We start from the raw sequence: 227,109 nt of genomic DNA, 5'->3' as shown, positions 1-227,109 counted from the left end.
GGCGCAGGTGACGGTCAGGGTGTCGGCCGGGGTGGCGGTGACCTCGTCGTGGAGGGAGACGGCGAGGAAGACATTGGCCAGGTCGTGGAAGCCGTCGGGGCGGGCCGCGCCCACCGCCAGCTGCACGTTGACCTTCGCGGGGACCCGTACGGTCACGGCCGCCTGGCGCGCGCTCACAGTGCGGGCCTCTCCGCCGCGGGCTTGTGCTCGGCGATCGCCGCGAACTCCTCGACCGTCAGGGATTCCCCGCGGGCCTGCGGGGAGACACCGGCGGCGACCAGCGCGGCCTCCGCGCCCGCCGCCGACCCGGCCCAGCCGGCCAGCGCGGCACGCAGCGTCTTGCGGCGCTGGGCGAAGGCGGCGTCCACGACCGCGAAGACCTCCGCCTTGGTGGCGCTGGTCCTGATCGGCTCGGTGCGGCGCACCAGCGAGACGAGACCGGAGTCGACGTTCGGGGCGGGCCAGAAGACCTTGCGGCCGATGGCGCCGGCGCGCTTGACGTGCGCGTACCAGTTGGCCTTGACCGAGGGCACCCCGTAGACCTTGTTGCCCGGCTCGGCGGCCAGCCGGTCGGCCACCTCGGCCTGCACCATCACCAGGGTCCGCTCGATGGTCGGGAAGCGGTCGAGCATCGTCAGCAGGACGGGCACGGCCACGTTGTAGGGCAGGTTCGCGACGAGCGCGGTCGGCGGCGGGCCGGGCAGTTCGGTCACGAGCATCGCGTCGGAGTGGACCAGCGCGAAGCGGTCCTTCTTCGCGGGCATCCGGGCCTCGATGGTGGCGGGCAGCGCCGCGGCCAGGATGTCGTCGATCTCGACGGCGACGACCCGGTCCGCGGCCTCCAGCAGCGCGAGCGTCAGCGAGCCCAGCCCCGGGCCGACCTCGACGACGACGTCGTCCGGGCGGACCTCGGCGGTGCGCACGATCCGGCGCACCGTGTTGGCGTCGATGACGAAGTTCTGCCCCTTCTGCTTCGTCGGGCGTACGCCGAGGGCGGCGGCCAGCTCCCTGATGTCGGCCGGCCCGAGGAGGGCGTCGGGTGTGCCGGGGGAGGTGTTCTCGGGGTTCTCGGGCTGCTGCTCTGCGGTGCTCACCGGTAAAGCGTCTCAGATCGGCCGAGTGATCCGGAGCCGGACCGGCGCTCCGGTTCCCGGATCTACGACGTGAGCCTGCGGCCGCAGTGCGGCCACGGGCTCGCCCCCCGCTGCACGTAGAGCTTCTTCGCCCGGTACGTCTGTTCCGTGCCCGAGGCGTCCTGGGGGCGGCCGCTGCCGCCGAGGCCCTGCCAGGTGCGTACGTCGAACTGGTAAAGGCCGCCGTAGGTGCCCGAGGCGTCGGTGGCGGAGGGGCGCCCGCCGGACTCGCACTGGGCGAGGGCCGCCCAGTTGAGGCCGTCGGCGCCGGCGACCGAGCTCGGCAGGGCTCTGGTGCCGACCCGCACGAGCTGGGCGACGGGTTCGCGCACGACCTCGTCGGCGATGGGCCGCGGCGTCTGCCGGACCCCGTTGACGGTGCGCAGGCTGTACGTGACCCTGCGCGCCCCGGGGCGGCCGACGCGCTCGACGACCTCGGTACCGGCGAACAGCTCGGGGTCCTTGACCATCTCGGTCTCGAACGGGACGCGCTCCTCGCGGACCTCGCGGGTGCCGGTGATGCGCAGCACGGTGACGGTCTGGCCGTCGCGCGGGAAGTCGGTGGGGGGTACGGAGGTGGTGTCCTGGCCCTGAAGGGTGATGCCGGCCTGGTCGAGGGCCTCCTGGACGGTGGCGGCGTTGGTGCGGATGGTGCGTTCGCGGCCGTCGGCCATGAAGGTGACGCTGCGTTCGGTGCGGACGCTGAGGGCCAGCCCGGAGCGCGGGACGGGGGCGGTGCGGGGGGCTGAGAGGTAGGCGCCCTCGGCGCGGATGCCGAACTGGCGCAGCGCGCCCTCGACGGTGCGGGCGGTGGTCCACACCTGGCGCTGCTGCCCGTCGAGGGTCAGACGCAGCGGGCGGCCGTAGCGGACGACGATCTCCTCGCCGTCTTCGAGGGGTTCGCCGGCGGCGGGGGCGACGAGGTCGTGGGGGCCGATGCCGAGGCCTTCGGCGGCGAGCAGTTCGCCGATGTCGTCGGCGAAGGTGTGCAGGTTGCGCGGGACTCCGTCCACGGTGAGCCGTACCGCCTTGTCGGCGGCCACGAAGGCCGTGGTGCCGCCCGCGAGGAAGGCGACGACGAGCGCCTGCGGCACGATCCGCCGCCAGTTCGTGCCGGGGGGCCGGTCGGGGACCCCGCGGCCCCGGGCGCGGCGGCGGCCGGGGCCGGCGCCCTGGCCCGGTACTGCGGGGGCGAGGGGCAGGCCGGGTGCGGTGGCGGGGCCCGTCACGGCCCCCGCCGGGGTCTCGGCCCGGCGGCGGCCCGACCCGGGTGCCACCGGTCCCCCGGCCAGGGTGTCGGCCCCGGCGAGCTCGGCCGGCGACATGGCGGCCCGGCGGCGGCGCCCGCCGCGCGGGGCGGGGACCGCGGGCTCGGGGTCCCGGGCGGCGGGGCCGAGGTCCCGCACGGCGGGGCCGGGATCGCCCGTACCGGCCGGCCGGGCCAAGGGCTGGGCCTCGTACGCCTCGGGGACGGGACCGCCGCGGCGGTGACTGCCCTGCGTATCGCTCACGACGCTCGCTCCACTGGTGATCCGGCACCCTCTGAGTGCGGGCACGGCACCCTAGCGGAGGAGTCGTCACGCTCCAAAGCGGGACGGCTACTCAGCGTGTCGGAGCGGGCGGGGTGTCAGTGGCCGTCAGTAGCCGAAGGCGCGGGCCGTGTTGGCCGCCAGCGCGGTGGCCATCGCGTCCTCGTCGATGCCGCGGACCGCGGCCATCGCCCGGACCGTCAGCGGAATGAGGTACGGCGCGTTGGGCCGTCCGCGGTAAGGCGCGGGGGTCAGGTACGGCGCGTCCGTCTCGACGAGCACAAGTTCCAGCGGGGCCACGGCCAGCGCCTCGCGCAGCGGGGCCGCGTTCTTGAAGGTGACGGTCCCGGCGAAGGACAGGTAGTACCCGGCGGCGGCGCACTCGCGGGCCATGTCGGCGTCCCCGGAGTAGCAGTGGAAGACGGTCCGTTCGGGGGCGCCCTCCTCGCGCAGGACGCGCAGCACGTCCGCGTGGGCCTCCCGGTCGTGGATGACCAGCGCCTTGTTCTGCCGCTTGGCGATCTCGATGTGCGCGCGGAAGGAGCGCTCCTGCGCGGCCATGCCCTCCGGCCCGGTGCGGAAGTAGTCCAGACCGGTCTCGCCGACCGCCTTGACGTGGTCGAGCGCGGCCAGTGCCTCGATCTCGGCCAGCGCCTCGTCGAGGGCGGCCTCGCCGCCACCGGCCCGGGCGCCCTGCCGCGACCAGCCTCCCCCAGCCCCAGGGGGCTGGGAGGTGCCCCCTGGATCGCCGTGGACGATGCGCGGGGCTTCGTTCGGGTGGAGGGCCACGGCCGCGTGGACGTTCTCGTACGCGGCCGCGGTCTCGGCGGCCCACCGGGAGCCCTTCACGTCGCAGCCCACCTGGACGACGGTGGTCACGCCCACCGAGGCGGCCTTCGCGAGGCCCTCCTCGACGGTGCCCGACTGCATGTCCAGGTGGGTGTGCGAGTCGGCGACCGCCACCCGGAGGGGTTCGGGCAGCGGCGGCGGTGCGTCCTTGGGCTGCGTCTTCTCCACGCGTGTGCTCATACGGCCGATCTTATGACCGGCGCAAGAGCCCCTTCAGACGGGAGAGCAGGCCCCGGCGTTCCCCGGCCGGGTCGATGGCCACGGGCCCCGGGGCGTCGTGCGAGCGGGGCGCACCGTGCTGCTTCGGCGGCCGGGGTACGTTCACGCCGGCCGGCACCGGTCCGGCGATCCCGGGGGCTATCTGGTGGTGGTAGAGGTGGTCGATCATGCCCATCACCGAGGAGACCTGCCCGGCCCGCATGATCCGTACGACGTGTCCGCCGCAGTTGAGGCAGGTCGGGTTGGACAGGGGCGAGGGCACCCGCTCGCCGTCGACCTTGTACATGATGAACGGCTCGCCCTTGCCGTCGACGTGGTGCTCGATCGCGTACGCCTGCTCCCAGCCGTACCCGCATTTCATGCACGCGAAGGAGTAGGCCTCGTGCACGGTGTGCACGTCGGAGGCGGTCACAGCGACAGGGACTGCGACGGGGGCGGAGACGGGTACCGGGGTGTCTGCGATCTCACTCATGCCAGCTCCTCTTGTTCCACTGGTGCCATTGCCAGTGGACGCCTCAACGGGCGGGAGCGCATCAGGCCCTGTCTACTGTTGGGCGGTCCTTGGGCGACTCATTCCGAAAGTGCCCGGTGCGCGGTCTGAGCTTTGCCTTTCAGGTTAGCTCTTTACCTGCTCACGGCATCTTTTGTGCCGCGTTCTTTGCCGCGACCACTGCGTCGAACACCCCGCGCTTGGGTACGCCGGCCTCGGCCGCGACCGCCGCGATGGCCTCCTTGCGCCGCTCACCGGCCTCCTCGCGCACCCGCACCCGGCGCACCAGCTCCTCGTCGTCCACGTCGCCGGGCGCGGCCGCCGGAGCGCCCTCGACCACGACCGTGATCTCCCCGCGCACGCCCTCGGCGGCCCAGGCCGCGAGCTCGCCGAGCCCGCCGCGCTTGACCTCCTCGTACGTCTTGGTCAGTTCACGGCACACCGCGGCCCGCCGGTCGGCCCCGAAGACCTCGGCCATCGCGGCCAGGGTGTCGTCGAGCCGGTGCGGGGCCTCGAAGTAGACGAGCGTGCGCCGCTCGCCCTCGACCTCGCGCAGCCGGCCCAGGCGCTCCCCCGCCTTGCGGGGCAGGAACCCCTCGAAGCAGAACCGGTCCACCGGCAGCCCGGACATGGCGAGCGCGGTGAGCACCGCGGACGGCCCGGGAACGGCCGTGACCTTGATGTCCTTCTCCACGGCGGCGGCGACCAGCCGGTAGCCGGGGTCGGACACCGAGGGCATGCCCGCGTCCGTCACCAGCAGGACGCGCGCGCCGCCGGCCAGGGCTTCGACCAGCTCCGGGGTGCGCGCCGACTCGTTGCCCTCGAAGTACGACAGGACGCGCCCGGTGGTGTGGACGCCCAGCCCCTGGGTCAGCCGGCGCAACCGCCGGGTGTCCTCGGCGGCAATCACATCGGCCCGCTCCAGCTCGGCCGCCAGACGCGGCGGGGCGTCCGCGAGATCGCCGATGGGGGTGCCGGCGAGCACGAGCGTGCCCATCAGGCCTTCGGCCGCGGCGGCAGTGGAGGTGGGCCGGATACTGCGGGGCTGGTCAGTTGTCACCCGCCCATCCTCTCAGCCCCGTGCCCCGCCGCCCCCCGCCACTGGTGGCGCACACAGATCTCTTCCCTACGATGTGCCGGTGACCAGTACCGCGACGCCGCCGCCCAGCCCCGCGGGGGCCCCGCCCGCCTCACCGGTGGGACGCGAAGACGATCCGAGCACCTGGCTGCGCCGGCTGCGCGGCTTCGGCTACGTGCCGCCCGCCGGGCCGTCCGCGCGCGCGGACGTCCGTACCCGGCTGGTGCCCCCGTACGCCAGGCCGTCCAAGCAGCTGTGGATGACCTTCGGGCTGCCGCCCGAGGTGTGGGGGACCTGGCAGCGGATCGTCTCGTGGGCGGGGCCGGTGCTGGTGGCGCTGGTCGCCGGGGTGCTGCGGTTCGTGCACCTGGGCAGCCCGAAGGCGGTGATATTCGACGAGACGTACTACGCGAAGGACGCCTGGGCCACGATCAAGCAGGGCTACGAGGCGAGCTGGCCCAAGGACATCGACAAGTCGATCCTCGCCAACCCGTCCGGGGTCGCCCTCCCGACGGATCCGGGGTACGTCGTGCACCCGCCCGTCGGCAAATGGGTGATCGGGCTCGGCGAGTGGATGTTCGGCTTCACGCCCTTCGGCTGGCGGTTCATGACCGCCGTGCTCGGCACGCTGTCGGTGCTGATGCTGTGCCGGATCGGGCGGCGCCTGTTCCGCTCGACCTTCCTCGGCTGCCTGGCGGGCGCGCTGCTGGCGGTGGACGGCCTGCACCTGGTGATGAGCCGCACGGCGCTGCTGGACCTGGTGCTGATGTTCTTCGTGCTCGCCGCCTTCGGGGCGCTGCTCATCGACCGGGACCGGGCCAGAGCCCGGCTCGCGGACGCGCTGCCGGTGGACGAGGAGGGCCGGACCCGGCCCGACGCGAAGATCGCCGAGACGCTGCGGCTGGGCTGGCGGCCGTACCGGATCCTGGCCGGCGTCTGCCTGGGCCTGGCCGCGGGCACCAAGTGGAACGGCTTCGTCATCCTGGCCTTCTTCGGCATCCTGACCGTCCTGTGGGACGCCGCCGCGCGCCGCACCGCGGGCGCGGGTGCCCCGTACGCCGCGATGCTGCGGCGCGACGCGCTGCCCGCCTTCGTCTCCACGGTCCCGGTCGCGATCGTGACGTACCTGGCCTCGTGGTCGGGCTGGATCCTCAGCCCGGACAACGGCAAGGGCGGCTATCTGCGCGACTGGGCGGCCAAGTACGACCGGGGCAGCTCGCTGGGGTTCCTGCCGGAGTGGCTGCGCAGCCTGTGGCACTACGAGACCGAGGTGTACAAGTTCCACGTCGGCCTGACCTCGGGGCACACCTACGAGTCCAACCCGTGGAGCTGGCTGGTCCTGGGCCGGCCCGTCTCCTACTTCTACGAGTCCCCCGAACCGGGCACCGACGGCTGCCCGGCGACGGCGGCGGGCAAGTGCGCCCGGGAGGTGCTGGCCCTCGGCACCCCGCTGCTGTGGTGGGCGGGCTGCTTCGCGCTGCTGTACGTGCTGTGGCGGTGGTTCTTCCGCCGCGACTGGCGGGCGGGCGCGATCGCGTGCGCGCTGGCGGCGGGCCTGCTGCCCTGGTTCAACTACCAGGAGCGGACGATCTTCTACTTCTACGCGGTGGTCTTCGTCCCGTACCTGTGCCTGGCGGTGGCGATGATGATCGGCGCCCTGCTGGGCCCGGCCGGCTCCAGCGAACGCAGACGGGCGCTGGGCGCGATCGGCGCGGGGGTGCTGGTCCTGCTGATCGCCTGGAACTTCATCTACTTCTGGCCCATCTACACGGGCCAGACCCTCCCGATGGACTCCTGGCGCGGCCGCATGTGGCTGGACACCTGGGTCTAGCAGGCAGAACGACGGGCCCGGCACCTTTTGGTGCCGGGCCCGCCCGGTACGGCGGCAGGGCCCGGACCGCGCGTCGCGGTCCGGGCCCTGCTGCGTGCGGCGCCGCCCTGCGGCGGCGGTGCGTCAGCTCTGTGCGGTGTCGTCGCCCTCGGGCCCGGCGCCCTCGGCCACGCCTGCCTTCTCGCGCATCTTGCGCACCAGCTCCGCCTTCTGGTCGGCTGCACCCCGGCGGTCGAGGTTGCGGTGCGGGCCGTTGTTCTGCCGTTCGGCGCGGGACTGCCTCTTGCGCTGGCCGCCACCCTGGCCCACGGGGTTGTTGATGTTCTTGCTCACGGTCACGGGTTCTCCCGGTAATGATGTGAAGTGATCTACGGATGCATCGGTGGGGGACGGACAGCGACGTCGCAGGACGTCAGCACGGGCCCATCACGCCCTCACTCGTAAATCGGCGCCCGGAAGAACATGACAAAGACGGTACCCGGTCCCGTCGGCCCCGCACACCAACCTTTCACCGCGGGGCAGGTCCGGACGGGCACCTGGGTGCGGCAGTACGTGTGGCCGTACGAACGTGGGCTAGCGGGACGCCTCGCAGGCCGAGGCCGCGACGTCCTTGCTGGCGCCGGCCGCGACGAGGCTGGCGTCGCAGCTGGTCTGGTTACCGATCTGCCCCTGGTAACACGCCTCCGAGACGCCGTCGGTCACCTTCGCGGCGTGCTTGGCGACGTACTGCTCGCAGGCCTTCACGTCCGCCTGCGCGGAGGGGGCGGCGATGACGGCGCCGCCCAGGGCGAGGGCCAGTCCTGCGAGGATGCTGGGGATACGAGCCGACGGACGCATACGGATGCACCTGCTCTCTCGGTCGGTCACGCGATCCGCGGATGCGCCGGACCGCGGGCGGGGGCGGGGGCGGCGGCGCGGAGCAGGCACTCCGGGGGGCGACCGGCTCGGCGCATCGGTCACCCTCGCCCTTCCGACGCTAGAACACGGCGCCGGTGCACGCACTTTCGAACCTGCGTCAGCGGGTCGACGGGTGCTCGTCGTCCCAGGCGGGGGGCGTCGTCGTGCCGGTGGTCCAGTCCCGGCGCAGGATCGCGTACCCGACGGCGTCGTGGACCGTGCCGTCGTCCGAGGGCCACGCCTCCCGGTAGTGCGCCTCCTTGACGTACCCGCACCGCAGGAAGGTGCGGCGCATCGCCCCGTTGTCCTGGCGCGTGGTGCCCTCGATCCGCCGGATCAGCGGGAGCTCGGTGAACAGGTACCCGGTCAGCCAGGTCAGCGCCCGGGGGCCGATCCCCCGCCCGCGGTACCGGGACCGGATCCGCAGGTCGAAGACGGGTGTGCCGTCGCCCAGGTCCATCAGCCGGATCAGGCCGAGGGTCTCGCCCGCGCCGGCGATCCAGAACGACCGGGTCTCCGCGTTGTCGTACCGGCCGTCCGCGGCCCACTGCCGGGCCCGGTCCGGGTCGACCACGGCCGAGCCGTGGAACGGCCAGGTGTCCCCGGTGAGGAAGGCGACCAGGTCATCGGCCTCCGAGGGGACGTAGCGGTGGTAGGCGAGTTCCACGGCGGCACTCCAGGGACGGGGCGACCGGCCCCGAACGCTTTTCGTTCGGAGGTTCCGGTCCGGTAACAACGGCATACGAGAGCTCGACACAGCGTAATGTCCGCACCAAGGGTTCTTTGAACATGTTCAGGGAACCGTCGGTTCATGGGGGAGGGTACGCAGGTGAACGGGGCGACGAAGGGTGCCATCGTCGGCGGGGTGTTCCTCGCAATGCTCGGCGGCGCGGGGTACGGGGTGTACACGCTCGTCGGGGACGACGGCGGGGACGGCCGGGGCGGCGAGACCACCACCCAGGCCGGCAAGGGCAGCGGACCGGTCGGCGAGAAGGACGCGGCGAAGACCGCGAAGGCCTTCCTGGCCGCGTGGGCGGCCGGGGACGAGCGGGTGGCGGCCGACCTGACGAACAACGCCGCGGCCGCGCAGGCCGCGGTCGGGGGCTTCAGGACGAAGGCGTACGTGTCCAAGGCGGTGATCACCCCCGGCACGCCGAACGGCGCCACCGTGCCCTTCAAGGTCGAGGCGGAGATCACCTACGAGGGCACCACCAAGCCGATGGCCTACGACTCCCGGCTGACCGTGGTCCGCGGGGTCACCAGCGGGAAGCCGCTGGTCGACTGGCAGCCCTCGGTGATCCACCCGCAGCTCCAGAAGGACGAGGCGCTGCGCGCCGGCGCCCCCGCGAGCCCGCCGGTCAAGGCCGTGGACCGCAATGGCGAGGAGCTGACCGCGGAGAAGTACCCCTCGCTGCGCCAGGTCCTCGACGAGCTGCGCCAGACCTACGGCGGCAAGTCGGGCGGCAGGGCGGGGGCCGAGGTGTGGATCGAGCCGGCCGCCAAGGAGGCTCCCAAGAGGACCCTGCTGACCCTCGTCGAGGGCGAGCCGAGCACCCTCAAGACGTACCTGGACGCGAAGGTGCAGGCCGCGGCCGAGCAGGCGGTGACCAAGTTCCCCGAGGCCTCGGTGGTCGCCGTCCAGCCCAGCAACGGACACATCCTGGCCGTCGCGAACAACCGCAAGGACGGCTTCAACGCGGCGATGCGGGGCACCCGGGCACCCGGATCCACGATGAAGATCGTGACGGCCGCGATGCTGCTGGACCGCGGCCTGGTCGCAGCGGACAAGCCGGCGGAGTGCCCGAAGACGGTGACCTGGGGCCGTGAGTTCCACAACCTGAAGAACTTCGATCTGCCGCCCGGCACCAACTTCGCGACCTCGTTCGCCCGCTCCTGCAACACCGCCTTCATCAAGCAGATCAAGCCGGTCAACGACGACTCCGCGCTGCCGAAGGAGGCGACGGAGGTCTTCGGCATCGACCTGGACTGGAAGACCGGCATCAAGTCCACCGACGGCAAGGTCCCGCCGGCCACGGGCGCGGCGGCGGCCGCCGAGTACATCGGGCAGGGCCAGATCACCATGAACCCGCTGAACGTCGCGTCCATCACCGCGACGGCCCGCACCGGCGTGTTCCGTCAGCCGCTGCTGGTCTCGCCGGAGCTCGACGGCCGGACGATCGCGAAGGCCGAGCGCCGGATGAAGTCCTCGGTGCAGCAGCAGCTGGTCGGCATGATGAAGCTGACGGCCTCCAGCGGCACCGCGCGGGAGGCGATGGCTCCGGTCCGCGGCTCGGACAAGGGCGCGAAGACCGGCTCGGCGGAGGTCGGCGGCGCCGGGGACAGCCCCGACAGCTGGTTCACCGGCTACAGCGGCGACGTGGCCGCGGCGGCCATGGTCGAGGGCGGCGGCCACGGCGGCGAGGCGGCGGGCCCGATCGTCGCCCAGGTCCTGAACGCGGGCTGACGCCGCCCGGACAGGCCGGACAGGCCGGACACGGGCGGGCGGGGCCGGGCAGAAAAGGCCCGGCCCGCTCGGCAGGGCACCCCCTAGGCTCCCGGCATGACGACCACAGCGCACCCCCGTTTCGCCGAGGCACTGGCCGCCCTGGGCATCGACACCGAGGTACGGGCCTTCCCGGAGGCCACCCGGACCGCGGCGGAGGCCGCGGCCGCGATCGGCTGCGAGCTCGGCCAGATCGTCAAGTCGCTGGTCTTCGCGGCGGACGGGGTCCCCGTCCTGGTCCTGATGGACGGGTCCTCCCGCGTCGACGTCGCAGCGGTCGGCCGCGAGCTGGGAGCGGACCGGGTGACCCGGGCGGACGCGGCCGTCGTCCGGGAGACCACGGGCTACGCCATCGGCGGGGTGCCGCCCTTCGGGCACCGTACGCGCACCCGGGTGCTGGCCGACCGGTCGCTGCTCGCCCACGACACGGTATGGGCGGCGGCCGGGACCCCGCACACGGTGTTCCCGATGGCTCCCGCCGAGCTCGTCACGTACGCCGGGGCCACCCTGGCCGACGTGCGCGAACAGCCGCCGGAGCCGTCACAGGGCTGAGCGCAGTGCCCGCACCAGGGCCTGGGCCCGCGGGTCCGCGGTGACCGACTTGGCCAGGGCGTTGGTGACGTAGCCGAAGCCGATGCCCGCCTCCGGGTCCGCGAAGCCCAGGGATCCGCCGCGGCCCGGGTGGCCGAAGGAGGCCGGAGAGAGCAGCGGTGAGGCCGGTCCGTGCAGCATGTAGCCGGCGCCGAAGCGGGTGTTCACGACCAGCACCCGGTCCGGCCCGGCGGAGTGCTCCCGGGCGGCCAGCGCGGTGGTGGCCGGGGTGAAGATCCGCGCGCCGTCCTCGACCACGCCGATCGTGGCCCCGTAGAAACGGGCCAGTGCGCGGGCCGTCCCGATGCCGTTCGAGGCGGGGAGCTCCGCGGCCCGGTAGGCGGGGTCGTTCTCGTCGGGCAGCGGTTCGATGGCGGCGAAGGCCCGGCGGGTGAGGGAGTCCGGGTCGGCGTAGGCCTCGGAGACGTTGCGGCGCGGCCGGGTCCGCAGCATGCCCGCGCTCTCGGGCGGCTCCACCGGGGCCACCCGGCCCACCCGGTGGGCCTCGGCCTCCGGCAGGCCGATCCAGAACTCCAGCCCCAGCGGCTCGGCGATCTCCTCCGCCAGGACGCAGCCCAACGTGCGGCCGGTCGCCCGCAGCACCAGCTCGGACAGCAGCCAGCTGTAGGTCTGCGCGTGGTAGCCGTGCCCGGTGCCCGGCTCCCAGAAGGGCTGCTGTGCGGCGACCGCGCGCGCCCCGGACACCCCGTCGGCGGCCTCGGCGGCGGTCAGCCCGCGGTCCAGCGCCGGTATGCCCGCGCGGTGCGCGAGCACGTCCCGGACCAGGATCCGCTCCTTGCCGCCCGACTTGAACTCCGGCCAGTACGAGCCCACGGGTGCGTCCAGGTCCAGCAGTCCGCGCTGGTGCAGCAGCAGCGGCACGGCGGCCGCCACGCCCTTGGTCGCGGACCGGACGATCTGCGCGGTGTCCTCGGTCCACGGCTCGGTGCCCTCGGCGTCCCGGGTACCGGCCCACAGGTCGACGACCTTGCGGCCGTCCCGGTGGACGGCGACGGCCGCACCCCGGTCCCCGAGCACCTCGAAGTTGCGTACGAACGCGTCTCTGACGGGCTCGAAGCCCTCCGCCACCGTCCCGTGGACATCCACGTCTACTCCCAGCACCTGCCGCGACGCCCCGACGGCGCCTGCGCCTACCTCACCGTGCAACGCCCGCCGGGCGGTCCTGCTTCCCGGCGGCTCGAAGCCGGGGAGGCGCCCCGGCGCCGATCAGTGCGAGGGGCGCGTCAGAAGGGGCGTGCGCGGGTCGAAGCCGAACGGGAGCTCCAGCCGGTGGGCCCGCATCAGCTCGTCGTCGCACAGCAGCTCCTGTGTGCGGCCGTCCGCCGCGATGGCCCCCTCGCTGAGGACCACCGCGCGCGGGCACAGTTCCAGCGCGTACGGCAGGTCGTGCGTCACCATCAGCACGGTCACGTCCAGCGAGCGCAGGATGTCCGCGAGCTCGCGGCGCGAGGCCGGGTCCAGATTGGACGAGGGCTCGTCCAGGACCAGGATCTCGGGCCGCATGGCCAGGACGGTCGCCACCGCGACGCGGCGGCGCTGCCCGAAGGACAGGTGGTGCGGCGGCCGGTCGGCGAAGTCCGCCATGCCGACCTGGTCCAGGGCGGCGCGGACCCGCTCCTCCAGTTCCGCGCCCCGCATTCCGGCCGCGGCCGGGCCGAAGGCGACGTCCTCCCGCACGGTCGGCATGAACAGCTGGTCGTCGGGGTCCTGGAAGACGATCCCGACGCGGCGGCGGATCTCGGCTAGGTTCCGCTTCTCCACCGGCAGGCCGGCCACGGACACCGAGCCGACCCCGCCGGTGAGGATCCCGTTGAGGTGCAGCACCAGGGTGGTCTTGCCGGCGCCGTTGGGTCCGAGCAGGGCGACCCGCTCACCCTGCCCGACGGTCAGGTCCACCCCGAAGAGGGCCTGGTGGCCGTCCGGGTAGGCGTAGGCGAGGCCGCTGACTTCGAGGGAGGGGGTCGTGGTCACAGGGTCCATCCCATCAGACAGACGGCGAGGGCCGTCACCGGGAGCACGGCCGCGTACGCCCACTGGGCGCGGGTGGCCGCGACCTCGTCGATCACCGGCATGGAGCCGGCGTAGCCGCGGCTGACCATCGCGAGGTAGACCCGCTCGCCGCGTTCGTAGGAGCGGATGAACAGCGCGCCGGCGGTCTTGGCCAGCACCCCCCAGTGCCGGATCCCGCTCGCCTCGAATCCGCGCGAGCGGCGGGCGATGGACATCCGGCGCAGCTCGTCGCTGATCACATCGCCGTAGCGGATCATGAAGGAGGCGATCTGGACGAGCAGCGGCGGCAGCTTCAGCCGCTGCAGGCCCAGCAGCAGGGCCCGCAGCTCGGTGGTCGAGGCGAGCAGGACGGAGGCGGCCACGCCGAGGGTGCCCTTGGCGAGGACGTTCCAGGCGCCCCAGAGGCCCGAGACGCTGAGCGACATGCCGAGCACCTGTACGCGCTCGCCCTCGGCCACGAAGGGCATGAGCACGGCGAAGGCGACGAAGGGGACCTCGATCAGCAGCCGCCGCAGCAGGAAGCCGGCCGGGATCCGGGCCACGGCCGCCACTCCCGCGAGGAGGGCGGCGTACAGGCCGAAGGCCCACACCGCCTCGCGCGGTGTGGACACGACGACCACGACGAAGCCCAGGGTCGCGGCGAGCTTGCAGTGCGGGGGCAGGCCGTGGACCGGCGAGTGGCCGTGACGGTAGAGCTTGTGGGCGTGGCCGGCCCCCATGTCAGCCCGCCGAGACGGAGGTGGCGGTGGCGCCGGCGGTGAGGTCTTCCGTCCGGCGGCGGCGCACGGTCCAGAAGATCCCGGTGCCGGCGACGACGGTCACTCCGACGCCGATGACCCCGGCGAGGCCGCCGGACAGGCGGGCGTCGTCGACCTCCTTGACGCTGTAGTCGGCGAGCGGGGAGTCCGCGGCGGCGTGCTCCTCGACCTTCTCGTCGATGCCCTTGTCCGCGGCGACCTTCTCCAGGCCGTCGGGGTCGGCGGAGGCGTAGAAGGAGACGAAACCGGCGAGCACGAGGGCGGTGACCAGGCCGGTCACCCACACCTTCTTCGTCGATCCGGCGCCGGCACCGGCCGTCGCGGGCACGGCGGCCGCGGCCGGTGCGTCGACGAGCTCGCCGTCGACGCGCAGCTTCAGCGGAGCGGTCAGCCCGCGGGCCCCGTGCACCAGATCGGGACGGACGGCGATCACGGCGCCGACGGTCGCCGCGGTGATGGCGGCCTCGCCGATACCGATGAGCACGTGCACGCCGACCATGGCGGTGATCACCTTGCCGATGGGCACGTCGGTGGTGCCGCCGACCGCGTAGACGGCGGTGAAGGCCGCGGCCGCGGCGGGCACCGAGAGCAGCGCGCCGGTGAAGGCGGCCACGGTCACGGAGCGGCGGGTGGGCGGCAGGATCCCGAGCAGCCCGCGGAAGATCGCGTAGGCGACGACGACGGTGACGACACCCATGACGGTGACGTTCACGCCGAGGGCGGTCAGCCCGCCGTCGGCGAAGAGGATGCCCTGCATGAGCAGGACGACGGACACGCACAGCACGCCGGTGTACGGGCCGACGAGTATCGCGGCGAGCGCCCCGCCCAGGAGGTGGCCGCTGGTGCCCGCGGCGACGGGGAAGTTCAGCATCTGCACGGCGAAGATGAAGGCGGCGACGAGACCGGCGAGCGGGGCGGTCCGTTCGTCGAGTTCGCGGCGGGCGCCGCGGAGGCTGACGGCCACCGCGGCGGCGGCCACCACTCCGGCGGCCACCGAGACGGGTGCGTTGATGAATCCGTCGGGCACATGCATGGAAATGGCTCCGCTTCTTACGCAGTCTTTAGCTGTTCAACCATAGTGCCCAGTTGCAAACCGTTGGCAAGAGCGGGCGCACCACAAAGAGACCCGTGCGCTTTCGTGGGAATGTGCGAGGCTGGACAGGACAAACGGACGCAAATGTTCCGATATCGAGGAGTCTTGTCGATGTCAGCCACCGCCGAGAATCCACCAGCGACCGCCACCGCAACCGCCGTCGAGGAGCGGGTCCGTGCCCGCGTCATCACGGACGACCCCCTCTACCGGACCATCCCGGTCGCCCTGCGCTTCGCGGTCGCCGAGCCGCTGGCCGTACGGATCGTCTTCCCGGCGGGCCTGTCCCCCGAGGGCACCGACAACGAGTGGGTCTTCCCCCGCGCACTCCTGGAGGCGGGCCTCCAGGCCCCGACCGGGACCGGGGACGTACGGGTCTGGCCCTGCGGCCGCGTCCAGGCGGTCGTCGAGTTCCACTCCCCCGAGGGTGTCGCCGTGGTGCAGTTCGACATCGCCGCCCTGCGCCGGTTCCTGCGGCGTACGTACGCCCCCGTGGCGGCCGCCGCCACCCGTTAGGCGCAACCGGGCCCGGCCCCGTACCACCCGGTGATCGGGCGGTACGGGGCCGGGCCGTCCTGTCGGCAGGTGCGGGGCCGACGGGGTTTCGCGGGGTCAGGCGTTGACCAGCTCGCGGTCCTTGTCCGGGCCCTCCGGGGACTGCGCGGACTCCAGGTGCTTGCGCAGGCTCTCGCCCTCCACGTCCACGTTCGGCAGCAGCCGGTCCAGCCACTTCGGCAGCCACCAGGCCTTGTGCCCGAGCAGTGCGAGCACCGCCGGGACGATGGCCATGCGGACCACGAAGGCGTCGAAGAAGACGGCGACGGCCAGACCGAAGCCGATCATCTTGACCATCTGCTCGCTGGCCCCGATGAAGCCCGCGAACACCGCGATCATGATGACGGCGGCGGCCACGACGACCCGCGCGCTGTACTGGAAGCCGGTGACCACGGCCTGGCCCGGGCGCTCGCCGTGGACGTACGCCTCACGCATCCGGGTGACGAGGAAGACCTCGTAGTCCATGGCCAGACCGAAGACGACACCCACCATGAAGATCGGCATCATCGACATGATCGGACCGGTCTGCTCCACTCCGAAGACCGAGCCGAGCCAGCCCCACTGGAAGACCGCGACGACGGCGCCGAGGGCGGCGACGACCGAGAGCAGGAACCCGAGGGCCGCCTTGAGCGGGACCAGGATCGAGCGGAAGACGAGCATCAGCAGCAGGAAGGCGAGGCCGACGACGAGCGCCAGGTAGGGCAGCAGCGCGTCGTTCATCTTCTGCGAGAAGTCGATGTTCATCGCGGTGGCACCGGTGACGAGGACGTCGTCCCCGCTGCCGTCGCGGATCTCGTGGACCAGTTCCTCGGTGTGCGTGGAGGACGGGCGGTCCTTCGGGATGACGGTGATCACCGCGGCGTCGCCGGCCTCGTTGAGGGTCGGCGGGGTGACCGCGACGACCCCGTCCAGGCCCTTGATCCGGTCGGCCGTCTTGTCGGCCAGCGCCTTGTCGCCGTCCACGACCACCATCAGCGGGCCGTTGAAGCCCGGGCCGAAGCCGTCGGACAGCAGGTCGTACGCCTGGCGCTGGGTGGTGGAGACCGGCTGGGCGCCGTCGTCCGGCAGGCCCATCTCCAGCTTGCTCGCCGGGATGGCGATGATGCCGAGACCGATCACACCGGCCAGCAGCACCATGACCGGACGGCGCAGGACGAAGCGGGCCCAGCGGGTGCCGCCGTTGGCCTTCTTCTCGGCGCCGGCCGGCTTGCCCTTGCCGAACAGGCGGCTCTTCTCGCCCGCGGGCAGCACCTTCTTGCCCGCGAAGGCGAGGATGGCCGGGACCAGGGTGAGCGCGACGAGCACGGCGATGACCACAGTGCCCGCGGCGGCGAAGCCCATCTTGGTCAGCATCGGGATGTTGACGACGGCCAGGCCCACCAGGGCGATGACCACGGTCAGGCCGGCGAAGACGACGGCGGAGCCGGCGGTACCGACGGCGCGGCCCGCGGCCTCGTCGCGCTCGCGGCCCTCGGCGAGCTCCGCGCGGTAGCGGGAGACGATGAAGAGGGCGTAGTCGATGCCGACCGCGAGGCCGATCATCGTCGCGAGGGTGGCGGTGGTGTTGCCGAGGTCCAGCACGTTGGCGAGCGCGGTGATGGAGGAGACGCCGATGCCCACGCCGATCAGCGCGGTCAGCAGCGGCAGACCGGCCGCGATCAGCGAGCCGAAGGTGATGACGAGGACGATCGCGGCGACCGCGATGCCGATGATCTCGCCGGATCCGGTCTCGGGGGCGGCCATCAGCGCGTCACCGCCGATCTGGACGTTCAGCCCGGCGGCCTCGGCGCCCTCGCCCGAGTCCTTGAGCGCGTCGCGGGTGGCGTCCTTCAGCTCCATGCCGCTGACGTTGTACTTGGCACTGATGTAGGCGGTGGAGCCGTCCTGGCTCACGGCCCGGGCCTCGTACGGGTCGGCGACGGAGGAGATCTCGGCCGCGCCCGGTCCGGCCTTCAGACCCGAGACGATCTTCTGGACCTCGGCCTTGGGGCCGGGGTCGGTGACCTTGGCGCCCTCGGGGGCCTTGATGACGATGCGGGCGGTGGCGCCGTCGGCGGCCATGCCCGGGAAGCGCTTGTCCAGCAGGTCGAAGGCCTTCTGGGCCTCCGTGCCGGGTATCGAGAACGAGCCGGAGGTGGGCGCTGCCGCCGAGGCGGCGCCGAAGCCGGCGGCGAACAGCAGCGCCACCCAGAGGAGGGCGACGAGGCCGCGGCGCCGGAAGGCGCCCCTGCCGAGTCGGTAGAGGAAGGTAGCCACGTCGGTGGTTCTCCCGTTCAGGTCGTGGGATGGATCCGGATCGGATCAGGGCGTCGAAAGCCGGCCCGACGACGAGAGCGGCGTGTCAGGAGCAGCGGGGAGGCGGTGCCGGGGACGGGGTGGAGCGAGGATCAGACGCCGAGGGCGGGGAAGACCACGGCGTCGATGAAGTCACCGAGGAAGGCCCGGTCCACCGGGCGGTCCTCGATCAGCGGGAGCGCGATGAACGCCCCGATGAGCATGTGCGGTACGAAGTCGAGCGCGGGACAGTCCGGGCGGATCTCGCCCCGGTCCACCGCACGCCGCAGCATCGCCTGGAGACCGTTGATCTCCGGGTCGACCAGCAGGTCGCGCAGGGCCTTGTGCAGCTCCGGGCTCTCGTGGACGGCATGGGCCAGACCCCGCATCAGCGCGGTGTCCTTGGCCATCTGCGCGTCGTCGGAGTGCTCGACCATGCGCGCGAAGTCCCCGCGCAGGCTGCCCGTGTCGATCTCGCGCAGCGAGACCGGCTGGGTGCACCGCAGGGCCTTGGCGACCAGTTCCGGCTTGCTCCCCCACTGGCGGTAGAGGGTGGCCTTGCTGGACTTCGTACGGGCGGCGACCGCGTCCATGGTCAGCGCCTCGTAGCCGACGTCACGCAGGAGGTCGAGGACCGCCTCGTGCAGTTCGGCCTGTCGTTCGGGGGTGATCCGGCTGCGCCGAGCCGCCATCGCCTCGGTCATCTCCGTCTCCCGTCCGATCGAAACTGTTCCGTACGCTTAAGACCATACCCCCACTCCAAGCGAAACGAAACCGTTCCGTTTCGCTTGTGGGGGTGGCATGGATCACCTGTACGAGTTGCCATGGCCCCCCTGCGCGGAAAGCATTGGGGGGTGAGTCACGACGTCGCGTACCTCCGGTTCCCGCACCTGCACGACGACCTTCTCTGCTTCGCCGCCGAGGACGACCTCTGGGTCGCCCCGCTGGTCCCCGACGGACGGACCCCCGGGCGGGCCTGGCGCATCACCGTCGACCGGACCCGGGTCGGCCACCCGCGCTTCTCCCCCGACGGCAAGCACATCGCCTTCACCAGCTGGCGCAGCCTCGACCCCGAGATCCACCTCGCCCCGGTCGACGGCGGGCCCGCCCGCAGGCTCAGCTACTGGGGCGCCCTCGACACCCGCGTCTGCGGCTGGACCCCGCCCGACGAGGACGGCCGCAGCGACATCCTGGCCGTGTCCTCGCACAGCCAGCCCTTCTCCTACTTCGCCTGGGCCTACACCCTCCCGACCGACGGCAGCCCCGGCGGCCGCCTGCCCTGGGGGCCCGTCTCCGACATCCAGGTGCAGGCCACCGAGGAGGGCGAGCGGCACTCCCTCCTCCTCACCGGCAAACCCCCGCACGAGCCCGCCGCCTGGAAGCGCTACCGCGGCGGCGCCACGGGCCGGCTGTGGCTGCACGGGCAGCGGCTGCTGGAGGACGTCGAGGGACACCTCGACTCCCCGATGTTCGTGGGCGGCAGGATCGCCTTCCTCTCCGACCACGAGGGCATCGGCAACCTGTACTCCTGCCTGCCCGACGGCAGCGATCTGCGCCGCCACACCGATCACGAGGAGTTCTACGCCCGGCACGCCTCCAGCGACGGCTCCCGCGTCGTCTACCAGTGCGCCGGCGACCTCTGGCTCGTCGAGTCCCTGGACCGGGACGCCGTCCCGCGCAGGCTCGACGTCCGCCTCGGCGGCCCGCGCGCGGGCCGGCGTACGTACCAGGTGCCCGCCGCCAGCCATGTCGACTCGCTCTCCGTGGACACCACCGGGCGCGCCAGCGCGGTCGTGGTGCGCGGCAGCCTCTACTGGCTGACCCACCGCGACGGCCCGGCCCGGACCATCGCCGACACCCCGGGCGTACGGGTGCGGCTGCCGGAGATGCTCGGCAGCGGCGGACAGGTCGCCTACATCACCGACGCCGAGGGCGAGGACGCGATCGAGATCGCCTACCTGCCGCGGGCCTCCGGCGAACGGGAGCCGCGCCGACTGGCCTCGGGCCAGTTGGGGCGGGTCACCGAACTGCTCTCCGACCCGGACGGCGAGCGGCTCGCCATCGCCTCCAACGACGGCCGGCTGCTGCTCATCGACGCCACCGAGGAGTCCAACGGCGAGGTCACCGAGCTGATCGCATCCATCAACGGCCCCGTCACCGACCTGGCGTTCTCCCCCGACGGGGCCTGGCTGACCTGGTCGCACCCGGGCATCGGGCGGTCGCTGCGGCAGATCAAGATGGCCCGGATCTCCGGCCCCGGCGCCCGGGTCATCGTGGACGTCACCAACGGCCGCTTCGAGGACGAGAACCCGGTCTTCACCCGGGACGGGCGCTACCTCGCCTTCCTGTCGTGGCGCGGCTTCGACCCGGTCTACGACGTGCACACCGGCGACCTCTCCTTCCCGCTGGGCTGTCGCCCGTACCTGGTGCCGCTGTCCTCCGCGACCCCCTCCCCCTTCGCGCTCTCCGCCGAGGGGCGGCCCGCGGCCGGCGGGCTCGAACTGGCGGAGGGCGACTCGGGCGAGGCCGACGGAGCCGTCACCGTGGAGGTGGAGGGGCTGGAGAGCCGGGTCACGCCGTTCCCGGTGACCGCGTCCAAGTACTCGGCCCTGTACCCGGTGCACGGCGGCGGGCTGGTGTGGCTGCGCTGGCCGATTTCGGGCGCGCTCGGCGAGACCTTCGCCAACCCGGCCGACATCAGCGGCAAGCCGACGCTGGAGCACTTCGACCTCACCAAGGCCCGCAAGACCGAACTGGCCTCGGGGCTCGACTGGTTCGCGGTCAGCGGCGACGGCACCCGGCTCGTGATCAACGACGACGGCGACCTGCGCGCGGTCCCGGCGACCGAGTCGGGCGACAGCGACTCGACCGTCTACCTGGACCTGCGGCGCATCCTGCACGAGGTGGACCCGGCGGCCGAGTGGCGCCAGGCCTACGAGGAGGCCGGGCGGATCATCCGCGCGTACTTCTGGGAGCCGAAGATGTGCGGCATCGACTGGGACGGGGTGCTGAGCCAGTACCGCTCCCTGGTCGAACGGGTCGCCTCGCCCGACGAGTTCGCCGACCTGCTGCGCGAGGTCCTCGGCGAACTCGGCACCTCGCACGCCTACGTCTCCCCCGCGCGCCGCAATGAAGGCCCCCCGCACTACCAGCGGGCGATCGGCCTGCTCGGCGCCAACCTCTTCCCCCGGGACGGGGAATGGGTGGTCAGCCGGATCCTGCCCGGCGAGTCCTCGGACTCCAAGGCCCGCTCCCCGCTGGCCGGCACCGGCATCCGGGAGGGCGCGGTGCTCACCCATGTCGACGGGCGGCCGGTGGACCCGGTCGCCGGGCCCTACCCGCTGCTCGCGGCGGCGGGCGGGACCACCGTGGAGCTGACCTTCCAGCCCGCGGCGGGCGAGGGCCGGGCCCGCCGGGTCGCCATCGTGCCGCTGATCGACGAGCGGCCGCTGCGCTACCAGGACTGGGTGTCCAAGCGGCGCGAGGCGGTCCGGGAGATCAGCGGCGGCCGCTGCGGCTACCTCCACATCCCCGACATGGGCGGCTCGGGCTGGGCGCAGTTCAACCGCGACCTGCGGATGGAGATGTCCCGGCCCGCGCTGATCGTGGACGTGCGCGGCAACGCGGGCGGGCACATCAGCGAGTTGGTGGTGGAGAAGCTGACCCGCTCCATCCTCGGCTGGGACCTGACGCGCAATGCCCAGCCGGTCAGTTACGCCTCCAACGCGCCCCGCGGTCCGATCGTGGCGCTGGCCGACGAGGCGACCTCCTCGGACGGGGACATGATCACCGCGGCCTTCAAACTGCTGGGCCTGGGACCGGTGGTGGGCCTGCGCACCTGGGGCGGGGTGGTCGGCATGACCGGCCGCCACACCCTCGGGGACGGCACGGTGATCACGGTGCCGATGAATGCCGCCTGGTTCCCGGAGTACGGCTGGTCGGTGGAGAACCACGGCGTGGAGCCGGACCTGGAGATCCAGCGCACCCCGCTCGACTGGGCGGAGGGGCGGCACGCCCAGCTCGACGACGCCGTGCACCTGGCACTGGAACTGCTGGAGCAGGACCCGGCCGCCGTGCCGCCCGGCTACACGGACGTACCGGACCGGCGCCGTCCGAAGCTGCCGCCGAGGAAGTGAGCGCTCCCGCCAGGGGGCGAGCGCTCCCCCGCACGAGGCGAGCGGGGTGCGCATGCGCAAGGGGCGCGATCCCCGGGACATCGGGGATCGCGCCCCTCGGCGCTCGGTATCCGGTTCCGGCCGTCAGGTCCGGTCGTCGAGCTCGTCGCGGATGTCGTCGAACGACCGCTGCGGCGAGTCCTGCGGCTGCGGTGCGCGCGCGGACCTCTCGTCCCGCGCGCCCTTGCCGGGCTTCTGCGCGTGCCGCGCCTTCTCCTCGATCTGCTGCGCCTTGTCCTGGAACTGGTCCTTGATACCCATGCTGTTCACTCCATGAGGGGTGTCGTCGGTGGGGCCCGGTGGTGAGGCCTCGACCAGACTTGCACGGGCGGACAAAGCACGCATTTCGATCAGTGACTCTGCGTGCGCTCCTTCTCGTCGGCGGCCCCGCCGGCCCCGACGAGCCCCTTGGACACCTGACCCAGACGCGGCTCGAAGTGCCGCATCTCGCGCTGCCCGACCGTGGCGATCATGCCGGGCAGGTAGCCGCGGATCCCCTGCATGCCGCGCAGCCACCACTGCGCGTACACGTGCGCCGAGCGCCGCTCGATGCCCGCGACGATCCGGTCGACGGCCGGCCCCAGCGGGTACGTACGGTTCGACGGCCACGGCAGCCGCTGCCGCAACTCCCGCATGACCTCGTCCTGATCGGCCCCGCGCACCATGTCCGTGTCGGTCCAGGAGAGGTAACCGACCCCGACCTTCACCCCCTTGTGGCCGACCTCCGCGCGCAGGCAGTGCGCGAAGGCCTCGACCCCGGACTTGGAGGCGCAGTAGGCGGTCATCATCGGCGCCGGGGTGATCGCGGCGAGCGAGGCGATCTGGAGGAAGTAGCCCCGGCTCTCCATCAGTACGGGCAGGAAGGCGCGGGCGGTGACGGCCCCGCCGATCAGGTTGACCTCGATCACCCGGCGCCAGGCGTCCGGGTCCGAGTCGGCGAACGGCCCGCCCGCGGCCACGCCCGCGTTGGCGACGACGAGGTCCACCTTGCCGAAGCGCTGCTTGACCTCCTCGGCGACCCGGGCCATGGCCTCGTGGTCGGTGACGTCGGCGTACCAGTGGTCGCTGTCGGTGTGCAGCCGCTCGGAGACCTCCTTGAGGGCCTCCGGCTCCAGGCCGACGAGGGCGACCTTCGCGCCGCGGGCCGACAGCTTGCGCGCGAGCAGCTCGCCGACCCCCCGGGCGGCACCGGTGACGACGGCGACCTGGCCTTCCAGACTCCTGCGAGCGCTCACGGCGTCTTCTCCTTCTCGGTGGTGTCGAGGTACAGCTCGGTCAGCTCGCGCAGGGCTCCGGTGACGGCCTCGGGGGCCTCGACCGGGGTCATGTGCCCCATGCCGGTGAGCTCGGTCAGGCCCACGCAGTTCGGCAGTGCGGCGGCCAGCCCGCGGGCGTGCACGATCGGGGTGAGCCGGTCGGCGGTGCCGCCGATGACGGCGGTGGGCACGACGAGGCGGGCCACGTCCGCGTCGAGGTCCAGCCCGGCCAGCACCCGGGACCAGGCGTGACGCACTCCGGTGGGGCAGGCGTGGACGATACGGGCGCACGCCTCGACCTTGTCCGGCGCGGAACCGGGTCCCATGGTGGCGTACTTCAGGATCTTCCGTGCGACGGGCGTGACCGGCCCGAGGGGGGCGCGGGAGCCGAGGACCGCGCCGGTGACACGGGTCCGGGCGCGCCCGGCGCGCACCGGCAGCACCTGCGCCTCGGCGACCAGCCGGGAGCTGCCGGTGCTGCACAGCAGCGCGGCCGCGGCGTGCTCGGCGAACTCCGGCCGGGCCGCCGCCGCCATGATCGTCATGCCGCCCATGGAGTGCCCGGCGACGACCGCGCGCTCCCCGGGGACGAGAGCGGCCTCCAGGACCGCGACCAGGTCGTCGGCGAGGACGGTGGTGCTGTGCGTCCGGGCGGCGGGGCTGCGCCCGTGCCCGCGCTGGTCGTAGGCGACGACCCGGTGGGTGGCCGCCAGGGCCCGGATCTGCGCGGCCCAGAAGGCGGTGGAACAGGTCCAGCCGTGGGCCAGCACCACGGCCGGCGCCCCCTCCTCCCCGTGGACCTCGACGTGCAGCCGGGCCCCGTCGGCGGAGACGGCGACGAGCTCGCGCCGCGCGGCGGGTGGTGCGTAGGGACCGGAGAGGACGTGCCGCGGGCGGCTCACGCGACGCCCTCCGCCGCCCGGGCCCCGTCCTCACCGGCAGTGGGCTCGCCCACACCAGCCCCGCCGGCGATTGAGGCGCGGGGGTCCGGGGGCAGCGCCCCCGGCAACGGCGCCGCAGCAGAGGCAGCCGCGACGACCACCGGCACCCGCTCCCTCACCCGCACGACCTCGTACTCGGCCAGATCGACGCTGCGCGTCTCGCGGCGGAACTCGCCCGTCGTACCGGGCCAGACGGTGGTGTTGCGGCCGTTCGCGTCCAGGTACCAGCTGGTGCAGCCACCGGTGTTCCACACCGTCCGCTCCATCCGGGTCTGGACCTGACGATTCCACTTGTTCACGGCGGAGGGGCGCGCGGCGAGCGCGACCTTCCCGCCCAGCATGCCCAGCTGCCGCAGGTAGTCGGCCATGTAGTTCAGCTGCGACTCGATCATGAGGATCATCGAGCTGTTCCCCAGGCCGGTGTTGGGGCCGATGATCGTCATCCAGTTGGGGAAGCCGGCCGCGGTCGCCCCGCGCAGCGACTGCATCCCGTCCTTCCACTCGTCCGCGAGGGTCCTGCCCTCCGCGCCCACCACCCGGTCGGCGATCGGCATGTCCGTGACGTGGAAGCCCGTACCGAAGACGATCGCGTCGACCTCGGTCTCGGTCCCGTCGGCCGCGACCAGGACCGAGCCCCGGATCTCCTTCAGCCCGGAGGCGACCAGGTCCACATTGGGCCGCGCCAGCGCCGGGTAGTACTCGCTGGAGAGCAGGATCCGCTTGCAGCCGATCCGGTAGGTGGGCGTCAGACTGGCGCGCAGCTCCGGGTCCTTGATCGACCGGGCCATGTTCGCCTTCGCGAGCGCTTCGACGAGTCCGAGCTGGTTCGGCCGCTTGGTGAAGGCGCTGACCTGGAGCTCCCGGATGCCCCACAGCAGTCCCCGGCGCGCGGCGCGGGTGAAGGGCAGCTGCCGGTGCAGCCAGCGTTCCACCGCGGAGATCGCCCGGTCGGTGCGCGGCATCACCCACGGCGGTGTCCGCTGGAAGAGCGTCAGGCGCTCCACGTCGGGGGCGATGGCCGGCACGATCTGGATCGCGGAGGCCCCCGTACCGATCATGGCGACGCGCTTGCCGGCGAGGTCGTAGTCGTGGTCCCAGCGCGCGGAGTGGAAGACCTTGCCGGGGAACCCGGCGAGTCCCGGCACCTCCGGCAGCTTCGGCTCCGACAGCGGCCCGGTCGCCGAGACCACCACGTCGGCGGTCAGCTCGCCCTGCGCGGTCTCGATCTCCCAGCGCAGCTCGTCCGCGTCCCAGCGCATCATCAGGACCTCGGAATCGAGCCGGATGTGCCGGCGCAGCCCGAAGGTGTCCGCGACGTGCTCCAGGTACTCCCGGATGGCGGGCTGCCCGGAGAAGGTCCGCGGCCAGTCCGGATTCGGCGCGAAGGAGAAGGAGTACAGGTGCGACGGGACGTCGCAGGCGCATCCCGGATAGCTGTTGTCCCGCCAGGTTCCCCCGACCGAGTCGGCGCGCTCCAGGACGACGAAGTCCGTGATCCCCTCGCGCCGCAGCCGCACGGCCGCCCCGAGTCCGCCGAATCCTGACCCGATCACCGCCACTCGTACGTGCTCGCGCCCCTCGCGCCCGCCCATGCCGCCCATGCCCGCCGCCTTCCGCTCATCCGCAGTTCCAGCCACGCAACGCCGCAACGCACCACACCATCGAAACACTGCCAGCAATCACTGGCACAATCGGGAGGGTAGAGCAGCCCTGTACTCATGGGTAGGGGTCGGACCCGGAAAGTTACTGCCGGTACGCCATAGGGTGCGTCTGTGGCGAAGGAAGAGACGCAAGCGAAGACGGTGCGCGAGTACCGCACGGAGGAACTGGCCGAGGCGGCCGGCATCCCGGTCCGCACCCTGCGCTTCTACCGCGAGCGCAAACTGCTCCCACCGCCCCGCCGCGAGGGGCGCATCGCCTGGTACGACGATCACCACCTGGCCCGGCTGCGCACCATCGCCGCCCTGCTGGAGCGCGGCCACACCCTCGGCGGCATCGCCGAACTCACCGCCGCCTTCGAGAGCGGCCGCGACGTGAGCCAGCTCGGCGAGCTGCTCGGCATCGGCTGGTCCGAGGAGACCCCGGTCCGGCTCACCCCGGAGGCCCTGGCCGACTACTTCGAGGGCGAGGTCACCCCGGAGAACCTGGCGGCCTCCCTGGACCTCGGCTACCTCGCCGTCGACGGCGACGCGATCGTGCACGTCAGCCGCCGCCTGCTGGACGTCTCCTCGGCCCTGGTCCGCGAGGGCGTCCCGCTGGCGGCGGTCCTGGAGACCGGCCGGCGCGTCCGCGAGCACGCGGACGCGATGGCCCTGCTGTTCACCGAGCTCATATCGACCCACATCTCACCGGACTCGCTCACCCGGCTGCGCCCACTGGCGAAGAGCGTGGTCGAGGCCGAGCTGACGATGGCGATGGACCGCCTGCTGGCCTCCGGCACGGATTCCGGTCAGACACCCAGCTCGTAGACGACGGTCACGGGCGCGTGGTCGGACCAGCGCTCGGGGTGCGTCTCGGCCCGCTCCACGAAGGCCTTCACGGCCTTCGCCGCCAGCCCCGGGGTCGCCACCTGGAGGTCGATCCGCCAGCCGGCGTCGTTGTCGAAGGCCCGCCCGCGGTAGGACCACCACGAGTACGGCCCCTCGGTGTCCGGGTGCAGCTCCCGCACCACGTCGACGTAGCCCGCCTCCGAATACACCTTGCCGAGCCACTCCCGCTCCTCGGGGAGGAATCCCGCGTTCTTGCGGTTCGTCTTCCAGTTCTTGAGGTCGGCCTCCTGGTGGCAGATGTTCCAGTCACCGCACACCACGACCTCGCGGCCGTCGGCGGCGGCCCGCTCCTTCAGCGCCGCCAGGTACGTCAGGAACTCCCCCATGAACCGGTACTTCTCGTCCTGCTTCTCCGTCCCCGCCTCGCCCGAGGGCAGGTAGAGGCTGGCCACGGTCACACCGGGAAGATCGATCTCCAGGTACCGCCCGCTGCCGTCGAACTCCGCGCTGCCGAATCCGACCTGCACCCGCTCGGGCGCCCGCCGCGTGTAGAGCGCGACACCGGCCCGCCCCTTGACGGCGGCCGGCGCGAAGACGGTGTGCCAGCCCGCGGGGGTCCGGACCTCCTCCGGAATCTGCCCCTCCTCGGCCCGCACCTCCTGGAGGCAGACCACATCGGCGTCGGATCCGTCGAGCCACGCCCCGAAGCCCTTCTTGGCGGCGGCGCGGATCCCATTCACATTCACGGAGGTCACAGTGAGCATCCCAGCACCATAGCGGGATGGTTCCGTACGATATTCGAATGTCTCACCGGATAGACCTTCGCACCGTGCCGTACGACCACCCGGACGCGGTCAAACTCAACGACCAGGTCCAGCTGGAGTACCAGGAGCGGTACGCCGGTGAGGGCGACGCCACCTTCCTGGACCCGGCGATGTTCGCCCCGCCGCAGGGCCGCTACCTGCTGGCCTACGACGCCACGGGCACCCCGGTCGCCAGCGGCGGGTGGCGCAGCCAGGACGAGAACGACGAGGGCTACGCGGACGGCGACGCCGAGCTCAAGCGCATGTACGTCGTCCCCGAGGCCCGCGGCCTGGGCCTGGCCCGCCGCATCCTGGCCACCCTGGAGGACGACGCCCGCGCGGCGGGGCGCGACCGCATGGTCCTCGAAACGGGCGACCAGCAGCCGGAGGCGATAGCCCTCTACCTCTCCTCGGGCTACACCCTGTCGGCGAAGTTCGGCCACTACCGCCACTACGACTCCAGCCGCTGCATGGCCAAGCCGCTCTGACCCTGCCACCAGCCCATCCAGCCCCGCCGGCGCCCACTGCAGCCCCGCCGGCGTTGAGGCGCATCTCTCAGCCCCGCCGGCACCACATCCAGCCTCGCCGGCGTTCGAGGCGCGGGGGTCCGGGGGCAGCGCCCCCGGCAACCGGCCCGCACCCGCCGCCCTACCGCGGGAGCCAGACGGCCCGGTCAGTCCCCCACCGGGACGGCCCCACCCCCCACTCCCCGAAGGGACTGGCGGCGTGCCGCAACACCCCGTACCCCGACGGAGTCACCCGCAGCCACGGCTCCGCCGAATACCCCGCGGCGCGGGCGGCCGCGCCCCCCGCGCCGCGGGCAGGGGCACCCGCCCCCAGCCCCCGCACGAGCCACGACCCCGTCCCCGCCAAAGAGAACCGCAGCCCCCGCCCGCCCCCCTCCGCCAGCGCCCGCAGCACACCGGCCGCCACCAGATACCCCGTCCCGTGATCCAGCGCCTGCGCCGGCAACACCCCCGGCGCGCCGTCGGACCCCCCGCACCGCGAAGCGATCCCGTACCCCGCCTGCACCAGCGAGTCGAACCCCCGCCGCCCGGCCCACGGCCCCCACTCCCGCCACCCCCACGCGCACAGCTCGGCCACCACCAGCCCGGGCCACCGCTCCAGCAGCTGCCGCGCCCCGAGCCCGTACCGCTCCAGCGCCCCCGGCCGGTACCCCGTCACCACCACGTCGGCCCCGGCGAGCAGCCCTTCCAGAACCGCCCGGTCCTTCGCCCCCGCCAGGTCCAGCAGCGCCGACCGCTTCCCGAAGCCCGTGTCCGCGTACGCGTCGTCCGCCTCCGGCAGCCGCGGCGAGTCGATCCGCAGCACGTCCGCCCCCAGCACCCCCAGCGTCCGCGTGGCGACGGGCCCGGCGATGACCCGGGTCAGATCCAGTACCCGCACCCCCATGGCGGGCCGGCCGACCGGGGCATCGCCGAGGGTCCGTCCCCGCGCCCCTGATACCCGTACGGGCTCCATCAGCGGCTGCGGCTCCCCGTACTCCCGCGCCACGGCGACGGCGAGTCCGCCCTCCCCGTAGACGAGCTCCTGCACCTCGACGGCCGTGCGCCCCGCGACCGCGGCGCGTACCGCCTCCGGCGTCGCCGACGACAACCGCAACGCCCGTACCAACGCGGCTTCGTGGTGCGGATAGTTGGCGTGCGTGCGCACCCATCCGTCGCGGGTCCGCCAGAAGCCGGACAGCGGCGCGAAAGTCACCGGAGCGCGCCCCTCGACCCGCAGGTGCCGTTCGCTGACGAACGCCGTCGCCACCGCGCCCTCGTCCACCACCGGCGGGGCCACGTCCGCCGCCCCGCCACCGGCCCGTACCGCGGCCAGCTCCGCCGCGGCGAGTCCGCACACCCCGACGGTGGCGCGGGCCAGTTCACGTACGGGCAGCGGGCCGTCATCCGGGTCACCGACTCCGCGGTAGCGCACCCGCCCGGCCAGATCGGGTGCCCCGCCGAGGGCCTTCCAGGCCTGGGCCGTCCCGTGGTCGCGTTCCTCACCGGTCGTCATGAAGCCATCGTTCCAACCCCCTGCCGCCGCCCGGCCGGAGGGCGCCCGCCCGCGTCGGCATGAGCACTTACAGCGTCTCCCACCGCATGCGCCGGACCGCCGACCACTTCGGCAGCCGCAGCCGCGCACAGCTCGCCCACCTCATCGCCCGGAGCGGCTTGCTCGACGACGATCCCCCAACCGGCGCCTGACAAAGCCTTCTTCGGCTCCCCAGGGCCTCATGTACGTTCTCGGGAAACACCCCCTCGCGCCGAAAGGCTCCACCGTGAAGTACCGCGTGATAGGCACCGCCGCCGAGACCCGCCGCGAGGTGAGCGTGCTGAGCCTGGGCACGATGACCTTCGGAACCACCGTCGACGAGGCCACCTCGTACGCGATCCTCGACCGTTTCGCGGAGGCGGGCGGCACCTTCATCGACACCTCCAACAACTACGCCTTCTGGGTCAACGGCACCCAGGGCGGCGAGAGCGAGGAGCTGGTCGGCCGCTGGCTGCGCAGCCGTGGCGTCGGCGACGGGATCACCGTCGCCACCAAGCTCGGCGCCCGCCCGCTCCGGCCCACCAGCGGCTTCAGCCTCGACGTGGAGGGCCTGTCCGCGAAGGTCATCCGGGAGTCCGCGGAGCGCAGCCGGGAGCGGCTCGGCATCGAGCGCATCCACCTGCTGTACGCGCACATCATGGACGAGAACACCCCGCTGGAGGAGACCGTCCGGGGCTTCGCCGAGGTCGTCGCGGACGGCACGGCCGGCCTGCTCGGCGCCAGCAACCACTGGGCGTGGCGCGTGGAGCGCGCCCGTGCGCTGGCCGCGGCGGCCGGCGTACCCGGGTACGAGGTGCTCCAGCATCACCACAGCTACCTGCGCCAGCGCACCGACCTCCCGAGCCTGCGCTCGCCGGACGGCAACCAGGGCCTGGTCAGCGGGGACCTGCTCAGCTACCTGCGGGACAACCCGTCGCTGACGCAGGTCTCGTACTCCCCGCTGATCGCCGGCGCGTACGTCCGCGAGGACAAGCCGCTGGGCCCGGGCTTCGACCACGCGGGCACCGAGCCGCGGCTGCGCGCGGTCCGCGAGGTGGCGGCCGAGACCGGCGCCACCGTCAACCAGGTGGTGCTGTCCTGGCTGATGGGCGGGGACATCCCGGTCCTCCCCCTGGTCGGCGCCTCGTCGGTGGCCCAGCTGGAGGAGAGCCTGGCGGCGGTGGACATCGACCTCACCCCGGACCAGCGCGCGCGACTCGACGCCGCCAACTGAACGCGGTGCGGCGAGGGCCGATCGAGTTCTGTCGGCCCCGACCGCGCAGCGTGCGCCCGCGACCGTCGCCGCCACGGGGATGACCCTGTGAACGCCGAAATCCCGCCCGGTCTTTCGACCGGACGGGATCTCGTGACGTTCCGAGAGCTACTCGCGAACTGTCGTTTGTGGACCTGTGGGGATTTGAACCCCAGACCCCCTCGATGCGAACGAGGTGCGCTACCAGACTGCGCCACAGGCCCTTGCGACGTGTGAAACATTAGCATCCCCGCGCGGGTGCTCCAAAACCGATATCCCGGAGCGTCCGCGCAGGTCACCGATCACTCGTTCGCGGCGCGCGGGCGGTCCTCGCCCTCGTACTGGTCGAACAGCGGGGTGCGCCCCTTGCCCTGGCCGCGGGGGCGCGGGGTGGTGGTCTGCGGCTTCGGGTCCGGCTTCGCAGGGCCGGGCTGGGCGCGCAGGCGGGGTTCCGTCGGCTCGGCCGTGCTGGAGCGGGTCGCGCTCCAGGCGTCCGGGGCCGTGGGGCCGGTCGCCCGGGGTGCCACCGGGGCCGTCACGTATGTCGGCAGCGGGACCGGGACCGGCTCCCAGCTGTCACCGCGGGCGGGGCCGCGTTCGCGCTCGCGCTGCTGGTCCACCCACTCGGCGTGGTCGGTCTGCTCGACCAGGGCGCGCCGTCCGGCCTCCTGCGGGGAAACCGGTGGCGCAGGGTCCGGTTCGCCGCCGGGCGCCGCCTCGGGCTCACGGCGGCTCGGGCGGTTCTCCCGCAGCTGCCGCGCGGCCGCCTCGGCGCGCCGCCGGTCCATCGTGAACTCGTAGCGCCGCCGCTCCTGGACCCGCAGATGCACGATGTACGTGCTCAGCAGGAGGGCGGGCACGGCGGGCGCCCACAGGAAGCGCAGGCCCCCGACCGCGGCGACGACGGCGCCGAGGGTGAAGACCAGGAACAGGAGCGCGGTCGTGCGCCGGCGCCGTGCGAGGACCTGGAGGCGCTGTTCGCGCCGGGCCCGCTCCGCGCGCTGCTCCCGTTCGGCGGCGGCCGGTCTCGACTCCGCCCTGGTCGGGGGCACGACAAAGGCCCGGGCGTCGGCGTCGACGGAATCAACCTTTTCCGTCGCGGCGTCCGGGTCCGCGTGGGGCTGGGGCTCCGCCTGCTCGTCACCGCGCTCACGCAGCCCCTTGGCGTAACGGCGCTCCATTCCCGCTCGGCCGGAAAGCAGCCGAATGGCAGTGGAGAAGCGTTCCGTCGGACGGGCTTCGTTCAGCTCGTCCTGCCTCCGGAGCCACATGGGCACCAAGTAGGCGGCCCAGGCCCCGACAATGACTGCGTAGATGAGGCCGCTGCTGCTCACACCTCACACCGTAGAGGGGCGCGGCCGAGGGGATCGGCCAATTGGGCCGGTGTGTCGCGCGATCTCGCTGATATCACGGACTTTTTTTGTGATTCTTCGGATCAGGTTATGGGCGAATCGGTTACCCGAGGGCATTAATTCGAACAGATATTCGCTTATCGCCGCTCGGTGCTGCCCCGCTATTTCGGCGGGGACTTCGGCGGGGACTGCGCGTGCCGGGCCCGGTGCCAGCGGCGCAGCAGCCCTTCCGGGACCTCCTCCACCGTGACCGCGTAGACGAGGTGGTCGCGCCAGGCGCCGTCGATGTGGAGGTACCGCGGACGCAGTCCCTCCTCGCGCAGGCCCAGCTTCTCCACGACCCGCCGGCTCGGCGTGTTCTCGGGGCGGATGCACACCTCGATCCGGTGCAGGCCGACCTTCCCGAAGCAGTGGTCCACCGCCAGCGCGACCGCCGTCGGCATCACTCCGCGGCCCGCCACCTCACGGTCCACCCAGTAGCCGATGTGGCCCGCGCACATCGAGCCCCAAGTGATCCCGGCGACCGTCAACTGGCCCACCAGGCGGCCCTGGTACTCGATGACGAAGGGCAGCATCCGGCCGGCGTTCGCCTCCGCCCGCAGATGGCGGACCATCTGGCGGTACGTGGGCCGCTGGATCACCGGCCCCCACGGCGCGGGCGGCGGAATCGTGGCCTCCCACGGCCGGAGCCAGTCGCGGTTGCGCCGGTTGACCTCGCGCCAGGCCTTCTGGTCCCGCAGCTTTATCGGCCGGAGCGTGACATCGCCGTCCGCCAGGACCACCGGCCAGGTCGGGCCGTTCAGCTCGTGCTCCCGGAGGGCGCCGCCGGTCTGGGGTGGTCCCCGCCCCGCATCTGGTCGACCGCGTGCGGCAGGACGCGGGACAGGACGGCGAGGCCGTCGCGCACCCCGCCCGTCGAGCCGGGGAGGTTGACGACGATGGTGTGCCCGGCCACGCCCGCGAGGCCCCGGGACAGGGCCGCGGTCGGCACCTTCGCCAGCCCCTCGGCGCGGATGGCCTGCGGGATGCCCGGGATCTCGTAGTCCAGCACGCGCGCGGTGGCGTCCGGAGTGCGGTCGGTCGGCGAGATTCCGGTCCCGCCGGTGGTCAGGATGACGTCGTACCCGGCGGCCACGCCCTCGCGCAGCGCCTGCTCCACGGGATCGCCGTCCGGGACGACCCGCGGGCCGTCCACCGTGAATCCGAGCTGCTCCAGCGCCTCCGCGAGCAGGGGGCCGCCCTTGTCCGCGTACACGCCCTGCGAGGCCCGGTTCGAGGCCGTCACGACCAGGGCCCGGCCGAGCGGCTGTACGGGCGCCGCCGCAGCCTCGCCAGGAGCGGCATGGCTGTGGCTGTGCACCTCGCCGCCGCGCGGGGCGTTCACGAGCGCGCCCAGTCGCCGGACTTGCCGCCGGTCTTCTCCTCCACCCGGACGTCCGTGATGACGGCGCCCTTGTCGACCGCCTTCACCATGTCGATCACGGTGAGGCCGGCGACCGCGACGGCGGTCAGCGCCTCCATCTCGACGCCGGTGCGGTCGGTGGTCTTCACGGTGGCGAGGATCTCGACCGCGTCGTCGGCGACCCGCAGGTCGACCTTGACGCCCGAGACCGCCAGCGGGTGGCACAGCGGGATCAGGTCGGGCGTCTTCTTCGCGCCCATGATCCCGGCGATCCGCGCGGTGGCGAGGGCGTCGCCCTTGGGCACACCCTCGCCGCGCAGCAGCTCGATCACCCGCGGGGCGACGAGTACGCGTCCGCTGGCCCGTGCCGTCCGGGTGGTGACGTCCTTCCCGGACACGTCGACCATCCGGGCCGCGCCGGCCTCGTCGATGTGGGTGAGCCTGCTCTCGGTACTCATTGCTGCGCCGCTCCGCTCTGGGCCCCCGAGGAGCCTGTGTGGTGCGACACACGCTACCCGCACCGGCACCGCTTCAGCCGAGCAGGATCACTTCCAGCTCGCTCCCGGGCTCCACCGAGGTGACGTCCTCCGGTACGACCATCAGGGAGTCGGCGTGCGCCAGCGCGGCGATCAGGTGGGAGCCCGATCCGCCGACCGGGCTGACCGTCCCGCTCTGCGCGTCGTACTTGCCGCGCAGGAACTGGCGGCGGCCGGCCGGGGAGCCGAGCGCCTTGTCGGCCGACAGCACCGCCCGCACGCTCGGCCGCCGCACCTCGGACTCCGGCAGCCCCATGAGGACGCGGATCGCGGGGCGCACGAACAGCTCGAAGGAGACGTACGAGGACACCGGGTTGCCGGGCAGCGCCAGCAGCGGGGTGTGGTCCGGGCCGATCGAGCCGAAGCCCTGCGGCTTGCCGGGCTGCATGGCGAGCTTGCGGAAGTCGATCCCGCCGCCGTCGACGTCCTCGCCCTCGTCGGACTGCCCGACGGAGGACAGCGCCTCCTTGACCACGTCGTACGCGCCGACGCTGACCCCGCCCGTGGTGACCAGCAGGTCGGCCCGGATCAGCTGGTCCTCGATGGTGGCGCGCAGGGTGTCGGCGTCGTCCGCGACGGCGCCGACCCGGTAGGCGATGGCTCCGGCGTCCCGCGCGGCCGCGGCCAGCGCGAAGCTGTTCGAGTCGTAGATGGTGCCCGCGGTGAGCGCCTCGCCGGGCTGGACCAGCTCGCTGCCGGTGGACAGGACCACCACGCGGGGGCGCGGCCGTACCCGTACGGTGCCGCGCCCGATGGCGGCCAGCAGGGCGATCTGCGGCGGCCCGAGGACCGTGCCGGCCGCGAGCGCCAGGTCGCCGGCCTGTACGTCGCTGCCGCGCGCACGGACGTGCGCGCGCGCCTCGGCGGCGCGGTGCACCCGTACCTCTCCGCCCGCGTGCTCGGGGGCGGCGCTGGCCGGGATCATCCCGGCGGCCGCGCCGCCGCCCGTACCGCCGTCGGTCCACTCGACCGGTACGACGGCTTCCGCGCCGGGCGGCAGCGGGGCGCCGGTCATGATCCGGGCAGCCTCGCCGGGGCCCACGGTGGGCAGCTCACCGCTGCCCGCCGCGACGTCCCCGACGACCGTCAGCACCGCGGGAAACTCCTCGCTCGCACCCTGGACATCGGCCGTGCGGACGGCGTAGCCGTCCATGGAGCTGTTGTCGAAGGGCGGGAGGGCGACGGGCACGGTCACGTCCTCGACCAGGACACAGCCCTGGGCGTCCAGCAGTTGGAGCTCGATGGGCTCCAACGGCCGGACGGCCGAGAGGACGTCCGCGAGGTGCTCGTCCACGGACCACAGACGGTGGCCGGTGTCCTGCGGTGCGGAACTGCTCAAGGTGCTACATCTCCTCCGTGACGTAACGGTGAAGCCAGGTGCGGAACTCGGGGCCCAGGTCCTCGCGCTCGCACGCGAGGCGGACGATGGCCCGCAGGTAGTCGCCGCGGTCCCCGGTGTCGTAGCGACGGCCCCGGAAGACCACGCCGTGCACCGGACCACCGACGGTCTCGTCGGCGGCCAGCTTCTGCAGGGCGTCGGTGAGCTGGATCTCCCCACCGCGGCCCGGCTCGGTCTCCCGCAGTATGTCGAAGATCGCGGGGTTGAGGACGTAGCGTCCAATAACCGCGTAATTGCTGGGGGCGTCCTGGGGGTCCGGCTTCTCGACGAGGCCGGTGATGCGGACCACGTCGTCCTCGTCCGTGGCCTCGACGGCGGCACAGCCGTAGAGGTGGACGTTGGCCGGGTCGACCTCCATGAGCGCGATGACGGTGCCGCCGGTGCGGGCGTAGATGTCGGCCATCTGACGCAGCAGCGGGTCACGCGGGTCGATGAGGTCGTCGCCGAGCAGGACGGCGAAGGGCTCGCGGCCGACGTGCGGCTCGGCGCACAGCACCGCGTGGCCCAGGCCCCGCGGGTCGCCCTGGCGGACGTAGTGCATGGTGGCCAGGTCGCTGGATTCCTGGACCTTCTTCAGGCGGTCGTCGTCGCCCTTGGCGATGAGGGCCGACTCCAACTCGTAGTTCCGGTCGAAGTGGTCTTCCAGGGCACGCTTGTTACGCCCAGTGATCATGAGTACATCGTCGAGTCCGGCCCCCACAGCCTCCTCCACCACGTACTGGATGGCCGGCTTGTCCACAACCGGGAGCATTTCCTTCGGGGTCGCCTTGGTCGCGGGGAGGAAGCGAGTACCGAGGCCGGCGGCCGGAATCACGGCCTTCTTGATCACGGGGTGCAACATAGTCATGCCCCGAACGATAGTGGCTTCTGTCGAACGCCAGACGAGATGGCAGCACGTAGATACCGGTATTTACCGATTGGGAAGGATATTTGATTTCCTCGTGGCCGAGAACCCGCACACCGTCTCCATCAAGGCCGGGCTGCGCCGAGAACTGCTCGCCGCGCGCCGCGCCCTGTCGCCCGAGAACTGCCGTACGGCGGCCACCGCACTCGCCGTCAGGGCTTTCGAACTGCCCGAACTGGCCGATGCCCGCACGGTGGCGGCGTACGTCTCGATCGGCACCGAGCCCGGCACCCGCGAGCTCCTCGACGCCCTGCGCGCGGCCGGCAAGCGGGTGCTGCTCCCCCTGCTGCTGCCCGACAACGACCTCGACTGGGCGGCGTACGAAGGCCCGGACGGCCTCGCCGAGGCCGCCCACCCGGGGAAGATGCGGCTGCTGGAGCCGACCGGCCCCGCGCTCGGACCGGATGCCGTGACCGGGGCCGACGCCGTGCTGCTGCCCGGGCTCGCGGTGGACGGCCGCGGCATGCGGCTGGGCCGCGGCGGGGGCAGCTACGACCGGGTGCTGGAGCGGCTGGAGCGCGCCGGGGCGCATCCCGCGCTCGTCGTGCTCCTCTACGACGACGAGGTGGTCGCGCGGGTCCCGGAGGAACCGCACGACCACCCCGTGCAGGCGGTGGCGACCCCGTCAGGGGTGCGCCGCTTCAGCCGGCCCTAGGAACCCCCGGGCGTGAGGGTCAGGGTGTCGACCGTGGCCTTCTCGACGGCGTCCTTGCCGAAGGGCCACTCCAGCAGCTCGCCCTTGGCCCACATCGTCGTCTGGTCCGTGTAGTGCGCGTTGTACGCGTGCCCCGAGGCACCCGTCAGGTTGATCCAGCGCGACTTGTCGAGCTCGTTGAGGTTCACGACCATCCGCATCGAGGGCACCCAGGTGACCCCGTACCCGCTGGAGGCGTTCCAGCCGGTCGCGTTGACCGTGGCCTCGCCGCCGCCCAGGTTCCACGGGCCGCGGTTGAGGAGCCACTGCATGAAGCCGGGGCCCTCGGTGCCGATGGTCTGGTTCTTCAGCGTCAGCTGGTGCAGGCGGCCCCAGCTCCAGGTGGACTGGTCCTTGCCGAGCTTGGCGGTCAGCTCCCAGCGGGCGTCCGCCATGGCCCGCGCGAACAGCTCGTCGCGGGTGGTGGTGGCCGGCTTGTTCAGGCCCTTGGCGGGTGCGCTCCACCACGGCGACTTCTCGTCCTTGACCAGGCGGCGGACCACCTCGAACCAGCGGTCGCCGCCGTCGGGCTGCGCCGAGTCCGCGTCGCGGGTACCGCACTCGCGGACCGTCTTGGCGAGGTCGTCGGCCGGGCCGGTGCCGTTGCCGAGGACGTTCATGCAGCTGCCCTCGAGCCGCAGCTCCTTGGGCATCTTGTCGCCGAAGGACAGCTTCAGGATGTTGCGCCAGACCGCGTTGAAGTAGGCCGCGGCGGCCGAGTCGGACTCCTGGGTGTAGTTCCAGCCGTCCAGCAGCTTCTGCGCGGCGCGCACGCCCGGGTCCGAGATCTCGATCTTCGAGAGCATCGGGGTCAGCAGCGCGGCGATCTCGCTGCTGTTGTCCATCTGCATGGTGCGCATGTCGTCGGTCGAGATCCGGCCGCCGTCCTTGATCTTCGCCTCGATGAGGTCGTTGATCCGCTGGCTGCGGGCGCCGTAGCCCCAGTCGGTGGTCAGCAGGTACGGGTACTTGCCCGCGCCGGTCCCGGTCTCCACGACCGCCTGGTTGGCGGTGACGATGTAGCCGCGGGACGGGTTGTAGTCCCAGGGCATCTCGTTCTGCGGGATGTAGCCGGCGTTGCCGTCCTTGCCGCCCTTCCAGGCGTACTTGGAGTCCCAGCCCGGGGTGGGCATCCGGCCGTCGCCCTGGCCGCGCACCGGGATCCGGCCCGGAGCCTGGTAGCCGATGTTGCCCGCGGTGCCCTTGTTGTCGGCGTAGATCAGGTTCTGGGACGGCACCTCGAACTCGGCGGCGGCCGCCCGGAAGGCCGCGAAGTCCTTGGCCCGGTTGAGCTTGAAGACCGCGTCCATCGTCCTGCCCGGGTCCAGCGCCGTCCAGCGCAGGGCGACGGCGTACCCGTCACCGCGGTCGGGGGCGGCACTGGCGACGGGGGCTCGGGTGCCGACCGTGGCGAGCTCCTCGCTGCGGTCGGAGACGAGCGGGCCGTTGTTGGTGGTGCGGACGGTGATCTTCTTGCTGGCGCCGCCCGCGACCTTGATGACCTCTTCACGGGTGGTGAAGGGCAGCACCTTGTTGTCGTAGACGTAGCCCTCGGGCTTGACCTGCTCCAGGTAGAGGTCGGTGACGTCGGCGCCGAGGTTGGTCATGCCCCAGGCGATGTCGGTGTTGTGGCCGATGACCACGCCGGGCATGCCGGAGAAGGTGTAGCCGGCCACGTCGTACTGGCACTGGGCCGAGACCGTGCGGCAGTGCAGGCCCATCTGGTACCAGACCGAGGGCAGCTGCGGGGACAGGTGCGGGTCGTTCGCGAGCAGCGGCTTGCCGGTGGTCGTGTACTTGCCGGAGACGACCCAGGAGTTCGAGCCGATGCCGCTGCCGTTGGGGCCGAGGATCGCCGGGACCTTGTCCAGGGTGTCGGCGAGTGCCGTCAGCTGGGTGCGCAGGCCCACGGTCGCGCCCTGGGCGGTGGCGTTGTCGGCGAGGCCGGTGCCGTTGCCGGTGGGGGTCACGGTCTGGGTCCCGACGGCGTTGCCGCTGCCGGATCCGGTCCCGGTGCCCGAGCCGCCGCCCGCGGCGCCGCCCTGCGGGGTGTACTTCCCGCCGTCGACCTTGCCGCCCTCGACGATCGGCTTGTTCCGGTCGAAGGGGTACGGCGGGTAGAGCTCGTCGATCTGCGCCTGCGAGAGCTTGGTGGCCATCAGGGCGCGGTCGATCTCGTCCTGCATGTTGCCGCGCAGGTCCCATGCCATCGCCTTGAGCCAGGCCACCGAGTCCACCGGCGACCACTGCTCGGGCCGGTAGTCGTCGCTGAGCTTCAGGGCGGCGTGCTCGACGGAGAGGTCCTTGCCGGACTTCCCCTTCAGGTACGCGTTGACCCCGTCGGCGTAGGCCTGCAGATACTTCTTGGTCTCCTCCGAGAGCTTCTTGTCGTACTCGGCCTGGGCGACCTGGCGCCAGCCCAGCGTGCGCAGGAAGGCGTCCGTCTCGACCTGGCCGGAGCCGAACATCTCGGAGAGCCGTCCGGACGTCATGTGACGTCGTACGTCCATCTCCCAGAAGCGGTCCTGCGCGTGCACGAAGCCCTGCGCGCGGAAGAGGTCGTCGTCACTGTCCGCGTAGAGCTGGGGAATGCCTCGGGCGTCGCGCTTGACCTCGACGGTCCCGGTCAGGCCCGGCACCTTCAGGGAGCCGGTCGTCTGGGGGAAGGAGGCGCGCACGCCGTCCACGCTCCAGTACGCCCCGTAGCCGAGGCCCGCGACGAGAGCCAGGACCAGGACGAGCACGATCAGACGGGCGCGTCGTCCCTTCTTCTTGACGGGAGGAGCGGTTTCGTTGGCGGGCATCGCTGTCCTTAGAGGGGCAGGGTGGTCCTGGGAGTGCTGGGAGCAACCATAGGCGCAGGACCGACTTCGTTGATCCGCCAGGGGTGGAGCTGACGAGGACAGGGGCGAACAGGCGTTTCACAATGTGGTTATCGCGTAAAGGGCGCGTCAAAGATTAGGTAAGGTAACGAACTACTTGCCGAACTTGTCGCCCGGGAGGATCGGTCCACCGGGCGCATTGAGGAGGGCCGCCCGCTGACTGTCCACACGCTCAATGAGCTGCTGCTGGTCTGCTCGCTCGTGCTGCTCGTCGCGGTCGCGGCGGTGCGCATCTCTTCGCGCAGCGGCCTCCCCAGCCTGCTCATCTACCTCGGCATAGGCGTCGCGATAGGACAGGACGGCATCGGCAACGTCGTATTCGACAATGCCGAGCTGACCCAGGTCATCGGCTATGCCGCGCTGGTCGTGATCCTTGCCGAGGGCGGTCTGGGCACGAAGTGGAAAGAGATCAAGCCGGCCCTGCCGGCCGCGGTCGTGCTTTCCCTGGTGGGCGTTGCGATCAGCGTGGGCGTGACGGCGGCAGGGGCGCACTATCTCGTCGGACTGGAATGGCGGCAGGCCCTGCTGATCGGTGCGGTCGTCTCCTCGACCGACGCCGCGGCCGTCTTCTCGGTGCTCCGGAAGGTCCCGCTCCCCACCCGGATCACGGGCGTCCTGGAGGCCGAGTCCGGCTTCAACGACGCACCCGTCGTCATCCTGGTCGTGGCCTTCTCGACCGTCGGCCCGGTGGACGAGTGGTACGTCCTGATCGGCAAGATCGCCCTCGAACTGGCGATCGGCATCGCGATCGGCCTGACCGTGGGCTTCCTGGGCGCCTACGGCCTGCGGCACGTGGCGCTGCCCGCCTCCGGCCTCTACCCGATCGCCGTGATGGCCATCGCCATCGTGGCGTACGCGGCCGGCGCGATCGCGCACGGCTCCGGCTTCCTCGCGGTGTACCTGGCGGCGATGGTGCTCGGGAACGCGAAGCTCCCGCACTGGCCGGCCACCCGGGGGTTCGCCGACGGGCTCGGCTGGATCGCCCAGATCGGCATGTTCGTACTGCTGGGCCTGCTGGTCACCCCGCACGAGCTGGTCCGCGACTTCTGGCCCGCGGTGGTCATCGGGCTGGTGCTCACGATGGTGGCGCGGCCCCTGGAGGTCTTCATCAGCCTGCTGCCCTTCCGGATCTCCTGGCAGGAACAGGTGCTGATGTCGTGGGCGGGCCTGCGCGGCGCCGTACCCATCATCCTGGCGACGATCCCGATGGTCTCCGGGATCCAGGGCAGCGACCGCGTCTTCAACATCGTCTTCGTACTGGTCGTCGTCTACACCCTGGTGCAGGGCCCGACCCTGCCCTGGCTCGCGCGCAAACTGAACCTCGGCAACGGCGACGAGGGCGCGTCCGACCTCGGGATCGAGTCGGCGCCGCTGGAGAAGCTGCGCGGCCACCTGCTCTCCTTCTCCATCCCGCCGGCCTCGCGGATGCACGGCGTGGAGGTGAGCGAGCTGCGGCTGCCGCCGGGGGCCTCGGTCACGCTGGTGGTCCGGGACGCGAAGAGCTTCGTACCGGCGCCGTCGACCGTGCTGCGGCGCGGGGACGAGCTGCTGGTGGTGGCCACGGATCCGGTCCGGGACGCGGCGGAGACGCGGCTGCGGGCGGTGGCCCGGGGCGGCAAGCTCGCGGGGTGGCTGGGCACGGGCGGGCCCGTTTCGCATTAGAGCGTCGTTCTAATTCGGCCGAATTCGCCGAGATATGCCCGCTTTTGCCCGCTTTTCCGGGCTCTTTACATGCGAAGCTGCCGTTAATCCCAGGTGAAGACACCCCCTGTCACCGAATTCACAGGGCGTGGTAGTGGGTTTCCCTGTACGATGAAGGCACACCAGATCGAACCAACTCTGCCTGACGCAGAGCTGGCGCGACCGCAAAGCGGCCGTGGCACCACCCACAGTGGGGCGCCCAGGTATCACTCGGTTCTGCGCAAGAGGACAGCTCTCGGGGCTCCCACATGTACGGGTGCGGCCGCTCACAAGGCGAAGCACCGTCCGCAGACGGGGAAGCTCTACCAGGCAGCGGAAAGGCAAGGCCGTGACATCCGCGGTCACGACCGACACGTCCGCCCGCCCCGGCTACGGGCAGCTCCTGCGCACTCCCGGCGCCCTCGGCTTCGTACTCCCCGGCTTCGCAGCGCGACTCCCCTTCGGAATGCTGACCATCAGCATCCTGCTGCTGGTCCAGCACACCACCGGTTCCTACGGCATCGCCGGCATCGTCGCCGCCGTCACCGGTATCTCCATGGCCCTGTCCGCCCCGCTGATGGGCATCTTCACCGACCGCTTCGGCCAGACCGCCGTCCTGCTGCCCGTGGTCCTCGCGCACTCCGCCGCCGTCACCGGCCTGGCCGCGCTCGCGCTGCTGGACGCACCGGTCTGGGCCCTGGCGCTGGCCGCCGTACCCACCGGTGCCTCGGTGCCGCAGGTCGGACCGATGGTCCGGGCGCGCTGGGCCGCCAAGCTGGAGGGCTCGCCCCTGCTGCCGACGGCCGCCGCCTTCGAGTCCGTCACCGACGAGTTCACCTTCGTCGTCGGCCCGGTCCTCGCGACCGCGCTGTGCACCGGCGTCCACCCGGCGGCCGGCCTGGTCACCGAGGCCACGCTGACCCTGCTCGGCGGCCTGCTCTTCGCGGCCCAGCGGGCCACCCAGCCCAAGACGCACGCCCCGCCCGTCACCGGTGAGAAGCGCGCCTTCGCGCTGTCCTTCCCCGGCCTGCGCGTCCTGATCTTCGCCTTCCTCGGGATCGGCGCCGTCTTCGGCGGCATGCAGGTCTCGCTCGCCGCCTTCTCCAACGAGATCGGCAACCCCGGCGCCAACGGCCTGCTCTACGGAGTCTTCGCCGCGGGCAACATGATCGCCGGCATCGCGATGGGCGCCATCGCCTGGAAGATCGGCCCGCGCCGCCGGCTGATCCTGGGCTACATCGGCCTCACCGCCGCCGCGTCCGTCCTGTGGGCGGCGAACTCGATGATCCTGCTGGGCGCGCTCGGCCTGGTCGTCGGCCTGTTCATCGCCCCGGCGCTGATCACCGGCTACACGATGGTCGAGCAGCTGGTCCCCGCGGGCGCCCGGACCGAGGCCTTCACCTGGCTGACCGGCTCGATCGCCTTCGGTCAGGCCGTCGCCGTCATCCTGGCCGGCCGCCTGACGGACGCGCACGGATCCTCGTACGGCTTCCTGGTGCCCATGGGTGCCACCGCGCTCGCGCTGGCCGCCCTGCTGGCGCTGCGGGCGAAGCTGGCCCCGACGGCCCCGAGCCGGATCGTGAACGCGTCCGCGCAGGAGGCCGCGCCCGCGGCCCGTACGGAGGCCCCGGCGAAGGGCCGGGCACATGCCCCGGCCACCGCCCCCGCCACCGGCCCGTCGGGCTCCCGTAACCGGGTGAACGAGCGTGGGATGGGTCACCGCGTGCCGGTGACGGTGGACTGATCCGCCGGAATACGTCACCATGGAGCGTCGTTAGCACTCATTGAGTCAGAGTGCCAGGAGGAAATTCGTGCCGACCTACCAGTACCAGTGCACCGAGTGCGGTGAGGGCCTTGAGGCCGTGCAGAAGTTCACCGATGACGCACTGACCGTGTGCCCGAGCTGCGACGGACGCCTGAAGAAGGTGTTCTCCGCGGTCGGCATCGTCTTCAAGGGCTCCGGTTTCTACCGGAACGACAGCCGTGGCGCGTCGTCGAGCAGCACCCCTGCCTCGAAGCCGTCGTCCGGCTCCTCGTCGTCCTCGACGTCGACCGCTGCCGCCGCTCCGGCCGCCTCGTCCGCCTCGACTTCGTCGAGCTCGTCGAGCAGCAGCTCCACGTCGGCCGCCTGATCGCTTCTCCCCGAGGCCCCGCCCGCCGTAGCGGCAGCGGGGCCTTCGGCATGCCCACGGCAGGGCCTTAGGGTGGACCGCATGGTGAACGCAGAGATCGGTGTCATCGGCGGTTCGGGCTTCTACTCCTTCCTGGAGGACGTCTCCGAAATCCAGGTGGAGACCCCGTACGGACCCCCGAGCGACTCCCTGTACATGGGTGAGCTGGGCGGGCGCCGGGTGGCCTTCCTCCCCCGGCACGGGCGCAGTCACACCGTCCCGCCGCACAAGATCAACTACCGGGCCAACCTGTGGGCCCTGCGCTCCGTCGGGGTGCGACAGGTGCTGGGCCCGTGCGCGGTCGGCGGCCTGCGAGCGGAGTACGGGCCGGGCACGCTGCTCGTTCCCGACCAGCTGGTCGACCGCACGAAGGCCCGCGCCCAGACCTTCTTCGACGGCGAGCCGCTGCCGGACGGCTCCGTTCCGAACGTCGTGCACACCACCTTCGCCGACCCTTACTGCCCGGTGGGCCGGTCCGTGGCACTGGCCGCGGCCCGGGGGCGCGGCTGGGAGCCGGTGGACGGCGGCACCATGGTCGTCATCGAGGGACCCCGGTTCTCGACGCGCGCCGAATCGCGCTGGCACGCGGCGGCGGGCTGGTCGGTGGTCGGCATGACCGGTCACCCGGAGGCGGTCCTCGCCCGTGAGCTGGGGCTCTGCTACACCTCGATGTCCCTGGTCACGGACCTGGACGCGGGCGCCGAAACCGGCGAGGGGGTGTCCCACACGGAGGTCCTGAAGGTGTTCGGCGAGAACGTCGGGCGGCTGCGCGAGGTCCTCTTCGACGCGGTGGCGGCCCTGCCGGCCACGGAGACCCGGGACTGCCTGTGCACGCACGCCCACGACGGCTGGGACCTGGGCATCGAGCTCCCGTAGGGACCGCTGTCAGTGGCGGCTTCTGCGGCGGTCTACTGCGCCGACCAGTTGGGCGGCCTCGCCCCGGCACCGGCGCGGCGCACCGGCGCACCGGTGTTCACGGTGGACCACCTCGACAGTGACGTCGGCTTCGTCGACGCCGCCACCTTCTCCGGGGGCCGCTGGAAGGCGCTGCTGAACCGGGACACCACGGAGGACTACGAGATATCCGTCGACCGGTTCCCGGTCGAGCCGGCCCTGGCGGGCGCGCTCGCCTGGGCGGCCGACGCCGGGCTGACCGCCGACCGCGAGGGGATCCGGGCTGCTCTCACCGGTTCCGAGGCTTTCGCGGAAGACCTCGCGGACCGGCTGCTCGGCGCGCTCGGGCTGGCGCCCGCCGCGGAGAGCGCGTAGCGGAGAGCGCGTAGCGGCCGGCTGTCACATCCGGACCGGCTGTCCGGTCCTCCCTGGTGAAGGCGGAAAAAGGCCGCCCCTGCCCGGGAGATGACTGTCATGCCGCGTATCTCGCTCACCCCGCCCCGCACCCTCCTCCTGCGCATCGGCTCCTGGTACTCGCGCCGTTCCTACGGCAAGGTGCTCGACCCGGGCCAGGCGTACGGGCACCACTCGCAGGTACTGCTGTCCTACGTCCGCCTGGAGCGGAGCGCGGCGAAGTGGAAGGCGCTCGACGCCGGGCTCAAGCACCTCGCGGTGATGGCGTCGGCGGCCCGCATCAACTGCTCGTGGTGCATGGACTTCGGCTACTGGGAGGGCCACGAGCTGGGCGTGCCGGTGGAGAAGATCGAACGGGTGCCGAGGTGGCGGGAGGCCCCGGAGGTGTTCACCGAGCTGGAACTGCTGGTCATGGAGTACGCCGAGGCCATGACGGAGACCGAGCCGACGGTCACGGACGAGCTCGCACGGGAGCTGATCGCGCGGCTCGGCGAGGAGGCGTTCGTCGAGCTGACCGCGACGGTCGCCCTGGAGAACTGGCGCTCGCGCGTCAACAGCGCCTTCGGCCTGACCAGTCAGGGCTTCTCGGAGGCCTGCCGGGTCCCGACCGGGCGATGACCTCGACAATGACGGCGTGAACACGGACCCCGCCCCGGCCATCGCCGTCACCCCCGCCGCCGCCCCCGCCGATCGCAGGGTCATCGTCGCCCTCGACTTCGCCGACCGCCGGGCCGCCGAGGCACTCGTCGATCGCCTCGGCGACGCCTGCGGCTCCTACAAGATCGGCCTGGAGCTGCTGACCTCCGCCGGTCCCGGACTCGCACGGGACCTCGTCGGGCGGGGGCACGAGGTCTTCCTCGACCTGAAGCTCTTCGAGATCCCGAACTCCGTGGCCGGCGCCGTCCGGGCCGCCGGCGCGCTGGGCGCGTCCATGGTGACCGTGCACGCCATGGGCGGTACGGGGATCATGTCCGCGGCGGTGGAGGCGGCACGGGAGTTCCCGCGGCTCCGGGTGCTCGCGCTGACGGTGGTCACGAGCATGACCGGGAGCGACCTGGCGGACATCGGCGTCGACGCGGGTACGGAGGAGCAGGTGCTGCGGCTGGCACGGCTGGCGGTGGGCGCCGGATGCGACGGGGTCATCGCATCACCCCGAGAGGCCGGAGTGCTGCGCGAGCTGCTGGGGCCCGACCGGCTGATCGTCACACCGGGGGTGACCCTGGAGCCGGAGGGCGCCGAGAGCACCGAGGGCGTCGAGGGCGGCCGGGGCGGCCGGGGCGCGGGAGGCTCCGGAGGGACGGCCGGCGGGCACGCCCGGCCGGGGACGCCTCGGGCGGCCTTCGCGGCCGGGGCCTCGCACGTGGTGGTGGGCCGGTCCGTCAGCCGGGCGGCGGATCCGGTGGCGGCGCTGCGACGGGTGGTACGGGCCGCTGGGTGACCCTTGCGGGTGACGGGGTTGTCCACAGGCCGGGGATCGTCCACAGGCTCCGGCGGGATTCCCCGGGAGGCCGGATCGTGGGACGTGTCCGGGCACCGGGTCCGGGCCCGGCTCCTCACTCCGTCTGGTGGTGTTCGTCATGTCTCTTTGTTCCACGGCCTCTTCGACTTCCTCCGTGTGTCCCCCCGCGCGCCCGGTCCCGCCGTTCCCGCCGCTTCGGGTGGGGCGGGGCGGGGACCGGTTGCGCCGTGCCGTGCGGCGCCGGCGGCGGGTCGTCTCGGCCGCGCTGGCCGTCGTGGCGGCGGCGCTGGCGGTGGGCGGGACGGAGGCGCAGGCCTCGCGGGGCGCCGCGCCGCCCGGGGCGCGGGTCGCCCGGGGCGCTCCACCCGCCGCGGTGCGGATGGTGTCGGCGCCGGTGCGCATCGCGGACGCCGCGACCGTGCGACTGCTGCGGCCCGGGGACCGGGTGGACGTGGTCGCGGCGGAGCGGACCGGGCCGCCCAGGGTGGTGGCCGCCGGGGCGCGGGTTGCCGAAGTTCCCGATCCCGACAAAGGTGTTGCGGACGGTGGGGCGCTGGTGGTGCTGTCCGTGCCGCGGGACACCGCGCGGGTTCTCGTGGGTGCGGGTGCCACGACGCGACTGGCGGTGACGCTGTGCTGATTCGTACACAGGGCCAGTCAAGTCACCTCGGGGCGGGGCCCGATTGGACACGACACACCCGGCCTGCCGTAGCTTTCGGAACCGTTGGCTCCGTGTTCGGCACATGTGAAGAAAGGCTCAGTGGTGAGCGAGAAGAAGAAGGAGAGCGTGCTGGCAGGCTTCAAGGCCTTCCTGATGCGCGGCAACGTGGTCGACCTGGCGGTGGCCGTGGTCATCGGCGCCGCGTTCACGAACATCGTGAACTCGGTGGTCAAGGGGATCATCAGCCCGGTGGTGGGCGCGGTCGGCACGCAGAGCCTGGACGGCTACAAGTCCTGCCTCAAGGCGCCCTGCGGTATCGGCGCGAACGGCCAGCCGACGGGTGTCGAGATCCTCTGGGGCTCGGTGCTGAACGCGACGCTGACCTTCGTGATCACCGCCGCGGTCGTGTACTTCCTGATGGTGCTGCCGATGGCGAAGTACCTCGCCAAGCAGGAGGCCCGTCGCAAGGCGCGCCAGGGTGTGCAGGAGACGATGGAGATCACCGAGCTGGAGGTCCTCAAGGAGATCCGCGACGCGCTGGTCACACAGCGAGTCAATGGCGCGGCCCCGACCGGTGCGCGCGACAGGTTCTGACCGCCCCGGCCGCCTCGGCCGGTCAGATGTGGTGCGGGGGCTTCTCGTCGAGGAAGCGGGCCAGGTCGGCCGCGCTTCCTCCGGCGGGCGGCCGCTCGCCCCAGCCCCGGTCGGTGTCGTCCGAGGACTGCTGGTCCAGCGGGTCGTCGAAGACCAGCCTCGGCTTCGGGCGGGGCCGGTCCGCCTCGGGGGCGGGGCGCGGGGACTGCGGCTCGGGGGCGGGGGTGCTGCTCATGCCTCCAGGGTACGGCCGGCCCGGCCCCCGGCCCGGCCCGGTCGGGCGCCTCGGCCCCGTGCGGGCGTGGAACCGGCGGCGCACGGCCGGGCCGGCGGCGTGGAAGCCGCAGGCGGCGACGGCCGCCGTCGTGCCGCACGGGGGTCCGGTTTCCGCACCGCGAAGCCCAGCCACGGCAGCGGCACGATCAGGCATCCGCCCGGGGCACACGGGGCATACGGGCCGCGCGTCCGCCCCGCCGGAGGTACCTCCCTCTGGTCTCCTGGCCGGTATGGCCTACACCCCCATGACCGCTCGCAGCCCCTACGAGCCGCACCGCGCCGCCACCCCGCTGGAGCTGTTCTTCGACCTCTGCTTCGTCGTCGCGATCGCGCAGGCCGGAGCCCGGCTGGTGCACTCGCTCGCGGAGGGCCATCCCGGCACCGGGGTCATCGGCTACTTCTTCGTCTTCTTCGGCGTGTGGTGGGCCTGGATGAACTTCACCTGGTTCGCCTCGGCCTACGACGTGGACGACGTCCCGTACCGGATCGCGACGCTCGTGCAGATCGCCGGGGTGCTCGTGTACGCGGCCGGGGTGAGCCGGGCCTTCGACGACAACGACTGGGCGGTCGCCGTCACCGGCTACATCATCATGCGCGTCGCCCTGACGTCGCAGTGGCTGCGGGCCGCCTCCTGCGAGCAGGGCCAGGCCCGGACGGCGGCGCTGAAGTACGCGGCCGGGCTGGTGGTCTGTCAGCTGGGCTGGATCGGCCTGCTGTTCGTCCCGGACGACATGAAGCGCTGGCTGTTCGTCGTCCTGCTCCTCGCCGAGCTGGCGGTTCCGGTGATCGCCGAGCGGGGGCACCGGACGCCCTGGCACGCGCACCACATCGTGGAGCGGTACGGCCTGTTCACCATCATCGTGCTCGGCGAGACGATCGCCGCGGCGACGGTGGCCGTCAAGTCCGCGATCGACGAGCACGAGGCGCTGGACCAGCTGCTGCCCATCGCGGCGGGCGGGCTGCTGATCGTCTTCGCCGCGTGGTGGATCTACTTCGCCGTGCCGATGCACGAGCACCTGACGTCCAACCGCGAGGCCATCCCGTGGGGGTACGGGCACCTGCTGATCTTCGCCTCGGGCGCGGCGATCGGCGCCGGCATCGAGGTCGCCGTCGAGCACGCGGTCGGCAAGGCGCACATCTCCCAGGTCGCCGCGAACGCCGCCGTCATGGTCCCGACCGCACTGTTCCTGCTGATGGTGTGGCTGCTGCACTCGCGCCACTTCAAGCGCGGCCTCGCCCAGCAGCTGGTCCTGCCGGTGTCCGCCCTGGTGACGCTCGCCTGCACCTGGACGGGGGTCTACGCCGTCCTGTGGGCGGGCCTCGTCGGGGTGCTGACGGTGGCGGTCGGCCTGACCCTGTCCACGCGTGCCGACGCCGGCGCCACCGCCGTCGTCTGACTCGCCCGCAGGCTCCCCGAGCCGTCACTCCCGCGCCCCCGACACCGTTCTCCAGCGCAGAACGACGCGCACCGACTGGAGGCCCTGCCTTGACACTCCCGGCACAACGCCACGGCACCGACCCCGGCAGGGAGCTGGCCGAGCCAGGCTTCTGGCAGCAGCCCCCCGCCCACCGCCTCGCCGCCTTCGCCCGGCTGCGCGCGGCCGAGGGCCCGGTCCACGTCCCGGAGGGGTCCGGCCCCGGCCACTGGGCCCTCGTACGCCACGCCCAGGTGCAGGAGGCGAGTCGGCTGCCGAAGGTCTTCGCCAGCGCCCCCGGCGTGACCACTCCCGAGCCGGCCCGCTGGGTGCGGGCCCTCTTCGGGGACTCGATGGTCAATCTGGACGGCCCCGACCACGCCCAGCTGCGCAAGATCGTGCAGCGCGCCTTCACACCCCGCCTGCTGGCCGCCGCCGAGGCCGACATCCACGCCGTGGCCGCCCGCATCGTGGACGACGTACTGGCCGGGCAGCCCGACGAGTTCGTCTCCGCCGTGGCCTCCCGCCTGCCCCTGGAGGTCATCTGCAACATGATGGGCATCCCGGAGCGCTACCGCGCCGAGATCGCCGACCGCGTCAACCACGCCTCCGAGAACATCGGGGTGGAGCGGGGCCTGGCCTCCCGGCTGCGGATGCCGGGGCGCGGTCTGCGCGCGCTCGCCCGGATGCAGCGGGTGGTGGCGGGGATCGGGCGGGAGCGCCGGAAGAACCCCACCGACGATCTGATCTCGGCGCTGGTGTGCGCGAACGTCGACGGCCAGGCCCTCGGGGCCCGCCAGCTCGGCGCCTTCTTCTCCCTGTTGATGGTCGCCGGGGTGGAGACCACCCGGAACGCGATCACTCACGGGCTGACCCTGCTGACCGATCACCCGGACCAGCGGGACCTGCTGCTCTCGGACTTCGAGGCGTACGCGGACGGCGCGGTGGACGAGATGATCCGTCACTCGACGCCGATCATCCAGTTCCGCCGGACCGTGGCCGCCGAGCACACCATGGACGGGCACCTGTTCCGGCCGGGCGACAAGGTGGTCCTCTACTACGCCTCCGCCAACCGCGACGAGGCGGTCTTCCCCGACCCCGACGCCTTCGTCATCACCCGCTCGCCCAATCCGCACCTGGGGTTCGGCGGCGGCGGCCCGCACTTCTGCCTGGGCGCGCACCTGGCCCGGGTGGAGATGAAGGCGCTGTTCCGCGAGCTGCTGACCCGGCCGGTCGGGCTGCGCGCGGTGGGGCTGCCGGACCTGGCGGGGTCGAACTTCGACAACCGGGTCCGCTCGCTGAGGTTCGCCTTCGAACGCCCCTGACCGCGGCCCGCGGCCCCCGTCCCTCCCACGGAAGGGCGGAACCGGCCACCGGGCAGGCTGGGAGCCCGGCGGCCGGAGCGGGTGGGGCCGGCGCCCGGATGATGGGGCCTGGGCCGTCTCTTTCGGATCTTGTCGGCCGAGCCCGCGGCGTCCGGTGCCATGGGGTCTCCCCAGGCCCGCAGGGGCCGAGGGGAAGCATCGCAAGGCGGAGGGTCGTCCTTGTACCGGACGTACCGGGGCGGGCCCGACAACGCAGCGAGGTGCGGTGCCGGACGTCGCGGGCCCGGCAAGATCCGAAAGAGACGGCCTAGCGCTGGACGCGCCGCACGGCGAGGACGCAGTGGGCGCTGCTGGTGAGCACCGACTCGTCGCCCGCGAACGCCTGCAGGGTCTCCGGCGCGACCGGCCGGCCCGGGACCGCCTCCGGCCAGGCACGGGTGGCGAAGAGGAAGTACGCCTGCCCGCTCTCGTCGGCCGCGGCGACCCACTCGTCGGGGGCGGTGCAGCGCGCGTTCATCCCGGGCAGGGTGAGCGCGATCTGGTTGCCCTCCAGCAGGATCTGCACGGGGAAGGTGGCCGCCTTGAGGGTGCCGTCCATGACCACGTCGCCGATCGGCAGGCCGATCTCCTCCAGCAGCCCGCGGGCGGCCGCTTCGCCCGCCTCCCGGCCCTGCGGGCCGTCACCGAGGGTGTAGGCGAGGAGGTACGGGATGTCGTGCGCCTCTTCGGGATCACCGATCCAGGCGAGCACCGAAAGGGTGCCGAGCTGGGACCGGTCGATTTCGGCTTGAGTAGAAGTCATGCGCGCACCCTAGTGGTCTATCCGCCGGGCCTTTCACGGCCCTTCACCCGGCCGGGCTAGACGGCCCAGAATCCCTCTCCGGAATTCGTCTGCATGTTCGCGTCCTGGTACTGGAGGCGCACAATGCGCGCGCTTTCCGGGATTTCGAACACGACCCACCCCTCGGCCCGCTCACCGACTTCCAGGGAATCGAAGACGATCGGTTTGCCGGTCGTCAGCTCGCCGGTCTTCACCACCGGGTGACGCTGCCCCGCGCTGTCGTGCGCCCACATGCGCCCGAGAGCCCCGTACGAGGCCCCGCCCACGTTGACGAAGGACATCGAGGCGGCCACCCAGCGCTTCCCGGCGGGCGGGACGAAGTTCTTCTCGACACTGATCGCCGGGTCCACGAACGCCCCGAGCTCGACCTGGAGGTGCCGGCCGACCTGCCGGGCGTGCACCCGAACGGGGTCACCCACATGGGCATCCTTCGCTCCGGGCCGTACAGGCTCCTCCGCCGCGCCCGGCACCCCGTCGTCCACCGGGACCGCGGGCGCGGCAGCAGGGGCGAGCGCCGCACCCTCGGGTGCGCTCCGGCAGCCCGTGGAGCCGAACAGGAGGAGCGGGAGGAGGGCGGTGGCGGCGAGGGCGGGGCGAAGAGCGAAGGCGGGGCCGGGGGAGGCGGGCTGGCGCATGCGGGATCCCTTCTGGGACGTATTTCGGTCAGTCTCACGCCCCCGACCTGCAAATCGCACTCAACGACACGAGCGCGCGGAGCAAGTGCGTACGCCCGGCTGCCAGCACAATGCGTTCCGGCGGAATCCCGCCGTCCGACACACCTGGAGGAATGAATGCGCAGCTCCGCCCGCAGAATGTCCCTCGCGGCCTTCTCCGCACTGGCCGCCACCACGCTTTTCACCGCTCCGGCCGGTGCCACCGTTTTCGAACAGGGGATTTCCGTACAGGACGCCTACGTCGCCCACGACGGCGCCGTCACCCTTTCCGGGAAGTACCACTGCGAGCAGGCGTCACCCATGGGGGCGATGCAGATCAAGGCGACCCTCGCCCAGGAGGGCAGTGGCCGGCTGAGCATCGGCGCGGAGCAGCTCGTCTGCGACGGCCAGGAGCGCCGCTGGGTGGCCAACGCCCCGGGCGCCTTCGTGAACGTGCACCGGGGGCACGCGGTGGTCACCGCGGAGCTCCAGGAGGTGCGGCTCTCGGGCCTGATGCCGCGGTCGGTGACCACCGTCGCGCAGGACACCAAGGACGTCGAGGTCCGCGAGCGCTGAGCGGTGCGGCGGGCCCGGGGCACGTGCCCGGGGCCGGTAGCCGCCGCTACCGGCAGTCGGGGGCGACGTCCGTCATCGACATGAAGGCCACCGACTGGCATTCGGGGTCCGCATGGGGTCGCCCCGTCGCCCGGTCCACGACGGCCGGCACCCCGGCCACGAGCAGCAGCGCGGCCAGGACGCCCGTCACGGCCGCCTTGGTCAGCCCGCGCACAACACGATCCGTTCCATGGCTCGCATCATCGCCCCGCCCCCGGCACCCCACAACCCGGGGTGATCGTCCGGTCACCCCGCGCTCCGGGGGGCGTCCCCGGCGTCGAACTCGCACCACACCGCCTTGCCGTCGCCCCGGGACTCCACGCCCCAGTGCGTGGCCAGCGCGTCCACCAGCAGAAGCCCGCGCCCGGTGGTGGCCGCCTCGCCCGGGCTGCGCCGGCGCGGCCACACGCTGGAGCGGTCCTTGACCCACAACCGGATCCTGCGGACCGGCTCCGGCAGCACCTCCATGGTCAGCACCGCCCCGCCGTCGGTGTGCAGCAGGGCGTTGACCAGCAGCTCCCCGGCCGCCAGCTCCACGTCGTCGGCGAGATCCGGCATGCCCCAGTCGCGCAGGGCCTGGCGCAGCGCGTAGCGCGCCTCCGAGAGGCCTTCCGGGTCGGCCTGGTGGACGTACTGGTGGATGCGCGGCGCGCGGTGGGTGCCCGGGTCGGGGGCCCGGCGCAGCACCAGCAGGGCCACGTCGTCCCCCGAGCCCCAGCGCTCCCAGAGCCGGTCCGAGAGGTGGTCGGCGAGCGGCCCGGCGCCCTGGGGGCCGCTGCGCACCGCCTGGGCGAGGGCGTCCATCCCGGCGGTGATGGTGGTGCCCGGCTCCTCCACGAGGCCGTCCGTGCACAGCACCAGCGTCTCCCCGGGAACCAGGTCGAGCCGGGTCTCGGGGAACTCCTCGTGCTCGAAGAACGTGGCCAGCCCGAGCGGCAGGCCACCGCGCACCTTGGGCCAGCCCGTACGCCCGTCCGTGTGACGGATCAGCGGGCCGAGGTGGCCCGCGCGGACCGCCCGGATGCCGCCCGTCTCCAGGTCCACCTGCGCGTACATGCAGGTGGCGAAGCGTTCGGTGTCGAGCTCGGCAAGGAAGCGCGAGGCCCGCGCCAGCACGGTGGAGGGGGGATGGCCCTCCCCCGCGTACGCCCGCAGCGCGATCCGCAGCTGGCCCATGATGGCTGCCGCATGCGTGTCGTGGCCCTGGACGTCGCCCACGACGACGCCGACGCGGTCGCGGGGCAGTGCGATCACGTCGTACCAGTCCCCGCCGACCTCCCGCCCGCTCCAGGCGGCGTGGTAGCGGACCGCGATCTCGCCGCCGGTGATCTCCGGGATCCGGCGCGGCAGCATGGCGGCCTGCAGGCCGGTCGCGAACTCCCGCTCCTGGTCGAAGAGGAGCGCCCGCTGGAGGGACTGGGCCACAATGCCCGCCAGGCCCAGGCAGAGATTGCGCTCCTCCGGGCTGAACTCACTGCGGCGCCGGTAGAACAGGACCAGCCCGCCGATGGCCTTGGCCTGCGCGATCAGCGGCAGGTAGGCGGCCGCGTCGTACTGGATCCGGTCCAGGTACTCCGACAGCAGCGGGAACTCGCCGTCGAGCTCGCTGAGCGAGGTGACGAAACGTGCCTGCCGGGTGACCACCGCCTGCGACAGCGGCAGGGACCCGTCCAGCCGGGTGAACCGGCGCTCGCTGAGGATGTCCAGCGACTCCCCGCTCAGCGCGATGATCTTGATGGTGCCGCCCTCGACCAGTCCCAGGGCCAGCCCGTCCGCACCGAGCCGCTCCAGCGCGCCCGCCCCGGTCAGCGCGGCCGTGACGTCGTCCACCGTCACCGCCCGCGACAGGGCCTCCGTGGTCCGCTGCACGATCGTGGTCTGCTGGGCGCGGGCCGCCTCCAGCTTGCGCAGCAGCGTCGCCTGGGCCAGCTCCGCCGTGGCGTCCCGGACGATCCCCACGATCCGCTCCGGCTGCCCCGCGGCGTCCCGGAGCAGCCGGCCCGCGGTGTGCGTCCACTGGTCGCGGCCGTCGCGCCGCTGCACCATGAAGTACGCGCCGTACGTGTCCCCGCCGCCGGCCAGGACCCCTTCGATGATCTCGGTCAGCCGGACCCCGTCCGCGGGCGGGACGCGCAGTCCGACCCCGGGCACGGTGCCGTCGAACTCCTCCGGGCCGAGGTCGAAGACCTCCAGCGCGGCCTCGTCCAGCACCACCGTCCCGGCACCCAGGTCCCATTCGAGACTGCCCATCCCGTTGAGCGCGAACCGCTCCCCGGGGAGGGTCGCGCGGGACCGCCGGACGGGCTCGGGTCCGTCGCGTTCCGCCGCTGCCACGTCCACACCCCCTAACGGCCGGGCCAGCACGGCTGGGAGATCAGCCTCTCCCATTCCTCGTCAGGATGCCCCGGAAGGGTGCGCCCGGCCTCCCGCCAGCGCTTGACCATGGAGAGGTAGATCGTGGGCTGGTCGGCGTGCGAGGCCGTCGCGTACGGACCCGCGTACGGGGCCCGGTCGTACCCGCCGGCCCTGGCCCTGGCGGGCTGTTCCCCACGGCTGGCTGGAATGCGTACCCAGCCGCGGCCCTGCCCTCGCTCCGAGCTCATCACGGACCCCTCTCTCCGCGGATCTCACCGCAGATACGTCTTCGGATGCCCTGGGGGTACCCCCGGAAGGTGCCCGGGGGACGCAGCCCGGTCCGGCCGGGCGACGCCGGGGGAACCCGGCCGCGGACCCCGGGCGCCGAGGCGCTTGCGGACTCCTCTCACCAGTCTCCCCGCCGTGAAGCCCGCGCCGTGCACGAATCGCATGGAAGGGCCGAATGAGGGAGCCGACAGCAGCCCCGCGAAGAACAGCCCGGGCCACGAGGACTCGAACCCGGGGCTCAGCTCCGGCGCCCCGCTCCGCCCCACCGTCTCCAGGGCGGCCCGCAGCCCCGCGTCGAGGAGCTCCAGCCGGGCCAGTTCCGGGACGAACCCGGTGGCCGCGATGACGTGCGCGGTGTCCAGCACCACGGACTCCCCCGCCCGCGTGGTCAGGCCGAGCCGGGTCCGCCCGTCCGCCGCCACCGCCCGGTGCAGCCGGTGCCCGAGCAGGACGGGGACGCGCCGCTCGAACCGGTCCCGCAGCCACCAGGCGCCGGCCGGCCCCAGCGCGGTCGCCGCGATCCGCTCCCGGGTGGGCGCGGGCAGCCGGCGCACCGCCCAGGGCAGCTCCGACCAGACCCAGCTGCGCCAGCCGGTGCCGAGCCCGCTGTGGGGATCGCGCAGGGCCCGCAGCGGGGGCCGGTCCAGGGGCTGCGGGACGGTGTTCCAGTTCAGCCGGGTGCGCCGGGCGACCAGGCAGGGCCGGGCGCCCTGCTCGGCCAGCAGGGCGGCGGTCTCCAGGGCCGCCTGCCCGGCTCCGAGCACGGCCACCTCGCTGCCCTCGAACCGGCTCAGGTCCCGGTGGCCGCTGCTGTGCGAGTAGTGGCCGGGCGGGAGGTCCCGCAGCACCTCGGGGTGGTTGACGAAGGGCATCACCCCGACCGCGAGGGCCACCGTACGGGCGAGCAGGGGCGGGCCCTCGGCGGTGCGGACGCGGAAGCCGTCACCCTGCGGGGTCACCTCCAGCACGGTCACCTCCTCCACCTCGGGCGCGGCCTGCCGGGCGAACCACATCCCGTAAGCGCTGAACGTCCCGATCGGCAGCGGAGTGCCGTGTTCCGAGGCCGTTCCGCGGGTGGCGCAGTAATCGGCCAGCGTGTGCCGCCCGTCGGGCGCGGACAGATTGGACGACCAGGGCTCCGACTTCAGGAACATGCCGTCGGGCATGTGGTCGCGCCAGGACGCCATCGGCCGCCCCAGCACCCGTACGCCGAGCCCCGCGGCAGCCGCGTGGGCGGCGATCGACAGCCCGTACGGGCCCGCGCCGATCACCACGAGATCGTCGATCCGCGTCACGGCCGTTCCTCCCACTCGATGGTCAGGGGCCCGGCCCGGTCCGCGGCGACAGGCACGTTCAACGGGTCACCAGCTCGTCCGGCTCGGCCGGGGCCTCCGGCGGAACGGGCCGGGAGGCCGGTCCGGCGGAGCCCGGGGAGCCCTTGGAGCCGGTGGAGCCTGTGGAGCCCGAGGAGGGCTGGCTCCGACCGCGCTGACGGGGCGTGCGGACGACCGCGAGCGCCGTACGGCGGCCCTGCTCCGGAACCCCGCGCAGCGCCCGTACGCCCTTCCCCGCGCCGCGCCCCAGCAGGGCCCCGAGCATCGCCAGGAAGGGCATCGGGTCGTCGCCCGCGAACCAGGCCGTCTCGACCCGCCCGCGCTCGGCGGCCCGCTTCGGGGCAGCCTGCCGGTCCGCGCCCGGCAGCACGGACGCCGAAGCCCCCGACTTCCCCGCCGACCCGGCCGACCCGGCCGACCCCGCCGGTTCCGCGGGGCCCGCCGCGCGGCGGCGCGGCAGCGACCCGCCCCGGACCGCCGCCAGCAGCGCGTAGTTCTCGGCGACGAACACCCGGCCCGGGCCGCCCGAGGGCGTCGGGACCTGCTGGCCCGTCAGGTCCAGGTACATCGCCTGGACGACGTCGAGCCCGGCCGCGTCCGCGAACAGCCGGAACTGCGCGCCCGGCCGCGGGTTGAAGTCCACCAGCCGGAAGCAGCCCCGCTCGTCGCGGCGGAAGTCCAGGTCCAGGATCCCCTGGTAGCCGAGCCGTTCGGCGAGCCGCAGCCCGGCCTCCTCCACCGCCGGATCCGGCAGCCAGCGCCCCACGGCCGTCAGCCCCGTCCGTACCGGCCAGGACATCTCCTTGCGGCCCGAGCCCGCGAGCAGCGGCCGCCCGCCCCGCGCGAAGGCGCCGTGGAAGAACCAGTCGGTGTCCGGCCCGGCCGGCAGGAACCGCTGGAGCAGCAGCCTGCTCCCGGCCTCGGTGGAACGCTCGTAGAGTCGGCGCGCCTCGGCGGTGGTGTGCAGGAGCATGGTGCTGCGCAGCCCGTCCGCCCCGGCGGGCAGCAGCCAGGGCCGGCTCCACTTGGCGACCACCGGCAGGCCGAGCCGCCAGGCCGCCTCGGCCGCCTCGGCCCCGCTCGCCGGGATCACGGTCTCCGGGTGCGGGACGTCCCACCGCGCGCAGAGCCGCGAGAGCTCGGCCTTGTCGGCCACCCGGGCGGGCAGGTTGTCGGGCTGATGGGGAATCCGGAAACGCTCGCGGAGCATCGGCGCGACCCGGGACACGGCGATCGCACTCAGGTCGTCCATGGCGATGAGCACGGCCGGGCGGCCGATCCGCTCCGACACCCCGGTCAGGCACTCCAGCAGCGTCCCCGGCGCCTCGGGGTCGAGCCCGCCCGCCGGCCCGGAATGCACGGCACGCAGATACCGCGAACGCCCCACGGGACCTCCCCCGGCCTCGACGACGGCATGGACCTCCACGCCCTTGCGGCCAAGGGATCTGACGGCGCCGAGGGTTCCGTGGTGGAACGGATTGCGATCGAGTCTGAGCACAACGGCGGGCACATGGTTGAGATACGCGTGCATGGCAACGGCGTCTTTCACCTAGTCGGACCAAGCGGGGGTGGTGCGCACCTGCGAATGGCCTACGCGGCAGTCACCGGACAGGCCATTCGTCAGATCTGATGCCTAACGTCTTTGGTAAGCACACCGATTCAGGAAAGCTCGGGAGACGCCATGCCCAGACCACGCCGCCGACTGGCGAGCACCTGCATCGGTACGGTCACGGCCGGACTGCTGGCCACCGGCGCCGCGCTCGCGGCTCCGGAGGAGGACCGGCCGGAGGGCTCCGACATCGCCATGGGTGCCTATCTCGACTACGGGCCGACCGGGGTGGCCCGGATCCCGCACCTGTCGAGCTGGCTGGGCGGCAAGGAGATCCGGGTCGGCCACACCTATCTGCCCGGCGACTCGTGGGCGGGCATCGAGGGCCGGGTGTCGTTCCTGGACGACTGGGCCGAGTGGCGCCAGGAGGAGGACGACCGGCTGTTCGTCCTCAACGTGCCCATGCAGGAGCGCAACGAGGGCCGGGTGCCCGACTACCGGGTGGCCCAGCTGATCAGGGCGGGCGCGCAGGGACAGTACGACCGGCACTTCCGGGAGCTCGCCGAGCGACTGGTCGAGCTGGGCGTCCCGGACACGGTGATCGTGCTCGGCTGGGAGATGAACGGCATCACCTACACCCACCGCTGCGCACCGGACCCGGAGAACTGGAAGGCGTACTGGAGGCGCATCGTCAGCACGATGCGCGCCGTCCCCGGGCAGGAGTTCAAGTTCGACTTCGCGCCGAACAGGGGTACGGACGCGATCGGCTGGACGAAGTGCTACCCCGGCGACGACGTGGTCGACGTCATCGGAATGGATTCGTACGACCAGGCTCCCGGCCAGACCTTCGACGACCAGATCACCCAGCCGTACGGACTGCGGCATCACGTGGACTTCGCGAAGGCACACGGCAAGCCGGTCTCCTACCCGGAGTGGGGGCTGTTCCGGCGCGGGGACAATCCGGAGTACGTACGGCGCATGCTGAAGTGGATCCAGCAGCACAAGCCGCTCTACCACACCATCACCGACTACTGCCCGCACGGCGTGTGGCAGTGCAAGGACAACCCGCAGTCCGCGAAGGTCTTCCGCGACGCGCTGACGCCCGAGCGGCCCGGCCCGGTGGTCCCGACCCCGGTGGTGCCCACGCCGGTGGTCCCGACCCCGGTGGTCCCGACCCCCGTGGTGCCCACGCCGGTCGTGCCGACCCCGCAGGTGCCGACGCCCCAGGTCCCGACCCCGCAGGTCCCGACGCCGGAAGTCCCCGAGCCCACGCCCACACCGTCGCCCGTGGCTCCGAGCCCGCTCGTCCCGACGCCGGTCACCCCGACGCCGGTCCCGAGCCCGGTCGCCCCCAGCCCGGAAGTCCCGCTTCCGGTCACGCCCAGCCCGCTCGTCCCGACACCCGAGGTCCCCGAGCCCGAGCCCGCCCCCGAGCCCACGCCGGCGGTCCCCACGCCCCAGGTACCGGCGCCCTCGCCGGTCACCCCGAGCCCGGTCCGGCCGAGCCCGGCCCGGCCGAGCCCCGTCACCCCGAGCCCCGTCACCCCGAGCACGGTCCGGCCGAGCCCGGCCGTGCCGAAGCCCGAGTCCACCCCGCCGAAGCCCCTGCCGGAGCCGACCCCTCCGGCGCCGGTCAACAGCAAGCAGTGGTGCGTGCCGCTCAACTTCGGCGAGTGGCTCTCCCAGCTGGTCGGCAAGCAGGCGGTCTGCATCAAGCTGGACTTCGGTAAGGACTCCGGCCTCTGGCCCTTCTAGACGGGTCATCGCACCCGCAGTTCGTTGAGCCGCGCCCGCCAGTCCCTGGCGGCCGGCAGCGCCTCCCGCAGCACGTCCACCGCCCGCTCGCGCCCCGTCACCTGCGACTCGTGCACACGCAGCAGGGGCGCGAGCGCCGCCGTGGCCAGCAGGAAGCGCTGGTTGACGACCGTCGCGGGCCGCCAGTGGTTCTTGTACGGCTCGTTGCCGCGCAGGAAGCTCACCACCGGCCGGCCCTCGGCGAGCGCCCGCCCGGCCTCGTAGCGCAGCAGCAGCGTCGCCACGTCCACCTTCCGGGAGCGCAGGTCCGGGTCGGCCCCGTACAGGTATCCGCCGCTGAGCCCGGACGACAGCAGCGTGACGTTGGCCGCCACCACCTTCCCGTCCAGCCGGAACTCCGTCAGCCGGCTCTCTCCCGCGCGGACCATCCGCCGGGTGGCCCGGGTGAGGTGCTCGGCGAAGCGGGGCCGCAGGTGCTCGGGGGTCACCCCGCGGCCGCGCCACTGCTTCTCGTGCAGCCGCAGCAGGTTCCGTACGGCGCGCGGCACCTCCTGCTCGGTGACCTCGTGCTCCTTGATGCCGGCCGCGTCCGTCTTGCGCAGTTTGGCCCGCACCCGCTGGGCGCCGGAGGCCGGCATCCGCTTGACCAGCTCGTCGAACGGCAGCGTGGGCAGTTCCATGCAGGTGGAGTCGGCGAGCCGGCGGGAGACCCCGGGCCACTGCCGGTACAGCTCCTCCACCGCGGCCCCGGGCCGTACCTCCCGCAGGTCCACCACGGCGCCGCGGGCGGCCCGGTGCAGCCCGCGGGCCAGCGCCGGGACGACCTGACCGGCGTGCTCCGCGGCCACGAGCACGTCGAAGTAGTCGGTGATGGGGCCGCCGAGCGGCACCAGCAGCGGCATCGGCCGGTGCACGAGCATCAGCGGGGCCGCGCCGACCAGCTCCTCGCCGCGCCGGACGAGGACGATCCGGAGCCGGCCCTCCTTGCCGTACGACAGCCACCAGGAATGCAGCCAGGCGTGGCTCTGAAAGGGGGTGGCGGTGGGGCAGCCGCGGAAGAGCCTGTTCCACGACTCCTCCAGCGCGGCGAACTGCCGGGGGTCGCGGCACAGCGTCACCGACAGGGCCCCGGCGGAGCCCGAGGTCATCGAACGGACTCCTTCTCCTTGGCCGAGGCCGGCTCACCCTGGGCGGGCAGCGAGGCGTACTCCTCGACCGGGGAGTCGACGGCGGGCCGCACCGAGGATTCGACCGGGGAGGCGGCGGCAGCACGGGCCGCGCTCTCCTCGCCGCGCCGGGCACGGCCCGGCCGGGCGAGCAGCCACAGTCCGCCGAGCAGTCCACCGGCGCACAGGCCGACCGCGCCGCTGATGGCCGCGGACGGGGAGGCGGGCTCGGAGGGGGCGACGGCCTGGTTGAAGAGGAGCAGCTGGACGCCGGTGTTCTTGGCGGCCTGATTGCTGCTCAGGGACAGTGCGTCGGCGACCGCGTTCGCGATGTCGGCGGCCTCGGCAGGGCTCTTCGAGGTGCCCGTGATGGCGATCATCGGGGACTCGGGGGAGGTCTCCGCGCGTACCTGGGTACGCAGCTTCACGGCGCTGATGCCCGCGCGCGGCTGGGCGTAGGCGAGGGTGGAGCTACTGGTCGCGATGCGGGCGTAGGCCTGCGCGAAGCCGAGGGCGGTGGCCGGCTCGGTGGTGTCGTCGGGGACGGCGACGACATAGCTGGTGGCGGCGTACTCGGGGGCCTTGAGCACCCCGTACGCCCCGCCCGCGGCCAGCCCCAGCAGGGCGCAGGCGGGCAGCGGCCACCGCAGGGGCGCCGAGAGCCTGCGGCGGTGCGGCCTCCGCTCGGAGCGGTGGTCCGCCTTCCGCTCCGACCTGCTCTCGGACCGGCTCTCGGCCCTCTTCTCGGACTGCTTCTGGTCGGCGGTATCGGCCATGAACGTGCTCGCTTCCTGGGTGGAGGGGAGTTCCTTCGGGTCCGTGGGGACCCCGTCGGGGAGGGGACGGATCAGCCGGTGCCGGTCGGCTCCGCCGGTCCGGGGCCGACCGGCTCGCGCCGGCCGCCGACGGCGGCTCTGCCGCCGGGCACGGGGGCGGCGGCGCCGCGGCCCCGGGCCGCACCGGTGGCACCCGGCGCGGCCGAGAGGGCGAGGTCGTACACGTCCAGCAGCTGCCGCGCGCTGCGGGCGATGTCGTAGCGGCGGACCACCGGCGGCGGGGGCAGCCGGCGCGCGCCCGCCTCCATGTGGCCGCGCAGGGCGGCCACGAGTTCCTCGGTGCCGGTGCCGATGCGACGGGCTCCGGGGGCCTGCGCCGCCGGGAGGTCGTCGATGGCCGGGCAGGTCACGTGCAGCACGGGAAGCCCGGCGGCCAGGGCCTCCACGACGGCGAGCCCGAAGGCCTCCTCCCGCGACGGGGAGACGAAAACGTCCATGGCGGCCAGCAGCGCCGGAATGCCCGGGGTGCGGCCGTCCGCGCTGTCGCCCAGCGGGTCCCGCTCCCCCAGCAGGTGGATCCGGCTCTGCGCACCGAGCTCGGCGGCCAGCCGGCGCAGCCCCGCCCGCTCCGGCCCGTCCCCGGCCAGCAGCAGGTGCGCCCCCGGCAGCGCGGCCACGGCCCGCACCAGGACGTCGAACCGCTTGCCCGGGACCAGCCGGCCGACCCCGCCGACCACGAAGGCCCGCTCGGGCAGCCCGGTCCGGGCCCGGGTGGCCCGCCGGACGCCCTCGTCGAAGCGGAAGCGGACGGCCTCGATCCCGTTCGGTACGACGTGGACCCGGGCGGCCGGCACCCCCCATCCCTCCAGCCGGGCGGCCACGGTGTCCGACACGGCCACCGTCGCCGCGCCCAGGCGTTCACTGGCCAGGTAGAGCGTGCGCACGCCGCCGGACAGCGGCCTGCCCTCGATCTCGCCCTCGCCGAGGGAGTGTTCGGTGGCCACGGTCGCGCCGGTGCCCGCCAGCCGGGCCGCGAGGCGCCCGTACACGCAGGCCCGGTACAGGTGCGTGTGGACGAGGTCGTACTGGCCGCGCCGGATGAACTTCACCAGCCGGGGCAGCGCCCCCAGGTCCCGGTTGCCCCTCATGCCGAGGTGGACGACCCGGACCCCGTCGGCGCGCAGCCCCTCGGCCACGGGCCCGGGGTTGGTCAGCGTGAGTACGTCGCAGTGCATGGGCATGTGGCGCAGCAGCAGGCGCAGTTGCTGCTCGGCGCCGCCGACGCCGAGCCCGGTGATGATGTGCAGTGCCTTGACCGACTGGAGCGTCTTCACCGCTGCACCCCGCGCCGCAGCTCGCGCACCTGGTGGCGGAGCTGCTTGATCCGCAGCCGGGCGCCGCCGTCGGCCTGGCTGATGTGCGTACGCGGCAGCGCGTGCGGGCCCGCGAGGCGTCCGGGGTCGATGGCGCAGGCGTAGCCGTATCCGGCGGCCCGCGTGGCGTCGACGATCCGGGCGTCCAGGTGCCCGTACGGGTAGCAGAACCCCTCGGGCAGGGTGCCGGTCAGCTCGCGCAGCAGGTCGCGGCTGCCCCGCAGCTCCTGCTGGAGCAGGTCGTCGGGGGTCGCGGTGAGGTCCTGGTGGAGCAGCCCGTGCGAGCCGATCTCCTGTCCGGCGTCGGCGACTTCGCGGATGCCCTCGGCGGTGAGCAGGGACTTGCGCGGGCCCAGCGGGTCCCACACGTTGTCCACGCCGAGCCGCCCGGGCAGCACGAAGAGGGTGGAGGTGAAGCCGTGGCGGCTCAGCAGCGGCAGCGCGTGGGTGAGGAAGTCGGTGTAGCCGTCGTCGAAGGTCAGCCCGACCAGTCCGGCCCCGAGCCCGGCCGCGCGGGCCCGCAGCAGTTCGCCGACGGACACTCCGCGCAGGCCGCGGGAGCGCAGCCACAGCAGCTGGGCCTCCAGGGCGAGGGGGGTGACGGTGATCCCGTACGGGTCCTCCGCGGGGTCGGTGAACTCGGCGACCGAGTGGTACATCAGGACCCACGGCGAAGCGGCCCGGCGGGCGGGGACCACCACGGCGGCGGGAGCCGTGTCGGTGTCAGCGGACATTGCGGAACCTCTGCGTGAGCTGGGAGATCTGACCGGGCAGGGCGGTGACTTCGAGGGCGCGTATGGCCATGCCGGTGGCTCCGAACATGGCCGGGACCAGCAGGCAGCCGAGGGCGGCGCTGAGCATGGGGTCGGGGATCATCGGGCCGGCGATCCAGCCGGTGGCGGCCGCGGCGACGGCGGCGACGCCGAGCCGGCCGATGCTGACGGCGACCCGGCGGACCTGGATGGTGATGATTCGGGAGCCGAGGCCCGTGAGCAGCAGGACGGCGGTGGTGGAGATGCCGGCGGCGTTGGCGGCGGCGATGCCGTAGGTGCCCCACCAGCCGACGGCGAAGGCTCCGGCCACGATGTTGACGAGCAGGCCGGCGCCCATCGCGAACGCCGGGAACCAGGTGGGCCGGGCGGTCGAGAAGAAGGGCCGGGACAGTGCTCCGACGAGGCAGTGGCCGAGGAGTCCGAGTCCGTAGACCCGCATGACGGAGGCGGTGGCGAGGGTGTCCCGGTGGGTGAAGGCGCCGCGTTCGAAGAGGACCTGGATGATCTGGGGCGCGTAGCCGATGACGAGTGCGGTGCCCATGAGAACGGCGAGCGAGGCCAGCGCGAGGTCCCGCTCCACCCGCCGCCGGGCCTTCTCCCGCTCTCCCCCGGCCATGGCCTGCGCGACGACGGGGAAGGTGACGGTGCAGATCATCAGGGAGAGCACCATCGGCATCTGCGCGACCTTCTGCGCGTAGTTGAGATGGGAGATCGCCCCGGACGGGAGGGAGGCGGCGAGGAACCTCTCGACGAGCACCTGCGACTGCCGGAAGACGGCGAAGAAGATCACTGGGGCGATGACCCCGAAGGCGATGAGGGTGGGACGGTCGCGGTCGCGCTGGTTGCGCGGGGCGGACCTCTTGGCGCGCGGCGGGCCGAAGCCCACGTTCCGCACGAAGGCGGGCAGCTGGACGAGGGCCATCAGCAGCCCGCCGACGGCGACGCCCGCGGCGGCGGCCCGTACGCCCCACAGGGCGTGCAGGGCCAGCATCGTGCCGATGATGCCGACGTTGTACGACACGTAGATCGCGGCGGGCGGTACGAAGGACCTGTGCGCCCGCAGCGCGGCGCTGAAGTACCCGGCGATACCGAAGGAGAGCACGGTCAGCGCCGTGAGCCGGGTGCACTCGATGGCCAGCCGGGGGTCGGGCAGGCCGGGGGCGAGTACGGCGACGACGGCCGGCGCGGCCATGACCAGGACGGTGGCGACAGCGGCCAGCAGCACGACGAGGCGCGGCAGGGTCGCCCCCACCAGGAGCCGTACGGGGTCCTGGACGCGGGCCTCCCGGCGGGTGAGCCCGGCCCTGGCGGCGGCCCGCCGGGCCAGGGCGTGGCTGAAGGCGGGCACCATCAGCAGCGCCATGGCGTCCTCGATCAGCAGCGTCGAGGCCATCTCGGGCACGGTCCAGGCGATGAGGAAGGCGTCGCTGTCGTGCCCGGCGCCGAAGAGGTGCGCGATGGTCTGGTCGCGCACCAGCCCGAACACCGCCCCGGCGGCGGTCAATCCGGCGGTGACGGCGGCAGCCTTGGCCAGGAACCTGCCGAGCGGCGGGCTCCCGCCGGACGCGGCGGACTCGCCGGCCGCCCGGTCCCCGCCGGGGGTGACGGAGAGCCCGACCGCCGCTCGGCTCCCGCCGGGGGTGACGGAGGTCCGGCCCCCACGGTGGGAACGGCCCGCCCGGGCCTCGGGCCCGACGGCCGGGTTCCCGGCCCGCCCGGCCACCCGCACGCTGTGCCGGCCCGAAGCGCCGCCCGGATACCCGGCGGCGCCGAACACGGGCCGGAGCGTGCCCGGTTCACCACCGGGGAGCCCCCCGGCCACGAACCCCGGGTCCGCCGGGGCGGGCCCCTCGGCGACTCCGGTGCTGCCGGGGTCCGGGGTGCCCGGGACACGGGCGTGGCCCGCCCCGGCCGGGGGGCCGGAGGCGGGCCGCCAAGGCGTGGTGTCCGTCACGGGCGAGCCGCAACCCCGGGGGACCTGCCCCGTGAACCCGCACCGCCGAGAGCTCCGGGATCCGCGGCAGCTCGGCCCGGTGGCTCCGCAGCCCCCCGGGAGGGCAGCGCCCACCAGGCCGCCAAGCCGATGATCACTCCGGTGAGCACCGTGGACGGCCCGCCGATGTCCGCGTAGAGGAAGTCGGTCAGCTGCCACACGAACAGCCCGATCGCGATCAGCCCGCAGTCCCTGGCTCCCCCGCCGGAGGCGAGCCGCCGCAGCCCCGCCACCAGCAGCGCCGCCCAGCCGCCCACGAGCGCGACCAGCCCGATCAGGCCCTGCTCGCTCAGGATCAGCAGGTACATGTTGTGCGGGGAGAGCAGCGGCTGGCGCAGGTACGCCTGACCCGCGCCGGCGGTGTCGCTGCCGGAGGAGAGGCCCAGCGAGGCGTGCCCGTCACGGTTGGCCGGGAAGCCCTTGAGCCCCACCCCGACCGCCGGCCGCTCGCGCCACATCGACCCGGCCGCGGCCCACATCGTGTAGCGGTCGGTCACCGACTGGTCGGGGGCGCTGGAGACCTGGGTGATGGAGGTCAGCCGCTCGGCGACCATCTCCGAGCCGACCCCGAACCCGCCGACCAGGACCACCCCGGCCGCGGCGAGCGCGGCGACCACCTTCAGGGCCCGCCTGATCCCGGCCAGCGCCATCACCAGCACCGCCGCGCCGAAGGTGGCGATCCACGCGCCCCGGCTGAAGGACAGCACCAGCGGCAGCACCAGCGCGAGCGCGCAGCCCCCGGCGATCCGCCGGAGGCGCCGCGGCATCCCCGGGGCGAGCCCGGCTGCGGTCGCCACGATCAGCCCGTACGCCACGACGGTGGCCATGCCCATGACGTCGCCGGGGCCGAAGGTGCCGACGGCCCTGACGTCCTCGCCCTGGTAGGAGGCCCCGGTGTGGGTGGCGTACTGGACGACGCCCACCGCGCCCTGCACGAGCGCCAGGACCACGAAGCACCCGGCGGCCAGCCGGAACTCCGCGGCGCCCTGCACCAGCAGCACCACGGCGGCCGGGACCAGGACGAAGACCTGGAGGTAGCGCACGAAGCCGGGCAGGGCGGCGTACGGATCCCCCGCGGTCATCGTGGCGACCGCGAGGCCCACGGCCGGCAGCCCGAGGACGAGCACGCCCAGCGGGTTCAGCGCCCGCACCCGGCCGCGCAGCGCCTGGACCGCGCAGGCGAGGACCAGCAGCAGCGAGGCGGCGTCGGCCGGGCCGACCTTCCCGGAGGCGGTCGCGTCGCCCGCCGGGAGCGGGGCGAGGAGGAAGAGCACGGTCGCGGCGAGCGGCAGCAGCGGCCAGTGCCGGCGCAGCAGACCCGGCATGTCCGGCCGGTTCCACCGGGCGGGAAGGGCGAGGCTCATCAGCTGCCCCCCAGCCGGAAGCGGAAGAAGGAGGCCGCGGTGCGGGCGAGGATCCACAGGTCCTGCCAGAGCGACCAGGTGTCGATGTAGTGGTTGTCGAAGCGGGCCCGGTCCTCGATGGAGGTGTCCCCGCGCAGGCCGTTGATCTGGGCGAGGCCCGTGATGCCGACGGGCATCCGGTGCCGGGCCTCGTAGCCGGGGTGGACGGTGGAGAACTTGGCGACGAAGAACGGCCGTTCGGGGCGCGGGCCGACCAGGGCCATGTCGCCGCGTACGACGTTCCACAGCTGCGGCAGCTCGTCCAGCGAGGACTTGCGCAGGAAGGAGCCGACCGGGCTCATCCCGCGGTCGCCCGCCACCGTCCAGCGGGTGGCGGCCTCGTGCGCGTCGGCGCGCAGGGTACGGAACTTCAGCAGGGTGAAGGGGCGTCCGTACAGGCCGACCCGCTCCTGCCGGAAGATCACTCCCGGTCCGTCCCAGATCCGTACGGCCAGCGCGCACGCCGCCATCACGGGTGCGGCGGTGAGCAGCGCGACCAGGGCGAGCACGGTGTCGATGCCCCGCTTGACCCAGCGCTCCAGCGGCCGGGCCAGGCGCGGCAGCAGCGGCTGCACGGCGTACCCCCACAGCTGGTCGGTGGGGTGCGCCACCCGCATGCCGGTGATCCTGGCGGTGCCGGCCGGGTCGGCGAGCCACAGCCGGCAGCCGTGGTCGTGGAAGAGCCGGACCAGGGAGGCGGTGCGCTCGTCGGCCTCCGGGGGGCGGGTGAACACCGCGTGCCCGACGGAGTTCTGGATGACCGCGCGCCGGATGTCCTCGTGGGTGGCGAGCAGCGGCAGGGCGCCGCCCACGCCCTCGCCGGCCGGTGCGGTGTCGGCGAGCCCCACCGGGCGCAGGCCGAACTCGGGGCGGCCGTGCAGGGCCGCGGCCACCGCGCTCGCCCCGGCGCCGGGTCCGACGACGAGGGCGGAGGCGGGCCGGCGTACGGCGGCGCGGCGCCGGAGCTGGTTGACGAGGCCGCGGCCGGCGCACGCCAGTACGGCCTGCAGGCAGACGGCGGTGAGCAGAGCGCTCCAGCCGATGGCCCGGGCCGGGTCGACGGCGGCCGCGACGGCGGCGAGCGAGCACCACAGGACGGCGGACCGGCCTGCCAGTACGGGGAGTTCGAGGAGCGCGGAGGGGGCGAGCCGCGGCCGGTAGAGCCCGGCCTGGGCGTGCAGCGCGGCGAGCAGCAGCGGGGCCGCGGACAGGACGGGCAGGTCCGCCGCGGGCAGGGTCGTCGCGGTGAGTACGACGGCCAGCGCGTCGGTGGTGAGCAGCGGGAGCGCGCGGCCGCGACGGCGGACCCGCTGCGGGCGCAGGGCGGAGCGGGCCTGGTCGGTCCTGGGCCCGCGCGGGGGGTGGATGGCGGTCGCCGAACGGCGGGCCGCCACGTGGGGCGCGGGCGCGAAGGCGCTGCCGCCGGCGGGCCCCGTGCCACCCTGCCCGGTGTGCCGGGCGGGTGCGCTGTCCATCGTCATCGGCTGATGCGCTCCTGGTTCAAGGGCCGGGGCCTGCCCAGCAGTTCGTGGTACAGGCCGGTGACCGCGTCCGTGGTCCGCCGCACGTCGAAGTCGGTCCGGGCGTGCTGCCGGGCCTGCTCACCGAGTTCGGCGAGGAGCCGCGGCTCGGCGAGCAGCCGTCCCAGGGCCCCGGCCAGGGCCGTCGGGTCCTCCGGCGGCACCAGGCACAGGCGTCCCTGGCCCGGTGGCAGGCTCTCCCCGGCACCGCTGACGTCGGAGACCAGGACCGGGCGGCCACAGGCCATGGCTTCGAGCGGGGCGAGCGCCATGCCTTCCCACCGCGACGGCAGTACAACGAGATCGGCGGCCCGAAGCCACGGTCGGATGTCGGCGGCGGCGCCCGCGAAGAGCACGCGGGGCGGGGCGGTGCGGCGCAGCCGTTCGGTGTCGGGGCCGTCTCCGACGAGGGCGAGGCGGGCTCCGGGGACGGTGGCGAGCAGCTCCGGCCAGGCCCGGAGCAGGATGTCCTGGCCCTTCTGGAAGCAGATCCGGCCGACGCAGACGACGAGCGGTCCGTCGGCCGGGAAGTCCGCGGGCAGCGGCAGTTCGGCGCGGGCCCGGGCCCTGTCGCGCTCGGGGTCCGGGCCGCCGGGGCGGAAGTGGTCCAGGTCCACACCGTTGCGGATCACCGACCAGCGGGCGGTGATCCCTTCGGTCTCGCCCGCGTCGCGTTCGGCCTCGCTGACGCAGAGCACCCGGTCGGCCCAACGGGCCCCGTACCGCTCCCAGCGCAGCGCGAGTGCGGCGGTGACCCCGCCGACGGCGTCGAAGGACCAGGCGTGGGGCTGGAAGACGGTGGGTACGGTGCCGCGCGCGGCGAGCCGGCCGGCCAGGCCGGCCTTGGCGCTGTGGGCGTGCAGGACGTCGGGCCGCACCCGGCGGAGCACCTGCCGGGCGCCGGCGATCTCGGCGGGCAGCCCGGGCCCGGGGGCCCGGCCGGCCCGCCAGGTGAGGACCTCGGCCCCGGCCGCCCGCGCGGAGTCGCCGAGCGTGCCGCCGGGCGGACAGCCGACGACGGTGCGCAGCCCTTCGGCGGTCTGCGCGCGGACGAGGTCGGTGACGACCCTGGCCACGCCTCCGTCGACGGGTTGTACGAGGTGGAGGACGGTCGTGGGCTGTGCCGCCCGAGGTTGACTGGGCACGTGGCGTGGTCTCCTGCGTTCAGCGGCGCGCGTCTGTCTGAACGAAGAGCACACCGAGGAAATGACCCTGACTTTCACCCGTGAACCTGAAGTCCAGGCTGCGGGCACCACCGGACAGGGCGGGACTCAGGTCGAACACGTCCGCGTCATATCCGAGATTATTCATATGTTCGGGCTGTCGCACGAACGACTGATCGCCGAATTCCGTGATCGTGGAATTCATAACATCATTAAAAGGATTTTCTCCATCACTGAGGCTCACCCGACGCCCGCTGTCAGCGGTCACGGTGAGTGAGTCCCCGAGGGCGCCCCGGTCCCCGTCGTACGCGACCACCCCGACCCGGCCGGCGGAGCCGGGGGGCACGTCCAGGCCCTCGATCACGACCGCCCCGTCACCGGCCCGGGCGGCCAGCGACTCGAAGCCGTCCCACAGCGAGATCCGGCGCATCGGCTCCTGCGGGTGCTCGTAGGCGACGACCAGCGTCCAGCCGCCCCAGGCACCCACTTCGGAGTGGCCCATCGCGATGTTGAGCTGGGCCACCGTCCACAGGCCGGCACCGCCCTTGCGGACCAGCGGGGTCACATCGGCGGAGGCCTGGTAGGCGTCGCTGCCCGCGTCCGTGCGGTGACCCATGACCGTGTCGGCCAGGACCTCCTTGTACGCGCCGCCGGGCTCGGCGACCAGCACCCGGCCGTTGTCCTCCGGCGGCTTCTGCTCGCCCACCCGCAGGTTGCCGCCCCAGTAGAGACGGGCATACGAGACCTTCGCGCCCTGCGGGACCTTGAGCTCGGCCCGGGTGGAGTTGTAGGTGTCCGGGTCCTTGTCCACCTCGCTGTAGAACATCTCGAAGTCGCTGTTGACCCCCGCCGCGCCCTTCTTTACCTCGGCGCACGGCTCGGCCTGCGGGGACTGCTCCTTGCGGCAGCTGATGCCGGAGTTGGAGGCGCGCACCAGCCCGCCGTGCTGCACGGCCTGGTAACGCTGGGTGAACGGGATCCGGGGCAGCTCCTTGGGGGCGGGAGCCGCCGCGTGGGCCAGCGGGGCGTTCACGGAAAGAGTGAGGCAGGACAGCAGACCGAGCGCGCCGAGGATTCTGCGGGAGGAACCCATGACCCCGTCTCCATTTTCGATCAAGGGGACAAAACAGGAGTGAACTTTGTCAGAAATCAGGCTGGAAATCACGTCGGACTCGCTCGTACGGCCTTTTGGGCGATAGCACGCACCCTCGCAACGGGCGGGTCGTTATGGCTTGCACCATTGTTCGAACCGAAAGGAAATGCGGAGATGAAGAAGAGGCCGGCGCGCGGCACCGCCATCGCCGTCGCGGGCGCCTCCGCGCTGATGGGCTGCGCGGGCCTCGCCTCCGCGCACGGCGGGGACGGTGCGACGGCCCACGGCTTCGCCGGCGGGTCCCCCGGCGTCCTGAGCGGCAACCTGCTCCAGGTGCCCGTCGACGTCCCGGTGAGCGCCTGCGGCCTCACCGTGAACGTGATCGCCCTGCTGAACCCCTCTTTCGCCAACACCTGCATCAACGCCTGACCGTCAACCGTGTTGCCCGAAACGCCTGCATCCGAGTGAAGCCACGCAACCCGAACCGGGTCCGCGCCGTTGATCCGGGTGCTCCACTACCGGGCAATCCTGCAAAAAAGGGACGACAATGATCAAGAAGATGATGGCCTCGGCCGCGGTTGCCGCCTCGGTCGTGGGCATCGGTGCCGCCATGGCGCCGCAGGCGATGGCGATCGGGAACGACAACGGCGTCAACACCGTCCAGGGCAACGGCGCCGCGCAGATCTACGGCAACCAGGCCACCTACGGCAACATGAGCCCGCAGATGGCGCTGATCCAGGGCTCGTTCAACAAGCCCTGCATCGCCCTGCCCGCGAAGGCAAACGTGCAGTCCGTGCTGGCCCTGGTCAACGTCGGCGTCCAGGACATCCCGGTCCTGTCCAGCCCGCAGAACCAGCAGTGCACCGAGAACTCCACCCAGGCCAAGGGCGACGAGGCCCTCTCGCACATCCTGGACAACATCCCGATCCTCTCGGGCAACGTCTCCAACGGCAGCTGACCGAGGCCCGCGCCAGCGAGGCCGTCGCACCCACGGGGTCGCGGCGGCCTCGCCGCATATGGGCCGGGACCGGAACCTCCCCGGCCCCTGAATTTTCGATACGAATCCGCCGGCACCTCGAATTCGACCCGAACATTGAACCGGGGCATCGGGGTGAATTACCGGAAGACCGCCGAAAATGTGCGGTTTCTTTTTCCCGGACCGCTCGTTGTTAATTCTGCAGTGGACACGCCTCTGCGGGAAGGAAAGAAATCAAAATGACGTACAAGAAGGCAGTGGTGCTGGCCGCCGGCGCTCTCATGCTCGCCGGTGCCGCCTCCCCCGCCATGGCCGACTCGTCGGCCGAGGGCGCGGCCGTGGGCTCCCCCGGCGTCCTGTCCGGGAACCTGGTCCAGGTCCCGGTCCACGTTCCGGTCAACGTCTGCGGCAACACCGTGAACGTCATCGCGCTGCTGAACCCGGCGTTCGGCAACACCTGCGTCAACGCCTGACGAAGCGCTTGAGCCCGTGAGGGCAAGCCTCCTCGGGGTGGCCTCGGAGTGCACGGCGGTGCACTCCGAGGCCACCTTCGATTCCACACCGGCCGTGGCGCCGGTAGACAGGGAAGGACCCATGCGACAGGTACTGAGCCGACAGGTACTGGGCAAGGGGATGCTCACGGCGGCAGCCGCTTCGAGTCTGCTGTCGATCGCGACCGGCGCGGCCTACGCGCACCCCGGAGCGAGCGCCGAGGCCTCGCACTCGCCGGGTGTGCTGGCCGGCAACAGCGTCTCGGTACCGATCACCTTCGCACCCAACGTGTGCGGCAACAGCGTGGACGGCGGTGCGGCGCTCAACCCTTCGATGGGGAACACGTGCGTGACCAGCACCGGCTCCCACGGGGACGGCGGCCACGACTACGGGCGCTACCTCAGCCCCGAGCACGCCGAGGCGTTCGAACGCTACCTCGACGAGCGCGGGGGCGGCCGGCACGCGGTCCCGGAGCAGCGCCATGAGAACGGGTACGAGCAGCCCCGTCACGAGCGGCCCCGGCAGGAGGGACCGCGGCACGCGAAGCCCCGCCACGAGGAGCCGCGCCACGAGGGCGGCTACGGCGGCCGGGGCGGGGAGCGGGACAAGGAGGAGTGCGACGACCACCCCGGGTCGGCGCCGCCCCCGCCGGCCCACCACGCTCCCCCCGCGCCCGAGCAGCCGCACCCCATGCCGGAACCGGTCCAGGAGCACCCGGCCCCGCTGCCCATGCCGGAACCGGTCCAGGAGGCGCCCGCGCCACTTCCCGAGACCCCGCCCGCGCCCCCCGCTCCGCAGCCCCCGGCGGCGGAGGCCCCGGCCCCGCTGCCCGCCCCGGAGCCCCTCCCGGCACCGGAGGCGCCGCACACGCTGCCCGCCCCGGCCCCCGGCCCGCCGCCCGTGGTCGAGGACGGCCCCCCGTCCGGGCCGCCGCACGGCAGCCTTCCCGTGGAGCACCCCGCGCCGGCTCCGGCGCCCGCGCCCGAGGTCGTACCGCCGGCGGACCAGCCGCCGGCCGCCCCCGGTGGTGACACCCCGGCCGACCTCCCCCCGGCACCGGTCCCCGCCCCGGCCCCGGGGCCCGCTCCCGCGCCGCCGGCGGCCCCCGCTCCGGCGCACGTGAGCGGTCCGATGCTGGCCGAGACCGGCGCGGGTCAGCCGGCTGCCGCGGCCGCCCTCGCCAGCGCCCTGATCCTGGGCGGCGCCATTCTGTACCGGCGGTCCCGCGTCTCCTGACCGGCAATACGGGTAATACCGGTAATCAGAAAAAATATCGGCCGGAGAATCCCTCGTCGGATTCTCCGGCCGCTGTCATGTCCCCACCCCTTAACCGCGTGCGCGTTCGCGTTTCCGCAGCGGCGGGGAATCGTTACCCAGGGCGAAAGTGGCGCGACGGTCGCCACTGATACCTCTGTCCACTAAAAGAAGAGGATTTCGATAATGAAGCTCACGAAGGTCGCCGCTGTCGTCGTCGGCTCCGTCGCCGCGCTCGGCGCCTCCACCACCGCCTTCGCCGCCGACACCACGGCCGCGATGCCTCCCATGAGCCTGACCGGCGGGGTGACCGAGACGCTGAACTCCGTCGGGCCCGTCTCCGAGTCGCTTCCGCAGACCGTGGGCAACGGGCTGGCCGAACAGGGCGACACCGTCAACAAGGTCGTGGGTACCGCCCAGAAGGTGAACAAGGTCCGCAACGACGTACCCGGCACCGTGCTCGGCCTCGCGAACGGCGCCACCCAGGCGAACCCGATGCTCGGCGGCGTGAAGCTCAACGGCGGCCAGGGCTGAACCGTCCCGGCCGCATACCCGCCGACACGACTGTGGGCGCCACCGGCAAGGCCGGGGCGCCCACAGTCGGTTGTTCTGCCGACGTCAGCTGTTGACGCAGACGTTGCCGAACGCCGGGTTCAGCAGGCCGATGACGTTCACGGTGTTGCCGCAGACGTTGACCGGAACGTGGACCGGGACCTGAGCCAGGTTGCCGGAGAGGACGCCGGGGGAACCCACGGCCGCGCCCTCGGCCGACGAGTCGGCGACGGCGGAGCCGGCGGCACCGGCCGCGGCGAGACCGGCGGTGGCCAGAACCAGGGCGGCCTTCTTGGCAGAGTTCATGGGAAGTGCACCTTCTGTTCGATGTTCTGCCCCGATCCGGGGCTCACACCGAGCGAAACGGTCCATCATCCCGGACGACACGGCCACACACACAATGAGACCTGTTCGGCTCAATTGTCGTAACCATCGGGCGGGTTCGGTCCGCGACCGCTCCTACGGGACGGCAGGAAGGGCCGGGACCTCGGGGATCGCCGGGGTGGCGGGAAGCTCCGGGGTGGCGGGAAGCTGCGGGGTGGCGGGAAGCTGCGGGAGCGCCGGAACCTCGGGGACCGCGGGCAGTTCCGGTACCAGCCCGTCGACCGGCGGAACCTCGACCGGCAGCTTGGGGATGAGGCCGGACAGGTCGGGGAGGGTCAGCTCCGGGAGCTTCGGCAGCTCGATCGGCGGCAGCTTCACCCCGTCGGGCAACAGGCCCCCGACGGAGGCGAGAAGGTCCTGCAGCGTCTTGGTGAGCCCCGCCAGGAGATCGTCGATCGGACCGGCCTTGGCGCGCTGCTCGATCTTCTCGACCTGGCGCTGGACGGAGGCGACCCGGCCGTTGAGGGCCGCGGAGCCCTCGCCGTCCGCGGCGACCGCGGGAGCAGCCGCGCCGGACAGTATGACGACGGCGAGGGCCGCCGGGACGAGGAGGCGGGCGCGGGACGGCTTCGTGTGGTGCATGAAGGTTCCTTCTCGATGGGGAGACACAAACGGACCTGAACGATCCGCTTCCTCACCCACCGTGCGAACACCTCGCACGGAGCGCAACCGGAACCTGAACGGATGCGGGCTGCGTACGGGCTTCGCGCACGCGTCCGCAGGCTCTTCACCCGGGCCGGGGAAAACCTCGACACGCGCAGGCCGTTTGAGTGAAGCAGCGGAACCAACCCCCCGGTCGGGCAGTTGACCAGGGCGCTCCATCAGCGGGCACTCGTGCGACAGAAGGAACAAGATGTTCAAGAAGTTCATGACCGCCGCCGCGGTCTCCGCCGTTGCGATCGGCGCGGGCGCTGCCGCCGCGGCCCCGGCCATGGCCATCGGCAACGACAACGGGGTCAACACCGTCAACGGCAACGGTGCCGTGCAGGCCTACGGCAACCAGAAGACCGCCGGCGACATGAGCCCGCAGCTCAGCCTGGTCCAGGGCACCCTCAACAAGCCCTGCATCGGCCTGCCCGCCAAGGTCAACGCCCAGTCGCTGGTCGCCGCGCTCAACATCGGGGTCCAGGACATCAACGTCCTGTCCAACCCGCAGAACCAGCAGTGCACCGAGAACTCCACCCAGGCCAAGGGCGACGAGCCGCTCTCGCACATCCTCTCCAACATCCCGGTCCTGTCGGGCAACCTCTCCAGCGGCAGCTGACCTGCTCCCCCGCCCTTCGGGCGAGCGCGGGCCGCTGAGCCTGTGGAGTGAATGACGAGGGCCCCGGCGACGTCCAGCCGCCGGGGCCCTCTTCGTACGCCGCCCGGGCGGTCAGCCGGTCCAGAAGTCCCACCAGCGGGTGAGGACCAGCATGCCGATCACTCCGATGTGCAGGGCCGGCGGCGCCCAGCCGAACTCGGTGAAGAAGCCCCGCACCGGACCGGGCGCGGGCAGGACGCGCGTGCGGACGTTGTGTGCGGTGACCGCCCAGAACATCAGCAGGGTCGCGACCCAGGCCAGGCAGCACCAGAGGCAGAGCGCGTTGATCTCGTAGAGCGACTGGACCATCAGCCAGGTGCAGAATCCGACACCGAAGAGCGTGCCGGCGTTCAGTCCGAGCCAGAACCAGCCGCGGTAGCGGGCGCCGGCGAGCAGACCCGCGCCGACGCTGACGACGACCCCGTACGCGACGAGCCCGAGCATCGGGTTGGGGAAGCCGAAGGCCGCCGCCTGCTCGCTCTGCATCACGCTGCCGCAGGAGACGACCGGGTTGAGACTGCACGCGGGTTTGAAGTCCGGGTCCTCCAGCAGGAGGAACTTGTCGAGGGTGATCACCCAGGAGGCCAGCAGCCCGGCCGCCCCGGTGACGGCCAGCAGCCAGGCCAACCCTCTCGGGGCGGTGTTCCGCTCGCCCTCGTGTCCACTGCGGGGCCGTACCTGCTGGCGCGGGAGGCCCACTGTATTCGTTGCCATGTGTCCCATAGTCCCGCGCTTCCTACCAGATCGGGCCCAACCATGCTCAGTGGTATGCAAGTTGACCTGAAGGTGTGGCGGGAACCTCCGATGCTTCCCGGACGTTTTACCGAACCCCGGACGTGATGTCAGAACCAGGGGTTACGTTGAGCTTCCGCGAAGTAACAAGCTGCGACGGCCTGGAGACCCACCTTGAGCGATCCGTACGAGACAACCGAGGCGCACCTCGAACGACTCCTCGGCCGCGCCCTCAACTCCTTCGACCTGCCCGACAGGTTGGTCGAGCGCCTCGGCACGGCGCTCGCCCACAGCTCTTCGCTCTACACCACCCACCACAGTCCGGAGGCGGGAATCTGGCGGGAGACCCACCGGCACACCTACCTGCTGAGCGACGGCGGATCCGTCTCGCTGTGGGAGCTGACGTACCGGCTGGTGGGCGACCGGGCCGTCCGGCACGAGGTCTTCGCGAGCAAGGCGGAGACCTGCCTGGCCGTGACCCGGCTGTTCGGCGAGGCGTCCGCCGGGGCGTCGCCCGATCCGGTGCTGGTGCCGGGCGAGGAGGAGCCGGTGAACGACGTGTCGGTGCTGAGCGCGCTGTATGCGGCCTCCGCTCCGGTGCAGCGGCACCGGGAGTACGTGGTGGAGCAGTCCGCCGACCATGCCCGCCGGGTGCTGCGCCGCGCGGAGAACGCCGACCGGCCGGGTGAGCCGGTGGCGACGCTGCTGCGGTCGGCGTACGCGCACCAGATCACCCAGGCCTTCGGCGCGCGGCAGTGCCCGGCGGACGGGCGCAGCTCGGGCGCCGGTTTCAGCCTGTACGAGCACGCCTTCGTCCTGCTGGACGGAACCGAGCTCAGCCTGTGGGAGGTGGAGCACACGGCGACGCCGGACGGGCGGCACATGTGCGAGGTGTACGAGAGCGAGGCGGCCGCGCGCGAAGCGATGGAACTCCGCGCGCGTCCGGTGAACCGGGACCAGGCCGTCTCTTTCGGATCTTGGCAAGATCCGAAAGAGACGGCCTAGAAGCCGTCGAGCGGCAGGTCCAGGGGCGGGTTCCGGGTGATGTGGACCCGGTCCGGGCGCAGGTCCGCCGGGGTGGGCATGGCGCTGCCCGGCAGCCGGGCGGCGGCCGCGCCGTGGGCCAGGGCCGAGGCGAGGGCCTCCCATCCGGTGCCTCCCGCGATCAGGAAGCCGGCGAGCGATGCGTCGTCGGCCCCTGCGTTGCTGCGCACCGCCTGGGTCGGGGCGGTGCCGTAGAAGGTGCCCTCCGCCGAGACCAGGAGCCGGCCGTCCCGGCCGAGGGAGGTCAGTACGGCTCCGGCGCCGAGGGTGCGGAGCTCCTCCGCGGCCTTGACCACGTCGCCCACGGTGGGCAGCGGGCGGCCGACGGCCGCCGCGAGCTCGGCCGCGTCGGGCTTGATCACGTCCGGGCGGGCCGCGAGCGCCGCACGCAGCGCCGGGCCCGAGGTGTCCAGGGCGATGCGGGCGCCGGCCGCGTGGGCCCGGTGGACCAGTTCGGCGTACCACTCGGGCCCGGGGCCGCGCGGGAGGCTGCCGCAGCAGGCGATCCAGGCGACGTCGGCGGCGCAGGAGCGGACGGTGTCCAGGAGGAGGGCGGACTCCTCCCGGGAGAGCTCCGGACCGGGCGAGTCGATCCTGGTGAGGGTGCCGTCCGGCTCGGCGAGCGCGATGTTCGAGCGGGTCTGCCCGGCGATCGAGACGGCCGTGACGTCCACGCCCTGCGCGCCGAGGAGTTCGGCGAGCAGCACGCCCGGGGCGCCGCCGAGCGGGAGGACCGCCGTCGTGCGGACGCCCGCGGCGGCCACCGCGCGGGAGACGTTGACGCCCTCGCCCCCGGGGTCGACCCGCTCTCCGTCGGCGCGCAGCACCCGGCCCCGGGCCTGCGCGGGAACCCCGTAGGTGCGGTCGAGGGAGGGGTTGGGGGTGACGGTGAGGATCATACGAGCACAACTTCCGTACCGGCGGCCCCGATGGAGGCCTGGTGGGCGGGGTCGAGCCCCGTGTCCGTGATGAGCAGGTCGATGTCGGCGAAGGACCCGAAGCGCGCGAAGTGTTCCTGGCCCGCCTTCGCGGAGTCGGCGAGGAGGACGACACGGCGGGCGGCGGCCATCGCTGCGCGCTTGACGGCCGCCTCGGCCTGGTCGGGGGTGGTCAGGCCGCCCTGGGCCGTGAAGCCGTTGGTCGCGAGGAAGAGCACGTCCGCGCGGATCTCGGCGTACGCGCGCAGCGCCCACGCGTCCACGGCGGCGCGGGTGCGGTGGCGGACGCGGCCCCCGACGAGGTGGAGGTCGATGCCGGTGCGGCCGGCGAGGCGGGCCGCGACGGGCAGGGCGTGGGTGACCACGGTGAGCACCGCGTCGGCGGGGATCGCGGCGGCCAGCCGGGCGACGGTGCTGCCGGCGTCCAGGACCACGCTGCCGCCGTCGGGGATTTCGGCCAGTGCGGCGGCTGCGATGCGGTGCTTCTCGTCGGCGGCGGTGGCCTCGCGCTCGGTGAGGTCCGGCTCGAAGTCGAGGCGGCCGGCCGGGATGGCCCCGCCGTGCACCCGGCGGAGGAGGCCGGACCGGTCGAGGGCTGTGAGGTCCCGGCGAACGGTCTCGGCGGTGACCTGGAACCGGTCGGCGAGGGAGAGCACGTCGACGCTGCCGGCCTCGTGGGCGAGGCGGAGGATCTCCTGGCGGCGCTCCGGTGCGTACATGTGGATTTACGTCCGTTTCATGCCTGAATAGGTGGATTCGACCCACCGTACGCACCTTTGCGGCGAGAAACAAAAAAGAACGGACATGCCCGCCCCTCGGGGCGGACATGTCCGTGCGGTCGTGCCGGAGGACCGGATCAGCCGGCCGGCACCTTCTCGGGGGTCCGGCCCGCGTGCTCGGAGCCTCCCTCGCGCTGCTCCATCGGGAGCGCCCGGCGCGGCAGGACGAACATCACCGCGAAGATCACGACGAGTACGGCCACGACCCACCACAGCGCGCCGCGGAAGGCCTCCACGTAGGGCGGACCGAAGACCATGTCGTCGTCGATCAGGCCGAAGAAGACGACGGAGGTCAGGGCCAGACCCAGGGCGTTGCCCATCTGACCGGTGGTGTTGATCAGACCCGAGGCGGATCCGGCGTGCTGACGCGGCACCTCGGAGAGCACGGTGTCGTTCAGCGGGGCCACGATCAGGCCCATGCCGACGCCCATGACGACCAGCGGGGCGGCCATCTGCCAGGAGGCGATCTCCATGCCGTAGTGCTGCGACTCCCAGATGTAGAGGAGCAGCCCTGCGGCCATGATCAGCGCGCCGGCCTGGAGCACCTTGCGGCCGAAGCGGGGCACGAGCTTCTCGACCGAGAGACCCGCGGCGACCGAGACGGCGATGGAGAAGGGGATGCCGGTGAGACCGGCGCGCAGCACGCTCCAGCCGAGCCCCATCTGCATGTACATCGTCCAGACCAGGAAGAAGATGCCGGTGGCGATGCCGAAGGTCAGCTGGACGGCGATACCGCCGGCGAAGCTCTTGACCTTGAAGAGGGAGAGCTCGACGAGCGGGGAGCCGTCCTTCTTGATCTTGTACTTCTCGTACGCGATGAAGGCGGCGAAGACGAACGGCGCGGCGATCATGCAGCCGAAGCCCCACAGCGGCCAGTCGTTCTCGTGGCCGTGGGTCAGCGGGAAGATCAGCAGGACCAGGGCGAGGGTGGCGAGGACGACGCCGACCAGGTCCAGGCGCAGCGCCTGCGGGGCCTTGGACTCGGCGATGAACTTGCGGCCCAGGATCACGCCCATGATGCCGACGGGCAGGTTGATCAGGAAGATCGGGCGCCAGCCGAGACCGAAGAGGTCCCACTCGATGAGCAGCGCGCCGAGCAGCGGGCCCGAGACGGCCGCGAGGCCCACGATCGCGCCGAACATGCCGAAGACCTTGCCGCGCTCCTGCGGCGGGAAGGTGACGTGGATGATCGCCAGGACCTGCGGAACCATCAGGGCGGCCATACCGCCCTGGAGGAGGCGGGCGACGACGAGCACGTCCGGGGTCGACGCGATGCCGCAGAGCAGCGAGGCCGCGGTGAACCCGGCGATGCCGATGAGGAAGACGCGCTTGCGGCCGTAGATGTCACCGAGACGACCGCCGGTGATCAGGCCGGCGGCGAAGGCGAGCGCATAGCCCGCGGTGATCCACTGGATCGCGCTGGTGGAGGCGCCGAAGTCCTCGCGCATGGTGCGGATGGCTATGTTGACGATCGTGACGTCGACCAGGTCCATGAAGGCCGCGGTCATCACGATGGCGAGCGCCAGCCAGCGGCGGCGGTCGGCGGTCGAGCTGGTTGCGTCGTGGGCTGCGTCGTTCCGCTCTTCTTGTACGGGCCCGTTCTCTCTTTCGGGCGATGTCTTGGGCGTCTCGGTGCTCATGAGGAGAAACCTAGACGGCGTCTAGGTCAGTCCGTGTCCTATTTCGCTGGCAGCCTTGATTCATGACCGACACCCCCGCACGGCTGCTGTCCCTGCTGTCCCTCCTCCAGACCCCGCGCGAATGGCCCGGGAGCGAGCTGGCGCTGCGGCTGCGGGTGAGCGCCCGCACGATCCGGCGCGACATCGAGCGACTGCGGGAGCTCGGCTACCCGGTGGAGGCCACGCTGGGCGCCGAGGGCGGATACCGGCTGGTCGCGGGCGCGGCGATGCCCCCGCTGCTCCTCGACGACGAGGAGGCCGTGGCGATCGCGGTGGGGCTGCGGGCGGGGGCCGGGCATGCGATCGAGGGGGTCGAGGAGGCCTCCGTACGGGCCCTGGCAAAGCTGGAGCAGGTCCTGCCCTCGCGGCTGCGGCACCGGGTGAGCGCGCTCCAGTCGGCCACGATCGCCCTGAGCCGGGGCGACGGCGCGAGCGTGGACCCGCGGACGCTGACGACGATGGCGGCAGCGGTGGCGGGTCCGGAGCGGCTGCGGTTCGCGTACCGGGCGGGGAACGGCGCCGAGTCGCGCCGGCTGGTGGAGCCGTACCGGCTGGTGAGCACCGGGAGCCGGTGGTACCTGGTCGCCTACGACCTGGAGCGGGAGGACTGGCGGACCTTCCGGGTGGACCGGGTCGACGAGGCGCTCGCGACGGGCGCCCGGTTCGTACGGCGGGACCTGCCGATGGAGGCGGAGGAGTTCGTACGGCGGGGGCTGCGGGGCGGCGAGAAGCAGCCGTACCGGGTGGAGGTCAGCTTCGCGGCGGCCCCGGAGGAGCTGCCGGCCTGGCTGCGGGCGGTGGCCCTGCCGGGGGCGGACGGCGAGACCCCGGTGCGCTTCGAGAGCGCGGACGCGCCGGAGTGGACGGTGGCGCGCCTCGCCCTGACGGGCCTGCCCTTCACCGTGCGGGAGCCGGCTGCGCTGCGGGCGGCGGCGGAGGCGCTGGCCGCGCGGCTGACAGTCGCCGCGGCGCCGTAGCCGGGGTTCCGTCCCGGATCCCCGCTCCTGGCACGCCGGAGGGGCTGAATGGTGCCGGGCAGGAGGGAGCCCCGGCGCTTGGGGGGGGATAGGCACCGGGGCTCGTTCAGGGGGCTTGGCCGCGGGCCGCTCTAGGCCACCGCGTCGAAGCCGGTGTCGCGCGCCATCCGCTTCAGCTCCAGCAGCGCGTGCTTCTCGATCTGGCGGATCCGCTCGCGGGTCAGGCCGTGCTGCTTGCCGACCTCCGTGAGGGTCCGCTCGCGGCCGTCCTCGATGCCGTACCGCATCTTGATGATCGACGCCGTGCGCCGGTCGAGCTTGCCCAGCAGGTCCTCCAGCTCCTCGCTGCGCAGCAGGGAGAGCACGGACTGCTCGGGCGAGATCGCCGACGTGTCCTCCAGGAGGTCACCGAACTGGGTGTCTCCGTCGTCGTCGACCCCCATGTTCAGGCTGACCGGGTCGCGCGCCCAGTCCAGTACGTCGCCCACGCGCTTCTCCGTCGAGTCCAGCTCGGCGGCGATCTCGGCGTGCTCCGGGTCGCGGCCGTTCTCGCGGTTGAATTCGCGCTGGATGCGGCGGATCCGGCCGAGCTCCTCGACCAGGTGGACGGGGAGGCGGATGGTGCGGGACTGGTCCGCGATGGACCGGGTGATCGCCTGCCGGATCCACCACGTGGCGTACGTGGAGAACTTGAAGCCCTTGGCGTAGTCGAACTTCTCGACGGCGCGGACCAGGCCGGCGTTGCCCTCCTGGATCAGGTCGAGCAGGGGCAGACCGCTGCGCGGGTAGCGCCGGGCGACGGCCACGACGAGGCGGAGGTTGGAGCGGATGAAGACTTCCTTGGCGTGCTCGCCCTCGGCGGCCAGCACTTCCAGCTCCTCGCGGGCCGGGGTCTCCCCGTCCCGTTCTATCGCCCCGTCGAGGATCTGCCGGGCGTAGACGCCCGCCTCGATGATCTGGGACAGCTCCACTTCCTTGGCCGCGTCGAGCAGCGGGGTGCGCGCGATCTCGTCCAGGTACATGCCGACCAGGTCGCGGTCTGCTATCTCCCCGCCCACAGCGCGTGCGCTGCTCGTGGACTGACGACGGGCGACGGCGCGGGTTGCCATGCGTGCTCCCTTGCGAAGTGTTCGGTCGCGGTGCGGCTGGTGGACGTCACCGGGACGACTGCCAACCGGTCCGGAACGTCACGGACACTCTCCCGAGTGCCCGCTTCCGAAGGAAACAACGACTGGAATCGGGACAGAATTCCCACGCTGCTCCCTCTTTTTCGAGATCTTGCAGTATCCTGCCCCGCCCGCGCCGCGTCCCCGGCGAAGCCGGAATGCCCTGAGAGCTTGAAGGAGCGCAGGTCAGGACCGATACGGAGGCGGATCCGGAGGCACGTGCGGGCCTTTACCTCCACCAGACCTCTGAGACCGCCGTCACCATTGACACAGCCCCGTACATCCCGGAAGAGCAGCGATCCCGGCTGCCCCTCGCCCCTGAAGACGGCCTTTGCCGGCTTCCGGTTGCCTGGACCGACGATCGAATGCCCGAATAGGCCGCAAGGGGTGAATTACGGATGAAAAAGGAAGTCACCGGGATCGAACGACAGGGCTAGCCGAACTGGAGGGAGCGCTTCGAGAGGCCCATCCAGAAGCCGTCCACCGGGGTGCGGGCGGCGGCCAGGTCGGATGCGGCCGCACCGAGGGTGACGAAGAGCGGGGCGAAGTGCTCCGTGCGCGGGTGGGCCAGGCGGCCCGCCGGGGACTTGTTCTCGAAGTCCAGCAGGGCGTCCAGGTCGGACGCGGCCAGGGCCTCGCGCCCCCACGCGTCGAACTCCGCCGACCAGGCGGGGACGCCCGGGCCCGTGTGGCGCAGGGCGGCCAGGTTGTGCGTGAAGAAGCCGCTGCCGACGATCAGTACGCCCTCGTCGCGCAGCGGGGCCAGCTTGCGGCCGAGGTCCATCAGCCGGGCCGGGTCCAGGGTGGGCAGGGAGATCTGGAGGACCGGGATGTCGGCCTCCGGGTACATCTCCACCAGGGGGACGTACGCCCCGTGGTCCAGGCCGCGATCGGGGATGTCCTGGACGGGCGTACCGGGGGCCCGCAGCAGTTTGCGGACCGAGGCGGCCAGCTCCGGGGCGCCGGGGGCGTCGTAGCGGACCCGGTAGTAGTGCTCGGGGAAGCCCCAGAAGTCGTACACGAGCGGGACGCGCTCCGTGGCGCCGAGGGCGAGCGGGGCCTCCTCCCAGTGGGCGGAGACCATCAGGATCGCCCGGGGGCGGGGCAGACCGGCGGCCCACTCGGCGAGCTCGCCGGGCCAGATCGGATCGTCGGCCAGCGGGGGTGCGCCGTGGCTCAGGTACAGGGCCGGTATGCGGGTCACCGGGGCACTCCTCCACTTGGTTGAAATGCGTAGTGAAAACAGACTAACCCCATCTCGTTCAAATTTGAACGAGATGGGGTCGTCAGTCATTCCGCAGGGCCCTCGGCCCCGATCAGTGGGCGATCACCGGGACCTTGAGCTCGGCGTCCTCCGCGGAACCGGAGGCCACCGGGCCGCCGGCGCCCGGACGGCCGGTGTTGATCAGCGCCAGGGCGATGGCCGCGCTGGCGACGAGGATGCCGACCGCCCACCAGATCGCGGAGGCGTAGCCCTCGACCATGGCCTGCGCCTGGATCAGCTGCCCGGCCGGGCCGCCCGCCGCGGCCTCGGCCGCGTGGTCGGTCAGGTAGGCGGTGGTCGCCGAGGCGGCGATGGTATTGAGCAGCGCGGTGCCGATGGCGCCGCCGACCTGCTGCGAGGTGTTGACCATGGCGGAGGCGACACCGGCGTCGGCCGGGTTCACCCCGTGCGTGGCCAGGGACATCGCCGGCATGAACGCCGTGCCCATGCCGAGGCCGAGCAGCAGCTGCGCCGGCAGGATCAGTGCCGGGTAGGAGGACCCGACCTCGAGCTGGGTCAGCAGCAGCATGCCGAGGGCGGCGACCAGGAAGCCGGGGCCCATCAGCAGGCGCGGCGGGACCCGGGTCATCAGGCGGGCGCCGATCTGGGTGGAGCCCGCGATCATGCCCACGATCATCGGCATGAAGGCGAAGCCGGTCTTGACGGGCGAGAAGCCCTTCACGACCTGGAGGTAGTAGGTGAGGAAGAGGAACAGGCCGAACATCGAGATGACAGCGAGGCCCAGCGAGAGGTAGACACCGCCGCGGTTGCGCTCCAGCAGGACGCGCAGCGGCAGCAGCGGGGACTTGACCTTGGACTCGACGAGGACGAAGGCGGCCAGCAGCAGCACCGAGGCGACGAACATGGCGACCGTCAGGGCGTCCGACCAGCCGGCGGACTCGGCGCGGGTGAAGCCGTACACGAGGGCGACGAGACCGGTGGTGGACAGGACCACGCCCGGGATGTCGAGCGGCGCGCGGTTGCGGGAACCGGCGGGCTCACGGATGACCATCCAGGCACCCACGGCCGCGACGATCGCGAAGGGGATGTTGACGAAGAAGGTCCAGCGCCAGTTGAGGTACTCGGTCAGGAAGCCGCCGAGGATCAGGCCGACGGCGCCGCCGCCGCCCGCGATGGCTCCGTAGATGCCGAAGGCCTTGGCGCGCTCCTTGGCGTCGGTGAACATGACCGCGAGCAGCGACAGGGCCGCCGGTGCGAGCAGTGCGCCGAAGGCACCCTGGAGGGCGCGGGCGCCGAGCATCATGGCCTCGCCGTTCGCGGCGCCGCCGAGCGCGGAGGCCAGGGCGAAGCCGATGAGGCCGACGACGAAGGCGTTCTTACGGCCCCACTTGTCGGCGATGCGGCCGCCGAAGAGGAGCAGTCCGCCGAAGGCCAGCGCGTACGCGGTGATGACCCACTGGCGGTTGCCGTCCGAGATGCCGAGGTCGGTCTGGGCGGAGGGGAGCGCGATGTTCACGATGGTCGCGTCGAGGACGACCATCAGCTGGGCCAGGGCTATGAAGACGAGTGCCTTCCAGCGGCTGGGATCGGCAGCCGGCGCGAGGCTCGCGGCTGTTTTTGACATGGAGGTACCCACTTCACTGTGCGGAATGACTGAAAAAGACTAGTTCTTGAGCTTTGTGCGAGTCACATGGTTTTCTGCCGCAGGTCGTCCAGCGTGGCCGCCGAGCCCGGGAGCTCGGAGCGCGCCGGGGCCCGCAAGCCGTCGAGGAAGAGCTGGAGATGGCGGTGGGCGAAGCGGTCGGTGTCCAGGCATCCGACGCCCGGGAGGGGGCGGCTGAGCTGGGACAGGGCGACCATCAGGTCACCCGCGCCGATGTCCGTACGGACCAGTCCGGCGGCCTGGCCGGCGGTCAGCAGGGTCACGACGGCCTCCTCCAACACGGTGCGCGCCTCGAGGAGTTCGGGGTGTTCGCCGTCGAAACCGTCGGCGAGCATCGGGCACAGGGCGCCGATCCGCTCGTCCGCGGCGGCGTGCGTGAACCGGCAGAGCGCGGCGAAGGCGTCGGACTCCTCGGCGAGGGAGGCCTCGGCCGAGGCCGTCACCCGGCCCATCGTGAAGAGCACGACATGGTGGACGAGGGAGGCCCGGTCGGGGAAGTGCCGGTAGAGCGTGGCGTTGCCGATGCCGGCCCGGCGGGCCACCTCGTCGAAGGGGGTCGCCGAGCCGGACTCGACGAAGGCCTCGCGGGCCGCCGTCAGGATGCGCTCGCGGTTGCGGACGGCGTCGGCGCGCGGCCGCGGGACAGCCGTCGGTGCCGGTGCCGGCGCCGGGTCCACGGTCGCCGCGGGGGCGGGCCGGGCCGCCGTGGCGGTGCTGGTGGAGCGCTTCATTCCGGGGCCTCCCTGGTGCGGACTCGTGGACTCGTGGTGCGGACGGTGCGGACGGTGCGTGCGGTGCCTGCAGTCCCTGTGGCGCGACCACCCCGCCCAAACGGGGAGTCGCTCCCCACTTGGCGGGACTCACGTACAAACGGGGATCGGGTCCCCGGTTATTTCACCCCCTGGTGTGACCTGGGTCACCACCCCGTCCACGTTCGGCCTCTCCCGACGCGCGGGCGCGGCGCGCCCGGCGGAGGGTGATCGAACAGAGCGCAGACCGGGCAGGGCCGGCTGCCGCGGACCCGAAGGCGATCTCCATGCCGCAGACCCGCCGCCGGATACGCAGACCACGCCGCACCAGCGCGTACATCGGCCTGACCGCGCTGGCCCTCGGCGTCACGACGACCGCGAGCACCGGCATATCCAGCCGCGGGCACTCGGCGGCCGGAGCGGTGGCGACGACCGTGGAATCGGCTCTCGCGCCCTGCCGGATCGCGGGCACCATGGGGGTGCAGATGTCCGAGGGCATGCCGACCCCTCCCGGGTACGCGCGCTCGACCGGCGAGATCCGGGCCCTGAACCTGATGGTCGACTTCCCCGACGCCAAGGGCGAGGGCACGGCGGCGGACCGGATGGCCGAGTTCTTCCCGCAGACGGCCGAGTGGTTCCGCACCAGCTCCTACGGCCGGCTGGCCTACCGGGCCGAGGCGCCGATAAGGGACTGGCTGCGGATGCCGATGCCCTTCGCGGCGTACGGGATCGAGCGCGGGTCCGCGTACGAGCCCGGGTACCGGCAGCTCGTCGAGCACATCGCGAAGGCCGCCGACCCCGAGGTGGACTTCAGCCGGTACGACCTGATCAACATCCTGGTCACGCCGAACGCCGGGCCGTCCGCCCTGGACACCGTCCTGTCGGTGACCTTCTCGGGCAACGGCGAGGCACCGGTCGCCGACGGGGTGCCGCTGGCCAACACGTCCTTCGTCTACAGCCGGCAGGACGACGGGTCCGGCACCTACCGGGAGACCGGCTACCGGGTGCTCCCGCACGAGAACGGACACGTCTTCGGGCTGCCCGACCTCTACACCTCCGACGGCGGGAGCACGGTCGGGCACTGGGACATCATGAGCGAGGACTGGGGTGCCAACAACGACCTGATGGGCTGGCACAAGTGGAAGCTGGGCTGGCTGGACAGCACCCAGATCAGCTGCGCGTCCAAGTCGGGCACCAGCGACCACACCCTCTCCCCGCTGGGGGTGCGGGGCGGCACCAAGCTGGCCTTCGTACCGCTGTCGGAGAGCGCCGGGTACGCGGTGGAGGTGCGGACCCGGGCCGGGAACGACGAAGCCGTCTGCAAGCCCGGCGTCCTCGTCTACAAGGTGGACTCCGACGTGGACACCGGGCGCGGACCGATCACCGTGTCGGACAGCGCGAACGGGAGCGGCGGCTGCACCCGGCGGCCCAACGTCCACGCGGAACTCTCGGACGCGCCGTTCCGGCCGGGCGAGACGTTCACCGACGAGAAGGCGGGCATCAGCGTCTCCGTGGTCGGCGAACTGCGCAACGGCAGCTACCAGGTCCGCATCATCCGGCCGTGACCCCGGCGGCGGGGGCGGGACCCGCGCTCCGGGCCGGCGGACATGCCGATGGGCCCCGCGTCGCGCGGGCCCATCGGCGTTCCGCAGGCCGCCGGGGAGGGGTCAGCGGCCCGTGGCCCTGGGCCAGAAGCGGTCCAGCCACACGAGGGTGTCCCGCATGACGTAGTGGTCGGCGTTCGGGCGCAGCGCGGAGAGCAGGAAGGACCGGGCGCCCTCGGAGGGCACGCCCAGGACGGTGAACCGGGGGTCCGGCGTGCCCTGGGAGCCGACCGGGTGGAACTCCGGCGTCAGGTCGAGCCCGCCCGGCAGGAAGTCCTCGCCGTCCGCCGACGGGTTGCGCCACAGCCGCACCAGACCCCGGTCGAGCAGGTTGCGGTAGAGCGGCAGGGCGTCGAGCCGCGGGTCGAAGCCGTGCATCCGGGCCTCGACCAGGACGTCGACGGGTCGGGACAGGCCGGTGTGCGGGCCCTCGACCACGGCCTTGCCGGTGGCCTCGTCGAGCCGGACCCGGGCCTCGGGTCCCGCGCCGATGTCCAGCAGCCCGCAGTCGATCAGGGCGGCCATCTTCTCCATGATCTCGGGGGCCGCGCCGTTGGCCAGCCGGTTGTGGTGGCGTACGTAGTGCCGCAGGAAGTGGCGCTGGGAGGCGGCGGTCAGTCCCGCGTGGTCCACCGCGTACGAGATGACCCCGCGCAGGTCGCGCCAGACGCCGTCCGAGGCCGCCTTGTGGGGGTTCCTGAGGTTGCCCTGCCGGGCCCACAGCCGGTCGCGGGCCATGAACGACCGGACCGCCGCGCGGAATTCACCGGGGGTGCCGGCCGGCGGGACCGGGGCGACGGCGCGGTGCCAGTCGAAGCGGTTGCCGTGCAGGTACGTCTCCAGGCCCCAGGCCGAGTCGAGGGCGTCGGTGACCGTGCCGGGCGGCAGCGACCGGTCGACGCAGCGGCGGACCTCCGCCTCGGCCGAGGGGCCGTACACGGTCCGGGTCCAGTGCAGCAGGACCTCGCGGACCGGCCAGGTGACCGCTCCCTGGGCGGTGAACAGCGCGGACTTGCCGCGCAGTACGCCCTCCAGCACGTCGGCGATCTCGTCCACCGCGCGCTCCAGCGGGGCGAGGAGGTGGCCGGGCCCGTCGGCGGGCGTGCCCGTCACGAAGGCCAGGTAGCCCGGGAGCGCGCGCTGGGTCAGCAGCAGGGCCGCGGCCGGGCCGAAGAGGGTGACGTAGTGCAGGTGGGCCATCTCCAGGACGATCAGCGGCAGCAGGTCGCGCTCGAAGTCGAGCTGGGGCTGCCCCGACCCGTCCGCGGCCGGGGCCCGGCCGGCGTGGGCCCGCAGCTGGTCGACCGCCGCGGTCGTCAGGAAGGTGCCGGGGTGGTCGCCGGACCCGTCGCTGGGCTTGTGGTTGTCGGGGCGGGCGAAGGTGAACAGCCCGGAGCCGCTGAAGGCCACGACGGCCGCCGGTTCCCGGCCGGAGGGCCGGTAGACCAGGGCGGGCCCGTCCTCGTGGAAGGAGCCGCCGCGCCCTTCGGTGAGATGGAGGATCGTGTCGATGGCGGTGAGCCCCATGCCGGCGCAGCCGACGACCGTGCCGGGTCCGCAGCTGCCGGCGTCGAGCCGGTCCTCAAGCGGGTACGGGTGCGGCACGTGGCGGGTCCCGACGGCGGCGGGGCCGGCTGTGCTGCGGCCCGCGGCCGAGCGCCGCGGATCGTGGTACGAGTGCCCCGTGAGCAGCAGCACCTCGTCCGCGGTGCGGCGTTCGCCGTCGGCGGTGACGACATCCAGCCGGTGGTCCGCTGCGGGGGCGATGTCCACGACCTCCGCGTGGTGCAGGTGCAGTGCGGCGCCCGGGTGGCGGCGCAGGTCCGCGGCGAATGCCTCGAACATGTCGCGCAGGGCCAGTCCGTGGACGTAGCGCTTGGGCCAGTCCTCCGGGCCCAGGTCCAGGTCCGGGTCGCCGGTCTCCTCGAAGCGGCGCCGGCACCACTCGTGCAGGGTGGGCCGCTCGGCCGGCGGGCGCAGCGGGCCGGCACCGGTCACCGTCTCGTCGGCGGCGAAACCGACCTGGGCGCCTATGCGGTTGAGGTAGCTCGTCCGCGCCTGGTCCGGGCTGTGCGCCCGGCCCGCGCCGAACGCGCCGGTGCGCTCGAAGAGGTCGACCTCCAGCCGGCGCCCCTCCCCGAGCCGGTCGATCGTCGCCGAGAGCCTCTCCAGGGCGTACGTGGCCCTGGGCCCGCCGCCCACCACGGCGAGCCGGTAGGGCTCGGACGTGGCCGCGGGTCGGCCGGATGCGTCAGCTCGGGGGGTGGTCACGGGCACCTCATTCAGTGGTCGGAGCGGCTGGGCCGTCTCCGGGCCCGGCAGGATCCGGAAGGGACGGCCTGGGCCGGGGCGGGTCAGGCCCGGGCCGGCAGGGTGCGGGCGAGGGCGGCGAGGAAGCGGTCGATGTCGCCCTCCGTCATCCGGCCCATGGTCGAGAGCCGGAAGAAGTCGGCCGCCAGCTGTTCCTGGGCGCTGTAGATGACGAACCCCTCGGCGCGCAGGCCGCGGTGCAGTTCGCGGTAGCCGGTGCCGGCCGGGATGCGGACGGCGGTGAGCGAGGCGGCCCGCTGTCCGGGCGGCAGGAGGATCTCCAGGCCGAGTGCCGCCAGGCCCTCGCGCAGCCGCCCGGCCAGGGCCGAGTAGCGGGCGTGGCGGGCCTCGCGGCCCTCGGCCAGGGCCAGGTCGAGGGCCTCGTCGAAGGCGTAGAACGCGGGGATGCCGGGGGTGAACGCCGGTGCCTGTGCCTTCTCCTGGGCCGTGTAGTGGCGGTGCAGGTCGAGGTAGTAGCTGCGGCGCGGGGCGCCGGCCAGTCCTTCGAAGGCGGCCCTGGCCGCGCTGACGAATCCGAGGCCGGGGGCGCCCTCCAGGCACTTGTTGGCGGAGCCCGCCAGCCAGTCGATGCCGTCCTCGGCGAGCCCGATGCATTCCGCGCCGATGCTGCTGACGGCGTCCACGACGACCTCGCGGCCGTGTGCGTGCGCGATCCGGGTCACTGCGGCCACGTCGTTGAGCATGCCGCTGCTGGTCTCGTGGTGGACCACGCCGACATGGGTCAGGCCCGGGTCGGCGGCCAGGGCCCGGTCGACGGCCGCCACGTCCACGGGGGTGGCCCAGCCCAGTTCGAGCCGGTGGGCACGGATGCCGTGGGCGTCCGCGATGTGCTGGAAGCGTTCGCCGTAGTGGCCGTTGTCGATGACGAGGAGGGCGCCGTCGCGGGGCACGGCCGAGCTGACGGCGGCCTCGACGGCGGCGGTGCCCGAGCCGGTGAGGACGACCGAGGTGTGCCGCTCGTCGCCGCCCGCGGCGAGGGTGGTCTTGTGCCGGACGCGGGTGAGCAGGTCGGAGAACTCCGGCTCGCGGTGGCACATGTCGGGCCCGGCGAGCGCCGCCCGCACCCGGTCGTCGGTGATGACGGGGCCGGGGTTCATGAGGACGAGGCGCTCCGGGCGCGGTGGCGTGCTGTCGTTCATCGGGCGATCGCTTCCTTGAATCGGGCCGCCGAGGCGGGCGGGGCCAGGGCCGGGCGGCCGAGGTTCGGGTCGGATCCCGGGGCGATCCGTACGCGGATCAGCTGGGCTCCCCCGTCCCGCTGGGCGCGCAGCACGGCGGCGCGCAGGGCGTCCGCGTCCGTGACGTCGTGGGTGGCGCGGTATCCGCAGGCCGCGGCGATGGCTGCGAAGTCCACCCCGGCGGAGGCAGTGGGCTGGCCGCCGGTGGATTCGTAGGACTCGTTGTCCAGCAGGATGTGGCACAGGTCGGTGTCCCGCCGGCGGCCGATGGTCGCCATCGCCTCCAGCCGCATGAGGGCGGCGCCGTCGCCGTCGAGGACGGCGACCCGGCGGCCCCGGGCGTGCATCGCGACGCCGAGGGCCACGCTGGAGGCGCAGCCCATGGAGCCGACGACGTAGAGGTTCTCGGGGCGGTCGCGGTCCCGCTCCAGTTCCCGCGCGGTCTTGCCGGTGGTGGCGACGAGCAGGGTGTGCGGGTCCATGGCGGAGACGATGTGGCCGATCGCCTCGGCGCGCTTCATGAGCTGCGGGCCGGGCGCGGCGGCGCTGCCGCCGACGGGTGCCTCGTAGGGGGCGATGACGCCCTTGGGCACGATGAACGCGAACGGCAGTCCCGTGGCGGCCATGTGCTCGGCGGCCGCTTCGAGGCGCTGCGCGAGCAGGGCGGGGTCGTCCGGGAGCACCTCGTTGCGCACACCCATGGCGGTCAGCATGTCCGGGGTGATCCGGCCCATCAGCTCGTGCTGCGGCTCGTCGGGGTGGCCGGGGCGGCCGCGCCAGGTGACGAGGAGCAGGACCGGCAGGCGCAGGGTGTGGCAGAGGGAGGTCAGCGGGTTGACGGTGTTGCCCAGTCCCGAGTTCTGCAGGATGACCACCGGGCGGCGGCCGGCGAGGTGGGCCCCGGCGGCGAGCGCGACGGCCTCGCCCTCGTTGGCGGCGATGACGTACTCCTGCGGGTGCTCGGCCTCCAGGCAGGAGATGACCGGGCCGAGGAAGGAGCAGGGCACGCCGGTGAACGGCCCGTGCCCTTGGGCCTGGAGCAGTTCGACCACAGTGCGGGCCCGGAGCACCCGCGGGGGTCCCGCCGTGGGCGTCGTGGGCGTCGTCGTCACCGCGCTCACTGGCCGCTCTCCCGGGTGGCGAACAGCTCGGCGGCGCGGGCGAGGTCCTGCGGCGTCCGCAGTTCCAGCCAGCCGGAGCCGATCTCGACGGCCCGTACCCGGTGTCCGGCGGCGAGCAGGTCGACGAGCAGGTCGGCCAGGGTCGCCTCGCGGCCGTTGGCGCGGCGCTTCTCGGCGACCTGGCGCAGCGCGCCGAAGCCCTCGGCGGAGAAGACGGCGGCGCCGGCGAACTCGCCGTCCGCCTCGGCCCCGACGGCGGCGAGGACCCCGCTGCCCGAGGCGGCGCCGATCCGGCGGCCGCCTCGGGCGACGGAGTCCAGGGCCAGCGGCAGGGCGTCGGCGCGGCGCTCCGCGCCGGGGCCGTCGGACACGTCGACGAGGACGGCGATGTCGCCGCCCGCGGCGACCAGCCGGCGCAGCGGCTCGCCCTCGACGAAGACGTCGCCGGAGACGATGACCGTGCCGCTCAGGTAGCCGTCGTCCAGCGCCAGTACGGCGCCTGCGGCGTCCGGCTGGGCGGGCAGCAGCGTCACGTCCTGCGGGACGGGCCCGGGGTCGTCGCCCGCGGTGGCCCCGGCCGACACCGCCGCCATCGCCGCCACCGCCGACACCGACTCGATGTCCGCCCGGCGCAGCGCGGTGGTCTGCTCCGCCAGCAGGCCGGCGGCGGGCGCGGTGGGCGGGCCCGGGACGATGAGGGAGCGGGCCCGGCTCGCGTACGGGGTGATGTACTCGGCCTCGTGCCGCTTCTGGAGGGACATCCCCTGGAGGTCGAACACGGTGGCCAGGGGGGCGATCCGGTCCTCGATGCCGGTGGTGCGGTCGTCGCGCAGGATCGTCTCGAAGGCGTCGGTGACGGCGGCGATGCCCGCGCGCAGGCCGTGGTTGGCGTAGATGACCATCTTGGCGCCGGCCTCGGACAGTTCGGTGGCCGTGATGGTGTGGTAGGTCGTGGGGACCACGACGACCGGGGTCGGCAGGGTCCAGCGCTCCAGGAAGCGCAGCACCGGTTCCGGGGAGCTGCCCTTGGCGTGGATCAGCACCGCGTCGGCGCCGGCCGCCGCGTACGCCTCGCCGCGGCGCAGGGCCTCGTCCATGCCCCAGCCCGCGATGAGGGCCTCGATGCGGGCGATGACCATCAGGTCGGGCGTGGTCCGGGCGGCCTTGGCGGCGCGCAGCTTCCCGCAGAACTCGGCGATCGGAGCCAGTTCCTGACGGCCCGGGATGAAGCTGTTGACCTTCGGGAAGCGCTTGTCCTCGATGGATACGCCGGCGATGCCGGCCGCCTCGTACCGCCGGATCATGTTCATGACGTTGTGGGCGTTGCCGTAGCCGGCGTCGCAGTCGGCCACCACGGGCACCTCGACCGCCGCCGCCAACGAGCCTGCGGTGGCGAGCAGTTCGCTCATGGTCAGGATGTCGGTGTCGGGCACGCCCTGGGAGGCCGAGACCTCCAGACCGCTCGACCAGACGCCGTCGAAGCCGGCGCGTTCGGCGAGGCGCGCACCGAGCGGGTTGTGCGCGCCGATGATGCGTACCGTGCCGGGGCGGTCGAACAGTTCGCGGAGCCGGCGGGCTCCGGACGTCCTGTGGTCCCCGCGTGCCTCTGTCGTCCCAGTAGTCATGCCGATTCTCCTGTTGTCCGCATTCGTGCGTGAGGGGCGCAGCATCATCGGGGCGGCCCACATAATGCAATTGCCGGAAATTCAATGGGTAGGGGTGAAAAAACGGTCCCTGGATTCGGTCCGGATATTCGGTCCGACGGGCCGCGCATTCACGCCCCGGGTCATACGGTGACCGCCGTGATCACCAGGCCGTCGGCCACCAGCCAGCGGCCGTCGAAATGCCGTACGGTACGGCCGCCCGCCACCGGGCCCGGAACGAGCAGGCGGGCGTGGAACTCGCCCTCGCCGGTGGCCGGACCCGGTTCCGGACGGAACCGGAGCTCGGCCTGGGTGAAGTCGAGCCAGCGCCCGGTGAGCGGGAACCACGCCTTGTAGACCGACTCCTTGGCGCTGAACAGGACCGTGTCCCAGTGCAGCCCGGGCCGGGACCCGCCCAGCGCCCGCAGCTGCCGGCGCTCGTGCGGGAGCGCCACCGCCTCCAGGACTCCCGGAGGCAGCGGAACGTGCGGTTCGGCGTCGATGCCGAGTCCGGCCAGCTCCGCGGACCGGGCGGCGGCCGCCGCCCGGTAGCCCTCGCAGTGGGTGATGGCGCCGGCCACCCCCGCGGGCCACAGGGGTTCCCCCGAGCCGCCCACGGGCACCGGCCCGGCGGGCACGCCGAGGCGGTCCAGCGCCCGGCGGGCGCAGTGCCGCCCGGTGCCGAAAGCGCGGCGGCGCCGCTCGGAGGCCCCGGCCACGGCGGCCAGTTCCTCCGGGTAGAGCCGGGGTGCGGGTACGTCCGCGTACTCCGCCGCACTGGCCACGCCGGCGGGCAGGATCCGCTCGATCACCGGTCGTGCCCTTCGCCGGATCCCGGGGGCGCGGCCTTGCCGCGCCCCGCGAAGAGGCCGGCGACGGCGCCCAGGGCCGCCACCGCCGCGGTCGCCAGGAGAGCCTGCTGCATGCCCTCCAGGAACACCGTCTGCCCGATCCGGGTCAGCGTGGCCTGCGCCGCGTCGACCGCACCGGCCTCCGGTGCGAGACCCACGGCCACCTTGCGGACCGCCTCGTCGAGGGCGCCGGGCTCCAGCACGACGCCCTCCGCGGCGAGGCGGCCGGGCAGGGCGGACGCGGTGTGGGCCGCGACCAGGGCGCCCGCGACGGCGGTGCCCAGGCTGCCGCCCACCTGCATGGACGTCTGCTGCATCCCGCCGGCCACACCGGACAGTTCCACCGGCGCGCTGCTGATGACGAGCTTGGTGGCGCCGACCATCACCGGGCTGAAGCCGAGCCCGAGGAGGAAGAAGCACAGGGTCGTCTCCAGCGTCCCGGACCGGGCGTCGAGCCCGGAGAGGGCGCACATGGCGGTGGCCGTGACGAGCAGTCCGGCGACCACCGGGGCCCGGGGGCCGGACCTGCTGATCCACATGGCCGCGGGCGGCGCGCCCACGATCATCAGCAGGGTCAGGCCGAGAACCCGGATCCCCGAGTCCGCGGGCGACAGCCCGAGCACGTTCTGCAGGTAGAAGATCAGGACGAACGGGGCTCCGAACATCACGAACGACATGGCGAGCATGGTCAGGACGCCCACCGTGAACCGCACCGACCGGAAGATCCGCGGCGGCACCAGCGGATCGTCGGCCCGCCGCTCCCACCAGGCGAAGAAGGCGCCGAGCAGCAGCGCGGCGGCCAGCAGCACCGTGGTCCGGGCATCGGGCCGGCCCCGGTCCGCGACCGTGGCCAGGCCGCCGACGAACAGGCAGAGCGCGCCGCCGAGGACGGCCATGCCCAGCAGGTCCAGCCGCCCGGACCGCCCGCGCTCGGCCCGCGCGTCGCGCAGGACGACGACGCCCAGCACCAGGGCGAGGGCGCCCAGCGGCACGTTGAGGAAGAACACCCAGCTCCATGCCGCGTGTTCGACGAGCAGTCCGCCGACGACGGGGCCGGCCGCGGTCGACGCCGCGATGACGGCGCTGCGCACGGCGATCGGCATGTTGAGCTTCTCGGCCGGGAAGGCCGTGCGCAGCAGGCCGAGGGTGGCCGGCTGCATCAGCGCGCCGAACACGCCCTGCAGGACGCGCAGGCCGATCACCCAGCCCAGGCTGCCGGAGGCGCCGATGGCCACCGAGGTGGCCGTGAAGCCGGCGGCGCCGATGAGGAAGACGGTGCGGTGGCCGTACCGGTCCCCGAGCCGGCCGGCGGCGATCAGCAGGGCGGCGACCGCGAGCAGGTAGCCGTTCGTCACCCACTGGATGCCGGTCAGGCTCGCCCCCAGGTCGGCCTGCATGGCCGGCTGGGCGACGGTGACGATGGTCCCGTCGAGCGAGACCATCATGGCCCCCACCGACAGGGTCAGCAGGGTCAGCCAGGGGTGGCCCCGCACCCCGCGGCGCGTCGCGGCGGGCGGGCCGCCCTGCCCCTCGGCGGCCGCGGCGTGTCCGGTCGCCCCGCTCATGTAAGGAGCTCACCCGGCTGCCTCGCGGCCGCCAGGCCGGACGTCTCGCCGGAGCCGTCGCGTTCGCCGCCGCGCCGGCCGTCCCGGGTGCCGTCGCCGTCCTCCGCGGGCTTCCAGCCGGGCGGGCCGAAGACGTAGCCGAGCTTGTGGCGCAGGGTGCGGGCCCCGCGTACGTCGCGGAACATGTTGCCGAACTCGTGGACCTGGATCTTCCAGATGGAGAAGGTCTCGATCTGCTTGGTCAGGCCGTACGTGGGGCGCTGCACCTCGGGCTGGAAGGTGCCGAAGATGCGGTCCCAGAAGATCAGGATGCTGCCGAAGTTCTTGTCCAGGTACTCCGGGTCGTTGCCGTGGTGCACCCGGTGGTGCGAGGGCGTCACGAAGATGTACTCGATGGGGCGCGGCAGCTTGCCGATCTTCTCGGTGTGCGCGAAGAGCCCGTACACGAGGTGGGCCGAGTGCATCGTGAACACCAGCGCGGGGTGCACGCCCAGCAGGGGCAGCGGCAGCCAGATCATCTTCTCGAACCACTGGGCCCACTTGCGGCGCAGGGCGGTCGAGAGGTTGAAGTACTGGCTGGAGTGGTGCACCTGGTGGCCGGCCCAGATGAGCCGGATGCCGTGCGCGGCGCGGTGGTACCAGTAGAGGAGGAACTCCACGCCGAAGAAGAGGATCACCCACGTGGTCCACGACGTGGACGACAGGTGCCAGGGCGCCACGTACTCGTAGACCAGCAGGTACAGCGCGAGCGCCACGGTCCGCAGCAGGGTGGACGAGAGCAGCGCGCCGAAGCCCGTGAGGATGCTCGCCCGGTGGTCCCGGAGGTCGTACCCGGGCCGCTCGTCATGGTCGTCTCCGAACTTGATCGCCAGCATCTCGATCACGATCAGCAGGGCCATGGCGGGCAGGGCGTAGACCGCTGGATCGTGCAGCCGGTCCAGGACCTTATCGAGCATCGGTCTGTCTCCTTGGTTTCGACTTCCGCAATAGCGTAAAGACGCTCCCTAAAAGGCCCCCTAAAGCCGTCCTTAACTCCCGCCTGCACCGCCGATAACGGGCAGTCGAGCAGGACTGTTTAAGTCTCGTTTTAGCCGCCACCCGGTACGCTCGCCGTCGGCTCGGCAGAATCCCGGAGAGCACACGGGTAGAGAACACCGGCCGCGCGTCGATCGAAATCACCATTTCCGGGTCGTCGCCCTTTCGAACGATTCCAGGAACGGGGTGCGGATGAGCGGGAGTCACGTGGAGGTCCGCCTGGAGCGGCCCGCCCGGGGCACGGGCCCCGTACGCGTACTCGCCCTGCACGGGCTGGCCGCGAGCGGGACCAGCTGGCGCGCCTACGCCGAACACGCTGCCCCGGCCGTCGAGTTGTGGACGGCGGAGCTCCCCTGGGGAACGGCCGGCCCGACCGACTGGAGCCGGGGCGGTGACCCCGCCGAGTGGATCGGCTCCGCACTGGCCGCGGTACCGGGCGGGGCCGACGTCGTCGTCGCGCACTCCTTCTCCGCCGTCCTCGCCGTCCAGTACCTGGCCGGCGTCCCGCGGGGCGAGCGGCCCCGCGCGCTGGTCGTCGTATCGCCCTTCCACCGCGCGGACCCGGCCGACTTCCACTGGGACGACGCCGCCCACTACCTCGGCATCTTCCAGGAGGTCTTCGAGGAGGCGCTGCGGCTCCATGCGGTCCGTGAGCTCGCCCCGCAGATGCGCCGGGACATGGCCGTCCTCGTGCGCGACCGCGTCGGTCCGTACGGCTGGCTGCGGTTCTGGGAGAGCTACCTGCGCACCCCCTCCGTCGACACCCGGGGCCTCGGCCTGCCGGTGCTCGTCGTCGCCGGGGAGGACGACCGCTTCGCCCCGCCGCGCGACGCCGCCGCACTGGCGGCCGCCCTGCCCCAGGGACGGCTGGAACTGCTGCGGGGCTGCGGGCACTTCCCGATGAGCGAGCGGCCCCGGCTGTTCGCGGACACGGTCCACCGGCTGATCGCCGAACACATCGCGGCGCCGTCCGCGGCCGCCACGAGAGCGAGTTGACCCCTTGGACCCCTCCACCCCCGACGTCTTCGTGACCGGAATCGGCGCGGTCAGCTGTCTCGGCGGCAGCGCGAGCGAGTTCTGGACCGGGCTGAAGGCCGCCGCGGCCACCGCGCGGCCCACCCCCGTGCCGGGCCTCACCGAACGGGTACCGGACGTCCTCGCCTACCAGGTCGCCGACGGGGCGGCCGGAGCGGCCGGCCCGGCCGCCGTCGGCGCGCGGGGCGACCTGGGCCGTGCCGCGGGCTTCGCGCTCGCCGCCGCCCGCGAGGCGGTGGCGGACGCCGGCCTCGGGCCGCGCGAGCTCGCGGAGGCGGCCGTGGTGATCGGCACCGCGGTCGGCGAGAGCGGCGGCCGCGAGGGCGCCGACGGGAGCACCGTTGACGGCGACGGCGGCTGGGAGCCGATGTTCTCCGTCGCCGCCTCGGTCGGCGGCGAACTCGGCACGTTCGGCACGAACATCAGCGTCAGCAACGCCTGCGCCGCCAGCGGGTACGCGCTGTCCGTCGCCGTGGACCTGATCCGCCGCGGCGAGGCGGACACCGTCCTGCTGGGCGGCGCCGAGGGAATCGCCTGGGTACCGCTCGCGAGCTTCAGCCGGCTCGGCGCCGCCGATCCCGAGACCTGCCGCCCCTTCGACGCCGAACGCCGGGGAACCGTCTTCGGCGAGGGAGCCGCCGTGCTGGTCCTGCAGTCGGCGCGGGCCGCGGCCGGGCGCCGTACATACGGCCGGGTGCTGGGCACCGCCTGGAGCTGCGACGCCCACCACCCCACCGCACCCGATCCGGGCGGCGAACAGCTGGTACGGGTCGCCCGCGCGGCCCTGGACGAGGCGGCGCTCGGGCCCGGCGACATCGGCTGCGTCGTCCCGCACGGCACCGGCACCCGGCAGAACGACGTGATCGAGCACCAGGTGCTGCGGGAGGTCCTCGGCGAACACGCCGCGCGGACGCCGCTGTTCAGTCTGAAGGCCTTCATCGGGCACACCGCCGGGGCCGCCGCGGCCTTCGCCGCCGTGTCCGCCGCGCTGATGGCCCGGCACGGGGAGATCCCGGCGAACGTACCGCTGGCGCACCCGGACCCCGAGTGCCCGGTCCTGCTGCCGCAGGACGGACCGACCGTGCTGGAGCGGCCGAACGTCCTGGTCAACGCGTACGCGTTCGGCGGGAGCAACTTCACGATGGTGTTCGGGGGCGAGGCGCGGTGACGGCAACGGCGGCGATGACGGTGCCGGTGCCGGTCTCGGTGGCCGAGTCCGTCGTGCACGGCGCGGCCCTGGTGCTGCCGCCGGACGGGACCGACCCCCGGGCGCCCTGGTTCGACCACCGCGCACGGCTGGGCCGGGGGTACAAGTACCTCCCGCCCGCCTGCCAGTACCTGCTCGCGGCCGCCCGCACCGCCCTGGCCGCCTCCGGCGAGGAGGAGCAGCGGCACGCCCCGGAGCTCCGCGGCGCCGTCGTCGGTACGAACAGCGCCGTGGCGGCCCTGCACGCCGACATCGAGGGGACGGTCCGCCGGGAGGGGGCCGGCGCGCTGAGTCCCATGGGCGTGCCGTACTTCTCGGTGAACCTCGTCGCCGCCCGTCTGTCGACCGAACACCGGCTCAAGGGCTTCAACCTGACGGTGACCTCGCCCCGGGTGGCCGGGATCGAAGCCCTGCACCTGGCCGCCCTCGAACTGGCCGCGGGCCGCACCGCCGTGGCGCTGGCCGGTGCCACCGAGGCCCCCGACCCGCGGGCCGGTGACGCCGTGCCGGAGGCGGGTGCCGCGCTGCTCGTGCTGCGCCCGGGCGGCGGTCCCGTACCGGCCGACGGGGCGGTGCTGCGGACCGTACTGCGGTTCCTGCCGCCGCCCGCGCTGGCCGCTCCGCAGGGCCGCGCGCTCGCGGAGGACTCCGTACGACAGGCGCTGGACGCCCTCTGCGCGGCCGGTCCCGGCCCCTACGAGGTCGAGCTGCTGGCCGACCCCTCCCCGGTCGGCGACGCCGTCGCCCGCGCCCTGCGCGCCTGGTGCGCCGGGCGTGCGCCGGTCTCGACCGAGCACTCCGGGGCGCGTGCCGGGGCGCTCGCCCCGGTGGCCCGGCTGGCGGCGCGCCCCCTCCCCGCGGCCGGCGGCACCCGGGTGGCCGTCGTCGCCTCCCGCGCGGGCACCGTGGCGCTGGCCTCGATCCACTCCCACCGACACACCAACTGAGAGGTACACATGCTGACTTCCGTCAAGGGCTCCTGGTGCCTGATCCTGGGCGCCTCCAGCGGCATGGGCCGGGCCACCGCCCTGGCCATGGCCAAGGAGGGCGCGAACATCTTCGGCGTCCACTTCGGCACGGCGGCCCAGCAGGAGGAGGCCGACCAGCTGGTGGAGGAGCTGCGCGCCACGGGGGTGCAGGTGTCCTTCCACAACGCCAACGCCGCCGGCAAGCAGACCCGCGCCGAGCTGGTGCCCCTGCTGAAGGAGCTGGCCGGGCCCGACGGCGTACGGGTGCTGCTGCACTCCCTCGCCTTCGGCAGCCTGCTGCCCTTCCTCCCGCAGGAGGGTCAGGACGATGTCATCACCCCGCGCCAGATGGACATGACCGTCGACGTCATGGGCCACAGCCTCGTGTACTGGGTGCGGGACCTGTGGGTGGCCGGACTGCTGCCGCGCGGCGCCAAGGTGTTCGCGCTCACCAGCCGCGGCGACGGCCGGGTGATGCCGAGCTACGGCGCGGTCTCCGCCGCCAAGTCCGCCCTGGCCTCGCACGTGCGCCAGCTGGCCGTCGAACTGGCCCCCTCCGGTGTCTCGGTGAACGCCCTGCGTGCCGGACTGACCCTCACCCCGGCGCTGCTGCGCATCCCGGGCAGCGACGGCCTGGCCCGGCACGCCTCGGAGTCGAACCCGCACGGCCGCCTCACCGTCCCCGAGGACGTCGCCGAGGCCGTCGTCATGCTCTCGGCCACCGACTCGTCGTGGATGACCGGCAACGTCATCGACGTCGACGGCGGCGAAGGCCTCGTCTGATCCCCGCACCGCCCATCCGACAGCAGGAGAGAACGATCATGCCCGAGCAGACCACCAGCGCCGCCGTCCTGGACATCGAGGACCTCCGCGGCACCATCGCGGAGATCCTGGACGTCGACGCCTCCGAGGTGACCGACACCGCCGACTTCAAGGAGGACCTCGACGTCGACTCCCTGCTGGCGCTGGAGATCCTCGTCACCCTGGAGCGCAAGTACCACGTGAAGATGGAGGAGTCGAACCTCCAGCTGATGCGTTCCCTCAAGGTCGTGCACGACCTGCTGGCAGAGAAGCTCGAGACCGCGTGATGCCGCAGGACAGCCGCCGGGTCGCGGTGGTCAGCGGCGGATCGCGCGGCATCGGCCGGGCCGTCGTGGAGCGGTTCCTGACCGACGGCTACGACGTCGGCTACTGCTACCGCTCCCGCCCCGCCGACGCCGATGCCATCGAGCGCCTCGCCGCCGAGCACGGCGGCCGGGTCCTCGCCGCGTCCGTGGACGTGACGGACCCGGACGCCGTACGCGGTTTCCTCGACGGCACGCAGGAGCGGCTCGGGGCGATCGACGCGATCGTCACCAGCGCGGGCATCGTCCAGGACGGCCCGCTGGTGACGATGGGCCAGGAGGCCTGGACCAGCGTCATCGACACCAACCTGACCGGCACCTACAACGTGTGCCGGGCCGCGGTCTTCGCCCTCATGAAGCAGGGCCGGGGCAGCATCGTCACCCTGTCGTCCGTGGCGGGGGTGTGCGGCAGCGCCACGCAGGCCAACTACGCGGCCTCCAAGGCCGGGATCATCGGCTTCACCAAGTCGCTGGCCAAGGAAGTGGCCCGGTTCGGCATCCGCGCCAACGTCGTGGCCCCCGGTCTGATCGCGACGGACATGACCGACGGGATGAAGGCCAAGGCCCGCGAGGCCGTCCTCGCCCAGATCCCGCTCGGCCGGATCGGCACCGCGGCGGAGGTGGCCGACACCGTCGCGTTCCTGGCGTCGGAACGCGCCGCCTACATCACGGGACAAGTGATCCGGATCGATGGCGGCATCGGCAACTGAGGGAGCGCGTTGATGGCAGCAACAGCAGCGGCGACGGCGCACCGGAGGTCCACGGCGGTCGTCGTGACCGGCCTCGGTGTGCTCACCCCGATCGGTACGACCGTGGAGGGCTTCTGGGACGCGGCGGTGCGCGGGGTCGTCGGCACGGCGCCGCTGAACCGCCCCGACGCGGCCGACTTCCCGGCCCGGCTGGCCGGCGAGGTCAGCGGCTTCGACGCGCCGCGCGCCCGCGGTGACCGCAGCCTGCGGCTCGCCTCGGCCGCGGTGGCGGCCGCCGCGGCCGACGCCGGGATCTCCCGGTGGACCGGGGACCCGTACCGGGCCGGGATCTGCCTCGGCACCCTGCTGGGCAGCCGCGCCGGACTGGAACCGGCCGTCACCGGCTTCCACCGCGGTACGGACGCCCCCGCCGCGCGGCGATCGGCGGCGGACCTCATGGACGCGGTGGCCCGTGAACGGGGCTTCCTCGGCCCGGGCCCGGCGGTCGCCACGGCCTGCGCCTCGGGCAACAGCGCGCTGGCGCACGCCGCGGACACCATCCGGGCGGGCCGCGCCGACGTGATGATCGCCGGCGGGGTGGACGAGCTGTCCAGCGGCATCATGATGATGTTCGCCAGCCTGCGCTCGCTGGCCCCCGACTGCCTGCGGCCGTTCGACCGGGGCCGCGCCGGGCTGGTGGTCTCCGAGGGCGCCGCGGCACTGGTCCTGGAGTCGTACGAGCACGCCCGCCGCCGCGGCGCGCATGTGTACGCCGAACTCGCGGGCTGGGCCTCGGCGTCCGACGCCCACCACATGACGGCCCCGCACCCGCAGGGCAGCGGCGCCCGCCGCTCGATGCTGCGGGCCCTGGGGATGGCCGGGATCTCGCCCGACCGGGTCGACCACGTCAGCGCGCACGGCACCGGCACCCCGTCCAACGACCGGGTCGAGGCCCAGGCCCTGCGGGAGGTCTTCGGCCCGCTGACCCCCGCCGTGACCTCGCTGAAGGGGGCCCTGGGCCACACCCAGGGCGCGGCGAGCGCGATCGAGGCCGTGGCATGCGTCCTGGCGCTGCGCGACGGGGTGATCCCGCCGACGGCCAACCTGGTCGACCTCGACCCGGAGTGCGACGTGGACGTCGTACGGGGTCGGGCGCGCGAGACCCCGGTGCGGGTGGCGGTCAACAACGCCTTCGGTTTCGGGGGCAACACCGCCTGCACCGTCTTCACCCGACCGGGCACCGTCACTGGCACCCGCACAGGCGCCCGCCCGGGCACCGTCACGAGCACAGCAGGGAGCCCCCGATGAGCCCGACCGCCGGCCCGACCGCCGCCGTCACCGGCATGGCCCTGGCCACCGCGCTCGGCCCCGGCCTCGACGCGACCCTGGAGGCGCTCGCGGCCGGCCGGACCGGCTTCACGCCGACGGCCGCCACCGACGGCCTGTACCCGGGCGAGGTCAAGGCCCCGGCGGGCGCGCTGGCCGACGACCTGCCCGACGTACCGGCCTTCGGCCGCCGCCGGCTGCGGGCGCTGAGCCGCGAGTCCCTGCTCGTCTCCCGGCTCGGGACGCTCGCCTGGCAGGACGCCGGGTTCGGGGCGGACGCGGCGCCGGACCCGCAGGAGACGGCCGTGGTCCTGGGCACCGCCGCCGCCGGTCTGTCCGGGTACCTCCAGGTGCTGCGGGACGGCCTGACCCTCGGGCCCGAACTCGTCAGCCCGTACGCCGGCCCGCAGGGCAGCCTGAACGCCGCGGCCTCGGACCTGTCCATCGCCGCGGGCGCGCAGGGCAGCATCGTCACGGTCACCGCCGGACGCTGCTCGGGCGCCCACGCGCTGACCGTCGCGGCCGACTACGTGGCCACCGGGCAGGCGGAGGCCGTGCTCGTGGCGGCCGTGGACATCCTGGATCCGCTCCGGCTCGCCGCGGACGGCGGCGGTGCGCCGCCCGGTGAGGCCGCGGTGGTGTTCGTCGTCGAGGACGCCGGACGGGCCCGCGCCCGCGGCGCCCGGGTGCACGCGGAGATCGCGGCACCGAGCACCCTGCGCGGCGCGGTCGACGGAGGGAGCGCCGCCGGCCCGGCGATCGGCGCGGCGCTGGCCGCGGCCGGTGTGGCGGCCGGGGAGCTGTCCCTCGTCTGCTCCTCCGCCACCGGCGGGCAGCCGGCGGACACCGCGGACACCGCGGACGGCCCGCAGGCCGCGGAAACCGCCGCCGTGCGGGAGGCCGTCGGCCCGGACGTGCCCGTCCTCAGCCCCTTCGGCGCCCTCGGTGACTGCGCGGGCGCCACCACCCTGCTCCAGGTCGCGCTGACCGCGCGGGCCCTGGCCGATCGGGGGCCCGGCGGCGGACCCGCGCTGGTCCTGACGACCGACGGGAACGGGCAGGCCGCGGCCGTCGTCGTCCGCGTCCCGTAGCGACGCGGTTCCCGAAGTCGGACCCCGGAACGCAGAACCAAGAACCCAGAACCCAGAACTCATGAACGCACCAGGGAGAACCGGACCTCCGGCCCCTGCCGTACGGAGGTAGGAAGTGAATCACGACCCGGCTGAGCTGATCGCCATCGTGGGGATGGCAGGGCGATTCCCCGACGCTCCCGACACGGACCGGTTCTGGGACCTGCTCATGGACCGCGGTGACGCGATCCGCCCCGTCCCCAAGGCCCGTTGGAACACCGATCAGCCCCTGGACCCGGAGAAGGAGATCCAGGCCCACGGCGGATTCCTGGAAGGCATCGACGAGTTCGACGCCGCGTTCTTCGGGGTCTCCCCGCGCGAGGCGGAGGTCCTCGACCCGCAGCAGCGGCTGATGCTGGAGACCAGCTGGCTGGCCCTGGAGGACGCGGGCATACCCACCGCGAGCCTGGGCGGCACCCGCACCGGCGTCTACTTCGGCGGACTGTGGCAGGACTACGAGCGGCTGCGCGAGGACCGCGGCGCCCGCCCGACCCAGCACTCCATCTCCGGCAACGCGCTCGACATGCTCTCCGCGCGGATCTCCTACTTCCTCGGCCTCACGGGTCCCAGCCTGACGCTGGAGACCGGCTGCTCCTCCTCCCTGGTCGCCCTCCACCTGGCCTGCCAGGCGATCCGCTCCGGCGATGTGGACGGCGCCCTGGTCGGCGCGGCCAACCTGATGCTGACCCCGGACGTGACCATCGGACTCACCCACTTCGGCGGTCTCTCGCCGAAGGGCCGGTGCAGTGCCTTCGGCGCCGGGGCCGACGGGTTCGTCCGCGGCGAGGGCGTCGCCGCCGTCTACCTCAAGTCCCTGGCGCAGGCCCGCCGGGACGGCGACCGGGTGCACGCGGTGATCGTGCGGACCGCATCGAACAACGACGGCGGCGGCACCAGCCTGGTGACGCCCAGTGCGGCCGGCCAGGAGGACCTGCTGCGCCACGTCTACGCGGACTCCGGCATCCCGCTCGACCGGGTCGCGTACGTGGAGGCGCACGGCACCGGCACCCGGGCCGGCGACCCCGTCGAGGCGACGGCCCTCGGCAGGGTGCTGGGTCAGGCCCCCGAGCGGGCGGGCCGGCCGCTCGGCATCGGTTCGGTGAAGACGAACATCGGGCACCTGGAGCCGGTGGCCGCCCTCGCCGGGCTCTTCAAGGCGGTGCTCTCGCTGAAGAACGGCGTCGTACCGCCCAGCCTGCACTCCGCCGAGCTGAACCCCGACATCCCCTTCGGCGAACTGGGCCTCCAGGTCGTCCGGGAGCCGCTCCCGCTGCCCACGGACGGCCCGGTCTACCTCGGCGTCAGCTCCTTCGGCTGGGGCGGCACCAACGCCCACGCCGTGATCACCGCCGCCCCGCCGGTCGCCGGAGCAGAAGCCGAAACCGAAGCCGGAACGGACGCCGGAACGGACGCCGACGCGGGCGCCACCGGCCGTGACGCGCCCTTCGTCCTGCCGCTCAGCGCCCACAGCCGGCCGGCGCTCGTGCAGCGCGCCCGCGACGTGCGCGCTGCCCTGGACCGGCCCGGCGCCGACCCGCGGGAGATCGCCGCGGCCCTGGGCTGGCAGCGCGACCGGTTCCCCTTCCGGGCCGGCCTCGTCGCCACCGACGGCGACGGGCTGCGCGCCGCGCTCGACGCGTACGCGGCCGATCCGGAGGCCACCTCGTCGAGCACCGTCACCGGCCGGGCCCGCGAACGCGGCCGCACTGCCTTCGTCTTCCCCGGCCAGGGCTCGCAGTGGGCCGCGATGGGCACCCGGCTGTACGCCGAGGACCCCGCCTTCGCCGCCGTGATCGACCGCTGCGCCGAGGCGCTCGCCCCGCACACCGGCTGGTCCCTGACCGAGGTGCTCACCGGCCGCGCCGGTGACGCCTGGATGGGGCGCGTCGACATCGTCCAGCCGGTGCTGTGGGCGGTCTCGGTGGCCTTGGCCGCCGCCTGGCGCGCCGCCGGTGTCGAGCCGGACGTGGTCGTCGGCCACAGCCAGGGCGAGATCTCCGCCGCCACCGTGGCGGGCATCCTCTCGCTGGAGGACGCCGCCCTGGTCGTGGCCCGGCGCAGCGCCGTCCTGCTGCGCACCGCCGCGGGCACGGGCCGAATGCTCGCCGTGGACCTCGACGTGCACGCGGCCACCGCCGCCCTGGAGGGCTTCGAGGACTGTGTGGCGCTCGCCGTGCACAACGGCCCCAGCTCCTGTGTGCTGTCCGGCGACGCCGACTCGGTGCTGCTGCTGAAGGAGCTCCTGGAGGCGGACGGCACGTACTGCCGGCTGATCAACGTGGACTACGCCTCCCACAGCCCGCTCATGCGCGAACTGACCGGCGAGCTGCACGAGGTGCTGGCTCCGGTGCGGCCCGGCAAGGCGGAGATCCCGCTCATGTCCACGGTGCGCACCGCGGCCCTGGACGGTCCGGAGATGGACGGCGCGTACTGGGTGGAGAACCTGTGCCGCCCGGTGATGTTCGCCGAGGCGGTGGACGCGCTCCTCGACGAGGGCGTCACCCATGTCGTGGAGGTCAGCGCCCATCCGGTCCTGGTGCCGGCGCTGGAGCAGATCGGCGCGCTGCGCAAGGAGCCGCCGGCCGTCCTGGGCACCCTGCACCGGGACCGGGGCGCCCCCGAGGACCTCGCGGAGAGCTTCGCGGAGGGCCACGTGGCGGGTCTGACCCCGTACGGCCCGCGTCCGGCCTCGCGCGACGCGGGCGTGCCCGCGTACCCGTGGCAGCGCGAGAGCTACTGGGTCGGTGCGGCGCAGCGCGGTGCGGGCCGTTCGGCGGCGTTCGCCTTCCCGCTGGTTCCGCTGCCGACCGAGGCCGGTACCTGGCACGGCACCGCCGAGATCGGCACCGGCTCCCACCCCTGGCTCGCCGACCACCGGGTGCACGACGCCGTCGTCGTACCCGCGGCGGCCTCCGTCGAGCTGTGCCTGGGCACCGCGGCCGCCCGTACCGGTGGGGTCCCGCAGTCGCTGCGCGGGCTGTCCTTCCTGAGCGACATGACCCTCACCGACTCCGGACTGCACCTGGGCGGCGTCTGGCGGGAGGACGCCGGCGAGGGCGCTGGCCTGGAGGTGCTGTCGCTGGCCGACGGAGCCGACGGCTGGACGCGGCACATGACCGCGCAGGCCTCGTACCGCGCCGAGCAGGTGGCCGTACCGGACTTCCCGGCCGCCCTGCTGCTGGAACAGGCCGTCGACGGAGCCGCGTTCTACCGGTCCTGCACCGCGCGCGGACTCCAGTACGGGCCCGCCTTCCAGGGCGTACGCGAACTGCGCGTGCGCGGCGAGGAGGCCCTCGGCCGGGTGGTCCTCGCCGAGCAGTGCCGGCCCGGCGCCCGCCGGTTCGTGCTGCACCCCGCCCTGTGGGACGGGGCGTTCCAGCTCTCCCTCGCGCTCGTCGGGGACGAGGGCACCGTGGTGCCGGTGGCGATCGACCGGCTCTCGCTCCTGCCGGGACGGCCCTCGGACCTGACCGAGCTGTGGGTGCACGCGCTGCGCCGGCCCGACGGCCTCTTCGACCTGGCCCTGTACGGGTCCGACCGCCAGCCGGTCGCCCGGGTGGCCGGGCTGGAACTGCGCCGCCTGCTGACGGGCGAGCGGTCCGGGCCGGCCCCCGAACGCGTGCACCGCTTCGGCTTCCACGAACGGGAGTACGCCGGGCCGGACGGGGCGCGGCAGCAGGGCCCCTGGCTGGTGTGCGGCCCGGAGTCGGCCGCGGCGGCCGCCGGGGAACTGGCCGCCGCGCTCGGTGGTACCGCGGTGACGCTGCCGCCGGCCGGCCCGGTGCCGGCCGAGGCGCTGCGCGCCGCCGACGGCGGCGAGGTCGTGTTCGTGGCCCCGGACCGCGCGGCGGGTGCGGCGGAGCAGCGGGCGGGCCTGCTGGCCCTGGCCGCGCTGGCCGGTGCCTGCGCCGACCGGCCGGTCGCGCCGCGCCTGACCGTGCTGACCACCCGGGCGCAGGCCGCCTCGGCCACCGAGGCGCCCGACCCCGGGTCGGCCCTGTACTGGGGGTTCGTACGGGTGCTGCAGGGCGAGCACCCGGGCCTCGCGGCCCGGCTGGTGGACACCGCGCGCGAGGCGGACTGGGCGGCTGATGTCGTACGCGAACTGCTGGACGCCGAGCGCGAGGACCAGGTCCTGCAGCGCGCGGGCCGGCGGCTCGCCGGCCGCCTGGAGCGCGGCGGGCGCCGGCCGGACGACACCGGTGAGGTGCTGCCGTACACGGTCCGCCAGCCCTTCCGGCTGCACCCCGGCCCGCGGCCGGGCCTGTGGGAGTCGCTGCGCTACCTGCCGCTGGCACGGCGCGCGCCCGGACCGGGCGAGATCGAGATCGAGGTGGACGCGGCCTCCCTCAACTTCATCGACGTGATGAAGGCCGTGGGCACCTACCCCGACGAGGCGGGCGGCAAGGAGCTGCTCGGCGGCGACTGCTCGGGCCGCGTCGTCTCGGTGGGCCCCGGCACGACCGGGTTCCGTATCGGCGACCGGGTGGTGGCGTGCATCTTCGGCGCGATCGTCTCGCACGTGACCGTCCGCGCCGGCCACGCGCGGCCGGTGCCCGCGCAGATGACGCAGGAGGACGCCGCCGCGCTGCCGCTGGTCCTGGCCACCGCCTGGTACGCGCTGCACGACCTGGCCCGGATCGAGCCCGGCGAGACCGTACTGGTCCACTCCGCGGCCGGCGGTCTGGGCCTGGCCGCGGTGCAGGTGGCCCGGATACTGGGCGCCGAGGTCATCGCGACGGCGGGCAGCGCGGCCAAGCGCGCCTACCTGCGGGAGCTGGGCATCGAGCACGTCTTCGACTCGCGCGAGCCGTCCTGGGCGGACGCGGTACGCACCCGCACCGGCGGCCGCGGGGTGGACGTGGTCCTCAACTCGCTGACCGGCGCCGCCCTCACCCGCGGGCTGGAGGTGCTCGCGGAGGACGGCCGGTTCATCGAGGTCGGCAAGAAGGACATCCACGGCGAGCGCACGCTGGGGCTCGCGCCGTTCCGCAAGGGCGTCAGCTTCGCGGCCGTGGACCTGGAGGGGCTCGTCATGCGGCGCCCCGACCGGTTCGCCCGGCTCTTCCGCGCCGTCTGGGACGAGGTGGAGGCGGGCCGGCTCAGCGCGCTGCCCGTCACCCAGTACACCTTCGACGACGCGGCCGAGGCGCTGCGCGCCATGTCGCACGGCGACCACATCGGCAAGTTCGTGCTGCACGCTCCGCAGTCCGTGGAGCGGGTGGTGGCGGATCCGCTGCCGCACGGGCGGTTCCGCGCCGACGGGAGCTACCTGATCACCGGCGGCCTGGGCGACCTCGGGCTCTCGCTCGCCGAGCACCTGGTGGCCCGCGGGGCCACGGCCCTTGCCCTGCTGGGGCGTTCGGAGCCGAGCGGGCGGGCGGCGGAGCGCATCGCGGCGCTCCGGGAGGCCGGCGCGCGGGTGTCGGTGGTGCACGCGGACGTCGCCGACGCCACCTCCCTGGACCTGGCCCTCGCCCGGATCCGGGCCGAACTTCCGGCGCTGCGCGGGGTGTTCCACGCGGCGGGCGTCCTCTCCGACGCGGTGGTGCGCAACCTCGACGAGGCGGGCGTGGCCCGGGTGCTGGCGCCCAAGCTGGACGGCGCGGCCGAGCTGGACCGGCTGACGGCGAACGACCCGCTGGACCTGTTCGTGCTGTTCTCCTCGGCGGCCGGGCTCGTCGGCAACGTCGGGCAGTCCGCCTACGCGGCGGCGAACACGTCCATGGACGCGCTGGCCACGGCCCGGCGCGCCGCCGGGCGGCCCGCGCTCAGCGTCCAGTGGGGCACCTTCGACGGCATCGGCCTCGCGGCCCGGTCCGCGGAGCGCGGCGACCGGCTCGCCGACCGCGGCATGGACGGGTTCGAGGCCGCCGAGGCCTGGCGGGCGCTGGAGTTCTTCCTCACGGACGGCGAGAGCGTCGTGGGCTACGTCGCGCTGGATCCGCGCCGCTGGTTCGAGACGTACCCGGCCGCGGCGGGCCTGCCCAGCTGGAGCCTGCTGCGCGCCACGAAGGAACCGGGGGCCGCCTCCGGCGGGGACTTCCGCCAACTGCTGGACGGCTGCGCCGCCGGGGAACGGCCCGCGGTGGTCGAGGAACGCGTACGGCAGCTCGCCGGCCGGGTGCTGCGGATCCCCGCGGAATCCATCGACCGGGAGACCCCGCTCAAGTCGCTGGGACTGGACTCGTTGATGAGTCTGGAGCTGCGCAACCGGCTGGAGGCCGATCTCGGGCTTCGGCTGTCACCCACCCTGCTGTGGACGTACGGCGCCCTGCGGCCGCTGGCCGGCGCCCTCGTCGAGCGGCTCGCGGAACAGGAGGCCTGACAGTGGAAGCGCACGACACGAAGGCGGTGGGAGCCGCCCGCGTCACCCCGGTCAGCCGGGCCATGGAGACGATCCGGGCCCTGCGCGAGGAACTGGCGGCCCTCAAGGGCGCGCAGCCGATCGCCGTGGTCGGCGTCGGTCTGCGGGCGCCCGGCGGCATCGACGACCTCGACGGCTACTGGTCGGCGCTGGCTTCGGGGACGGACGCGGTGCGCCCGATCCCCGAGTCCCGGCGCCATCCTTTCGGCGCTGCCTGGGACGAGGTGCCGCACCGGGGCGGGTTCCTGGACGAGGTGCTGGAGTTCGACGCCCCTTTCTTCGGCGTCGCGCCCCGTGAGGGGCGCGCCCTCGACCCGCAGCACCGGATGCTGCTCGAAGTGGTCCAGGAGGCCCTGGACGACGCCGGGATCCCCGCCGCCCGGGCGGCGGCCGACGGCGCCACCGGCCTGTACGTGGGCATCACGGGCCAGGACTACCGGGAGTGGATGCGCGAGGGCCCCGACTCGTACTGGGCCACCGGCAACGGGCACTGCTTCTCGGCGGGCCGGCTCGCCCACACGCTGGGCCTGACCGGCCCGGCCATGGCCGTGGACACGGCCTGCTCCTCCTCGCTGGTGACGGTCCATCTGGCCCGGCAGGCGCTGCGCGGCGGCGAGTGCGACATCGCCGTGGCCGGCGGGGTGAACCTGGTGCTGTCACCGCACGGCACCGCCCTGGCGGCGCGTACGGGCGCCCTCTCCCCCGACGGGGTGTGCCGGCCCTTCGACGCACGGGCCAACGGGTTCACGCGGTCGGAGGGCTGCGGGATCGTGGTCCTCAAGCGGCTGTCGGACGCCGTGCGCGACGGCGACCGGGTGCACGCGGTGATCCACGGTTCGGCCGTCAACCACGACGGCCGCGCCTCGGGGTTCACCGCGCCCAACGTGCTGGCCCAGACCCGGCTCGTCGAGCGGGCGCTGGCGGAGGCCGGCCTCGGCCCGGCCGACATCGGCCATGTGGAGGCCCACGGCACCGGTACCGCGCTGGGCGATCCGATCGAGGTGGAGGCCCTGGCGGCGGCCCTGGGCGGGCGGACGGGCACGGCAACCCCGGTGCTGCTCGGCTCCGCGAAGGCGAACCTGGGCCACACCGAGTCGGCGGCGGGCGTACTCGGCCTGATCAAGGCGATGCTGAGCCTGCGGCACCGGGCGGTCCCGCCACTGCCGCACTTCACCACGCTCAACCCGCGCATCGACCTCGCGGGCACGGGCATGCGTATCCCCACCGAACTGGAGCCCTGGCCGGCCGGCGCCGGTGCCTACGCGGGAGTCAGCTCCTTCGGCATGAGCGGCACCAACGCGCACGTCGTGCTCGGCGCGCCCGAGGAGCGGCCGCCGGACGCCCCGGCCGCTGCGGCGGCCCCGGTACCGGTCACCGGCTTCGAGGTGTCGGCCCGTACCCCGGCCGCGCTACGGGCCTACGCGACCCTGCTGGCGGGCCGGCTGGCCGGGATCAAGGACGAGGAGTACGCCGCCTTCGCGTACACCGTCACGCACGGCCGCTCGGCGCTGGCCACCCGGATCCGGGTGGCGGCGACCGACCGCCACCGCGCGGCGGCCGTGCTGACCGCGGTCGCCGAGGGCCTCCTGCCGCCGGAGGCGGAGGAGGTCACGGCGGGCGCGGAGCCCGGTTTCGGCGAGCTGCCGCGCCGGGTGCTGGACCTGCCCGCCTATCCGTGGGAGCGGCGGCGCTACGCCCCGCGGGACGCGGAGCCCGCACCCGCGGGGTGATCCGGCCCGGAGCATGCGGAAGGGCCGGTCCCGGGCGAACCCGGGACCGGCCCGCTGCCTGCTCGTGGCGGCAGGTCGCTCGGGCAGCGGCGCCCGGTCAGGCTGCTGCCGCCCCCTGGATCAGGGCGATCACCCCGGCGACGGTGACGTCCTTGGTCAGCGCCTCCAGGGGGACGTCGACGCCGAACTCGCGCTTGATGGACGCGGTGAGTTCGACGACGCCGAGCGAGTCGATCTCCAGCTCCTCCAGCCTGGCCCCGTCCGAGACCATGTCGGGCTCCGCCCCGAAGTCGACGAGTTCGCGCACGACGAAGGAACGGACGGAAGCAAGATCGGCGCTCTGGAGCACAACATCCTCGTCTCTGAAAACCAGGCAGGGAAACGCGCAGCAGCCTAACAACAGGTGGGCAATGCCCCGCTAAAGCGATCCTTTCATCCGGCTGACGGCACAACTAAACCAGCCTTGCCCGCTCTTCGAGGCACTTCTATATTCCCCTTGAACGCTCGGCCGAGACGTTCAGATATGGAGACCTGCACATGCTCCGGATGCTGCTGAGGCGACTTCTCCTCATTCCGCTGAGGCTCGTCCTGCGACCCCGCGTCACCGGCGTCGAGAACCTGCCGGCATCGGGCCCGTTCATCATCGCGGCCAACCACCTGTCCTTCTTCGACTCCATCTTCATCGCCCTGCTCACCCCCCGGCACCTGTACTTCATCGGGAAGCAGGGATGGCTGACGATGCCCGGCCTCAAGGGGCGGCTGCAGGGCGTGTTCTTCCGCGCCGTCGGGATGATCTCCGTGGACAGCACCAGCGGTTCCGCGACCGTGGCGGGCCTGGAGACCTCCCTGCGCATCCTGCGGGAGGGACATGGGGTCGGCGTGCACATCGAGGGCACGCGCTCGCCCGACGGGCGCCTCTACAAGGGGAACACCGGCACGGCGTGGATCGCGCTGCGGAGCGGGGCACCGGTGGTGCCCTGCGGGCTCGTCGGCACGGAGCGGGTGCACCCGGCCGGTGCGAAACGGCTCCACGTCGCACGCTTCGAGGTCCATTTCGGCGCGCCCATGGCATTCCCCGAGCACACCGGACGCGAATCCGACCGGCGGGCGCGCCGCACGGTGACGGACATGATCACCCAGGAAATATCCGCGCTGTCCGGTCAGGAATACGTGCACACCTATGCCGCGACGGTGAAGAGCCGGACGGAATCGGCGGCGCACGGACAGGCGGCGGAATCCGGGGCGTGAATTCCACGACCCGCACGCACGACGCGAAAACGGCCGCGGCGCCCCGTCAGTTCTCCGCGAGCGCCCGGCGCAGGACCTCCGCGACCGTGGGGCGGTGCTCCGCGGCCAGCAGGAAGAAGTGGTCGCCGTCGAACCGCAGCACCCGGCAGGATCCGGTCGTGTGAGCGGCCCAGCCGTCCAGCGGCTCGTGCGGGACCAGCGGGTCCGCCGTGCCGCCGAGCACGTGCAGGGGCACGTCGAGCCGTACGTCCTCGAACCCGGCCGCGGCCTCCCGGCCGAGGTCGAGGTCGGCCCGCAGGACGCGCGTCACGTGGGCCAGCATCTCCGGATCGTGCAGCACCCACTCCGGGGTGCCGCCGCCGTCCCGCAGCAGCCGGACGGCGTCCTCCTCGGTGGTGGTCGCGTGCGCCCGGCGCGGGGTCCGGCCGGGCACCTGCCCGCTGACGACGGCCGCCCGGCAGTGCGCGCCGAGCAGGCGCGCGGCGCGGGTGGCCAGGAGCGCGCCGAGGCTGTGCCCGAAGACCACCGTGGGCAGCGGGTCCCGGCCGAGCACCTCGTCGGAGACGGAGTCCAGGACCTGGTCGAGCCGGCAGCCGGGTGGCTCGCCGAACCGGCGCTCGCGCCCGGGCAGCGAGAGCCCGAGCACCTCCACGTGGTCGGGCAGCGACTCGACCACGGGGAAGAGGGTGTTGGGGCCGGCCCCGGAGTGCGGGAACACCAGCAGCCGCACCCGGGGTGCGGTCACCGGCTCCCGCAGCCGCAGCAGCGGCCACCACGGCACGGCGGGGGAACGCGTCGTCGTCACGCCGAAGGCCCCCGTCACGGGCAGTTGATGATCTGGCCGGCGTAGGACAGGCCCCCGCCGAACGCGAAGAGCAGCACGGGCGATCCCTTCTCGATCTCACCCCGTTCGACGATCTTGGAGAGCGCCAGCGGGATGCTCGCGGCCGAGGTGTTGCCCGAGTCGACGACGTCCCTGGCTATGACGGCGTTGACCGCCCCGATCTTGCGGGCGAGGGGCTCGATGATCCGCAGGTTGGCCTGGTGCAGCACGACGCCGCCCAGCTCCTCCGGCTTCACACCGGCCCGCTCGCAGACCTCCAGCGCGACCTTCGGCAGCGCCGTGGTGGCCCAGCGGTACACCGACTGCCCTTCCTGGGCGAAGGTGTTGGACGGCGCCTCGATGCGCACGGCCCGCCCCATCTCGGGTACGGACCCCCACACGACGGGGCTGATCCCCGGCTCCTCGGAGGCGACCACGACGGCCGCGCCCGCACCGTCACCGACCAGCACGCAGGTGGTGCGGTCGGTCCAGTCGGCGAAGTCGGTGAGCTTCTCCACCCCGATGACCAGGGCCTTCGTCGCGGAACCCGTCCGTATGCTCTGGTCGGCCAGGGCCATGGCGTGCGGGAACCCGGAGCAGGCCGTGTTCACGTCGATGGCCGCGGGCGCCTCGGCCCCCACCGCGGCGGCCACCCGGGCCGCCATGTTGGGCGAGCGGTCGAGCGCCGTGCAGGTGGCCACGATGACGAAGTCGATGTCCGCCCCGGTGAGTCCGGCATTGGCCAGAGCGTGCTCGGCGGCCTTCGTGGCCATGTCCGACACCGACTCGTCCTCGGCCGCCACCCGGCGCGTTTTGATCCCGACCCGGCTCTGGATCCACTCGTCGCTGGTCTCGACCATCTGTTCAAGATCCGCGTTGGTCAGGACCCTTGACGGCTGATAGTGCCCGAAGGCAAGGACACGCGACCCGACCATCAGTGTTTCTCCTCGCTCCGTGGACCCGCTGCGGGTCCGGATTGACCAATGGTCAGCCTATGCAGCGGGACCACCGTCCCTCATGCGGCCAGCACGCCGACCAACTGATCTGCGCCACAGTCGTCCAGGGCCGGCGCGTGGGTGAGGATCGCGTGCTGGAGCCGCTGGAGACGTGGTGCGGGCTCGATCCCGTGGTCCTCGACGAGGTTCCGCCGGACCCTGCTGTACGTCGCGAGGGCCTCGGCCGTCCGTCCGCTCCGGTACAGCGCCACCATCAGGTAGGCGTACAGGTTCTCCCAGGTGGAGCGGTCGTCGAGCAGGGAGTAGATCTCTCCGACGAGGGCCTTGTGGTTGCCGAGTTCGAGCTCCAGCTCGAACCGCTGCTCGTGCGCGAAGGAGCGGCGCTCGTCCAGGCGGCGGCCGAGGGACTCGAAGGCGGGTATGCCGCGCAGGTCCTCCAGCGCCTGTCCGCGCCACAGCGAGATGGCCCGATCCAGAGTTTTGGAAGCTTTTTCCCTGTCGCCCGCCCGACGGCACTCCCGGGCGACTCCCAGCAGGCGGTCGAACTCGTAGACGTCGAGGTCGCAGCCGACGAGCCGCAGCCGGTATCCGGGCGGCTGCGTCGTGATGAGCGCGGCGGCGTCGAGGTCGAGGGCGTGGAGGTGCTTGCGCAGCTTGGAGACGTAGACGTGGAGGGCGGTGGAGGCGGTCTGGGGAGGAGTGCCCGACCAGAGGGCCTCGATGAGCCGGCCGGAGGACACGGCCTCACCGTGGTGCGTACAGAGGTAGGCCAGCAGGGAGCGGAGCTTGAGCGCCCTGGGCGATACCTGGGTCCCGTCCTCTGTCTCTATCTCAACTGGTCCGAGCACTTGAAACTTCACGGTATTTCCCCCTGGTAGATCTTTCGCCACGAAGGGGACGCAAACGATCGGCCTGCACCATGCAGCCCCCCTCCGCACCCATAGATCTTCATTGGGGGACCTAGATCGAGTCAAGCCGGTCAACTCTCATCTGAGGAACACTTGAGGTGCGGAGAACGATTCGCCGGATTATGCGCGGCTCTCACGAATCAACCACATCTCCCCCCTCTCGGATGACTCGCTTCCACTTTTCGAGCCCTTCCGGCCGACTGTTTTGCGCCAACACAAACAGCCATTCAGGCCAACTTCGAACGGCCTGGAACACGGGGTGGCGCCGCGGGTCCGTAGGGGGTGGAGGCGGTGCGGCAACAGCTCGGCGACCTGGAGGGGACCGTCCCGGGCGCCGCGAGACCCGGGACGGACACGGACCGCGGCGAGCCGGCGGGACAACGGACGCAAGCGCATATCATCATTCGCTTCCGGCGGGCAGTCGATTTCCCGACACCATCCGACCCGACGCCATTACTGCCGCTCGCACCGCATTCGCCGGGGCCCCGGCGGCGGCCACGGGCGCGCGAAATGAAGGATTTCCCAGCACCGCGGATCATATGAAATGAATGGACTTCGTGACGGGCCCGACGGAAGCGAATTCCGACACCTCCCGCACATCGGCTTTCCCGGCGCAGAACAGGTAATCAGGGACCGTCCGGGGCGCGCCCCCGGCAGGAATCCACCCACCCCGGCCGACCACCCGCCCGCAGGTCCGGCGAGGCCGGCAGGCCCCGCGAAGCCGCCTCCGCCGAGGACGTGGGGTCGCACGTCCGCGGCGGTCAGGCGCTGCCCCGCCCCGGCGGGATCTCACACCGGCCGTTGCAGTGGAAGCATAAGCAAATCATTTGCCCCTCGCTGCGCCCCCGCTCGTCGCGATAAAGAATCCGGTGGCCGGCCTCACAACACCGCCGCACGGGCAGGATTCTCCACCGCCGGGAGCCGCCGCCGACCGAACCATCGAGATACGTCCGAGTCGACCTCCTTTGCTCTCCATCACATGAGTAACTACCCGTACCCGGAAACGGCCGGGCGGCGGGCCTTTGTATCCGGGGTGTATCACCCGGCGCTCGGCTGCCGCTCGGACCGCGCACCCGCCGTCGACGGCACTCGCCGTGCCCGGTGCCTCCCGTATCGTTCCTTTCGGGTCGCCGGCCGCGTGTCGGGTTCACGCCCGGAGCGGCATGTCGCCCGGCCCGTACGAACAGGAGTCCCGCCCGTGTCCTCGCCCGCCCCGGCCCCGGAATCTCAGCCTCCGGTCCGTGTGCTGCTGGTCGAGGACGACGACCTGATGCGCCGGTCCTTCGCCGTCGCCCTGGAGCGCTACGGCTACCGGGTCACGGTCGCGGCCGACGGCCTGACCGGGCTGGAGCACTTCCGCGACCACGAGGACTTCGACCTGCTGATCCTGGACGTGATGCTGCCCGGCCTCGACGGGATCGGCCTGTGCCGCAGGGTCCGGGAGACCAGCCTGGTGCCGGTCCTGATGATGTCCGCCCGCGGCGACGGCCTCGATGTCGTCGCCGGTCTGGAGGCCGGGGCCGACGACTACGTGGTCAAGCCCGTGGAGACGAACGTCCTCGTGGCACGCATCCGCTCGCTGCTGCGGCGGGCGTCCTACGCACCCGCCCCGGGCGGCGAGCCCACCACCGGCCAGGAGGACGGCGTACTGGTCTTCGGGGACCTGACCGTCGACACCGGCGGGATGGAGGTCTCCGTCTCCGGCAGCCCGGTGGCGCTCACCCCCACCGAGCTGAAGCTGCTGCTGGAGTTCGCGGCCCACCCGGGCATCGTGCTGGAGCGGCACACCCTGCTGCGCAACGTCTGGGAGTACGGCTGGGACGGCGACAGCCGGGTCGTGGACCTGGCCGTGCAGCGGCTGCGCAGGAAACTGGGCCGGGAACGGATCGAGACGGTCCGCGGCTTCGGCTACAAGCTCAGGCGCTGAGACCCGTGCGCCTTCTGCCCCGGCCGTGGTGGCCGGCCCGTGTGCCCCTGCGCTGGAAGATCGCCGCGCTGGCGGCGACCACGGCGTGCCTGGTCGCCCTGGTGGTGGGCGTACTCGTCCACCTCTGGACCGCACGGGACATCCGCGACCGGGCCGGGATGGAGGCCACCAACTCGGTGTACTCCGCCATGGACGTCTACCGGCGCACGGGAACGCTGGCGGGCGGCGCCGAGCTCGATCCGGCCGAGCTGCCCGCCGCCCTGCGCCATCCGTCCGACGGTGACCGGCGGGTGGCCTACGACGGGCACATCGACGGGAACCTGGGGCCGAGCGTCTGGGGCGCCCAGCGGGTCGCCGGCCCGCGCAGCCCGGTGCTGGCCGTCCGCATCAACATGAGCCCGCAACTGCACGACCTGGGCCGGCTCGACGCGAGCATGGCGGTGGCCTCCCTCGTCTCGCTCGCGGCGGCCCTGCCCCTGGCGGTCTACGGGGCCGGGCTGGTCGCCCGCCGGCTGCGCCGGGTCGCCGAGACCGCGGCCCGGATCTCCGCCGGGGACCTCGACGCCCGCACCGGCGCCCGCACGACCGGAGGCGGGGAGCGCGCCGGCGGCCGCGACGAGGTGACCGACATCGCCGCCACCGTCGACCTCATGGCCGACAGTCTCGGCCGACGGCTGCGCATCGAGCGGCAGTTCACGGCGGACGTGGCCCACGAACTGCGCACCCCGGTCGGCGGCCTGCTGGCCGCGGCCGACCTGCTGCCGCCCGGCGAGACGGAGGACCTGCTGCGGGCCCGCGTACGCGACCTGCGCGGCCTGGTCGAGGACCTGCTGGAGATCTCCCGGCTGGACGCGGGCGCCGAGGCGCCGGTGCACGCGCGGGTCCCGCTCGCGGCGGTGGTCCGCGAGGCGGTGGCCCGTACCGGCCTCGACACGGAGGTGGAGACCGGGGAACCCGGTGAACCCGCGGAATCCGGTGGTGGATCCGCCGGATCCGGGGTGTCCGTGGAAGCCGGGGACCCCGTGGAGACCGACCCGCGCCGCCTGGAGCGGATCGTCGGCAACCTCGTCGTCAACGCGCACCGGCACGGACGGACCCCGGTGCGGGTCACCGTGGCGGGCCGGACCGTCGTCGTCCGCGACCACGGCCCCGGCTTCCCCGCCGACCTGCTGCTCGACGGCCCGCGCCGCTTCCGTACGGGCGCCGCCGAGCGCGGCACCGGGCACGGCCTCGGCCTGACCATCGCCCTGGGACAGGCCCGGGTGCTCGGCGCCGAGCTGCTCCTGGACAACGCCCCGGACGGCGGCGCCGTCGCCACCCTGCGTCTCCCCCTCTGACCGGCCGGCCGCGACCGCCCCCGTACACAACTGCTGCGCAACGGCGCGGAGTCCGATACACGGCGGCCCGGGCCCGGATACGTCCGCCCGACAGCCTTCGGCGTGCACCCTCATTCGCCCCGCACCCGAAGTGGAGTCCCCGTGACCGTGACCGTGACCCCCGACCCGTTCCCCGCGCACCCGACGCCCGGCGTCGCGGCCTCCACCACCGACCTGTCGAAGGTCTACGGCAGCGGCGACACCCGGGTGGTGGCCCTGGACCGTGTCAGCGTCTCCTTCCGGGAGGCCGAGTTCACCGCGATCATGGGCCCCTCCGGCTGCGGCAAATCCACCCTCATGCACTGCGCCGCGGGCCTCGACTCCGTCAGCTCCGGCTCCGTCCGCATCGGCACCACCGAGCTGGGCAGCCTGGGCGACCGGCAGCTCACCGAGCTGCGCCGGGACCGGGTCGGCTTCATCTTCCAGGCCTTCAACCTGCTGCCCACGCTGACCGCTCGAGAGAACATCACGCTGCCGCTGTCCATCGCCGGACGGCGTCCCGACCGGCAGTGGCTGGAGCGCGTGGTGTCCATGGTCGGCCTCTCCGATCGCCTGGACCACCGGCCCGGACAGCTCTCCGGCGGGCAGCAGCAGCGCGTGGCGGTGGCCCGGGCCCTGGTCACCCGGCCCGCGATCGTCTTCGGTGACGAGCCCACCGGGAACCTCGACTCCCGGGCCGGGGCGCAGGTCCTCGGCTTCCTCCGCGACTCCGTGCGCGAGCTGGGCCGGACGGTGGTCATGGTGACGCACGATCCGGTCGCCGCAGGCTTCGCCGACCGCGTCGTGTTCCTCTCCGACGGCCGCCTGGTCGACGAGATGGTGCGCCCCACCCCGGACCGGGTCCTGGACCGGATGAAGCGGTTCGACACCCGCGCCCGCACGAACTGACGCACGGCGCCCCGCACCACCCCGCACCCCCGCATCGCCCCCGTCTTCGTAGGCCTTACCGACCCTCCCGAAAGCCGCCCACCCATGCTGAAAACAGCCCTGCGCAACGTCCTGGCGCACAAGGCCCGGCTGCTGATGACGGTGCTCGCCGTCACCCTCGGCGTCGCCTTCGTCTCCGGCACCCTCGTCTTCGCGGACTCCTCCACCGCGGCCCACCGGGCCGCCGTGTCGAAGAACTACGCCGACATCGCCGTCTCCGTGACCCCGAAGGACCCCCCGCCCGCCGCTGCCGGGTCCTCCGGACCCGACCCCGGCGAGCACGCCACCGTGCTCGACGACGCACTCGCCCGCACGCTGGCCGCGCTGCCCGGCGTCGCCGCCGTACGGCCCTGCGCCGACGGCCCGGCCACCCTGAACGCCTCGGACGGCTCCCCGCTTCGTACCGGCCGGATCCAGGCGCACCGGGCGGCCGCGTACGTCCCCGGCCCCGACGGCAAGGACGGCCGCCACCCGCTGACCGAGGGCCGCGCACCCCGCACCGGCGACGAGATCGCCGTGGACAGCGGCACCGCCGCCGACGGCGGATTCCGCATCGGCGACCGGATCACCCTGGCCATCGACGGCCCGACGATGACCAAGCGGCTCGTCGGCATCGTGACCACCGCGGACACCCGGGTCACCGCCGGCGGCACGCTCACCCTGTTCGACCGGGCCACCGCACAGGAGTTGTTCGCCTCCCCGGGCCGCTACACCTCGATCGATCTGTCCGCCGTACCCGGCACCGACGAGGCCGAACTCTCCCGACGGGTCTCCGCCGTGCTCCCCGCCGACCGGGCCGAGGCCACCACAGGCACCGCCCTGGCCAACCAGCAGAGCGTCCTGGTCGACACGATCACCCGCGGCAACGAGAAGCTGTCGCTGGTCTTCGCCGGAGTGGCCCTGTTCATCGGGTCGTTCCTCATCGTCAACACCTTCACCATGCTCGTCGCCCGGCGCACCCGTGAGATCGCCCTGCTGCGCGCGATCGGTGCCACGCGCCGTCAGGTGGTCCGTTCCCTCCTCCAGGAGGCCGTCCTGGTCGGCCTCGCCGCATCGGCCCTCGGCTTCCCGCTCGGTCTCGGGATCGCCTCCGTACTGCCGGAGCTCCTCGGCACCACCCAGCAGGAACTGCCCCGCGGCCCCGTGGTGGTCGGCCCGCTCCCCGTGGTGGCCGCGCTCGCCGTCGGGGTGGGCGTCACCGTGCTCGCCGCGTGGCTGCCGTCCCGCAAGGCGGCGCGGATCGCCCCGGTCGAGGCCATGCGCACGGCCGACCGGCCGCCCACCGCCACCGCGTCCCGGGTCCGCGGCGCGGCCGGAGCGCTCCTGCTCGTGCTCGGCGCCGGGCTGCTGCTGTCGCTCGCGGGGGCGAAGGACGCCTCCGAGGAGAACCTGCGGAGCGCGATGTTCGGCTGCGCCCTGATCGTCGTCGCCGTGATCGTGCTGGCGCCGCTCCTCGCCGTCCCCGTGATCGGGCTGAGCGGGCGGCTGACCGGCCGCCTCGGCATCGCCGGCCGCCTGGCCCACCGCAACGCGCTGCGCGACCCGCGGCGCACCGCCGCCACCGCCTCCGCCCTGTTGGTCAGCACGGCCCTGGTCGCCGGACTCGCCGTCATCGGCCACTCCACCGGCCGGGCCCTCGACCGGCAGGCCGCGGCGGGCCTCGGCGCCGACTACGTGATCGGCACCCACACCTCGACCACCGGCATCGACCCGGAGGCCGTCCGGCGGGTGGCCGATACTCCCGGGGTGCGGACGGCCACCGCCGTCAGCGACTCCACCCTCTTCATCGGCGGGGGCGTCCGCCGGATCTCCGGCGTCGACCCCGCCGCCGTCCCGTCCGTCATGAGGCTCGACTTCGTCAGCGGATCCCTGAAGGACCTCGGACCCGGCCGCATCGCCGTCTCCCGCACCCTCGCCCGCGAGAACGGCGTGAGCACCGGCGGGCGCGTGGCCGCCCGTATCGGCGGCCCCGGCCAGGACCTCACCCCGTACACGGTCGTCGGCGTCTACGAGGACAACCCCACCGCCCAGGACGCGCTGGGCCTGCGCACCGAGGTGCAGCGGAGCGGCTTCGACCCCGGTTCCGTCCAGCGCGTCCTCGTCCGCGCCGACAGCGGCGCCACCAAGGACCGGCTGCGCACCGCGACGGGCAACAACCCGCTGCTCAAGGTCCAGGACCGGGACGAACTGGTCCAGGAGGCCGCCGGCTCCCTGAGCACCCTGCTGACCCTGACGTACGGCCTGCTCGCCCTCGGCGGTGTGATCGCCGTCCTCGGCATCATGAACACCCTGGCCATGTCCGTCTCGGACCGCACCCGCGAGATCGGCGTGCTGCGCGCCATCGGCATGGACCGCGCCGGCATCCGCCGGATGATCCGCCTCGAATCCCTGACCGTGGCGGCCTTCGGCACCCTACTGGGCCTGGCGGCGGGCCTGTTCGGGGCCTGGACGGTCGGCGCCCTGACCAACGGCGCACTGAAGGACTATTCCCTGGCCCTCCCCTGGGGCACCCTGCTCCTGCTCTGCCTGGTCTCCCTCACCACGGGCACGGTGGCAGCCGCCCTCCCGGCCCGCCGTGCGGCAGCCCTGAGCCCCCTGGAGGCGGTGGCCGAGCTGTGACCCCGTCTCAGGACGGGTCCGCGTAGCGGCCGGCCATCGCGGCGGCGCGGTCGCGCAGGGCGGTGCGCAGGGACTGCGGGGCGAGGGCCTCCGCGTCGGTGCCGAGCTGCCACAGGGCCCATTCGGCGTGGCGTGCGTCCTGGAACGTCACCTCCAGCCGCAGCCGGCCGTCCGCGTCGGGTTCCTCGGCGCGGACGGCCACCGCCATGTCCAGCAGGTCCTCCCGCCGCGCCGGGTCCACCCGTACCAGCACCGTGAGGTGGCCGTCGCCGAGGAACCGCGTGGAGCGTTCCCGCCAGATCCGGTCCAGGTCGACCCGGCCGGGCCGCTGTGCCGGTTCGGGGAGTTCCTCGGCGGCCAGCACCCGCGACAGCCGGTAGGTGCGGTCGGCGCCGGATCTCGTGGCCAGCAGATACCCCCGGTCGCGTACGGTGACCAGCCCGATCGGGTCAACCGTGCGCCACTGCGGTGCCCGGCCCGTGGCCGCGTAGTGGATGCGCAGTTTGTGTCCGGCGAGCACCGCCCGCCGGATCTCGATCATCGCCGCGCCGGGCACCTCGTCCGTGACCGGTCGGCGCGAGAGCAGGTCGGTCTCGGGGTCCACGAGGAACCGCCCGGCCGCGTCGCTCGCGGTGGCCCGATGGCTTTCGGGAAGCGCGTCGACCACTTTGCGCAGGGCCGAGGCGAGCGCGGGGCCGAGGCCGAACACCTGCTCGCCGCGCCCCGGTCCGGCGGCCAGCAGGGCGAGGGCCTCGTCGTGGTTCAGTCCGGTGAGCTCGGTCCGGAAGCCGGGCAGCAGCGCGAACCCGCCGTGCCGACCGCGTTCTGCGTAGACGGGGACGCCGGCCGCGGACAGCGCGTCGATGTCCCGCAGCACGGTGCGGGTGGACACCCCCAGCTCCCGCGCCAGCGTGTCCGCGGTCAGCCGACCGTGCCGGCGCAGCAGGAGCACCAGCGAGACCAGCCGGTCGGCGCGCATGCGCGAACTTTATCGAAATACACGACAGAGGGTGTCGTGATTTGTTGGGAGGCTCTCCACCACGACGTCCGACGAATCGAACGGAGCTGATGGGGCAATGGAGCGAACGGCGATCAACCCGGTGACGTGGTCGGTGGAGATGGGGTTCAACCAGGGCGAGCTGGTCTCCGGGCACACCCGGACCCTGTACCTCTCGGGCCAGACCGCGATGAGCGCCGACGGCAGGCCGCAGCACGAGGGGGACATGGCGGCCCAGTTGGCGCTGAGCATCGACAACCTGGAGGCCGTGCTCGGCGAGGCCGGCATGTCTCTGGCGAACCTGGTGCGGCTGGGCGTCTACACGACCGACGTCGATCTCCTCTTCCAGCACTACGGCGGCCTCGCGGCCCGCCTGGGCGCCGCCCGGGTGGCACCGACCACCACGATGCTCGGCGTGACCCGCCTGGCCGTCCCCGGCCAGCTGGTCGAACTGGAGGGCACCGCCGTCGCGTGAGGCGACCCTCGCATCAATCGGGGCGACCCCGACCAGCTGATCCGCTAGGCTGTCAGCGGTCAGTCGGCTACCGCGGTGTTTCCGGAACGGTGTCCGACAAGCCCCCGCCTTCGTAGCTCAGGGGATAGAGCACGGCTCTCCTAAAGCCGGTGTCGCAGGTTCGAATCCTGCCGAGGGCACGGACGAGGCCCCCCGGTCGACAGCGACCGGGGGGCCTCTTCGCGTTGTGGTTTGATGTCAGGTGTGTCGCGTGACGCCGCCTACTGAGATGTGGGCCGGGCGGTGGTCGGGCAGGCACCTGTTGTTGAAGGACCGAGCCCATGGGCATGTACGCCACCGGCTACGGGTGATCTCCCCCGGTTGTTTCGCTGCCGTCGCACGCACACACACCGTGAGGAAATCCACACTCCGTGTCATCGTTCAATCACACCGTCATCGAAGAGTTCAGGGCGAACGCCGGCCACGTCGGCGGGCCCTTCGAAGGTTCCGAGCTGATCCTGCTCACCACCACCGGAGCCAGGTCCGGGAAGCCGCACACCGTCCCGCTCGGGTTCGTCCGCGAGGGCGGGCAGCTGCTCGTCGTCGCGTCCGCCGCCGGGGCCGATCGGCATCCCGCCTGGTACCACAACCTGCTCGCGCGGCCCCTCGTACAGGTCGAGACCGGCGCCGAGGAGTACGAGGCCGTCGCCGTCCCCGCCGAAGGGGCGCGGCGTGACGAGCTGTTCGCGCGGGTCGTCCGCGCGGAGCCCGGGTACGGGGAGTACCAGGAGCGCACCCGCCGGGTGATTCCCGTCGTCGCGCTCCAGCGCACGCACGAGGTTCCCGCCGGGGAGGGCGGGATCGCCGGGAAGCTGCTCGACGTGCACGGCTGGCTGCGGGCGCAGCTGGCCCTCGTACGGGAGCTCGCGCGCGCGGAGCCGCAGGGCGGCGGGGCGGCTTCGCTCGGGCTGCAACTGCGGCAGCACTGCCTGGCGTTCTGTCATTCGCTGGAGTTCCATCACCGCAGCGAGGACGCCGGGCTCTTCCCGTACCTGGAGCAACAGCATCCGCACATGCGGGAGTTCTTCCGCCGGATCGGCGCCGAGCACGCCACGATCGCCCGGCTGCAGGAGGAGCTGGTACGTGCCCTGGACGCACCCGGCGCCGGTTTCAGCGAGCGGGTGGAGCGGATGAGCCGGGAGCTGGAGGCCCATCTCGACGGGGAGGAGGCACAGTTGCTCCCGGTGCTGCGGGCCCTGGGAGCGTGACGCGGGCCTCGGCGCCGCCCGCCTCCCGGTTGCGGAAGGTGAGGGTGGCGCCGAGGGTCCGCGCCTGGCCGGTGGCAATGGTCAGGCCCAGCCCGTGGCCCTTGCCGGTGCCTTCCGTACGGAACCGCTGCGGGCCGGTGGTCAGCAAGTACTCCGGATAGCCGGGGCCCGAGTCGGTCACCGTCAGGGTCCGGCCGTCGACCGTGAGCGCGACCGGGGGCGCGCCGTGCCGGTGCGCGTTGGTCACGAGGTTGCCCAGGATCCGCTCCAGGCGGCGGCGGTCGGTGTCGACCCGCAGGGAGCCGCGCGAGCCGCGCACCTCCAGGGCCGTGTCGGTGCCGGAGGCGCGGATCGCGCGCGCCGCCAGGTCGGCCAGGTCGTGCGAGTCCAGTTCGACGCGTTCGCTGCGGGTCTCCAGCCGGGAGATCTCCAGCAGGTCCTCGGTGAGCGAGCGCATCGCCCGCACCCGGTCCCGTACGAGCTCGGCCGGGCGGCCCGGCGGCAGCAACTCGGCGGCCGCGTTCAGGCCGGTCAGCGGGGTGCGGAGCTCATGGGCCACGTCCGCCGTGAACCGCTGCTCGGCTTCGAGCTTGCCCTGCAACGACGCGGCCATGGTGTCCAGGGCGCGGGATACGGCCGCCACCTCGTCCTTGCTGCGCCTGCTGTCGTCGACCCGCGCGTCCAGGTCGCCGGCGCTGATCCGGCGGGCCACCTGCGCGGTCAGGTGCAGCCGCCGGGTGATCCGGGTGACGACGAACGCGCCGATGAGGAGGGTGCCGCCGATGGCGAGCCCGGAGGAGCCGAGGATGGCCCGGTCCAGTTCGGCGATGGTCCGCTCGCTGGCACGGAAGTCCACGGAGACGGCTATCGCCGTGCCCTGGGCGGCAGGCCCGGCCGCCCACATCACGGGGCGGCCGCGCTGCCGGCCGACGGCGGTGCCGCGCTTGCCGCCGACGGCCAGGGCGCGCAGCTCCGGGGGCAGGCCCACCGGATCGATGCCCTCGCCGCGCGGCATGCGCGCGCCGGCCTCGTACGCCTCGACGGTCCGTTCCAGCCGGGTCAGTGCCTTCTCGCGGGCCGTGCCCACGGTCTGGCGGGTCATGGCGCCGTGCACGAGGCAGCCCAGCAGCGCCGCGAGGCCGCAGCACATGAGGGTGATGAAGACCGTGGCCTTCCAGGTCAGGGTCGAGGTCCAGGCGGGCAGCAGCCGCCGGCGCGGCCGCAGCCGCTCGCCGCGCTGCATGTTCTTCATGGTCAGCTCACGGTAATGCGCCAGCCCCGCCGGGTGAGCGGCGGGATCCGGCCGGATCGCACGGGATCAGGCCAGATTGCGCCCGCGACGGCGACACGGCGCACGAAGCCCTTCCGGCTGCGGCCGGAAGGGCTGCGCCGTCACGGTCAGCTCAGGCCACTGGTGCGTTCGCCGATACGGTCGCCCTGCGGAGTGCCGGCCCGCTTGAGCGCGGCCTTCGTGTGCATTCCGCCCTTGACCTTGCTCCGTACCGGACCGTCGAAGCCGTGACCGGCAGAGCGTGGCGGTTGCGCCTGCTCCTGCGCCTTCGCGAGGGTGGCCCGGACATCCCGCTTCTGCTCTTTGTTCATCCCGTCGTCAACTCCTTCGGGAAGCACCCAATCGGACTACTGGGATCGTATGCACATATGCGGACCAACGCACCCGGACCGACGTGCAAAGAATTCCGATCAAGGGACTCGATCAAGGGCGCGGCGGAGCCGGACGGTTCGGCTGGCCCAGCGTCTGGTGGACCAGGTCCTCCGGGCAGGGCGTCCCCCGCGGCAGCTGGTACTTCGCCGCCACCCGGTACTCCCCCGGGGCGGGCGCCAGCAGCTCCGTCCACACGTCCCCGGTCTCGTCCGGAGCGGCCTTGAACAGGCATCCCGCCGTGTTCGCGTACTGCTTCCGCAGCGCGCCGCCCTCCCCACCGGCGCCCCGCGCCTTCGAGGCGAAGGTCTCCTGCGGCGGCGGCACCGGCTTGCCCGCCGCGTCCACCAGCCCCAGCCACGGCGAGTGCGGGATCCGTACCAGCACCCGTCCGGGCTGCTTCACGTCGACGATCAGCCGGTCGGCACTCGCCCGCACCACGGTCGCCGGCCCGGACACCAGGTCGGTGGGATCGAGGACCTTGAAGAGCTGCCAGTTCGCGTCGCCCCACACCTGCTGGAGGTACGGGACCCCCGCGCGCACCAGCTTCGCCTCGTCCTCCCCGCCCGAGTCGGGTTTGTCGGCGGGCAGCACCACGTAGTGCACGGCCCAGCGCTCCAGCCAGGCCCGGTAGCTGTCGGCGGTGAGGGTGTCGTCGTAGAAGAGCGGGTTGCGCTCCAGGTCGGCCTGCCGGTTCCAGCCGCGCGCGAGGTTCACGTACGAGGGGAAGGCGGAGGACTCGCGGTGGCTGCTGGCCGGGACCACCTCGACCCGGCCGCGGTCGGCGCCCGCCTTCTGCAGCTGGTCGACGAGGGGCGCCAGCTCGCGGCTCCAGGCCGCCAGCGGCGTGGTGCGGACGATGTCGGTGATGCTGTTCGCGGTGATCCAGGCGTTCAGGCCGATGCACGCGAGCAGCACGCCGTACCAGCGCCGCGTGCGCGGGACCTCGTACGCGAGGGCCGCGAGCAGCACGGCGCCGCCGAACAGCATCACCATCCGCGTGACGTTCGAGCCGACCTGGGAGTCGATCGCCCAGGTCAGGAAGACGCCGAGGGCGTAGACGGCCGAGGCGATGCGTACGGTCCTCCAGCGCCGCGGTACGAGGAAAAGGATCAGCAGCGCGAACACGAACGGCAGCCCGGCCGAGCCGATCTTCATCGGCTGCGTCCCGGAGAACGGGAACAGCCAGGACGACAGCCCGACCACGGCCACCGGGGCCAGCCCGAGCGCGTACGCACCCGGCCGCCGCCCGCTCAGGAACAGCGCGGCCGCGATCACCCCGAGGAAGAGCCCCGCGACGGGGCTGGCGGCGGTCGCGAGCCCGGCCAGCGGGGCCGCCACCGCGGCCTTGGCCCAGCGCCGCTCCGCCCACTTGCGGGGCCAGCAGAAGACGGCGGCGACGGCGCCGAGCGCGAACATCACGCCGAGGCCGAAGGTGACGCGGCCCGACAGGGCGTTGCAGAGCAGACCGTAGACCCCGGCCAGGGCGGGCCACAGGGGCTCGCGCACAGCCCTGCGGCAACGGGTCAGGATCAGCGCGAACAGCCCGGCCGAGACGGTGCCGGCGATCATCATCGTGGTCCGGACGCCGAGCATGTGCATGAGGTACGGCGAGACCACGCTGTACGAGACCGGGTGCATGCCGCCGTACCAGGCGAGGTTGTACGCCGAGTCGGGATGGCGGCCCACGAACTCGGCCCAGGCGTCCTGCGCGGCCAGGTCGCCGCCACTGTTGGCGAAGCTGAAGAACCAGGCGACGTGCAGCAGCCCGGCCAGAACGGTGGCGACGGCCACCGGGTGGCGCCGGGCCCGGTCCAGGACGGCCCCGACGGGGCCGCGGGACGGCCGTGTGCCGCCGGGCGCAACGGCCCCGGAGGACACGGTCGCCACGGGAGCGGCTGGATCCGCGGGAGCCGCGGGAGCCGCGGGCCGGGCTGGATCGGTGGACACGCCGGGAGCACCGTCGGCGGCCGACGGGATGGCCTCCTCGCGCCGGCCCTGCTGCTCAGCGGTGGTCACTGCCGCACTCCCCAACACACACGAGTCCACACTTCGACTTCCCGGCAGCCAAGACGCGGCCCGGCGCCCCGGGGTTGCCCGGGGCGCCGGATCCACGCTCTCACCGGATGTCAGCCGACGCGCGTCAGCTTGCTGCCGATGCCCGGCGCGGCGAGGTCGTCCTTGAGGGCGACCGGCACCTTGACCTGGCTGGCGCCCTCGCCGACGGTCAGCAGACCGACCTCGGTACCGGCCGTCGCGGTCTGCGGCAGCTTGCCTCCGCCGTCCGCGAGTTTGACGTCGACGGTCAGCGAGGCCCAGCCGACCGCCTGCACGTCGGCGGTGGCGACGACCGGCGTCCGGCCGCCGAGCCCGTCGTCGACGTAGCCCACGACAGCGCCCTTCTTCACGACGGGCGCACCCTCGAGGGCCTTCTGGGTGGCGATCATGAGCTGCTTGCTCGCGGCGATGACGGTGTCGATGATCGGCGACTTGTGCTGGCCGAGGACGGCCCCGACGATCAGCTGGTTGGTGTTGCCGACCTTCTTCTGCGCGGCGAAGAGGAGGTTTCCACCGGCCTTCGTCGTCGTACCGGTCTTGATGCCGAGCGAGTCGTTGTACGGAACCAGGCGGTTCCAGTTGTCCCACTTCTTGCCCGACGGGTCGATCCAGCTGGGCTTCTTCGTGATGTCGAGCAGCGTCTCGATCTCGACGAGCTTCAGGCCCAGCTTCACCTGGTCCTCGGCGGTGCTGACCGTGGTCGCGTCCAGACCCGAGGGGTCCGTGTACGTCGTCTTGGTCATGCCGAGTTCCTTCGCGGTCTCGTTCATCTTCTTGACGAACGCCTCCTGCGAACCGGAATCCCAGCGCGCGAGCAGCCGCGCGATGTTGTTGGCCGACGGGATCATGAGGGCGGCGATCGCGTCGTACTCCGAGATCTTGTCGCCCTCCTTGACCGTGTCGAGCGTGGACTCGTTGTCGGTCGAGTTGTTCTTCTTGCCCTCGGTCTCGGCCGTCTTGTCGACGTCGATCATCGCGCCCTGCTCACCCTTCTTGATGGGGTGGTCGCGCAGGATGATGTACGCCGTCATCGACTTGGTGACGCTCGCGATCGGCACCGGCTTCTGCTCGCCGGACTGACCGAGCGTGCCGAGGCCGGCGGCCGCCATGTAGGCCTGCCCCTCGGCGGGCCACGGCAGCTGGGGCGCGGCGCCGTCGAAGGTGTACGCGGACTTCTCGGTCATCACGAGCTTCGGCTCGGGCAGCGGGCGCACCAGCTGCACGACGGCCAGGATGAGCGCCAGGAGCGCGACGAGCGGCGCGTAGATCTTGAACCGCCGGATGGCGGTGCGCATCGGGCTCGGCGGCGGGGGCGGGTTGTTCGTGAGGTCCGCCAGCATGTCCAGCGGCGGCTTGGGCGGCAGCGGCTGCTGGGTGGTCCGCTCGGCGCTGTCGATCCGGTCGAACCGCGAGGCGGGCGTGACCGGAGGCTTGGGCTGCTGCCCGGCGGCCGGGGTGGCCGGGGTGGCCGGCGCGACGCCCTCCGGGCGCAGCGGCACGAAGGTGCTGCCCTTGGGCGCCTCGGCGGCGGGCCCGGACTCGGCGGGCTTGGCCGGGGTGAACCTGGCTTCGGCCGGCTTGGCCAGACTCGGCTTCGGGGCGGCGGGCTTGGCGGCGGCGGGCTTCGGGGTCTCCGCCTTGACCGCATCCACCTTCGGGACCCGGAAGACGGCGGTGCGCTCACTGTCCGCAGGCTTCTCGGCTGCGGGCTTCTCGGCTGCGGGCTTGTCCGCGGAGGAGGGCTTGTCCGCGGAGGGCTTCGCCTCATCGGCGGGAGCCGAAGCGGAAGGCGGCTTCACCGCACGGAACACGGCCGTACGCTCGCTGTCCGCGGACTCATCGGCCGCGGGCTCGGGCTTCGCCCGCTCCGGGACGGAGGTCGAAGCGGAATCCGGCTTCACGGCCCGGAACACGGCGGTGCGCTCGCTGTCGGCGGGCTTCGCCTCGGCAGCGGGAGCAGGCGTGGACGGCGGCTTCACCGCACGGAACACGGCCGTACGTTCGTTGTCCACCGGCTCATCGACCGGGTCGGAAGCAGAAGCGGAATCGGAGTCGGGCTCGCCGGAACGGGCCTCGGAAGCGTCGGACCCGACGGCCTCGGGCTCACCCGCGGACGTCTTCGCATCCACCGAAGCGGAATCCACAGCTTCACCCGGCGCGGGGTCCTCGTCCGCATCGTCGGAGGCATCCGCGTCGTCGGGATCGGCATCGACATCGGCCTCGTCGGCCGAGGCGACCCATGCCGCCACGGCGTCCCGCAGGGCATCCCGCCCGCCGGCTTCACCCTCGGAATCCGTCTCGGCCTCGGCGTCGGCCCGGACTTCGGCGCCGGCGGCGCCATCGGTCTCGACATCCGAATCCGAATCCGAATCGGAATCGACCTGAGCATCGACGTCGGCATCGGCGTCCGCGTCGGCACGGGCCTCGGTCCCGGTCTCGACGTCGACGCCCACACCGGAACGGGCGACCCCGCCGCCCTCGGGATCGCGCGGCCGGAACACCGACAGCCTCGGATCGCGCCCCGCGGACGACTCCGCCGCCCCCGGCACTCCTTCATCTACCGACTTGTCGGGGGACTCGCCCGCCACCGTTCCTCCTCCATCGCCGCCACGTCCGGCTGTCCGAATGTCTAACAGTGTCCCGTCTCGGGAGCATCGCCCCCGTGCCAGACGAGAACGACATAACTGCGGGTTACCCCACAAAGCGGCCACGCGCTCTCGACAGATGAATGTGAGAGGCGTCACCCTGTCACTCATCCACGCGGGGAGGCATGGATGGGCAGGAGCCGCAGAACAATTCCGGAGGAGCTTCTGCTGCTCGCCTTGGACCCGGCCACGGGTACCACGGCGCAGCCGCAGTCGCTCGACCTCGGCCTGGCCGGGGCACAGCTAGTGGAGCTGGCTCTGGCAGGACGGATAGCCCCTGATGGGGATCGTATCGCCGTGGTGATGCCACGGCCGACAGGAGATCCGACTCTGGACTCCGCACTGGAACTGCTGCGCAGGCGCGGCAGCCCGGTACGGGCCGTCCACTGGATCGGCGGACCCCGACTGGGGCTCCGTCAGATTTACCTCGCTCATCTGGAGCGCTGCGGCATGGTGCATGCCGTCGCAGGACAGATGTGCGGAGTGTTGCCGACGACTCGCTACCAGGCGACGGACACGGAGATCAGCCGGGAGATCCGAGCCCGGCTCGACAGTGCGATCCGCACCGGCGTACCGCCGGACCCGCGGACCGCGGCGCTCGCCGCACTGGCCCACGCGGTCGGACTCGGCAAGCACCTGTACCCCGGCAACGAGGGGCGGTCGTCCAGGTCCCGGCTGCGGGACCTGATCCGACACGACCCGATGGGCGGACTCGTGGCGCACGCCGTGATGGACGTCCAGAACGGTGTGGCCGCACAGCCACGCCGTGACCGCGCACCGGCACCGCCGGCCCGGGCTACGGCGAGCAGTGTTCCGCTGCAGCCGCGCCGGACGGGCGCCATGGCCCGCGCGGCCGCGCACTGATCCACCCCCGCTTCATCGCAGCACCGCACAGCACCACCGCACCACCATCGCAACGCCACCGCCCCGACCGGCGTCCGTGAGGACCCGGTCGGTTCGGGAGCCCCCGGCGCGCGGGGTGGCGGGGCCGGTTCGCCGACCCCGCCACCCCGCGCGTCTGTGTTTCCGGGCCGTTCCCCAGCGGCGCCGCCCGCTTCGGTGGCAGTCTGCTCAACACCAGATACGCAGAGAGACAGCTGCAACGACAGAAGAAGGCGGAGGTGCCGTTCACGTGGCGTCCAATGTCAATCCCACCGTCCGACGCCGCCGACTGGGCATGGAGTTGCGCAAGCTCCGTGAGGACAAGGGCATGACGGCCGAACAGGTCGCCGAGCGCCTGCTCGTCTCCCAGTCGAAGATCAGCCGCCTGGAGAACGGCCGCCGCTCCATCAGCCAGCGCGATGTCCGCGACCTGTGCGACGTCTACGAGGTGGAGGACCGCCGCCTCATCGACTCGCTCATGCAGATGGCGAAGGATTCCCGCCAGCAGGGCTGGTGGCACGCCTTCGGCGACATCCCGTACAGCGTCTACATCGGCCTGGAGACGGACGCCGCCAGCCTGCGCACCTACGAGCCCCTGGTGATCCCGGGGCTGCTCCAGACCACCGAGTACGCCCAGTCCCTCGTACGCGGCGCGTGGCCGGAGACCGCCCCCGCCGACGTGGACAAGCGCGTCCAGGTCCGCATGCACCGCCAGAAGCGGCTCTCCGAGACGGAGAACAACAACCCGGAGCTCGGGCCGCTGCGCCTGTGGGCCGTGATCGACGAGGCCGCGCTGCGCCGACGGGTGGGCGACGCCCAGCTGATGATCCGGCAGCTGGAGTACTTGATAGAGCAGTCGGAGCAGCCGCACGTCACGGTGCAGGTGATGCCCTTCGAGCTGGGCGCGCATCCGGGCGTCAACGGTCAGTACGCGATCCTGGAGTTCCCGGACGCGTCCGACTCGACCGTCGTCTACATCGAGGGCGTGACGAGCGACCTGTACCTGGAGAAGGCCAACGACGTCCAGAAGTACAGCGTGATGTACGAACACCTGCGCGCGCAGGCCCTCAACGTCGACCAGACCCGTGACTTCATCTCGGGGATCATCAACGAATACGCCGACAAGGGCGCATAGGGGCGGGATTCGGGCGATATCCATCGGGCGGGCGGGCGGCGGGCCGGTACGGTACACCGTCACTCCCCAGCCACAGAAGGCCTGAATGGAATATGCCACCCGGTCGGGTGAATGGTCGCTTCACCCGTCAGGAGCTGCCGGTAGCGTCGATCAGGTCGGCCGGAAATATGGCCGACAGGACACCGGATCTACCGGCACTACTCGCTCACCGGAGAGAAACATGGCTATTCGCCAGGGCGCCACGACCAACTGGATCAAGTCCTCCTACTCCGCCAACGGCGCATGCGTCGAGGTCAAGTCCCCTGTCATGGAGGCCATCGCCGTCCGCGACTCGAAGGTTCAGGACGGACCGTCCCTCACCTTCGCGCCCGACTCCTGGACCTCGTTCGTCGCCGACGTCACCGAAGGTCGGCCGGGACGCCTGGCCTGAACATCACGGCGCTCGTCCCGACCGTCCTCGCTGTCCATGCCGTTCGGTCCCCGCGTCCAGCACAAGCGGGACCGGCTGCTGCACCCCGAGCACGACCTGATTCAGATGCGCCATCTGAATCACCTGCACCACCTGCACCACTGACTGGGGCCCTCTCGACCGACCCGCCGTCTTGGCCGAGGGGGCTCGGCCATGCCCGCGGTGGCTGCCGCCGGCCCCTCAGCGCAACTGATCGACGTAACGGTCGGTCCCCGGCACCGTCGGGATGAAGGGCGCCACCAACTCCACCCGCCCCAGACCCACCTCCGCGACCTCCGCGTCCAGTCCCCGGAAGTTGTCCCAGCAGGTCCGGGGGTCCTCCTGGAGGAACCACAGCAGCGTGAGGCGGGTGTCGACCCCCTCCACCTGCTTGACGTACGTCATCCGGTCGCCGGGCAGCGGGGTGGGGCGGAAGACCGTCACCATCGCGGCCGGACCGCCGTGCAGCCGCTTCGGCAGGGCGCGCGAGCGCAGCCACTCCAGCAACTCGGCCCGCTGCTCGGGCCCGTCGGCGTCGACGACCTGGACGACGAGGCCCGCGTACGGGTGGTCCAGGGCGTGGTGGTCCCGCGGGCCGGCGGCGCCGTCGCGGTAGACGGTGGCCACGTGGTCCTGGAAGGACGTGAAGACGTGGGTGCGGTCCTGGTAGACCCTCCCGTCGCGGTTCAGGCGCTTGTTGATGCCGACGGTCCACTTCATGTGCTCGTCGTAGCGGCCCTCGGTGACCCAGTACGTCGACATGTAGCAACCCGCGGTGACGGGCTGGGCCACGGCCGACTTCTCGGGGTAGCGCAGTTCCTGCAGCTCGCGGGTGGCCACCCAGCGGCGGCCCGCGTACATCCAGGGCATGGCCATGGCGCCGGCGTAGTAGTGGTCGTCCTCGTACCAGCGGTTGTACGCGTACTCGTGGCCCGGGTGCGGTTCCACCATCGTGATCAGCGCGTGGCCCGGGCGGACGCCGTAGGGGCCGACGGCCGCGAGCTCGGCGTAGTCCTCGACGCGGGTGTCCTGCTGCGGGTCCTGCTCTCCTGTCGTCATGGGAACGGTCTATCTGATGCGGCATCAGATGGGGAGGGGTCGGGACGGGTCCACCCCCTGATACATACATGCCGTCTACAACTTTCCCTGGCTACGATGCGCGCACCCGCCTCCCGAAGGAGCTGCCCGTGCCCGCTGCCGTGTCCGCAGAGGTGGCCGCGAGGTCCCGTGGCTCGCCGCGCACCCGGGCGCGCAGGACCGTACGGCCCTGCTCGGCAGCTTCTCGAAGGTCATGGCGCCGGGGCTGCGGCTGGGCTGGCTCCGGGCGCCGGCGGCGCTGCGGCGGGCCGCGGTGGTCGCGAAGCAGTCGGCGGACCTGCACACCTCCACGGTGGACCAGCTGGCCGCGGCGCACTACCTCCGGACGGTGGACCTCGACGCCCACACAGCCACGGTCCGCACGGCGTACCGCGAGCGCCGCGACGCACTGCAGGACGCCCTGAGCCGTGGCCTCCCGGCCGACTGCGAGTGGAACCTGCCCGCGGGCGGGATGTTCTTCTGGGCCCGGCTGCCGGAGGGTCACGATGCGACGGCCCTTCTCGGGACGGCCGTCGCGCACGGCGTCGCCTTCGTCCCGGGCGCCCCCTTCTTCGCCGCCGACCCGGACCCCCGCACCCTGCGCCTGAACTTCACGACGCACACCCCCGACGAGATCACCGAGGGCGTCGGCCGGCTGGCCGCGGCGCTGGCGGAGTACGGCGTGAAGCGGCTTCAGGGCTTCAGTGCTGGAGGGCGACCTTGAGCAGCACGATGAGGAGCCCCAGGAAGAGGTTGATCGCGCCGGCCAGCAGCATCAGCCGGCGTGAGGCGCCGGCGCGGCTGGCGGCCAGGGTGGCCCAGCCGACCTGCCCGATCAGGGCGACCACAAGCGCCAGCCACACCACCCCTTGGGGTCCCAGGCCGAACCACGGGCTGATGGCCGCCGCGACGGCGGGTGGGACGGCCGCCTCGATGATCGGGCGCTCCTGCCTGGCCTCACTGCGGATCACGGGCCAGGTCAGGCGGTTCACGATGCGGGCCCCGAAGAGGCGGGAGAAGACGTGCGCGGCCCAGAACACCAGACCGGTGGACAGGAGCAGCACGACGAGTTGCACCCGCGGGTAGGGGCCGAGCGTTCCGGCGCCGACCACCACGGAGGCGGCGAGCAGTGAGCCGTAGACGGCGCCGGTGTAGTCCCCGCGCTGCTCACGTTCTGCCGGAGCCCCTTGCGGCGGGGCCTCCTGCGGCCGGGCCTCCGCGGGGACGCCGCCTTCCGGGAGGCCACCGTGCGGGCTGCCACCGTGCGGGCCGCCGCCTTGCGGGCCGCCGCCTTGCGGGCCGCCCACTGCGCCGCCTTCCGCGCCGCCCTCCGAGGAGGCTGTCACGCGGCCTTGGCCTGCGCGGTCGGCCACTTGAGTTCGATCTCCATCTCGATCTCCCCGTCGCCGACCTCGACCTCGATCTCGGTGCGGAGCTCGTCGGGGACCCGCAGGCTCATCTTCCCCGGGCCGAGTTCCAGTTCGGCGTTGCCGCCGTGCCGCAGGGCCTCCGCGAGCGCCGATAGCTGGTCGGCGGCCTCCAGACGGGAAAGGGAACGCTTCTGCTCGAACTTGAGGTCCTTCACGGAAGTCTCCAATCCGCTGCGCACACCGGGTCGGGCTCATTGGCCGGCTCATTGGCCATTGTCACGCCGTACGGGAGGTCGGGCATCCCGGGCCGGCCGGTTGAAGGCGAGCCCGAGCACCTCGCTCCACTGCATGGGCGGCGCGGCCGGCGGGGCCCCCGGGCGGAGCCTGGGAACCCGTACGCGCAGTGCGCCCGGCCGCACGGAGCAGGTCACGGGCGTGGGCATGGTCAGGGCCTCGCCGTCCACGGCGACCGCGATCCGCTCCGCGGACGAGCCGACGACGACCTGGCGGGAGGTCAGGACCTGGAGGCCGGCCGCCCGCGCACCGCGGAGCGCGACATCGGCCGCCTGGGCGGCGTTGTTCACCCGGATCCCGACGACACCGAGCACGCCCAGGTCGAGCCGGGCCCTGCGGGCCCCCATCGGTTCGGGGGACGAGTACGGATTGTTGCTGACCAGCAGCGCCTGCTGGGCCTCCAGCCGCGTCTCGTCGGTCGCTGCGTCGAGGGTGGTGCCGGCGTAGCCGAGCAGCAGGTCGGGCAGAGCGGCGAGGGCCGAGTCGGCCTTGGCATCCCGGTACTCCGGCCGCTGCACGATCTCCGCGTAGACGCCGAAGGAGGCCGTGTTGACGAAGGCCTGGTCGCCCACGAAACCCAGGTCGACCCTGAGCTCCTCCCCGTCGGACAGCGCGTCCAGGCACCGGGACGGGTCCTCGCGGTCCAGGCCGAGGTCCATGGCGAAGTGGTTCCTGGTGCCTGCGGAGATCACGAGGAACGGCAGGTCGTGCTCGGCCGCCACTTCGGCCACCCGGGCCTGGGTCCCGTCGCCGCCGGCCACCCCGAGCAGGTCCGCGCCCTCGGCCACCGCCCGGCGGGCGAGGGCGGCGACGTCCGTCACGACCTCCGGGTCGAGCAGCACCACCCGGGCGCCGAGCGCCTCGGCCTTCTCGACCAGGCCGAACCGGCCGACCTTCCCGCCCCCGGACTTCGGGTTCATGATCAGCACCGGGTTCCGGGGGCCGGCCCGTATGACCGCCCGCATGCCGTGGCTCCGGCGTGCCGAACGCAGCGCGGTCCGCGCGCACGCCACGGCGGCGGCCCAGAGCGCGATGGCGACCAGCGCCGTGGGCCACAGGTCCGCCCGGGCGTAGATGAGCAGGATGGCCACGGGCGCAGCCACCACCAGCAGTAGGCCGACCATCCGTACCGCTCCGTGATGGGACACGACCCACCAGGTCCCCATGGCGGTGAGCGCCGCCCCGGCCAGCCCGACGACGAGGACGAGCAGCCCACCGACGATGCCCTCGGCCACCAGGGTCAGCGCCGCGAGCACCGCACAGACAACGGCCAGCAGGGCCCACCACCGAACATGCCGGGGCGGGCCGGAAGGATCCGCAAGCGACATGTTCCTCACGTCCTCGCCTCGTGCCGCAGGGTCATCTCCGATCATCTCCCGAACCCGATCAACCGTCGACGCGGACGCGAACCCGCACAGGACCCGGCCGGTGGTCCGGCTCGGCCTCGCCCCACCACGGTGGCCACCGTGGTACTGACGGCCACCGTCGGCTGCACGGCGGAGGCCGCCCGAATCCGGCTGCTGTCGGAGTGGGCGCCGGTCGGGGCAGGCTCGAGGCCCGCCCGCCGCCGCGTCATCGAAGTCGACCCCCCGGTCGGCGCCGGACGGGCGCCGGGGAGCGCGCCGCCGCCTCCCACTCCACTTCGCCCCGCCCCTTCACACGGGCGCGGGGCTCACCTAGCCTGACGGGTCGTCAGATACATCTGTCGGCTGGAGGTCCGTCGTGCTGCTGCAAGGGAAGACCGTCATCGTCTCCGGCGTCGGGGCCGGGCTCGGGCATCAGGTGGCCGCCACCGTCGTGCGGGACGGCGGGAACGCCGTGCTCGGGGCGCGGACCGAGGCGAATCTCGCCAAATCCGCCGCCGAGATCGACCCCGACGGCGCGCACACCGCCCACCGCGCCACCGACATCGGGGACGAGCGGCAGTGCGAGGCCCTCGCCGAGCTCGCGCTCACGCGCTTCGGCCGGATCGACGCCGTCGTGCACGTGGCCGCCTGGGACTCGTACTTCGGGGGGCTGGAGGACGCCGACTTCGGGACCTGGCAGCAGATCATCGACGTCAACCTGCTCGGGACGCTGAGGATGACCCGTGCCTGTCTGCCCGGCCTCAAGGAGCGCGGGGGTTCCGTGGTGATCATCGGGACGCAGTCCGCGGTCGCCGCCCCCAACGAGGTGCAGCAGGCCGCCTACGCCGCCTCCAAGGGGGCCCTGACCTCCGCCATGTACTCCATGGCCCGCGAGCTCGGCCCGCACCGGATCCGCGTCAACACCGTGCTGCCCGGCTGGATGTGGGGGCCGCCCGTGCAGGCCTTCGTCACCTTCACCGCCCACACCGAGGGCATCCCCGAGGCCGAGGTGCACTCCCGGCTGACCCGACGGATGGCCCTGCCCGATCTGGCCACCGACGGGGACGTGGCCGACTCCGCCGCGTTCCTCGCCTCCGACCGGGCCCGGGCCATAACCGGCCAGTCGCTGCTGGTCAACGCGGGTGAGCTGATGAGATGAGCCACACCACCGCCGGAACATCGGATCGTATGCTCGGCCCATGACCACTCCGAGTGACGCTCCGACCGAAAACGCGATGCGCCGCGCGCTCCGGCGGGCCCGCGACGGCGTCGCGCTCGACGCGACCGAGGCGACCGTACTCCTCCAGGCGCGCGGCGAGGACCTCAAGGACCTCGCCGCCTCCGCCGCACGGGTGAGGGACGCCGGGCTCGCCGCCGCCGGGCGGCCCGGTGTCATCACGTACTCACGCAAGGTCTTCATCCCCCTCACCCGCCTGTGCCGCGACCGGTGTCACTACTGCACCTTCGTCACCGTCCCCGGGAAGCTGCGGGCGAGCGGCCACGGGATGTACCTCTCCCCCGACGAGGTACTCGACATCGCCCGCCAGGGCGCCGCGATGGGCTGCAAGGAAGCCCTCTTCACCCTCGGCGACCGCCCCGAGGACCGCTGGCCCGAGGCCCGCGAGTGGCTCGACGCGCACGGCTACGACGACACCCTCGCCTACGTACGCGCCATGGCGATCCGGGTCCTGGAGGAGACCGGCCTGCTGCCGCACCTCAACCCCGGGGTCATGACGTGGTCCGACCTCCAGCGGCTGAAGCCGGTCGCGCCGAGCATGGGCATGATGCTGGAGACCACCGCGACCCGCCTGTGGTCCGAGCCGGGCGGCCCCCACCACGGCTCCCCCGACAAGGACCCGGCCGTGCGGCTGCGCGTCCTGGAGGACGCGGGGCGCTCCAACGTCCCCTTCACCACCGGTGTCCTCATCGGCATCGGCGAGTCCTACGGGGAGCGGGCCGAGGCCTTCTTCGAGCTGCGCCGCATCCAGCGCAGCTACCACGGCATCCAGGAGGTCATCGTCCAGAACTTCCGCGCCAAGCCGGACACCGCCATGCGCGGCATGCCGGACGCGGAGCTGGAGGAGCTGGCCGCCGCCATCGCCGTCGCCCGCCACATCCTGGGCCCGAGCGCCCGGATCCAGGCCCCGCCGAACCTGGTGGACGCCGAGTACGCGCTGCTCATCGGCGCGGGCATCGACGACTGGGGCGGGGTCTCGCCGCTGACCCCCGACCACGTCAACCCCGAGCGTCCCTGGCCGCACATCGAGGAGCTGGCCGAGCGGACCGCCGCCGCCGGCTTCGAGCTGCGCGAACGCCTGACCATCTACCCGGAGTTCCTGCAGCGCGGCGAGCCCTGGCTCGACCCCCGCCTGCTGCCGCACGTACGGGCGCTGGCCGATCCGCAGACCGGGCTGGCCGACGAGGGCGCGCCCGTCGAGGGCAGGCCGTGGCAGGAGCCGGACGAGGGTTTCACCGCGTACGGGCGCACGGACCTGCACGCCACCATCGACACCGAGGGACGCACCGGCGACCGCCGCGACGACTTCGACGACGTGTACGGCGACTGGGAGGCCCTGCGGGAGGCGGCGGCGCCGGGGATGGTCGCCGAGCGCATCGACACCGACGTACGCGGCGCCCTCGCCCAGGCCGCCGACGATCCGACGAAGCTGACGGACGCCCAGGCGCTGGCGCTGCTGCACGCGGACGGGCCGGCCCTGGACGCGCTGTGCCGGATCGCCGACGACCTGCGCAGGTCGGTCGTGGGCGACGAGGTCACCTACATCGTCACGCGGAACATCAACTTCACCAACGTCTGTTACACCGGCTGCCGGTTCTGCGCCTTCGCGCAGCGCCGCACGGACGCGGACGCCTACACCCTCTCCCTCGACCAGGTCGCCGACCGGGCCGCCCAGGCCTGGGACGTGGGCGCGGTCGAGGTGTGCATGCAGGGCGGCATCCACCCGGACCTCCCCGGGACGGCGTACTTCGACATCGCGCGCGCCGTGAAGCAGCGGGTCCCCGGCATGCACGTGCACGCCTTCTCGCCGATGGAGGTGGTCAACGGGGCGACGCGGACCGGGATGTCCGTACGGGACTGGCTGACGGCGGCCAAGGAGGCGGGGCTGGACTCGATCCCGGGTACGGCGGCGGAGATCCTGGACGACGAGGTCCGCTGGGTCCTGACGAAGGGCAAGCTGCCGACGGCGGACTGGATCGACGTCATCACCACCGCGCACGAGCTCGGGATCCGCTCCTCGTCCACGATGATGTACGGGCACGTGGACCAGCCGCGGCACTGGCTCGGCCACTTCCGCACACTGGCCCGCATCCAGCAGCAGACCGGTGGTTTCACGGAGTTCGTCACGCTCCCCTTCATCCACACCAACGCGCCCGTGTACCTGGCGGGCATCGCGCGGCCGGGCCCGACGGTCCGCGACAACCGGGCGGTGACGGCGATGGCCCGGATCCTGCTGCACCCGCACATTCCCAACATCCAGACGAGTTGGGTGAAGCTGGGCGCGGAGGGCGCGGCCGAAATGCTCCGGTCCGGTGCGAACGACCTGGGCGGGACCCTGATGGAGGAGACCATCTCGCGCATGGCCGGGTCGAGTTACGGCTCGTACAAGTCGGTCCAGGACCTGATCGCGGTCGCCGAGGCGGCCGGGCGGCCCGCGAAGGCCCGTACGACGCTGTACGGGGAGGTGCCGCAGGAGCGGCAGGAGGCGGCCCGCGCCTCGGACGGGCACCTGCCGGAGCTGCTTCCCGTAATGGACTGAACGCGAGCGGAGGGGGACCGGTGGCCCGGCTCCCCTCCGTGGCGGCGTGCGCCCGGGTCAGCCGACGAGCAGGTCCTTCCTGAGCTGCTTCAGCTCGTGGGAGTCGATGCCGAGCCCGTCCTTGAGGTATCGGTCGAAGGAGCCGTAGGTGACCTTGACCTCGTCGTAGCCCGCGTTGAGGTACTCGGGGCGCACGTCGAGCATCGGCTTGTAGACGGCGGCCTGCTGGGCGGGCAGGTGGGAGAGGATCGCGTCGTTGGCGGCCCTGCGGTAGTCGTTGCTGGCCAGGTAGTCGGCCTCGACGGTCTCGCGCGGCACGCCGAGGGCGGTCAGCAGGGCGGCATTGGCCCAGCCGGTGCGGTCCTTGCCGGCGGTGCAGTGGAAGAGGACGGAGCGGCTGCGGTCGCGCTCGATCCCTTCAAAGACCTGCGTGTACGCCTTCTTGCCGCCGGCGCCGGAGACCATCGCCCGCTCGGCGTCGACCATGGCCCTGACGGCCTCGTCGGGGGTACGGGGCAGGGTCTGGAAGGAGCCGGAGCCGGCGAAGACGTCGGCCACGACGTAGGCGGCGCCCGCGGGGACCTTGTCGGCGGCCTTGGTGCGCTCGTCCTCCATGCGGAGGTCGAAGATCGTCTTGATGCGCAGGCGCTGGAGCTTGGCCAGGTCGTTCCCGGTCAGCTTGTCGAGGGCGTCGGAACGGTAGACCTCGCCCATCCTGACCCACTGGCCGGTGCCGGTGCGGTAGCCGCCGGCGTCGCGGAAGTTGGCGGTGCCGTCCAGCTTGATCAGCCGGTCGGCGAGGCGCAGGCCCTGGCCGCGCTGCGGCGTGAAGTCGAACCACTGACGGTCGGCGGCGGGCAGACCCCTGACCACGGCGCGGCCCTGGGACCCGCCCTGGGCGACGACCTTGCCGTTCGCCCTGATCTCGACCCGGTCGGTGCCGCGGGCCTTCCACCGGAGGGTGAAGGAGCCGTCGGCTCCGGCGGTGACGGTGGCTTCGGTGAACGGGACGGCCGAGCGGTCGTGCCGGTCCCGGCCGGAGGCCGAGGCGAGCGGGGCAGCGACCAGGGAAGCGGTGAGCGCGGAGGCGACGACGGTCGCGGCGAGGAGTGCCTTCTTCATGGCTCCGAGGCTGGGCGGCCGGGGAGAACGTCGGATGAACGAGGCGTGACCGGAAACGACCGGCTCGAAGGCGCCTGACAAAACGTGCCACTTCCCAGGTGGCGGCCGGAAGTGTTCGGATTCTGGCCGATCTCCGCTCACTCACCGGCCGCTTGGCCGACCTCTTCCGGATTCGACCGATCGTGTCCACTACAGTGCGGGTTCGCGTGCGCGGCGGGTACGGGTAGGGACGCCGGGCATCGAGTGGACTGGTCAGCGGGGGGCGCGGTGCCGGGGATGGACGCAGTGAACGGTACGAACGACATGAACAGCGGCCCGAGCGCCACCCCGACCGACCCCGCCCCGGCGGCCGGCCCCGGCCCCGCAGCCACCGCCGCCGGTACGGGCCCGGCGCACACCCTCGGCCCGACGGGCGGCCCCGCCCCGGCAGGCCCCGGCCCCGGCCCGGTCGACGGCCGCCGCCCGGCCGGCGCCCCGGTCCCGGGCGAGAACCCGGCGGGCCACGCCCCCACCGCACCCCTGCACGGCCCCGCCCCCGCCTCCGCGGGCGGAGCTCGGACGCCTGCCCCCGCCGGGGCGAACCGCACGCTCGGCCGGGGCATCGCCACCGGCCTCTGGGGCCGCGTCGAGCAGCAGGACTTCCGCAGCCGTGTCCGCGGCACCCTGCTCGGCTCCGCCCTCGGCGACGCCCTCGGCGCACCCGCCGCCGGCCTCACCCTGGCCGCCCTCCGCGAGGCGCACGGCCCGGACGGCCTGACCGAACCGGCCCCCGCCCTGGGACGCCGCGGCCGGGTCACCGCCGCCACCCAGCTCACCCTCTTCACCGTGGACGGCCTGATACGGGCCCACGTACGCCGTGACACCGGCGCCTGGCACCCGCCCACCGACCTCCACCGCGCGTACCTGCGCTGGGCCGCCACCCAGCACGACTGGGGCCCCGACGAGCGCCGCAAGGACAACGGCTGGCTCGCGCAGGAGGAATGGCTCTACGCCCGCCGCGCCCCGCACCGCGCCTGCCTGACCGGCTTCGCCGACGACGTCCTCGGCACCCTCGACCGGCCGAAGAACCCCGGTGCCCGCGACGCGGCCGCCGCCACCCGCTCGGCCCCCTTCGGGCTGCTGGTCGGCTGGGAGCCCTCCCTCGTCCTCCAGCTGTCCGTCGAATGCGCCGCGCAGAGCCACGGCCACCCCACCGCGGGCCTCTCCGCCGGAGCCGTCGCCGTCATCGTCCACGGCCTGATCCGCGGCGACTCCCTCGACTCCGCCGTCCAGCGCGCGCTCGGCCTGCTCGGCGCCCGTCCCGGGCACCAGCCCGTCACGGACGCCCTGCAGCGCGCCCTGGCCGCAGTCACCCAGGGCTCCCCCGGGCCCGAGGCCGTCGAAGCCCTCTCGCCGGGCGGCGACGGCCCCGACGGGCCCGAGGAGGCCGCGGACGCCCTCGCCGTCGCCGTTTACTGCGCACTGGTCGCCGCGGACGTCCCGCAGGGCCTGCGCCTCGCCGTCAACCACGGCGGCGACTCCATCGCCGCCGGCGCCCTGTGCGGGGCCCTGCTCGGCGCCCTGCACGGCGAGACGGCCCTCCCGGCCGCCTGGCTCGCCGAGCTCGAAGGCCGGGCCGCGTTGCTGGAGATCTCCGACGACTTCGCCCTGGAGCTGACCCAGGGCCCGACCCTGCACAACCCGACGGCCTCCTCACCGGGCTGGCTGGCCCGCTACCCGCGCGGCTGAACCGCGCCCCCGGCACCTGACGCCCCCTCAACATTCGCGGGCCCAGCCCGTACCGTGGCGGGTCCCACGTCTCGGAGGTGCCAGAGCCCATGCGGATCGCCACGACCATCTTCCTCACCGACCGCACCGTCTCCCCCGTCCGGCTGGCCCACAGCCTGGAGGAGCGCGGCTTCTCCGGCCTCTACCTCCCCGAACACACCCACATCCCGGTCACCCGCGACACCGCCGCCCCCATGGGCGGCGAACTCCCCGAGATGTACGGGCGCACCCTCGACCCCTTCGTCGCCCTCGGCCAGGCCGCCGCCGTCACCGAGCGGCTGCACCTCGGCACCGGCATCACCCTGGTCGCCCAGCACGACCCGATCGACCTCGCCAAGCAGGTCGCCACCCTGGACCACCTCTCCCACGGCCGTTTCACCCTCGGCATCGGCTACGGCTGGAACGTCGAGGAGGCCGCCGACCACGGCGTCGAGTGGCGCACCCGGCGCGACCTGGTCCGCGACCGGATGGCACTGATGCGCGCCCTGTGGTCCCCCGAACCCACGGCGTACGTGGGCCAGTACTGCTCCGTCCAGGCCAGCACCGCCCACCCCAAGCCGGTCCAGGCCCCGCGCGAACTCGGCCCCGGCGCCCCGCTCCACGGCCCGCGCACCCTGATCGGAGGCGCGGCCGGCCCCAAGCTCTTCGCCGCCATCGCCGACCACGCCGACGGCTGGCTCCCCATCGGCGGCGGCGGCCTCACCGAATCCCTCCCGGTGCTGCGCCAGGTCTGGGAGACGGCCGGGCGCGACCCGAAGACCCTCCAGGTGGTTCCGTACGCCGTCCAGCCCTCCCCCGGCAAGATGAGCCACTACGCCGACCTCGGCATCGAGGAGGTCGTCCTCCAGCTCCCCTCCGCGGCGAAGCCGGAAGTCCTGCGCACCCTGGACCAGTTCGCCCAGTACCTCTGACCGGCGGTCGGCCGACGGCGGAGGGCCCGTCCGATCGATGGATCGGACGGGCCCCTCCGCCGCTTCGGCCGGTCGGTCAGCCGGTGAACCAGCCGTTCAGATCCGCGATCACGTCGACGGGTCCGTACGGGCTGTAGAAACTCACCTGCCCGTCGATGACGGGGACGATGACGAGGTTCGAAACAGTCTGCCCGCCGCGGTAGTTGAGGTTCGACACGTTCGGCCGCGCCACTCCGTGCGGGTAGACGATCAGGAAACTGTCCGAGGCGGGTGCGGTGACGGTGACGTTGAGGACGACGGCCGTCACGCCGGTCGCCGGTACTCCCTCGACGCCGGCCACCTTGAGGTTGACCGTTTCTCCGCCGCCCGCCGGCGCGGGGTGCCCGCCGATGGGGGTGCGGGTGTCGAGGAGCCGTACCGGGGAGGCCGCGGAGAAGGTGGATCCGGTGGCCGAGTAGTAGCCGGTGACATCGGCGACGAGGTCGACGGAACCGGCGTGGTTGCGCAGGTCGACCTTCCCGTTGACCACCGGGACGGTGACCAGGTTCGGAACGATCTGCCCAGCGGTGAAATTGAGGTTCGAGACCCCGGGGACCGCCTGCCCGTTGGGGTAGACGGTGACGAAACCGGCCTCGGTCGGGCTGACGGCGGTGACGTTCATGACCACCGCCGTCACACCGGTGGCCGGTACGCCCTTCACGCCCGCGACCTGGAGCGTGACGACCCCACCCGCCCCGACCCGGGCCTTGGGCGCCCCGAGACCCTCGCGGGTGTCCAGGAACCGGGACGGCGTCAGGGGTGTCAGCGCGGAGCCGGGGCCCTTGTCCGTGTAGTAGCCGGTGACGTCGGCGATCAGGTCGACGGATCCCGCGTGGTTGCGCAGGTCGACCTTGCCGTTGACGACGGCGACGGTCACCAGGTTGGGCACGATCTGCCCGGCACTGAAGTTGATGTTCGACACGGAGGGCTGGGGCCGGCCGTTCGGATACACCATGACGTGCCCGGCCGCGGTCGGGCTGACGGCGGTGACGTTCATGACCACCGCGGTCACACCGGTGGCCGGTACGCCCTTCACGCCCGCGACCTGGAGCGTGACCACTCCACCCGCCCCGACCCGGGCCTTGGGCGCCCCGAGACCCTCACGGGTGTCCAGGAACCGGGAGGGGCCGATCGGCACGAACCTTCCCTTGCCCGTGGTGTCCTCGGGAGTGACGGTGTACGCCTTCGGGAGATAGCCCTGGGAGGGCACTCCCGCGGTGTACCCGACGCCGTCGAGCACCACGTCGTACTGGCCCGGCTCCAGGCCCCCGGTGTCCACCTGGACGGTCAGCGCGGTGCGGTCGTCGGTGACGGAGACCGGGGTCAGCACCGGCTGCTTGTCGCTCCCGTCACGGACCAGCTTCAGCCGGGTCTTCAGGGTGAGCGAGGTACCTCGGACGACGGCCTGGGTCTGCGTGTTCACCGCGCTGGTGTCGGGGCCGATCGAGGCCGGCGCCTCGATGTCCGGGGCGTAGCACTGGCCGCAGACCGCCCGCACGCTGTAGACGGTCGGTGTCGGGGTCCGGTCGGCGCTCAGCATCAGGAGCGCCCGGGAGGGCTCGGCCTCGGGGGCCGCCTCGCACTCGGCGCTGAACAAGTCCCATCGCTGACTGCAGGAGTACCGGGGGCTGTCGCTGCCCCACTCGCTGCCGCTGTGCAGACTCAGCGCGGGAGGGGGCGTGTTCTTGACGGAAGGGTTCCTGATGCCGGTGACGTAGAAGGACTCGCCGGGCTTCATGTCGACCACGGCGCAATGGGCGGTCGAGGTCTCGGAGAGCACACCGCCCCGCAGCGGGAAGCCGTCGACCGAGATCGGATTGGCCGTGCACTCGGGCGCCCAGCCGCCGGCCGTGCCCACCTTCCAGATGTCCATGGTGCTGTGGATGGGCTGGTCCCACGGGCCGTGGGGGGACAGGACCGCCTTGTACGAGGTCGAGCCGGTCACCTTGCACGGAAGACTGCTCGCCTGCCGGCAGAGCAGCTTGCCGTCCGCATCGACGACCGTCAGCCACATGGAGGTGCCGTCCTTCGTGTATCGGCCGGGCATGCGGTCGCCCAGCCAGTACTTGTCGGTCGCGGCGCCGCTGATCTGCAGGCAGCGTGCGTCCAGGAGCGAACCGAGCACGACGGGAGTGGACGGGCCGCCGACCTTGGTGGACGCCGTGGCCGTGCAGGCAGCTGCCGATGAGACGTCCCGCCGGGCCAGCTTGACGGAGTACCGCCCGCTGCTTGCCAGCAGCGCGGTGTAGGCCACCCCGGGAGTGAGCCGGCAGACGAGGGGGGCGCCACCCCTGCACGCCACGGTGCCCGAGGGGTCGACCAGTTGGATCCCGCTCGACCGCAGGTTGTCGGAATCGACGAAGTCCATCATCTCGGCGGTGGAGTGCTGGTCGGCCGGAACGCTCAGGCAGGTCACCTGGTTCGCGGGAACCTGGACACCGGCGGAACCGTCGAAACCGGTCCGCGGCCATGCGGTACAGCCGGCGTGCTCGCCGGTTCGGTGGACGGCCAGTCCGTAGGAAGTGGCCGGAGTGCCGCTGAGCACCGCGCGGAACGGGGCCGTGCCTGTCAGCCTGCAGGGCACGGCCGTGTCGCCATTGGGGCCGTCCAGTTCACACTGCCGTTGGCCCACGGCGTCGTGGACCACGACGCGCAGCCCGTTGGGGGCGAGCCGGTTGAGCAGGTACACGCCCTGGCCCGTGGCCGTCGGCAGGGCGAGGCAGAGCTTCTGCCCGGGCCCGCCGAAGACGACGTTGACAGGACCGGCCACCATTGCGTTGTCATGGGTCGCGGTGCAGCCGCGCACCTCCTTGGCCGAGTGGAAGGCCATGCCGAACGGGGAGCTGTCCAGCACCTGGGTGTAGTTCACCCAGGTGTAGTCACCGGCTGCCAGGTCGCAGGCCCCGTACGCGCAGTCGTTGCCGACGAGCGTTCCGCCCGAGGAGAGCAAGTGCCCCAGGGGCGCGTAGTAGTCCTTGGTGACGACGGGACCGAAGGTGTACCGGGCGGACTCCGTGGCCCGCAGGACACGGCAGGGCACCTTGGAGCTCAGGTCCGGCGACGTGCCGAACACCTGGGGCTCCACCACCGGGCACCCTTCCGGCTCGGAGAGCCGGGCGAAGGTGAGCTTGTGGGGAAGGTCCACGCCGTTGGTCGCCGTGGTCACGACCCGGAAGGGCGCCACGCCCGTGAGCTTGCAGTCGAGGTTCTCGCCGCCCTGCCGGTAGCAGAGCTTGTTCCCGGCGCCGTCGTAGACTCCCATGACCACGTGGGGCGTGTGGGCGATGGCGCGCAGCATGTCGTTCGCGGCCAGGGCCAAGGTGTAGCAGTCGCCCGCCGAGGCGAGCGGCACCTGTCCCTGGAAGACCGTCGGGGCGCCGAGCCTGCTGTCGGCGGCGCCCACGGTCTTGCAGGTGGTGGCGGAGAGCAGCGCGAGGTACGAGACCGATAGGTCACTGGGCAGGTCACCGAGGTTCGTGAACTGCAGCTTGTACGTCCCCGCCCGGCTCGTGGGGCAGTGGGCGAGGCCGTCGATGGCCTGACAGCCGACCTCGGTGCCGTCCGGCGCGAGCAGCTGGATGTTCACGCGCGATTGAGTCGTGACGGCCTGGTAGCGGACCAGGTCCTTCGGCTGCGGCAGGGTGAGCGGGAAGGAGACGTTCCTGCCCGCCTCGACCCTGCACGTGACGACCGCCTGCGGCGCCAGGTCGGCGGGGCAGACCGCCGCCACCGCGCTCTGCTCCAGCGCACGCACCTGGGCCTCGTGTTGCGCCTCGGGACCCGTCTTCGGGTCCGCCTCGGGCGGCGCCTGCGGGCCCGCCTTCGCGGCCGGCGGTGCGCTCGTCGCGGCCCCCTGCCGGGGTGTGGCCGCGGCGGACGGCTCGGACGGCGCGGCGAGCGCGGTACCGGCCGCCTGGCCGGTGAGCGAGGCCAGCAGGGCCAGCAGCAGGGCCCCCGAGCCGAGGGCGATTCCTCTGCCACGTCTGATCTGCGCTCTTCTGCCCAACGGCAGCAGTCTCATGAACCCCCCAGTCCACATTCACCCGAGCCCTGTGATCGTCACAGCCATACGGGCAGGCGGAGCTTATCCGCCGGTTACACGCGCCACCCCGGGGGGCCCGGCGTAGCGCCCGGGCTCGGCCCGGACCGTCTTGCCGATCAGCCGGTCCATGACGCCCCGGTCGGGGGCGACGGCATCGGCGATGCGGAGCCCGTAGCCGGATTCCGCCCGGCGGGCGGGCGTCCGCACCGCGGGGCGTCGGTCCCGGCGGGCGTCGGACACCTCCACGCGCCGGCCTGCCCCAGGAGCAACTGGCCCCCATGGTCGGGTACTCGGTCCAGTACGTCGGCTCGGTGGAACAGGGCCGGCAGCCGGCCGTCGCGGCCTCGAGCCGGGGGCTTTCCGGCCGGGGTCACGGCCCGCCCCTGACGCGCCACGCCCGGGTTACAGAGGGTGACCGCCATTGGGGTGAAGCACCGTTTCCCGTGAACTCTCCGTGATGTTGAGCCGGTCGCGTGCCGTCTGTCCGGCGCGTTGATCGAGATCTTAGGAGAGTGTCATGCGTATTCGCTCTGCCCTGACGGCGTCTGTCCTGGCTGCCGGCATCCTGCTGGGCGGCGCCGGCGCGGCCCTGGCCAACGACGGTGTCGACATCGATTACTTCTCCGGCGGCCACAAGGCCTTCGCGTCCACCTGCTCGTCCTTCGCCGGCGTTCCGGCCAAGATCGGCCCCCTGTACGCCGACAACTGCGCGGCCGAGGGCGAGAAGGAGTGGGCGAAGTACCACCACCTGGGCGCCTGACAACCGGCGCTCGCCGGCCGGGGCCCGTCATACGGGCCCCGGCCGGCGGCTCGGACGTCCACCGGTCGTGGACGACCGCCGCGTCGCCGGACCGCTGCCCGCTCGGGTCAAAGGACGGCCGCAGGGGTCAGGCAGGTGGGACTGCCCTCGGCGTTCGCGCCGGTACAAGGGCTGAACGGCCCGCGGGAACCCTCGTAGCCCTGCCGCTCCCCCCGAGCAAGCGACTGGGCCGACGGTCCGGAGCCGTTCAGCAGGGTCGATCCTAGGCAAGGATCCCGCGCCCCGCGAAACGCATTTCCCCAGGTCAACCCCTATTTGGCCAATACTCGTCCAGGGCCCGAATGCGGGGGAACCGTGGACGCCGCCCGTACCGCCCGGCCGGGACGCGGACCTCGGGCGAAGCGGAATCCGGACACCGGATCCGCGCGGCCAATACCGGCCAAGTCCTGCTCGCGCGTGTTCCGTACGCTGCCGAGCATGATCGATTCACGTACACATGTCCGCGTCGCCCGGCCTTCCCTCGACCTCGCGGCCGCCGAGCGGTTCTACGTCGACGGGCTCGGGCTGGAAGTGCAGTGGCGCAGCGCCGGGGGCGGGCCCGGGGAGCACGAGCTGCTGATGGTCGGACCGGCCGGTGGCGGCTGGCACTTCGAGCTCACCCGTGATGCCTCGAACCCGGTCGTGCCCGCGCCCACGGTCGACGACCTGTTCGTCGTGTACCTCGGCGAGACCCCCGACGAGGCCCTGGTGCAGCGGCTCGTCGAGCACGGCGGGACGCGCGTCGCCGCGCACAACCCGTACTGGGACGAGTGGGGGGTCACCGTCGCCGACCCCGACGGCTACCGGCTGGTGCTCTGCTCCCGCACCTGGGGGACGGCCTAGGTGATCGTCGTCCACAGGTGCTTGAACGCCGCCAGGAGGCGGTCACCGGAGCCAACGTCGTCTCCGTGCACCGCCGCCGTGGAGGCGTGGGTGGTGTGCGGCGTCGCGGGGGCCGTGCGGGCGCCGTGGGTCAGGGTGGCGACGGCTCCCACGAACAGCGCGGTCGAGGCGACGATCAGGACGAGACGCCAGGTGCGGGTACGGGTGCCGGAGGCGCCGGTGGCGGTGCGGTCCATGGGATTGCTCCTCGGGGGAGGGCGGAGGCGGGGAGTCCGTACTTCCAGTCAGCCGTAGGGAGCGGGTGGCGTCACGTCGCTGAAGTTCGGGGCTTGACAGTCCGGGCCTGGTCGGCGGGCCGTCAGCCGGCGGCCCAGAACTGCGCCAGGGCCGCTTCCCGGTACGGCGCCGGGGTCACACTCAGGTCCCCCGCGAAGGGCCGGTCCAGTGCGACCACCAGGAGCAGGCTGAAGCCGATCAGCCCGGCCACCGCCGATACGAAGAGCAGCTGCATCTTCAGGCTGCGCAGCCCGAACAGGAAGGTGAGCGGGACGATCACGAACGCGCCCCCGTACACCAGCACCTGGAGCAGGATCGGCAGTGAGCTCTCGGCCATGGTGATGCGGGCCCGGCGCTGGGCGGCGACGTCGTTGAGGCGGGTGACCGCCTCGGCGTAGAAGGTCTCGGCGCGGGCGCCCTGCGGCTCGTACGCCTGGAGGGCCTGGTACAGGGCCTGCGTCTGCGGGCCGGTCGCTTCGTAGCTCGGCCGTCCCTCGCGCATCAGCGGCCACTGCACCTCGACGACCGCGTGCGTGTACGCGCCGACGGCCCGGTGCACCCGGTCGCGGTCGGCCGGCGGGAAGGCGTCGGCGCTGCGGACGACGAGGGCCAGGTCGGTGGCCTCGCTGGCGACGATGTTCTGGGTGTTCTCCAGCTGCGTCCACAGGGTGACGACGACGAAGGCGAGGATGATGCCGTAGATCGCGCCGAACATGCCGAGCGCGACCCCGACCATCTCGTTGTGGTCGCCGTCGGCCAGGTGCGGGAAGCGGCGGCGGGCGGCCACGCTCCCGGCCACGGCGAGGCCGGTGAGGCCGCCGACCAGCAGGACGGCGATGACGAGGGTGCTGAGGTGGTTGAGCAGCCAGAGGATCATGCCCTGCTCAACGAGCGCCGCCGCTCGACAGACCGGCCTCGGCGGGTGCCGGTCCGCCCGTCACCCGTACCGGCGGCCGGGTCAGCCGACCTTCGGGGTCTGGGGGAGACCGGCGGTCAGGGCCGTGCCGGTGCCCTTGAGGGAGGAGTCGGTGGCCCGGGTGGCCGACCCGGCCGCCGAGGCGGTCACGCCGACGGCGGTCTTGGTGTCCTGCACGGCCTGGCCGGGGTGGTCGACGATGCCGCCGACGCGCTCGACGATCGGGGGCCCCTGGACGGCGGGCTCGTCGGCGTGCGCGGCGACGGGGGTGAGTGCGAGGGCTCCACCGGAGACGACCAGGGCGGCGAGGGTGCGCTTCAAGGCGTTCATGCACCGTCCAACGACCCCGCCGCACCCCGGGTCACCGCCCGCACCCGACTTGGGGGCGCGAAAGGGCCCTGAACGCCCGCGGCCCCGGATCGGGGGAATCGATCCGGGGCCGTGGGCATGACTCAGCGGGTGGTGCGCAGGGGGCGGGTCAGTCCTCGACCACCAGGGCCGGGGTGGACTTCGTCAGCACCTGGCCGCGGAAGAAGGCGGGGCTGCGGCGCTCGGTGACGAACATGATCACCAGTCCGAGGGCCAGCAGGCCGACGCCGATGATGAAGACGCTGCCGACGCCGAGGACGGTGGAGCCGGAGCCGTAGGCCGGGTCAACCATGTCGTAGAGGGTCTTGCAGAAGACCGCGGCCAGCAGCAGTCCGCCCAGGACCGGGAAGACACCCTTGAAGAACAGGTCGCGGGAGGAGCGGCGCAGTTCGCCGCGGAAGTACCAGGCGCAGGCGAAGGCGGTCAGCGAGTAGTAGAAGCAGATCATCAGGCCGAGCGCGAAGATCGTGTCGGTCAGGACGTTCTCGCTGACCAGGGTCATCACCGTGTAGAAGACTCCGGTCGCGACGCCCGCCATGACGGTGGCGCGGCCCGGGGTCTTGAAGCGCGGGTGGACCTTGGCGTAGGAGGGCGGCAGGGCCTCGTACGTGGACATGGCGAGGACCGTGCGGGCCACCGGGATGAAGGTGGTCTGCAGGGAGGCCGCGGCGGAGGCCAGGACGGCCACGAAGAGCAGGATGCCGAGGACCGGGCCCATGACGGGGCCGGCGAGGGCCGCGAAGACGTTGTCGGAGGTCTCCTCGTTGGCGAGGCCCAGGCCCGCGCCGCCGGATCCGACGGCCATCTGGGCGGCGACGCCGGTGGCCAGGTAGGAGCCGACCAGGACCATCATCGCGATGAGCGAGGCGCGGCCCGGGGTCTTCGTGGAGCCGGTGGTCTCCTCGTTGGTGGCCAGGCACGCGTCCCAGCCCCAGTACATGAAGATCGAGAGCGAGAGTCCGGCGGTGAAGGCCGCCATGGACTCGACCGCGAAGGGGTTCATCCAGGACCAGGAGAAGTCCAGGCCGGTGTCGAAGGTGCCGGCGGAGGCCTTCTGGAAGGCCATGGCGACGAAGATCGCGAGCACGGCGAGCTGGAGGCCGACCAGGGCGTACTGGACGCCCTTGGTGGCGGTCATGCCGCGGTAGCTGATGGCGGTCGCCACGGCGATCAGGGTGAGGCAGGTGGCGATGTGGACGAGCTTGTTGTCGTCCAGGGCGGCGATCGACGGATTGTTCGTGATCTCGCCGGCCAGCAGCCAGAAGTACGAGGTGGCGACGCCCGCGAGGTTGGAGAGCACGATGATCGTGGCGATCACCAGGCCCCAGCCGCACATCCAGCCGATCCGCGGGCCGAAGGCCTTGACGGTCCAGGTGAAGGAGGTTCCGCAGTCCGGCATGGCCTTGTTGAGCTCGCGGTAGGCGAAGGCGACCAGGAGCATCGGGAGGAAGCCGGCGAGGAAGATCGCGGGCATCTGCATGCCGACCTCACCGGCGGTGGAGCCGAGGGTCGAGGTCAGGCAGTAGACGGGGGCGACGGTGGAGATGCCGATGACGGCGCTTCCGACCAGTCCGACGGACCCCTTGCCGAGGCCCTTGCCGCGAACGTCGCCCTCGGCGACGCCGCTTACCGTGTCTCCGGCCCGAGGCCGAACGTCCAGCTGAGTCATGGGTCAGGACGTTAGATGGTGCGTTTTCCACATCTGGACGATCGAAGTCCGGAAGCGTAGGCCTGCGAACGCCTTGGAATCCTGAGACCGAGGCAGTTCATGAGCACTTAATGCAAGGTTCACATTGGAGCGCGCCCACATTTCGGCAGGATCGGCCGAGAGTCTTTCGGCATGCGGAAACCGCAGCCATGTCCGTTATGGGTATTTTCAAAGTTTCCCTCGTGACTTTGCGGTGACCAGCGGTAACAGCGGCGCGGCCGCGGTACCGCCCCTCGTCCGGGCCCCGGACCCGGAAGAACCGCGGCCCGGAACCGGGGATTCATCCGTGAGACTGGGCCCATGCCCACGGCCGATGAGCTCCTCAGCGCGGAAACCGTCACCACCCTCGCCCGACTGCTCGCCCGCGCGGGCGGCCGCCGGTCCTCGCCCGCCCTGCGGGCCCGCGCCGATTCCCTCGACGGGCTGAGCTACAGCGAGCGCGTCGCCGCCGTCCGCGACGCCGTGCTCGAGGACCTCCCCGCCGAATGGCCCGCCTTCGAGGCCGTCGTGCGGACCGCCCTCGCCGGGCGCGGCTTCGAGGGGTGGATGACCTTCCCCGTCAACGAGGCCGTCGCCGTCCGCGGGCTGGAGGTGTTCGAGCCCGGGCTGGAGCTGCTGCACGACCTCACCTCCCGGCTGACCGCCGAGTCCGCCGTACGGCCCTTCCTGCGCGCCGACCCGGCCCGCGCCCTGGCCGTCGTACAGAAGTGGACCACCGACCCGGACCCGCACGTACGCCGCCTCGCCAGCGAGGGCACCCGGCCCCGGCTGCCGTGGGCCGCGCAGTTGCCCGCCTTCGTCGCCGACCCGCGGCCTGCCCTGCCCGTGCTGGACGCGCTCTACCGGGACGGGTCCGAGTACGTCCGCCGGTCCGTCTCCAACCACCTCAACGACATCAGCCGCGACCACCCCGACCTCGCCGTCGAGACCGCGGCCCGCTGGCTGGCCGTGCCCGGGGCCACGACGGACCGCGTCGTACGGCACGGCCTGCGCACCCTGGTCAAGGCCGGCCGGCCCGGGGCGCTGACCCTGCTCGGGCACTCCCCCGACGTGCCGGTCGGTGTGAGCGGGCCGGTCGTCGCCACCCCGGAGGTCGCCGTCGGCGAGTACCTCGTCTTCGACTGGGCGGTCACCAACACCGGCCCGCTGCCGGCGGAGCTGGTCGTCGACTACGTCGTGCACCACGTGAAGGCGGGCGGCACCCGCACCCCGAAGGTGTTCAAGCTCGTCACCCGCGCGCTGGCCCCCGGCGAAACCCTGCGCGGCACCAAGCGCCACTCCTTCAAACCGATCACCACCCGCCGCTACCACTCCGGCGAACACCTGGTGCAGCTCCAGATCAACGGGCGGGTCCGCGGCGAGGCCGCTTTTTCGCTGGACGCGCCCTGACCCCGCCTGGCCGCGACGAGCGCGAGCCGCTCGACCCACGGACGACCCCCCTGTACGACTACGCCCTCTTCCGGCACGGCATCGAGCCGGACGGCCACGTGCCGAGCGAGGGCTACCCCTTGCCCGACGGATCCCCTCCGGAGCCTTCCGGCAAGGGCCTGACCTGGAAAAAGACCCACCCCGTGGTGACGGCTGCACTGCTGCCGCTGCTGGCCGACCCCGACCCCGTACGGGCCGCCGAAGCCGTCCACCGCCGGGTCGCCGGGCTGCTGATGCCCCACCACATCCTGCACGGACACGTCGCACGGCTCTTCCCGGCGGACGAGGACGCGGCCCGGCGAACCGCCCGGCAACTGATCCGCACCGGCACCCGTGCCGCTGCCGTCGGCGTCGGCATGGCCCTGCTGAACCGTCTCGGCGAACCCGAGGACGTGCCCCTCCACGAGGGCAGCCGCGCCCTCGCCGAGTCCCTCGGCTACAACCGGGCGCAGAAATAAGGAGTGTCCGGCCGGGGTCCGCCCCCGGCCGGACCCGGCTACCGGCTCAGCCCGTCCAGACGATCGACTGGATCTCGCTGTAGGCGTGCAGTGCGTACGAGCCCACGTCGCGGCCCACCCCGCTGCGCTTGAAGCCGCCGAACGGCGCCTCCATGTTGCGGCCGATGGTGTTCACGCCGACCCCGCCCGCCCGCAGCCGCCGCGCCACGCGGAACGCGCGCGCCGAGTCCCCGGACCACACGTAGCTCAGCAGCCCGAAGTCGCTGTCGTCGGCCAGCCGGATCGCCTCTTCCTCGTCGCCGTCGAAGGGCACGACCACCACCACCGGGCCGAAGATCTCCTCGCGCACCACCCGCATGTCGTTCGTGCAGTCGACGAGCAGGGTCGGCGCCACGTAGAAGCCGCGGCCGTCCCCGACCACCGGACGCTCGCCGCCGTAGGCGATCCGCGCGCCTTCCTTCTTCCCGAGTTCGACGTACGACTCCACGCGGTCGCGGTGGGCCGCCGAGATCACCGGCCCGACGACCGTCCCGGCCGCCGCCGGGTCGCCGACCTTCATGAAGGCCAGGTAGCCGGTCAGTTTCTCGATCAGCCGGTCGTAGACCGACCGGTGGGCTATCACCCGGGTCGGGGCCGTGCAGATCTGGCCGGAGTAGAAGGAGAAGGTCGTCCCGATCCCCATCACCGCCGCGTCCAGGTCGGCGTCCTCGAAGACGATCGCCGCGCCCTTGCCGCCCAGCTCCATCAACTGCCGCTTCATGGACCGGCCGCAGACCTCGGCGATGCGCTGCCCGACGGCCGTGGAACCGGTGAAGGACACCATGTCCACGTGCGGGGAGTCCACCGCGGCCTCGCCGACCCCCACCGAACGGCCGCTCACGACGTTCACCACACCCGCCGGCACGCCGGCCTCGTGCAGGGCGTCCGCCATCCTGAACACCGACAGCGGGTCCTGCGGCGCCGGCTTCACCACCACCGTGTTGCCCATGGCCAGGGCCGGGGCCACCTTGCCCGCCGGGTTCGCCCACGGGTTGTTGTAGGAGGTGATGCAGGTGACCACGCCGACCGGCTGGCGCACCTCCAGCGCGCCCAGGATGCTCGCCCGCCCCATCGGGCCGGCTTCCGTGACCTGCGGGGGCAGGCCCCGCTCGACCGGTTCGAGGGCCCCCTCGGCGTACCGCCGGAAGCGGGCGACGCCCACCCCGACCTGCATGCCGCGCGCGATCGCGGTCGGCGCGCCCGTCTCGGCGCGGGCCAGCGCCGTCCACGGCTCGAACTCCCGCTGCATGATGTCCGCGGCCCGGTCCAGGATCGCCGCGCGCTCCTCCGGCTTCGTACGGGACCAGCTCACGAAGGCCTCGGCGGCGGCGCGCGCCGCGTCCTCGACCTGGGCGCGCGAGGCCTCGGGCGCGAGCCCGACCACCGACTCGTCCGCCGGGTCGATCACCTCGTAGTGGCCACCGGCGGGCTCCACCCGCTCCCCGCCGATGTAGAGCGGCTGCGGCGCCTCGGTCATCGGGTGCTCACCGTCCTCGTGTCCCGGCCGGACCGGAGCACGATGCCCGGAACGGCCCCCGTCACCTCGTCGTCGCGGATGGTCTCCACGCCGTTGACCCGTACCGAGACGATGCCGATGGCCCGCGCGTCCAGCCGCGGGCTGTCCCCGGGCAGGTCGTGGACCAGGGTCGCCGGGCCCGCCTCGATCCGGTCCGGGTCGAAGAGGACCAGGTCGGCGTGGAAGCCCTCGGCGAGGCGGCCGCGTTCGCGCAGCCCGAACAGCCGGGCCGGGTCGTCGGTGAGCATCCGTACCGCCTGTTCCAGCGGGACGAGCCTGCGGCCGCGCAGGCAGTCGCCGAGGAAGCGGGTCGTGTACGGGGCCCCGCACATCCGGTCCAGGTGCGCGCCGGCGTCGGAGCCGCCGAGCATGACGTCCTCGTGCTGCCAGGTCTCCTGGCGCAGGGCCCAGCTCGCCGGATCGTTGTCGGTGGGCATCGGCCAGAGCACCGTGCGCAGGTCGTCGTTGGCGCAGATCTCCACCAGGCAGTGGAAGGGGTCCAGACCGCGCTCGGCGGCGATGTCGTTCACGACCCGGCCGGAGAGGCCCTCGTTCTCCTTGCTGTACGTGTCCCCTATGACGTAGCGCCCGAAGTTGGCGAGGCGCCGGAAGACGCCGGCCTCCTTGCTGTCGGCGCGGCGCAGCATCTCGGCCCGTACGTCGGCGTCGCGGAGCTTCGCGATCCGCTCGGGGACGGGCAGGGCGAGGATCTCGCCCCAGCCGGGGATGAGGTTGAGCGCGCAGAAGGTGCCCAGCGACATGTTCATGGGGGTGAGGATCGGCATCGTCAGCGCGACGATCCGGCCGCCGGCCTTGCGGGCGCGCTCACTGGGGATCAGCTGGCGCGGGACCCGCTCGGGGACGGACGCGTCGATGGTGAGGACGTTCCAGTTGAGCGGCCTTCCGGCGGCGGCGCTCATCTCCACGAACAGGTCGATCTCGTCGTCCGAGAACTGGTCGAGGCAGCCGGCGACGATCGCCTCCAGCTGGGTGCCCTCGTGTTCGGCGACCGCCTCGGACAGCGCCAGCAGCTCGGCGGGCCGGGCGTGGCGGGAGGCCACGGGGGCGCCGGAGCCGTCGGAGTGGGTGGAGGACTGGGTGGTGGACAGGCCCCAGGCGCCGGCGTTCATGGCGTCGTGGAAGAGGTCGAGCATCTGCTGCATCTGCTCGGGGGTGGGCTGGCCGCCTACGGCGTCCTCACCCATCACGTGCCGGCGCAGGGCACAGTGGCCGACCATGAAGCCGGCGTTGACGGCGATCCGGCCCTCCAGGGCGTCGAGGTACTCGCCGAAGGTGGACCAGGTCCAGTCGACGCCCTCCTCCAGGGCCTTGAGGGCCATGCCCTCGACCTTGCTCATCATGCGGCGGGTGTAGTCGGCGTCCTCGGGGCGGGCCGGGTTGAGCGGGGCCAGGGTGAAGCCGCAGTTCCCGCCGGCGACGGTGGTCACGCCGTGGTTCATGGAGGGCGTGGCGTACGGGTCCCAGAAGAGCTGGGCGTCGTAGTGCGTGTGGGGATCGATGAAGCCGGGGGTCAGGACGAGGCCGGTGGCGTCCTCGGTGGTCCGGGCCTCTTCGGTGACGGTGCCGGGCTCGGCGATGACGGCGATGCGGCCGTCCCGGATTCCGAGGTCTGCGACGCGGGCGGGGGCGCCGGTGCCGTCCACGACGGTCGCGCCCTTGATCAGGTGGTCGAGCATGACGTCCCTTCACGCTTTGAGCCTCGCCGGCGTTTGAGGCGCGGGGTCCGGGCGGCGCCCCGGGAAACCCGGCTCCGCCGGGCCCACGCAGGCTCCGCCCGGACCCGCGCCTCAAACGCCGGCGAGGCTGGAGATGGCCGGCGAGGCCGGATGTGGCCCCGGCCGGTGGCCGCCCGGCCGGGGCCGGTGCGGGACGGCGGTCCGGGAAGACGCCGTCCCCGTTCGCGCGCCGGCCTGCCGGGGCAGGTGGGGCTCCGCCCCACACCCCGCGCCTCAAACGCCGGCGGGGCTGAAAGTCAGACGGCCTGGCGGAAGCGGGTCGTGCGGTGGACCGGGTCCGTGTCGATGTGGGGGATCACGTGCTCGCCGATCAGCTTGATCGTCGTCATCGTGTCCTCGGGCGAGACACCGGTCGGCAGACCGAAGGACAGCTGGTCCGCCCCCGCCTGCTCCCAGCGCTTGCACTGGGCGCGGACCTCCGACGGGTCGCCGCAGATCAGCAGCTCCTCCGCGATCAGCAGCTCGATGATCTCCGCGTTGTACTCCGGCAGGGTCTCGGGCCACTGCGGGATCGCCTCGGGCCGCGGGAAGGTGTCGTGGTAGCGGAAGACCAGCGACTGGAAGCGGTTCATGTTGGCGTTGACGGCGATCTCGACGGCCTTGTCGTGGGTCTCGGCACAGATCGCGGTCGAGGTGACCATGACGTTGTCGTTGACGAAGGCGCCGATGGCCTTCGCCTCCCGGATGGCCGTCTTGTACTGGTCGAGGACCCACTCCATGTCGGAGACCTTCTGCACGCTGAAGCCCAGCACGCCGAGGCCCTTCTTCGCCGCCATGGCGTAGGAGGACGGGGAGCCGGCCGCGTACCACATGGCCGGGTGGGCCTTGCTGTACGGCTTGGGGAAGATCTTCCGCGGCGGCAGGGACCAGTGCTTGCCCTGGAACCCCTCGTATTCCTCCTGGAGGAACATCTTGGGGAACTCCGCGATGGTCTCCTCCCAGATCTCCTTGGTGCCGTTCATGTCCTCGATGCCCGGCAGGAAGCCGAGGATCTCGTGGCTGCCCGCGCCGCGGCCGGTACCGAACTCGAAGCGGCCCTTGGAGAGGTGGTCGAGCATGGCGACCTTCTCGGCCACCTTGACCGGGTGGTTCACCGGCGCCAGCGGGTTGAAGATGCCGGAGCCGAGGTGGATGCGCTCGGTGGCGTGGGCGAGGTACCCGAGGAACACCTCGTTCGCCGACAGGTGCGAGTACTCCTCCAGGAAGTGGTGCTCGGAGGCCCAGGCGTACTTGAAGCCGGACTTGTCCGCCTGTATGACGTACTCGGTCTCCTCGATCAGCGCCTTGTGCTCTGCCTCGGGGTCGACCTTGGACCGCGCCTCAGGCACGTATCCCTGCACAAAGAGCCCGAATTCCAAGGGGGTTCACCGTCCTTTGGTTTCTGACGTTGCGTCAGATTTGATGTCTCGACTGTTCCATCGCCGGGGTGCGAGCGTCAATACCTGACGCTCCATCAGAGAATGCTGACCCCCGCCATCCAGCCGCCGTCGATCACGAACGGCTGGCCGGTGATGTACGAGGAGTCCTCGCCCGTCAGGAAGAGCGCCAGCTTCGCGATCTCCTCCGGCTGCCCCACGCGCCCCATCGGGACCACCCGCCTGTAGAGCTCCGCCATCGCGTCCTTGGCCTCGTCGGTCAGGTTCGCCGGGTCCAGCAGGCCAGGGTTGGCCATCGGGGTGTCCACGGCGCCCGGGCACATCGCGTTGACCCGGATGCCCTTGCCGGCCAGCTCCAGCGCGGCCACCCGGGTCAGGCCGAGGATCGCCGCCTTGGTGGCGGCGTAGGTGCCGACGTACGCCATGCCCGTCAGGCCCGTGTACGAGGAGGTGTTGACGATGGTGCCGCCGCCGGCCGCCTCGATCTCGGGGGCCACCGTCTTGATGCCGAGGAAGGCGCCCACCTGGTTGACCTGGACCACCTGCTGGAACTCCTCCAGCGGGGTCGCGGTCAGCTCGTTGAAGCGCAGGATGCCCGCATTGTTGACCAGGCCGTCGATCGGGCCGAAGGTCTCCTTCGCGACGGCGATCGCGGCCGCCCAGTCCTCCTCGCGGCTCACGTCCATCCGTACGTACCGCGCCCGGTCCTCGCCGATGTCCTTGGCCACCGCCGCGCCCTGCTCGTCCAGCACGTCGCCGAGGAGCACCGAAGCACCCTCGGCGGCGAAGAGCCGGGCCTCCTGCTCGCCCTGGCCGCGTGCCGCGCCCGTGATGATGACGACGCGCCCGTCCAGCTTGCCCATGGTCCGTCAGCCCCTAGTCATTGAGGAGGGGGGCCACCTCGGCCCCGAAAGCGGTGATCTGGTCGACGAGTTCGGCGCGGTCGCGGCTGCGGAAGCGGACCTGGATCTGGTCCACGCCGAGCGCCCGGTACTCCCGCAGGGACTCCGCGAGCGCCTCCGCCTTGCCGGTGAGGGTGCGGCGGCCGGTGTCCCAGCCGGGCTCGCCGACGTACAGCGCCTCGGTGATCGCGCCGAACTCGATGGGGTCGCTCACCCCCGCCGCCTCGCGGAGCTCCCTGATCCGGGCGATCTGCTCCGGGAGCCGCTCGCGCGGGTCGCCCTGCGGGAGCCAGCCGTCCCCGCGGACGGCGGCGCGGCGCACGGCGGCGGGCGAGGAGCCGCCGACCCAGACGGGGATCCGCTCCTGTGCGGGCCGGGGCAGCTGGCCGAGGTCCTTGAAGGAGAACAGCTCGCCCTCGAACTCGGGGTACTCCTCGGGGCCCAGCGCCCGGCGCAGCGCGTCCAGGGTCTCGTCGAGAACGGCCCCGCGGCGCGCGAAGTCCACGCCGAGGATCTCGAACTCCTCCTGCACGTGCCCGGCGCCCACCCCGAGGATCAGCCGGCCGCCGGAGAGGTGGTCGAGGGTGGCGTACTGCTTGGCGCTGATCAGCGGGTGGCGCAGGCCCAGGATCGCGACGTGGCTCAGCAGGCGCACGTGCTCGGTGATGCCGGCCAGGAAGGACAGGGTCGCCACCGGGTCGTACCAGACGGTGCTCATGGGTCCGGCGAGCCGCCGCGGGATGGCCACGTGGTCGCAGGTGGCCAGGTACCCGAAGCCGGCCCGGTCGGCGGCCCGCGCGATCTCGGCGAGATCGACGGCGGTGGCCGAGGCCTCCCAGGGTTCGGCGTAGATGGTGCTCTGCGACTGGACCGGGAGCTGCATCCCGTGGACCAGCCGACCTTCCGGAAATACGCGCGCCATGGCGGGCCCGCCTCGCCTTCGTCTGCCGATTCGTCATATCGGTGCCGGGCCATCGTCGTAGCTGACGGATCGTCAGACAAGGGGTGCGACACAGCTCGCGCGGAACGGGCCGATCGGCAGGACGGGGCGCCGGGGCCGGTTCCGCCCGTTCCCCTCACGCGCCGCGCTCGCTAGGGTGCGCGCGTGGATCTGATGCTCACGCTGGTCAGCGGGATCGCCTGGACGGTCGTGTACGTGGAGGCGATCCGCGTCGGGCTGCGGGACCGGACGTACGCGATGCCCGTCGCCGCCCTCGCGCTCAACTTCGCCTGGGAGAGCACCTACGCGGTCCGCGAGTTCTCGGTCGGCGTCTCCGCGCAGGGCGTGGTCAACGTGGTGTGGGCGGTGGCCGACCTCGTGATCGTCTACACCTACCTGCGCTTCGGGCGGGCCGAGCTGCCGGAGTTCGTCACCCGGCCGCTCTTCGCCACCTGGTCGGTCCTGATCTTCGGTACGGGCTTCGCCGTGCAGTGGCTGTTCCTGGCGCACTTCGGGATGCACGACGCGACCCGGTACTCGGCCTTCCTGCAGAACCTCCTGATGTCCATGCTGTTCATCGGCCTGTACACCGCCCGGCATGGCCCGCACGGACAGTCCCTGACGATCGCCGTCGCCAAGTGGCTCGGGACGCTCGCCCCCACCCTGCTGTTCGGGGTGGTCGAGGACGCGCCGTTCGTCCTCGGGCTCGGGATCCTGTGCAGCGTCTTCGACCTCGCCTACATCGGACTGCTGCTCCGGCCCCGGTTCGCCCGCGTCAGAAGCCTGCCGGCCCCATCACGATGACCGGCTTCGCCGCCGGGTCGAGGGTCTCCAGGACCTTCTTCATGGCCTCCTTCGGGATGCCGACACAGCCCTGCGAGGGGCCGTCGTGGTCCACGTGGAGCCAGATGTTGCCGCCCCTGTCCTCACCGTCCGGCATGACCGGGTCCAGCGGGGACCTGCCGGGCCTGCGATTGAAGTCGATGGCGACGACGTAGTCGAAGGAGCCCGCCAGGGACTCCCCGTTCACGCCGAGACCGGTGGCGACGAAGCCGTTGTCCCGGTCGTACGGGAACCGGGTGCCCGGCGGCTTCGGCAGCAGGCCTCCCGCGTCGGTGAGCGCGAACACGCCCTGCGGCGAGGTCAGGTCACCGTACTCGCGTTCGACGGACCAGCCGTTGGCCCCGTTGCGGGCGGGCCAGCTCTCGGTCCGGACCCAGTCGGCGCCGGCCGCGGGTCGCGTGTAGAAGGCGGCGGTGGACTCCGAGGAGTCGACCGCCCTGCCGGTGACCAGGATGAGCTGGCGGGACTCGGCCGGGATCCGGGCCCGGGTCTGCTCGCTGACGCCGGTCAGGCCCTGCTCGGCGGCGGCCCGCCGGGCGGCCTCCCGCCCGGCGTCGCGCGCGGCACGGCCCTCGGCCTGCGGGCGGGCGTCCGCGCGGGCCTGCGGCCGCGCGGCGGCGGCCTTGTCCTGGTCCTGGGCCACGTACGCCCAGCCGGCCGTGAAGGTCGCCAGGCCCAGGGCGGCGGCGAGGGCCACCCGGCGGGTCCTGCGGATCGGACGGGGCTTGCCGGACGGACGGGAGCGGGCTCGGGCGTGCTTGCTCATTCCTCCGACCGTACATCAGCAGGCCCGCCCAGCCCGGGTGGCTACGACGTGCGCGCCTCGCCGGAACTCGGGAAGCGCACACGGACGGTGAGGCCGCCCCCAGGGGCCGGATTGGCCTCGGCGCTCAGCTCCGCCCCGTGCGCACGTGCGATCGAGGCCACGATCGACAGCCCGAGTCCGGCGCCCTCACCTGCGGTGTGCTGCCGTTCGGCGCGCCTGCGGAAGGGCTCCAGGAGCCCCGGCACGTCCGCCGGGTCGATCACCGGACCGGTGTTCGACACCGTCAGTTCCCCTTCCGGGGACGTGGACACGGCGATCCGGCCTTCGGCGCGGTTGTGGCGGACCGCATTGATCAGCAGGTTCCGCAGCAGATGCCCGAGCAGGGTGCGGTCGCCCGGCACGGTCAGCGGCGCGAGGGTCCGTACGACGGTCAGCCCCTGCTGCGGGCAGGCCGCCAGCTCGGCCGCCGCGAGCGCCGCCAGGTCCACCGGACCGGTGGACTCCAGCCCCTGCTCCGAGACCGCGAGCAGCAGCAGGGACTCGATGAGGTGCTCGCTGGAGTCCGCGACCCCGATCAGCCTGTCCCGGATCCGCGCGACCTTCTCCGGCGACGGGTCCCCCGCCAGGCCGATCTCGGCGGCCGCCCGCTGCACGGCCAGCGGGGTGCGCAGCTCGTGCGCCGCGTTCGCCGCGAACCGCCGCTGCGCCGAGACGAGCTGCTCCATCCGGCCCAGCATCGCGTCGAAGGTGTCGGCCAGCTGCTTGAGCTCGCCGGGCGGGGCGTCGAGGGAGATCCGCTCGTCCAGGTTCTCCCCGGACAGGCGGCGCGCGGTCTCGGTGATCACGCCGACCGGGCGCAGCACCCGGCCGGCCATCCACCAGGCGAGCCAGATCGACAGCACGGCGAACACGGCCAGCGCGAGGAGGGAGTACATCAGCAGCCGGTGCCGGGTGGCATCGGTGACGGCGTCCGAGAGGTTCTGGGTGTAGGCGTAGCTCTTGAGCTGCTCGGGGGTGGGCGTCCGGCCCGGGGGCAGCTTCCGCGCCGGTTCGCAGGGACAGTCCGGGGCGAAGGTCCGGCCGGGGACCGGCCCGGGCGACTGGAGGACGTAGCCCGGACTGACGGTGCGGACGGCCCCGTTGACGCTCGCGTAGAGGCCCTGGCCGACCAGGAGGTAGACCAGCGCGACCAGGCCGCCGCCCGCGAGGAGCAGCAGCGAGCCGTACAGGGCGGTGAGGCGGCCGCGCTCGGTCCGCAACAGGCCGGTCGGCGGGCGCAGCCACGTCGGACGCAGGCGCGCCACCCGGCGCAGCCGCATCGGACGGAGCCGCACCCGGCGCGGACGCATCCGGCGCCCGCTCACCGGGCCGCGATCCGGTAGCCGGCGCCCGGCACGGTCTCGATCAGCGGTGGCTCGCCCAGCTTGGCGCGGAGCTTGCTGAGGGTGACGCGGACGGCGTTGGTGGAGTAGCTGGTGTCCTGCTCCCACACCTGCTCGATCAGGTCGTCGTTGCTGATGACGGCGCCCTCGGCGCGCAGCAGCGCCTCCAGCACCGCGAACTCCTTGCGGGACAGCGCGAGCCGGTGCCCGTCGCGGGTGGCGCTGCGCCGGGCGGTGTCGACGGCGACCCCGGAGCGCTCCAGTACGGGAGGCAGGGCGGGGCGGGCCCGCCGGCCGAGAGCCAGGACGCGGGCGAGCAGCTCGTCGTAGGCGAAGGGCTTGGTGAGGTAGTCGTCGGCGCCGAGACCGAGGCCCTCGACGCGGTCCCGTACGGTCCCGGACGCGGTCAGCATCAGGACGCGGGTCAGCAGCCGCTCGCGCACCACCTGCCGGCAGACCTCGTCACCGTGCAGGCCGGGCAGGTCGCGGTCCAGGACGAGGACGTCGTACTCGCCCAGGCGCAGCAGCCGCAGGGCCTCCGGGCCGTCGCTCGCCTCGTCGACGGCGAGCGCGTCGCGGCGCAGCCCCTCGGCGATCATCTCCCGGAGGAATTCCTCGTCCTCCACCACCAGTACGCGCATGGCGTCCTCTTTACCCGAGATCGGTATTTCGCCGTTGTAAGCAGGGTGCGAGAGGGAAGCGAAAGGCCCTTTCACCGCAGGCTCGACGCCATGAAGCGATCCCTGATCATGACCACGGCCGCGGTCGTCACCGGGCTGACCCTGTTCGCCACCGCCTGCGCGAACGACACGTCGGCGGGGAAGAAGGACTCCTCCGGCGGTTCGAGCGGCGGCAGCAGCAGCGGCAACGGCTCGGTGGCCGACAACGCCGTGAAGATGCGCCAGTGCCTGCGCGAGCACGGCATAGACGTACCCGACCCCGAGCCCGGCCAGGACCCGCGCGGGATGACGCTGGGCGGGGACGCCGACCCGCAGAAGATGCAGGAGGCCATGAAGGCGTGCGGGATGAGCACCGGCGCCGGCAAGGAGCCCACGCAGGAGGAGAAGGACAAGGAACTGGAGTGGATCCGGTGCATGCGCGAGAACGGGGTCGCCCTCAAGGACCCTGAGTACAACGGCGGCATGAAGAGCGCCACCGAGATCCCCAAGGGGCAGGAGAAGGCCTTCGAGGAGGCCCAGAAGAAGTGCGAAACCGCCCGATGAGGAAGCGGTCCAAGTGGCTGCTGGGCTCGCTGGCCGCCGTACTGGCCGTCTCGGGCGGCGGCTGGGCCGTCATGGATCGGCAGCAGGGCGACACGCACGGGCAGGAGCGGCGCGCGGCCGGCGGGCTGCCGCCGGCCACGGCACCGGTCAAGCGCGGCGACCTCGGCTCCGGCCTCCAGGTGGAGGGCACCCTCGGCTACGCGCAGGAGCGCAAGCTGAACGCGGGCGGGCCCGGGGTGCTGACGTGGATCGCGGGCGAGGGCTCGGCGGTGGAGCGGGACGGAAGGCTCTACGAGGTCAACGGCAGGACGGTACGGCTCATGTACGGGTCCACGCCGATGTACCGGCCGCTGAAGACCGGTGACAAGGGCGAGGACGTCAAGCAGCTCAAGCGGAACCTGCAGGCCCTCGGCCACGGCACCGGGCTCGACCCGGAGGACGGGGTGTTCACCGCGGGCACGGCCACGGCGGTCAAGCGCTGGCAGAAGGCGCACAGGGCGGCGGAGACGGGCGAGGTCGGCAAGGAGGACATCGCCTTCGCCTCGGGACCGCAGCGGGTGCGCGGGAACGACGCGGCGGTCGGTGACGAGGCGGGACCGGGCAAGCCGGTGCTGACGGTGACGGGCACCGAGCGGATCGTCCGCTTCCAGCTGGAGGCGGCCAAGGCGGGCGCGGTGAAGTCCGGCGACCCGGTGACCGTACGGCTGCCGGGAGGCGGCAGCGCCACCGGAAAGATCGACTCGGTGGGCGGCTCCGCGCAGCCCGACGACAAGAACGGCGGCGCGGGCGGCCCCGGTGGCGGTGGCGGCCCCGGTGGCGGCGACAAGAAGGCCAAGGTCGAGGTGGCCGTGAGCTTCGACAGGCCCGCCGAGGTGAACGCCCCGGACCAGTCCCCGGTGACCGTCGGCCTGACCGGCGAGACCCGCAAGGACGTGCTCTCCGTACCGGTCAACGCGCTGCTCGCGCTCGCGGGCGGCGGCTTCGGCGTCCAGGTCGTGGAGGACGGCCGGGCCCGCGAGGTCCCGGTCGGGCTGGGCATGTTCGGCAACGGCCGGGTCGAGGTGACCGGCGACGCCCTCAAGGAGGGCATGCAGGTGGGGATCCCCAAGCTGTGACGGACATGAGGACGACGCATCCGACGACGCACCCGACAGCTGACCCGACGACCGATCCGACGGCTGATCCGACGACGCGTGCGGAGGCGGTCGTGGAGCTGACCGGGGTCACCAAGGAGTACCCGGGCGGGGTCGCGGCCCTGCGCGGGGTCGACCTGACCGTCACGGCCGGGGAACTCCTCGCCATCGTCGGCCCGTCGGGATCCGGCAAGTCCACCCTGCTGCACATCGTCGGCACCCTGGACCGCCCGACGGCGGGCGGCGTACGGATCGCCGGGTACGACATCGCGGCCCTCTCGGACCGTTCGCTGTCGGCCCTGCGCTCCCGGCACGTCGGCTTCGTCTTCCAGTCCTTCCACCTGGTGCCCGGCATCAGTGCCAGGGCGAACGTCGCCGAGGGGCTGCTGTACAGCGGCCTCTCGCGGGCCGAGCGGCTGCGCCGGGCGGCGCAGGCGCTGGAACGGGTGGGCCTCGGGGACCGGATGGACCACCGGCCGCACGAGCTGTCCGGCGGGCAGAAGCAGCGCGTGGCGATCGCCCGGGCCGTCGCGGGCGCGCCGGACCTGCTGCTGGCCGACGAGCCGACGGGAGCGCTGGACACCGCGTCCGGGGAATCGGTGATGGAGCTGCTGCGCGAGCTGAACCGGGACGGGGCCACCATCGCGGTGATCACCCACGACCAGGAGATCGCGGCGAGCCTGCCGCGGCAGGTCCGGATCCGCGACGGGGAGATCGTCGCGGACCTGCGGAGCGCGGCGGGGGTGGCGTCATGAGCCGCGCCGAAGCCCGGGGGCGGGCGCGCGCCCGGCGGTTGACGCCGCCGAGGCTGTCCCCGCGGGACGTCCTGCACGTCGGATCGGCGGGCCTGCGCGCCCGCCCGATGCGGGTGTTCCTGTCCGCGCTCGGCATCGCCATCGGCATCGCGACGATGATCGCGGTGGTCGGGATCTCCTCCTCCAGCCAGGCGAAGCTGCTGCGGGAACTCGACAGACTCGGCACCGACATGCTGGTCGCGAAGCCGGGCGAGGGCATGTTCACCGGGCAGGACACCAAGCTGCCCAAGGACGCGCCCGGCATGATCTCCCGGATCGCGGGGGTCGAGTCGGTCGGCACCACGGGGGACGTGGCCGAGTCCGTACGCCGGTCGGAGAACATCCCGAAGGGCGAGACGGGCGGCATCGTGCTCAAGGCGGCCAAGGACGACCTGCTGGGCACCCTGCGCGCCCGGACGGCGAGCGGCACCTGGCTCAACGCCGCCACCGGCCGCTACCCCTCGGTGGTGCTGGGGGACGTCTCCGCGCGCCGGCTCGGCATCACCGAACCGGGCCAGCAGGTCTTCATCGGCGGCCGGTACTTCACCGTGATCGGCATCCTGGAGCCCGTCCCGCTGGCGCCCGAGATCGAACGCTCCGCACTGATCGGGTGGGACGCGGCCGAGCAGCTGCTGGGCTTCAACGGTCACCCGACGGCGGTGTACGAGCGGTCGGCGGACGACCGGGTGGCGGCGGTCCGCGCGCTGATCCCCCGGACGGCCAACCCGCAGACCCCGAGCGCGGTGCAGGTCAGCGACCCCTCGGCGGCGCTCCAGGCGAAGGCGGCCACGGAGGGTGCGTTCAGCACGCTGCTGCTGGGGCTCGGCGGGATCGCGCTGCTGGTGGGCGGGGTCGGCGTCGCCAACACCATGATCATCTCGGTGCTGGAGCGGCGCCACGAGATCGGCCTGCGGCGGTCCCTGGGCGGCACGAAGGGCCAGATCCGGATCCAGTTCGTGACGGAGTCCCTGCTGCTGTCCGGCCTCGGCGGCCTGGCGGGCATCGCCCTGGGCGGCGCGGCCACGGCCGTCTACGCCCGCGCCGGCGACCTGCCCTGGGTGGTCCCGCTCTGGGCGGTGACCGGCGGCTTCGCCTCGACGCTGGTGATCGGCACCCTGGCCGGGCTCTACCCGGCGGTGCGCGCGGCCCGGCTGTCCCCGACGCTGGCACTGGCGGCGGGGTAGCGGAGGGGGTCGCGGGACCGGGTCCGGGGGCCGGGCCCCGGGGCCGGGCGGGCACAGGGCGGCAAAAGGCCAGGTGCAAGCCCGTCCCCCGGACCCGATCACCGGCGTACATTGAATCGATGAGGCGAACTCCACGTCACGCGGCCCGCGTTGTCATCCTGTCCCCCACCGGATCCGTGTTCCTCTTCCGCGAGGACAACGTGGAGGTGGGCATCCACTGGCTGCCGCCCGGCGGCGGCATCGATCCCGGCGAGAGCCCCGAGGACTGCGTGCGGCGCGAGCTGCGCGAGGAGACCGGCTGGACCGACCTGGAGCCCGAACGACTGCTCTGCACCTGGGAGCACGACTTCACGTACCAGGGCGTCCCGGTCCGCCAGCACGAGCACATCTACGTCACCAGGGGCCCGCGCCGCGAGCCCGTCCTGGAGGCCCCGGACATCCACTGGCGGTGGCTCTCCCCGCGGCGCCTGGCCGCCCTGGGCGAACCGGTGTGGCCACCGCGCCTGCCGGACCTGCTGGCCGACCTCCCGGCGGAACCGGTCCACCTGGGCCTGCTGACCTAGGCCGTCTCTTTCGGATCTTGTCGGCCGAGTCCGCGGCGTCCGGTGCCGTGCCCGGCAAGGCGGAGGAGCGCCCGTGTACTGGACGTACTCGGGCGCACCGACAACGCGGCCGGGTGCGGTGCCGGGCGTCGCGGGCCCGGCAAGATCCGAAAGAGACGGCCTAGGGCTTCTTCGCGGTGGCCTTGGCGTAGAGCGAGGCCGCGTACTCCCCGAGGACCGTGCTGGTCGACACGTCGTCCGTGTCCCCGCCCGTGAGGATGCCGATGATCTTCCCGTCGCGGGCGATCCACGCGCTGCCGCTGGTGCCGCCCGGGAAGTCGGCGCAGTCGAAGCGCTGCTGGGTCGCGCTCTCGCGGACGGCGACCGAGGTGCACGTACGGGGAACCCCGCGGTCGGCGGGGTAGCCGGTCACGGTGACCTCCTCGCCCGCACGGCCGCTGGTGTCGAGCACGGCCGCACCCGTCACGTCCTCGACGGTGCGGCCCTTGTCGTCCGGAGCCAGGCGGGCGAAGGCGAGGTCGTAGTCGTCGTCCGTCCCCTCGGCCCAGCGGTCGTCCTCGAAGACCTGCTCGATCTTCCATGTGCCGTACGGGGCGACCCCGTTGGCGTAGGCGGGCGCGAAGACGGCGCTGCCGCCGCTCTGGTCCCCTTCGAGCAGACAGTGGCCGGCGGTAATGATCATGTTCCGGCCGGGGCTGCTCACCACGGTGGCCGTGCAGAAGTGGTCACTGTTCAGGCCGTCGGTGAACAGGGCCCCGGTGAAGGCCGCGGGCCCACCGGGCGGTGGTGTGACGGCCGGCGGCAGGGTGCCACCGGGCGGGGCGGAGAGCTGGGGCTTCGCCGCTTGCGAACGCGATGACGGCCCCGTCGGCGACGCGGTCGGCGCGGCCTTCGCCCGTGCGGACGGCACCGCTTCGGGCGGCGGCGCCAGCTTCGCCACGGCGGCGGACGCCCCCAGAGCCGCTACCGCACACAGCACCGCCGTCACGACGGTCCGCTTGTCCACCGGCATGATCATCCTTCCGCTTCACCCTGGCGAAGCATGCCTCGGCGGCGGGGGTGGGTGCAAGAACGCGGACGGCTCCCGGCCCCCTCGTCACACCGTTTCGACCAGCAGGTTGCACACGAATCGCAGGCCCGGGCGGCCGTCCAGGTCGACATCCCCGACGGGCACGAACCCCGTGCGGGCCAGCACCGTGCGCGAGCCCGCGTTGTCGAGCGTCGTGACCGCCCTCAGCGCGGTCAGCCCGTACCGCGCGACCGCCAGCCCGCGGGCCTCCCGGACCGCGGCCGTGGCCAGGCCCCGGCCCGTGGCGCGCTCGGCGATCCGGTATCCGAGCTCGGCCGAACCGTCGGCCACGTCCACGAGGTTGACCCGGCCCACCACTTCCCCGCCGCCGTCCACCAGCACGTGGAAGAAGCACGCCCCGGCGGCCTGCTCGGCCATCAGCGCGGCGTGCCGCTCGTCGAAGTCGGCGAAATAGCGGTCGCCGCGGTCGGGCACCGACGCGGCGAAGTAGGCCCGGTTCTCCCGCTCGAACGCGAGCAGGGCCGGGGCGTGGTCGAAGCTCAGTGGCTGGAGTTCAGGCATGGCTCGATGCTAGGCCGTCTCTTTCGGATGCTGCCGGTCCTGTCGGCCCACGACGCCCGGCGACGCACCGCCACAACTTGTGCGCTCCGAAGCCCATTTGGCGAATTGATCTATCATCGCTTCGATTTTCGCCGCCCGTGCCACGCCGGGGCGGGCGCGAAGCGGTTTCGACGAGAGGCAACAAGTACGTGCGACTGACAGGCAAGCACCGGATATCCCTGGTCGCCGTGGCGGCGGCGGCCGCGATCGTGGGAAGTCTGCAGCTCCCCTCCAGCGCGTTCGGCACCGAGGACACCGGGATCACCGTGCCGCCGGCCGCGGAGGCGCCCGATTCCCACGGGGCGGACTCCGCCGTCCACGGGAGCGACGGCACGGCCTTCGAGGACGGCGTCATGTCGCTCGGTGCGGAGCCTTCCCGGACCGCCGCGAGGGCAGCCGCGGCGGCCGCGGCGCCCGCGCCCGCACCGCCCCAGGGCGAGGGGTGGAAGCTGAGCGGTGCGACCAAGTGGCTGCAGGCCGGCTACACGATCAAGTTCTACGACCAGAAGTCCGCGGACTGGCTTGCCCCGTACGTGCAGGCCTCCGCCGCCGACCTGCGGCGCATCACGAACCTGCCGGTCACCGTCGACACGAAGCCGGTCGGCTGGGACTACGTACGGCCCAGGGGCGAAGTGATCGTCGGCGTCCTGCACCGCCCCTGCCTGCCGCCCGCCGGGGAGGGCAGCATGGGCAGCACCGGCTGGAAGGTGGTCCGCGACGGGTCCGGCAGCGCCAACCTCAGCTGCGGGTTCACCAGCTCTTCGGTGGCCGAGACCGTGACCAGCGGCCACGCCTACATCGACAGCGAGTTCTTCACCTCGGCCGGCAAGCCGACCGCCGCCATGGGCGAGACGTACATGCGCAACCACATCAGCCACGAGCTCGGCCACACGCTGGGCCTGACGCACGCCAACCGCAGTCCGGAGAAGAGCGACTGCGTCAAGGGGACCGACTCCGGGCAGTTCCCGGTCATGTGCTCGCCCGCGTACGCCTACCAGGACAAGCGCGCCGGCACCTACGTCCAGCAGTTCGACGTCCAGGGCCTGCGCCGCCTCGCGGCCGGCGCCGGAGCCGCGCTCTCCCCGCAGGGCCGCGTGACCGGAATCGGCGCCAAGTGCCTGGACGTCAAGGGCGGCAAGGCGGCCAACGGCACACAGATCCAGCTCTACACGTGCAACGGGTCCGCGGCCCAGTCGTGGATCCTGGGCAAGGACGGCACGTTCCGCGCGTTCGGGAAGTGCCTGGACAACGCGCGCAACGCGAGCACCAACGGCAACAGGATCAGCCTCCACGACTGCAACGGATCCGCCGCACAGCGCTGGTCCGTCAACGCCAAGGGCCAGATCGTCCACGTGGCGTCGAGCAAGGTCCTCGACGTGACCGGCGGCGCGACCGCCAACGGCACCGTGGTCCAGCTCTACACGGCGAACACGAACAAGCGCCAGGTCTGGGTCACCCCGAAGTAACCCCGCCCCGCGCTCCGGTCACAGCACTAGGCCGTCTCTTCCGGATCCTGCCGGGCCCGCGACGCCCGGCACCGCACCTCGCCGCACTGCCGGGGCAACCGAGTACGTCCAGTACACGGCAGCCCCGGCAGCACGCCGAGGCACGGCACCGGGACGACGCGGACCTGACCGACAAGATCCGAAAGAGACGACCTAGCGCGCGTATCGAGTCGTGATCATCGGGTGACCCTGGTGAGGTCTTTGATCCAGATCATCGAGGCGTGCAGGTGGAGACTGGCGAGGTAGCTGTCGGGAGTCTTCTCGTATCGGGTGTCTCACCGTCCCGGTTCCGGCCTCCTGGTACGTCACGCTATGGGGCGGGTGAGGCACGTGGAGCCGCCGTGAGCCGACCGGTGCACTGATGTCCGGGCGGGGACTCACGGGACATGGCCCGGCACCCGGCTCAGGTTCCGGGGAGGATACGGCGCGTTTCGTAGGCCCACATCGCGATCTCGACCCGGTTGCGGGCGCCGAGTTTGGCCATCAGGCTGGCCAGATGCGTCTTCACCGTGCTGAGGCTGATGTGCAGTGCATCGGCGATCTCGGTGTTGGTCAGCCCGCGAGCGACGGCGAGGAGCACCTGCTCCTCGCGGGCGGTGACGGGGGAGACCGGCTGGGCCACGGGCCGGCCGGCGGGCAGGTCCGCGAATGCCTGGAGCAGACGGACGGTGACGCTGGGCGCGATGAGCGCCTCACCGTCGGACGCCGACCGTACGGCCTGCGCCAGAAGGTCCGGTCCCGTGTCCTTGAGGAGGAATCCGCGGGCGCCGGCACGCAGTGAGCCGTAGACGTACTCGTCGAGGTCGAACGTGGTGATGACGACCACGGCCATCGGGTCGGCGACGCCCGGGCCGGCGACCAGCCGGGTGGCCTCGAGCCCGTCGAGTACGGGCATGCGGATGTCGAACAGGCAGACGTCGGGGCGTAGTTCGCGGGCCAGACGTACCGCTTCCCGCCCGTCGGCGGCCTCGCCGACCACCTCGATGCCGGGCTGGGCGTTCAGCATGATCCGCAACCCGGTGCGGATGATCGTCTGGTCGTCAGCGACGAGGACGCGAATGGACACCGCTCTCGCTCCTCGCTCTCGGCAGTTCGGCTTCGACATGCCAGCCCCGGTCGGTACCCGGGCCGGCTCGTAGTGTGCCGCCGAGCAGGGTCGCGCGCTCGCGCAGTCCGGTAAGTCCGTATCCGTCGCGACCCCGGCCGGTGCGCCGGCCGTTGTCGCGCACGCTCACCCGTACCGTGTGCCGTTCCGCGGCGACCCGAACGACGAGCTCGGTCGCGTCGACCGCATGGCGCAGCGCGTTGGTCACCGACTCCTGCACGATCCGGTAGACGGCCGCGTCCACGGCCGGGGGCAGCGCGTCCAGTTCGCCGTCGAGTCCCAGGTCGACCCTGAGGCGACCACTCGGGGTGCGCACCAGGCGGTCCAGATCCGCGACTCCGGCAGGGGGCGCCAGCTCGGCGCCGACCCCGCGGTCGCGCAGCGTGGCGACCATGGCACGCATTTCCTCCAGCGTGCGCGCCCCTTCCTCCTCGACCCCCTCCAGCGCCTCGACGGCGGCGGACGGGTCGGTGCCCGCGAGCACCCGGCCCGCCTGGGCGATGATCACCATGGCCGACACGTGGTGGGCCACCGTGTCGTGCAGTTCCCGGGCGAGCTGCTCGCGCTCGCGGGAGCGCACCTGCTCCAACTGCCGCTCGCGAGCGGTCACCCGGAACCGCACGGCAGCCCCGACCACGCCGGGCAGCAGCAGGAAGACGAGGCCCACGACCTTTTCGACGACCGGGGTCTCCTCCGTGACGACGCACAGCACGCCGACCGCGAGGATCACCGCGCCGCCCAGCACGATCTCGCGTCCCGATCCCCACCGGGACAGCGCGTACACCAGCACGAGCACGACCGCGCCGGTGTACAGGCCGACGGGCTCGCGCGGTGCGGCGACGAGCGAGGCCACCGGAAGCAGCATCACCGAGCCGAACGCCAGCGTCACCATCGCCAGCGGGCGGGTCCGGCGCCACAGGGGCAGCAGGCACAGCCATGCGGCGACCACCACCGCCACCGGCCGCCACACGACGTTCTCGCGCAGGGTGGCCTCCAGCGCCACACCGGCAAGGCCCGCGGCGAGCAGCGCCCAGTCCCGCCGCACCCGGGCGGGTGCGTCGGGCGGCCGGGGTTCGGTCCACAGGGTTCGCAGGTCGTCTCGGAGCACGGTTCTCAGCCTAGGGACCGCGGCGTGCCGCGCATCGGCCGAAAGGACGGGTCGTCACTCCGCCCCGGGGCCGACGGATCCGCGGCCCGCGGGCCGATGCCGCGGAGCGCCGTGGCGAGGAGCCTCGACACCGGCGGCCGTACAAGGACGGCCGACGAGGTGGTTGGAGGACCCGATGCTCTCGAAAGCCCTGTTGCGCCTGGGCGCAAGCGCCGCCCGCCATCCCTGGCGGGTGATCGCGGCATGGCTGATCGCCGCCACGCTCGCCGTCCTCGCCGCCGTCGCCTTCGGCGGGCGGACCGCGGACTCGATGACCGCTCCGGGACTGGACTCCCGACGGGCTGCGGAACTGATCGAGCGGGCCGGCACCGGCCAGGAGGGGATGACCGCCCAAGTGGTCGTCACCCCCCTCGACGGCGCTGTGACGTTCTTCGAACACGACAGCGCGCGCACCGCTCTCACGCGGCTGCAGGCCGAGGTGAAGCGGCTGCCGCACGTGCTCGGCACGAGCGACCCGGCGGGGGCGCTCGCCGCAGGCGGGGACACCGCCGTGCGCGGCGGCCTCGTTTCGGCCGACGGGCGGATCGCAGTCGTCCGGGTGCAGTACCCCGACCAGAGCCGGCTGTCGGCCGAAGACCTCGACGCCCTCGTCGATCTCGGCGACCGGCTGCGCGCCGAGCTGCCGCTGCGCATCGAGATGGGCGGGAACCTCTTCTACGCCTTCTCCGACCCCGACGGCGGCGCAAGCGAGCTGATCGGCCTCCTCGCCGCAGCCGCGATCCTTTTCCTGGCGTTCGGTTCGCTCGTCGCCGCCGCGCTGCCGATCGGCATGGCGGTCTTCGGGCTGACCGTCGGGGTCGCCACGATGACGGTACTGGCGGGGTTCACGGACGTCCCCACCTTCGCACCGGTCCTGGGCAGCATGGTCGGGCTCGGAGTGGGCATCGACTACGCGCTGTTCGTGCTCGCCAGGCACCGGGAGTACCTCGCGCGCGGGCTCGATCCCCACGAGGCGGCCGGACGAGCGGTGGCCACGGCGGGGCGGCCGGTGGTCTTCGCCGGCGGAACCGTCGTCGTGTCGATCCTCGGCCTGGCGGTCGCGAACGTGCCGTTCATGACGGTGGGCGGGCTCGCCGTATCGATCGTCGTCCTGACCATGGTGCTCGCGTCGGTGACGCTGCTGCCGGCCTTCCTCGGCGCCGCCGGCCCGCGCCTGGCCCGGGCCGGCCGGATCGGCCGGGCTCTGCAGACCGGGAAGCCGGGCCGACTCGCACGGCAGCGGGACACGGTGGCGGGCGCCGCTCCCGCCGCCGGGTGGCGTCGCTGGATCGGGCACGTCAGCCGGCACCCGGTGCTGTACGCGATCGGCGCGGCGGGGCTGCTGCTGACCGCGACGCTGCCCGTGCTCGGCCTGCGCGTCGGCCTGCCCGACGACGGCTCACTGCCCCACAGCCGTACCGAGCGCCGGGCCTACGACCTCGTCGCCGAGGGGTTCGGCCCGGGCACCAACGGTCCCCTCGTCATCGCCGCGGACCCCGCCGGTGATCCGGGAGTGCTGGACCGACTCGTCGCAACGGTCGCGGCGGATCCGGGCATCGCATCCGTCGCGCCGACGCACATCGATCGGGCCACAGGCATCGCGACCCTCGTGGTGTTCCCGACCACCAGCCCTCAGGACAAGGCCACGGCCGACACCATCGCCCGGCTGCGCACCGGCGTGCTGCCCACGGCGATCGGGCACGGCCCGGCCAGGGCCCACGTCGGCGGCGCCGCCGCAAGCCTGTCCGATGTGGGCCAACGCACCAGCCAACGCCTGCCGGTGATCGTCGCCGCCGTGCTGGCGATGTCGTTCCTGCTGCTGATGCTGGTCTTCCGCTCGATACTCGTACCGCTGAAGGCGGTACTGCTGAATCTGCTGAGCATCGGCGCGGCCTACGGCATCATGGTCGCGGTCTTCCAGTGGGGCTGGGGAGGCGCACTCATCGGGCTGGAAGCGACGGTTCCGATCGTGTCGTTCATCCCGACGTTCCTCTTCGCCATCCTGTTCGGCCTGTCGATGGACTACGAGGTGTTCCTCCTCTCCCGCGTACGCGAGGAGTACCTGCGCACCGGCGACAACGGCACGGCGATCGTTGAGGGCATCTCGGGCACCGCCCGGATCATCACCTCGGCCGCCCTCATCATGGTGGCGGTCTTCCTGTCCTTCGCCGTCGCCGAGGACCCCTCCACCAAAATGTTCGGGCTCGGCCTGGCCACCGCGATCTTCATCGACGCCACGGTCGTACGCATGGTGCTGGTACCGGCGACCATGACACTCCTCGGCCGGACCAACTGGTGGCTGCCGAAGTGGCTGGACCGGATGCTTCCCCGCGGCCCGGTCGGCACCGACGACACCGACGCGGAATCCACGGGTGAGGCCCCGCGTCCACGGCTGGTTGACCGTTGACTCAACTGCTGCCCGCCCTTGGCGTCCGCACCTCAGCGCGTCACCCAGGGGCATATCGAGTCGTGCTCATCGGGTGGTCCTGGTGAGGTCCTTGATCCAGATCACTGCGGGCTGTCCAAAATTGATCACGACTCGATACGCACCCTAGGTCGATTGCCCGATCCCCCCGCCCCTCCTTAGAACGCACGCTGGCCCGATGAGCGGTGGGGGAACGGTACGGGTCCTGCGGGACCGCAATGCGGGGCTCTATCTGTCCGGGGTGGTGGTCTCGGGCTTCGGGACGACCGCGATGTGGCTGGTCGCCGGGGTCTGGGTGAAATCGCTGACCGGCTCGGACACCCTCGCGGCGCTGACCGTGTTCGCCCTGTGGGCGCCGGTGCTCGCCGGGCCCGCGCTGGGGGCGCTCGCCGACCGGCTGCCCCGCCGGCCGCTGCTGGTCGGCGTCGGCCTGCTGATGGCCGCGCTGCTGCCCGTCCTGCTCCTGCTCGACTCCGCGGACCGGGTGTGGCTGCTGTTCGCCGTCCTCCTCGTGTACGGGGTCTGCGGCGCCCTCCACGACGCGGCGGAGGCGGCCCTGGTGCCGCAGGCCGTCGACGTCCGGCTCCTCGGGGACTTCAACGGGCTGCGGCTGACGGCCAACGAGGGCATGAAGCTCCTCGCGCCGCCGGTGGGCGCGGCCCTGTTCGCCCGGTTCGGCGGGGCGTCGGTGGCTCTGCTCGACGCGGTGACGTTCGCCCTGGCCGCGGGAATCTTCGCGCTCCTGCGGGTCCGCGGGGAGCCGCGGGGGCGGACCGCGGACACGGGCACGCGCGGCTGCACGGTCACGCGCGGCTTCCCCCGGGTGCGGGAGGGGGCGCGGCAGCTGTGGGGATCACCCGTGCTGCGGCCGCTGGTGGCGGGCGGCGCCGCCGTGATGCTCCTGGCCGGTCTGAACGGCGCGGTGATCTACGCCGTCGCCGACGACGTGCTGGGGCACGCTCCCACCTACGTGGGGGTGTTGTACGCGGTGCAGGGCGCGGGCTCGGTCCTCACCGGGCTCGCGGCGGGCCCGCTGCTGCGGCGGATGCCCGAGCGGCTGTTCGCGGCCGCGGGCACGGCCCTGTTCGCGCTGGGAGTCGCGGGCCGGGCGCTGCCCTACGACGCGGTGGCGCTGGTGTGCAGTGCGGTGATCGGGGCGGGGCTGCCGTGCGTGCTGATCGCCGCGCTGACGGCGGTGCAGCGCGAGGTCCCGAACGCGGCGCTGGGCCGCGCGGCGGCCACGGCCAACACCCTGATCTTCGTACCGAACGCGCTGGCCCTGGCGCTGGGGGCCGCCCTGGTGGCCTTCGTGGACGTACGGGTGCTGCTGCCGGTGCTGACGGTCGCTGGACTGACGGTGGCGCTGCTCCTCGCGGCCCGGGCCGGGGCCGGCGCCGCGGCCGTGACCGGGGCGCGGGCCGGGCGGGGGTGACGGTACGGGCCGCCGTGGGGGTGGCCGTAGGGCGTGGCCGTTCGGGGGATGGGCCACGCCCTACGGCGGCGGGCTCAGGCTCCCGGCCCGGCCCACAGGCCGTCCGCCGTGAGCCCGAGCAGGTCGATCGCGTTGCCGCGCACGATGCGGTCCACCACGTCCGGCGACAGGTGGCCCATCTGCGCCTCGCCGACCTCGCGGGACTTGGGCCAGGTCGAGTCGGAGTGCGGGTAGTCCGTCTCGTAGAGGACGTTGGCGACGCCGATCGAGTCGAGGTTCTTCAGACCGAAGGCGTCGTCGAAGAAGCAGCCGAAGACGTGCTCGGCGAAGAGCTCCGACGGCGGGCGCAGCACCTTGTCCGCGACCCCGCCCCAGCCGCGGTTCTCCTCCCAGACCACGTTCGCGCGCTCGAGGATGTACGGGATCCAGCCGATCTGACCCTCCGCGTACATGATCTTCAGGTTGGGGAAGCGCTCGAACTTGCCGCTCATCAGCCAGTCGACCATCGAGAAGCAGCAGTTGGCGAAGGTGATGGTGGAGCCCACCGCCGGCGGTGCGTCCGCCGAGGTGGACGGCATGCGGGAGGAGGAGCCGATGTGCATGGCGATGACCGTGCCGGTCTCGTTGCACGCCTCCAGGAAGGGGTCCCACTCGTCCGTGTGAATGGAGGGCAGGCCCAGGTGCGGGGGTATCTCGGAGAAGGCGACCGCGCGCACACCGCGCGCGGCGTTGCGGCGGACCTCGGCGGCGGCCAGGCGGGCGTCCCAGAGCGGGATCAGGGTGAGGGGGATCAGCCGGCCGCGGGCGTCCGGGCCGCACCACTCCTCCACCATCCAGTCGTTGTAGGCCCGAACGCCGAGGAGCCCCAGCTCGCGGTCCTTGGCCTCGGTGAAGGTCTGGCCGCAGAAGCGGGGAAAGGTCGGGAAGCAGAGGGCCGACTGGACGTGGTTGACGTCCATGTCCGCGAGGCGGTCGGGAACCGAGAAGGACCCCGGGCGCATCTGCTCGTAGGTGATGACTTCCAGTTTGATCTCGTCGCGGTCGTACCCGACAGCCGTGTCGAGCCGGGTGAGCGGCCGGTGCAGATCCTCGTACACCCACCAGTCGCCGATCGGGCCGTCGTCGCCCTTCGCCCCCATGACGGGGGCGAACTTGCCGCCGAGGAAGGTCATTTCCTTCAACGGGGCGCGGACGACGCGGGGGCCGATGTCGTGGTACTTGGACGGGAGCCGGTCCCGCCAGACGTGGGGGGGCTCAACCGTGTGGTCGTCCACCGAGATGATCTTCGGGAAGGTCTCCATGGCTCATACGGTAGCGCTGATCTGACGAACCGTCAGCTAGTTGGCCGGTGATCGGTCAAGGACGGGCTGACGTCCACGCGCGAGACAGGGCAGACTGACCACTACACCGAACGGAAGGCAGGGGGACGACAGATGGACGGCGTACCGGCCATCCCGAGCCCGCGGAAACACCCCGGGGCCCCTACGGCTGCCCCCGCGCCCCGCTCCGGGACAGGTACGGCCGGAACCGGTGCAGACACGGCGGCGGCGGGCAAGGCAGGGCCGACCGGGAGCGCCACGGGCACGACCGGCGCGGGCAGGTCCGGCACGGGCACAGCCGGCACGGGCAGGTCCGGCGCGGACACGACCCGCACGGACACGACCCGCACAGCCACGGCCACGACCCGCACGGGCACGACCGGCACGGGCACAGCCGCCACGGGCATGCCCCGCACGGGCTCGGCCGGCCCCGGCAGAGCCGGCACGGGCGACGCCCTCGCCGAGTCCGGGCCGCGGGCGGCGGGCTCCGCCGCGGCCACCGCCGCGGCTCCCGCAGGCGCCCGCGCCGGAGCGACCGCCACCACCGCAGACGCCGTGGGCACCGGCGCGGGCAGCGGCCCCGGCGAGTCGCGTTTCGCCGTCCTCGGCCCCGTCCGCGCCTGGCGCGGCGCCGAGGTCCTGCCCTCCGGCACCCCCCAGCAGCGCGCCCTGCTCGCCGTACTCCTGCTGCGCGACGGCCGCACCGCCACCGCGCCCGAGCTCATCGACGCCATCTGGGGCGAGGACCCGCCGCAGCAGGCCCTCGCCACGATCCGTACGTACGCCTCCCGCCTGCGCAAGGTCGTCGCCCCCGGGCTGCTCGTCACCGAGTCCGGCGGCTACGCCATCCGGCTGCGCTCCGCCGCCACCCTCGACCTCGGCGTAGCCCGCAGCCTCGCCGCCGACGCCGAGACGGCCCGCGCCGCCGGTGACCGCGCCCTCGCCCGTACGCTCCTCGCCCGCGCCCTCGACCTCTGGGAGGGCGAACCCCTCGCCGGGGTCCCCGGCCCGCATGCCGAGACCGAGCGCATCCGGCTCGCCGAATGGCGCCTCCAGCTGCTGGAGACCCGCCTCGACCTCGACCTGGAGGTCGGCCAGCACGCCGAGGCCGTCTCCGAGCTCACCGCCCTCACCGCCGCCCACCCGCTGCGCGAACGCCTGCGCGAGCTGCTGATGCTCGCCCTCTACCGCAGCGGCCGGCAGGCCGAGGCCCTCGCCGTCTACGCCGACACCCGCCGCCTCCTCGCCGACGAGCTCGGCGTGGACCCGCGCCCCGAACTGGCCGCGCTCCAGCAGCGCATCCTGAACGCCGACGCCGATCTCGCCCGCGCGGAGGACCCGGCCCCGGCCGCCGCGACCGTTCACGTGAGGCCCGCCCAATTGCCTGCGACCGTCCCCGACTTCACCGGCCGCTCCAGCTTCGTCGCCGAGCTCGGCGCCATCCTCGGCGGCGGCGCCCAGGACCAGGTCATGGCCGTCTCCGCGCTCGCCGGCATCGGCGGCGTCGGCAAGACCACCCTCGCCGTCCACGTGGCCCACGCCGCCCGCCCGCTCTTCCCCGACGGCCAGCTCTACGTCGACCTCCAGGGCACCGAGGCCCGCCCCGCCGAACCGGAGGCCGTCCTCGGCTCCTTCCTGCGCGCCCTCGGGACCCCCGACACGGCCATCCCCGACTCCTCCGCCGAGCGGGCCGCGCTCTACCGCTCCACCCTCGACGGCCGCCGCGTCCTGGTCCTCCTCGACAACGCCCGCGACGCCGCCCAGGTCCGCCCGCTGCTGCCGGGCACCGCCGGCTGCGCCGCCCTCGTCACGAGCCGGGTCCGCATGGCGGGCCTCGCCGGGGCCCATCTCGTCGACCTCGACGTGATGAGCCCCGAGGAGGCCCTCCAGCTGTTCACCCGCATCGTCGGCGACGAGCGGGTGCGCGCCGAACGCCAGGCCGCCCTCGACGTCGTCGGCGCCTGCGGCTTCCTGCCGCTCGCCATCCGCATCGCCGCCTCCCGGCTCGCCGCGCGCCGCACCTGGACCGTCTCCGTCCTGGCCGCCAAGCTCGCAGACGAACGCCGCCGCCTCGACGAGCTCCAGGCCGGCGACCTCGCCGTCAAGGCCACCTTCGAGCTGGGCTACGGCCAGCTGGAGCCCGCCCAGCAGCGCGCGTTCCGCCTCCTCGGCCTCGCCGACGGCCCCGACATCTCGCTGTCCGCGGCAGCCGCCGTACTGGACCTGCCCGAGTACGACACCGAGGACCTCCTCGAAGCCTTGGTCGACTGCTCCCTGCTCGAATCCGCCGCCCCCGGCCGCTACCGCTTCCACGACCTCGTACGGCTCTACGCGCGTGCCTGCGCCGAGCGCGACGAGCAGCCGCCGAGCGGGCGCGAGGCGGTCCTGGACCGGCTGCTGGACTTCTACCTGGCCACCGCCTCCGGGGTCTACGCCCTGGAACGCCCCGGCGACCGGCTGCCCGCGCATCTGTCCGACACCCACTACCCCGGGCTGGTCTTCGCCGAACCGCGGGCCGCCCTGGACTGGCTGTACGCCGAGGCCGACCCGCTGCTGGCGTGCGTACGGCAGGCCGCCGCGCGGGGCGGCGAGACGCTGGTCCTGCGCCGGGCCGTGGACCTGCTGTGGGCGGCGAAGGACCTGGCGGAGTCGGGGGCCAACTCCCGGCAGTACGAGTCGGCCGCAGTCGCCCTGCGCGATGCGGGCCAGGCCGCCAAGGACCCGTACGCCGAGGGCCGCGCCCGCACCACCCTCACCAACGTCCACCTGGTCGCGGGCCGCTTCGCCGAGGCCGACGACGAGGCCGCCCGGGCCACCGTGCTCGCCCGCGAGGCCGGCGACCCGCTGCCCATGTGCTGGGCGCCCAACGACCGCGGGATCATCGCGCTCTACGAGGGCCGGCACGCGGACGGCGAGCGCTACCTGCTGGAGGCCATCGAGTGCTTCCGCGCCGACGGCAACAACGTCGGCGAGGCCAGCGCCCTGTGCAACCTCTCCCGCATCCACGTGGAACTGGGCCGCCTGCCCAGCGCCATAGACCTCGCCCAGCAGGGCATCGCCATCTACGACCGGATGGGGCTCAGCCTGCGGCTGGCCAACGGCCGTTACGCGCTGGGCATCGCCCTCACCCAGGCCGGACGGCTCGGCGAGGCCCTCGCGCAGCTCGCCGAGGCGCTGTCGCTGTTCCACGAGAACCGCCAGCCGCTGTGGGAGGGCGTGACCCACTTCCGCCTCGCCGAGGCTCATCTGGCGGCGCGCCGGCCCACGCTGGCCGCCTCGCACGCCGAGCAGGCCATCGCGCTGCGCGGCATCGGCGGCGAGTGGCGGCGGGCGACGGTGCTGACGGTGCTCGGCAAGGCGCTGCGGCGGCTGGGGCAGACGGACCGGGCACGGGCCTGCTGGCGGGACGCGGAGACCGTGTTCAAGCAGCTGAGGTCGACCGAACTGGGCGAGGTACAGGCCCTGCTGGCGGCGGAGATCGCGGCCTGAGCTGCGGGGACGCCGGTTGAACGCGGCGTTCATCGTTCGTTTATCGCCGTCCGACACGATAAGTGCATCGACCCGGCGCGTCGGGGGGCGCTCGGGCCGGTTGGTGGACTACCCGTTCGGCGGTCATCGGGGGAATCGCCGAACGGGCCCAGCCCTACCCACCCATCAGGAGAACCGATGACGACGAACGAGAACCTCAAGCCGCTCGACAACCACGCCTCGGGCGTCGAGATCGAGACTCTGGACAACCACGCCTCGGGCATCGAGATCAAGCCGCTCGAGAAGGAGCCGGCTCCGGCCGGCGGCACCACCACCACGGACGAAGAGATCCAGACGCTGGACAACCACGCGTCCGGCCCGCGTCCGTAGCACGCGCACGACGTACGGGGGGGCTCCACGGGGGACCACGGGGGGGGGATCCACGGGGGGACAACGGGGGGCAACGGGGGAACGGCGGTCGCGGTGGCCCGGAGGGGGAGCCACCGCGACCGCCGCACGCGTGCGCCCGGTCCCCGGAGTCCGGCGGCGGCATAGTCTGGGGGTGTGTTCTCCTCCCACGGGCCGAGCGTCCGCGAACTGGCAGTGCAGGGCCTCTCCTCGGTGGAGCGGGGCTACGACCTCCTCGCGCCGAAGTTCGACCACACCCCCTTCCGCACCCCGGACCGGATGCTCGATGCCGTCGAGGAGACCCTCGCCCAGGTGGAGGGCGGTTTCGACGCCGGCCTGGACGTGTGCTGCGGCACGGGCGCGGGGATCGACATGCTGCGCCGCCTGTGCCGCGACCGGATCACCGGGGTGGACCTGAGCGCGGGCATGCTCGCGGAGGCCGGGCGCGCGCACGCGGACGATGACCGCGTGGACTTCGTACGGGCCGACGCGCGGACCCTGCCGCCGGCCCTCGCGCAGACCTACGACCTGGCGGTCAGCTTCGGCGCCTTCGGCCACTTCCTCCCCGCGGAGCGCCCCGCGCTCTTCTCGGGCATCCACGCCGCCCTGCGCGAGGGCGGCGTCCTCGCCTTCCCGATCGGCGCCCCGCTCCCGCTCGGCTCAACGTTGTGGTGGGCGACGACGGGCTTCGACGCGGCGATGCGGGTGCGCAACGCGCTCTGGCGTCCCCCCTTCGTCATGTACTACCGCACCTTCCCCCTGGGCCCGGTCCGCGAGGACCTCCGAGCGGCCGGCTTCACGGTGGAGACCGTCCCGCTGGAGCACTTCGGACGGCAGTCCGACGGCGCCCCGCGCTGGCGGCTGGTCCTGGCCCGCCGCACCTGAGGCTCCGCGTCCGCCGGGAGGCTCGGCGGAACGGCTGCGTCACCATCGGGACACCGGGCACAATCCGTGAGGAACCGTCAGGGAGCCTGCGCACCAACCTCACTCCATGGAGCAGCCGGTGTCGTCACAGGAAATGCTCATCACGCTCACTCCGCAGCAGGCGACCTACGGTGTGATCCTCCCCGTGGAGCTGCCGACCGGCACGGTCCGCCTGCGCATACCGTCCTGCCGGCACGGCGATCTCGTCCGGGTCCGCGTCGGCGGCGAGGAGGTCCTGCTGCGCATCCATGTGACCGGGGCGGGCGCTGCCTGGATCGCGGGGGCCGGCGGAATCACGCCGCCGGCCGCGGCCGCGGCCACGTCCGCGTTCCCGGCCGGGACGGGTGCGACGCAGCCCGCGCCGGCTGCGCGGCCCCCGCAGACGGGCGGCGGCCGCGGCGGCCTGGTGGCGCTCGGCGTCGCCGCGGCGCTGGTCCTCGGCTTCTTCCTGCTGAGCGACGGCGACGACGACGGCCGTGACGGCAAGGCCTCCGCCGAGGCCACGCCCACCTGGTCGTCGTCCTGGACTCCCTCGCCCTCCCCCTACGGATCCCCCGACGACTCCCCCTCGTCCGGGTCGTCGGCCCCCGGCGCAGCCGCAACCCCGTACAGCCCCGAGGCGATCGCCGAGCCGAGCCCCGAGCCCAGCCCGTTCGACCGGGGCACCTGCCTCAACGGACAGCTGCCGGACTCGACGACGCCGCGCAGCGTCAGTGGCGTCTCGGAGGTGCCCTGCTCCGCGTCCGACGCGCACTACCGGGTGATCGAGAGCATCCCCGGCACCGCGGACCTGTACAGCTGCAACGACAACCCCGAGACCCAGTACGCCTTCTCCTACCGCTACATGCGCGGCTCCACCGTCCTCAACCAGTACGTGTACTGCCTGGTCGGCATCGGCTCGTACGCCCGCTGAGCCGGGGCCGGCGCCGCGGCGGGCCGCCCGGGCTCAGTGGACGCGCAGTTCGCGTTTGAGGATCTTGCCGCTCGCGTTGCGGGGGAGTTCCGTCACGAACTCCACGGCGCGCGGGACCTTGTAGTTGGCCATCTCACGGCGGGACCAGGCGATCAGGTCGTCGGCGGTCAGGGTGGAGCCGGGGCGGCGGACCGCGTAGGCCTTGCCGACCTCGCCCAGGCGCGGGTCCGGGATGCCGATCACCGCGACGTCCGCGATGTCCGGGTGGAGGCCGAGGAGTTGCTCGATCTCGGCGGGGTAGGCGTTGAAGCCGCCGACGATGAACATGTCCTTGATCCGGTCGGTGATGCGCAGGTTGCCGTCCCCGTCCAGGACCCCCACGTCACCGGTGTGCAGCCAGCCGTCCGGGGTGATCGCCCGGGCGGTCTCCTCGGGGTCCTCGAAGTAGCCCTGCATGACGTGGTAGCCGCGGACCACGATCTCGCCCGGCTGCCCGGCCGGCTGCGGACGCCCGTCCGCGTCCCGGATCTCCACCTCCGTGTCCGGGACGGCCCGGCCGGAGGTCGAGGCGATGGTCTCCGCGGGGTCGCCCCGGCGGCACATGGTGACGATCCCGCTGGACTCCGAGAGCCCGTACGCCGTGAGGACGACTCCGATGTGCAGCTCGCCGCGCAGCCGCTCGACGAGCCGGAGCGGGACGACGGCCGCGCCGGTGACGACCAGGCGCAGGGCGGACAGGTCGTGGTGGCCGCGTTGCGGGTGGTCGAGGAGCGACTGGTGGAGGGTGGGCGGCCCGGGGAGTACGGAGATCCGCTCGGCGGCGACGTTGGCGAGGACGGTGTCCACGTTGAACACGGGCTGCGGGACCATCGTGGCCCCGCGCATCAGGCAGGCGAGGATCCCGGCCTTGTAGCCGAAGGTGTGGAAGAAGGGGTTCACGATCAGATAGCGGTCGCCCTCGCGCAGTCCGGCGAGCTCGCTCCACACGTCGTAGCAGCGCAGGGACTGGGCGTGGGTGATGACGGCGCCCTTGGGGCTGCCGGTGGTGCCGGAGGTGAAGATGATGTCGGAGGGGTCCTCGGGGCGGATGGCCCCGGCGCGCTCGCGGACCGCCGCGGCCGGTACGCCGTCCCCGCCCGCGAGGAAGTCCTTCCAGGTGCGGAAGGAGTCGGGGGCGTCGTCGGAGAGGACGACGACCTGTTCCAGGTGCGGAAGTCCCGGCAGTGGGCCGGCCCCCGGGCCCTCGGCGGCCGCGCGGCGCAGGGAGGCGACGTAGGAGGTGCCGAGGAAGGTGCCGGTGACGAAGAGCAGCCGGGCCCGGCTGCGCTGCAGGACGTACGCGGCCTCCGCGCCCTTGAAACGGGTGTTGAGGGGGACGAGCACCGCGCCCGCGGAGACGGCACCGAGGGCGGAGACGATCCACTCCAGGGTGTTGGGGGCCCAGACGGCGACCCGGTCACCGGGCTCGATGCCGGCGGCGAGGCAGGCGGCGGCGGCCCGCTCGACGCGTTCGCCGAGCTGCGTGTAACTGATCCGGGCGCGGCCGTCGACGACGGCCTCCCGCTCGGCGTACTGTGCCGCTGCCGCCCGGACGAGCCCGGCGATGCTGCCCCAGCGGAGATCCCCGCGGAGGTCTCCGCGCTGGTCCCCGCGCAGGTCTCCGCCTACGTTCTCGCGCCCGTGGTCGACCATGCGTGCCACCTTCCCGCAGACCCAGTAGCTGACTATCCGTCAGATTAGCTGTAGCCTTCGCGGCTGTCAGTACTGGCGCACCCCGGAGGTGGCGATGGCGGCAACGCTCAAGGACGCGACGGCGATAGTCGGCATCGGGCAGACCGCCTTTGCCAAACAACTGCCCCAGTCCGAAAAGGAGTTGGCCTGCCGGGCCATCCTGGCTGCCCTCGCCGACGCCGGCATCGAGCCGTCCGAGGTCGACGCCTTCGCCTCCTACACCATGGAGGAGACCGACGAGGTCGAGGTCGCCAAGGCCATCGGCGCCGGCGACGTCACCTTCTTCTCCAAGATCGGCTACGGCGGCGGCGGTTCCTGCGCCACCGTCGGCCACCTCGCCTCCGCCGTCGCCACCGGTCAGGCCACCGTCGGCGTCGCCTGGCGCTCCCGCAAGCGCGGCTCGGGCCCCCGCCCCTGGAAGAACACCGCCGTCCAGCTGCCCACCCCCGGCCAGTGGACCAGACCCTTCGGCCTGCTGCGCCCCGCCGACGAGATCGGCATGCTCGCCCGCCGCTACATGCACGAGTACGGCGCCACCCGCGACCACCTCTTCAACGTCGCCATGGCCTGCCGAAACCGGGCCAACGCCAACCCGGCGGCGATGATGTACGAGCGCCCGCTGACCCGCGAGATGTACATGACCTCCCGCATGATCAGCGACCCGCTCTGCCTCTTCGACAACTGCCTGGAGACCGACGGGGCACTGGCCTGCGTGATCGTCTCCGCCGAGCGCGCCCGCGACTGCCGCCACAAGCCCGTCTACGTGCACTCCGTCGCCCAGGGCCTGCCCGCCCAGCACCACGGCATGGTCAACTACTGGAACGACGACCCCCTGTCCGGCCCCGCCTGGACCGCCGCCCGCCACCTGTGGAAGCAGGCCGACTTCGGGCCCCAGGACGTGGACGTCGCCCAGATCTACGACGCCTTCACCCCGCTGATCCCGCTCTCGCTGGAGGGCTACGGCTTCTGCGGACGCGGCGAGGGCGCCGCCTTCACCGAGGGAGGCGCCCTGGAGATGGGCGGCCGGCTCCCCCTGAACACCGGGGGCGGCGGCCTGTCCGAGGCGTACGTGCACGGCTTCAACCTGATCAACGAGGGCGTCAAGCAGCTGCGCGGCGTCTCCACCTCCCAGGTGCCCGACGCCGCGACCTGCCTGGTGACCGCCGGCGAGGGCGTACCGACGTCCGCGATCCTGCTGAGGAGCTGACCCCGATGACCACCGCACCCGAAGCCGCCGCCGAGGCCGCGGCCGAGCTGCTCCTGCCCGTCCCCGACGAGGACGGCGCCCCCTTCTGGGAGTACGCCGCCCGCGGCGAGCTCCGCGTCCAGGCCTGCGCCGCCTGCGGCCGGCTGCGCTTCCCGCCCCGCCCCTGCTGCCCGCACTGCCGGTCCTTCGACAGCGAGTGGCGCCGGATGAGCGGCCGCGGCCGCATCTGGTCCTACGTACGGCCGCACCCGCCGCTGCTTCCCGCGTACGCCGCCCAGGCCCCGTACAACGTGATCCTCGTGGAGCTCGCCGACGCCCCGCACATCCGGCTCGCCGGAAACCTGGTGACCTCGGCCGACGCCCCGCTCGACTCGGTGGACCCGGCCCGGCTGCGCATCGGCGCCCGCGTCCAGGTCGTCTTCACCGAGACGGGCGGCATGGCCGTGCCCCGCTGGATCCTGGAGAAGTCATGACCGTCCGGGTGGAACGGGACAAGGCGACCGGGGTCGCGGTCGTCACCCTCGACCGGGAACACCGCCACAACGCCATCGACCTGGCGACCGCAGCAGAACTGAGCGCGGTGTGGCGGGAGTTCCGGTTCGCCGACGAGGTACGGGCGGTGGTGCTGACGGGCGCCGGACCGGCCGCCTTCTGCACCGGCATCGACCGCGGCGTGGACGTGCCGCAGCCCGCCTCGCCGTACTCGGCGGACGACCCGCTGATCGCCATCGGCCCCAAGGCGGGCGACCTGTGGAAGCCGGTCGTCGCCGCCGTCAACGGCATGGCCTGCGGCGGGGCCTTCTACCTGCTGGGCGAGGCGGAGTTCCTGATCGCCTCCGAGACCGCGACCTTCTTCGACCCGCACACCACCTACGGGATGGTCAGCGCCTACGAGGCCGTCTACATGGCGCAGCGCATGCCCTTCGGCGAGGCCGCCCGGATGTCCCTCATGGGCACCGCCGAACGGCTCTCCGCGCACCGGGCCCACGAGATCGGCCTCGTCTCGGAACTGGCCGCGCCCGAGGGGCTGCTCCCGGCGGCCCTACGGGCGGCGGAGACCCTGGCCGGCTTCCCGACGGAGGCCGTGCAGGGCACCGTACGGGCCCTGTGGTCGGCGAAGCAGGCGTCGCTCCAGCAGGCCCTGGCGCAGGCCCCGGCGCTGATCGCGCTGGGGAACCTGGCGCCGCAGCGGCAGGCGGAGCTCTTCGGCGCGCGGCGGCCCGGTACGGAGTTCAGGCTGCGCTGACGGGCCCGGCGGCGGGCCTCAGGATTCGCGCGGCCGGTCGAGCCGGCACGTCTTGACCTCGGTCGCGCGCGCGGGCTCCTTGAGCGGAACGCTGATCACGCGGCTCTCGCGCGCGCCCAGGGTCTCCTTGACGACGGTCGACTCGACGGTGGCGCCGTTCGCGCCCTCCCGGTGCAGGTTCACCACGAAGGTCGCCCTGCGGTCCACGTTCGAGGTGAGCCTGACCGTGGTGACCGGCGAGCTGCCGACGCAGGTGACCACGACCGCCGTGGCCGGGGAACCGGTCGCACTCGCCGAGGGCGACGCGGTGGCCGTGCTCCTGCTGCCGTTGCCCTTCTTCTTGCTCTTGGAGCTGGAGCACCCGCCACCGCTGCTGCCGCTCTTGCTCTTGCTCTTTCCGCTGCTGCCGCTGCTGCTGCTCCCGCCGTGCGACGAGAAACCGGTCAGTGCGAACACGACCGCCACCAGCACCGCGGTAAACCTGATACGACGCCCAGCCACCATGGCCCGAAACCTCTCCCCCGTGGACAACGGCGGGTCACGCTACCAGGCACCGCGCACGCCGTCAGGGCTCCTGGCGTGCGGGCCGCAGGGGCCGGGCGTAGCGTCGGGACCGAGACCCCTGCACCGGAGGGCCGGGCATGATCCGCAACGCACTCGGCTCCCTGATGGGTCTGATCGGAGCGGCGGCCGCCGTCTGGAGCCCCTTCCGTGCCTGGTACGACGGCCGTCTCGGACGCGACTACCGCGTCCAGGAGCTCTTCACCGCGACCGGGATCACCGATCACCGGGCCACCCTGCTGGGCTCGATCCTGCTCCCGTACCTCTTCGCCGCCGTCCTCACCCTGTGCGCGGTCCTGCTCCGCTCGCGGCTGCTCATGGCGCTGGCCGGGATCATCGTCCTCGGCTTCAGCATCCTGTGGACGGTCCGCCAGGGCCAGGCCGCCGGGAGCCTCACCGTCGGCGGCGACGGCCGGGGCCTCGGTGACGGCCTCGCGAACGCCTTCGGCGCGGGCGCCCTGATCCTCCTGGGCGCAGCGGTCATGCGCGGCCGCCCCACCCACCGCCCCCACCCGCTCCCCCCGCCCACACCCCCGACGGCACCGGACGCCTACGGTTCGTAGCCCGGACATGGCGGCGGCCCCGGCCCCCGGGAGGGGGCGGGGCCGACCGGCCGGGCAGGCGGGTGGGAATCAGGCAGCGCTGACGACGCCGGAGGCCGCGATCTCGACCTTGCCCTTGGGGGCGCCGGACTGGGAGCCCAGGGCCTCGATCTGGTCCACGAGCGCCTGGCCCTCGACGACCTCGCCGAAGACGACGTGCTTGCCGTCGAGCCACGAGGTGACGACGGTGGTGACGAAGAACTGCGAGCCGTTGGTGTTGCGGCCGGCGTTCGCCATCGACAGCAGGTACGGGCGGTCGTGCTTCAGCTGGAAGTTCTCGTCCTCGAACTTCTCGCCGTAGATGCTCTTGCCACCGGTGCCGTTGTGGTTGGTGAAGTCACCGCCCTGCAGCATGAACTGGGGGATGACGCGGTGGAAGCCCGAGCCGGCGTAGCCGTAGCCGTTCTGGCCGGTGCACAGCTCGCGGAAGTTGCGCGCCGTCTTCGGGACGACCTCGTCGAAGAGGGCGAAGACGATGCGGCCGGCGGGGGCGCCGTTGATGTTGATGTCGAAGTAGACGTTGTCGCTCATGGGGTCCATCCTGTCACTCCCGGTGCGGTGCGCTGTCCGGCGGGGCCGCAGCCCCGCCTCCGCGCAGGTCAACCGCTCGTACGGGTGCCCGTGCCCTTGGCCGCGTCCAGGGCGTACACGCAGCGGTCCTTGCTGCATGCGTAGACCACGCCCGCCTCCGCCACCGGGGAGCCCGTGATCTCGCCGCCCGTGGCCAGCTTCCAGCGCAGCTGGCCGCCCGCCGCGTCCAGGGTGTACAGGCAGTGGTCGGCCGACCCGAAGTGCACGCGGCCGTCCGCGACCGCCGGCAGGCCGGTGATCTCGCCGCCCGCAGCGAACCGCCACTTCGGGGTGCCGGTGACCGCGTCGAGCGTGTACAGCGCACTGCCCGCGCCCAGGTGGACGTTGCCGTTCGCGACCACCACCGGGTCCGAGGACTGCCGTGCCTCCGTCGCGATCCGCCAGCGGTCCTGCCCGGTGGCCGCGTCGAGGGCGTAGACGGTGCCCAGGTAGTCGACGAGGTAGACCCCGCCGCCCGTGATGGCCGCGCCCGGCGCGAACGCCGGGGGTGCCAGGAAGACCGCGGGCGCCTCGAAGTGCCAGCGGACCCGGCCCGAGGCCCTGTCCACCGACAGGACGCGGGTACCGGCCGCGATGTAGACATTGCCGTCCGGAGCCGGAGTGACCCTGACGGGCACGTTCCCGCAGGAGGCCGCGTCCCCGATCGGGTAGGACCAGGACTCCCGGCCGCTGCGCGCGTCCAGGGCCCGCAGCCGGGCGTCCTGCCACACGTACACCGTGCCGTCGTGGAGGACCGGAGCGGCCTCCAGCGTCTCGAAGTCGCTCTGCGCGCCGGTCAGCTCCCACAGCTTGTGGCCGCTCGAACCCTCCCGGCCCTGTACGCCGCCCCCGCGCGTGGCGGTGACGACCGTGCCGCGCTCGGCGCGCACCGCGTACACCCACGCGTCGGTGGACAGCCGCCACCGCTCGGAGCCGTCACCGGCGTCCAGCGCGTAGAGGGACGGGCCGTCGGAGGCGTGGATCCGGCCGTCGGCGACCGCCATGGACCAGGCGACGTCGCGGGTCTTGAACTGGCGGCGGCCGCTCGCCACGTCCAGCGCGTGGACCTCGAAGGAGGTCACGTAGAGCAGGTTCCCGGCGACCGTCGGGGTGCCCCAGACCTCGTTGGACATGCGGAAGCGCCACGGCCGCCAGCGGCCGCTGTCCGGGGCCGGCCCGGGACCCGGTACGGAGCCCGGTACGGGCTGCACGGCCGAGGGGGTGGCCACCGACCCGCCGGGCGGGCGGATCCAGCCGGTCGCCGAGTCCGAGGCGGCGGCGGAGGCGTGCGCTGCCGGGGCCGCGGCGCTCGCACGCGGCCCGGGCCCGATCGGCACCGGAGAGCCGCCCAGGCGCACCGGCTCGCCCGAGGGCACCGGCGACATCGGCGGGTGGTGCGGGCGCTGCGGGACGGCCTGGCCGGTGCGCGGGTCCACCCACGAGTCGGCCCCGCGCGGACGGCGGTGCGTGGCGGCCTCGGAGGCCGCTCCCCGGCCGGCGGAGCGCGGGCCGGGCGCCGGCACCACGGGGGCGGGCGGCGTACGGTGCCCCGCGCGCCGGGCCTCGATCATCGCGACGGCCCGGGCGGGCAGCCACGCCGAGGCGGTCCCGCTGTCGTCACCGCCGTCGAACAGGTGCGGGGCGAGCTGCGCCTGCAGGTCGGCCGGGGTCGGCCGGAGCGTGGCGTCCATCTGCATGCAGGAGTCGATCAGCGGCCGCAGCTCGGCGGGCAGGCCCTCCAGGTTGGGGCCCTCGCGCAGCAGCATGAAGACCGTCTCCACCGGGTTCGCCCCGTGGTAGGGCGGGTGCCCGGTGGCGGCGAAGACGAGGGTGGAGCCGAGCGAGAAGATGTCGCTGGCGCCCTTGACGCTGCGCGAGTCCTTAGCCTGCTCGGGCGACATGTAGGCCGGGGTGCCGACGGCGACGTTCGTCATGGTCAGGCGGGTGTTGGACACCCCGCTCGCGATACCGAAGTCGATCACGCGCGGGCCGTCCTCGACGACGAGCACGTTGGACGGCTTCAGGTCGCGGTGGACCAGACCGGCGCCGTGGATGGACTGCAGGGCCTCGGCGATCCCGGCCGCGAGCCACCGTACGGCCTGGGCCGGCATGGGCCCGCACTCGTTGACGATCTCCTCCAGGGAGGGCGCCGGGACGTACGCGGTCGCCAGCCACGGCACGGCGGCCCGCGGATCGGCGTCGACCACGGCCGCGGTGTAGAAACCGGAAACCGCCCGGGCCGCCTCCACCTCGCGCGTGAATCGGACGCGGAAGAGCTGGTCCTCGGCGAGCTCGGTGCGCACCGTCTTGATCGCGACCCGCCGTCCGGACGCGGACCGCGCGAGATAGACCAGCCCCATGCCGCCGGCGCCGAGCCGTCCCAGCACCTCGAAGGGGCCGATCCGTCTCGGGTCGTGCTGCGTCAGCTGCTCCACCACTCGCCTCCACACCCATCCCCGTACGGGCCACTCACCGGGCCCGCTTCCACCGGCACGGGGCCCTGCCCCGTGCAGCGTCTCACCCCGGGCGCCGCCCGGGTCGAGCAACCCCGATTCTGTCAGGCCCGGACCCGGTCCGGCCCCGGCACGTCGAGCAGCGCGGTGTGATCTGCCCGGCGATCCCTCCGGGCGCCCTACGCGTCGGGCTGCGTGCGGGGTTCCGAGAGCAGCCCGAAGACCGCCCCCTGATTGTCGGCGACGACAGCGATCCGCCCGTAGGGGGTGTCGAAGGGGTCGGCGGTGACCCGGCCCCCGAGCCGCTGCACCGTGATGACCGACTGGTCGCAGTCCGGTACGGCGAAGTAGGCGAGGAAGTGCGCGGGCATGATCTCGGGGAAGGCGTCGGTGATCAGGCTGCGGCCCAGGACGGCGGTGTCCGTGCCGGGCGCCGCCCCGGGCGGGGACCAGATGCGGTACTCGACGCCGGCGTCGTCCTGGTCCTGCGGCACGTAGCCGAAAACCTTGGCGTAGAAGACGTCGACGGCGTCGCGGGCCCGTGTGTAGACCTCGCTCCAGCAGTACGTGTACGGCTCCTGCTGGGCCTCGAAGCCGTGGTGGGTGCCGGGCTGCCACAGGCCGAAGACGGCTCCGCCGGGGTCGGCGGCCATCGCGGCGGTGCCGTACGGGCCGACCGGCATCGGGTCCATGACCATCTGGCCGCCGGCGGCGCGGATGCGCTGCGCGCAGGCGTAGGCATCGGTGGTGTAGAGGTAGATCCCCCAGACGGTGGGCATGCGGCCGTCGGGCTTGGGGGCGAGGGCGGCGACGTTGCGGCCGCGGCTGTAGGCCTGGGTGTAGTGGCCGTACTCGGCGCCCGCACTGCCGGCGAAGGTCCACCCGAAGAGCTCACCGTAGAACCGCTTGCCCGCCTCGACGTCCGGAAGCGAGGCGTCCACCCAGCAGGGTGCGCCTTCCACGAATGCGGCCATGGGCCCGTTTCCTTCCGTTGTGCGGGGGTGTGTACCCTCCCACCTCTCCCAGCCATGATCTGCCCGAAAACTTGTCCACAGCCTGTTGATAAGACTATTCGGGGGAAACCTTGCGGAACCGGGCGACACGCCCGGGGCGGCGATGGGGGCGCGCAGGACCCGATTTCCGGCCGGAATGCGCCCCCTCGGCCGGCCGGGAGCGCCTTCCGCCCAGGCCAGGGACCCCGTAACCCCATTTGCAGGCGGCCGAATAGCGCGCCGATCACCCCTCGGTAAGCTGACGGCATGACAGGACAAGTACGCACCGTCGACGGGCGTGTCGCCGGCCGGCGCGGCCAGGCGACGCGGCAGAAGCTGCTCGACTGCCTCGGCGAGATGCTCAGCTCCTCGCCGTACCGCGACGTCAAAGTGATCGACGTCGCCCGCAAGGCCGGTACCTCCCCCGCGACCTTCTACCAGTACTTCCCGGACGTCGAGGGCGCCGTCCTGGAGATCGCCGAACAAATGGCCACCGAGGGCGCGCAGTTGACGTCGCTCGTCGAGGGCCGGACCTGGGTCGGCAAGTCAGGTTGGGCCGCCGCCGAGGAACTCGTCGAGGGTTTCCTGGAGTTCTGGCGCCGCAACGACGCGATCCTGCGGGTCGTCGACCTCGGTGCGGCCGAGGGCGACAAGCGCTTCTACAAGATCCGCATGAAGATCCTGAACTCGGTCACCAACTCCCTCACGGAATCGATGAAGGAGCTCCAGGCCAAGGGCAAGGTCGACAAGGACATCAGCCCCGCGGCGATGGCCGGTTCGCTGGTCGCGATGCTGGCCGCGGTCGCCTCGCACCAGAAGGGCTTCCAGACCTGGGGCGTCAAGCAGGCCGAGCTCAAGCCGAACCTGGCGCTGCTCGTCCACCTCGGCATCACGGGCAAGAAGCCGACGAAGTAGCGGCGGACCCCCGGACGTCCTCCAGGGGCCCGCCGTCCACGCCAACCACTGCGATCACTCCGATCACGCCTGCGTTCACGCCGATCGCACCTGCGATCACGCCTGAGGCCGCGCCTCGCCCGAGGTCACGCCTCGCCCGAGGTCGTGCCTCGCCCGAGGCCACGCCTGAGGTCACACCTGAGGTCACACCTGAGGTCACACCTGAGGTCACGCCTGCGATCAGCGACGCTCCAGGCGGAACAACCGGATCTCGCGCTCGATGCGCGCCTGGTACGTCGCATACGGCGGCCAGAACCTCAGCACCGCCTGCCACGCCTCCGCGCGTTCCTCACCCGCCAGCAGCCGGGCCCGGACGGGGATGTCCCGGCCGTGCCAACTCACGTCCGCGTCCGGGTGCTTGAGCAAGTTCCCGGTCCATGCCGGGTGCCCGGGCCGGCCGAAGTTCGAGCCGATCAGGATCCACGTCGTACCGCCGTCCTCCGGCATGCAGGCGAGCGGGGTGGTGCGCGGTTCACCGGTTTTGGCGCCCTTGGCGGTGAGGATCACGCCCGGCAGCATCTGGGCGCTGAGGATGACCTTGCCGCGGGTCAGTTTGTGCACCGCCCTGTCCATGGCGGGGATGAAGTGCGGCGCGATCTTGGCGAAGAGCATGGTCGAGGAGACCTTCTGCATGAGCTTGACGCCGGGAGCCATCAGACGGCCACCTTCTCGGACGCGGGCGGGAACGGGGGCGGGGGTGTCGGTGTGGGTGTGGGCGTGGTGGAGGCGGATGCCGCGCCCGGGTCCGCCGTCGCGTCCGCCGTCGCGTTCGCGTGCACGGTCGGGGCGGGGTGTCTCGGCGGCGGGGCGGCCGCGGCCGGGTCCGTGAACAGGCCCGCGCGGTCGGCGGCGTGCGCCCGCAGCCGGTGGACCGGGCCGAACAGCAGCTCGTCGGCCGCCGCCCGCTTGAAGTAGAGGTGCGCGTCGTGCTCCCAGGTGAAGCCGATGCCGCCGTGCAGCTGGATCGCCTCCCCCGCGGTCACCCGGAGGGCCTCCAGCGCCTGGGCGAGCGCGAGGCCACCCTGGTCCGGGTCCCAGGCGGCGTAGTAGGCCGCCGAGCGGGCCGCCTGCACCTGGACGTACAGGTCGGCGAGCCGGTGCTTGACCGCCTGGAAGGACCCGATCGCCCGGCCGAACTGCTCGCGCTGGCGTACGTACTCGACCGTGCGGGCGAGTGCCCGGCCCGCCGCCCCGACCGCCTCGGCGGCCAGTACGGCGGAGGCGGTACGCCCGGTCGCGGCGAGGGCGGCCGGCACATCGGCCCCTTCGTCGCCGAGCAGCTCCGCCGGAACGTCCCTCAGCTGGATCCTGGCCTGCGGCCGGGTCTCGTCGAGGACGGCCTGCCGGGTCCGTACGAGGCCGGGCGCGTCCTCCCGTACGAGGAACAGCAGCGTGCGGCTGCGCGCGAAGCCACCGGTGTGCGCGGCGACCAGAAGCAGCCCGGCGCTGTGCCCGTCGAGCACCTGCGCGGCCTCCCCGTACAGTCGCCAACCGCCTCCGGCGGCGTCGGCGCGGGCCTGGACCCCGCCCGCGCGGCCACCGCCGGCCCACCGCCCGGAGGCGTCCTCGCCGGTCAGCGCGAGGGCGGTGGCCAGCGCCGGGCCGCTGACGGCAAGGGCGGCGGTCAGCGCCCCCGTCGCGAGCGGCGGAAGCAGCGCGGAGCGCTGGGCGGCGGTACCGAGAGCGGTGATCAGCGGAACGCACAGCGCGGCGGTGGCCAGCAGCGGCGAGGGCAGCAGCGCCCGGCCGGTCTCCTCGCAGGCGAGCGCCAGGTCGGCGGGGGTGCAGCCGACGCCGCCGTACTCCTCGGCGATGGCGATGCCCGGCAGCCCGAGCTGCCGGGCGAGCTGTTGCCAGAGCTCGCGGTCGTGTCCGGCGGTGGTGCGGACTGCGGCCTTGACCTCGTCGGGGCCGCAGCGTTTGCCGAGGATCTCGCGCAGGGTACGGCGTATCTCGTCCTGCTCCGCGGTGAAGGCGGCATCCATCGTCGGGCTCCTCCCGGGGGCACCTCCCGGCGGCGGCCGGGAGGGATCTGACGGGCCGTCATGTTAGGCCCGGCGGGGACAGATGCACAGGGGGCGGCGGGGGTGGGTTGCGAGGAGGGGTCTAGCATCTGACGCAGCGTCAGATATACCGTTCCTTCATGCCTGGACTCACATCTGGACCCACGTCCCGCCCCCGCCGGAGGGTCGCGGTGGTCGGCGTCGCCCTCTCGGACTGCGGCCGGGTCGACGGCCCCACCCCCTACGCCCTGCACGCGCAGGCCGCCCGGCGGGCCCTGGCCGACTCCGGCCTGGACCGCTCGGTCATCGGCGGCTTCGCCTCGGCCGGCCTCGGCACGCTGGCACCGGTGGAGGTCGCCGAGTACCTGGGCCTGCGCCCCACGTGGGTCGACTCCACCTCGGTGGGCGGCTCGACCTGGGAGGTCATGACCGCCCACGCGGCGGACGCCATCGCCGCCGGGCACACCAACGCCGTGCTCCTGGTCTACGGATCCACCGCCCGGGCGGACATCAAGGCCCGGCGGCGCACCTCGAACCTCTCCTTCGGAGCACGGGGACCGCTGCAGTTCGAGGTCCCGTACGGCCACACGCTGATCTCCAAGTACGCCATGGCCGCCCGCCGCCACATGCACGAGTACGGAACGACGCTGGAACAGCTCGCCTCGGTGGCCGTACAGGCCCGCGCGAACGCCGCCACGAACCCGGACGCGATGTTCCGCGACCCGATCACCGTCGAGGACGTGCTCGGCGGCGACATGATCGCCGACCCCTTCACCAAACTGCACTGCTGCATCCGCTCGGACGGCGGCTGCGCGGTGCTCCTGGCGGCGGAGGACTACGTACCGGACACCGCCAAGGCCCCCGTCTGGATCCTGGGGGCGGGCACGTCCGTCTCCCACACCACCATGTCGGAGTGGGAGGACTTCACGGTGTCCCCGGCGGCCGTCTCGGGCCGCATCGCCTTCGAACGCGCCGGCCTCACCCCCGCCGACGTGGACCTCGCGGAGATCTACGACGCCTTCACCTACATGACCCTGGTGACTCTGGAGGACCTCGGCTTCTGCGCCAAGGGTGAGGGCGGGGCCTTCGTGGAGAAGGGCCGCCTGCTGCGTGACGGGGAACTCCCGGTCAACACCGACGGCGGCGGCCTCTCGGCCTGCCACCCCGGTATGCGCGGCCTGTTCCTGCTGGTCGAGGCCGTCCGCCAACTCCGCGGCGAGGCGGGCCCGGGCCAGGTCACCAAACCCGGCGGCCGCCTCCCGGAGGTCGCCCTCGCCTCGGGCACGGGCGGCTGGTTCTGCTCGTCGGGGACGGTACTGCTGGGGCGGGGGTGAGGGGACATGCCCGTGCGGGGGGGGAGGGCGGGGGGGGTCTGGGGGTCGCGGGGCCGGGGGGCGGGGGGCCTACTTCCCCTCGGCGAGGGTGTGGGCGACGAGCGCGTTGGCGTGCCCGTGCCCGAGGCCGTGCTCCGTCTTGAGCCAGGAGACGAGCTCCATGTGCTTGGTCAGCGGCGAGGAGCGAATGAGGTCCTGCCACTCCCCGATCGGACGCCCGTACTTCTTCTCGATCGAGGGGAAGTAGCTGGCGGGTCCCTTGGCTGTCTCGGCCATGGTGCGTCTCCTCCGTGGGGTGCGGGTGCGGGGTGGGTGCGGGGTGGTGTCTCGTTCCGTAGGTATGACTGCGGCGGGGGCGGAAACTCATCGGCCCTGGGGAAGCTTCTTCGGGGGGACGAGGCGGGGGCCGGGCGGGCGGTGTCGGTGACGTTCGGGGCGGCTCCGGTGGGCGGGGTCCACGGGGGCGGCAGTCAGAGTGGACCCCGTCCCCCGAAGCCGCCCCCGCGCGAATCCGAACCGCCACCCCCCACCCCCCTCGCCCCCGCCCCCCGCCCTGCTGTTCCATGAGCCTCATGACCAGCGATGCCAGTGGAACCGGCCAGGCCGGTGGAGCCGCCCCCGACGACTTTCGCGCCACCCTGCACTCCCTGCGCGTGTGGGACTCGCCGCTTCCCGGGTTCGACCCCGGGGCCGCGCCCCGTGAGCCGTTGGCGCTGTTCCGGGAGTGGTTCGTGCATGCCGCCCGGGCGGGGCAGCCCGAACCGCACACCATGACTCTGGCGACGGTGGACGGGGACGGGCGGCCCGATGTGCGGACGTTGATGCTGCACGATGCCGACGCGCGCGGCTGGCACTTCGCCTCGCACGCCACCAGCGCCAAGGGCGTGCAGCTGGCCGCGCGGCCGGAGGCGGCGCTCGGCTTCTACTGGCCCTCCGTGGGCCGCCAGGTCCGCGTCCGGGGTCGGGTCACCGTCTGCGGGCCCGAGGAGAGCCGGGCGGACCTGGCGGTCCGCTCGCGGGGTGCGCTCGCCGCCGCGCTCACGGGCCGGCAGAGTGAGGTGCTCGGCTCCTTGGAGGAGCTGGCGCGGGTCTCGGCGGCGGCCTGGGAGCGGGCCGGAGCCGAGCCGGACGCGCCGGCTCCGACCTGGACGCGGTACGTGCTGGACCCCGCCGAGGTGGAGTTCTTCCAGGGGGACGCCGCGCGCCGGCACATCCGCCTGCGGTACTCCCGTACTCCCGGCGGGCCCTGGGACCGCGAGCTGCTCTGGCCCTGATCCCTCAGTCCGGCGGCGCGGCCCGGAAGACCGCCACCCACACCCCGTCCGCCGCCTCGCGGAAGGTGACCGTCAGCGGCATGCCGATGCGCAGGTCCGCCGCCTCGCAGTCCACCACTTCGGTCATCATCCGCGGGCCCTCGGCCAGGTCGACGACGGCCGCCGTGTACGGGACGCGCGTACCGAACGGCGGTAGGTCGTTGCGGTGGATCACCGACCAGGTGTAGAGGGTCGCCCGGCCGCTCGCCGTCTCCCACGTGACGCGGTCCTCGCCCGCCCAGCAGAACGGGCAGAACTCGCGCGGGTAGTGGTGCGCCCGCCCGCAGTCGGCGCAGCGCCGCAGCAGCAGCCGGCCCTCGGCGGCGGCGTCCCAGTAGGGGCGGGTGAAGTCGTCCGCCTCGGGGAGGTCGTAACGCACGGCGCCGGTCACAGGAACAGTCCGATCGCCGCGTCGAGGGACCAGGTCTGCCAGGACATCGCGAGGAGCGCGACGAGCGAGATGAGCGCCATCATCGCGTTCTGTCCCTGCTCGGCCCAGTCGTGGATCATCAGCACGAGGTAGAGCAGGTTCAGCAGGAGGCCGCCGATCAGGGCGACCGGGGTCAGGAGGCCGAGCACCAGGCCCAGCCCGAGTGCGAGTTCCGCGTAGACGACGATGTACGCCATCGCCTTAGGCCGTGGTGCGACGACCAGTTCGAAGCCGCCCTTGACGAAGGTCCAGCGGTGTTTGCCGGCGACGTCGGCGGCCCAGGCGATGCCGGTGCCGCGTTCGAACCAGCCCTTCTTGTCCTTGTGCCGCCAGCTCTCCAGCCACCACAGGCCGAGGCCTATCCGGAGCACGGCGAGCCATTCGGCCCCACTGAGCCAGATGGTCTGCATCGGCAGCCCCCACCCCTCTCGCGATCGACGCGTACGCTCTATCTGACGGTACGTCAGTTGAGCGGATCCGGAGCGTTCCCGCAAGGCCCCCGGCCGGCCGCGGATCCACGAGCCCCGCGGGCACCGCGCACGCCCGTGATCGATCCGCAATCGATTCCCCGCCCGACCGAGACCCATCAACCCAGCGTGGCGATACGATCACACCTCATGCCCGGAGACCCCACAGCACCCGACATGACCACCCAGCCCCGCCCCGTGTACGTCATCGGGGCCGGCCCCGGCGGCCTCGCCGCGGCCGCCGCGCTGCGCGCCCGCGGGGTCCGTGCGGTGGTCGTCGAGAAGTCCGACGAGGTCGGCTCGTCCTGGCGGCGGCACTACGACCGGCTGCGCCTGCACACCACCCGCCGCCTCTCCGCCCTCCCGGGCCTGGCCATGCCGCGCCGCTTCGGGCGCTGGGTCTCCCGCGACGACGTCGTGCGCTATCTGGAGAAGTACGCCGAGTTCCACGAGCTGGAGCTGGTCACCGGCGTGGAGGTGACCCGGATCGAGCGCGCCCCCGAGGGCGAGGACGGCTGGACCCTGCACGCCAGCGGCGGGCGGGAGCTGGCCGCCGCGGCCGTCGTCATCGCCACCGGGTACAACCACACGCCCGCGCTCCCCGACTGGCCGGGCCTGGACGGGTACGGGGGCCGGCTGCTGCACGCCCGCGAGTACCGCAACCCCCAGCCGTACGCGGGCCAGGACGTCCTCGTCGTCGGCGTCGGCAACACCGGCGCCGAGATCGCCGTCGACCTCGTCGAGGGCGGCGCGGCACGGGTGCGGCTCGCCGTGCGCACCGCGCCGCACATCATGCGCCGCTCCACCGCCGGCTGGCCGGCCCAGCGCAGCGGGATCCTCGTACGCCGGCTGCCGGCGCGGCTCGTGGACCGGCTGTCGGCGGTCGTCGCCAGGGCCTCCGTACCGGACCTGTCGGCGTACGGACTTCCGCGCCCCGCCACCGGCCTGTACAGCAGGGTGAAGCAGGGGTCGATACCGGTTCAGGACGTCGGTCTGATCGACGCGGTCCGCAGCGGCAGGGTGGAGCCGGTGGCCGCCGTCGAGGCCTTCGACGGCGCCGAGGTGCTGCTCGCGGACGGCTCGCGGATCACCCCGGACGCGGTGATCGCGGCGACCGGCTACCGCCGGGCGCTGGAGGGACTGGTCGGCCACCTGGGGGTGCTGGACGAGCGCGGCCGGCCCCTCACCCACGGCGCCCGCTCCCCCGAACAGGCCCGCGGCCTGTACTTCACGGGCTTCTCGAACCCCATCAGCGGCATGTTCCGGGAGATGGCCCTGGACGCGGAGAAGATCGCCAGGGCGGTAGCCCGCCGTGCGGCCTCCAAGGCCGACCGGTAGGCGGCTGAGGGCCGGGCCCGCCCCGGTCGCCGCGTCGGCCGAATCGCGCCCTGGACCGGTCCCGGCGGGATCTGTCACCGTTCACTTCACCACACCACCTCCACACCTTTCCTGCGCAGCCCTGTTCCTGACGGCACGTCAGTTCAGTAATCTGACTACACGTCAGTTATTGAGTTCCATCGAGGTTCATCGAGCAGGAGTGGGCGGCAACGATGCTTGGATCTACTCACGGCACCCTCACCACCGACTTCCGCGCACGTGTCGAGGCCTGCGGGGAGTCTCCCAGGACCGCCGTCCACTCGTCGGCGGCCCCCTCCGCCGACGACGCGGTCCCCCTCGACGTCAGCGGACGACCGCTGCACGCAGACGTCCCCGACCTGGACCGGTTCTTCCGACCCGAGTCCGTCGCCGTCATCGGCGCCTCCGACGCCGACGGCAAACCCAACACCGGAATCACCCGCCAGCTCATCGCCTGGGCGGAGCGCGTCGGCGCACGGCTCCACCCCGTGCACCCCACCCGCCCCACCGTCTTCGGGCTGACCTGCCACGCCTCCGTGGCCGACCTGCCCGAACAGGTGGACCTCGCCGTCCTCCTCGTCGCCGACCCGCTCCCCGTCATCGAGGAACTGGCCGAGACCAAGGTCAAGTTCGCCGTCGCCTTCGCCTCCGGCTTCGCGGAGACCGGGGACGCGGGCGCCGCCGCCCAGGAGCGGCTGGGCGCCGCCGTGCAGCGCTCGGGCCTGCGTCTGCTGGGCCCCAACACCAACCTCAACGCCTTCGAGAAGTTCCGCGAGGACCTCGACGGCCCCGCGATCGCCCTGATCACCCAGTCCGGCCACCAGGGCCGGCCCGTCTACACCCTCCAGGAGCTCGGCATCCGGCTCTCCCACTGGGCGCCGACCGGCAACGAGGCCGACCTGGAGACCGCCGACTTCATCTCCTACTTCGCCGAGCAGCCCGAGGTCGGGGCCATCGCCTGCTACGTCGAGGGCCTCAAGGACGGCCGGTCCTTCCTGCTCGCCGCCGACCGGGCCGCACGCAACGGGGTCCCGGTCGTCGCCGTCAAGGTCGGCCGCACCGAGACCGGCGCGCGCACGGCCGCCTCCCACACCGGGAAGCTGACCGGCGCCGACACCGTCGTGGACGCCGCCATGCGCCAGTTCGGCGTCATCCGCGTCGACGGGCTCGACGAGCTCCAGGACACCGCGGCCCTGCTCGCCCGCGCCCGCAGGCCCAAGGCCGACGGGGTCGTCGTCTACTCGATCTCCGGCGGCACCGGGGCCCACTTCTCCGACCTGGCCACGGAGGCGGGCCTGACCCTGCCCACGCTCACGCAGGCCAAGCAGGACGAGCTCCACCAGTGGATCCCCGCGTACCTGAACGTCGCCAACCCCGTCGACAACGGCGGCCACCCGGTCGGCGACTGGCGCGGCAGGAAGATCATCGACGCGATCCTCGCCGACCCCGAGGTGGGCGTCCTGATCTGCCCGATCACCGGGCCCTTCCCGCCCATGAGCGACAGGCTCGCGCAGGACCTGGTGGACGCGGCCGAGCAGAGCGACAAGCTGATCTGTGTGATCTGGGGCTCCCCCGTCGGCACCGAGGAGGCCTACCGCACCACCCTCCTCGGCTCCTCCCGCGTGGCCACCTTCCGCACCTTCGGCAACTGCATCACCGCCGTCCGCGCCTACCTCGGCCACCACCGCTTCACCGCCGGCTACCGCTCCCCCTTCGAGGACGCACCCCGCACGCCCTCGCCCTCGTACCGCAAGGCGCAGGCACTCATGCGGCCGTCGCAGCAGCTCAGCGAGCACGCGGCGAAGCAGCTCCTGCGCGCCTACGGCATACGGGTCCCCCGCGAGCAGCTGGTGACCAGCGCGGCGGCGGCGGTCCGCGCCGCCGGGCTCGTCGGCTATCCGGTGGTGATGAAGGCCTCGGGCCCGCAGCTGGGCCACAAGACGGAACTCGGCCTCGTGAAGATCGGCCTCACCTCGGCGAGCCAGATCCGCGACGCGTACCGGGAGCTGACCGACATCGCGCGCTACGAGAACGTGCCGCTCGACGGGATCCTGGTCTGCCAGATGGTGGAGCGGGGCGTGGAGATGGTCGTCGGCGTGACCCAGGACGACCTCTTCGGCCCCACCGTCACGGTCGGGCTGGGCGGGGTCCTGGTGGAGGTCCTGCACGACGCGGCGGTCCGCGTGCCGCCGTTCGGCGAGGACCAGGCGCGGGCGATGCTGAGGGAGCTGCGCGGGCATGCGCTGCTGGAGGGCGTACGGGGGGCTCCGCCGGCGGACGTGGACGCCCTGGTGGAGGTCGTGCTGCGGATCCAGCGGATGGCCCTGGAACTGGGCGACGAGCTGTCCGAGCTGGACATCAACCCCCTGATGGTCCTCCCCCGCGGTCAGGGGGCGGTGGCCCTGGACGCCCTCGCCATCTGCCGCTGACCGCCCAGTTCACCAGGGCTGCGCCCCCGGCCCCGTACGTGCGTTGCACGCCCGTGCGCTCGAACGCCGCGCGGCCGGATGTACCGGCCCCGCCGGCGTTCGAGGCCCGGGGGTCCGGGGGCGGGCCCCCGGCAACGGCGCCGCACCCACCCCCGAACCGGAGTTCACCATGACCCGCACACCCGAGGACGAAGTCCTCCACCGCATCGACAACGGCGTCGCCTGGATCACCCTCAACCGCCCCGAGGCGATGAACGCCGTCACCTGGGACCAGCGCGAGCGCGTCATCGCGCTGCTCGCCGAGGCCTCCGCCGACCCCGGCGTCCGGGCCGTCGTCGTCACCGCCACCGGCAAGGGCTTCTGCGCGGGCGCCGACCTGCGCGGCGGGAGCACCCCCGCGGGTGAGCGCGTCGCCGGCGACGTCGCCCGGATGATCCGCCTCGGCGCGCAGCGTCTGATCACCGCCGTGCTCGACTGCGAGAAGCCGGTCCTCGCCGCTGTCAACGGCACGGCCGCCGGTATCGGAGCGCACCTGGCCCTCGCCTGCGACCTCGTCATCGCCGCCGAACCGGCCCGCTTCATCGAGGTGTTCGTCCGCCGCGGGCTGGTCCCCGACGGCGGGGGCGCGTACCTGCTGCCGAGGCTCGTCGGCCCGCAGAAGGCCAAGGAGCTGATGTTCTTCGGCGACGCCGTTCCGGCCGTCGAGGCCGAGCGCCTGGGCCTGGTGAACCGGGTGGTTCCGGCCGAGGAGCTGGAGGCGACCGCCCGGGCGTGGGCCGAGCGCCTCGCGCAGGGGCCCACCCGGGCCCTCGCCATGACGAAGCAGCTGGTCAACGCCTCTCTGGACGGGGACCGGGCGGCCGCACTGGCCGCCGAGGCCACCGCTCAGGAGATCAACATGACCACGGCCGACGCGAACGAGGGCGTGGCCAGCTTCGTGGAGCGGCGCACGCCCAAGTACCTCGGCCGCTGAATCCCGAATCCGAATCCTGATTCCCGACCCGAATCCCGACCTGAATCCGTACTACATCTGCGGGTCGGGCTTGAGCAGTGCGAACACCGCTCCGGCCGGGTCGGCCAGCCACGCGATCCGCCCGACCTCCGGGAGGTCGGTGGCGGGCATGAGCACCGATCCGCCGTTCGCCCTGGCCACCGCGACGGTCGCGTCGACGTCCGCCGCCATGAAGTACGGCACCCAGCGCGCCCGCTCGCCCTCGCCCTCGCCCCTGAAGGGGGCGGCCCCGCCGAAGGAGGCGTCCTGCTGGTCCCCGTCGGCGGTGCTCAGCACCCGGTACGTCATCCCGGGGGCGGGCATCTCGGCGCTGCGCCACCCGAACAGTCCGGCGTAGAAGGCGATGTCGGCGACGGGGTCCGGTACGTGGAGCTCCGTCCACAGCAGGGCGTTCTCGGCGGACGTCAGCTGGAGTCCGCCGGTCTTGCCGGGCTGCCAGACGGCGAACTCGGCGCCCTGCGGGTCGGTGTACTGGGCCAGCCAGCCTTCGCCCATGACGTCCATGGGCTCCATCCGGACCGTGCCGCCGCCGTCACGGACGGCCGCGGTGGTGGCCTGGATGTCGGGGGTCATGAAGTGCTGCATCCAGGCGGGCGTCGCCCCCTCCTCGGTGAGCGGCCCGAGCGCGGCGACGGTCCTGCCCCCCACCTGGAAGAAGCCGTACCCGCCCGCCTCGGGCCCGGCGGAGGCGAACTCCCAGCCGAGGACGGCTCCGTAGAACGCGACGGCGGCGTCGGTGTCGGGGCTGCCGAGGTCGAGCCAGTTGGGTGATCCGGTGGTGAAGTCGGTGCCGAGCATGGGGTCCTCCCGGGGTACGGCGGCGGTACGAGGTCGCTGCCACGATGCCGAGCCTCCACCCGAGCCCGGGCGTACGGACCCACGGGGGCCGGGGGTTTCACCCGTACGGGGGTACGGACACCGGCCGCCCTCCCCCTCCCGTCCTGTCCGCGCCGCGATCCCCGCGGGTGGACCTCGCCCACCCCTTCACATCTGACGAACCGTCAGCTTCAATCGGGAGGGTGATGGGACATGCAGGGATGGCGGCCACCGTCGTCCGATACCTCAGGTCAGTCGGCTCCCCCACCTCCGCCCCGGCGCAGCGGGAACCCGAGTCCGTCGACGCCCTGCCGCGTCCCGATCTGAGGGCCGTCGGCGCGGACGAGCGCGCGCCGGTGTCCCCCGCCGAGTTCCGGGCCGTGCTCGGGAACTTCGCCAGCGGGGTCACCGTCATCACCGCGCCACCCGGCGAGGACGAGGAGGGTCCGGCCGGCTTCGCCTGCCAGTCCTTCGCCTCGCTCTCCCTCGACCCGCCCCTGGTCACCTTCATGGTGGCCCGCACGTCGACCACCTGGCCGCGGATCGCCCGCGCCGGGGTGTTCTGCGTCAACATCCTCGGGGCCGAACAGGGCGAGCTGTGCCGGTCCTTCGCCGTCAGCGGCGCCGACAAGTTCGCCGGGGTGACCCACACCCCCGCCCCCGTCACGGGATCACCGCAGCTCGACGCCGTGCCCGCCTGGATCGACTGCCGGATCCAGGCCGTGCACACCGGCGGGGACCACCTCATCGTCGTGGGCCGGGTCGTGGCCATGGGCGCGGCCGGCGAGGGCGAGCCGCTCCTCTTCCACAAGGGCCGCTTCGGCCGCCTCGCCGACTGACCCGGCGTACTGACCCGGCGTTCGAGGCGTAAGGGCAGTTGGGAAAGCAGGACACGAGGGTGGCCCCGGGGCCGGGCTCCGGGCCGGGCTCCGGGGCCACCCTCCCCGCGGGTCAGAAGGTGAGCACGCCGCGTGCCACCCGCCCGTGGTGGGCGTCGTCCACGGCCTTGGCGAAGTCCTCCACCGGGTAGACCTCCGTCACCAGCTCGTCCAGCAGCAGCCTGCCCTGCCGGTAGAGCTCGGCGTACAGGGCGATGTCGCGCTGCGGGCGCGAGGACCCGTACCGGCAGCCCATGATCGTCTTGTCCAGGTACATGGACGACACGAGGAACGACGCCTCCTCCCGGAAGCCGGGCACCCCGAGCAGGACCGCCTGCCCGTGCCGGTCGAGGAGGTCTATCGCCTGGCGGATCAGCTTGACGTTGCCCACGCACTCGAAGGCGTGGTCGGCGCCGGTCGGCAGGATCTCGCGGACGGCCGCCGAGGAGTCGGCGACGGCGGACGCGTCGATGAAGTGCGTGGCGCCGAACTGCCGGGCCACCGCCTCCTTCGCCGGGTTCGCGTCCACGGCCACGATCGTCGTGGCACCGGCGATCCTGGCCCCCTGAAGGACGTTGAGACCGATGCCGCCGGTGCCGATGACGACCACGCTCTCGCCCCGGTCCACGCGCGCCCGGTTGAGCACCGCCCCCACCCCCGTGAGGACCCCGCAGCCGATGAGCGCCGCCGAGGTCAGCGGGATGTCGGCCGGGATCCTCACCGCCTGCACGGCCTTGACGATCGTGCGCTCGGCGAAGGCGGAGTTGGAGGCGAACTGGAACAACGGCTCGCCGCCGCGCGAGAACGGCTGCCCCGGCATCCCGATCGCCTTGCGGCACATCGTCGGCCGGCCCCGGTCGCAGTCCGCGCACGCCCCGCAGTTGGCGAGGGTGGACAGCGCCACGTGATCGCCCGGCGCCACGTGCGTGACGCCCGGGCCCACCGCCTCCACGATGCCCGCGCCCTCGTGCCCCAGCACCACCGGCGGCGGGAACGGGATCGTCCCGTCGATCACCGACAGGTCGCTGTGGCACAGCCCGGCCGCCCCGATCGCGACCAGCACCTCCCCCGGCCCCGGATCGCGGATCTCCAGGTCGTCGACCACCCGGGCCTGCTTGCCGTCGAACACGACGCCTCTCACCTGGACTCCTTAGGCAGGCCGAGCACGCGCTCGGCGATGATGTTCCGCTGGATCTCGTCCGAGCCGCCGTAGATGGTGTCGGCACGGGTGAACAGGAACAGGCGCTGCTCCTCGTCGAGCCCGAGTTCGTACGGGAGCCCGGGCGCCCAGTGCGCCGGTCCGGCGGTGGCCGCCGCGCCGCGGACCGCCACCGCCAGCTCCCCGAGCCGCCGGTGCCAGCCACCCCACAGCAGCTTGGCCACGCTGGGCGCGCCCGGATCCCCCGCGGAGGCGAGGGTGCGCAGCGCGTTCCACCGCATCGTGCGCAGCTCGGCCCACTGGCGGACCAGCCGCTCCCGCAGTACGGGGTCCCCGGCGCCCGAGGCGTCCCGCGCCGCGTACGCGGCCAGGACGCGCTCCAGTTCCGCCGCGAAGCCGATCTGCTGGACCAGGGTCGAGACGCCGCGCTCCAGGGCGAGCAGGCCCATGGCGACGGTCCAGCCGTCGCCCTCGGCGCCGACGACCTCCGCCGCGACCGCCCCGTCGAAGAACACCTCGTTGAACTCGCTCGTGCCCGACATCTGCCGGATGGGCCGCACCTCGACGCGTCCGGGCTGGTCCATCCGTACGAGCAGGAACGACAGCCCCCGGTGACGGCGCGATCCGGGCTCGGTGCGGGCCAGGACGAAGCACCAGTCGGCGTCGCGGGCGAGCGAGGTCCAGATCTTCTGGCCGGTGACGCGGAACAGGCCGTCGGCCGCGTCCCGTACCGCGGCCGTACGGATCCCCGCGAGGTCGGATCCGGCGCCCGGCTCGCTGTAGCCCTGGCACCACAGCTCCTCACCGCGTGCGATGCCGGGCAGGAAGCGGCCCTGCTGCTCGGGCGTCCCGTGGGCGATGAGCGTCGGGGCGAGGAGGTTCTCGCCGATGTGGCCGACCCGGCCGGGGGCGCGCAGGGCCGCGTACTCCTCGGCCCACACCACTTGGCCGGTCAGCGACAGCCGGCGGTTGCCCCACCCGTCGGCCTCCCAGCCCTGCCCGATCCAGCCGCCCCGGCCCAGCTCGCGCTCCCATGCGCGCCGGGCCTCGACCCCCTCGTGCTCGCTGCCCGGTCCGCCGAGACCGACGGCCTGCGCGTACGGGCCCACGAGGTGCTCGGCCAGCCACGCCCGGGCACGCCCGCGCAGCTCCTCGTCCTCGGCCCCGAAGCTGAAGTCCACGCCGCTCCCCCTTGGTCCGATCCGGTCCGTCCGGGCCTACGCGTTGGGGCGGTCCTTGGCGGCCGCCGCCTTCGCCATGGCCTCCAGCTGCGCGAGCATCGGCATCGGGTCGGTGCCCACGGTGCCGGGGAGGAAGTCGGCGATCTTCTCCGGCGTCCAGGAGCCTTCGGCGTATCCGGCGCGCAGTTCGCGCGGCTGCGCCCAGACGGCGATCTTCGGGCCGGCGATCGTGTAGACCTGCCCGGTGATGTCCTCGGCCCTGGCCCGGTCGCTGAGCAGGTACGTGACGAGGGCCGCCACGTCCTCGGGCTCGCCGATCTCCTTGAGCTCCATGGGGACGTTCGCGGACATGCGGGTGCGGGCGACGGGCGCGACGGCGTTGGCCGTGACCCCGTACTTGGCCAGGCCCAGCGCGGCGGAGCGGACGAGCGAGATGATCCCGCCCTTGGCGGCGCTGTAGTTGGCCTGGGCGACGGAGCCCTGGTGGTTGCCGCTGGTGAAGCCGATCAGGGTGCCCGAGCCCTGCCTGCGCATGACGGCGGAGGCGGCGCGGAAGACGGTGAAGGTGCCCTTGAGGTGGGTGGCGATGACCGGGTCCCACTCCTCCTCGGACATGTTGAACAGCATCCGTTCGCGCAGGATGCCGGCCACGCACACGACGCCGTCGAGGCGGCCGTACCGCGTGAGGGCGGTGTCGACGAGGCGCTGGCCGCCCGCCATGGTGGAGATGTCGTCGGCGACGGCGACGGCCTCCCCGCCCGCGGCGACGATCTCCTTCACCACCGCCTCGGCGATCTCGCTGGTGGGCTCGGCGCCCTCGATCCCGACCCCGTAGTCGTTGACGACGACCTTGGCGCCCTCGGCGGCCGCGGCGAGTGCCACGGCCCGCCCGATGCCCCGGCCGGCGCCGGTGACGGCGACGGCCTTGCCTGCCAAGAAGTTCCCCACGTCCGGCCCCTTCCCGCGATTTCTGACGGACCGTTAGATTCTATGGGTAGTCGGATGCACCTGCACAAGCCCTCGTTGCCGTCGTTGCCGTATCCACGCAAGGAGCTGTCGACACCCATGACCCTGCCCGCCGAGTTCCACGACATCGCCAAGCGCGTCAACAACTGGGGACGGTGGGGCGCCGACGACGAGATCGGCACCCTGAACCTGATCACCGACGAGGTGGTGCGCGCCGCCGCGGCGGAGATCCGCACCGGCCGCCGCATCCCGCTCGCCCTCCCGCTCAAGGAGGACGGGGTCCAGGTCGGCATGATCCCCGGCCGGATCAACCCGCTGCACACGATGGTGCAGATCAACCAGGAGCTCTTCGGCCCCGGCACGGTGGCGTGCAGCGACGACGCCGTGAGCATGGGCCTCCAGGCCGGCACCCACTGGGACGCCCTCACCCACGTCTCGCACTCGGGGAAGATCTACAACGGCCGCCCGGCCGGCACCATCACGGCACACGGCCGCGCCGAGTTCAGCGGCATCGACAAAGCCGGCCACATCGTCTCGCGCGGGGTGCTCCTCGACGTCGCACGCGCGAAGGGGCTGGACCGGCTGCCGGGCGACCACGCGGTGACCCCCGGGGACCTGGCGGAGGCAGAGGAGTTCGGCGGGGTCACCGTCCGCGCCGGGGACATCGTCCTGGTGCGCACCGGCCAGATCCAGGTCTACCTGGCGGGCGACAAACACGGCTACGGCTTCCCCTCGCCCGGGCTGTCGGTCCGTACGCCCGAGTGGTTCCACGCGCGGGACGTGGCGGCGGTCGCGAACGACACCCTGACCTTCGAGATCTTCCCGCCGGAGACAGAGAACCTGTGGCTGCCGGTGCACGCCCTCGACCTGGTCGAGATGGGCATGCACCAGGGCCAGAACTGGAACCTCGAAAAGTTGTCCACAGCCTGTGCAGAAGAAAACCGGTACGCCTTCCTCCTCTCGGCGATGCCGGAACCGTTCGTCGGCGGCACCGGAACTCCCGTGGCTCCGGTGGCCGTTCTCTGAAACCGGCAGGGCGGGCGGCGCCGGGCCCCACGACCCTGGCCACGCACGAGCCGTACCCGGTGGAACCATGAGGTGGACATGACGCGTCACCGTACGCGCGTCACACCCCGTCCCCACCACCTTCCCCGCAGGAGAAGCACGCATGACCAACCCGTACCAGGTACCGCCGCCACCTGCCCCCGGGCGCCGCTCGGGCAGCAACGTCGTCGCCGTCATCGTCCTCGTCGTGGTCATCATCGGCGGCTACTTCGTCATGCAGTCGGTCAACAAGGACGACAGCAAGCCGACGGCGTCCCCCTCGGCGTCCCCCTCCGCCAAGCCCACGGCCAAGGACCCCGGATCCCCCGAGTCCTCCTCCGACACCTCCAGCGCGTGGAAGGTCGGCGACTGCGGCGGACCCGACCCGGCCAAGGCCCCCGACGGCTACAAGCGGACGGGCTGCTCCGACTCCGGGGCCACCTTCAAGGCCATCGACATCAAGGAGGCCAGCATCCTCCCGGGCGCGATCCAGTGCCCGCCCGGCACGGACCTGATGATCGACGTGAGCATCTCCTACAACGGCGGCAAGTCGAGCGGCATCCCCACCAACACCGTCTGCGGCCGCAACCTGTCGGGCGACCACCCCGGCGACGCGGGCGCCGGTGGCGGCCAGCTGGTGAAGGGCGACTGCGTGACCTCTCAGGCCAAGGAGGTCGCCTGCGGCGGCTCGGGGGCCCAGAAGGTCCTCGGCCTCGTCAAGTCGAAGTCCGAGTGCCCCTCCGGCACCACGGACCCGATCGAGCTGACCATGGCCATCGGCCGCCCGTACGACGTGATCTGCACCGACGGCTAGAAGCCGTCCGCCCGCTGCCCCGGCACGACGCCCGGGACAGCGGGCGGCCGTGGCCGCCGAAAAGCGCGTGCCCCCGCATCCGCGAGAGCGCAGACTCACCCCATGGCAGACATGCGGGCGTTCCGGGAAGCGGTCGACGACTGGGCGGCCGGCGGTACCGGCGAGGCCGCGCGCGAGCTCGCCGCCCGGCTGAACGTACGGACGGCGGTGCTGCTGGAGGGCCCCAGCGACCTCGCGGCCGTCGAGGTGCTCGCCGAACGCCGCGGCCGCGACCTCCCCGCCGAGGGCGTGTGCCTCGTATCGATGGGCGGCGCCATGAGCGTCGCCCGCTACACCGACCTCCTCGGGCCGCCCGGCCTCGGCCTGCGCCTGACAGGACTGTCCGACGAGAACGAACAGCCCTTCTACGACCGCGCCCTGGACCGGGCCGGGGCGCCCCGCGAGGGCTTCTTCGTGTGCGTGGCGGACCTGGAGGACGAACTCATCCGCGCCTTGGGCACCACCCGGATCGAGGACATCCTGCGCTCCGAGGGCGAGCTCCGCTCCTGGCAGACCTTCGTACGCCAGCCCGCCCAGCGCGGCCGGCCCCGGCAGCGGCAGCTGCGGCGTTTCCTGGGCACGACGAAGGGTCGCAAGATCCGCTACGGCCGCCTCCTCGCCGAGGCCCTCGCCCCCGAAGAGGTACCGGCCCCGCTCGACGATCTCCTCGCGAGCCTGTGAACCGCGCCGGCTTCAGCCGGTCTCCTTGACGCACGTCCGGTCCTTCGCCGGCAGTCTGCCGGTGGCCAGGTACCTGTTGACCTGCTCGTCCACGCAGGCGTTGGCGTAACTCCCGTAGAGGGCATGCCGGTTGGCGCCCTCCAGGGTGATCAGCCTGGAGCTCGGCAGCAGCCGGCGCAGCTCGACGCTGCCCTTGTACGTGGTGCGCGGATCACCCGTGGCGGCCACGATCAGCGCGGACGCGTCACGCCGCACCCGGGTGGGCTCCTCGCGCGGCCGGTCCCAGAAGGCGCACGGGTTGATGTTGTGGGTCAGCGGGCCGAACAGGGGATGCGCGGCGCGGCTGCGCTCGATGTCCCGCCAGTACTGCTCGGGATCGCGCGCGGCGGCCACGTCCCCGCAGATGATCGCGGACTGCGCGCCCGTGGGCTCGCCCTCTCCGCGCAGCGCGTAGCGGAGCTCACCGGCGATCCCCTCGGGCAGCGTGGTGGGCGCCCCACCGGCGGCCTTGACCAGTACGGACAGCAGCTCGCCGAAGGACGCCCGCGCGGGCTCGGTGTCGTCCGCGATGCCCGAGAAGAGCAGGAGCGGCACCTGGCTGTCGTCGATCCGGAAGGCATCGGCGCCCGAACCGATGGTCAGCGGGCCGCGCGCGGATGCCGCGACGACGCGGTCGACGGAGGCGAGCACCTCGGCGCGGGTGCGGCCGAGGCCGTACACGCCGTGGCGCTCCGCGGCCCAGACCGCCCAGTCGGCAAGCGCCTTCTCGTTCTCACGCTCGGCGCCCTCCAGCAGCCGGGGGCGGTAGTCGCCCGGGTCGATCGCCCCGTCGAGCACCATCCGGTCGTGGCGGCCGGGGAACATCTGGGTGTAGACCGTGCCCAGGTAGGTGCCGTACGAGTAGCCCAGGTAGGAGATCTTCCGCTCGCCGAGCGCGCCGCGGATGACGTCCATGTCGCGTGCAGTGTTGCGGGTACTGATGTGCGGGAGCACGGAGGCACCGGCGGCCCGGCACTTGTCCGCCAGGCTCTTCTGCAGGGCGACCTGCCAGTCGAAGCCCGCCCGGTCGGCGCCGGCCGACAGCCAGGTCATGCCGAGGGGCCAGCCGCAGTCCAGCGGGGTGCTGCGCCCGACGAAGCGCGGGTCGAAGCCGACGATGTCGTAGCGGGCCCCGACCTCCTTCATCGCCGCGCGGGCCGCCGGCGGGTGTGCCACGGCGGGGCCGCCGGGGCCGCCGATGTTCAGCAGGATCGCGCCGATGCGGTGACGGGTGTCGGTGGCCCTGAGCCGGGATATCGCCACGGTGATCGTGCGGCCCCGGGGGGCGGCGTAGTCCAGCGGCACCGTCACGTCCGCACACTGCACCCCGGCCCGGTCCAGATCACGGCCCGTGGTGTCGTCGGGGCCCGTGACGCAGCTGCCCCAGCCCGGCCGCTGCCGGTAGTACCGGTCGAGCCCGGCCGCGGAACGGTTCTCGGCGGACGCGGCCCGCGACGCCGACGGGGACGTGGACACCGACGGGTGCGCGGCCCCGGCGGGCGCGGCCTCGGCGGCGACGGCCAGGGTGGGGATGGTGGCGAGACAGGCGGCGAGGACGAGGCCCACGGACGACGCGCGGCGAGCGGCGGGGACGGGGGTACGGTCGGCGGTGGGCGGCGCATCGGCCGCTTCGTGTGATCGCATGCCCCGAGGCTAGGAACCGGCCCCGGCACGGCACATCGGCCACGGGCACGAGGCCTCGGGTCCCGATCGCTCCCGGCGCCCGGGACCCGCGGCCCGGTCCGGCCTCCTCCCGGAGGAGGAGGCCCGGCAGGTTCTGCGGGTGGCGGCGACGCGCATGCACGCCCCGAGCGCGGCACGGCAGCCGCCACCCCGCGACCCGCACTCGTCAAGGCCTGTCCTTGGCGTCCCCTCGCGTCGAATCGCTCCACACCAGGGTGATCAAGATGTGACGAACCGTCAACACCTCGTTAGAGGTACACGCGCGGTTCCCGCGGCGGGGTGTGAATTTCCGACGGGCCGTCCGAGGGCCGCTCGGAGGCGCAGTCCGAGGTCGATTTCTCCGCGCGGTCGATCTCGCACCAGATCCGTTTGCCGGCACCCTCGCGCTGCCAGCCCCAGCGGTCCGCCAGGCCGTCGACCAGCTCCAGGCCGCGCCCGCCGGTGTCCTCCCCGCACGCCTGACGGCGGTTCGGTGCCCGGTCGCTCGCGTCGGCCACCTCGACCCGCACCCCCGGCCCTCCGAACAGCATCCGCAGCACGGCCGGACAGCCCGTGTGCACGACCGCGTTCGTGACCAGCTCGGAGATCAGCAGGATCAGCGTCTCGGCGAGCGGCTCGTCGTCCCCTATGCCCGACCCCGCCAACCGGGACCGGGCCCACCGGCGGGCCCGGCCGACCTCGGCGGGATCCGCTCCGACCTCCAGCTGAACCTGAAGCAGCTGCACCGCTCACACCATCCGAACCGGCGGACACTTCGCCTCGCGACAGGACGGGATCACCCAGTGTGATCCCCCTCCGTAGCAGCATGGTTGACATACAGTCACCACAACAAGCGCTTCGGGCATATTCCCGCGCGAAGGAGTGGGCGTGGTGCATACTGTGCGACGCTCGCGCCGCTCAACCGCTCGCATTCGTGGGAGCGTACCGGAGCAGGCCCCCGCTTCCGGGTCGCAATGAGTCGGGCGAAGGACACAAACCGATATCAACTCTCTGTAATCAGACATGCGTCCCGCGTCGTCGCTGCCGTGCCTCCACATCACCGTGCGCAACGCCGGTCGAGCTCCGCCGCGGCCGCCCCGCCACCCGAATACGCCGCTGCCCCACTACCCCGCCGACCCGTGCAGCTCCCCGCCGAGCAGCTCCTCGGCGAGCAGCTCCTCCGCCTGCGCCGCCGTCCGCCACTGCTCGGCCCGCACCCAGGCCCGCTTCAGGTGCAGGTGCACGTCGGCCTCCCAGGTGAAGCCCATCCCGCCGTGCACCTGCAGGCAGTCCCGGGCGCCCCGCACGGCCGCCTCGTCCGCCAGGAGCTTGGCCGCGGCCACCTCGCCCGGGTCCCCCGTCACCGCCGCCGCGTAGACCGCCGTACGGGCCACCTCCGCCCGGACCAGCATCCGCGCGCACAGGTGCTTGACCGCCTGGAACGCCCCGATCGGCTGCCCGAACTGCTCGCGCTCGCCCGCGTACCGCACCGCCAGCTCCACCGTCCGCAGCGCGCTCCCGAGCTGCAGCGCGGCCGTCAGCAGCGCGCCCGTATCGCGGTACGCCGAGACGTCGCCCACCGCCGCGACCCGGTGCAGCGGTGTCAGCGGGTCCACCGAGCGCACCGGCTCGCCGGCGGGCACCGAGGCCGCGCCCAGCACCGCGTCCGCGTCCCCGAGGTGGGCCACCAGCGGCCCGCCCAGGTCGAAGGCGGTCACCACCGCCGTTCCCGCCGCCGCTCCCGGCACCACCCCCGCGGCCAGGTGTGTGGCCACCAGCGGCCCCGGCACCAGCGCCCGCCCGGCCTCCTCGAAGACCAGGACCGCCTCCGGCAGCCCCAGGCCCACACCGCCCTCGGACTCCGGCAGGCGCAGCGCGAAGAAGCCCGCCTCGCCCAGCTCCCGCCACAGCGCGCGGTCCACGCCGGCCCCGGTGTCGGTCCCTGTGCCGCTCCCTGTGTCGGTCCCTGTGTCAGCCGCCGCGTCGACCGACGCCCGCAGCGCCTCACGCCCGTACCGCCCCGCCAGCAGGCCCCGTACGCCCGCCCGCAGGTCCTGCTGGTCCTCGGTCGGCTGGAAGTCCACGCCCCTCACCGGCCCTTCGGAAGGCCGAGGATCCGCTCGGCGACGATGTTGTGCTGGATCTGCGAGGTGCCCGCGGCGATCGTGTAGGAGAGGGACGAGAGCCGGTCCGGCATCCATTCCTCCTCCAGGGACAGGGACGCCGCCCCGAGCACCTCCGCCGCCGTGTCGTAGAGCTCCTGGCGCGCGTGCGAGTAGGCGAGTTTGAAGACGGAACCACCGATGCCCGGGACACCGCCCGCCGACCGCCCGGCCTCGCTCACGTTCCACTGGGTGAGCCGCCACAGCGCGCCGAACTCCCCGTACAGCCGGCCCAGCCTGCGCCGCAGCACCGGGTCGTCCCACCGGCCGTTGGCCTTCGCCGCCCGGGCCAGTTCCCCCAGGGTGCGGCGGCAGGCGACGACCTCGCCGACGAAGGCGGTGCCGCGCTCGAAGGACAGCGTGACCATGGTGACGCGCCAGCCGTCGTTCTCCGCGCCGACCCGGTCGGCCACCGGGACCCGCACCTCGTCGAGGAACATCTCCGCGAACTCCGCCGACCCGGCGAGCGTGCGCAGCGGCCGTACCGTCACTCCCGGCGCGTCCATCCGCATGGCCAGCCAGGAGATCCCCCGGTGCTTGGGGACGCCGGCGCCGACCGGTTCCGTCCGCACCAGCAGCTCGCACCAGTCGGCGACCTCCGCGTGCGAGGTCCAGATCTTCGACCCGGTGATCACGTAGTCATTGCCGTCGCGCACGGCCCGGGTGCGCAGGGAGGCCAGGTCGGAACCGGCGCCCGGCTCGCTGAAGCCCTGGCACCACACCTCGTCGCCCCGCAGGACGGGCGGCAGCCAGCGCGCCCGCTGCTCCGCGGTGCCCTCGGCGGCGATCGTCGGACCGGCGTGCAGCAGCCCGACGAAGTTCGCGCCGACGTACGGGGCCCCGGCGCGCTCGGTCTCCTCCAGGAAGATCAGGTGCTGGGTCGGGGTGGCCCCGCGGCCTCCCGCGTCCACGGGCCAGTGCAGGCCCGCGTACCCGGCCTCGTACAGCCTGCGCTGCCAGCCGAGGTCATAGGCGCGCCGGCCCGGCCAGTCGTCGGGGGACGGCTTGGCGGGCAGCTCGGGGAGCACCTTGGCGAGCCAGGCGCGCAGCCGGGCCCGGAAGTCCTGCTCCTCCTCGGTGTAGGTCAGGTCCATCAGCGGCGGCTCTTGTCCAGGTCGAGGCCGAGCATGCGGATGGCGTTGCCGCGCATCAGCTTGTAGACCGTCTCGTCGTCCAGACCCTTCACGTGGTCGAGGGCGACCTCCTTGGTGTGCGGGAAGGTCGAGTCCACGTGGGGGTAGTCGGTCTCGAAGGTGGCGTTGTCGCGTCCGACGACGTCGAGCGAGGCGATCCCGTGCTTGTCGCGGAAGAAGCAGCAGAACATCTGCCGGTAGTAGTACGTGGACGGCGGCTCGGGGATCAGGTCGCGGACCCCGCCCCAGGCCCGGTGCTCCTCCCAGACGTCGTCGGCCCGCTCCAGGGCGTAGGGGATCCAGCCCATCTGGCCCTCGCTGTAGGCGAGCTTCAGCGTCGGGAACTTCACCAGGACGCCGCTGAAGAGGAAGTCCATCATCGAGGCCATCGCGTTGTTGAAGCTGAGCGAGGCCTGGACGGCGGGCGGCGCGTCGGGGGAGGCGGCGGGCATCTGGGAGCTGGACCCGATGTGCATGTTGACCACCGTGCCGGTCTCCTGGCAGACGGCGAAGAAGGGGTCCCAGTACCCGGAGTGGATCGAGGGCAGCCCGAGGTAGGTGGGGATCTCGGAGAAGGTCACGGCCTTCACGCCGCGGGCCGCGTTGCGCCGGATCTCGGCGACGGCGAGGTCGATGTCCCAGAGCGGGATGATGCACAGCGGGATCAGCCGGCCGCCGCTGTCGCCGCACCACTCCTCGACCATCCAGTCGTTGTAGGCGCGCACGCAGGCGAGGGCGACCTCCTTGTCGTGGGCCTCGGCGAAGGTCTGCCCGCAGAAGCGCGGGAACGTCGGGAAGCACAGCGAGGCCTCGACGTGGTTGAGGTCCATGTCGGCGAGGCGCGCCTTGGGATCCCAGCAGCCGCGGCGCATCTCCTCGCGGGTGATGCCCTCCAGGGTCATGTCGTCGCGGTCGAAGCCGACGGCGGCGATGTTGCGCTTGTACGGGAACTTCAGGTCCTCGTAGATCCACCAGTCGGTCGGCGGGCCGTCGGGGTCCATGGTGATGACGTACTTGCCACCGGTGTAGGCGAGTTCGCCGATGCCGGCGGTGAGCGCCTTGGGGCCGCGGTCGCGGTACTTGGCGGGCAGCCAGACGTCGAACAGGTGCGCGGGCTCGATCACGTGGTCGTCGACGCTGATGATCCGAGGCAGTTCCATGGTCTCCCCAATTCACCGATCTGATGGATCGTCAGAAACAAGCTAGCCCCGCCACCCCTGGACCGACAAGCGTGCGCGCTCTACGCTCTGCGCTTGATCTGACTATCCGTCAGCTATGGGGAGGTCTGGGATGACGGACACCGCGACCGCGACAGAACTGAGCCGGTCCCGAACCCTGTGGGAACTGATCACCCGCCGGGCCGCACTCACCCCGGACACCCCCGTCCTGATCGAGGCGGCCGAGGACCGCGCCGAGGATCGCGCCGACGGCCCCGCCGAGGACCCTGCCGACGCCCCTGCCGGGGACCCCGCCGAGGACCGCCGGCTCACCTTCGGCGAGCTGCGCGACCGCTCCGAACGCGTCGCCGCCGGCCTCCACGACATGGGGGTCCGCCCCGGCACCGTCGTCGCCTGGCAGCTCCCCACCCGCATCGAAACGGTGCTGCTCTCCGCCGCCCTCGCCCGGATCGGCGCCGTCCAGACCCCCGTCATCCCCTTCTACCGGGACCGCGAGGTCGGCTTCGCCCTGCGCGAGGCCAAGGCCGAGTACTTCGCCGTACCCGGAAACTGGCGCGGCTTCGACCACACGGCCATGGCCCGGCGACTCGGCGCCCGCGGCGTCTTCGAGGCCTACGCCTCCCTCCCCGACGGCGACCCGGCCGCACTCCCCCCGCCGCCCGCCTCCGGCACCGACGTCCGGTGGATCTACTGGACCTCCGGCACCACCTCCGACCCCAAGGGCGTCCTGCACACCGACCGCTCCCTGATCGCGGGCGGCTCCTGCCTCGCCCACGCCCTGCGCCTGGGCCCGGCCGACGTCGGCTCGATGGCCTTCCCGTACGCGCACATAGGCGGCCCGGACTACCTGGTGATGCTGCTCCTGTACGGCTTCCCCGCGGTGCTCTTCGAGAAGTTCGCGATGCCGGACGCACTGGACGGCTACCGCCGCCACGGGGTCACCGTGGCCGGCGGATCGACCGCCTTCTACTCCATGTTCCTGACCGAGCAGCGCAAGGCCCCGGACGTCCCCCTCATCCCCACCCTCCGCCTCCTCGCGGGCGGCGGCGCCCCCAAACCGCCGGAGATCTACCACGCGGTCGTACGGGAACTGGGCTGCCAGCTCACCCACGGCTACGGCATGACCGAGGTCCCGATGATCACCATGGGCGCACCGGACGACACCGCCAAGAACCTCGCCACCACCGAGGGCCGCCCCCCGGCGGGCATGTCCATCCGCATCACCGCCACCGACGGCACCCCGCTGCCCCCGCACTCGGACGGCGAGGTCCGGCTCCGCGGCGAGGCCGTCTGCCGGGGCTACCTGAACCGGGACGCGTCGGCCGAGGTCTTCGACGCCGACGGCTACCTGATCACGGGCGACCTCGGCCACCTGACCCAGGACGGCTACCTGGTCCTCACCGGCCGCAGCAAGGACGTCATCATCCGCAAGGGCGAGAACATCTCGGCGAAGGAGATCGAGGACCTCCTCCACCGCCTCCCGGCCGTCGCGGACGTGGCGATCATCGGCCTGCCGGACCCCACCCGCGGCGAACGCGTCTGCGCGGTGGTGGAACAACCCCCGGGAGCCGCCCCCCTGACCCTCCCCCAACTGACGGCCTACCTCCGCACGGAGGGCCTGGCCACCCACAAACTCCCGGAACAACTGGAACTCCTGGAGTCCCTCCCCCGCAACGAGACCCTGCGCAAGGTCCTGAAGTACAAACTCCGGGAGCGGTACGCGTGAGCGCGCACGGCGAGGTGTGTGGGCCAAGGCGGCCGTGGAGGAGCGACGGCTTCCCGGCCGGGGGGCGTGTTCCCTCGCTACGCTCATATTCGTCACTGTGACGTGAATTTGCCTGAACCGGACTGCTGTTCAGCGAGGCTCTGTAATGCTGGAGGCCGATCGAGAGGGGCCGCAGCGATGCAGTGGAAGATCCACGGGGAACGTCCGATCTACGAAAACAAGTGGGTGAACCTGTGGCTCACCGACATCGAAACGCCGGACGGCCACCGCTGGGAACACCACGTCGTCAAGCTCCGCCACCTGGCCGTGGCCGCCGTGCTCAACGACCGCCAAGAGGTCCTGATGATGTGGCGCCACCGCTTCATCACGGACGCCTGGGCCTGGGAGCTGCCCATGGGCCTGGTGGAAGCGGACGAGACCCCCGGCGAGGCTGCCGCACGTGAAGTCCTCGAAGAGACCGGCTGGCGTCCGGGCCCGATGAAGCCGCTGATCTACGCCGAGCCGGCGAACGGCATCACCGACTCCCAGCACCACCTGTTCCGCGCGGACGGTGCGACGTACAACGGACCGCCGACCGAGAAGAACGAGTCGGATCGCGTCGAATGGATCCCGCTGGCGAACATCCGGGGCATGATCGACCGCCGCGAGATCGTCAGCAGCGGCTCCCTGGTCGGCCTCCTCTACGTCCTGATGGACGAAGGGGTTCGCTGATCCGCGCAACGGTCAGCCGACGGCCTTTTCGATGGCTTCGAAGATGTCGGCGTCGGTCTCCTGTTGCCACGACGGCAGATCGGCCCAGTCGGCCACGTAGCCCGGCTTCGGATCTTCGAAGTGCTTGAACATCTGGGCCGTCCAGCACGTGGCGACGAAGCGGCTCTTCTGCTGGCGGGAGAGCCTCGCCGTGCGACCGCCGCTGATCTCGATGAACTGACGGACTTGGTCGTAGACCGAGCCGGCGGCCTCACGCTCCCACTGCGGGGTGTCCTCCCACGGCGTGACGTAGCCGGCCTTCGGCTCCCCGGGGAAGTGCTGACTCACTCCTGCGATCCAGGCCTCCCGGAACAGTCGTGCACCCTCGGTCTGCGACATGCCTACC

Annotated in this window: 204 protein-coding genes, 2 tRNA genes and 1 pseudogene (1 of these 207 cut by a window edge); 91 read left to right on the top strand and 116 right to left on the bottom strand. The window is 72.9% G+C overall.

The genetic code is table 11. From position 1 onward, the window contains the following. The 6 genes from OG373_RS23555 to rsmI form a co-directional block, all read right to left on the bottom strand. Window positions 1–177: the 5' end (the start) of a 4-(cytidine 5'-diphospho)-2-C-methyl-D-erythritol kinase gene (locus tag OG373_RS23555; protein ID WP_405440136.1), read on the bottom strand. 735 nt of this gene lie to the left of the window's left edge; the window shows 177 of its 912 coding nt (coding positions 1–177); it begins with the start codon at window positions 175–177; its stop codon lies beyond the left edge, outside the window. Beyond that, window positions 174–1,094 carry a 16S rRNA (adenine(1518)-N(6)/adenine(1519)-N(6))-dimethyltransferase RsmA gene (gene rsmA, locus OG373_RS23550; RefSeq protein ID WP_397730597.1) on the bottom strand — a complete coding sequence of 307 codons (921 nt, stop codon included), beginning with the start codon at window positions 1,092–1,094 and terminating at the stop codon, window positions 174–176. The genes OG373_RS23555 and rsmA overlap by 4 nt, the downstream gene beginning before the upstream one ends. Before the next feature lie 62 nt (window positions 1,095–1,156). Further along, complete coding sequence (locus OG373_RS23545; RefSeq protein WP_405444173.1) at window positions 1,157–2,458, bottom strand: ubiquitin-like domain-containing protein; 1,302 nt, start codon at window positions 2,456–2,458, stop codon at window positions 1,157–1,159. Between the two features lie 312 nt (window positions 2,459–2,770). Continuing rightward, window positions 2,771–3,691, bottom strand: coding sequence for a TatD family hydrolase (locus OG373_RS23540; RefSeq protein WP_405440135.1), 921 nt, complete (start codon window positions 3,689–3,691; stop codon window positions 2,771–2,773). Between the two features lie 10 nt (window positions 3,692–3,701). Further along, on the bottom strand, window positions 3,702–4,202 hold the full coding sequence (locus tag OG373_RS23535) for a hypothetical protein (RefSeq protein ID WP_405440133.1): 501 nt from the start codon (window positions 4,200–4,202) through the stop codon (window positions 3,702–3,704). Window positions 4,203–4,362: 160 nt separating this feature from the next. After that, window positions 4,363–5,217, bottom strand: coding sequence for a 16S rRNA (cytidine(1402)-2'-O)-methyltransferase (gene rsmI / locus OG373_RS23530; RefSeq protein WP_397730869.1), 855 nt, complete (start codon window positions 5,215–5,217; stop codon window positions 4,363–4,365). Between the two features lie 142 nt (window positions 5,218–5,359). On the opposite strand from rsmI, the gene OG373_RS23525 reads away from it, so the two are divergent. Next, window positions 5,360–7,129 (top strand): dolichyl-phosphate-mannose--protein mannosyltransferase, encoded by a 1,770-nt coding sequence (locus tag OG373_RS23525; RefSeq protein ID WP_405440132.1) that lies wholly within the window; start codon window positions 5,360–5,362, stop codon window positions 7,127–7,129. A gap of 123 nt (window positions 7,130–7,252) precedes the next feature. Here the strand turns inward: OG373_RS23525 and OG373_RS23520 are convergent, their stop codons facing one another. The 3 genes from OG373_RS23520 to OG373_RS23510 all read right to left on the bottom strand — a co-directional run bounded on the left by OG373_RS23520 (window position 7,253) and on the right by OG373_RS23510 (window position 8,693). Next, window positions 7,253–7,468, bottom strand: coding sequence for a DUF6243 family protein (locus OG373_RS23520; protein WP_405440131.1), 216 nt, complete (start codon window positions 7,466–7,468; stop codon window positions 7,253–7,255). A gap of 234 nt (window positions 7,469–7,702) precedes the next feature. Further along, window positions 7,703–7,966, bottom strand: coding sequence for a hypothetical protein (locus OG373_RS23515; protein WP_405440129.1), 264 nt, complete (start codon window positions 7,964–7,966; stop codon window positions 7,703–7,705). A 178-nt stretch (window positions 7,967–8,144) separates the two neighbouring features. After that, window positions 8,145–8,693 carry a GNAT family N-acetyltransferase gene (locus OG373_RS23510; RefSeq protein WP_405440128.1) on the bottom strand — a complete coding sequence of 183 codons (549 nt, stop codon included), beginning with the start codon at window positions 8,691–8,693 and terminating at the stop codon, window positions 8,145–8,147. Window positions 8,694–8,837: 144 nt separating this feature from the next. Here OG373_RS23510 and OG373_RS23505 point away from each other — a divergent pair, with 144 nt between their 5' ends. Together OG373_RS23505 and OG373_RS23500 are read left to right on the top strand one after the other, a co-directional pair. Then, window positions 8,838–10,490 carry a penicillin-binding transpeptidase domain-containing protein gene (locus tag OG373_RS23505; protein ID WP_405440126.1) on the top strand — a complete coding sequence of 551 codons (1,653 nt, stop codon included), beginning with the start codon at window positions 8,838–8,840 and terminating at the stop codon, window positions 10,488–10,490. 96 nt (window positions 10,491–10,586) lie between these two features. Continuing rightward, entirely contained in the window at window positions 10,587–11,081 is a 495-nt protein-coding gene (locus tag OG373_RS23500) for a YbaK/EbsC family protein (protein WP_405440125.1), read from the top strand. On the opposite strand, the gene OG373_RS23495 is transcribed toward OG373_RS23500, so the two are convergent. The 4 genes from OG373_RS23495 to OG373_RS23480 form a co-directional block, all read right to left on the bottom strand. Continuing rightward, window positions 11,070–12,227, bottom strand: a complete 1,158-nt coding sequence (locus tag OG373_RS23495) for a serine hydrolase domain-containing protein (protein WP_405440123.1) — start codon at window positions 12,225–12,227, stop codon at window positions 11,070–11,072. The two genes, OG373_RS23500 and OG373_RS23495, sit on opposite strands and share 12 nt — an antisense overlap. Window positions 12,228–12,347: 120 nt before the next feature. Continuing rightward, window positions 12,348–13,121: an energy-coupling factor ABC transporter ATP-binding protein gene (locus OG373_RS23490; RefSeq protein WP_405440122.1), complete on the bottom strand. Its 774-nt coding sequence runs from the start codon at window positions 13,119–13,121 to the stop codon at window positions 12,348–12,350. Then, window positions 13,109–13,870, bottom strand: coding sequence for a cobalt ECF transporter T component CbiQ (cbiQ, locus tag OG373_RS23485; protein WP_405440120.1), 762 nt, complete (start codon window positions 13,868–13,870; stop codon window positions 13,109–13,111). Before cbiQ ends, OG373_RS23490 begins: the two co-directional genes overlap by 13 nt. 1 nt (window position 13,871) lies before the next feature. After that, the gene (locus OG373_RS23480) at window positions 13,872–14,942 is read right to left on the bottom strand and encodes an energy-coupling factor ABC transporter permease (RefSeq protein WP_405440119.1); all 1,071 of its coding nucleotides are present in this window, start codon (window positions 14,940–14,942) and stop codon (window positions 13,872–13,874) included. A gap of 171 nt (window positions 14,943–15,113) precedes the next feature. Here OG373_RS23480 and OG373_RS23475 point away from each other — a divergent pair, with 171 nt between their 5' ends. Beyond that, on the top strand, window positions 15,114–15,515 hold the full coding sequence (locus OG373_RS23475; protein WP_397730617.1) for an SsgA family sporulation/cell division regulator: 402 nt from the start codon (window positions 15,114–15,116) through the stop codon (window positions 15,513–15,515). Between the two features lie 96 nt (window positions 15,516–15,611). Here the strand turns inward: OG373_RS23475 and OG373_RS23470 are convergent, their stop codons facing one another. Both OG373_RS23470 and OG373_RS23465 read right to left on the bottom strand, forming a co-directional pair. After that, window positions 15,612–17,810, bottom strand: a complete 2,199-nt coding sequence (locus tag OG373_RS23470) for an MMPL family transporter (RefSeq protein ID WP_405440117.1) — start codon at window positions 17,808–17,810, stop codon at window positions 15,612–15,614. A gap of 131 nt (window positions 17,811–17,941) precedes the next feature. Beyond that, window positions 17,942–18,532, bottom strand: a complete 591-nt coding sequence (locus OG373_RS23465) for a TetR/AcrR family transcriptional regulator (RefSeq protein ID WP_030717084.1) — start codon at window positions 18,530–18,532, stop codon at window positions 17,942–17,944. 150 nt (window positions 18,533–18,682) lie between these two features. On the opposite strand from OG373_RS23465, the gene OG373_RS23460 reads away from it, so the two are divergent. Beyond that, window positions 18,683–21,964 (top strand): S41 family peptidase, encoded by a 3,282-nt coding sequence (locus tag OG373_RS23460; RefSeq protein WP_405440115.1) that lies wholly within the window; start codon window positions 18,683–18,685, stop codon window positions 21,962–21,964. 123 nt (window positions 21,965–22,087) lie between these two features. On the opposite strand, the gene OG373_RS23455 is transcribed toward OG373_RS23460, so the two are convergent. The 4 genes from OG373_RS23455 to OG373_RS23440 form a co-directional block, all read right to left on the bottom strand. Then, window positions 22,088–22,264, bottom strand: a complete 177-nt coding sequence (locus OG373_RS23455) for a hypothetical protein (RefSeq protein ID WP_405440114.1) — start codon at window positions 22,262–22,264, stop codon at window positions 22,088–22,090. Between the two features lie 89 nt (window positions 22,265–22,353). Next, on the bottom strand, window positions 22,354–23,238 hold the full coding sequence (locus OG373_RS23450; RefSeq protein ID WP_189971262.1) for an SDR family oxidoreductase: 885 nt from the start codon (window positions 23,236–23,238) through the stop codon (window positions 22,354–22,356). Further along, entirely contained in the window at window positions 23,235–24,161 is a 927-nt protein-coding gene (locus tag OG373_RS23445; RefSeq protein ID WP_405440111.1) for an alpha/beta fold hydrolase, read from the bottom strand. Before OG373_RS23445 ends, OG373_RS23450 begins: the two co-directional genes overlap by 4 nt. Next, window positions 24,158–25,792 (bottom strand): flavin-containing monooxygenase, encoded by a 1,635-nt coding sequence (locus OG373_RS23440; protein WP_405444170.1) that lies wholly within the window; start codon window positions 25,790–25,792, stop codon window positions 24,158–24,160. The genes OG373_RS23445 and OG373_RS23440 overlap by 4 nt, the downstream gene beginning before the upstream one ends. 180 nt (window positions 25,793–25,972) lie before the next feature. Between OG373_RS23440 and OG373_RS23435 the strand changes: the two genes are divergently transcribed. Further along, window positions 25,973–26,668 (top strand): MerR family transcriptional regulator, encoded by a 696-nt coding sequence (locus OG373_RS23435; RefSeq protein ID WP_397730626.1) that lies wholly within the window; start codon window positions 25,973–25,975, stop codon window positions 26,666–26,668. Here the strand turns inward: OG373_RS23435 and OG373_RS23430 are convergent. After that, window positions 26,650–27,453: an exodeoxyribonuclease III gene (locus OG373_RS23430; protein WP_405440108.1), complete on the bottom strand. Its 804-nt coding sequence runs from the start codon at window positions 27,451–27,453 to the stop codon at window positions 26,650–26,652. The genes OG373_RS23435 and OG373_RS23430 overlap by 19 nt on opposite strands. 38 nt (window positions 27,454–27,491) lie before the next feature. Here OG373_RS23430 and OG373_RS23425 point away from each other — a divergent pair, with 38 nt between their 5' ends. Beyond that, window positions 27,492–27,980 (top strand): GNAT family N-acetyltransferase, encoded by a 489-nt coding sequence (locus tag OG373_RS23425; protein WP_405440107.1) that lies wholly within the window; start codon window positions 27,492–27,494, stop codon window positions 27,978–27,980. A gap of 160 nt (window positions 27,981–28,140) precedes the next feature. On the opposite strand, the gene OG373_RS23420 is transcribed toward OG373_RS23425, so the two are convergent. After that, window positions 28,141–29,514 (bottom strand): CoA transferase, encoded by a 1,374-nt coding sequence (locus OG373_RS23420; protein ID WP_405440106.1) that lies wholly within the window; start codon window positions 29,512–29,514, stop codon window positions 28,141–28,143. A gap of 59 nt (window positions 29,515–29,573) precedes the next feature. Between OG373_RS23420 and OG373_RS23415 the strand changes: the two genes are divergently transcribed. Beyond that, a complete protein-coding gene (locus OG373_RS23415) occupies window positions 29,574–29,705 on the top strand; it encodes a hypothetical protein (RefSeq protein WP_405440104.1) in 132 nt (43 codons plus the stop codon). 74 nt (window positions 29,706–29,779) lie between these two features. Then, complete coding sequence (locus OG373_RS23410; RefSeq protein ID WP_405440103.1) at window positions 29,780–30,766, top strand: aldo/keto reductase; 987 nt, start codon at window positions 29,780–29,782, stop codon at window positions 30,764–30,766. A gap of 168 nt (window positions 30,767–30,934) precedes the next feature. Here OG373_RS23410 and OG373_RS23405 read toward each other — a convergent pair. The 7 genes from OG373_RS23405 to galU all read right to left on the bottom strand — a co-directional run bounded on the left by OG373_RS23405 (window position 30,935) and on the right by galU (window position 36,320). Beyond that, a tRNA-Ala gene (locus OG373_RS23405) sits at window positions 30,935–31,008 on the bottom strand. Window positions 31,009–31,086: 78 nt separating this feature from the next. Further along, window positions 31,087–32,118 (bottom strand): hypothetical protein, encoded by a 1,032-nt coding sequence (locus OG373_RS23400; RefSeq protein ID WP_405440101.1) that lies wholly within the window; start codon window positions 32,116–32,118, stop codon window positions 31,087–31,089. Window positions 32,119–32,297: 179 nt separating this feature from the next. Beyond that, a complete protein-coding gene (locus tag OG373_RS23395) occupies window positions 32,298–32,918 on the bottom strand; it encodes a GNAT family N-acetyltransferase (protein WP_397730637.1) in 621 nt (206 codons plus the stop codon). Between the two features lie 17 nt (window positions 32,919–32,935). Beyond that, the gene (locus OG373_RS23390; RefSeq protein WP_397730872.1) at window positions 32,936–33,496 is read right to left on the bottom strand and encodes a molybdenum cofactor biosynthesis protein B; all 561 of its coding nucleotides are present in this window, start codon (window positions 33,494–33,496) and stop codon (window positions 32,936–32,938) included. A 20-nt stretch (window positions 33,497–33,516) separates the two neighbouring features. Continuing rightward, window positions 33,517–33,996: a cyclic pyranopterin monophosphate synthase MoaC gene (gene moaC, locus OG373_RS23385; protein ID WP_030012065.1), complete on the bottom strand. Its 480-nt coding sequence runs from the start codon at window positions 33,994–33,996 to the stop codon at window positions 33,517–33,519. A gap of 73 nt (window positions 33,997–34,069) precedes the next feature. Next, entirely contained in the window at window positions 34,070–35,413 is a 1,344-nt protein-coding gene (gene glp / locus OG373_RS23380) for a gephyrin-like molybdotransferase Glp (protein ID WP_405440100.1), read from the bottom strand. 4 nt (window positions 35,414–35,417) lie between these two features. Then, complete coding sequence (gene galU, locus OG373_RS23375) at window positions 35,418–36,320, bottom strand: UTP--glucose-1-phosphate uridylyltransferase GalU (RefSeq protein WP_397730640.1); 903 nt, start codon at window positions 36,318–36,320, stop codon at window positions 35,418–35,420. A 94-nt stretch (window positions 36,321–36,414) separates the two neighbouring features. Between galU and OG373_RS23370 the strand changes: the two genes are divergently transcribed. Next, window positions 36,415–37,032: a 5-formyltetrahydrofolate cyclo-ligase gene (locus OG373_RS23370; protein ID WP_405440099.1), complete on the top strand. Its 618-nt coding sequence runs from the start codon at window positions 36,415–36,417 to the stop codon at window positions 37,030–37,032. Here OG373_RS23370 and OG373_RS23365 read toward each other — a convergent pair. After that, complete coding sequence (locus OG373_RS23365; RefSeq protein WP_405440098.1) at window positions 37,029–39,875, bottom strand: penicillin acylase family protein; 2,847 nt, start codon at window positions 39,873–39,875, stop codon at window positions 37,029–37,031. The two genes, OG373_RS23370 and OG373_RS23365, sit on opposite strands and share 4 nt — an antisense overlap. 279 nt (window positions 39,876–40,154) lie before the next feature. Here OG373_RS23365 and OG373_RS23360 point away from each other — a divergent pair, with 279 nt between their 5' ends. The 9 genes from OG373_RS23360 to mscL all read left to right on the top strand — a co-directional run bounded on the left by OG373_RS23360 (window position 40,155) and on the right by mscL (window position 47,826). Further along, a complete protein-coding gene (locus tag OG373_RS23360) occupies window positions 40,155–41,615 on the top strand; it encodes a potassium/proton antiporter (RefSeq protein ID WP_397730647.1) in 1,461 nt (486 codons plus the stop codon). Window positions 41,616–41,982: 367 nt separating this feature from the next. After that, on the top strand, window positions 41,983–43,377 hold the full coding sequence (locus OG373_RS23355) for an MFS transporter (RefSeq protein ID WP_405440097.1): 1,395 nt from the start codon (window positions 41,983–41,985) through the stop codon (window positions 43,375–43,377). Between the two features lie 67 nt (window positions 43,378–43,444). Next, on the top strand, window positions 43,445–43,765 hold the full coding sequence (locus OG373_RS23350) for an FmdB family zinc ribbon protein (protein ID WP_405440096.1): 321 nt from the start codon (window positions 43,445–43,447) through the stop codon (window positions 43,763–43,765). An 81-nt stretch (window positions 43,766–43,846) separates the two neighbouring features. Next, window positions 43,847–44,680, top strand: a complete 834-nt coding sequence (locus OG373_RS23345; RefSeq protein ID WP_405440095.1) for an S-methyl-5'-thioadenosine phosphorylase — start codon at window positions 43,847–43,849, stop codon at window positions 44,678–44,680. Between the two features lie 12 nt (window positions 44,681–44,692). Next, window positions 44,693–45,073: a hypothetical protein gene (locus tag OG373_RS23340; RefSeq protein ID WP_405440094.1), complete on the top strand. Its 381-nt coding sequence runs from the start codon at window positions 44,693–44,695 to the stop codon at window positions 45,071–45,073. 99 nt (window positions 45,074–45,172) lie between these two features. Continuing rightward, window positions 45,173–45,730, top strand: a complete 558-nt coding sequence (locus tag OG373_RS23335) for a carboxymuconolactone decarboxylase family protein (RefSeq protein WP_405440093.1) — start codon at window positions 45,173–45,175, stop codon at window positions 45,728–45,730. A 16-nt stretch (window positions 45,731–45,746) separates the two neighbouring features. Then, window positions 45,747–46,550: an orotidine-5'-phosphate decarboxylase gene (pyrF, locus tag OG373_RS23330; RefSeq protein WP_405440092.1), complete on the top strand. Its 804-nt coding sequence runs from the start codon at window positions 45,747–45,749 to the stop codon at window positions 46,548–46,550. Window positions 46,551–46,791: 241 nt separating this feature from the next. Further along, complete coding sequence (locus tag OG373_RS23325) at window positions 46,792–47,211, top strand: hypothetical protein (RefSeq protein WP_405440091.1); 420 nt, start codon at window positions 46,792–46,794, stop codon at window positions 47,209–47,211. Window positions 47,212–47,334: 123 nt separating this feature from the next. Then, window positions 47,335–47,826 (top strand): large conductance mechanosensitive channel protein MscL, encoded by a 492-nt coding sequence (mscL, locus tag OG373_RS23320; RefSeq protein WP_405440090.1) that lies wholly within the window; start codon window positions 47,335–47,337, stop codon window positions 47,824–47,826. Window positions 47,827–47,848: 22 nt separating this feature from the next. On the opposite strand, the gene OG373_RS23315 is transcribed toward mscL, so the two are convergent. Then, window positions 47,849–48,061: a hypothetical protein gene (locus OG373_RS23315; RefSeq protein ID WP_398669095.1), complete on the bottom strand. Its 213-nt coding sequence runs from the start codon at window positions 48,059–48,061 to the stop codon at window positions 47,849–47,851. A gap of 271 nt (window positions 48,062–48,332) precedes the next feature. On the opposite strand from OG373_RS23315, the gene OG373_RS23310 reads away from it, so the two are divergent. Beyond that, a complete protein-coding gene (locus tag OG373_RS23310; protein WP_405440089.1) occupies window positions 48,333–49,499 on the top strand; it encodes a low temperature requirement protein A in 1,167 nt (388 codons plus the stop codon). 89 nt (window positions 49,500–49,588) lie between these two features. After that, on the top strand, window positions 49,589–50,842 hold the full coding sequence (locus tag OG373_RS23305) for a cytochrome P450 (RefSeq protein ID WP_405440088.1): 1,254 nt from the start codon (window positions 49,589–49,591) through the stop codon (window positions 50,840–50,842). A 307-nt stretch (window positions 50,843–51,149) separates the two neighbouring features. Here OG373_RS23305 and OG373_RS23300 read toward each other — a convergent pair whose 3' ends face one another. Both OG373_RS23300 and OG373_RS23295 read right to left on the bottom strand, forming a co-directional pair. Then, the gene (locus OG373_RS23300) at window positions 51,150–51,644 is read right to left on the bottom strand and encodes a DUF5949 family protein (RefSeq protein WP_052872786.1); all 495 of its coding nucleotides are present in this window, start codon (window positions 51,642–51,644) and stop codon (window positions 51,150–51,152) included. Window positions 51,645–51,700: 56 nt separating this feature from the next. Next, a complete protein-coding gene (locus tag OG373_RS23295; RefSeq protein WP_405440087.1) occupies window positions 51,701–52,318 on the bottom strand; it encodes a hypothetical protein in 618 nt (205 codons plus the stop codon). A 156-nt stretch (window positions 52,319–52,474) separates the two neighbouring features. On the opposite strand from OG373_RS23295, the gene OG373_RS23290 reads away from it, so the two are divergent. Next, window positions 52,475–52,912, top strand: coding sequence for a DUF6299 family protein (locus OG373_RS23290; RefSeq protein WP_405440086.1), 438 nt, complete (start codon window positions 52,475–52,477; stop codon window positions 52,910–52,912). 46 nt (window positions 52,913–52,958) lie between these two features. Here the strand turns inward: OG373_RS23290 and OG373_RS23285 are convergent, their stop codons facing one another. From OG373_RS23285 to OG373_RS23265, 5 genes are all read right to left on the bottom strand, one after another. After that, window positions 52,959–53,126: a hypothetical protein gene (locus OG373_RS23285; protein ID WP_405440085.1), complete on the bottom strand. Its 168-nt coding sequence runs from the start codon at window positions 53,124–53,126 to the stop codon at window positions 52,959–52,961. A 71-nt stretch (window positions 53,127–53,197) separates the two neighbouring features. Next, window positions 53,198–55,339, bottom strand: a complete 2,142-nt coding sequence (locus tag OG373_RS23280; protein WP_405440083.1) for a SpoIIE family protein phosphatase — start codon at window positions 55,337–55,339, stop codon at window positions 53,198–53,200. Next, on the bottom strand, window positions 55,297–55,554 hold the full coding sequence (locus OG373_RS23275) for a hypothetical protein (protein ID WP_397730678.1): 258 nt from the start codon (window positions 55,552–55,554) through the stop codon (window positions 55,297–55,299). The genes OG373_RS23280 and OG373_RS23275 overlap by 43 nt, the downstream gene beginning before the upstream one ends. A gap of 24 nt (window positions 55,555–55,578) precedes the next feature. Beyond that, the gene (locus tag OG373_RS23270) at window positions 55,579–56,880 is read right to left on the bottom strand and encodes an NAD(P)-binding domain-containing protein (protein ID WP_405444168.1); all 1,302 of its coding nucleotides are present in this window, start codon (window positions 56,878–56,880) and stop codon (window positions 55,579–55,581) included. Window positions 56,881–56,947: 67 nt separating this feature from the next. Beyond that, window positions 56,948–58,315: an ATP-grasp domain-containing protein gene (locus tag OG373_RS23265; protein ID WP_405440081.1), complete on the bottom strand. Its 1,368-nt coding sequence runs from the start codon at window positions 58,313–58,315 to the stop codon at window positions 56,948–56,950. A 294-nt stretch (window positions 58,316–58,609) separates the two neighbouring features. Here OG373_RS23265 and OG373_RS23260 point away from each other — a divergent pair, with 294 nt between their 5' ends. Beyond that, a complete protein-coding gene (locus OG373_RS23260; RefSeq protein ID WP_405440080.1) occupies window positions 58,610–60,232 on the top strand; it encodes a glycosyl hydrolase in 1,623 nt (540 codons plus the stop codon). A 5-nt stretch (window positions 60,233–60,237) separates the two neighbouring features. On the opposite strand, the gene OG373_RS23255 is transcribed toward OG373_RS23260, so the two are convergent. The 9 genes from OG373_RS23255 to OG373_RS23215 all read right to left on the bottom strand — a co-directional run bounded on the left by OG373_RS23255 (window position 60,238) and on the right by OG373_RS23215 (window position 71,492). Then, window positions 60,238–61,380: a GNAT family N-acetyltransferase gene (locus OG373_RS23255; protein ID WP_405440079.1), complete on the bottom strand. Its 1,143-nt coding sequence runs from the start codon at window positions 61,378–61,380 to the stop codon at window positions 60,238–60,240. Beyond that, window positions 61,377–62,174 carry a lipopolysaccharide biosynthesis protein gene (locus OG373_RS23250; protein WP_405440078.1) on the bottom strand — a complete coding sequence of 266 codons (798 nt, stop codon included), beginning with the start codon at window positions 62,172–62,174 and terminating at the stop codon, window positions 61,377–61,379. Before OG373_RS23250 ends, OG373_RS23255 begins: the two co-directional genes overlap by 4 nt. A 71-nt stretch (window positions 62,175–62,245) precedes the next feature. Continuing rightward, window positions 62,246–63,508 carry a glycosyltransferase gene (locus tag OG373_RS23245; protein WP_405440077.1) on the bottom strand — a complete coding sequence of 421 codons (1,263 nt, stop codon included), beginning with the start codon at window positions 63,506–63,508 and terminating at the stop codon, window positions 62,246–62,248. Next, window positions 63,505–64,281, bottom strand: coding sequence for a polysaccharide deacetylase family protein (locus OG373_RS23240; RefSeq protein ID WP_397730690.1), 777 nt, complete (start codon window positions 64,279–64,281; stop codon window positions 63,505–63,507). The genes OG373_RS23245 and OG373_RS23240 overlap by 4 nt, the downstream gene beginning before the upstream one ends. Continuing rightward, the gene (gene murJ / locus OG373_RS23235) at window positions 64,271–66,274 is read right to left on the bottom strand and encodes a murein biosynthesis integral membrane protein MurJ (RefSeq protein WP_405440076.1); all 2,004 of its coding nucleotides are present in this window, start codon (window positions 66,272–66,274) and stop codon (window positions 64,271–64,273) included. Before murJ ends, OG373_RS23240 begins: the two co-directional genes overlap by 11 nt. Beyond that, window positions 66,271–67,677, bottom strand: a complete 1,407-nt coding sequence (locus OG373_RS23230) for an O-antigen ligase family protein (protein WP_405440075.1) — start codon at window positions 67,675–67,677, stop codon at window positions 66,271–66,273. Before OG373_RS23230 ends, murJ begins: the two co-directional genes overlap by 4 nt. Next, window positions 67,677–69,197, bottom strand: coding sequence for an exopolysaccharide biosynthesis polyprenyl glycosylphosphotransferase (locus OG373_RS23225; RefSeq protein WP_405440074.1), 1,521 nt, complete (start codon window positions 69,195–69,197; stop codon window positions 67,677–67,679). Before OG373_RS23225 ends, OG373_RS23230 begins: the two co-directional genes overlap by 1 nt. Beyond that, on the bottom strand, window positions 69,194–70,381 hold the full coding sequence (locus OG373_RS23220) for a glycosyltransferase (protein WP_405440072.1): 1,188 nt from the start codon (window positions 70,379–70,381) through the stop codon (window positions 69,194–69,196). The genes OG373_RS23225 and OG373_RS23220 overlap by 4 nt, the downstream gene beginning before the upstream one ends. Before the next feature lie 19 nt (window positions 70,382–70,400). Further along, complete coding sequence (locus OG373_RS23215; protein ID WP_405440071.1) at window positions 70,401–71,492, bottom strand: DUF3344 domain-containing protein; 1,092 nt, start codon at window positions 71,490–71,492, stop codon at window positions 70,401–70,403. A 174-nt stretch (window positions 71,493–71,666) separates the two neighbouring features. Between OG373_RS23215 and OG373_RS23210 the strand changes: the two genes are divergently transcribed. From OG373_RS23210 to OG373_RS23190, 5 genes are all read left to right on the top strand, one after another. After that, window positions 71,667–71,921: a chaplin gene (locus OG373_RS23210; RefSeq protein WP_405440070.1), complete on the top strand. Its 255-nt coding sequence runs from the start codon at window positions 71,667–71,669 to the stop codon at window positions 71,919–71,921. Window positions 71,922–72,039: 118 nt separating this feature from the next. After that, on the top strand, window positions 72,040–72,450 hold the full coding sequence (locus OG373_RS23205) for a rodlin (protein WP_030386268.1): 411 nt from the start codon (window positions 72,040–72,042) through the stop codon (window positions 72,448–72,450). A gap of 257 nt (window positions 72,451–72,707) precedes the next feature. Then, a complete protein-coding gene (locus OG373_RS23200) occupies window positions 72,708–72,941 on the top strand; it encodes a chaplin (RefSeq protein WP_052872775.1) in 234 nt (77 codons plus the stop codon). 121 nt (window positions 72,942–73,062) lie between these two features. Then, window positions 73,063–74,196: a chaplin gene (locus OG373_RS23195; protein WP_405440068.1), complete on the top strand. Its 1,134-nt coding sequence runs from the start codon at window positions 73,063–73,065 to the stop codon at window positions 74,194–74,196. 204 nt (window positions 74,197–74,400) lie between these two features. After that, window positions 74,401–74,748 carry a hypothetical protein gene (locus OG373_RS23190; protein WP_189971333.1) on the top strand — a complete coding sequence of 116 codons (348 nt, stop codon included), beginning with the start codon at window positions 74,401–74,403 and terminating at the stop codon, window positions 74,746–74,748. 84 nt (window positions 74,749–74,832) lie between these two features. Here the strand turns inward: OG373_RS23190 and OG373_RS23185 are convergent, their stop codons facing one another. Both OG373_RS23185 and OG373_RS23180 read right to left on the bottom strand, forming a co-directional pair. Next, window positions 74,833–75,072, bottom strand: coding sequence for a chaplin (locus OG373_RS23185; RefSeq protein WP_397730707.1), 240 nt, complete (start codon window positions 75,070–75,072; stop codon window positions 74,833–74,835). 153 nt (window positions 75,073–75,225) lie between these two features. After that, window positions 75,226–75,732: a hypothetical protein gene (locus OG373_RS23180; RefSeq protein WP_405440066.1), complete on the bottom strand. Its 507-nt coding sequence runs from the start codon at window positions 75,730–75,732 to the stop codon at window positions 75,226–75,228. 271 nt (window positions 75,733–76,003) lie between these two features. Here OG373_RS23180 and OG373_RS23175 point away from each other — a divergent pair, with 271 nt between their 5' ends. After that, window positions 76,004–76,414, top strand: a complete 411-nt coding sequence (locus OG373_RS23175) for a rodlin (protein WP_405440065.1) — start codon at window positions 76,004–76,006, stop codon at window positions 76,412–76,414. A 111-nt stretch (window positions 76,415–76,525) separates the two neighbouring features. Here OG373_RS23175 and OG373_RS23170 read toward each other — a convergent pair whose 3' ends face one another. Continuing rightward, window positions 76,526–77,167: a vitamin K epoxide reductase family protein gene (locus OG373_RS23170; protein WP_405440063.1), complete on the bottom strand. Its 642-nt coding sequence runs from the start codon at window positions 77,165–77,167 to the stop codon at window positions 76,526–76,528. A 192-nt stretch (window positions 77,168–77,359) separates the two neighbouring features. Here OG373_RS23170 and OG373_RS23165 point away from each other — a divergent pair, with 192 nt between their 5' ends. Next, the gene (locus OG373_RS23165; RefSeq protein WP_405440061.1) at window positions 77,360–78,190 is read left to right on the top strand and encodes a DUF6227 family protein; all 831 of its coding nucleotides are present in this window, start codon (window positions 77,360–77,362) and stop codon (window positions 78,188–78,190) included. On the opposite strand, the gene OG373_RS23160 is transcribed toward OG373_RS23165, so the two are convergent. The 3 genes from OG373_RS23160 to OG373_RS23150 form a co-directional block, all read right to left on the bottom strand. After that, on the bottom strand, window positions 78,187–79,128 hold the full coding sequence (locus OG373_RS23160) for a 1-phosphofructokinase family hexose kinase (protein WP_405440059.1): 942 nt from the start codon (window positions 79,126–79,128) through the stop codon (window positions 78,187–78,189). The two genes, OG373_RS23165 and OG373_RS23160, sit on opposite strands and share 4 nt — an antisense overlap. Continuing rightward, a complete protein-coding gene (locus OG373_RS23155) occupies window positions 79,125–79,886 on the bottom strand; it encodes a DeoR/GlpR family DNA-binding transcription regulator (protein WP_405440057.1) in 762 nt (253 codons plus the stop codon). Before OG373_RS23155 ends, OG373_RS23160 begins: the two co-directional genes overlap by 4 nt. Window positions 79,887–80,023: 137 nt before the next feature. Next, window positions 80,024–81,586, bottom strand: a complete 1,563-nt coding sequence (locus OG373_RS23150; protein WP_405440056.1) for an MFS transporter — start codon at window positions 81,584–81,586, stop codon at window positions 80,024–80,026. 62 nt (window positions 81,587–81,648) lie between these two features. Here OG373_RS23150 and OG373_RS23145 point away from each other — a divergent pair, with 62 nt between their 5' ends. Continuing rightward, entirely contained in the window at window positions 81,649–82,602 is a 954-nt protein-coding gene (locus OG373_RS23145) for a helix-turn-helix transcriptional regulator (protein WP_405440055.1), read from the top strand. 131 nt (window positions 82,603–82,733) lie between these two features. Here OG373_RS23145 and OG373_RS23140 read toward each other — a convergent pair whose 3' ends face one another. The 4 genes from OG373_RS23140 to OG373_RS23125 form a co-directional block, all read right to left on the bottom strand. After that, window positions 82,734–83,711 (bottom strand): RNA polymerase sigma factor RpoD/SigA, encoded by a 978-nt coding sequence (locus tag OG373_RS23140; protein WP_397730726.1) that lies wholly within the window; start codon window positions 83,709–83,711, stop codon window positions 82,734–82,736. A 490-nt stretch (window positions 83,712–84,201) separates the two neighbouring features. Continuing rightward, entirely contained in the window at window positions 84,202–84,963 is a 762-nt protein-coding gene (locus OG373_RS23135; RefSeq protein ID WP_405444166.1) for a dioxygenase, read from the bottom strand. Window positions 84,964–85,084: 121 nt separating this feature from the next. Continuing rightward, complete coding sequence (locus OG373_RS23130) at window positions 85,085–86,617, bottom strand: MFS transporter (RefSeq protein WP_405440054.1); 1,533 nt, start codon at window positions 86,615–86,617, stop codon at window positions 85,085–85,087. A 62-nt stretch (window positions 86,618–86,679) separates the two neighbouring features. Beyond that, entirely contained in the window at window positions 86,680–87,387 is a 708-nt protein-coding gene (locus tag OG373_RS23125) for a TetR/AcrR family transcriptional regulator (RefSeq protein WP_405440053.1), read from the bottom strand. 305 nt (window positions 87,388–87,692) lie between these two features. Here OG373_RS23125 and OG373_RS23120 point away from each other — a divergent pair, with 305 nt between their 5' ends. Then, window positions 87,693–88,970, top strand: coding sequence for a M6 family metalloprotease domain-containing protein (locus tag OG373_RS23120; RefSeq protein ID WP_405440052.1), 1,278 nt, complete (start codon window positions 87,693–87,695; stop codon window positions 88,968–88,970). 102 nt (window positions 88,971–89,072) lie between these two features. Here the strand turns inward: OG373_RS23120 and OG373_RS23115 are convergent, their stop codons facing one another. The 7 genes from OG373_RS23115 to OG373_RS23085 all read right to left on the bottom strand — a co-directional run bounded on the left by OG373_RS23115 (window position 89,073) and on the right by OG373_RS23085 (window position 98,654). Next, window positions 89,073–91,280 carry an FAD/NAD(P)-binding protein gene (locus OG373_RS23115; RefSeq protein WP_405440050.1) on the bottom strand — a complete coding sequence of 736 codons (2,208 nt, stop codon included), beginning with the start codon at window positions 91,278–91,280 and terminating at the stop codon, window positions 89,073–89,075. 83 nt (window positions 91,281–91,363) lie between these two features. Then, a complete protein-coding gene (locus OG373_RS23110; RefSeq protein WP_405440049.1) occupies window positions 91,364–92,479 on the bottom strand; it encodes a 2-aminoethylphosphonate aminotransferase in 1,116 nt (371 codons plus the stop codon). Continuing rightward, the gene (gene aepY / locus OG373_RS23105) at window positions 92,476–93,639 is read right to left on the bottom strand and encodes a phosphonopyruvate decarboxylase (protein WP_405440048.1); all 1,164 of its coding nucleotides are present in this window, start codon (window positions 93,637–93,639) and stop codon (window positions 92,476–92,478) included. Before aepY ends, OG373_RS23110 begins: the two co-directional genes overlap by 4 nt. After that, window positions 93,636–95,264, bottom strand: a complete 1,629-nt coding sequence (locus OG373_RS23100; protein WP_405440046.1) for an isocitrate lyase/phosphoenolpyruvate mutase family protein — start codon at window positions 95,262–95,264, stop codon at window positions 93,636–93,638. Before OG373_RS23100 ends, aepY begins: the two co-directional genes overlap by 4 nt. A 161-nt stretch (window positions 95,265–95,425) precedes the next feature. Then, entirely contained in the window at window positions 95,426–96,094 is a 669-nt protein-coding gene (locus tag OG373_RS23095) for a 4'-phosphopantetheinyl transferase (RefSeq protein ID WP_405440044.1), read from the bottom strand. After that, window positions 96,091–97,698 (bottom strand): MFS transporter, encoded by a 1,608-nt coding sequence (locus OG373_RS23090; RefSeq protein WP_405440042.1) that lies wholly within the window; start codon window positions 97,696–97,698, stop codon window positions 96,091–96,093. The genes OG373_RS23095 and OG373_RS23090 overlap by 4 nt, the downstream gene beginning before the upstream one ends. Further along, window positions 97,695–98,654, bottom strand: a complete 960-nt coding sequence (locus tag OG373_RS23085; RefSeq protein WP_405440041.1) for a sterol desaturase family protein — start codon at window positions 98,652–98,654, stop codon at window positions 97,695–97,697. The genes OG373_RS23090 and OG373_RS23085 overlap by 4 nt, the downstream gene beginning before the upstream one ends. A 271-nt stretch (window positions 98,655–98,925) precedes the next feature. On the opposite strand from OG373_RS23085, the gene OG373_RS23080 reads away from it, so the two are divergent. The 10 genes from OG373_RS23080 (at window position 98,926) to OG373_RS23035 (ending at window position 114,309) form a co-directional block, all read left to right on the top strand. Beyond that, complete coding sequence (locus OG373_RS23080; RefSeq protein ID WP_405440040.1) at window positions 98,926–99,729, top strand: alpha/beta fold hydrolase; 804 nt, start codon at window positions 98,926–98,928, stop codon at window positions 99,727–99,729. Between the two features lie 4 nt (window positions 99,730–99,733). After that, window positions 99,734–100,936 (top strand): beta-ketoacyl-[acyl-carrier-protein] synthase family protein, encoded by a 1,203-nt coding sequence (locus OG373_RS23075; protein ID WP_405440038.1) that lies wholly within the window; start codon window positions 99,734–99,736, stop codon window positions 100,934–100,936. Further along, window positions 100,933–101,922, top strand: a complete 990-nt coding sequence (locus OG373_RS23070; protein ID WP_405440036.1) for a beta-ketoacyl synthase N-terminal-like domain-containing protein — start codon at window positions 100,933–100,935, stop codon at window positions 101,920–101,922. The genes OG373_RS23075 and OG373_RS23070 overlap by 4 nt, the downstream gene beginning before the upstream one ends. Before the next feature lie 9 nt (window positions 101,923–101,931). Then, a complete protein-coding gene (locus tag OG373_RS23065; RefSeq protein ID WP_405440033.1) occupies window positions 101,932–102,726 on the top strand; it encodes an SDR family oxidoreductase in 795 nt (264 codons plus the stop codon). A gap of 38 nt (window positions 102,727–102,764) precedes the next feature. Continuing rightward, on the top strand, window positions 102,765–103,031 hold the full coding sequence (locus tag OG373_RS23060; protein WP_405440032.1) for an acyl carrier protein: 267 nt from the start codon (window positions 102,765–102,767) through the stop codon (window positions 103,029–103,031). Continuing rightward, the gene (gene fabG / locus OG373_RS23055) at window positions 103,031–103,777 is read left to right on the top strand and encodes a 3-oxoacyl-ACP reductase FabG (protein WP_405440031.1); all 747 of its coding nucleotides are present in this window, start codon (window positions 103,031–103,033) and stop codon (window positions 103,775–103,777) included. The genes OG373_RS23060 and fabG overlap by 1 nt, the downstream gene beginning before the upstream one ends. A gap of 12 nt (window positions 103,778–103,789) precedes the next feature. Continuing rightward, window positions 103,790–105,064: a beta-ketoacyl-[acyl-carrier-protein] synthase family protein gene (locus OG373_RS23050; RefSeq protein ID WP_405440030.1), complete on the top strand. Its 1,275-nt coding sequence runs from the start codon at window positions 103,790–103,792 to the stop codon at window positions 105,062–105,064. Further along, a complete protein-coding gene (locus tag OG373_RS23045) occupies window positions 105,061–106,173 on the top strand; it encodes a beta-ketoacyl synthase N-terminal-like domain-containing protein (RefSeq protein ID WP_405440029.1) in 1,113 nt (370 codons plus the stop codon). Before OG373_RS23050 ends, OG373_RS23045 begins: the two co-directional genes overlap by 4 nt. A 115-nt stretch (window positions 106,174–106,288) precedes the next feature. After that, complete coding sequence (locus tag OG373_RS23040; RefSeq protein ID WP_405440028.1) at window positions 106,289–112,540, top strand: SDR family NAD(P)-dependent oxidoreductase; 6,252 nt, start codon at window positions 106,289–106,291, stop codon at window positions 112,538–112,540. Between the two features lie 2 nt (window positions 112,541–112,542). Further along, a complete protein-coding gene (locus OG373_RS23035) occupies window positions 112,543–114,309 on the top strand; it encodes a beta-ketoacyl synthase N-terminal-like domain-containing protein (RefSeq protein ID WP_405440026.1) in 1,767 nt (588 codons plus the stop codon). 97 nt (window positions 114,310–114,406) lie between these two features. Here the strand turns inward: OG373_RS23035 and OG373_RS23030 are convergent, their stop codons facing one another. Beyond that, window positions 114,407–114,658: an acyl carrier protein gene (locus OG373_RS23030; RefSeq protein ID WP_405440024.1), complete on the bottom strand. Its 252-nt coding sequence runs from the start codon at window positions 114,656–114,658 to the stop codon at window positions 114,407–114,409. A gap of 188 nt (window positions 114,659–114,846) precedes the next feature. Between OG373_RS23030 and OG373_RS23025 the strand changes: the two genes are divergently transcribed. Then, the gene (locus tag OG373_RS23025) at window positions 114,847–115,557 is read left to right on the top strand and encodes a lysophospholipid acyltransferase family protein (RefSeq protein WP_405440022.1); all 711 of its coding nucleotides are present in this window, start codon (window positions 114,847–114,849) and stop codon (window positions 115,555–115,557) included. Between the two features lie 46 nt (window positions 115,558–115,603). Here OG373_RS23025 and OG373_RS23020 read toward each other — a convergent pair whose 3' ends face one another. The 3 genes from OG373_RS23020 to OG373_RS23010 all read right to left on the bottom strand — a co-directional run bounded on the left by OG373_RS23020 (window position 115,604) and on the right by OG373_RS23010 (window position 118,184). Beyond that, the gene (locus OG373_RS23020) at window positions 115,604–116,362 is read right to left on the bottom strand and encodes a thioesterase II family protein (RefSeq protein ID WP_405440021.1); all 759 of its coding nucleotides are present in this window, start codon (window positions 116,360–116,362) and stop codon (window positions 115,604–115,606) included. Window positions 116,363–116,376: 14 nt separating this feature from the next. Beyond that, window positions 116,377–117,315, bottom strand: coding sequence for a beta-ketoacyl-ACP synthase III (locus OG373_RS23015; protein WP_405440020.1), 939 nt, complete (start codon window positions 117,313–117,315; stop codon window positions 116,377–116,379). 80 nt (window positions 117,316–117,395) lie between these two features. Beyond that, a complete protein-coding gene (locus OG373_RS23010) occupies window positions 117,396–118,184 on the bottom strand; it encodes a BTAD domain-containing putative transcriptional regulator (RefSeq protein ID WP_405440018.1) in 789 nt (262 codons plus the stop codon). 1,258 nt (window positions 118,185–119,442) lie between these two features. On the opposite strand from OG373_RS23010, the gene cseB reads away from it, so the two are divergent. The 4 genes from cseB (at window position 119,443) to OG373_RS22990 (ending at window position 125,093) form a co-directional block, all read left to right on the top strand. Then, on the top strand, window positions 119,443–120,171 hold the full coding sequence (cseB, locus tag OG373_RS23005) for a two-component system response regulator CseB (RefSeq protein WP_405440017.1): 729 nt from the start codon (window positions 119,443–119,445) through the stop codon (window positions 120,169–120,171). 14 nt (window positions 120,172–120,185) lie between these two features. After that, entirely contained in the window at window positions 120,186–121,508 is a 1,323-nt protein-coding gene (locus OG373_RS23000; protein WP_405444164.1) for an ATP-binding protein, read from the top strand. A 153-nt stretch (window positions 121,509–121,661) separates the two neighbouring features. After that, window positions 121,662–122,435: an ABC transporter ATP-binding protein gene (locus OG373_RS22995; RefSeq protein ID WP_405444162.1), complete on the top strand. Its 774-nt coding sequence runs from the start codon at window positions 121,662–121,664 to the stop codon at window positions 122,433–122,435. Between the two features lie 84 nt (window positions 122,436–122,519). Beyond that, window positions 122,520–125,093: an ABC transporter permease gene (locus tag OG373_RS22990; protein ID WP_405440016.1), complete on the top strand. Its 2,574-nt coding sequence runs from the start codon at window positions 122,520–122,522 to the stop codon at window positions 125,091–125,093. Between the two features lie 7 nt (window positions 125,094–125,100). Here the strand turns inward: OG373_RS22990 and OG373_RS22985 are convergent, their stop codons facing one another. Then, complete coding sequence (locus OG373_RS22985) at window positions 125,101–126,072, bottom strand: helix-turn-helix transcriptional regulator (RefSeq protein ID WP_405440015.1); 972 nt, start codon at window positions 126,070–126,072, stop codon at window positions 125,101–125,103. 97 nt (window positions 126,073–126,169) lie between these two features. On the opposite strand from OG373_RS22985, the gene OG373_RS22980 reads away from it, so the two are divergent. The 3 genes from OG373_RS22980 (at window position 126,170) to OG373_RS22970 (ending at window position 127,812) form a co-directional block, all read left to right on the top strand. Beyond that, a complete protein-coding gene (locus tag OG373_RS22980; protein ID WP_397730779.1) occupies window positions 126,170–126,565 on the top strand; it encodes a RidA family protein in 396 nt (131 codons plus the stop codon). 106 nt (window positions 126,566–126,671) lie between these two features. After that, a tRNA-Arg gene (locus OG373_RS22975) sits at window positions 126,672–126,744 on the top strand. A 231-nt stretch (window positions 126,745–126,975) separates the two neighbouring features. Continuing rightward, on the top strand, window positions 126,976–127,812 hold the full coding sequence (locus tag OG373_RS22970) for a nitroreductase/quinone reductase family protein (protein WP_405440012.1): 837 nt from the start codon (window positions 126,976–126,978) through the stop codon (window positions 127,810–127,812). On the opposite strand, the gene OG373_RS22965 is transcribed toward OG373_RS22970, so the two are convergent. From OG373_RS22965 to OG373_RS22950, 4 genes are all read right to left on the bottom strand, one after another. Continuing rightward, a complete protein-coding gene (locus tag OG373_RS22965) occupies window positions 127,715–129,064 on the bottom strand; it encodes an ATP-binding protein (protein ID WP_405440009.1) in 1,350 nt (449 codons plus the stop codon). The two genes, OG373_RS22970 and OG373_RS22965, sit on opposite strands and share 98 nt — an antisense overlap. A 146-nt stretch (window positions 129,065–129,210) precedes the next feature. Next, a complete protein-coding gene (locus tag OG373_RS22960; RefSeq protein ID WP_397730784.1) occupies window positions 129,211–129,414 on the bottom strand; it encodes a hypothetical protein in 204 nt (67 codons plus the stop codon). A 112-nt stretch (window positions 129,415–129,526) separates the two neighbouring features. After that, window positions 129,527–131,491 (bottom strand): MFS transporter, encoded by a 1,965-nt coding sequence (locus tag OG373_RS22955; RefSeq protein ID WP_405440007.1) that lies wholly within the window; start codon window positions 131,489–131,491, stop codon window positions 129,527–129,529. Window positions 131,492–131,601: 110 nt separating this feature from the next. Beyond that, a complete protein-coding gene (locus OG373_RS22950) occupies window positions 131,602–134,274 on the bottom strand; it encodes a hypothetical protein (protein ID WP_405440005.1) in 2,673 nt (890 codons plus the stop codon). A gap of 30 nt (window positions 134,275–134,304) precedes the next feature. Between OG373_RS22950 and OG373_RS22945 the strand changes: the two genes are divergently transcribed. The 3 genes from OG373_RS22945 (at window position 134,305) to OG373_RS22935 (ending at window position 136,622) form a co-directional block, all read left to right on the top strand. Then, on the top strand, window positions 134,305–135,039 hold the full coding sequence (locus tag OG373_RS22945; RefSeq protein ID WP_030390041.1) for a GPP34 family phosphoprotein: 735 nt from the start codon (window positions 134,305–134,307) through the stop codon (window positions 135,037–135,039). A 268-nt stretch (window positions 135,040–135,307) separates the two neighbouring features. After that, window positions 135,308–136,192 carry a helix-turn-helix domain-containing protein gene (locus OG373_RS22940; protein ID WP_397730790.1) on the top strand — a complete coding sequence of 295 codons (885 nt, stop codon included), beginning with the start codon at window positions 135,308–135,310 and terminating at the stop codon, window positions 136,190–136,192. 220 nt (window positions 136,193–136,412) lie between these two features. After that, window positions 136,413–136,622 (top strand): DUF397 domain-containing protein, encoded by a 210-nt coding sequence (locus OG373_RS22935; protein ID WP_397730791.1) that lies wholly within the window; start codon window positions 136,413–136,415, stop codon window positions 136,620–136,622. A gap of 219 nt (window positions 136,623–136,841) precedes the next feature. Here OG373_RS22935 and OG373_RS22930 read toward each other — a convergent pair whose 3' ends face one another. Further along, window positions 136,842–137,699: a hypothetical protein gene (locus OG373_RS22930; RefSeq protein WP_405440003.1), complete on the bottom strand. Its 858-nt coding sequence runs from the start codon at window positions 137,697–137,699 to the stop codon at window positions 136,842–136,844. A gap of 142 nt (window positions 137,700–137,841) precedes the next feature. Between OG373_RS22930 and OG373_RS22925 the strand changes: the two are divergent. Further along, a pseudogene (locus OG373_RS22925) lies at window positions 137,842–138,441 on the top strand (aminotransferase class I/II-fold pyridoxal phosphate-dependent enzyme); the annotation flags it as partial. Here the strand turns inward: OG373_RS22925 and OG373_RS22920 are convergent. From OG373_RS22920 to OG373_RS22910, 3 genes are all read right to left on the bottom strand, one after another. Next, window positions 138,419–138,847 carry a hypothetical protein gene (locus OG373_RS22920; RefSeq protein ID WP_405444160.1) on the bottom strand — a complete coding sequence of 143 codons (429 nt, stop codon included), beginning with the start codon at window positions 138,845–138,847 and terminating at the stop codon, window positions 138,419–138,421. The pseudogene OG373_RS22925 and the gene OG373_RS22920 sit on opposite strands and share 23 nt — an antisense overlap. Window positions 138,848–139,059: 212 nt before the next feature. Then, complete coding sequence (locus OG373_RS22915) at window positions 139,060–139,302, bottom strand: amphi-Trp domain-containing protein (RefSeq protein ID WP_398668924.1); 243 nt, start codon at window positions 139,300–139,302, stop codon at window positions 139,060–139,062. 48 nt (window positions 139,303–139,350) lie between these two features. Beyond that, a complete protein-coding gene (locus OG373_RS22910; RefSeq protein WP_405440002.1) occupies window positions 139,351–140,709 on the bottom strand; it encodes a diacylglycerol/lipid kinase family protein in 1,359 nt (452 codons plus the stop codon). 394 nt (window positions 140,710–141,103) lie between these two features. On the opposite strand from OG373_RS22910, the gene OG373_RS22905 reads away from it, so the two are divergent. Beyond that, the gene (locus OG373_RS22905) at window positions 141,104–141,886 is read left to right on the top strand and encodes an SDR family oxidoreductase (protein WP_397730797.1); all 783 of its coding nucleotides are present in this window, start codon (window positions 141,104–141,106) and stop codon (window positions 141,884–141,886) included. A 40-nt stretch (window positions 141,887–141,926) separates the two neighbouring features. Continuing rightward, window positions 141,927–144,503: a bifunctional FO biosynthesis protein CofGH gene (locus OG373_RS22900; RefSeq protein WP_405440001.1), complete on the top strand. Its 2,577-nt coding sequence runs from the start codon at window positions 141,927–141,929 to the stop codon at window positions 144,501–144,503. Window positions 144,504–144,560: 57 nt separating this feature from the next. Here the strand turns inward: OG373_RS22900 and OG373_RS22895 are convergent, their stop codons facing one another. Then, window positions 144,561–145,625, bottom strand: coding sequence for a tyrosine-protein phosphatase (locus OG373_RS22895; RefSeq protein WP_405439999.1), 1,065 nt, complete (start codon window positions 145,623–145,625; stop codon window positions 144,561–144,563). Window positions 145,626–146,225: 600 nt separating this feature from the next. On the opposite strand from OG373_RS22895, the gene OG373_RS22890 reads away from it, so the two are divergent. Together OG373_RS22890 and OG373_RS22885 are read left to right on the top strand one after the other, a co-directional pair. After that, window positions 146,226–147,353: an ADP-ribosylglycohydrolase family protein gene (locus OG373_RS22890; protein WP_405444158.1), complete on the top strand. Its 1,128-nt coding sequence runs from the start codon at window positions 146,226–146,228 to the stop codon at window positions 147,351–147,353. An 89-nt stretch (window positions 147,354–147,442) separates the two neighbouring features. Next, window positions 147,443–148,303: a TIGR03619 family F420-dependent LLM class oxidoreductase gene (locus OG373_RS22885; protein ID WP_405439997.1), complete on the top strand. Its 861-nt coding sequence runs from the start codon at window positions 147,443–147,445 to the stop codon at window positions 148,301–148,303. A 76-nt stretch (window positions 148,304–148,379) separates the two neighbouring features. Here the strand turns inward: OG373_RS22885 and OG373_RS22880 are convergent, their stop codons facing one another. Both OG373_RS22880 and OG373_RS22875 read right to left on the bottom strand, forming a co-directional pair. Then, on the bottom strand, window positions 148,380–152,348 hold the full coding sequence (locus OG373_RS22880; RefSeq protein WP_405439996.1) for a hypothetical protein: 3,969 nt from the start codon (window positions 152,346–152,348) through the stop codon (window positions 148,380–148,382). A gap of 78 nt (window positions 152,349–152,426) precedes the next feature. After that, a complete protein-coding gene (locus tag OG373_RS22875; protein ID WP_405439994.1) occupies window positions 152,427–152,624 on the bottom strand; it encodes a hypothetical protein in 198 nt (65 codons plus the stop codon). 277 nt (window positions 152,625–152,901) lie between these two features. On the opposite strand from OG373_RS22875, the gene OG373_RS22870 reads away from it, so the two are divergent. Together OG373_RS22870 and OG373_RS22865 are read left to right on the top strand one after the other, a co-directional pair. Beyond that, window positions 152,902–153,144: a hypothetical protein gene (locus OG373_RS22870; protein WP_405439992.1), complete on the top strand. Its 243-nt coding sequence runs from the start codon at window positions 152,902–152,904 to the stop codon at window positions 153,142–153,144. Between the two features lie 477 nt (window positions 153,145–153,621). Then, window positions 153,622–154,026, top strand: a complete 405-nt coding sequence (locus OG373_RS22865; RefSeq protein WP_405439991.1) for a VOC family protein — start codon at window positions 153,622–153,624, stop codon at window positions 154,024–154,026. Here the strand turns inward: OG373_RS22865 and OG373_RS22860 are convergent. The 4 genes from OG373_RS22860 to OG373_RS22845 all read right to left on the bottom strand — a co-directional run bounded on the left by OG373_RS22860 (window position 154,023) and on the right by OG373_RS22845 (window position 157,256). Beyond that, the gene (locus OG373_RS22860; RefSeq protein WP_405439990.1) at window positions 154,023–154,262 is read right to left on the bottom strand and encodes a hypothetical protein; all 240 of its coding nucleotides are present in this window, start codon (window positions 154,260–154,262) and stop codon (window positions 154,023–154,025) included. The two genes, OG373_RS22865 and OG373_RS22860, sit on opposite strands and share 4 nt — an antisense overlap. Window positions 154,263–154,384: 122 nt before the next feature. Next, window positions 154,385–155,179 carry a DUF4239 domain-containing protein gene (locus OG373_RS22855; RefSeq protein ID WP_405439988.1) on the bottom strand — a complete coding sequence of 265 codons (795 nt, stop codon included), beginning with the start codon at window positions 155,177–155,179 and terminating at the stop codon, window positions 154,385–154,387. Window positions 155,180–155,260: 81 nt separating this feature from the next. Then, window positions 155,261–155,548 (bottom strand): hypothetical protein, encoded by a 288-nt coding sequence (locus tag OG373_RS22850; RefSeq protein ID WP_405439987.1) that lies wholly within the window; start codon window positions 155,546–155,548, stop codon window positions 155,261–155,263. Between the two features lie 148 nt (window positions 155,549–155,696). Then, entirely contained in the window at window positions 155,697–157,256 is a 1,560-nt protein-coding gene (locus OG373_RS22845) for an APC family permease (RefSeq protein WP_405439985.1), read from the bottom strand. Window positions 157,257–157,595: 339 nt separating this feature from the next. On the opposite strand from OG373_RS22845, the gene OG373_RS22840 reads away from it, so the two are divergent. Together OG373_RS22840 and OG373_RS22835 are read left to right on the top strand one after the other, a co-directional pair. Next, on the top strand, window positions 157,596–158,684 hold the full coding sequence (locus tag OG373_RS22840) for a DNA alkylation repair protein (RefSeq protein ID WP_405439983.1): 1,089 nt from the start codon (window positions 157,596–157,598) through the stop codon (window positions 158,682–158,684). Between the two features lie 182 nt (window positions 158,685–158,866). Beyond that, the gene (locus OG373_RS22835) at window positions 158,867–159,181 is read left to right on the top strand and encodes a hypothetical protein (protein WP_405439981.1); all 315 of its coding nucleotides are present in this window, start codon (window positions 158,867–158,869) and stop codon (window positions 159,179–159,181) included. 46 nt (window positions 159,182–159,227) lie between these two features. Here OG373_RS22835 and OG373_RS22830 read toward each other — a convergent pair whose 3' ends face one another. The 5 genes from OG373_RS22830 to OG373_RS22810 all read right to left on the bottom strand — a co-directional run bounded on the left by OG373_RS22830 (window position 159,228) and on the right by OG373_RS22810 (window position 165,693). Continuing rightward, a complete protein-coding gene (locus OG373_RS22830; protein WP_405439980.1) occupies window positions 159,228–160,697 on the bottom strand; it encodes an aldehyde dehydrogenase family protein in 1,470 nt (489 codons plus the stop codon). Beyond that, complete coding sequence (locus tag OG373_RS22825; protein ID WP_405439979.1) at window positions 160,694–162,433, bottom strand: amidohydrolase family protein; 1,740 nt, start codon at window positions 162,431–162,433, stop codon at window positions 160,694–160,696. The genes OG373_RS22830 and OG373_RS22825 overlap by 4 nt, the downstream gene beginning before the upstream one ends. A 296-nt stretch (window positions 162,434–162,729) precedes the next feature. Further along, a complete protein-coding gene (locus tag OG373_RS22820; protein ID WP_405439977.1) occupies window positions 162,730–163,851 on the bottom strand; it encodes an LLM class flavin-dependent oxidoreductase in 1,122 nt (373 codons plus the stop codon). Between the two features lie 95 nt (window positions 163,852–163,946). Then, on the bottom strand, window positions 163,947–164,732 hold the full coding sequence (locus tag OG373_RS22815) for an SDR family NAD(P)-dependent oxidoreductase (RefSeq protein ID WP_405439975.1): 786 nt from the start codon (window positions 164,730–164,732) through the stop codon (window positions 163,947–163,949). Window positions 164,733–164,745: 13 nt separating this feature from the next. After that, window positions 164,746–165,693: an LLM class F420-dependent oxidoreductase gene (locus OG373_RS22810; RefSeq protein WP_405439973.1), complete on the bottom strand. Its 948-nt coding sequence runs from the start codon at window positions 165,691–165,693 to the stop codon at window positions 164,746–164,748. Window positions 165,694–165,885: 192 nt separating this feature from the next. On the opposite strand from OG373_RS22810, the gene OG373_RS22805 reads away from it, so the two are divergent. Further along, the gene (locus tag OG373_RS22805; protein WP_405444157.1) at window positions 165,886–166,515 is read left to right on the top strand and encodes a hypothetical protein; all 630 of its coding nucleotides are present in this window, start codon (window positions 165,886–165,888) and stop codon (window positions 166,513–166,515) included. On the opposite strand, the gene OG373_RS22800 is transcribed toward OG373_RS22805, so the two are convergent. Genes OG373_RS22800 through OG373_RS22790 form a run of 3 tightly spaced genes read right to left on the bottom strand, consistent with a single transcriptional unit; the run spans window position 166,487 to window position 169,343 of the window. After that, window positions 166,487–167,320 carry a L,D-transpeptidase family protein gene (locus tag OG373_RS22800; protein ID WP_405439972.1) on the bottom strand — a complete coding sequence of 278 codons (834 nt, stop codon included), beginning with the start codon at window positions 167,318–167,320 and terminating at the stop codon, window positions 166,487–166,489. The two genes, OG373_RS22805 and OG373_RS22800, sit on opposite strands and share 29 nt — an antisense overlap. Window positions 167,321–167,361: 41 nt before the next feature. After that, window positions 167,362–168,684 carry an ATP-binding protein gene (locus OG373_RS22795; RefSeq protein ID WP_405439971.1) on the bottom strand — a complete coding sequence of 441 codons (1,323 nt, stop codon included), beginning with the start codon at window positions 168,682–168,684 and terminating at the stop codon, window positions 167,362–167,364. Further along, window positions 168,681–169,343, bottom strand: coding sequence for a response regulator transcription factor (locus OG373_RS22790; protein WP_405439970.1), 663 nt, complete (start codon window positions 169,341–169,343; stop codon window positions 168,681–168,683). Before OG373_RS22790 ends, OG373_RS22795 begins: the two co-directional genes overlap by 4 nt. A 90-nt stretch (window positions 169,344–169,433) precedes the next feature. On the opposite strand from OG373_RS22790, the gene OG373_RS22785 reads away from it, so the two are divergent. From OG373_RS22785 to OG373_RS22765, 5 genes are all read left to right on the top strand, one after another. Continuing rightward, complete coding sequence (locus tag OG373_RS22785; RefSeq protein WP_405439969.1) at window positions 169,434–169,925, top strand: hypothetical protein; 492 nt, start codon at window positions 169,434–169,436, stop codon at window positions 169,923–169,925. Next, on the top strand, window positions 169,922–171,040 hold the full coding sequence (locus OG373_RS22780) for a peptidoglycan-binding protein (RefSeq protein ID WP_405439968.1): 1,119 nt from the start codon (window positions 169,922–169,924) through the stop codon (window positions 171,038–171,040). The genes OG373_RS22785 and OG373_RS22780 overlap by 4 nt, the downstream gene beginning before the upstream one ends. A gap of 92 nt (window positions 171,041–171,132) precedes the next feature. After that, window positions 171,133–171,813 carry an ABC transporter ATP-binding protein gene (locus tag OG373_RS22775; protein ID WP_405439966.1) on the top strand — a complete coding sequence of 227 codons (681 nt, stop codon included), beginning with the start codon at window positions 171,133–171,135 and terminating at the stop codon, window positions 171,811–171,813. Next, window positions 171,810–173,036, top strand: a complete 1,227-nt coding sequence (locus tag OG373_RS22770) for an ABC transporter permease (protein ID WP_405439965.1) — start codon at window positions 171,810–171,812, stop codon at window positions 173,034–173,036. Before OG373_RS22775 ends, OG373_RS22770 begins: the two co-directional genes overlap by 4 nt. Before the next feature lie 119 nt (window positions 173,037–173,155). Then, window positions 173,156–173,599 (top strand): NUDIX hydrolase, encoded by a 444-nt coding sequence (locus OG373_RS22765; RefSeq protein ID WP_405439964.1) that lies wholly within the window; start codon window positions 173,156–173,158, stop codon window positions 173,597–173,599. Between the two features lie 160 nt (window positions 173,600–173,759). Here OG373_RS22765 and OG373_RS22760 read toward each other — a convergent pair whose 3' ends face one another. Beyond that, window positions 173,760–174,611 carry a trypsin-like serine protease gene (locus tag OG373_RS22760; protein ID WP_405439963.1) on the bottom strand — a complete coding sequence of 284 codons (852 nt, stop codon included), beginning with the start codon at window positions 174,609–174,611 and terminating at the stop codon, window positions 173,760–173,762. An 84-nt stretch (window positions 174,612–174,695) separates the two neighbouring features. Further along, entirely contained in the window at window positions 174,696–175,190 is a 495-nt protein-coding gene (locus OG373_RS22755) for a GNAT family N-acetyltransferase (protein WP_405439962.1), read from the bottom strand. Between the two features lie 188 nt (window positions 175,191–175,378). Here OG373_RS22755 and OG373_RS22750 point away from each other — a divergent pair, with 188 nt between their 5' ends. Then, window positions 175,379–176,695, top strand: a complete 1,317-nt coding sequence (locus tag OG373_RS22750) for a ricin-type beta-trefoil lectin domain protein (RefSeq protein ID WP_405439961.1) — start codon at window positions 175,379–175,381, stop codon at window positions 176,693–176,695. Window positions 176,696–177,137: 442 nt separating this feature from the next. On the opposite strand, the gene OG373_RS22745 is transcribed toward OG373_RS22750, so the two are convergent. Continuing rightward, complete coding sequence (locus OG373_RS22745) at window positions 177,138–177,800, bottom strand: response regulator (protein WP_405439960.1); 663 nt, start codon at window positions 177,798–177,800, stop codon at window positions 177,138–177,140. Then, a complete protein-coding gene (locus tag OG373_RS22740) occupies window positions 177,775–178,947 on the bottom strand; it encodes a sensor histidine kinase (protein ID WP_405439959.1) in 1,173 nt (390 codons plus the stop codon). Before OG373_RS22740 ends, OG373_RS22745 begins: the two co-directional genes overlap by 26 nt. A gap of 175 nt (window positions 178,948–179,122) precedes the next feature. On the opposite strand from OG373_RS22740, the gene OG373_RS22735 reads away from it, so the two are divergent. Beyond that, complete coding sequence (locus tag OG373_RS22735) at window positions 179,123–181,393, top strand: MMPL family transporter (protein ID WP_405439958.1); 2,271 nt, start codon at window positions 179,123–179,125, stop codon at window positions 181,391–181,393. Between the two features lie 196 nt (window positions 181,394–181,589). Continuing rightward, on the top strand, window positions 181,590–182,843 hold the full coding sequence (locus OG373_RS22730) for an MFS transporter (protein WP_405439957.1): 1,254 nt from the start codon (window positions 181,590–181,592) through the stop codon (window positions 182,841–182,843). Window positions 182,844–182,917: 74 nt separating this feature from the next. On the opposite strand, the gene OG373_RS22725 is transcribed toward OG373_RS22730, so the two are convergent. Then, window positions 182,918–184,144: an amidohydrolase family protein gene (locus OG373_RS22725; RefSeq protein WP_397739644.1), complete on the bottom strand. Its 1,227-nt coding sequence runs from the start codon at window positions 184,142–184,144 to the stop codon at window positions 182,918–182,920. 423 nt (window positions 184,145–184,567) lie between these two features. Here OG373_RS22725 and OG373_RS22720 point away from each other — a divergent pair, with 423 nt between their 5' ends. The 4 genes from OG373_RS22720 (at window position 184,568) to OG373_RS22705 (ending at window position 189,875) form a co-directional block, all read left to right on the top strand. Next, window positions 184,568–187,651 (top strand): BTAD domain-containing putative transcriptional regulator, encoded by a 3,084-nt coding sequence (locus tag OG373_RS22720; RefSeq protein ID WP_405439956.1) that lies wholly within the window; start codon window positions 184,568–184,570, stop codon window positions 187,649–187,651. A gap of 177 nt (window positions 187,652–187,828) precedes the next feature. After that, entirely contained in the window at window positions 187,829–188,020 is a 192-nt protein-coding gene (locus OG373_RS22715; RefSeq protein WP_397739642.1) for a hypothetical protein, read from the top strand. A gap of 174 nt (window positions 188,021–188,194) precedes the next feature. Then, the gene (locus OG373_RS22710) at window positions 188,195–188,923 is read left to right on the top strand and encodes a class I SAM-dependent methyltransferase (RefSeq protein WP_405439955.1); all 729 of its coding nucleotides are present in this window, start codon (window positions 188,195–188,197) and stop codon (window positions 188,921–188,923) included. 118 nt (window positions 188,924–189,041) lie between these two features. Beyond that, window positions 189,042–189,875, top strand: a complete 834-nt coding sequence (locus OG373_RS22705; RefSeq protein WP_405439954.1) for a hypothetical protein — start codon at window positions 189,042–189,044, stop codon at window positions 189,873–189,875. 33 nt (window positions 189,876–189,908) lie between these two features. Here OG373_RS22705 and OG373_RS22700 read toward each other — a convergent pair whose 3' ends face one another. Next, entirely contained in the window at window positions 189,909–191,567 is a 1,659-nt protein-coding gene (locus tag OG373_RS22700; RefSeq protein ID WP_405439953.1) for a FadD3 family acyl-CoA ligase, read from the bottom strand. Window positions 191,568–191,661: 94 nt separating this feature from the next. On the opposite strand from OG373_RS22700, the gene OG373_RS22695 reads away from it, so the two are divergent. Genes OG373_RS22695 through OG373_RS22685 form a run of 3 tightly spaced genes read left to right on the top strand, consistent with a single transcriptional unit; the run spans window position 191,662 to window position 194,059 of the window. Beyond that, a complete protein-coding gene (locus OG373_RS22695) occupies window positions 191,662–192,813 on the top strand; it encodes a lipid-transfer protein (protein ID WP_030390089.1) in 1,152 nt (383 codons plus the stop codon). 5 nt (window positions 192,814–192,818) lie between these two features. Next, window positions 192,819–193,286 carry a Zn-ribbon domain-containing OB-fold protein gene (locus OG373_RS22690; RefSeq protein WP_397739634.1) on the top strand — a complete coding sequence of 156 codons (468 nt, stop codon included), beginning with the start codon at window positions 192,819–192,821 and terminating at the stop codon, window positions 193,284–193,286. Next, complete coding sequence (locus OG373_RS22685) at window positions 193,283–194,059, top strand: enoyl-CoA hydratase/isomerase family protein (RefSeq protein ID WP_405439952.1); 777 nt, start codon at window positions 193,283–193,285, stop codon at window positions 194,057–194,059. The genes OG373_RS22690 and OG373_RS22685 overlap by 4 nt, the downstream gene beginning before the upstream one ends. 18 nt (window positions 194,060–194,077) lie before the next feature. Here the strand turns inward: OG373_RS22685 and OG373_RS22680 are convergent, their stop codons facing one another. Continuing rightward, complete coding sequence (locus tag OG373_RS22680; RefSeq protein ID WP_405439951.1) at window positions 194,078–194,515, bottom strand: hypothetical protein; 438 nt, start codon at window positions 194,513–194,515, stop codon at window positions 194,078–194,080. Between the two features lie 185 nt (window positions 194,516–194,700). On the opposite strand from OG373_RS22680, the gene OG373_RS22675 reads away from it, so the two are divergent. Continuing rightward, the gene (locus OG373_RS22675; protein ID WP_405439950.1) at window positions 194,701–195,183 is read left to right on the top strand and encodes a hypothetical protein; all 483 of its coding nucleotides are present in this window, start codon (window positions 194,701–194,703) and stop codon (window positions 195,181–195,183) included. Between the two features lie 69 nt (window positions 195,184–195,252). On the opposite strand, the gene OG373_RS22670 is transcribed toward OG373_RS22675, so the two are convergent. From OG373_RS22670 to OG373_RS22660, 3 genes are all read right to left on the bottom strand, one after another. Next, window positions 195,253–195,753 (bottom strand): peptidylprolyl isomerase, encoded by a 501-nt coding sequence (locus tag OG373_RS22670; protein WP_189971476.1) that lies wholly within the window; start codon window positions 195,751–195,753, stop codon window positions 195,253–195,255. A 68-nt stretch (window positions 195,754–195,821) separates the two neighbouring features. Continuing rightward, window positions 195,822–198,230: a serine/threonine-protein kinase gene (locus OG373_RS22665; RefSeq protein ID WP_405439949.1), complete on the bottom strand. Its 2,409-nt coding sequence runs from the start codon at window positions 198,228–198,230 to the stop codon at window positions 195,822–195,824. A gap of 194 nt (window positions 198,231–198,424) precedes the next feature. After that, on the bottom strand, window positions 198,425–199,219 hold the full coding sequence (locus OG373_RS22660) for a VOC family protein (RefSeq protein ID WP_397739624.1): 795 nt from the start codon (window positions 199,217–199,219) through the stop codon (window positions 198,425–198,427). Between the two features lie 285 nt (window positions 199,220–199,504). Here OG373_RS22660 and OG373_RS22655 point away from each other — a divergent pair, with 285 nt between their 5' ends. Next, a complete protein-coding gene (locus OG373_RS22655; RefSeq protein ID WP_189971482.1) occupies window positions 199,505–200,152 on the top strand; it encodes a TetR family transcriptional regulator in 648 nt (215 codons plus the stop codon). Between the two features lie 219 nt (window positions 200,153–200,371). On the opposite strand, the gene OG373_RS22650 is transcribed toward OG373_RS22655, so the two are convergent. Beyond that, entirely contained in the window at window positions 200,372–200,845 is a 474-nt protein-coding gene (locus OG373_RS22650) for a nitroreductase family deazaflavin-dependent oxidoreductase (RefSeq protein WP_405439947.1), read from the bottom strand. Continuing rightward, a complete protein-coding gene (locus OG373_RS22645) occupies window positions 200,845–202,176 on the bottom strand; it encodes an acyl-CoA dehydrogenase family protein (RefSeq protein ID WP_405439946.1) in 1,332 nt (443 codons plus the stop codon). The genes OG373_RS22650 and OG373_RS22645 overlap by 1 nt, the downstream gene beginning before the upstream one ends. Window positions 202,177–202,334: 158 nt before the next feature. Here OG373_RS22645 and OG373_RS22640 point away from each other — a divergent pair, with 158 nt between their 5' ends. Then, window positions 202,335–203,528 carry a thiolase C-terminal domain-containing protein gene (locus OG373_RS22640; protein WP_405439944.1) on the top strand — a complete coding sequence of 398 codons (1,194 nt, stop codon included), beginning with the start codon at window positions 202,335–202,337 and terminating at the stop codon, window positions 203,526–203,528. A gap of 69 nt (window positions 203,529–203,597) precedes the next feature. On the opposite strand, the gene OG373_RS22635 is transcribed toward OG373_RS22640, so the two are convergent. Further along, window positions 203,598–203,804, bottom strand: coding sequence for a DUF4287 domain-containing protein (locus tag OG373_RS22635; protein WP_150257893.1), 207 nt, complete (start codon window positions 203,802–203,804; stop codon window positions 203,598–203,600). Window positions 203,805–204,100: 296 nt separating this feature from the next. Between OG373_RS22635 and OG373_RS22630 the strand changes: the two genes are divergently transcribed. Beyond that, on the top strand, window positions 204,101–204,802 hold the full coding sequence (locus OG373_RS22630) for a pyridoxal 5'-phosphate synthase (RefSeq protein ID WP_405439942.1): 702 nt from the start codon (window positions 204,101–204,103) through the stop codon (window positions 204,800–204,802). Window positions 204,803–204,806: 4 nt separating this feature from the next. Here the strand turns inward: OG373_RS22630 and OG373_RS22625 are convergent, their stop codons facing one another. Together OG373_RS22625 and OG373_RS22620 are read right to left on the bottom strand one after the other, a co-directional pair. After that, the gene (locus tag OG373_RS22625; protein ID WP_405439941.1) at window positions 204,807–205,232 is read right to left on the bottom strand and encodes a Zn-ribbon domain-containing OB-fold protein; all 426 of its coding nucleotides are present in this window, start codon (window positions 205,230–205,232) and stop codon (window positions 204,807–204,809) included. After that, on the bottom strand, window positions 205,229–205,681 hold the full coding sequence (locus OG373_RS22620) for a DoxX family protein (protein WP_397739371.1): 453 nt from the start codon (window positions 205,679–205,681) through the stop codon (window positions 205,229–205,231). The genes OG373_RS22625 and OG373_RS22620 overlap by 4 nt, the downstream gene beginning before the upstream one ends. Before the next feature lie 207 nt (window positions 205,682–205,888). Here OG373_RS22620 and OG373_RS22615 point away from each other — a divergent pair, with 207 nt between their 5' ends. From OG373_RS22615 to OG373_RS22605, 3 genes are all read left to right on the top strand, one after another. Beyond that, complete coding sequence (locus tag OG373_RS22615) at window positions 205,889–207,076, top strand: flavin-containing monooxygenase (RefSeq protein WP_405439940.1); 1,188 nt, start codon at window positions 205,889–205,891, stop codon at window positions 207,074–207,076. Between the two features lie 212 nt (window positions 207,077–207,288). Next, entirely contained in the window at window positions 207,289–209,523 is a 2,235-nt protein-coding gene (locus tag OG373_RS22610) for an acetate--CoA ligase family protein (RefSeq protein ID WP_405439939.1), read from the top strand. Window positions 209,524–209,692: 169 nt separating this feature from the next. Next, window positions 209,693–210,496: an enoyl-CoA hydratase/isomerase family protein gene (locus tag OG373_RS22605; protein WP_405439938.1), complete on the top strand. Its 804-nt coding sequence runs from the start codon at window positions 209,693–209,695 to the stop codon at window positions 210,494–210,496. 51 nt (window positions 210,497–210,547) lie between these two features. Here OG373_RS22605 and OG373_RS22600 read toward each other — a convergent pair whose 3' ends face one another. Continuing rightward, a complete protein-coding gene (locus tag OG373_RS22600) occupies window positions 210,548–211,333 on the bottom strand; it encodes a VOC family protein (RefSeq protein WP_405439937.1) in 786 nt (261 codons plus the stop codon). A gap of 239 nt (window positions 211,334–211,572) precedes the next feature. Here OG373_RS22600 and OG373_RS22595 point away from each other — a divergent pair, with 239 nt between their 5' ends. Beyond that, window positions 211,573–212,190, top strand: coding sequence for a flavin reductase family protein (locus OG373_RS22595; protein ID WP_405444155.1), 618 nt, complete (start codon window positions 211,573–211,575; stop codon window positions 212,188–212,190). A 112-nt stretch (window positions 212,191–212,302) separates the two neighbouring features. Here the strand turns inward: OG373_RS22595 and OG373_RS22590 are convergent, their stop codons facing one another. Genes OG373_RS22590 through OG373_RS22580 form a run of 3 tightly spaced genes read right to left on the bottom strand, consistent with a single transcriptional unit; the run spans window position 212,303 to window position 215,517 of the window. Next, a complete protein-coding gene (locus tag OG373_RS22590; protein ID WP_397739362.1) occupies window positions 212,303–213,370 on the bottom strand; it encodes a Zn-dependent alcohol dehydrogenase in 1,068 nt (355 codons plus the stop codon). After that, window positions 213,367–214,569: an acyl-CoA dehydrogenase family protein gene (locus tag OG373_RS22585; protein ID WP_405439936.1), complete on the bottom strand. Its 1,203-nt coding sequence runs from the start codon at window positions 214,567–214,569 to the stop codon at window positions 213,367–213,369. The genes OG373_RS22590 and OG373_RS22585 overlap by 4 nt, the downstream gene beginning before the upstream one ends. 36 nt (window positions 214,570–214,605) lie before the next feature. Further along, window positions 214,606–215,517 carry an SDR family oxidoreductase gene (locus tag OG373_RS22580; protein WP_405439935.1) on the bottom strand — a complete coding sequence of 304 codons (912 nt, stop codon included), beginning with the start codon at window positions 215,515–215,517 and terminating at the stop codon, window positions 214,606–214,608. A gap of 117 nt (window positions 215,518–215,634) precedes the next feature. On the opposite strand from OG373_RS22580, the gene OG373_RS22575 reads away from it, so the two are divergent. The 3 genes from OG373_RS22575 to OG373_RS22565 all read left to right on the top strand — a co-directional run bounded on the left by OG373_RS22575 (window position 215,635) and on the right by OG373_RS22565 (window position 218,113). Next, a complete protein-coding gene (locus OG373_RS22575) occupies window positions 215,635–216,561 on the top strand; it encodes a cyclase family protein (protein ID WP_405439933.1) in 927 nt (308 codons plus the stop codon). 142 nt (window positions 216,562–216,703) lie between these two features. Next, window positions 216,704–217,393 carry a hypothetical protein gene (locus tag OG373_RS22570; RefSeq protein ID WP_397739355.1) on the top strand — a complete coding sequence of 230 codons (690 nt, stop codon included), beginning with the start codon at window positions 216,704–216,706 and terminating at the stop codon, window positions 217,391–217,393. Between the two features lie 102 nt (window positions 217,394–217,495). Further along, window positions 217,496–218,113, top strand: a complete 618-nt coding sequence (locus OG373_RS22565) for a TOPRIM nucleotidyl transferase/hydrolase domain-containing protein (protein ID WP_405439932.1) — start codon at window positions 217,496–217,498, stop codon at window positions 218,111–218,113. A gap of 12 nt (window positions 218,114–218,125) precedes the next feature. Here OG373_RS22565 and OG373_RS22560 read toward each other — a convergent pair whose 3' ends face one another. The 5 genes from OG373_RS22560 to OG373_RS22540 form a co-directional block, all read right to left on the bottom strand. Further along, window positions 218,126–219,796 carry an alpha/beta hydrolase gene (locus OG373_RS22560; protein ID WP_405439931.1) on the bottom strand — a complete coding sequence of 557 codons (1,671 nt, stop codon included), beginning with the start codon at window positions 219,794–219,796 and terminating at the stop codon, window positions 218,126–218,128. A gap of 287 nt (window positions 219,797–220,083) precedes the next feature. Then, on the bottom strand, window positions 220,084–220,560 hold the full coding sequence (locus OG373_RS22555) for an ATP-binding protein (RefSeq protein WP_229920595.1): 477 nt from the start codon (window positions 220,558–220,560) through the stop codon (window positions 220,084–220,086). A gap of 378 nt (window positions 220,561–220,938) precedes the next feature. Then, window positions 220,939–221,898 carry an acyl-CoA dehydrogenase family protein gene (locus OG373_RS22550; RefSeq protein WP_405439930.1) on the bottom strand — a complete coding sequence of 320 codons (960 nt, stop codon included), beginning with the start codon at window positions 221,896–221,898 and terminating at the stop codon, window positions 220,939–220,941. Between the two features lie 5 nt (window positions 221,899–221,903). Next, window positions 221,904–223,070, bottom strand: a complete 1,167-nt coding sequence (locus OG373_RS22545; RefSeq protein WP_405439929.1) for an acyl-CoA dehydrogenase — start codon at window positions 223,068–223,070, stop codon at window positions 221,904–221,906. After that, entirely contained in the window at window positions 223,070–224,269 is a 1,200-nt protein-coding gene (locus OG373_RS22540) for an amidohydrolase family protein (protein ID WP_397739345.1), read from the bottom strand. Before OG373_RS22540 ends, OG373_RS22545 begins: the two co-directional genes overlap by 1 nt. Window positions 224,270–224,399: 130 nt before the next feature. Here OG373_RS22540 and OG373_RS22535 point away from each other — a divergent pair, with 130 nt between their 5' ends. Both OG373_RS22535 and OG373_RS22530 read left to right on the top strand, forming a co-directional pair. Continuing rightward, window positions 224,400–226,013, top strand: coding sequence for an AMP-binding protein (locus OG373_RS22535; RefSeq protein WP_405439928.1), 1,614 nt, complete (start codon window positions 224,400–224,402; stop codon window positions 226,011–226,013). Between the two features lie 177 nt (window positions 226,014–226,190). Then, entirely contained in the window at window positions 226,191–226,724 is a 534-nt protein-coding gene (locus OG373_RS22530; protein ID WP_405439927.1) for an NUDIX hydrolase, read from the top strand. Between the two features lie 12 nt (window positions 226,725–226,736). Here the strand turns inward: OG373_RS22530 and OG373_RS22525 are convergent, their stop codons facing one another. Then, window positions 226,737–227,102: a hypothetical protein gene (locus OG373_RS22525; RefSeq protein ID WP_405439925.1), complete on the bottom strand. Its 366-nt coding sequence runs from the start codon at window positions 227,100–227,102 to the stop codon at window positions 226,737–226,739. Window positions 227,103–227,109 lie beyond the last annotated feature (7 nt).

The organism is Streptomyces avidinii (assembly GCF_045161815.1).
GTDB classification, from domain to species: Bacteria; Actinomycetota; Actinomycetes; order Streptomycetales; family Streptomycetaceae; genus Streptomyces; species Streptomyces avidinii.
The sequence above is the reverse complement of the archived record's forward strand: the minus strand, read 5'-3'. Positions and strand labels throughout refer to the sequence as shown.

What these genes read in the sequence shown, in the direction of transcription:
- OG373_RS23545 (WP_405444173.1), bottom strand. Translation starts at nt 2,458, where the DNA reads ATGTCGCCGGCCGAGCTCGCCGGGGCCGACACCCTGGCCGGGGGACCG.
- OG373_RS23540 (WP_405440135.1), bottom strand. Translation starts at nt 3,691, where the DNA reads ATGAGCACACGCGTGGAGAAGACGCAGCCCAAGGACGCACCGCCGCCG.
- OG373_RS23535 (WP_405440133.1), bottom strand. Translation starts at nt 4,202, where the DNA reads ATGAGTGAGATCGCAGACACCCCGGTACCCGTCTCCGCCCCCGTCGCA.
- rsmI (WP_397730869.1), bottom strand. Translation starts at nt 5,217, where the DNA reads ATGGGCACGCTCGTGCTCGCCGGCACCCCCATCGGCGATCTCGCGGAC.
- OG373_RS23515 (WP_405440129.1), bottom strand. Translation starts at nt 7,966, where the DNA reads ATGCGTCCGTCGGCTCGTATCCCCAGCATCCTCGCAGGACTGGCCCTC.
- OG373_RS23505 (WP_405440126.1), top strand. Translation starts at nt 8,838, where the DNA reads ATGGGGGAGGGTACGCAGGTGAACGGGGCGACGAAGGGTGCCATCGTC.
- OG373_RS23500 (WP_405440125.1), top strand. Translation starts at nt 10,587, where the DNA reads ATGACGACCACAGCGCACCCCCGTTTCGCCGAGGCACTGGCCGCCCTG.
- OG373_RS23490 (WP_405440122.1), bottom strand. Translation starts at nt 13,121, where the DNA reads ATGGACCCTGTGACCACGACCCCCTCCCTCGAAGTCAGCGGCCTCGCC.
- cbiQ (WP_405440120.1), bottom strand. Translation starts at nt 13,870, where the DNA reads ATGGGGGCCGGCCACGCCCACAAGCTCTACCGTCACGGCCACTCGCCG.
- OG373_RS23480 (WP_405440119.1), bottom strand. Translation starts at nt 14,942, where the DNA reads ATGCATGTGCCCGACGGATTCATCAACGCACCCGTCTCGGTGGCCGCC.
- OG373_RS23475 (WP_397730617.1), top strand. Translation starts at nt 15,114, where the DNA reads ATGTCAGCCACCGCCGAGAATCCACCAGCGACCGCCACCGCAACCGCC.
- OG373_RS23465 (WP_030717084.1), bottom strand. Translation starts at nt 18,532, where the DNA reads ATGACCGAGGCGATGGCGGCTCGGCGCAGCCGGATCACCCCCGAACGA.
- OG373_RS23455 (WP_405440114.1), bottom strand. Translation starts at nt 22,264, where the DNA reads ATGGGTATCAAGGACCAGTTCCAGGACAAGGCGCAGCAGATCGAGGAG.
- OG373_RS23440 (WP_405444170.1), bottom strand. Translation starts at nt 25,792, where the DNA reads ATGGGCGGGCGCGAGGGGCGCGAGCACGTACGAGTGGCGGTGATCGGG.
- OG373_RS23430 (WP_405440108.1), bottom strand. Translation starts at nt 27,453, where the DNA reads ATGCTCACTGTGACCTCCGTGAATGTGAATGGGATCCGCGCCGCCGCC.
- OG373_RS23425 (WP_405440107.1), top strand. Translation starts at nt 27,492, where the DNA reads ATGTCTCACCGGATAGACCTTCGCACCGTGCCGTACGACCACCCGGAC.
- OG373_RS23420 (WP_405440106.1), bottom strand. Translation starts at nt 29,514, where the DNA reads ATGACGACCGGTGAGGAACGCGACCACGGGACGGCCCAGGCCTGGAAG.
- OG373_RS23415 (WP_405440104.1), top strand. Translation starts at nt 29,574, where the DNA reads ATGAGCACTTACAGCGTCTCCCACCGCATGCGCCGGACCGCCGACCAC.
- moaC (WP_030012065.1), bottom strand. Translation starts at nt 33,996, where the DNA reads ATGAGTACCGAGAGCAGGCTCACCCACATCGACGAGGCCGGCGCGGCC.
- galU (WP_397730640.1), bottom strand. Translation starts at nt 36,320, where the DNA reads ATGACTATGTTGCACCCCGTGATCAAGAAGGCCGTGATTCCGGCCGCC.
- OG373_RS23365 (WP_405440098.1), bottom strand. Translation starts at nt 39,875, where the DNA reads ATGCCCGCCAACGAAACCGCTCCTCCCGTCAAGAAGAAGGGACGACGC.
- OG373_RS23345 (WP_405440095.1), top strand. Translation starts at nt 43,847, where the DNA reads ATGGTGAACGCAGAGATCGGTGTCATCGGCGGTTCGGGCTTCTACTCC.
- OG373_RS23335 (WP_405440093.1), top strand. Translation starts at nt 45,173, where the DNA reads ATGCCGCGTATCTCGCTCACCCCGCCCCGCACCCTCCTCCTGCGCATC.
- OG373_RS23315 (WP_398669095.1), bottom strand. Translation starts at nt 48,061, where the DNA reads ATGAGCAGCACCCCCGCCCCCGAGCCGCAGTCCCCGCGCCCCGCCCCC.
- OG373_RS23310 (WP_405440089.1), top strand. Translation starts at nt 48,333, where the DNA reads ATGGCCTACACCCCCATGACCGCTCGCAGCCCCTACGAGCCGCACCGC.
- OG373_RS23300 (WP_052872786.1), bottom strand. Translation starts at nt 51,644, where the DNA reads ATGACTTCTACTCAAGCCGAAATCGACCGGTCCCAGCTCGGCACCCTT.
- OG373_RS23295 (WP_405440087.1), bottom strand. Translation starts at nt 52,318, where the DNA reads ATGCGCCAGCCCGCCTCCCCCGGCCCCGCCTTCGCTCTTCGCCCCGCC.
- OG373_RS23290 (WP_405440086.1), top strand. Translation starts at nt 52,475, where the DNA reads ATGCGCAGCTCCGCCCGCAGAATGTCCCTCGCGGCCTTCTCCGCACTG.
- OG373_RS23280 (WP_405440083.1), bottom strand. Translation starts at nt 55,339, where the DNA reads ATGGGAGAGGCTGATCTCCCAGCCGTGCTGGCCCGGCCGTTAGGGGGT.
- OG373_RS23275 (WP_397730678.1), bottom strand. Translation starts at nt 55,554, where the DNA reads ATGAGCTCGGAGCGAGGGCAGGGCCGCGGCTGGGTACGCATTCCAGCC.
- OG373_RS23260 (WP_405440080.1), top strand. Translation starts at nt 58,610, where the DNA reads ATGCCCAGACCACGCCGCCGACTGGCGAGCACCTGCATCGGTACGGTC.
- OG373_RS23255 (WP_405440079.1), bottom strand. Translation starts at nt 61,380, where the DNA reads ATGACCTCGGGCTCCGCCGGGGCCCTGTCGGTGACGCTGTGCCGCGAC.
- OG373_RS23250 (WP_405440078.1), bottom strand. Translation starts at nt 62,174, where the DNA reads ATGGCCGATACCGCCGACCAGAAGCAGTCCGAGAAGAGGGCCGAGAGC.
- OG373_RS23240 (WP_397730690.1), bottom strand. Translation starts at nt 64,281, where the DNA reads ATGTCCGCTGACACCGACACGGCTCCCGCCGCCGTGGTGGTCCCCGCC.
- OG373_RS23230 (WP_405440075.1), bottom strand. Translation starts at nt 67,677, where the DNA reads ATGAGCCTCGCCCTTCCCGCCCGGTGGAACCGGCCGGACATGCCGGGT.
- OG373_RS23225 (WP_405440074.1), bottom strand. Translation starts at nt 69,197, where the DNA reads ATGACGATGGACAGCGCACCCGCCCGGCACACCGGGCAGGGTGGCACG.
- OG373_RS23215 (WP_405440071.1), bottom strand. Translation starts at nt 71,492, where the DNA reads ATGGGTTCCTCCCGCAGAATCCTCGGCGCGCTCGGTCTGCTGTCCTGC.
- OG373_RS23210 (WP_405440070.1), top strand. Translation starts at nt 71,667, where the DNA reads ATGAAGAAGAGGCCGGCGCGCGGCACCGCCATCGCCGTCGCGGGCGCC.
- OG373_RS23205 (WP_030386268.1), top strand. Translation starts at nt 72,040, where the DNA reads ATGATCAAGAAGATGATGGCCTCGGCCGCGGTTGCCGCCTCGGTCGTG.
- OG373_RS23200 (WP_052872775.1), top strand. Translation starts at nt 72,708, where the DNA reads ATGACGTACAAGAAGGCAGTGGTGCTGGCCGCCGGCGCTCTCATGCTC.
- OG373_RS23195 (WP_405440068.1), top strand. Translation starts at nt 73,063, where the DNA reads ATGCGACAGGTACTGAGCCGACAGGTACTGGGCAAGGGGATGCTCACG.
- OG373_RS23190 (WP_189971333.1), top strand. Translation starts at nt 74,401, where the DNA reads ATGAAGCTCACGAAGGTCGCCGCTGTCGTCGTCGGCTCCGTCGCCGCG.
- OG373_RS23185 (WP_397730707.1), bottom strand. Translation starts at nt 75,072, where the DNA reads ATGAACTCTGCCAAGAAGGCCGCCCTGGTTCTGGCCACCGCCGGTCTC.
- OG373_RS23180 (WP_405440066.1), bottom strand. Translation starts at nt 75,732, where the DNA reads ATGCACCACACGAAGCCGTCCCGCGCCCGCCTCCTCGTCCCGGCGGCC.
- OG373_RS23175 (WP_405440065.1), top strand. Translation starts at nt 76,004, where the DNA reads ATGTTCAAGAAGTTCATGACCGCCGCCGCGGTCTCCGCCGTTGCGATC.
- OG373_RS23170 (WP_405440063.1), bottom strand. Translation starts at nt 77,167, where the DNA reads ATGGCAACGAATACAGTGGGCCTCCCGCGCCAGCAGGTACGGCCCCGC.
- OG373_RS23160 (WP_405440059.1), bottom strand. Translation starts at nt 79,128, where the DNA reads ATGATCCTCACCGTCACCCCCAACCCCTCCCTCGACCGCACCTACGGG.
- OG373_RS23155 (WP_405440057.1), bottom strand. Translation starts at nt 79,886, where the DNA reads ATGTACGCACCGGAGCGCCGCCAGGAGATCCTCCGCCTCGCCCACGAG.
- OG373_RS23150 (WP_405440056.1), bottom strand. Translation starts at nt 81,586, where the DNA reads ATGAGCACCGAGACGCCCAAGACATCGCCCGAAAGAGAGAACGGGCCC.
- OG373_RS23145 (WP_405440055.1), top strand. Translation starts at nt 81,649, where the DNA reads ATGACCGACACCCCCGCACGGCTGCTGTCCCTGCTGTCCCTCCTCCAG.
- OG373_RS23140 (WP_397730726.1), bottom strand. Translation starts at nt 83,711, where the DNA reads ATGGCAACCCGCGCCGTCGCCCGTCGTCAGTCCACGAGCAGCGCACGC.
- OG373_RS23130 (WP_405440054.1), bottom strand. Translation starts at nt 86,617, where the DNA reads ATGTCAAAAACAGCCGCGAGCCTCGCGCCGGCTGCCGATCCCAGCCGC.
- OG373_RS23125 (WP_405440053.1), bottom strand. Translation starts at nt 87,387, where the DNA reads ATGAAGCGCTCCACCAGCACCGCCACGGCGGCCCGGCCCGCCCCCGCG.
- OG373_RS23120 (WP_405440052.1), top strand. Translation starts at nt 87,693, where the DNA reads ATGCCGCAGACCCGCCGCCGGATACGCAGACCACGCCGCACCAGCGCG.
- OG373_RS23110 (WP_405440049.1), bottom strand. Translation starts at nt 92,479, where the DNA reads ATGAACGACAGCACGCCACCGCGCCCGGAGCGCCTCGTCCTCATGAAC.
- OG373_RS23100 (WP_405440046.1), bottom strand. Translation starts at nt 95,264, where the DNA reads ATGACTACTGGGACGACAGAGGCACGCGGGGACCACAGGACGTCCGGA.
- OG373_RS23090 (WP_405440042.1), bottom strand. Translation starts at nt 97,698, where the DNA reads ATGAGCGGGGCGACCGGACACGCCGCGGCCGCCGAGGGGCAGGGCGGC.
- OG373_RS23085 (WP_405440041.1), bottom strand. Translation starts at nt 98,654, where the DNA reads ATGCTCGATAAGGTCCTGGACCGGCTGCACGATCCAGCGGTCTACGCC.
- OG373_RS23080 (WP_405440040.1), top strand. Translation starts at nt 98,926, where the DNA reads ATGAGCGGGAGTCACGTGGAGGTCCGCCTGGAGCGGCCCGCCCGGGGC.
- OG373_RS23065 (WP_405440033.1), top strand. Translation starts at nt 101,932, where the DNA reads ATGCTGACTTCCGTCAAGGGCTCCTGGTGCCTGATCCTGGGCGCCTCC.
- OG373_RS23060 (WP_405440032.1), top strand. Translation starts at nt 102,765, where the DNA reads ATGCCCGAGCAGACCACCAGCGCCGCCGTCCTGGACATCGAGGACCTC.
- fabG (WP_405440031.1), top strand. Translation starts at nt 103,031, where the DNA reads ATGCCGCAGGACAGCCGCCGGGTCGCGGTGGTCAGCGGCGGATCGCGC.
- OG373_RS23050 (WP_405440030.1), top strand. Translation starts at nt 103,790, where the DNA reads ATGGCAGCAACAGCAGCGGCGACGGCGCACCGGAGGTCCACGGCGGTC.
- OG373_RS23045 (WP_405440029.1), top strand. Translation starts at nt 105,061, where the DNA reads ATGAGCCCGACCGCCGGCCCGACCGCCGCCGTCACCGGCATGGCCCTG.
- OG373_RS23025 (WP_405440022.1), top strand. Translation starts at nt 114,847, where the DNA reads ATGCTCCGGATGCTGCTGAGGCGACTTCTCCTCATTCCGCTGAGGCTC.
- OG373_RS23015 (WP_405440020.1), bottom strand. Translation starts at nt 117,315, where the DNA reads ATGGTCGGGTCGCGTGTCCTTGCCTTCGGGCACTATCAGCCGTCAAGG.
- OG373_RS22990 (WP_405440016.1), top strand. Translation starts at nt 122,520, where the DNA reads ATGCTGAAAACAGCCCTGCGCAACGTCCTGGCGCACAAGGCCCGGCTG.
- OG373_RS22985 (WP_405440015.1), bottom strand. Translation starts at nt 126,072, where the DNA reads ATGCGCGCCGACCGGCTGGTCTCGCTGGTGCTCCTGCTGCGCCGGCAC.
- OG373_RS22980 (WP_397730779.1), top strand. Translation starts at nt 126,170, where the DNA reads ATGGAGCGAACGGCGATCAACCCGGTGACGTGGTCGGTGGAGATGGGG.
- OG373_RS22965 (WP_405440009.1), bottom strand. Translation starts at nt 129,064, where the DNA reads ATGAAGAACATGCAGCGCGGCGAGCGGCTGCGGCCGCGCCGGCGGCTG.
- OG373_RS22960 (WP_397730784.1), bottom strand. Translation starts at nt 129,414, where the DNA reads ATGAACAAAGAGCAGAAGCGGGATGTCCGGGCCACCCTCGCGAAGGCG.
- OG373_RS22945 (WP_030390041.1), top strand. Translation starts at nt 134,305, where the DNA reads ATGGGCAGGAGCCGCAGAACAATTCCGGAGGAGCTTCTGCTGCTCGCC.
- OG373_RS22935 (WP_397730791.1), top strand. Translation starts at nt 136,413, where the DNA reads ATGGCTATTCGCCAGGGCGCCACGACCAACTGGATCAAGTCCTCCTAC.
- OG373_RS22930 (WP_405440003.1), bottom strand. Translation starts at nt 137,699, where the DNA reads ATGACGACAGGAGAGCAGGACCCGCAGCAGGACACCCGCGTCGAGGAC.
- OG373_RS22910 (WP_405440002.1), bottom strand. Translation starts at nt 140,709, where the DNA reads ATGTCGCTTGCGGATCCTTCCGGCCCGCCCCGGCATGTTCGGTGGTGG.
- OG373_RS22900 (WP_405440001.1), top strand. Translation starts at nt 141,927, where the DNA reads ATGACCACTCCGAGTGACGCTCCGACCGAAAACGCGATGCGCCGCGCG.
- OG373_RS22895 (WP_405439999.1), bottom strand. Translation starts at nt 145,625, where the DNA reads ATGAAGAAGGCACTCCTCGCCGCGACCGTCGTCGCCTCCGCGCTCACC.
- OG373_RS22885 (WP_405439997.1), top strand. Translation starts at nt 147,443, where the DNA reads ATGCGGATCGCCACGACCATCTTCCTCACCGACCGCACCGTCTCCCCC.
- OG373_RS22870 (WP_405439992.1), top strand. Translation starts at nt 152,902, where the DNA reads ATGCGTATTCGCTCTGCCCTGACGGCGTCTGTCCTGGCTGCCGGCATC.
- OG373_RS22865 (WP_405439991.1), top strand. Translation starts at nt 153,622, where the DNA reads ATGATCGATTCACGTACACATGTCCGCGTCGCCCGGCCTTCCCTCGAC.
- OG373_RS22860 (WP_405439990.1), bottom strand. Translation starts at nt 154,262, where the DNA reads ATGGACCGCACCGCCACCGGCGCCTCCGGCACCCGTACCCGCACCTGG.
- OG373_RS22855 (WP_405439988.1), bottom strand. Translation starts at nt 155,179, where the DNA reads ATGATCCTCTGGCTGCTCAACCACCTCAGCACCCTCGTCATCGCCGTC.
- OG373_RS22850 (WP_405439987.1), bottom strand. Translation starts at nt 155,548, where the DNA reads ATGAACGCCTTGAAGCGCACCCTCGCCGCCCTGGTCGTCTCCGGTGGA.
- OG373_RS22845 (WP_405439985.1), bottom strand. Translation starts at nt 157,256, where the DNA reads ATGACTCAGCTGGACGTTCGGCCTCGGGCCGGAGACACGGTAAGCGGC.
- OG373_RS22840 (WP_405439983.1), top strand. Translation starts at nt 157,596, where the DNA reads ATGCCCACGGCCGATGAGCTCCTCAGCGCGGAAACCGTCACCACCCTC.
- OG373_RS22830 (WP_405439980.1), bottom strand. Translation starts at nt 160,697, where the DNA reads ATGACCGAGGCGCCGCAGCCGCTCTACATCGGCGGGGAGCGGGTGGAG.
- OG373_RS22825 (WP_405439979.1), bottom strand. Translation starts at nt 162,433, where the DNA reads ATGCTCGACCACCTGATCAAGGGCGCGACCGTCGTGGACGGCACCGGC.
- OG373_RS22815 (WP_405439975.1), bottom strand. Translation starts at nt 164,732, where the DNA reads ATGGGCAAGCTGGACGGGCGCGTCGTCATCATCACGGGCGCGGCACGC.
- OG373_RS22810 (WP_405439973.1), bottom strand. Translation starts at nt 165,693, where the DNA reads ATGGCGCGCGTATTTCCGGAAGGTCGGCTGGTCCACGGGATGCAGCTC.
- OG373_RS22805 (WP_405444157.1), top strand. Translation starts at nt 165,886, where the DNA reads ATGCTCACGCTGGTCAGCGGGATCGCCTGGACGGTCGTGTACGTGGAG.
- OG373_RS22800 (WP_405439972.1), bottom strand. Translation starts at nt 167,320, where the DNA reads ATGAGCAAGCACGCCCGAGCCCGCTCCCGTCCGTCCGGCAAGCCCCGT.
- OG373_RS22790 (WP_405439970.1), bottom strand. Translation starts at nt 169,343, where the DNA reads ATGCGCGTACTGGTGGTGGAGGACGAGGAATTCCTCCGGGAGATGATC.
- OG373_RS22785 (WP_405439969.1), top strand. Translation starts at nt 169,434, where the DNA reads ATGAAGCGATCCCTGATCATGACCACGGCCGCGGTCGTCACCGGGCTG.
- OG373_RS22780 (WP_405439968.1), top strand. Translation starts at nt 169,922, where the DNA reads ATGAGGAAGCGGTCCAAGTGGCTGCTGGGCTCGCTGGCCGCCGTACTG.
- OG373_RS22770 (WP_405439965.1), top strand. Translation starts at nt 171,810, where the DNA reads ATGAGCCGCGCCGAAGCCCGGGGGCGGGCGCGCGCCCGGCGGTTGACG.
- OG373_RS22765 (WP_405439964.1), top strand. Translation starts at nt 173,156, where the DNA reads ATGAGGCGAACTCCACGTCACGCGGCCCGCGTTGTCATCCTGTCCCCC.
- OG373_RS22760 (WP_405439963.1), bottom strand. Translation starts at nt 174,611, where the DNA reads ATGCCGGTGGACAAGCGGACCGTCGTGACGGCGGTGCTGTGTGCGGTA.
- OG373_RS22755 (WP_405439962.1), bottom strand. Translation starts at nt 175,190, where the DNA reads ATGCCTGAACTCCAGCCACTGAGCTTCGACCACGCCCCGGCCCTGCTC.
- OG373_RS22735 (WP_405439958.1), top strand. Translation starts at nt 179,123, where the DNA reads ATGCTCTCGAAAGCCCTGTTGCGCCTGGGCGCAAGCGCCGCCCGCCAT.
- OG373_RS22730 (WP_405439957.1), top strand. Translation starts at nt 181,590, where the DNA reads ATGAGCGGTGGGGGAACGGTACGGGTCCTGCGGGACCGCAATGCGGGG.
- OG373_RS22725 (WP_397739644.1), bottom strand. Translation starts at nt 184,144, where the DNA reads ATGGAGACCTTCCCGAAGATCATCTCGGTGGACGACCACACGGTTGAG.
- OG373_RS22720 (WP_405439956.1), top strand. Translation starts at nt 184,568, where the DNA reads ATGCCCCGCACGGGCTCGGCCGGCCCCGGCAGAGCCGGCACGGGCGAC.
- OG373_RS22715 (WP_397739642.1), top strand. Translation starts at nt 187,829, where the DNA reads ATGACGACGAACGAGAACCTCAAGCCGCTCGACAACCACGCCTCGGGC.
- OG373_RS22700 (WP_405439953.1), bottom strand. Translation starts at nt 191,567, where the DNA reads ATGGTCGACCACGGGCGCGAGAACGTAGGCGGAGACCTGCGCGGGGAC.
- OG373_RS22695 (WP_030390089.1), top strand. Translation starts at nt 191,662, where the DNA reads ATGGCGGCAACGCTCAAGGACGCGACGGCGATAGTCGGCATCGGGCAG.
- OG373_RS22690 (WP_397739634.1), top strand. Translation starts at nt 192,819, where the DNA reads ATGACCACCGCACCCGAAGCCGCCGCCGAGGCCGCGGCCGAGCTGCTC.
- OG373_RS22685 (WP_405439952.1), top strand. Translation starts at nt 193,283, where the DNA reads ATGACCGTCCGGGTGGAACGGGACAAGGCGACCGGGGTCGCGGTCGTC.
- OG373_RS22675 (WP_405439950.1), top strand. Translation starts at nt 194,701, where the DNA reads ATGATCCGCAACGCACTCGGCTCCCTGATGGGTCTGATCGGAGCGGCG.
- OG373_RS22670 (WP_189971476.1), bottom strand. Translation starts at nt 195,753, where the DNA reads ATGAGCGACAACGTCTACTTCGACATCAACATCAACGGCGCCCCCGCC.
- OG373_RS22660 (WP_397739624.1), bottom strand. Translation starts at nt 199,219, where the DNA reads ATGGCCGCATTCGTGGAAGGCGCACCCTGCTGGGTGGACGCCTCGCTT.
- OG373_RS22655 (WP_189971482.1), top strand. Translation starts at nt 199,505, where the DNA reads ATGACAGGACAAGTACGCACCGTCGACGGGCGTGTCGCCGGCCGGCGC.
- OG373_RS22650 (WP_405439947.1), bottom strand. Translation starts at nt 200,845, where the DNA reads ATGGCTCCCGGCGTCAAGCTCATGCAGAAGGTCTCCTCGACCATGCTC.
- OG373_RS22645 (WP_405439946.1), bottom strand. Translation starts at nt 202,176, where the DNA reads ATGGATGCCGCCTTCACCGCGGAGCAGGACGAGATACGCCGTACCCTG.
- OG373_RS22640 (WP_405439944.1), top strand. Translation starts at nt 202,335, where the DNA reads ATGCCTGGACTCACATCTGGACCCACGTCCCGCCCCCGCCGGAGGGTC.
- OG373_RS22635 (WP_150257893.1), bottom strand. Translation starts at nt 203,804, where the DNA reads ATGGCCGAGACAGCCAAGGGACCCGCCAGCTACTTCCCCTCGATCGAG.
- OG373_RS22630 (WP_405439942.1), top strand. Translation starts at nt 204,101, where the DNA reads ATGACCAGCGATGCCAGTGGAACCGGCCAGGCCGGTGGAGCCGCCCCC.
- OG373_RS22620 (WP_397739371.1), bottom strand. Translation starts at nt 205,681, where the DNA reads ATGCAGACCATCTGGCTCAGTGGGGCCGAATGGCTCGCCGTGCTCCGG.
- OG373_RS22615 (WP_405439940.1), top strand. Translation starts at nt 205,889, where the DNA reads ATGCCCGGAGACCCCACAGCACCCGACATGACCACCCAGCCCCGCCCC.
- OG373_RS22610 (WP_405439939.1), top strand. Translation starts at nt 207,289, where the DNA reads ATGCTTGGATCTACTCACGGCACCCTCACCACCGACTTCCGCGCACGT.
- OG373_RS22605 (WP_405439938.1), top strand. Translation starts at nt 209,693, where the DNA reads ATGACCCGCACACCCGAGGACGAAGTCCTCCACCGCATCGACAACGGC.
- OG373_RS22600 (WP_405439937.1), bottom strand. Translation starts at nt 211,333, where the DNA reads ATGCTCGGCACCGACTTCACCACCGGATCACCCAACTGGCTCGACCTC.
- OG373_RS22595 (WP_405444155.1), top strand. Translation starts at nt 211,573, where the DNA reads ATGGCGGCCACCGTCGTCCGATACCTCAGGTCAGTCGGCTCCCCCACC.
- OG373_RS22575 (WP_405439933.1), top strand. Translation starts at nt 215,635, where the DNA reads ATGACCCTGCCCGCCGAGTTCCACGACATCGCCAAGCGCGTCAACAAC.
- OG373_RS22570 (WP_397739355.1), top strand. Translation starts at nt 216,704, where the DNA reads ATGACCAACCCGTACCAGGTACCGCCGCCACCTGCCCCCGGGCGCCGC.
- OG373_RS22565 (WP_405439932.1), top strand. Translation starts at nt 217,496, where the DNA reads ATGGCAGACATGCGGGCGTTCCGGGAAGCGGTCGACGACTGGGCGGCC.
- OG373_RS22560 (WP_405439931.1), bottom strand. Translation starts at nt 219,796, where the DNA reads ATGCGATCACACGAAGCGGCCGATGCGCCGCCCACCGCCGACCGTACC.
- OG373_RS22545 (WP_405439929.1), bottom strand. Translation starts at nt 223,070, where the DNA reads ATGGACCTGACCTACACCGAGGAGGAGCAGGACTTCCGGGCCCGGCTG.
- OG373_RS22540 (WP_397739345.1), bottom strand. Translation starts at nt 224,269, where the DNA reads ATGGAACTGCCTCGGATCATCAGCGTCGACGACCACGTGATCGAGCCC.
- OG373_RS22535 (WP_405439928.1), top strand. Translation starts at nt 224,400, where the DNA reads ATGACGGACACCGCGACCGCGACAGAACTGAGCCGGTCCCGAACCCTG.
- OG373_RS22530 (WP_405439927.1), top strand. Translation starts at nt 226,191, where the DNA reads ATGCAGTGGAAGATCCACGGGGAACGTCCGATCTACGAAAACAAGTGG.
- OG373_RS22525 (WP_405439925.1), bottom strand. Translation starts at nt 227,102, where the DNA reads ATGTCGCAGACCGAGGGTGCACGACTGTTCCGGGAGGCCTGGATCGCA.